Source organism: Pandoraea commovens (assembly GCF_024704525.1).
In the GTDB taxonomy this organism is placed as follows: Bacteria; Pseudomonadota; Gammaproteobacteria; order Burkholderiales; family Burkholderiaceae; genus Pandoraea; species Pandoraea commovens.
In genome coordinates this window covers 5,283,422-5,514,107 of sequence record NZ_CP102780.1, presented here as the reverse complement: position 1 = coordinate 5,514,107, position 230,686 = coordinate 5,283,422, and the positions used below count along the sequence as shown (strand labels likewise).

Annotated in this window: 198 protein-coding genes, 6 tRNA genes, 3 rRNA genes, 2 pseudogenes and 1 riboswitch (2 of these 210 cut by a window edge); of the genes and pseudogenes, 123 read left to right on the top strand and 86 right to left on the bottom strand. The window is 62.4% G+C overall.

The genetic code is table 11. The features are described from left to right. From NTU39_RS24830 to NTU39_RS24820, 3 genes are all read right to left on the bottom strand, one after another. On the bottom strand, positions 1 to 241 hold the 5' portion of the coding sequence (locus NTU39_RS24830) for an MFS transporter (RefSeq protein WP_150666260.1). 1,019 nt of this gene lie to the left of the window's left edge; only the first 241 of its 1,260 coding nucleotides appear in the window; its start codon is at positions 239 to 241; its stop codon lies off the left edge, out of view. Between the two features lie 126 nt (positions 242 to 367). Further along, entirely contained in the window at positions 368 to 1,177 is an 810-nt protein-coding gene (locus tag NTU39_RS24825; RefSeq protein WP_373275336.1) for an SDR family NAD(P)-dependent oxidoreductase, read from the bottom strand. Positions 1,178 to 1,346: 169 nt separating this feature from the next. After that, positions 1,347 to 3,134, bottom strand: coding sequence for an ABC transporter ATP-binding protein/permease (locus tag NTU39_RS24820; RefSeq protein ID WP_257958792.1), 1,788 nt, complete (start codon positions 3,132 to 3,134; stop codon positions 1,347 to 1,349). 259 nt (positions 3,135 to 3,393) lie between these two features. Continuing rightward, a riboswitch (TPP riboswitch) is annotated at positions 3,394 to 3,513 on the top strand. Positions 3,514 to 3,646: 133 nt separating this feature from the next. On the opposite strand from NTU39_RS24820, the gene NTU39_RS24815 reads away from it, so the two are divergent. The 4 genes from NTU39_RS24815 (at position 3,647) to NTU39_RS24800 (ending at position 7,129) form a co-directional block, all read left to right on the top strand. After that, complete coding sequence (locus NTU39_RS24815) at positions 3,647 to 4,804, top strand: FAD-dependent oxidoreductase (RefSeq protein WP_150666258.1); 1,158 nt, start codon at positions 3,647 to 3,649, stop codon at positions 4,802 to 4,804. A 16-nt stretch (positions 4,805 to 4,820) separates the two neighbouring features. Further along, positions 4,821 to 5,018 (top strand): sulfur carrier protein ThiS, encoded by a 198-nt coding sequence (gene thiS / locus NTU39_RS24810; protein ID WP_150666257.1) that lies wholly within the window; start codon positions 4,821 to 4,823, stop codon positions 5,016 to 5,018. A gap of 1 nt (position 5,019) precedes the next feature. Next, positions 5,020 to 5,865, top strand: a complete 846-nt coding sequence (locus NTU39_RS24805; protein WP_150666256.1) for a thiazole synthase — start codon at positions 5,020 to 5,022, stop codon at positions 5,863 to 5,865. Between the two features lie 61 nt (positions 5,866 to 5,926). Then, positions 5,927 to 7,129 carry a thiamine phosphate synthase gene (locus tag NTU39_RS24800; RefSeq protein WP_257958791.1) on the top strand — a complete coding sequence of 401 codons (1,203 nt, stop codon included), beginning with the start codon at positions 5,927 to 5,929 and terminating at the stop codon, positions 7,127 to 7,129. A 25-nt stretch (positions 7,130 to 7,154) separates the two neighbouring features. On the opposite strand, the gene NTU39_RS24795 is transcribed toward NTU39_RS24800, so the two are convergent. Further along, positions 7,155 to 7,667, bottom strand: a complete 513-nt coding sequence (locus NTU39_RS24795) for a GNAT family N-acetyltransferase (protein WP_257958790.1) — start codon at positions 7,665 to 7,667, stop codon at positions 7,155 to 7,157. A 341-nt stretch (positions 7,668 to 8,008) separates the two neighbouring features. Here NTU39_RS24795 and NTU39_RS24790 point away from each other — a divergent pair, with 341 nt between their 5' ends. The 26 genes from NTU39_RS24790 to tatC all read left to right on the top strand — a co-directional run bounded on the left by NTU39_RS24790 (position 8,009) and on the right by tatC (position 26,931). Next, the gene (locus NTU39_RS24790; RefSeq protein WP_150666254.1) at positions 8,009 to 8,827 is read left to right on the top strand and encodes an ABC transporter ATP-binding protein; all 819 of its coding nucleotides are present in this window, start codon (positions 8,009 to 8,011) and stop codon (positions 8,825 to 8,827) included. Continuing rightward, the gene (gene mlaE / locus NTU39_RS24785) at positions 8,824 to 9,591 is read left to right on the top strand and encodes a lipid asymmetry maintenance ABC transporter permease subunit MlaE (protein ID WP_150666253.1); all 768 of its coding nucleotides are present in this window, start codon (positions 8,824 to 8,826) and stop codon (positions 9,589 to 9,591) included. Before NTU39_RS24790 ends, mlaE begins: the two co-directional genes overlap by 4 nt. 53 nt (positions 9,592 to 9,644) lie before the next feature. Then, complete coding sequence (gene mlaD / locus NTU39_RS24780) at positions 9,645 to 10,184, top strand: outer membrane lipid asymmetry maintenance protein MlaD (protein WP_150578325.1); 540 nt, start codon at positions 9,645 to 9,647, stop codon at positions 10,182 to 10,184. Between the two features lie 6 nt (positions 10,185 to 10,190). Next, complete coding sequence (locus tag NTU39_RS24775; RefSeq protein WP_150666252.1) at positions 10,191 to 11,087, top strand: MlaA family lipoprotein; 897 nt, start codon at positions 10,191 to 10,193, stop codon at positions 11,085 to 11,087. Positions 11,088 to 11,274: 187 nt separating this feature from the next. Next, the gene (locus tag NTU39_RS24770; protein ID WP_150666251.1) at positions 11,275 to 11,895 is read left to right on the top strand and encodes an MlaC/ttg2D family ABC transporter substrate-binding protein; all 621 of its coding nucleotides are present in this window, start codon (positions 11,275 to 11,277) and stop codon (positions 11,893 to 11,895) included. A 4-nt stretch (positions 11,896 to 11,899) separates the two neighbouring features. Beyond that, positions 11,900 to 12,157, top strand: coding sequence for an STAS domain-containing protein (locus NTU39_RS24765; RefSeq protein ID WP_150666250.1), 258 nt, complete (start codon positions 11,900 to 11,902; stop codon positions 12,155 to 12,157). 308 nt (positions 12,158 to 12,465) lie between these two features. Then, a complete protein-coding gene (locus NTU39_RS24760; RefSeq protein WP_150578367.1) occupies positions 12,466 to 13,392 on the top strand; it encodes an ABC transporter ATP-binding protein in 927 nt (308 codons plus the stop codon). Further along, on the top strand, positions 13,389 to 14,144 hold the full coding sequence (locus NTU39_RS24755) for an ABC transporter permease (RefSeq protein ID WP_039393623.1): 756 nt from the start codon (positions 13,389 to 13,391) through the stop codon (positions 14,142 to 14,144). The genes NTU39_RS24760 and NTU39_RS24755 overlap by 4 nt, the downstream gene beginning before the upstream one ends. Before the next feature lie 18 nt (positions 14,145 to 14,162). Beyond that, positions 14,163 to 14,402, top strand: a complete 240-nt coding sequence (locus NTU39_RS24750) for a BolA family protein (protein WP_039393621.1) — start codon at positions 14,163 to 14,165, stop codon at positions 14,400 to 14,402. Then, positions 14,399 to 15,739, top strand: a complete 1,341-nt coding sequence (gene murA, locus NTU39_RS24745) for a UDP-N-acetylglucosamine 1-carboxyvinyltransferase (protein WP_257958788.1) — start codon at positions 14,399 to 14,401, stop codon at positions 15,737 to 15,739. The genes NTU39_RS24750 and murA overlap by 4 nt, the downstream gene beginning before the upstream one ends. Positions 15,740 to 15,771: 32 nt before the next feature. Next, the gene (gene hisG / locus NTU39_RS24740; protein WP_095178579.1) at positions 15,772 to 16,425 is read left to right on the top strand and encodes an ATP phosphoribosyltransferase; all 654 of its coding nucleotides are present in this window, start codon (positions 15,772 to 15,774) and stop codon (positions 16,423 to 16,425) included. Further along, a complete protein-coding gene (hisD, locus tag NTU39_RS24735; RefSeq protein WP_150666248.1) occupies positions 16,422 to 17,744 on the top strand; it encodes a histidinol dehydrogenase in 1,323 nt (440 codons plus the stop codon). Before hisG ends, hisD begins: the two co-directional genes overlap by 4 nt. 106 nt (positions 17,745 to 17,850) lie before the next feature. Beyond that, positions 17,851 to 18,321: a hypothetical protein gene (locus NTU39_RS24730; protein WP_150666247.1), complete on the top strand. Its 471-nt coding sequence runs from the start codon at positions 17,851 to 17,853 to the stop codon at positions 18,319 to 18,321. A gap of 61 nt (positions 18,322 to 18,382) precedes the next feature. Further along, entirely contained in the window at positions 18,383 to 19,447 is a 1,065-nt protein-coding gene (gene hisC / locus NTU39_RS24725) for a histidinol-phosphate transaminase (protein ID WP_150666246.1), read from the top strand. A 27-nt stretch (positions 19,448 to 19,474) separates the two neighbouring features. Beyond that, positions 19,475 to 20,062 (top strand): imidazoleglycerol-phosphate dehydratase HisB, encoded by a 588-nt coding sequence (hisB, locus tag NTU39_RS24720; protein WP_039393608.1) that lies wholly within the window; start codon positions 19,475 to 19,477, stop codon positions 20,060 to 20,062. A gap of 130 nt (positions 20,063 to 20,192) precedes the next feature. Next, a complete protein-coding gene (locus tag NTU39_RS24715; protein ID WP_039393607.1) occupies positions 20,193 to 20,819 on the top strand; it encodes a MarC family protein in 627 nt (208 codons plus the stop codon). After that, on the top strand, positions 20,816 to 21,457 hold the full coding sequence (gene hisH, locus NTU39_RS24710) for an imidazole glycerol phosphate synthase subunit HisH (protein ID WP_150666245.1): 642 nt from the start codon (positions 20,816 to 20,818) through the stop codon (positions 21,455 to 21,457). Before NTU39_RS24715 ends, hisH begins: the two co-directional genes overlap by 4 nt. Before the next feature lie 191 nt (positions 21,458 to 21,648). After that, on the top strand, positions 21,649 to 22,398 hold the full coding sequence (hisA, locus tag NTU39_RS24705; protein ID WP_257958785.1) for a 1-(5-phosphoribosyl)-5-[(5-phosphoribosylamino)methylideneamino]imidazole-4-carboxamide isomerase: 750 nt from the start codon (positions 21,649 to 21,651) through the stop codon (positions 22,396 to 22,398). Positions 22,399 to 22,436: 38 nt separating this feature from the next. After that, positions 22,437 to 23,210 carry an imidazole glycerol phosphate synthase subunit HisF gene (hisF, locus tag NTU39_RS24700; protein ID WP_039393600.1) on the top strand — a complete coding sequence of 258 codons (774 nt, stop codon included), beginning with the start codon at positions 22,437 to 22,439 and terminating at the stop codon, positions 23,208 to 23,210. A gap of 26 nt (positions 23,211 to 23,236) precedes the next feature. After that, positions 23,237 to 23,635: a phosphoribosyl-AMP cyclohydrolase gene (hisI, locus tag NTU39_RS24695; RefSeq protein ID WP_039393598.1), complete on the top strand. Its 399-nt coding sequence runs from the start codon at positions 23,237 to 23,239 to the stop codon at positions 23,633 to 23,635. 5 nt (positions 23,636 to 23,640) lie between these two features. Beyond that, entirely contained in the window at positions 23,641 to 23,997 is a 357-nt protein-coding gene (locus NTU39_RS24690; RefSeq protein WP_039401587.1) for a phosphoribosyl-ATP diphosphatase, read from the top strand. 218 nt (positions 23,998 to 24,215) lie between these two features. Beyond that, positions 24,216 to 24,533, top strand: coding sequence for a DUF4870 family protein (locus tag NTU39_RS24685; protein WP_150578368.1), 318 nt, complete (start codon positions 24,216 to 24,218; stop codon positions 24,531 to 24,533). A gap of 54 nt (positions 24,534 to 24,587) precedes the next feature. After that, entirely contained in the window at positions 24,588 to 24,962 is a 375-nt protein-coding gene (locus tag NTU39_RS24680; RefSeq protein ID WP_039393594.1) for a histidine triad nucleotide-binding protein, read from the top strand. 301 nt (positions 24,963 to 25,263) lie between these two features. Further along, positions 25,264 to 25,506 carry a Sec-independent protein translocase subunit TatA gene (gene tatA, locus NTU39_RS24675; RefSeq protein WP_039393592.1) on the top strand — a complete coding sequence of 81 codons (243 nt, stop codon included), beginning with the start codon at positions 25,264 to 25,266 and terminating at the stop codon, positions 25,504 to 25,506. Positions 25,507 to 25,518: 12 nt separating this feature from the next. Further along, positions 25,519 to 26,061: a Sec-independent protein translocase protein TatB gene (gene tatB, locus NTU39_RS24670; RefSeq protein ID WP_150666242.1), complete on the top strand. Its 543-nt coding sequence runs from the start codon at positions 25,519 to 25,521 to the stop codon at positions 26,059 to 26,061. 75 nt (positions 26,062 to 26,136) lie between these two features. Beyond that, on the top strand, positions 26,137 to 26,931 hold the full coding sequence (gene tatC / locus NTU39_RS24665; protein WP_150666241.1) for a twin-arginine translocase subunit TatC: 795 nt from the start codon (positions 26,137 to 26,139) through the stop codon (positions 26,929 to 26,931). 224 nt (positions 26,932 to 27,155) lie between these two features. On the opposite strand, the gene NTU39_RS24660 is transcribed toward tatC, so the two are convergent. Next, entirely contained in the window at positions 27,156 to 28,373 is a 1,218-nt protein-coding gene (locus tag NTU39_RS24660; RefSeq protein WP_257958783.1) for a Do family serine endopeptidase, read from the bottom strand. A gap of 18 nt (positions 28,374 to 28,391) precedes the next feature. On the opposite strand from NTU39_RS24660, the gene NTU39_RS24655 reads away from it, so the two are divergent. Further along, positions 28,392 to 29,141, top strand: a complete 750-nt coding sequence (locus NTU39_RS24655) for a Nif3-like dinuclear metal center hexameric protein (protein ID WP_257958782.1) — start codon at positions 28,392 to 28,394, stop codon at positions 29,139 to 29,141. A 67-nt stretch (positions 29,142 to 29,208) separates the two neighbouring features. Here NTU39_RS24655 and mscL read toward each other — a convergent pair whose 3' ends face one another. After that, positions 29,209 to 29,655 (bottom strand): large conductance mechanosensitive channel protein MscL, encoded by a 447-nt coding sequence (gene mscL / locus NTU39_RS24650; RefSeq protein WP_039393586.1) that lies wholly within the window; start codon positions 29,653 to 29,655, stop codon positions 29,209 to 29,211. Positions 29,656 to 29,969: 314 nt separating this feature from the next. Between mscL and petA the strand changes: the two genes are divergently transcribed. The 6 genes from petA to NTU39_RS24620 all read left to right on the top strand — a co-directional run bounded on the left by petA (position 29,970) and on the right by NTU39_RS24620 (position 34,146). Beyond that, positions 29,970 to 30,584 (top strand): ubiquinol-cytochrome c reductase iron-sulfur subunit, encoded by a 615-nt coding sequence (gene petA / locus NTU39_RS24645; protein ID WP_150666238.1) that lies wholly within the window; start codon positions 29,970 to 29,972, stop codon positions 30,582 to 30,584. Continuing rightward, the gene (locus NTU39_RS24640; protein ID WP_046289979.1) at positions 30,585 to 31,970 is read left to right on the top strand and encodes a cytochrome b; all 1,386 of its coding nucleotides are present in this window, start codon (positions 30,585 to 30,587) and stop codon (positions 31,968 to 31,970) included. 31 nt (positions 31,971 to 32,001) lie between these two features. Continuing rightward, positions 32,002 to 32,721 carry a cytochrome c1 gene (locus NTU39_RS24635; protein ID WP_150666237.1) on the top strand — a complete coding sequence of 240 codons (720 nt, stop codon included), beginning with the start codon at positions 32,002 to 32,004 and terminating at the stop codon, positions 32,719 to 32,721. Positions 32,722 to 32,803: 82 nt separating this feature from the next. Continuing rightward, positions 32,804 to 33,415 carry a glutathione S-transferase N-terminal domain-containing protein gene (locus NTU39_RS24630; protein ID WP_150666236.1) on the top strand — a complete coding sequence of 204 codons (612 nt, stop codon included), beginning with the start codon at positions 32,804 to 32,806 and terminating at the stop codon, positions 33,413 to 33,415. A gap of 77 nt (positions 33,416 to 33,492) precedes the next feature. Next, positions 33,493 to 33,951 (top strand): ClpXP protease specificity-enhancing factor, encoded by a 459-nt coding sequence (locus tag NTU39_RS24625; protein ID WP_150666235.1) that lies wholly within the window; start codon positions 33,493 to 33,495, stop codon positions 33,949 to 33,951. A gap of 119 nt (positions 33,952 to 34,070) precedes the next feature. Beyond that, positions 34,071 to 34,146 (top strand) — tRNA-Thr (locus tag NTU39_RS24620). A gap of 125 nt (positions 34,147 to 34,271) precedes the next feature. Here NTU39_RS24620 and NTU39_RS24615 read toward each other — a convergent pair. Continuing rightward, positions 34,272 to 34,712 (bottom strand): hypothetical protein, encoded by a 441-nt coding sequence (locus tag NTU39_RS24615; RefSeq protein ID WP_150666223.1) that lies wholly within the window; start codon positions 34,710 to 34,712, stop codon positions 34,272 to 34,274. Positions 34,713 to 35,240: 528 nt separating this feature from the next. Between NTU39_RS24615 and NTU39_RS24610 the strand changes: the two genes are divergently transcribed. The 9 genes from NTU39_RS24610 to NTU39_RS24570 all read left to right on the top strand — a co-directional run bounded on the left by NTU39_RS24610 (position 35,241) and on the right by NTU39_RS24570 (position 58,470). Beyond that, on the top strand, positions 35,241 to 37,397 hold the full coding sequence (locus NTU39_RS24610; RefSeq protein ID WP_257958780.1) for a filamentous hemagglutinin N-terminal domain-containing protein: 2,157 nt from the start codon (positions 35,241 to 35,243) through the stop codon (positions 37,395 to 37,397). Beyond that, positions 37,394 to 39,211, top strand: a complete 1,818-nt coding sequence (locus tag NTU39_RS24605) for a ShlB/FhaC/HecB family hemolysin secretion/activation protein (RefSeq protein WP_246184735.1) — start codon at positions 37,394 to 37,396, stop codon at positions 39,209 to 39,211. Before NTU39_RS24610 ends, NTU39_RS24605 begins: the two co-directional genes overlap by 4 nt. Positions 39,212 to 39,278: 67 nt before the next feature. Beyond that, positions 39,279 to 40,208: a peptidylprolyl isomerase gene (locus NTU39_RS24600; RefSeq protein WP_246184734.1), complete on the top strand. Its 930-nt coding sequence runs from the start codon at positions 39,279 to 39,281 to the stop codon at positions 40,206 to 40,208. A gap of 186 nt (positions 40,209 to 40,394) precedes the next feature. After that, entirely contained in the window at positions 40,395 to 52,088 is an 11,694-nt protein-coding gene (locus tag NTU39_RS24595) for a beta strand repeat-containing protein (protein WP_257958779.1), read from the top strand. After that, positions 52,088 to 52,429 (top strand): DUF6984 family protein, encoded by a 342-nt coding sequence (locus NTU39_RS24590; protein WP_257958778.1) that lies wholly within the window; start codon positions 52,088 to 52,090, stop codon positions 52,427 to 52,429. Before NTU39_RS24595 ends, NTU39_RS24590 begins: the two co-directional genes overlap by 1 nt. A 52-nt stretch (positions 52,430 to 52,481) precedes the next feature. Beyond that, on the top strand, positions 52,482 to 54,683 hold the full coding sequence (locus NTU39_RS24585; protein ID WP_257958777.1) for a DUF637 domain-containing protein: 2,202 nt from the start codon (positions 52,482 to 52,484) through the stop codon (positions 54,681 to 54,683). A 23-nt stretch (positions 54,684 to 54,706) separates the two neighbouring features. Beyond that, entirely contained in the window at positions 54,707 to 55,126 is a 420-nt protein-coding gene (locus NTU39_RS24580) for a hypothetical protein (protein WP_150666219.1), read from the top strand. A gap of 275 nt (positions 55,127 to 55,401) precedes the next feature. After that, a complete protein-coding gene (locus NTU39_RS24575; RefSeq protein ID WP_373275422.1) occupies positions 55,402 to 57,567 on the top strand; it encodes a DUF637 domain-containing protein in 2,166 nt (721 codons plus the stop codon). Positions 57,568 to 58,119: 552 nt separating this feature from the next. Then, positions 58,120 to 58,470: a colicin immunity protein gene (locus NTU39_RS24570; protein WP_257958775.1), complete on the top strand. Its 351-nt coding sequence runs from the start codon at positions 58,120 to 58,122 to the stop codon at positions 58,468 to 58,470. Between the two features lie 309 nt (positions 58,471 to 58,779). On the opposite strand, the gene NTU39_RS24565 is transcribed toward NTU39_RS24570, so the two are convergent. Next, positions 58,780 to 59,652: a LysR family transcriptional regulator gene (locus NTU39_RS24565; protein ID WP_257958774.1), complete on the bottom strand. Its 873-nt coding sequence runs from the start codon at positions 59,650 to 59,652 to the stop codon at positions 58,780 to 58,782. Between the two features lie 200 nt (positions 59,653 to 59,852). On the opposite strand from NTU39_RS24565, the gene NTU39_RS24560 reads away from it, so the two are divergent. From NTU39_RS24560 to NTU39_RS24525, 8 genes are all read left to right on the top strand, one after another. Further along, complete coding sequence (locus tag NTU39_RS24560) at positions 59,853 to 61,187, top strand: MFS transporter (RefSeq protein WP_150666214.1); 1,335 nt, start codon at positions 59,853 to 59,855, stop codon at positions 61,185 to 61,187. Positions 61,188 to 61,342: 155 nt separating this feature from the next. After that, the gene (locus tag NTU39_RS24555; RefSeq protein WP_150666213.1) at positions 61,343 to 62,545 is read left to right on the top strand and encodes a M20 aminoacylase family protein; all 1,203 of its coding nucleotides are present in this window, start codon (positions 61,343 to 61,345) and stop codon (positions 62,543 to 62,545) included. Between the two features lie 6 nt (positions 62,546 to 62,551). Beyond that, positions 62,552 to 63,649: a M14 family metallopeptidase gene (locus tag NTU39_RS24550; protein WP_257958773.1), complete on the top strand. Its 1,098-nt coding sequence runs from the start codon at positions 62,552 to 62,554 to the stop codon at positions 63,647 to 63,649. Between the two features lie 57 nt (positions 63,650 to 63,706). After that, positions 63,707 to 64,549 (top strand): MurR/RpiR family transcriptional regulator, encoded by an 843-nt coding sequence (locus tag NTU39_RS24545; RefSeq protein ID WP_246184732.1) that lies wholly within the window; start codon positions 63,707 to 63,709, stop codon positions 64,547 to 64,549. 225 nt (positions 64,550 to 64,774) lie between these two features. Next, a complete protein-coding gene (locus tag NTU39_RS24540) occupies positions 64,775 to 66,250 on the top strand; it encodes an MFS transporter (RefSeq protein ID WP_257958772.1) in 1,476 nt (491 codons plus the stop codon). Between the two features lie 23 nt (positions 66,251 to 66,273). After that, positions 66,274 to 66,951 carry an aspartate/glutamate racemase family protein gene (locus tag NTU39_RS24535; protein WP_150666209.1) on the top strand — a complete coding sequence of 226 codons (678 nt, stop codon included), beginning with the start codon at positions 66,274 to 66,276 and terminating at the stop codon, positions 66,949 to 66,951. 68 nt (positions 66,952 to 67,019) lie between these two features. Then, entirely contained in the window at positions 67,020 to 68,378 is a 1,359-nt protein-coding gene (locus NTU39_RS24530; protein WP_150666208.1) for an MFS transporter, read from the top strand. Between the two features lie 280 nt (positions 68,379 to 68,658). Continuing rightward, a complete protein-coding gene (locus NTU39_RS24525; protein WP_150666207.1) occupies positions 68,659 to 69,192 on the top strand; it encodes a DUF4410 domain-containing protein in 534 nt (177 codons plus the stop codon). A gap of 21 nt (positions 69,193 to 69,213) precedes the next feature. Here the strand turns inward: NTU39_RS24525 and yiaY are convergent, their stop codons facing one another. After that, the gene (gene yiaY / locus NTU39_RS24520; protein ID WP_257958771.1) at positions 69,214 to 70,362 is read right to left on the bottom strand and encodes an L-threonine dehydrogenase; all 1,149 of its coding nucleotides are present in this window, start codon (positions 70,360 to 70,362) and stop codon (positions 69,214 to 69,216) included. 160 nt (positions 70,363 to 70,522) lie between these two features. Then, positions 70,523 to 72,043, bottom strand: a complete 1,521-nt coding sequence (gene exaC, locus NTU39_RS24515) for an acetaldehyde dehydrogenase ExaC (protein ID WP_257958770.1) — start codon at positions 72,041 to 72,043, stop codon at positions 70,523 to 70,525. 325 nt (positions 72,044 to 72,368) lie between these two features. Here exaC and NTU39_RS24510 point away from each other — a divergent pair, with 325 nt between their 5' ends. Further along, positions 72,369 to 74,318 (top strand): sigma-54-dependent Fis family transcriptional regulator, encoded by a 1,950-nt coding sequence (locus tag NTU39_RS24510; RefSeq protein ID WP_257958769.1) that lies wholly within the window; start codon positions 72,369 to 72,371, stop codon positions 74,316 to 74,318. A 45-nt stretch (positions 74,319 to 74,363) separates the two neighbouring features. Here NTU39_RS24510 and NTU39_RS24505 read toward each other — a convergent pair whose 3' ends face one another. The 5 genes from NTU39_RS24505 to NTU39_RS24485 all read right to left on the bottom strand — a co-directional run bounded on the left by NTU39_RS24505 (position 74,364) and on the right by NTU39_RS24485 (position 79,488). Beyond that, the gene (locus NTU39_RS24505) at positions 74,364 to 74,828 is read right to left on the bottom strand and encodes a CreA family protein (RefSeq protein WP_150666203.1); all 465 of its coding nucleotides are present in this window, start codon (positions 74,826 to 74,828) and stop codon (positions 74,364 to 74,366) included. A 174-nt stretch (positions 74,829 to 75,002) separates the two neighbouring features. Further along, positions 75,003 to 76,385: a CsgG/HfaB family protein gene (locus NTU39_RS24500; protein WP_257958768.1), complete on the bottom strand. Its 1,383-nt coding sequence runs from the start codon at positions 76,383 to 76,385 to the stop codon at positions 75,003 to 75,005. A gap of 78 nt (positions 76,386 to 76,463) precedes the next feature. Next, positions 76,464 to 77,114 (bottom strand): hypothetical protein, encoded by a 651-nt coding sequence (locus tag NTU39_RS24495; RefSeq protein WP_150666202.1) that lies wholly within the window; start codon positions 77,112 to 77,114, stop codon positions 76,464 to 76,466. A 50-nt stretch (positions 77,115 to 77,164) separates the two neighbouring features. Continuing rightward, a complete protein-coding gene (locus NTU39_RS24490; protein ID WP_257958767.1) occupies positions 77,165 to 78,304 on the bottom strand; it encodes a hypothetical protein in 1,140 nt (379 codons plus the stop codon). Next, entirely contained in the window at positions 78,295 to 79,488 is a 1,194-nt protein-coding gene (locus tag NTU39_RS24485) for a hypothetical protein (RefSeq protein ID WP_246184730.1), read from the bottom strand. The genes NTU39_RS24490 and NTU39_RS24485 overlap by 10 nt, the downstream gene beginning before the upstream one ends. A 223-nt stretch (positions 79,489 to 79,711) precedes the next feature. On the opposite strand from NTU39_RS24485, the gene NTU39_RS24480 reads away from it, so the two are divergent. The 3 genes from NTU39_RS24480 to NTU39_RS24470 all read left to right on the top strand — a co-directional run bounded on the left by NTU39_RS24480 (position 79,712) and on the right by NTU39_RS24470 (position 80,237). Then, positions 79,712 to 79,787 (top strand) — tRNA-Ala (locus tag NTU39_RS24480). Positions 79,788 to 79,804: 17 nt separating this feature from the next. Next, a tRNA-Glu gene (locus tag NTU39_RS24475) sits at positions 79,805 to 79,880 on the top strand. Between the two features lie 132 nt (positions 79,881 to 80,012). Further along, positions 80,013 to 80,237 carry a hypothetical protein gene (locus tag NTU39_RS24470; RefSeq protein ID WP_039393487.1) on the top strand — a complete coding sequence of 75 codons (225 nt, stop codon included), beginning with the start codon at positions 80,013 to 80,015 and terminating at the stop codon, positions 80,235 to 80,237. A gap of 19 nt (positions 80,238 to 80,256) precedes the next feature. Here NTU39_RS24470 and NTU39_RS24465 read toward each other — a convergent pair whose 3' ends face one another. Genes NTU39_RS24465 through NTU39_RS24455 form a run of 3 tightly spaced genes read right to left on the bottom strand, consistent with a single transcriptional unit; the run spans position 80,257 to position 84,610 of the window. Then, the gene (locus NTU39_RS24465; protein WP_150666200.1) at positions 80,257 to 81,459 is read right to left on the bottom strand and encodes an acyltransferase family protein; all 1,203 of its coding nucleotides are present in this window, start codon (positions 81,457 to 81,459) and stop codon (positions 80,257 to 80,259) included. A 13-nt stretch (positions 81,460 to 81,472) separates the two neighbouring features. Further along, entirely contained in the window at positions 81,473 to 82,462 is a 990-nt protein-coding gene (locus NTU39_RS24460; RefSeq protein ID WP_039393485.1) for a DUF6492 family protein, read from the bottom strand. A gap of 18 nt (positions 82,463 to 82,480) precedes the next feature. After that, entirely contained in the window at positions 82,481 to 84,610 is a 2,130-nt protein-coding gene (locus tag NTU39_RS24455) for a GumC family protein (protein ID WP_257958766.1), read from the bottom strand. Positions 84,611 to 84,866: 256 nt separating this feature from the next. Between NTU39_RS24455 and NTU39_RS24450 the strand changes: the two genes are divergently transcribed. From NTU39_RS24450 to NTU39_RS24435, 4 genes are all read left to right on the top strand, one after another. Further along, entirely contained in the window at positions 84,867 to 85,583 is a 717-nt protein-coding gene (locus tag NTU39_RS24450) for a polysaccharide biosynthesis/export family protein (protein ID WP_150666198.1), read from the top strand. A 123-nt stretch (positions 85,584 to 85,706) separates the two neighbouring features. Beyond that, a complete protein-coding gene (locus NTU39_RS24445) occupies positions 85,707 to 87,008 on the top strand; it encodes a hypothetical protein (protein WP_150666197.1) in 1,302 nt (433 codons plus the stop codon). After that, a complete protein-coding gene (locus tag NTU39_RS24440; protein WP_257958765.1) occupies positions 86,950 to 88,680 on the top strand; it encodes a glycoside hydrolase family 44 protein in 1,731 nt (576 codons plus the stop codon). Before NTU39_RS24445 ends, NTU39_RS24440 begins: the two co-directional genes overlap by 59 nt. A 52-nt stretch (positions 88,681 to 88,732) precedes the next feature. Further along, the gene (locus NTU39_RS24435) at positions 88,733 to 90,031 is read left to right on the top strand and encodes a lipopolysaccharide biosynthesis protein (protein ID WP_150666196.1); all 1,299 of its coding nucleotides are present in this window, start codon (positions 88,733 to 88,735) and stop codon (positions 90,029 to 90,031) included. Positions 90,032 to 90,075: 44 nt separating this feature from the next. Here the strand turns inward: NTU39_RS24435 and NTU39_RS24430 are convergent, their stop codons facing one another. Continuing rightward, positions 90,076 to 91,008: an NAD-dependent epimerase/dehydratase family protein gene (locus NTU39_RS24430; RefSeq protein ID WP_257958764.1), complete on the bottom strand. Its 933-nt coding sequence runs from the start codon at positions 91,006 to 91,008 to the stop codon at positions 90,076 to 90,078. 13 nt (positions 91,009 to 91,021) lie between these two features. After that, a complete protein-coding gene (locus tag NTU39_RS24425; RefSeq protein WP_257958763.1) occupies positions 91,022 to 92,731 on the bottom strand; it encodes an FAD-dependent oxidoreductase in 1,710 nt (569 codons plus the stop codon). A gap of 138 nt (positions 92,732 to 92,869) precedes the next feature. Here NTU39_RS24425 and NTU39_RS24420 point away from each other — a divergent pair, with 138 nt between their 5' ends. Then, complete coding sequence (locus NTU39_RS24420) at positions 92,870 to 93,685, top strand: WecB/TagA/CpsF family glycosyltransferase (RefSeq protein WP_150666193.1); 816 nt, start codon at positions 92,870 to 92,872, stop codon at positions 93,683 to 93,685. Between the two features lie 48 nt (positions 93,686 to 93,733). Here NTU39_RS24420 and NTU39_RS24415 read toward each other — a convergent pair whose 3' ends face one another. Continuing rightward, complete coding sequence (locus NTU39_RS24415) at positions 93,734 to 95,149, bottom strand: undecaprenyl-phosphate glucose phosphotransferase (protein ID WP_246184728.1); 1,416 nt, start codon at positions 95,147 to 95,149, stop codon at positions 93,734 to 93,736. Between the two features lie 277 nt (positions 95,150 to 95,426). Next, on the bottom strand, positions 95,427 to 95,942 hold the full coding sequence (locus NTU39_RS24410; RefSeq protein WP_150666192.1) for a glycine zipper 2TM domain-containing protein: 516 nt from the start codon (positions 95,940 to 95,942) through the stop codon (positions 95,427 to 95,429). 466 nt (positions 95,943 to 96,408) lie between these two features. Here NTU39_RS24410 and NTU39_RS24405 point away from each other — a divergent pair, with 466 nt between their 5' ends. Continuing rightward, the gene (locus NTU39_RS24405; protein WP_257958762.1) at positions 96,409 to 97,887 is read left to right on the top strand and encodes an MFS transporter; all 1,479 of its coding nucleotides are present in this window, start codon (positions 96,409 to 96,411) and stop codon (positions 97,885 to 97,887) included. 194 nt (positions 97,888 to 98,081) lie between these two features. On the opposite strand, the gene NTU39_RS24400 is transcribed toward NTU39_RS24405, so the two are convergent. Beyond that, entirely contained in the window at positions 98,082 to 98,558 is a 477-nt protein-coding gene (locus NTU39_RS24400; RefSeq protein ID WP_150666190.1) for a CBS domain-containing protein, read from the bottom strand. Between the two features lie 566 nt (positions 98,559 to 99,124). Here NTU39_RS24400 and infA point away from each other — a divergent pair. Next, a complete protein-coding gene (infA, locus tag NTU39_RS24395; protein ID WP_039393473.1) occupies positions 99,125 to 99,346 on the top strand; it encodes a translation initiation factor IF-1 in 222 nt (73 codons plus the stop codon). On the opposite strand, the gene NTU39_RS24390 is transcribed toward infA, so the two are convergent. From NTU39_RS24390 to NTU39_RS24375, 4 genes are all read right to left on the bottom strand, one after another. Next, positions 99,343 to 99,801, bottom strand: a complete 459-nt coding sequence (locus tag NTU39_RS24390) for a GNAT family N-acetyltransferase (RefSeq protein ID WP_150666189.1) — start codon at positions 99,799 to 99,801, stop codon at positions 99,343 to 99,345. The genes infA and NTU39_RS24390 overlap by 4 nt on opposite strands. A 71-nt stretch (positions 99,802 to 99,872) precedes the next feature. Continuing rightward, positions 99,873 to 100,172 (bottom strand): acylphosphatase, encoded by a 300-nt coding sequence (locus tag NTU39_RS24385; RefSeq protein WP_150666188.1) that lies wholly within the window; start codon positions 100,170 to 100,172, stop codon positions 99,873 to 99,875. A 14-nt stretch (positions 100,173 to 100,186) separates the two neighbouring features. After that, on the bottom strand, positions 100,187 to 101,299 hold the full coding sequence (locus NTU39_RS24380; RefSeq protein WP_150666296.1) for a metallophosphoesterase: 1,113 nt from the start codon (positions 101,297 to 101,299) through the stop codon (positions 100,187 to 100,189). A 223-nt stretch (positions 101,300 to 101,522) separates the two neighbouring features. Next, positions 101,523 to 101,909 carry a nucleotide pyrophosphohydrolase gene (locus NTU39_RS24375; RefSeq protein ID WP_150666187.1) on the bottom strand — a complete coding sequence of 129 codons (387 nt, stop codon included), beginning with the start codon at positions 101,907 to 101,909 and terminating at the stop codon, positions 101,523 to 101,525. Between the two features lie 112 nt (positions 101,910 to 102,021). Between NTU39_RS24375 and NTU39_RS24370 the strand changes: the two genes are divergently transcribed. The 4 genes from NTU39_RS24370 (at position 102,022) to NTU39_RS24355 (ending at position 106,363) form a co-directional block, all read left to right on the top strand. Further along, on the top strand, positions 102,022 to 102,411 hold the full coding sequence (locus NTU39_RS24370; protein WP_308340632.1) for a 2Fe-2S iron-sulfur cluster-binding protein: 390 nt from the start codon (positions 102,022 to 102,024) through the stop codon (positions 102,409 to 102,411). A gap of 66 nt (positions 102,412 to 102,477) precedes the next feature. After that, positions 102,478 to 104,145: an energy-dependent translational throttle protein EttA gene (gene ettA, locus NTU39_RS24365; protein WP_039393466.1), complete on the top strand. Its 1,668-nt coding sequence runs from the start codon at positions 102,478 to 102,480 to the stop codon at positions 104,143 to 104,145. 167 nt (positions 104,146 to 104,312) lie between these two features. After that, on the top strand, positions 104,313 to 105,098 hold the full coding sequence (locus NTU39_RS24360) for a 3-hydroxybutyrate dehydrogenase (RefSeq protein WP_257960135.1): 786 nt from the start codon (positions 104,313 to 104,315) through the stop codon (positions 105,096 to 105,098). 83 nt (positions 105,099 to 105,181) lie between these two features. After that, complete coding sequence (locus tag NTU39_RS24355) at positions 105,182 to 106,363, top strand: DUF3734 domain-containing protein (RefSeq protein ID WP_150666186.1); 1,182 nt, start codon at positions 105,182 to 105,184, stop codon at positions 106,361 to 106,363. 573 nt (positions 106,364 to 106,936) lie between these two features. Here NTU39_RS24355 and NTU39_RS24350 read toward each other — a convergent pair. From NTU39_RS24350 to NTU39_RS24320, 7 genes are all read right to left on the bottom strand, one after another. Next, a complete protein-coding gene (locus tag NTU39_RS24350) occupies positions 106,937 to 108,817 on the bottom strand; it encodes a chemotaxis protein CheW (RefSeq protein ID WP_150666185.1) in 1,881 nt (626 codons plus the stop codon). Continuing rightward, positions 108,814 to 109,341, bottom strand: coding sequence for a chemotaxis protein CheD (locus NTU39_RS24345; RefSeq protein ID WP_150666184.1), 528 nt, complete (start codon positions 109,339 to 109,341; stop codon positions 108,814 to 108,816). Before NTU39_RS24345 ends, NTU39_RS24350 begins: the two co-directional genes overlap by 4 nt. After that, positions 109,325 to 110,167, bottom strand: coding sequence for a CheR family methyltransferase (locus NTU39_RS24340; protein WP_150666183.1), 843 nt, complete (start codon positions 110,165 to 110,167; stop codon positions 109,325 to 109,327). Before NTU39_RS24340 ends, NTU39_RS24345 begins: the two co-directional genes overlap by 17 nt. Before the next feature lie 116 nt (positions 110,168 to 110,283). After that, on the bottom strand, positions 110,284 to 111,981 hold the full coding sequence (locus tag NTU39_RS24335) for a methyl-accepting chemotaxis protein (protein ID WP_150666182.1): 1,698 nt from the start codon (positions 111,979 to 111,981) through the stop codon (positions 110,284 to 110,286). A 101-nt stretch (positions 111,982 to 112,082) separates the two neighbouring features. Next, positions 112,083 to 112,394, bottom strand: coding sequence for a hypothetical protein (locus NTU39_RS24330; RefSeq protein WP_150666181.1), 312 nt, complete (start codon positions 112,392 to 112,394; stop codon positions 112,083 to 112,085). 725 nt (positions 112,395 to 113,119) lie between these two features. Further along, positions 113,120 to 113,440 carry a hypothetical protein gene (locus NTU39_RS24325; RefSeq protein WP_246184727.1) on the bottom strand — a complete coding sequence of 107 codons (321 nt, stop codon included), beginning with the start codon at positions 113,438 to 113,440 and terminating at the stop codon, positions 113,120 to 113,122. A gap of 148 nt (positions 113,441 to 113,588) precedes the next feature. Continuing rightward, complete coding sequence (locus NTU39_RS24320) at positions 113,589 to 113,882, bottom strand: hypothetical protein (RefSeq protein ID WP_150666180.1); 294 nt, start codon at positions 113,880 to 113,882, stop codon at positions 113,589 to 113,591. Between the two features lie 262 nt (positions 113,883 to 114,144). Between NTU39_RS24320 and NTU39_RS24315 the strand changes: the two genes are divergently transcribed. Then, positions 114,145 to 114,684 (top strand): VOC family protein, encoded by a 540-nt coding sequence (locus NTU39_RS24315; RefSeq protein WP_174985048.1) that lies wholly within the window; start codon positions 114,145 to 114,147, stop codon positions 114,682 to 114,684. 48 nt (positions 114,685 to 114,732) lie between these two features. Here NTU39_RS24315 and NTU39_RS24310 read toward each other — a convergent pair whose 3' ends face one another. From NTU39_RS24310 to hemA, 5 genes are all read right to left on the bottom strand, one after another. Further along, complete coding sequence (locus NTU39_RS24310) at positions 114,733 to 115,350, bottom strand: UbiX family flavin prenyltransferase (RefSeq protein WP_150666178.1); 618 nt, start codon at positions 115,348 to 115,350, stop codon at positions 114,733 to 114,735. 36 nt (positions 115,351 to 115,386) lie between these two features. Then, a complete protein-coding gene (gene grxD / locus NTU39_RS24305; RefSeq protein ID WP_257958757.1) occupies positions 115,387 to 115,701 on the bottom strand; it encodes a Grx4 family monothiol glutaredoxin in 315 nt (104 codons plus the stop codon). A 93-nt stretch (positions 115,702 to 115,794) separates the two neighbouring features. Next, positions 115,795 to 116,670, bottom strand: a complete 876-nt coding sequence (gene prmC / locus NTU39_RS24300; protein ID WP_257958756.1) for a peptide chain release factor N(5)-glutamine methyltransferase — start codon at positions 116,668 to 116,670, stop codon at positions 115,795 to 115,797. Further along, positions 116,670 to 117,752 (bottom strand): peptide chain release factor 1, encoded by a 1,083-nt coding sequence (gene prfA / locus NTU39_RS24295; RefSeq protein ID WP_150666175.1) that lies wholly within the window; start codon positions 117,750 to 117,752, stop codon positions 116,670 to 116,672. The genes prmC and prfA overlap by 1 nt, the downstream gene beginning before the upstream one ends. Further along, positions 117,753 to 119,039 (bottom strand): glutamyl-tRNA reductase, encoded by a 1,287-nt coding sequence (gene hemA, locus NTU39_RS24290; RefSeq protein ID WP_039393438.1) that lies wholly within the window; start codon positions 119,037 to 119,039, stop codon positions 117,753 to 117,755. A gap of 308 nt (positions 119,040 to 119,347) precedes the next feature. On the opposite strand from hemA, the gene NTU39_RS24285 reads away from it, so the two are divergent. Together NTU39_RS24285 and NTU39_RS24280 are read left to right on the top strand one after the other, a co-directional pair. Beyond that, the gene (locus NTU39_RS24285) at positions 119,348 to 119,605 is read left to right on the top strand and encodes a GlsB/YeaQ/YmgE family stress response membrane protein (RefSeq protein ID WP_039393436.1); all 258 of its coding nucleotides are present in this window, start codon (positions 119,348 to 119,350) and stop codon (positions 119,603 to 119,605) included. A gap of 354 nt (positions 119,606 to 119,959) precedes the next feature. Next, positions 119,960 to 121,459: an MDR family MFS transporter gene (locus NTU39_RS24280; protein WP_150666174.1), complete on the top strand. Its 1,500-nt coding sequence runs from the start codon at positions 119,960 to 119,962 to the stop codon at positions 121,457 to 121,459. A gap of 99 nt (positions 121,460 to 121,558) precedes the next feature. On the opposite strand, the gene NTU39_RS24275 is transcribed toward NTU39_RS24280, so the two are convergent. Beyond that, positions 121,559 to 124,006 carry a penicillin acylase family protein gene (locus tag NTU39_RS24275; protein ID WP_257958754.1) on the bottom strand — a complete coding sequence of 816 codons (2,448 nt, stop codon included), beginning with the start codon at positions 124,004 to 124,006 and terminating at the stop codon, positions 121,559 to 121,561. Positions 124,007 to 124,266: 260 nt separating this feature from the next. Then, positions 124,267 to 124,419 carry a hypothetical protein gene (locus tag NTU39_RS24270; RefSeq protein ID WP_246184746.1) on the bottom strand — a complete coding sequence of 51 codons (153 nt, stop codon included), beginning with the start codon at positions 124,417 to 124,419 and terminating at the stop codon, positions 124,267 to 124,269. Between NTU39_RS24270 and NTU39_RS24265 the strand changes: the two genes are divergently transcribed. Beyond that, positions 124,355 to 124,708: a GtrA family protein gene (locus NTU39_RS24265; protein WP_257960134.1), complete on the top strand. Its 354-nt coding sequence runs from the start codon at positions 124,355 to 124,357 to the stop codon at positions 124,706 to 124,708. The two genes, NTU39_RS24270 and NTU39_RS24265, sit on opposite strands and share 65 nt — an antisense overlap. On the opposite strand, the pseudogene NTU39_RS24260 reads toward NTU39_RS24265, so the two are convergent. The 3 genes and pseudogenes from NTU39_RS24260 to NTU39_RS24250 all read right to left on the bottom strand — a co-directional run. After that, positions 124,701 to 125,792, bottom strand: a pseudogene (locus tag NTU39_RS24260) (glycosyltransferase family 2 protein); the annotation flags it as partial. The gene NTU39_RS24265 and the pseudogene NTU39_RS24260 sit on opposite strands and share 8 nt — an antisense overlap. Before the next feature lie 5 nt (positions 125,793 to 125,797). Further along, positions 125,798 to 127,126 (bottom strand): glycosyltransferase family 87 protein, encoded by a 1,329-nt coding sequence (locus NTU39_RS24255; protein WP_257958753.1) that lies wholly within the window; start codon positions 127,124 to 127,126, stop codon positions 125,798 to 125,800. 182 nt (positions 127,127 to 127,308) lie between these two features. Beyond that, complete coding sequence (locus tag NTU39_RS24250; protein ID WP_257958752.1) at positions 127,309 to 128,742, bottom strand: SLC13 family permease; 1,434 nt, start codon at positions 128,740 to 128,742, stop codon at positions 127,309 to 127,311. A gap of 70 nt (positions 128,743 to 128,812) precedes the next feature. Here NTU39_RS24250 and NTU39_RS24245 point away from each other — a divergent pair, with 70 nt between their 5' ends. The 4 genes from NTU39_RS24245 (at position 128,813) to NTU39_RS24230 (ending at position 130,774) form a co-directional block, all read left to right on the top strand. Next, positions 128,813 to 129,481, top strand: coding sequence for a GntR family transcriptional regulator (locus NTU39_RS24245; RefSeq protein ID WP_257958751.1), 669 nt, complete (start codon positions 128,813 to 128,815; stop codon positions 129,479 to 129,481). Beyond that, the gene (locus NTU39_RS24240; RefSeq protein ID WP_150666169.1) at positions 129,478 to 129,954 is read left to right on the top strand and encodes a GNAT family N-acetyltransferase; all 477 of its coding nucleotides are present in this window, start codon (positions 129,478 to 129,480) and stop codon (positions 129,952 to 129,954) included. Before NTU39_RS24245 ends, NTU39_RS24240 begins: the two co-directional genes overlap by 4 nt. 203 nt (positions 129,955 to 130,157) lie before the next feature. Next, positions 130,158 to 130,436 (top strand): type II toxin-antitoxin system Phd/YefM family antitoxin, encoded by a 279-nt coding sequence (locus NTU39_RS24235; protein ID WP_150666168.1) that lies wholly within the window; start codon positions 130,158 to 130,160, stop codon positions 130,434 to 130,436. A gap of 8 nt (positions 130,437 to 130,444) precedes the next feature. Then, positions 130,445 to 130,774, top strand: a complete 330-nt coding sequence (locus NTU39_RS24230) for a type II toxin-antitoxin system RelE/ParE family toxin (protein WP_246184725.1) — start codon at positions 130,445 to 130,447, stop codon at positions 130,772 to 130,774. 80 nt (positions 130,775 to 130,854) lie between these two features. On the opposite strand, the gene ychF is transcribed toward NTU39_RS24230, so the two are convergent. Both ychF and ypfJ read right to left on the bottom strand, forming a co-directional pair. Continuing rightward, positions 130,855 to 131,949: a redox-regulated ATPase YchF gene (gene ychF / locus NTU39_RS24225; RefSeq protein WP_150578521.1), complete on the bottom strand. Its 1,095-nt coding sequence runs from the start codon at positions 131,947 to 131,949 to the stop codon at positions 130,855 to 130,857. 197 nt (positions 131,950 to 132,146) lie between these two features. Beyond that, on the bottom strand, positions 132,147 to 133,016 hold the full coding sequence (gene ypfJ / locus NTU39_RS24220; RefSeq protein WP_257958750.1) for a KPN_02809 family neutral zinc metallopeptidase: 870 nt from the start codon (positions 133,014 to 133,016) through the stop codon (positions 132,147 to 132,149). Positions 133,017 to 133,208: 192 nt separating this feature from the next. On the opposite strand from ypfJ, the gene NTU39_RS24215 reads away from it, so the two are divergent. The 3 genes from NTU39_RS24215 to NTU39_RS24205 all read left to right on the top strand — a co-directional run bounded on the left by NTU39_RS24215 (position 133,209) and on the right by NTU39_RS24205 (position 137,117). Next, positions 133,209 to 134,396: a UbiH/UbiF family hydroxylase gene (locus NTU39_RS24215; RefSeq protein WP_150666166.1), complete on the top strand. Its 1,188-nt coding sequence runs from the start codon at positions 133,209 to 133,211 to the stop codon at positions 134,394 to 134,396. 87 nt (positions 134,397 to 134,483) lie between these two features. Further along, on the top strand, positions 134,484 to 135,248 hold the full coding sequence (locus NTU39_RS24210; protein ID WP_150666165.1) for a DsbC family protein: 765 nt from the start codon (positions 134,484 to 134,486) through the stop codon (positions 135,246 to 135,248). A gap of 45 nt (positions 135,249 to 135,293) precedes the next feature. Continuing rightward, a complete protein-coding gene (locus NTU39_RS24205; RefSeq protein ID WP_150666164.1) occupies positions 135,294 to 137,117 on the top strand; it encodes a M61 family metallopeptidase in 1,824 nt (607 codons plus the stop codon). Between the two features lie 81 nt (positions 137,118 to 137,198). Here the strand turns inward: NTU39_RS24205 and NTU39_RS24200 are convergent, their stop codons facing one another. After that, positions 137,199 to 138,137 (bottom strand): LysR family transcriptional regulator, encoded by a 939-nt coding sequence (locus NTU39_RS24200; RefSeq protein WP_150666163.1) that lies wholly within the window; start codon positions 138,135 to 138,137, stop codon positions 137,199 to 137,201. A gap of 274 nt (positions 138,138 to 138,411) precedes the next feature. Between NTU39_RS24200 and NTU39_RS24195 the strand changes: the two genes are divergently transcribed. Continuing rightward, complete coding sequence (locus NTU39_RS24195; protein WP_257958749.1) at positions 138,412 to 139,011, top strand: FMN-dependent NADH-azoreductase; 600 nt, start codon at positions 138,412 to 138,414, stop codon at positions 139,009 to 139,011. 43 nt (positions 139,012 to 139,054) lie between these two features. Then, positions 139,055 to 139,960 (top strand): pirin-like C-terminal cupin domain-containing protein, encoded by a 906-nt coding sequence (locus NTU39_RS24190; RefSeq protein WP_257958748.1) that lies wholly within the window; start codon positions 139,055 to 139,057, stop codon positions 139,958 to 139,960. Here NTU39_RS24190 and NTU39_RS24185 read toward each other — a convergent pair whose 3' ends face one another. From NTU39_RS24185 to NTU39_RS26950, 4 genes are all read right to left on the bottom strand, one after another. Next, entirely contained in the window at positions 139,961 to 141,187 is a 1,227-nt protein-coding gene (locus NTU39_RS24185) for a trypsin-like serine peptidase (protein ID WP_150666160.1), read from the bottom strand. It lies immediately after the preceding gene. Further along, positions 141,175 to 142,317, bottom strand: coding sequence for a hypothetical protein (locus NTU39_RS24180; protein ID WP_257958747.1), 1,143 nt, complete (start codon positions 142,315 to 142,317; stop codon positions 141,175 to 141,177). The genes NTU39_RS24185 and NTU39_RS24180 overlap by 13 nt, the downstream gene beginning before the upstream one ends. 360 nt (positions 142,318 to 142,677) lie before the next feature. Next, positions 142,678 to 144,729, bottom strand: coding sequence for a TonB-dependent receptor (locus NTU39_RS24175; protein ID WP_308340631.1), 2,052 nt, complete (start codon positions 144,727 to 144,729; stop codon positions 142,678 to 142,680). Between the two features lie 27 nt (positions 144,730 to 144,756). After that, complete coding sequence (locus tag NTU39_RS26950) at positions 144,757 to 144,933, bottom strand: hypothetical protein (protein ID WP_308340630.1); 177 nt, start codon at positions 144,931 to 144,933, stop codon at positions 144,757 to 144,759. A gap of 323 nt (positions 144,934 to 145,256) precedes the next feature. Between NTU39_RS26950 and NTU39_RS24170 the strand changes: the two genes are divergently transcribed. Both NTU39_RS24170 and NTU39_RS24165 read left to right on the top strand, forming a co-directional pair. Further along, complete coding sequence (locus tag NTU39_RS24170) at positions 145,257 to 145,529, top strand: helix-turn-helix domain-containing protein (protein WP_257958746.1); 273 nt, start codon at positions 145,257 to 145,259, stop codon at positions 145,527 to 145,529. Next, a complete protein-coding gene (locus tag NTU39_RS24165; protein ID WP_246184724.1) occupies positions 145,513 to 146,766 on the top strand; it encodes a type II toxin-antitoxin system HipA family toxin in 1,254 nt (417 codons plus the stop codon). Before NTU39_RS24170 ends, NTU39_RS24165 begins: the two co-directional genes overlap by 17 nt. On the opposite strand, the gene NTU39_RS24160 is transcribed toward NTU39_RS24165, so the two are convergent. From NTU39_RS24160 to dsbD, 8 genes are all read right to left on the bottom strand, one after another. Continuing rightward, positions 146,767 to 147,654, bottom strand: coding sequence for a uracil-DNA glycosylase (locus NTU39_RS24160; protein ID WP_150666155.1), 888 nt, complete (start codon positions 147,652 to 147,654; stop codon positions 146,767 to 146,769). A gap of 62 nt (positions 147,655 to 147,716) precedes the next feature. Next, positions 147,717 to 148,412, bottom strand: a complete 696-nt coding sequence (locus tag NTU39_RS24155) for a CYTH domain-containing protein (protein WP_257958745.1) — start codon at positions 148,410 to 148,412, stop codon at positions 147,717 to 147,719. A 144-nt stretch (positions 148,413 to 148,556) separates the two neighbouring features. Then, positions 148,557 to 149,369: an indole-3-glycerol phosphate synthase TrpC gene (gene trpC / locus NTU39_RS24150; RefSeq protein WP_257958744.1), complete on the bottom strand. Its 813-nt coding sequence runs from the start codon at positions 149,367 to 149,369 to the stop codon at positions 148,557 to 148,559. A 30-nt stretch (positions 149,370 to 149,399) separates the two neighbouring features. Then, on the bottom strand, positions 149,400 to 150,428 hold the full coding sequence (gene trpD, locus NTU39_RS24145; RefSeq protein WP_150666153.1) for an anthranilate phosphoribosyltransferase: 1,029 nt from the start codon (positions 150,426 to 150,428) through the stop codon (positions 149,400 to 149,402). 76 nt (positions 150,429 to 150,504) lie between these two features. Next, positions 150,505 to 151,092 (bottom strand): anthranilate synthase component II, encoded by a 588-nt coding sequence (locus tag NTU39_RS24140; protein ID WP_150666152.1) that lies wholly within the window; start codon positions 151,090 to 151,092, stop codon positions 150,505 to 150,507. A 401-nt stretch (positions 151,093 to 151,493) separates the two neighbouring features. Beyond that, positions 151,494 to 152,318, bottom strand: a complete 825-nt coding sequence (gene dsbG, locus NTU39_RS24135; protein WP_257958742.1) for a thiol:disulfide interchange protein DsbG — start codon at positions 152,316 to 152,318, stop codon at positions 151,494 to 151,496. Between the two features lie 3 nt (positions 152,319 to 152,321). After that, positions 152,322 to 153,158: a TlpA disulfide reductase family protein gene (locus tag NTU39_RS24130; RefSeq protein WP_257958741.1), complete on the bottom strand. Its 837-nt coding sequence runs from the start codon at positions 153,156 to 153,158 to the stop codon at positions 152,322 to 152,324. Then, the gene (gene dsbD / locus NTU39_RS24125) at positions 153,155 to 155,077 is read right to left on the bottom strand and encodes a protein-disulfide reductase DsbD (RefSeq protein ID WP_308340674.1); all 1,923 of its coding nucleotides are present in this window, start codon (positions 155,075 to 155,077) and stop codon (positions 153,155 to 153,157) included. Before dsbD ends, NTU39_RS24130 begins: the two co-directional genes overlap by 4 nt. Before the next feature lie 197 nt (positions 155,078 to 155,274). Between dsbD and NTU39_RS24120 the strand changes: the two genes are divergently transcribed. Together NTU39_RS24120 and NTU39_RS24115 are read left to right on the top strand one after the other, a co-directional pair. Beyond that, a complete protein-coding gene (locus NTU39_RS24120) occupies positions 155,275 to 155,940 on the top strand; it encodes a response regulator transcription factor (RefSeq protein ID WP_150666150.1) in 666 nt (221 codons plus the stop codon). Next, positions 155,937 to 157,418, top strand: coding sequence for an ATP-binding protein (locus tag NTU39_RS24115; protein ID WP_257958740.1), 1,482 nt, complete (start codon positions 155,937 to 155,939; stop codon positions 157,416 to 157,418). Before NTU39_RS24120 ends, NTU39_RS24115 begins: the two co-directional genes overlap by 4 nt. Here NTU39_RS24115 and NTU39_RS24110 read toward each other — a convergent pair. The 8 genes and pseudogenes from NTU39_RS24110 to rpe all read right to left on the bottom strand — a co-directional run bounded on the left by NTU39_RS24110 (position 157,384) and on the right by rpe (position 170,190). Then, positions 157,384 to 159,825 (bottom strand): DUF3141 domain-containing protein, encoded by a 2,442-nt coding sequence (locus tag NTU39_RS24110; protein WP_444511786.1) that lies wholly within the window; start codon positions 159,823 to 159,825, stop codon positions 157,384 to 157,386. The genes NTU39_RS24115 and NTU39_RS24110 overlap by 35 nt on opposite strands. 81 nt (positions 159,826 to 159,906) lie before the next feature. Then, positions 159,907 to 161,031 carry an ABC transporter permease gene (locus NTU39_RS24105; RefSeq protein WP_150666287.1) on the bottom strand — a complete coding sequence of 375 codons (1,125 nt, stop codon included), beginning with the start codon at positions 161,029 to 161,031 and terminating at the stop codon, positions 159,907 to 159,909. Between the two features lie 83 nt (positions 161,032 to 161,114). Next, a pseudogene (gene rbbA, locus NTU39_RS24100) lies at positions 161,115 to 163,911 on the bottom strand (ribosome-associated ATPase/putative transporter RbbA). Positions 163,912 to 163,921: 10 nt separating this feature from the next. Continuing rightward, entirely contained in the window at positions 163,922 to 164,995 is a 1,074-nt protein-coding gene (locus NTU39_RS24095) for an HlyD family secretion protein (RefSeq protein ID WP_150666147.1), read from the bottom strand. Between the two features lie 19 nt (positions 164,996 to 165,014). Continuing rightward, complete coding sequence (locus NTU39_RS24090) at positions 165,015 to 166,511, bottom strand: efflux transporter outer membrane subunit (RefSeq protein WP_257958739.1); 1,497 nt, start codon at positions 166,509 to 166,511, stop codon at positions 165,015 to 165,017. A 359-nt stretch (positions 166,512 to 166,870) separates the two neighbouring features. Further along, positions 166,871 to 168,376, bottom strand: coding sequence for an anthranilate synthase component I (gene trpE / locus NTU39_RS24085; protein WP_046289899.1), 1,506 nt, complete (start codon positions 168,374 to 168,376; stop codon positions 166,871 to 166,873). 420 nt (positions 168,377 to 168,796) lie between these two features. Beyond that, positions 168,797 to 169,513 (bottom strand): phosphoglycolate phosphatase, encoded by a 717-nt coding sequence (locus tag NTU39_RS24080; protein ID WP_150666146.1) that lies wholly within the window; start codon positions 169,511 to 169,513, stop codon positions 168,797 to 168,799. Next, positions 169,510 to 170,190: a ribulose-phosphate 3-epimerase gene (gene rpe, locus NTU39_RS24075; protein WP_010808649.1), complete on the bottom strand. Its 681-nt coding sequence runs from the start codon at positions 170,188 to 170,190 to the stop codon at positions 169,510 to 169,512. Before rpe ends, NTU39_RS24080 begins: the two co-directional genes overlap by 4 nt. Positions 170,191 to 170,511: 321 nt before the next feature. On the opposite strand from rpe, the gene apaG reads away from it, so the two are divergent. After that, positions 170,512 to 170,886, top strand: coding sequence for a Co2+/Mg2+ efflux facilitator ApaG/CorD (gene apaG / locus NTU39_RS24070; protein ID WP_150666145.1), 375 nt, complete (start codon positions 170,512 to 170,514; stop codon positions 170,884 to 170,886). 45 nt (positions 170,887 to 170,931) lie between these two features. On the opposite strand, the gene NTU39_RS24065 is transcribed toward apaG, so the two are convergent. Continuing rightward, entirely contained in the window at positions 170,932 to 171,165 is a 234-nt protein-coding gene (locus NTU39_RS24065; protein WP_150666144.1) for a hypothetical protein, read from the bottom strand. Here NTU39_RS24065 and mltA point away from each other — a divergent pair. After that, positions 171,164 to 172,306: a murein transglycosylase A gene (mltA, locus tag NTU39_RS24060; protein WP_257958737.1), complete on the top strand. Its 1,143-nt coding sequence runs from the start codon at positions 171,164 to 171,166 to the stop codon at positions 172,304 to 172,306. The genes NTU39_RS24065 and mltA overlap by 2 nt on opposite strands. A gap of 99 nt (positions 172,307 to 172,405) precedes the next feature. On the opposite strand, the gene paaK is transcribed toward mltA, so the two are convergent. The 5 genes from paaK to paaN form a co-directional block, all read right to left on the bottom strand. Continuing rightward, positions 172,406 to 173,701 carry a phenylacetate--CoA ligase PaaK gene (gene paaK, locus NTU39_RS24055; protein ID WP_150666142.1) on the bottom strand — a complete coding sequence of 432 codons (1,296 nt, stop codon included), beginning with the start codon at positions 173,699 to 173,701 and terminating at the stop codon, positions 172,406 to 172,408. 99 nt (positions 173,702 to 173,800) lie between these two features. Further along, positions 173,801 to 174,256, bottom strand: coding sequence for a hydroxyphenylacetyl-CoA thioesterase PaaI (paaI, locus tag NTU39_RS24050; RefSeq protein WP_373275335.1), 456 nt, complete (start codon positions 174,254 to 174,256; stop codon positions 173,801 to 173,803). 169 nt (positions 174,257 to 174,425) lie between these two features. Further along, a complete protein-coding gene (gene paaG / locus NTU39_RS24045) occupies positions 174,426 to 175,208 on the bottom strand; it encodes a 2-(1,2-epoxy-1,2-dihydrophenyl)acetyl-CoA isomerase PaaG (protein WP_150666141.1) in 783 nt (260 codons plus the stop codon). A 44-nt stretch (positions 175,209 to 175,252) separates the two neighbouring features. After that, positions 175,253 to 176,455, bottom strand: a complete 1,203-nt coding sequence (gene pcaF, locus NTU39_RS24040; RefSeq protein WP_150740853.1) for a 3-oxoadipyl-CoA thiolase — start codon at positions 176,453 to 176,455, stop codon at positions 175,253 to 175,255. 169 nt (positions 176,456 to 176,624) lie between these two features. After that, a complete protein-coding gene (paaN, locus tag NTU39_RS24035) occupies positions 176,625 to 178,319 on the bottom strand; it encodes a phenylacetic acid degradation protein PaaN (RefSeq protein ID WP_257958736.1) in 1,695 nt (564 codons plus the stop codon). A 602-nt stretch (positions 178,320 to 178,921) separates the two neighbouring features. Here paaN and NTU39_RS24030 point away from each other — a divergent pair. The 8 genes from NTU39_RS24030 (at position 178,922) to NTU39_RS23995 (ending at position 187,394) form a co-directional block, all read left to right on the top strand. After that, positions 178,922 to 179,698, top strand: a complete 777-nt coding sequence (locus NTU39_RS24030) for an enoyl-CoA hydratase (RefSeq protein WP_150666138.1) — start codon at positions 178,922 to 178,924, stop codon at positions 179,696 to 179,698. An 83-nt stretch (positions 179,699 to 179,781) separates the two neighbouring features. After that, positions 179,782 to 180,582 (top strand): basic amino acid ABC transporter substrate-binding protein, encoded by an 801-nt coding sequence (locus tag NTU39_RS24025; RefSeq protein WP_046289888.1) that lies wholly within the window; start codon positions 179,782 to 179,784, stop codon positions 180,580 to 180,582. Positions 180,583 to 181,155: 573 nt separating this feature from the next. Beyond that, positions 181,156 to 182,688 (top strand): 16S ribosomal RNA (locus tag NTU39_RS24020). A 64-nt stretch (positions 182,689 to 182,752) separates the two neighbouring features. Continuing rightward, positions 182,753 to 182,829 (top strand) — tRNA-Ile (locus NTU39_RS24015). A 52-nt stretch (positions 182,830 to 182,881) separates the two neighbouring features. Beyond that, a tRNA-Ala gene (locus NTU39_RS24010) sits at positions 182,882 to 182,957 on the top strand. A 298-nt stretch (positions 182,958 to 183,255) separates the two neighbouring features. After that, positions 183,256 to 186,133: ribosomal RNA gene (locus tag NTU39_RS24005) — 23S ribosomal RNA — on the top strand. A 132-nt stretch (positions 186,134 to 186,265) separates the two neighbouring features. Then, a 5S ribosomal RNA gene (rrf, locus tag NTU39_RS24000) occupies positions 186,266 to 186,378 on the top strand. Together the 16S, 23S and 5S rRNA genes with 2 tRNA genes alongside form the textbook arrangement of a ribosomal RNA operon. A gap of 173 nt (positions 186,379 to 186,551) precedes the next feature. Next, positions 186,552 to 187,394: a DUF3047 domain-containing protein gene (locus NTU39_RS23995; protein WP_257958735.1), complete on the top strand. Its 843-nt coding sequence runs from the start codon at positions 186,552 to 186,554 to the stop codon at positions 187,392 to 187,394. Positions 187,395 to 187,480: 86 nt separating this feature from the next. On the opposite strand, the gene NTU39_RS23990 is transcribed toward NTU39_RS23995, so the two are convergent. Then, positions 187,481 to 188,677 (bottom strand): M20 aminoacylase family protein, encoded by a 1,197-nt coding sequence (locus NTU39_RS23990; RefSeq protein WP_257960131.1) that lies wholly within the window; start codon positions 188,675 to 188,677, stop codon positions 187,481 to 187,483. Between the two features lie 214 nt (positions 188,678 to 188,891). On the opposite strand from NTU39_RS23990, the gene NTU39_RS23985 reads away from it, so the two are divergent. Together NTU39_RS23985 and NTU39_RS23980 are read left to right on the top strand one after the other, a co-directional pair. Next, positions 188,892 to 190,967: a molybdopterin-containing oxidoreductase family protein gene (locus tag NTU39_RS23985; protein WP_150666608.1), complete on the top strand. Its 2,076-nt coding sequence runs from the start codon at positions 188,892 to 188,894 to the stop codon at positions 190,965 to 190,967. A 74-nt stretch (positions 190,968 to 191,041) separates the two neighbouring features. Further along, positions 191,042 to 192,175, top strand: coding sequence for an aminopeptidase (locus tag NTU39_RS23980; protein WP_257958734.1), 1,134 nt, complete (start codon positions 191,042 to 191,044; stop codon positions 192,173 to 192,175). Between the two features lie 37 nt (positions 192,176 to 192,212). On the opposite strand, the gene NTU39_RS23975 is transcribed toward NTU39_RS23980, so the two are convergent. Together NTU39_RS23975 and NTU39_RS23970 are read right to left on the bottom strand one after the other, a co-directional pair. Further along, positions 192,213 to 192,692 (bottom strand): MarR family winged helix-turn-helix transcriptional regulator, encoded by a 480-nt coding sequence (locus tag NTU39_RS23975; protein ID WP_039393362.1) that lies wholly within the window; start codon positions 192,690 to 192,692, stop codon positions 192,213 to 192,215. 184 nt (positions 192,693 to 192,876) lie between these two features. Further along, positions 192,877 to 194,034, bottom strand: a complete 1,158-nt coding sequence (locus tag NTU39_RS23970) for a porin (protein ID WP_150666606.1) — start codon at positions 194,032 to 194,034, stop codon at positions 192,877 to 192,879. Between the two features lie 318 nt (positions 194,035 to 194,352). Here NTU39_RS23970 and coq7 point away from each other — a divergent pair, with 318 nt between their 5' ends. The 17 genes from coq7 (at position 194,353) to lpxC (ending at position 214,530) form a co-directional block, all read left to right on the top strand. Continuing rightward, complete coding sequence (gene coq7, locus NTU39_RS23965) at positions 194,353 to 195,000, top strand: 2-polyprenyl-3-methyl-6-methoxy-1,4-benzoquinone monooxygenase (protein WP_150666605.1); 648 nt, start codon at positions 194,353 to 194,355, stop codon at positions 194,998 to 195,000. Between the two features lie 420 nt (positions 195,001 to 195,420). Then, positions 195,421 to 195,849: a division/cell wall cluster transcriptional repressor MraZ gene (gene mraZ, locus NTU39_RS23960; RefSeq protein ID WP_010806918.1), complete on the top strand. Its 429-nt coding sequence runs from the start codon at positions 195,421 to 195,423 to the stop codon at positions 195,847 to 195,849. A gap of 22 nt (positions 195,850 to 195,871) precedes the next feature. Beyond that, complete coding sequence (gene rsmH, locus NTU39_RS23955; protein ID WP_150666604.1) at positions 195,872 to 196,825, top strand: 16S rRNA (cytosine(1402)-N(4))-methyltransferase RsmH; 954 nt, start codon at positions 195,872 to 195,874, stop codon at positions 196,823 to 196,825. Next, a complete protein-coding gene (ftsL, locus tag NTU39_RS23950; RefSeq protein WP_150666603.1) occupies positions 196,822 to 197,166 on the top strand; it encodes a cell division protein FtsL in 345 nt (114 codons plus the stop codon). The genes rsmH and ftsL overlap by 4 nt, the downstream gene beginning before the upstream one ends. After that, on the top strand, positions 197,163 to 198,938 hold the full coding sequence (locus tag NTU39_RS23945) for a peptidoglycan D,D-transpeptidase FtsI family protein (RefSeq protein ID WP_150666602.1): 1,776 nt from the start codon (positions 197,163 to 197,165) through the stop codon (positions 198,936 to 198,938). Before ftsL ends, NTU39_RS23945 begins: the two co-directional genes overlap by 4 nt. Positions 198,939 to 198,970: 32 nt before the next feature. Beyond that, positions 198,971 to 200,509: a UDP-N-acetylmuramoyl-L-alanyl-D-glutamate--2,6-diaminopimelate ligase gene (locus NTU39_RS23940; RefSeq protein ID WP_257960130.1), complete on the top strand. Its 1,539-nt coding sequence runs from the start codon at positions 198,971 to 198,973 to the stop codon at positions 200,507 to 200,509. After that, positions 200,506 to 201,930: a UDP-N-acetylmuramoyl-tripeptide--D-alanyl-D-alanine ligase gene (locus NTU39_RS23935; protein ID WP_257958733.1), complete on the top strand. Its 1,425-nt coding sequence runs from the start codon at positions 200,506 to 200,508 to the stop codon at positions 201,928 to 201,930. Before NTU39_RS23940 ends, NTU39_RS23935 begins: the two co-directional genes overlap by 4 nt. A gap of 15 nt (positions 201,931 to 201,945) precedes the next feature. Beyond that, entirely contained in the window at positions 201,946 to 203,115 is a 1,170-nt protein-coding gene (gene mraY / locus NTU39_RS23930; protein ID WP_150666601.1) for a phospho-N-acetylmuramoyl-pentapeptide-transferase, read from the top strand. 209 nt (positions 203,116 to 203,324) lie between these two features. After that, the gene (murD, locus tag NTU39_RS23925; RefSeq protein WP_150666600.1) at positions 203,325 to 204,851 is read left to right on the top strand and encodes a UDP-N-acetylmuramoyl-L-alanine--D-glutamate ligase; all 1,527 of its coding nucleotides are present in this window, start codon (positions 203,325 to 203,327) and stop codon (positions 204,849 to 204,851) included. Then, entirely contained in the window at positions 204,848 to 206,116 is a 1,269-nt protein-coding gene (gene ftsW, locus NTU39_RS23920) for a putative lipid II flippase FtsW (protein WP_150666599.1), read from the top strand. The genes murD and ftsW overlap by 4 nt, the downstream gene beginning before the upstream one ends. After that, positions 206,113 to 207,216, top strand: a complete 1,104-nt coding sequence (gene murG / locus NTU39_RS23915; protein WP_257958732.1) for an undecaprenyldiphospho-muramoylpentapeptide beta-N-acetylglucosaminyltransferase — start codon at positions 206,113 to 206,115, stop codon at positions 207,214 to 207,216. Before ftsW ends, murG begins: the two co-directional genes overlap by 4 nt. 1 nt (position 207,217) lies before the next feature. Next, on the top strand, positions 207,218 to 208,627 hold the full coding sequence (gene murC, locus NTU39_RS23910) for a UDP-N-acetylmuramate--L-alanine ligase (protein ID WP_150575877.1): 1,410 nt from the start codon (positions 207,218 to 207,220) through the stop codon (positions 208,625 to 208,627). A 46-nt stretch (positions 208,628 to 208,673) separates the two neighbouring features. Beyond that, positions 208,674 to 209,612 (top strand): D-alanine--D-alanine ligase, encoded by a 939-nt coding sequence (locus NTU39_RS23905; protein WP_246184767.1) that lies wholly within the window; start codon positions 208,674 to 208,676, stop codon positions 209,610 to 209,612. Positions 209,613 to 209,659: 47 nt separating this feature from the next. Then, positions 209,660 to 210,493, top strand: coding sequence for a cell division protein FtsQ/DivIB (locus NTU39_RS23900; RefSeq protein ID WP_150666596.1), 834 nt, complete (start codon positions 209,660 to 209,662; stop codon positions 210,491 to 210,493). 22 nt (positions 210,494 to 210,515) lie between these two features. Then, on the top strand, positions 210,516 to 211,748 hold the full coding sequence (gene ftsA / locus NTU39_RS23895; protein WP_010806905.1) for a cell division protein FtsA: 1,233 nt from the start codon (positions 210,516 to 210,518) through the stop codon (positions 211,746 to 211,748). A gap of 117 nt (positions 211,749 to 211,865) precedes the next feature. Continuing rightward, positions 211,866 to 213,056: a cell division protein FtsZ gene (gene ftsZ, locus NTU39_RS23890; protein WP_150666595.1), complete on the top strand. Its 1,191-nt coding sequence runs from the start codon at positions 211,866 to 211,868 to the stop codon at positions 213,054 to 213,056. Between the two features lie 559 nt (positions 213,057 to 213,615). Continuing rightward, positions 213,616 to 214,530 carry a UDP-3-O-acyl-N-acetylglucosamine deacetylase gene (gene lpxC, locus NTU39_RS23885; protein ID WP_150666594.1) on the top strand — a complete coding sequence of 305 codons (915 nt, stop codon included), beginning with the start codon at positions 213,616 to 213,618 and terminating at the stop codon, positions 214,528 to 214,530. Positions 214,531 to 214,645: 115 nt separating this feature from the next. On the opposite strand, the gene NTU39_RS23880 is transcribed toward lpxC, so the two are convergent. Next, on the bottom strand, positions 214,646 to 215,113 hold the full coding sequence (locus tag NTU39_RS23880) for a DciA family protein (protein WP_150666593.1): 468 nt from the start codon (positions 215,111 to 215,113) through the stop codon (positions 214,646 to 214,648). A gap of 305 nt (positions 215,114 to 215,418) precedes the next feature. On the opposite strand from NTU39_RS23880, the gene secA reads away from it, so the two are divergent. The 4 genes from secA (at position 215,419) to NTU39_RS23860 (ending at position 221,287) form a co-directional block, all read left to right on the top strand. Beyond that, positions 215,419 to 218,229, top strand: a complete 2,811-nt coding sequence (gene secA / locus NTU39_RS23875; protein WP_150666592.1) for a preprotein translocase subunit SecA — start codon at positions 215,419 to 215,421, stop codon at positions 218,227 to 218,229. Positions 218,230 to 218,410: 181 nt separating this feature from the next. Beyond that, positions 218,411 to 219,640, top strand: coding sequence for a bifunctional glutamate N-acetyltransferase/amino-acid acetyltransferase ArgJ (gene argJ, locus NTU39_RS23870; protein ID WP_039393336.1), 1,230 nt, complete (start codon positions 218,411 to 218,413; stop codon positions 219,638 to 219,640). Positions 219,641 to 219,891: 251 nt separating this feature from the next. Further along, the gene (locus NTU39_RS23865; RefSeq protein WP_046289863.1) at positions 219,892 to 220,773 is read left to right on the top strand and encodes an ATP-binding protein; all 882 of its coding nucleotides are present in this window, start codon (positions 219,892 to 219,894) and stop codon (positions 220,771 to 220,773) included. Positions 220,774 to 220,852: 79 nt separating this feature from the next. After that, entirely contained in the window at positions 220,853 to 221,287 is a 435-nt protein-coding gene (locus tag NTU39_RS23860; RefSeq protein ID WP_373275334.1) for an NUDIX domain-containing protein, read from the top strand. A gap of 135 nt (positions 221,288 to 221,422) precedes the next feature. Here NTU39_RS23860 and yacG read toward each other — a convergent pair whose 3' ends face one another. The 7 genes from yacG to NTU39_RS23825 all read right to left on the bottom strand — a co-directional run bounded on the left by yacG (position 221,423) and on the right by NTU39_RS23825 (position 227,899). Then, a complete protein-coding gene (yacG, locus tag NTU39_RS23855) occupies positions 221,423 to 221,617 on the bottom strand; it encodes a DNA gyrase inhibitor YacG (protein WP_150666590.1) in 195 nt (64 codons plus the stop codon). A 4-nt stretch (positions 221,618 to 221,621) separates the two neighbouring features. Continuing rightward, positions 221,622 to 222,377, bottom strand: a complete 756-nt coding sequence (gene zapD, locus NTU39_RS23850; RefSeq protein WP_039393327.1) for a cell division protein ZapD — start codon at positions 222,375 to 222,377, stop codon at positions 221,622 to 221,624. Positions 222,378 to 222,552: 175 nt separating this feature from the next. Continuing rightward, the gene (coaE, locus tag NTU39_RS23845) at positions 222,553 to 223,167 is read right to left on the bottom strand and encodes a dephospho-CoA kinase (protein WP_150666589.1); all 615 of its coding nucleotides are present in this window, start codon (positions 223,165 to 223,167) and stop codon (positions 222,553 to 222,555) included. Then, on the bottom strand, positions 223,164 to 224,024 hold the full coding sequence (locus NTU39_RS23840) for a prepilin peptidase (RefSeq protein WP_257958730.1): 861 nt from the start codon (positions 224,022 to 224,024) through the stop codon (positions 223,164 to 223,166). Before NTU39_RS23840 ends, coaE begins: the two co-directional genes overlap by 4 nt. Beyond that, positions 224,021 to 225,247, bottom strand: coding sequence for a type II secretion system F family protein (locus NTU39_RS23835; protein WP_257958729.1), 1,227 nt, complete (start codon positions 225,245 to 225,247; stop codon positions 224,021 to 224,023). Before NTU39_RS23835 ends, NTU39_RS23840 begins: the two co-directional genes overlap by 4 nt. Before the next feature lie 150 nt (positions 225,248 to 225,397). Then, on the bottom strand, positions 225,398 to 226,552 hold the full coding sequence (locus tag NTU39_RS23830) for a GspE/PulE family protein (protein ID WP_257958728.1): 1,155 nt from the start codon (positions 226,550 to 226,552) through the stop codon (positions 225,398 to 225,400). Positions 226,553 to 226,693: 141 nt separating this feature from the next. Then, positions 226,694 to 227,899: an HlyC/CorC family transporter gene (locus NTU39_RS23825; protein WP_257958727.1), complete on the bottom strand. Its 1,206-nt coding sequence runs from the start codon at positions 227,897 to 227,899 to the stop codon at positions 226,694 to 226,696. Here NTU39_RS23825 and NTU39_RS23820 point away from each other — a divergent pair. Next, positions 227,898 to 228,023: a hypothetical protein gene (locus NTU39_RS23820; RefSeq protein ID WP_257125707.1), complete on the top strand. Its 126-nt coding sequence runs from the start codon at positions 227,898 to 227,900 to the stop codon at positions 228,021 to 228,023. The genes NTU39_RS23825 and NTU39_RS23820 overlap by 2 nt on opposite strands. A gap of 190 nt (positions 228,024 to 228,213) precedes the next feature. On the opposite strand, the gene NTU39_RS23815 is transcribed toward NTU39_RS23820, so the two are convergent. Both NTU39_RS23815 and NTU39_RS23810 read right to left on the bottom strand, forming a co-directional pair. Beyond that, a tRNA-Pro gene (locus tag NTU39_RS23815) sits at positions 228,214 to 228,290 on the bottom strand. Positions 228,291 to 228,309: 19 nt separating this feature from the next. Then, complete coding sequence (locus tag NTU39_RS23810) at positions 228,310 to 229,239, bottom strand: polyprenyl synthetase family protein (RefSeq protein WP_233327767.1); 930 nt, start codon at positions 229,237 to 229,239, stop codon at positions 228,310 to 228,312. A 327-nt stretch (positions 229,240 to 229,566) separates the two neighbouring features. Between NTU39_RS23810 and rplU the strand changes: the two genes are divergently transcribed. The 3 genes from rplU to cgtA form a co-directional block, all read left to right on the top strand. Beyond that, the gene (gene rplU, locus NTU39_RS23805; RefSeq protein ID WP_039393314.1) at positions 229,567 to 229,878 is read left to right on the top strand and encodes a 50S ribosomal protein L21; all 312 of its coding nucleotides are present in this window, start codon (positions 229,567 to 229,569) and stop codon (positions 229,876 to 229,878) included. A 28-nt stretch (positions 229,879 to 229,906) separates the two neighbouring features. Continuing rightward, entirely contained in the window at positions 229,907 to 230,167 is a 261-nt protein-coding gene (gene rpmA / locus NTU39_RS23800) for a 50S ribosomal protein L27 (RefSeq protein ID WP_257958726.1), read from the top strand. A 147-nt stretch (positions 230,168 to 230,314) separates the two neighbouring features. Continuing rightward, positions 230,315 to 230,686 carry the 5' portion of an Obg family GTPase CgtA gene (gene cgtA / locus NTU39_RS23795; protein ID WP_150666584.1) on the top strand. It continues 759 nt past the right edge of the window, so only the first 372 of its 1,131 coding nucleotides appear in the window; the start codon lies at positions 230,315 to 230,317; the stop codon falls past the right edge of the window.

The window sequence follows — 230,686 nt, the reverse complement described above, 5'->3', positions numbered from 1 at the left end:
CGCGGCCATAGCGATCCGCAAGAATGCCCGCGAGCCATCCGCCGACGGCCGACGAGATGAGCGAGCTGGTCGCGATCATGCCCGCCTCGCCCTTCGTCATGCCCCACGCGGCAATGAGTGTGGGGATCAGGAACGAATAGATCATGAAGTCGAACGCGTCGACGGCATAGCCGCCAAAGCCCGCATACAGGGCCTTGCGCTCCTTCGTGTTGAGTTCTTGGAACCAGGAAAAAAACGCCATGAAGACTCCTCGGTGGATCGTGTGCTTGTCGTTATGTGTGCGACGTGTGGTTGTTGTGTATCGATGTCGGGCATCGATGGTCGGGTCCACGTCTGACCCGGTGATCGGTGGATTCTCGGCGCCGTATCAGAGTGTCAGGCCGCCATCGACATGAATCACCTGGCCGGTGATTTGCCGTGCGTGCGGTCCGAGCAGGAAGACGGCAAGGGCGGCGATGTCGTCGGGCTCGCAGAGGCGTCCGGTTGGTGTGGCGTCGGCCGCGCGCTGCCATGCGGCCGGATCGATGGCCGAGTGGCCGCTGTCCTTGCGCGTGTAGCCGGGCGCAACGCAATTGATCGTCACCCCTGCGCGGGCGTACTCGGCGGCGGCGCTTTTCGCCAACGCTTCGATGGCCGCCTTGGCGGCGGCAGTCGCCGGGAATCCCGGTTGGTTCGGCGCGAAGCGATGCGCTACGAACGAGCTGACGGCGACCACGCTGCCTTGCGACGAACGTTGGAGATCGGGCAGCGCGTGACGCAGCAACGCGGCGAATGCGCCGGGCATGGCGGCGAGCGTGCGTGCGAAGGCCTCGTCGTCTATATCGGTCAGTGACTGACGCGTGGCGAAGCCCGCGTTGCTCACGATCTGATCGACCGGGCCGAAGGCGTCATGCGCGGCGTCGACGAGTCGCGCGGCGGACTGCGCGTGCGTCAGATCGCCGAACCATGTGGCGCACTGCGCACCGGCGTCTTCGCATGCGCGACGTACCTCAGTGAGCCGCGCCTGACTGACATCGGACGCGCCGCGTGTGTGCAGCAGCAAGCGTGTGTCAGGAGAGGCGAGACGGCGGGCGATGGCCGCGCCGATGCCGGACGCGGCGCCGGTGACGACAACGGTGCGTCCGTCGCGCTGAGAGGAATTCGGCGACAGGCCGGACGAGGAATCTGAAGGAATCACGATGAGCCCGGAGATAGCCTGAAGGGGTGCTCGTGATTATGCCAAACCGTCTCGGTGCCGGGACAGCCGCGTCAATATTATTTACGAAGTGAACAAAGTGGAGGAATCGCCCGGTGGGAATGGTACGGGGCGACGTGAGATCTGCCGCCCCTACGTCGTCACTATGCCGTCACCATGCCGCGCCGACTACCCGAGGCGGATCGATCTCAGTCGCCGCGTGCAACGTCATCGTGTGCTGATGGAAGCGGGCCAGCGTGTCGCGGTGGGCCACGCTGACGATGGCCGTGTCGGGCAGTTGCGCGTGCAGTGCGTCGTACACGGCTTCTTCGGTTTCGACATCGAGCGCGCTCGTCGCTTCGTCCAGAAACAGGAAGTCGGGCTTTTGCAGCAGTGCGCGCGCGGCCGCCAGTCGCTGTTGCTCGCCGCCGGAAAGACGTCGCGCCCAATGCGCCGAGGTCAGCAGGTCGTCGCCGTATTGTCCGAGGTTCACGGCGTTCAGGGCGTCGCGGCACTCGGCATCGGTGAACGTGTCGGGCGACGACGGGAACGCGAGTGCGGCCTTGAGCGTGTCGATGGGCAGATAGCTTTGCTGCGAGAGGAACAGCACGCGGGCGTTGGCGGGGACTTCGATGCGTCCGCTGCCGAACGGCCAGAGACCGGCAAGGGCGCGCAGCATGGTGCTCTTGCCGCAACCGGAGCGGCCGCGCACCAGCCAGCGCGAGCCGGGCGCGAAGGCGAACGACCCGGCGGCCGTAAGCGGCGCGCCGTTCGGTAGCGACAGCCGCAGGTCGGCGGCGGTGTAGGCAGGGGCGTCACTGGCCGTCACCACGGCGATGCCGCCCTGAGGGTGCGGTGTGGCGTCGATGACGCGTGTGAATTCGCGCAGACGGTTGATCGTTGCCTTCCAGTCGGCCAGCGTCGAAAAGCTATTCACGAACCAGGAGAAACCGTCGCTCACTTGCCCGAAGGCATCGATGATTCGCATCAGCACGCCCAGCGTGAACGCGCCTGCGAAGTAGCGGGGTGCTGCTGCCATGATCGGAAAGACGATGGCGATCTGCGCGTAGATCGAGTTCGCGAAGATCAGGCGTTTCGTCACGACCATGATCTGCCACCAGTTGTCGCGCACCGCGCCGAACGCCGACTTCAGACGCGATAACTCCGCGCCCTCGCCACGATAGAGCGCGACCTGCTCGGCCGATTCACGCAGTCGCACCAGCAGAAAACGAAAGTCGGCTTCGACCTGTTGCTGCCGGTAGCTGAGTCCGACGAGCGGGCGGCCGACTTTGAAGATCAGGAATGAACCGACGATGGCGTACAGCGCGGCGACCCACACCATGTAGCCTGGAATCGTCACGTTCATCCCCGCCAGCACGAAGGACACCGCGCCCGAGATCGTCCACAGAATCGTGATGAAGGAGAACAGCGAGACGAGCGTCGTCAACAAGTCGAGCGACAGCGCGAGCGACGAACTGACGAGCGTGCGGATGTCTTCCGAAATGCGCTGGTCGGGGTTGTCGGCGAGGTGATCGCGTTCGATGCGGTAGTAAGCGCGATGCGCGAACCACTTCGTGAGGTTCGCGTCCGTCACCCACTGACGCCAGCGGATCTCCAGCATCTGACGGAAGTAAGTGCGGAAGGTCGCAATGATGATGAAGCTGAACGCCAGCACCGCGAACTCTGCGAGCGACGACTTGAAGACCGGCCAGTTGCGCTTGTCGAGCGCGTCGTAAAAGCTGGCGTTCCACGCGTTGAGCCGCACGTTGATGAACACGACGGCGAGGTTCAGGGCGATCACGAGCGCGAGCAGGCGTCGACCCTCCCAGCGCTTCTCCGAGACCCAGTAGGGACGGATCAGTTGCCAGGCGGTGGGATGTTTGGGTGGTTTAGGCGGTGGTGCGGCGGTGTCGCCCGAGGGTTGCGGGGCGTGTGGCGTGTGGGTCGGCGTGTTGGCCATGATCGTCGGGCGGCGCGGCCGCAGTGGGGCAACGTTGTTATCTATACGTTTCGCACATATGGCCCATTTGACCGCAGTTCCCGATGGTGCGTTGCACGATTTACGGCCTGAGCCGCGCGTGACGGGGATTTTCAGTTTACGGACCGTTACAAGCGGCCGGAATCAGGGACGGGAGATCTCAAAAAACGAGACGCGACGAGCGTGCAATCGCCCGGGAAGCCTGCTTGCACGGGCGTTGGCATCTATGTTGTAATGGCTCCGGGCGAAACAGGGGTGCTCCGTAATTGGCGTAGTCACGTCAAAGAAGTCACGGGGCTGAGAGAGACCCTTTGCACCCGACCCGGGTAATACCGGCGTGGGAAGTTTCCGACTCCTCCATTGGGGTAAGGTGGCCATCACCGTTTCGTCCTTTTGCTTTCATGAGGAAAGGGCCCCATGCGTTGCCTTCCACAACATTCTTCGTATTCCCCTGAGTGCCTGCGCGCCGTGATGGCTTGCGCGGCAATGCGCGTATGAGCGCGACGGCTGCCATTTCCCCTTCGCGTTCGGCCGTGTCGCGTCCCGACATTGCCGTGCTGGGCGGCGGGCTGTCCGGCCGTCTGCTCGCGTGGCAACTGATTGGCGCCGGCGCGCGCGTGGCGCTTTACGAGCGGGGCGATGCCGATGGCTCGTCCGCCGCTGGCTGGGTCGCCGCCGCCATGCTCGCGCCGCTGGCCGAGGCCGCCGTGGCCGAGCCGAGCATCGTCGAGATGGGCGCGGTCGGACTTGAGCGCTGGCCTGCGCTGATCGACGGCCTTCCCGAACACGTCTTCTTCCAACGCAACGGCACGCTGGTCGTGTGGCATCAGCCCGACCGCGCCGAGGCCGTGATGTTCGACCGTCGCATGCGTGCGAATGCACCGCCCGAACTGCTGCGTGGCGGCGTCGAACGGATTTCGGGTGCACAACTGAAGGATGTGGAACCGGCGCTCGCCGGACGTTTCCAGGAAGGCTGGCTGCTGCCGAACGAAGGGCAACTGGATAACCGTCAGTTATTGCGTGCGCTGGCCGCAGGACTTGCGAAGGCGGGCGCGGACCTGCACTGGAACACCGAAATTGCCGAGGGCGAATATCCGGATGCCGGTCTGGTCATCGACTGTCGCGGACTGGGCGCACGCGAAGCGCTCACCCAGCTGCGCGGTGTGCGTGGCGAGGTGGTGCGCATTCACGCACCGGGAATCGGTCTGCGTCGCCCGGTGCGCCTGTTGCACCCGCGCTATCCGATCTACATCGCGCCCAAGGAAAACGATCTGTACGTGATCGGGGCGACCGAACTCGAATCGGAAGATATGTCGCCGATGACCGTGCGCTCGGCGCTCGAACTGCTCTCGGCGGCGCACTCGCTGAACCCGGCGTTCGGCGAGGCGCGCATCGTTGAGCTGAACGTCAATTGCCGCCCGGCGCTGCCCGACCATCTGCCGCGCGTGCAGTGGGACGGCGCACGGTTGCTGCGCGTGAACGGTCTGTACCGTCACGGCTATCTGCTCGCACCGGCGGTCACCGGCGAAGCGTGCGCGCTGGCGCAGGCATTGATGCAATCGAGGAGCGCGCCGTCGGGATCGGCGGACGCGTTCGACTGGGAGACGTGGCGAGCCAGCCGGCCGTGGCCGGAACTGTTTCGTCAGGCATGAGAGGAAGCGGTACGCAATGGACATCCATATCAATCAACAGATGCTGAGCGTGGCCGACACGGCGACGCTGGCCGAGGCGCTCGCCGCCTACGGCGCCAAGCCGCCTTTCGCGGCGGCAATCAACGGGCAATTCGTGCCCAAGACGCAATACGCCGCGCGCGCACTCGCGCAGGGCGACAAGATCGATGTCGTGCAACCGGTGGCCGGAGGCTGAAATGAACGCATTCACCGAATCGAACAACGTGGCCGCAAGCAGCACGCGTGATGCGCTCACGCTCTACGACACCCGCTTCGGCAGCCGCTTCCTGCTCGGCACGGCGCGTTATCCGTCGCTGCAAGCACTGAACGATTCCATCGACGCGGCGCGTCCGGGCATGGTGACGGTGGCATTGCGCCGTCAGCTCTCGGGCACCGGGGCGCAAGCATCGGAAGGTCATTTCTGGGACACGCTGCGCCGCCTTGCGGTGCCGGTGCTGCCCAATACGGCGGGTTGCCATTCAGTGCAGGAAGCGGTGACGACGGCGCAAATGGCGCGCGAAGTCTTCGAGACCGACTGGATCAAGCTCGAACTCATCGGCGACGACTACACGCTTCAGCCCGACCCGTTCGGTCTGGTGACGGCCGCCGAGCAACTGATTCGCGAGGGTTTCAAGGTCCTGCCGTACTGCACGGAAGATCTGGTGCTGTGCCGTCGACTGCTCGACGTCGGCTGTCAGGCGCTGATGCCGTGGGGTGCCCCGATCGGTACCGGCAAGGGCGTGATCAATCCGTACGGTCTGCGTCTGTTGCGCGACCGTCTGCCGGATACGCCGCTGATCGTCGACGCGGGCCTCGGTCTGCCGTCGCATGCCTGTCAGGTGATGGAGTGGGGCTACGACGGCGTGCTGCTCAATACCGCTGTCGCGCTTGCCGCGCAGCCGGTGGAGATGGCGGGTGCGTTCGCGGGAGCGATCAAGGCGGGACGCGCCGCATGGCTCGCGGGTCCGATGGCCGAGCGCGAGAGCGCCGAAGCCAGCACCCCGGTCGTGGGCGTGCCGTTCTGGCATCAGTCCGGTAGCTGACCCTTCCCGATTTCATGACCCACGGCCGCGCGAAGCGGGGCCGGATCAACAAGGATTTTTCATGACGACGCATGCTCGCGCCGCCGGGGCTGTGCCTATGCTGCACGTGCAATGCCTGCCCACCGACGCACCGCTCGCGGTGGCCTGGCAGCAGGCCGCCGACGCGATCCGCGCGCGCCTCGCACCGTGGCCGGACGAGTCGACATCGCCGCAATGGCGCCTGCACGCCGAGACACCGGTTAGTGCTGGGCAGGGCGATGTCGTCTGGTTGCCGCTCGTGCCTGAGCATGGACTGGGCACGGCGGCGTCCGTCCGCCTGGACGCGTGGCGCGCGAATGGCGCGGTCGTGCTTTGCTCGCATGCCCTCGCGCAGGGGCACGTGGAAGACACGCTGTACACGCCGGATGGCGTCTATCGTGTGGTGGGCGTCGACGATCCTGCATTCTTTCCTGCATTTGCCGCGTTTTTGGACTGCGGTTTCGCACCGCACGACGCGTTGGTGCTCGGCCGCGCATGGCGCACGAACGGCAGTCACGCGAGTACGGAAGACGTCGACACGCTGGGCGCATGGCCGACCGTGCTTGAGACGTTTCCCGCTGTGCTCGGTCAAGTGCCGTCGCCGGGGCGCTTTCCGGCGTGCCCGACGCGACTGGGTCTCTACCCGGTGCTGCCCGACGCCGATTGGTGCGAGCGGATGGCCGATCTTCAGGTCGGGACGGTTCAGTTGCGCATCAAGGACCCGGCGCATCCGGGGCTGCGCAGCGAGATCGAGCGCACGGTGGCGGCGGGTCGCCGAGTGACGCACGACAGCGCGTGGTTCATCAACGATCACTGGCGTGAGGCGGCGCAGGCCGCCGCCTACGGCGTGCATCTCGGTCAGGAAGACATGGCGGCGCTCTCGGCCGACGAAGTCGCGACGCTGCACGCGAGCGGCATGCGGCTGGGCATCAGCACGCACGGCTATTACGAGATTCTCGCGGCGCATCACTTCCGTCCAAGCTATCTGGCCGTCGGCGCAGTGTTTCCGACGACGACCAAGGTCATCGCCACCGCTCCGCAAGGGCTGGCGAAGCTGGCGCGTTACGTGAGGCTCATCGCGCCGCATTACCCGCTGGTGGCGATTGGCGGCATCGACGCGGCCAACCTGCCGCAGGTGCTCGAGACTGGCGTAGGATGCACGGCCGTCGTGCGCGCCGTGACGGAAGCGGAGGACGTGGCCGCAGCCGTGCGTTCGATGCAGAAGGAATTCGCGCGACGGCCGTGAGTTTGCTGTGCGCCGTTGGCGGTGGTTACAGTTCGCGCGTCATGAAGACTGCGCCATCGCCATAGCCCGCCAGTTTGGCGGCGATCTGCGGCGAGACGTCCACTGTGACCTGATACCCGAAGCGGGCCCAGAACCCCTGCGATTGCTGCACGGCCACCAATGCCGAGGCGCGCAGGCCGAGCGATTGCGCCGCCGACAACGCGGCGGCATAAAGCAGACCGGCCACGCCGGCGCCACGCGTGCGCGGCGCAAGCGCCATGTCGTGCACGTACCAGCAATCGGGGGCGTCCGGCAGCGCGTCGAGGACGGTGTCCAGCGGCGGCGGTGCGGTGAGATGCCAGGGGTGCGTGAACAGATAGCCCGCGATGCCTGCGTCCGTCGGCCCGGCCGGCTCAGCATCTGACGCATCCACCGCCACCCAGCAGGTCTGCGGCGATAACGCCAGACGCGAGGCGAGGGTGGCTTCCGATTCCAGCATCAGGTGGCCATATGCGAGGGCCTGCACCGTCAGCACGTGGGGAAGGTCGCCGGGTTGCATCGGACGAATCCGAAAGTCCGATGTCGCCGTAGACTGCGGCGCGACGGGGCGGAAAGTAGGAGGGGTAGCGGAGGACATCCCGAGGAACGATGACGAGGGCGAAACGTCGTATTGTAGCAACGGCGCAACACCGGCACGGGGCCAGAAGACGATAAGTCCTTGGTGGCGTTGGGTTTTTGCGGCGTTGCGGCTATTGGAACGTTATCGCAGCAATACGTCCGGGGCCTGTAGAATCCCGCGGGGCAGCGCCATTCCTTGCTTTCGCCGACCCGGCGTGGACGGCATCGATTGGTAAACCCCCCTATAATTGGCGTTTTGCGCCGCACTATAAGACCCGAAACGTGCCTACCCCGAATCCGGAAAATCTGCTCGAACTGCGCGACGTCAGCTTTGGTTATGGCGAACGTCTGGTGCTTTCGGGGCTGAATATGCGGTTTCCCCGCGGCAAGGTCATTGCGGTCATGGGGGGCTCCGGCTGCGGTAAAACGACCGTGCTGCGTCTGATCGGCGGTCTCGTGCACGCCAGTAAAGGTCAGGTCGATTTCGACGGGACCGATGTTTCCACGCTCGACCGCGACGGCTGGTACCGCTTGCGTCGCCGCATGGGCATGCTGTTCCAGTTCGGCGCGCTGTTTACCGACATGACCGTGTTCGAAAACGTGGCGTTTCCGCTGCGCGAACACACCCGTCTCGACGAAGACCTGATCCGTGACCTCGTGCTGATGAAGCTCAATGCTGTGGGCTTGCGTGGCGCACGCGACATGAAGCCTGCCGAGATCTCCGGCGGGATGGCACGCCGTGTGGCACTCGCCCGCACGATTGCGCTCGATCCGGACCTCGTCATGTACGACGAGCCGTTCACGGGTCTGGACCCGATCTCGATGGGGATTACGGCGAATCTGATCCGTAAGCTCAACGATGCGCTGGGCGCGACGTCGATCATCGTCTCGCACGATGTCGCCGAGACGTTCGCCATCGCCGACTACATCTACTTCATCAGCGAAGGCCGTATCGCCGCGGAGGGCGCGCCGGACGCGCTGCGCGCCTCGAACGACCCGACGGTGCGCCAGTTCATCGACGCCCAGCCGGACGGCCCCGTGAAATTCCAGTATCCCGCGCCGCCGCTCGCGGAAGACTTCGGTATCGGAGCGCGTGCATGATTACCACCATTGGCAGTTTTGTTCGCGGCCACGTCGAGCGCCTGGGTTACGGTGCGCGCATGTTCCTGCGCATGCTCGGATCGAGCGCCGCGCTGCTGCGCCGTCCGCGTCTGGTGACGGACCAGATTCACTTCGTCGGCAACTATTCGTTCGTTATCATCGCCGTCTCGGGCCTGTTCGTCGGTTTCGTGCTCGGCTTGCAAGGCTATTACACGCTCAACAAGTACGGCTCGGAGCAAGCGCTCGGTCTGCTCGTGGCGCTGTCGCTGGTGCGTGAGCTAGGACCGGTCGTCACGGCACTGCTGTTCGCCGGGCGTGCGGGCACGTCGCTCACCGCCGAGATCGGTCTGATGAAGGCGGGCGAGCAACTGACCGCCATGGAGATGATGGCGATCGATCCGATCGCGCGCGTGGTCGCACCGCGATTCTGGGCGGGCGTGATCGCCATGCCGATCCTCGCGGCGATCTTCTCTGCGGTCGGTATTTTCGGCGGTTACCTCGTCGGCGTCGAGATGATCGGCGTGGATTCCGGTGCGTTCTGGTCGCAGATGCAAGGCGGCGTGGACGTATGGGCGGACGTCGCGAACGGCGTCATCAAGAGCATCGTGTTCGGCATTGCCGTCACCTTCATCGCGCTGTATCAGGGCTTCGAAGCACAGCCGACGCCGGAAGGCGTGTCGCGTGCAACGACGCGTACGGTCGTGCAGGCATCGCTGGCCGTGCTCGGCCTCGACTTCCTGCTTACGGCACTCATGTTCAGCTAAGAGGCCGGCTCGCCTGCCAAGACATAGACAGACAGTTTGCGCACACTGACACAATGAAAAAACACCCTCTCGACTTCTGGGTCGGCCTGTTCGTGGTACTCGGCTTTGCCGCCCTCCTGTTCCTCGCGCTCAAAGCGGGCAACATGAGCTCGCTGTCGTTCTCGAATACTTATCCGGTCACGGTGCGGTTCGACAACATCGGCGGTCTCAAGCCGCGTGCGGCGGTCAAGAGCGCTGGCGTGGTGGTGGGGCGCGTGGCGTCGATCAAGTTCGACGACAAGCGTTATCTGGCCGACGTCACGCTCAATCTGGATTCGCAGTACCAGTTCCCGAAGGACTCGTCGGCGAAGATTCTGACGTCGGGCCTGCTCGGCGAGCAATACATCGGACTTGAGCCGGGGGGTGATGATCAGATGCTCAAGGGCGGTGATACGATCACGCTCACGCAGTCTGCCATCGTGCTGGAAAACCTGATTGGCCAGTTCCTGTACAACAAGGCAGCAGATGCCGGCGGCGCCCAGGCGGGCGGCGCATCGGCAGCACCGGCGGCAGCGCCGGCGGCTGGGGCAGCACCGGTAACCCAAGGAAAATAAGAGAAAATGACCAGCTTCCGTACTTCGGCAGTGTTGGCCGCTGGCGCGTTGGCGCTGGCAGGCTGTGCCACTGTCACGAACCCCAACCCCGCTGACCCCATCGAAGGTTTCAACCGTTCGATGTACAAGTTCAACGACACGCTCGACAAGGCCGTGCTCGTGCCCGTGGCAAAGGGCTACCGTTTCACCGTGCCGGAACCGGCGCGTGACATGGTCACGAACTTCTTCTCGAACGTTGGCGACGTGTACAACGTCGCCAACAACCTGCTTCAGTTGGACATCACGGCCGCCGCGCAGGATCTGATGCGCCTGACGATCAACACCTTCTTCGGTGTCGGTGGTCTGTTCGACTTCGCCACGCCGGCGGGCCTGCCCAAGCATAGCCAGGATTTCGGCGTGACGCTGGGCAAGTGGGGTATTCCTGCAGGCCCATACCTCGTGCTGCCGCTGCTCGGCCCGAGCACGGTGCGCGACGGCGTCGGCATGGCCGGTAACATGTTCATCGACCCGACGTCGTATATCAAGCCGGACTGGATCAGCTACTCGCTGTATGGTGTGCGTCTCGTGAATACGCGCGCCAACCTGCTCGACGCGTCGAACCTGCTCGAAGCCGCCGCGCTCGATCCGTACTCGTTCACGCGCGACGCGTATCTTGCACGTCGCAAGTATCTGGTGAACGGCGGGGCGACGAGCGATACGTCGCTGCCGAATTACGAAGATGAAGACGGTGCAGGTGCTGCAGCGGCCGGTGGCGCTGGCGCACAGCCGATGCCCGCCGCCCAACCGGCCTCTGGCGCAAGTGCTCCGGCACCCGCCTCAGGTGCGCATGCCGAACCGGACGCGCCGCAAGGCTCGCCCGTGCCGGGCAAGATGGTGCCGGGCGGTTTGCCCTTCCGTCGCTAATCGTCATCGATCGTCGACGACTGTCGTCGACTGTTGTTGAAACGGAGCCCGGCGCGCTATCCAGGCGATAGTCGCGTCGTCTCCGAGCAACAGTTTGTTACACGACACTCCCGGCAATCCGAGAACTCCAGACGCCGCGCGGGTATCCAAACCCGCAACACTCGTCACTCGAAAGAGGAAGTCCACAATGAAGAAGTTCTGGCTCATTCCCGTCATGGCTTTCATGACGTACACCGCCGCTGGCTCGGCCATGGCGCAAGCGCAGTCCCCGGATGCGCTCGTTAAGCAGACCGTGAACGAAGTGATGGCTGCGGCCAAGAGCGATCCCAACATCCAGAAGGGCGACATGACCAGCATCACGCGTCTGGTCGAGCAGAAGATCATGCCGCACGCCGATTTCACCAAGACGACGCAACTGGCGAGCGGCGCTGCATGGCGTCAGGCCACGCCCGAGCAGAAAAAGCAGTTGACGGAACAGTTCAAGACGCTGCTGCTGCGTACGTATGCCGGTGCCATTGCCCAGATTCGCGACCAGCAGGTCGAATACAAGCCGTTCCGCGGTCAGCCGAGCGATACCGATGCCGTGGTGTACACGAGCGTTGTCAACAACGGTCAACCGATCGAGCTCGATTACCGTCTTTACAAGACGGCGAGCGGCGAATGGAAGCTGTATGACCTGAACGTGCTGGGCGCGTGGCTGGTTCAGACGTACCGCAATCAGTTTGCCGAGAAGGTGAATCAATCTGGCGTCGATGGCCTGATCCAGTTCCTGACGCAACGTAACCAGCAACTCGCAGGCGGCAAGTAAGCCCATGCTCGCGTTGCAAACCGACCTGACTCACGACACTGCCGGCGACGTCCTCGCGCGGGCCATCGATCGCATTGACGCGGGCGAGACCCAGATCGACTGCGCCGGGCTCACGCATTTCGACTCGTCGGCGCTCGCGGTGCTGCTGGCTTTGCGCCGTCACGCGAGTCGGCGCGGTGCGACGTTGGCGTTCACTAACTTGCCGACAGGGCTGGCCAGTCTTGCGCTGGTGTACGGCGTCGACCATCTGCTCTCGAGCTGATTCGTCCGGCCGGACTGCCGCCCTTTCGAAGAAGCGCCGTCACGTGACGGCGCTTTTTTTATGGCTGGGCGCAGGGCGGCGCAGGCCATAAGCCTTCGGTGCCGCGCCGCTGGTGCGTTACCGAGGTTACAGACCGGTTAAGGCGGGCGCGAGCACGGCCGCCACCAGCTTCCTTTATAATCAGGGGTTTTCTGCCGACTTTTGGGCAGTGACCCCCGTCCGGGCCCCGGCACCGCCATTCTGGTGGGTGCAATCCCCCGACCCGGAAAACAATAATGGCGTACCCGCGAAGACGGGTGCGTGCAGTCATGGCCGCCATCGAAATCCGTAACGTCAAAAAACGCTATGAAGCGTTGCAGGCGCTCAAGGGCGTCAGCTTCTCGATCGAGGAAGGCGAATTCTTCGGTCTGCTCGGCCCCAACGGCGCGGGCAAGACCACGCTGATCAGCATTCTTGCGGGCCTCGCGCGCGCGGATTCGGGCAACATCAGTGTGCTCGGTCACGATGTGGTGCGCGATTACCGCGACGCCCGCCGCAAGCTCGGCGTGGTGCCGCAGGAACTCGTCTTCGATCCGTTCTTCTCCGTGCGCGAGACGCTGCGTATTCAGTCCGGCTACTTCGGACTCAAGCGCAACGACGACTGGATCGACGAAGTGATGGCTAACCTCGATCTGACTGACAAGGCGGACGCGAACATGCGTCAGCTCTCGGGCGGCATGAAGCGACGCGTGCTGGTGGCGCAGGCGCTGGTGCATCGCCCGCCGGTGATCGTACTCGACGAGCCGACCGCCGGGGTCGACGTCGAACTGCGTCAGACGCTCTGGAAGTTCATCTCGCGTCTGAACCGCGAAGGTCACACGATCGTGCTGACCACTCACTATCTTGAAGAAGCGGAAGCGCTGTGCGACCGCATCGCCATGCTCAAGCGCGGCGAAGTCGTGGCGCTGGAGCGTACGGCGTCGTTGTTGCAGCGCTTTGCGGGCACGCGTCTCGTGCTGCGCTTCAAGCAGGGCACGTTACCGGCCGAGCTGCGTCCGTTGCTGGTCGACGGTCAGGACACGAACGGCCATCAGTTCGCGCTGCGCCTGTCGGGCTGCGACGAAGTGGAATCCATTCTCGCCACCTGCCGTGCGGCAGGCGGCATCGTCGAAGACATCGACATTCAGAAGGCCGACCTCGAGGACGTATTCGTGCAGATCATGTCGGGTTCGCGCGCGCAGGAGGTGGCAGCATGACCGGCTTCAGCACGTTGTTCTACAAGGAAGTGCTGCGCTTCTGGAAGGTGAGTTTCCAGACCGTGGCCGCACCGGTGCTCACTGCGTTGCTGTATCTGATGATCTTCGGCCACGTGCTCGAAGACCGCGTGAAGGTCTACGATCAGATCAACTACACGTCGTTCCTCGTGCCGGGACTGGTGATGATGAGCGTGTTGCAGAACGCGTTCGCCAATAGCTCGTCGTCGCTGATTCAGTCGAAGATTACGGGCAACCTCGTGTTCGTGCTGCTGCCGCCGCTCTCCCATTGGGAGATGTATGGCGCGTACGTGCTGGCGGCTGTCGTGCGCGGGCTGGCGGTCGGGCTGGGCGTTTTCCTCGTGACGGTCGCGTTCACGCATCTGACATTTGCCGCACCGCTGTGGATTTTGGGCTTCGCCTTCTTCGGCGCGGCAATCCTCGGTACGCTGGGATTAATTGCGGGCATCTGGGCCGAGAAATTCGACCAGCTCGCTGCCTTCCAGAACTTCCTGATCATGCCTGCGACGTTCCTCGCGGGCGTGTTCTATTCGATCCAGTCGCTGCCGCCGCTGTGGCAGGCCGTCTCGCACTTCAACCCGTTCTTCTACATGATCGACGGGTTCCGTTACGGCTTCTTCGGCGTGTCCGATGTGGCCCCGACGACGAGTCTCGCCGTCGTCGGCGTGACTTTCCTGATACTCGCAACCGTGGCGCTGAATCTGCTGCGCCGTGGCTACAAACTGCGTCACTGAACTTCTCCAGGATCAGCCATGCTGCCTACCCCCGAACAAATCAAGCAGTACATCGAAGCCGGTCTGGCTTGCGATCACGTGGCCGTCGAAGGTGACGGTCAGCACTTCTTCGCGACCATCGTCAGCGCGCAGTTCGAAGGCAAGCGCCTCATTGCGCGCCATCAACTCGTGTACGGCGCGCTGGGCGACCGCATGAAGGCCGAAATCCATGCGCTCTCGATGAAGACGCTCACGCCGGCGGAGTATCAGGCGCAATGAGGATTACGCAAGAAAGCGCTGGCGCTGCCGGCAACGGCGAGGTTCTCGCTGGCGAGCGTGTGGCCGCAGACCACCTGGAAATCGAAGGCGGCGAGCGGCTGGAAGGCGAGATTACCGTCTCGGGTGCCAAGAACGCGGCGCTGCCCATTCTGTGTGCCAGCCTGTTGACGGCTGAGCCGCTTGTGCTGGGCAACGTCCCGGATCTGCACGACGTGCGCACCATGCTGACGCTGCTCGCGCGCATGGGCGTGAAGGTCGAGCGCAACGGCGAGTCGGTGACGCTGGACGCGTCGCAGATTACCGAGCCGGCCGCACCGTACGAGCTGGTGAAGACCATGCGCGCATCGATTCTGGTGCTCGGCCCGCTGCTCGCCCGTTGCGGCGAGGCGCGCGTGTCGCTGCCGGGCGGATGCGCCATCGGTGCGCGACCCGTCGATCAGCACATCAAGGGCCTGCAAAAGATGGGTGCCGAGATCACGCTGACGCATGGCGACATCGTGGCGCAGGCCTCACGTCTGCGCGGCGAAACGCTGGTGACGGACATGATCACGGTGACGGGCACCGAAAACCTGCTCATGGCGGCCACGCTGGCCGACGGTGTGACCGTGCTGGCCAACGCCGCACGCGAGCCGGAAGTGACCGATCTGGCCCATCTGCTCGTGAAGATGGGCGCGAAGATCGACGGCATCGGAACGGATCGTCTGGTGGTGACGGGCGTTGCGCGCTTGCATGGTGCAACGCACGATGTCGTGCCGGATCGTATCGAAGCTGGCACGTTCCTCTGTGCGGCTGTGGCCACGCGCGGCGACATTACGCTGCGCCGCGTGGTGCCGGGTACGCTCGACGCCGTCATCGAAAAATTGCGTGAGACCGGCGCGAATGTGACCGGCGGTGCGGATTGGCTGCGTGTGCAGATGGATCGTCGCGCGCAGGCCGTGAGTTTCCGGACGTCGGAATATCCGGCGTTCCCGACCGATATGCAGGCGCAGTTCATGGCGCTGAACTGCATTGCGCAGGGTGCGTCGCAGGTCGTTGAAACGATCTTCGAGAACCGCTTCATGCATGTGCAGGAATTGATGCGTCTGGGCGCAAATATCGGCATCGAAGGCAACACGGCGCGGATTTCCGGCGTGGATCGTCTGTCGGGCGCGCATGTGATGGCGACCGATCTGCGTGCGTCCGCCAGTCTGATCGTCGCGGGTCTGACGGCCGAAGGCCGCACCCTCGTCGACCGCATTCATCACCTCGATCGCGGCTATCATCGTATCGAGGCCAAGTTGTGCGCCGTGGGCGCGCGAATCCGGCGTGTCGAAGCATGCCAGGGAGAGATTGCATGAGTACCGTGAAGTCGGCCAAGCCGGCCCAGCCGCTGGCCCAACCGCTTACGCTGGCGCTCTCGAAAGGGCGTATCTTTACGGAGACGCTGCCGTTGCTTGCAGCGGCCGGTATCGAGGTGACGGAAGATCCCGAAACCTCGCGCAAGCTGATCCTGCCGACGACCGATCCGAATCTGCGCGTGATCATCGTGCGCGCGACGGACGTGCCGACGTATGTCCAATACGGTGCCGCCGACTTCGGCGTGGCCGGTAAGGACGTGCTCATCGAACACGGCGGTGGCGGCCTTTATCAGCCGATCGATTTGAACATTGCGCGTTGCCGCATGTCTGTGGCTGTACCGAAGGGTTTCGACTACGCGAATGCCGTACGTCAGGGCGCACGTCTGCGTGTGGCGACCAAGTACGTGCAGACCGCGCGCGAACACTTCGCGGCCAAGGGCGTGCACGTCGACCTGATCAAGCTGTACGGCTCGATGGAGCTGGGCCCGCTCGTGGGTCTGGCCGACGCGATTGTCGATCTGGTGAGCACCGGCGGCACGCTACGGGCCAATAATCTGGTGGAAGTGGAGGAGATCATGGATATCTCGTCCCGCCTCGTGATCAACCAGGCTGCGCTCAAATTGAAGCGTGAGTCTTTGCAGCCTATTCTGGATGCCTTCGAGCAGGCGTCCCGGCAAACAGCATGAAACTCGATATTCGCAAACTCGATTCGTCCGCTGAAGGATTCGCCGCGCAGTTGCGCGACGTTCTGGCGTTCGAAGCGAGCGAAGACGCCGCCATCGACCGTGCGGCCGCCGAAATTCTCGCCGACGTGAAAGCGCGCGGCGACGCTGCCGTCATCGAATACACCAACAAGTTCGATCGTCTCAGCGCCTCCGATATGGGCGCGCTGGAGCTGTCTGCCGACGTGATGGCGGCGGCGCTCGAAGGGCTTGAGCCGAAGCGTCGCGCTGCCCTCGAAGCAGCGGCTGCGCGTGTGCGTGCCTATCACGAGAAGCAGCGCATCGAATGCGGCAGCCATAGCTGGCAATACACCGAGTCGGATGGCACGGTACTGGGTCAGAAGGTGACGCCGCTCGATCGCGTCGGCATCTACGTGCCGGGCGGCAAGGCGGCGTATCCGTCGTCGGTGCTGATGAACGCGATTCCGGCGCGTGTGGCCGGTGTCAAGGAAATCGTCATGGTGGTGCCCACGCCGGACGGCGTGCAGAACCCGTTGGTGCTGGCGGCGGCGCACATCGCCGGTGTGGACCGCGTGTTCACTATCGGTGGCGCACAGGCGGTCGGCGCGCTGGCGTATGGCACCGAGTCGGTGCCGGCTGTCGACAAGATCGTCGGCCCGGGCAATGCCTTTGTGGCGGCGGCCAAGCGTCGCGTGTTCGGCACCGTCGGCATCGACATGATCGCCGGTCCGTCGGAAATCCTCGTGATCTGCGACGGTACGACCGATCCCGACTGGGTGGCGATGGACCTGTTCTCGCAGGCCGAGCATGACGAACTCGCTCAGTCCATCCTGCTGTGCCCGGACGCCGAGTACATCGCGCGTGTGTACGCGTCGCTGGAGCGTCAGATCGACGACATGCCGCGCCGTGAGGTGATCGCAGCGTCCCTGCAAGGCCGTGGTGCGCTGATCAAGGTGCGCGATACGGCCGAAGCGTGCGAGATCGCCAACGTGATCGCGCCGGAGCACCTGGAAATCTCGGCGGAGACGCCGCAGCAGTGGGGCGACAAGATCCGTCACGCCGGTGCGATCTTCCTCGGCAAGTTCACGAGCGAAAGCCTCGGCGACTACTGCGCCGGTCCGAACCACGTGCTGCCGACCTCGCGCACCGCGCGTTTTTCGTCGCCGCTCGGGGTGTACGACTTCATCAAGCGTTCGAGCCTCATCGAAGTGAGCGAGGGCGGCGCCCGCATGCTCGGCGAGATCGCGGCCGAACTGGCATACGGCGAAGGCCTGCAAGCGCACGCGCGCAGCGCCGAATACCGTTTGCATCACGAGTCCTGACATGCGCGACGACGCCCTGCGGCCCGCGTATTGTCCTTCGACGCCGGCCACTGTCCGGCGTCGGACCCGCGCAAACGCTGTTTCCAAGCTTTCCAAATCGGTTTCGTTGCCAGCCCGCCTTGTGCGGGCTGCGCTGCGTTCTGCCGTGCAGACGGTCGTGCTGTTCGGTCTCGGCATGACGCTGGCCACGGCGGCGCACGCCGCGGGCAGCTATTGCCAGCACGCCAAATTCGAAGGCACATCCGTCGAGAAGATGACGGTGTGTGTGCGGCGTCAGGCGTTCGATAACGACGTGTACGTGCTGCGTCTGGACGGCAAGACCGCGCTTCGCGGCACTGACGAGGAAGTGGCGCACGGCGTGTTCGGCCGTGTCGGCAACCGGCTCGTCGCCATGCGCTGCGAGGCCGAGGAGTCGCCCGCGCGGGTGAGCCCGGCCGTGGCGCAGGCGTTGTCGTGGCAGACGGGCGTGCGCGTGCAGCGCATTACCGACGCGCTCGGCAACGTGGAGACCGGCCGCCGTTGCACCGTCAAGATCGACGGGGCGGATGCCGGGTTGCTGACGTTCGCGTTCAACTGAGTCGCCGCTTCCGTCCCGATTGATTCATCCCTAATTCGTCATCCATCGCCTTCGATTCGCCATGTCCGTCGACCAAGTGATTCGCCCCGATGTGCTCGCCATGAGCACCTATCCCGTGCCCGATGCCAGCGGCTTTCTGAAGCTCGACGCGATGGAGAACCCCTACGGCCTGCCCGATGCGCTGCGCACCGCGCTGGCGCAGCGTCTGGCCGATGTGGCGCTCAATCGTTATCCGGCACCGCGTCCGCAGGCGCTGCTTGAGAAGCTCTCGCGCACGATGGGCGTGCCCGCAGGTGCGAAGCTGCTGCTCGGCAATGGCTCGGACGAAATCATCAGCATGATCGCGATGGCGACGGCACGCCCGGGTGCGGCGGTCATCGCGCCGATGCCGGGTTTCGTGATGTACGAGATGTCGTCGCGGTTCGCTGGGGTCGAGTTTGTCGGCGTACCGCTCACGGCCGACTTCTCGCTCGACATGCCTGCGATGCTGAACGCGATTGCGGCGCATCCCGGCGCGGTGGTCTATCTGGCGTACCCGAACAACCCGACCGGCAACCTGTTTGCCGACGAGGACATCGAAACGCTGGTGCGCGCGGCGGGCAACGGGCTGGTGGTGATCGACGAGGCGTACCAGCCGTTCGCGGGCAAGACGTGGATGCCGCGTCTGCCCGAATTCCCCAATCTGCTGGTGATGCGCACCGTCTCCAAGCTCGGACTGGCGGGTATCCGGCTGGGCTATGTGGCGGGCAGCGCCGAGTGGCTGGATCAGTTGGATAAGGTGCGTCCGCCCTATAACGTGAACGTGCTGACGCAGGCGTGCGCCGAATTTATGCTCGATCACCTTGACGTGCTCGACGCGCAGGCGGCCGAGTTGCGCGCGGAGCGCACCCGGCTGGCGGCCGCAGTGGCGGCGCTTCCCGGGGTGACGGTGTTCGCCAGCGACGCGAATTTCCTGCTCGTTCGGGTGCCGGACGCCGACAAAACCCACACTGGCCTGCTCGCGCACAAGGTGTTGATCAAAAACGTGGGTAAAATGCACGTATTGCTGGCCAATTGCCTCAGATTGACGGTCGGCACCCCCACGGAGAATGCCGCAATGGCCAAGGCTCTGGCGGCATCACTCTAACAAGCTATACGACGAGAACTCACCATCATGCGCATTGCGGAAGTCGTTCGCGATACCAGCGAAACGCAAATACGCGTCAAGATCGACCTGGACGGCACCGGCCGGAAGACGCTCGATACCGGCGTGCCGTTTCTGGACCACATGCTCGACCAGATCGCGCGCCACGGCCTCATCGACATGGATGTCGAAGCCAAGGGCGATACCTACATCGACGATCACCATACGGTGGAAGACGTCGGCATCACGTTGGGTATGGCGGTGGCCAAGGCCATCGGCGACAAGAAGGGTATCGTGCGTTACGGCCATAGCTATGTGCCGCTCGACGAAGCCCTCTCGCGGGTGGTGATCGACTTCTCGGGTCGTCCCGGTCTCGAATTCCATGTGCCTTTCACGCGCGCTCGCGTGGGCAACTTCGACGTCGACCTGCTCATCGAATTTTTCCGTGGCTTCGTGAATCACGCGGGCGTCACGCTGCATATCGACAACCTGCGCGGCATCAACGCCCATCACCAGTGTGAAACGGTGTTCAAGGCGTTCGGTCGTGCCCTGCGCATGGCGGTCGAGATCGATCCGCGTGCGGCGGGTGTCGTGCCGTCCACGAAGGGAAGCCTCTGACATTGACGGGTCTGTAGCGCTTGTGACGCCGGTCTGACCGGCGTCGCCAGCCGGATAGCCCGCCGGACGCGAGTCCGGCGCCCCTGCGAAGATTCATCGACCGGCCGGACGCCGGCGCCGTGTGCCCCTTATGACGCTCGACGCCTTCAAGTTTTTCATCTCGTTGCTGGCCCTGATCAATCCGCTCGGGGCGATTCCGCTGTTCATCAGCCTGACGTCCACGCAGACACGGGAAGAGAAGCGCCACACGATCAACGTTGCGGCGATTGCCGTTGCACTGGTGGTGGCGGGTTCGGGACTGTTCGGTGAGGCCATCATCCGCTTCTTCGGCATCTCGATTGCGTCGCTGGAAGTCGGTGGTGGCGTGATCATGCTGCTCATGGCGGTGAACATGATCAACGCGCAGACGGGGAACACGCGGGCGACGGCGGAAGAGCGTCACGAAGCGGAGGAGCGGCCGAACATCGCCGTGGTGCCGCTGGCGATTCCGCTGCTCACCGGGCCGGGGACGATCAGTACCGTGATCATCTACTCCGGCCGCGCGCATGGCTGGGCGCAGATTCTGGCGCTCATGGCGATTGGCGTAGGGGTGGGTGCGGTGTGCTGGGTGGCGTTGCGCAGTGCCGGTCGCATCGAAGGCTGGCTCGGGCGCACGGGCATCAACATCGGCACGCGCCTGATGGGGTTGATCCTCTCGGCGCTCGCCGTGGAATTCATTATCGATGGTTTGAAAATACTGCTGCCGGGTTTGAGATGAATAAGATTGCGATTGTCGACTACGGAATGGGCAACCTGCGCTCGGTCTATCAGGCGCTGCGTGCCGCAGCCCCGGAGGCCGACGTGAGCATCAGCAGCGACGCCGCCGAGATTCGCGCCGCCGACCGTGTGGTGCTGCCGGGGCAGGGCGCGATGCGCGACTGCATGGGCTGCCTGAACGAGTCGGGCCTGCGCGAGGCCGTCGTCGAAGCTGCCGCCACCAAGCCGATGTTCGGCGTGTGCGTGGGCGAGCAGATGCTGTTCGATATGTCGGACGAAGGCAACACCCCTGCGCTGGGCCTGCTGCCGGGCCGCGTGGTGCGCTTCGATCTCGAAGGTCAGGTGCAGGATGACGGTTCGCGCTTCAAGGTGCCGCAAATGGGCTGGAACCGCGTGCATCAGACGCAGGGCGCCCACCCGATCTGGGCCGGCGTGCCCGACGACAGCTATTTTTACTTCGTGCACAGCTACTACGTTGTGCCCGCGAAGCCCGAACTGACGGCCGGCGAGACGGTCTACGGAGTGCCCTTTACCTGTGCTGTGGCCCAAGATAATATCTTCGCCACTCAGTTTCACCCGGAAAAGAGCGCCCAGGCGGGCCTTGCGCTTTACCGCAATTTTGCACAGTGGAAGCCCTGATGACGACCCGTGCGACGCGCCGGAATCCGGTTTCCTTCCCGAGCGTGCCCTCCATCACGGCTTATACTGTGTCATGTTGATGAACCCGATCCCGACGCGCCGAAGTCCGGCAAGACCGGGGTCGGTTTTATGTTGTCCGCGTAACTTGCGAATTCCTTTTACTTCCCACTAGCGACGTTTCACGATTGCCTATGCTGCTCATCCCGGCCATCGACCTTAAAGACGGTCAATGTGTTCGCCTTAAACAAGGCGACATGGATCAAGCCACCGTATTCTCGGAGGACCCCGCCGCCATGGCTCGACATTGGGTCGAGCAAGGTGCGCGCCGCCTCCATCTGGTGGATTTGAACGGTGCATTTGCTGGCAAGCCGCGTAACGAAGCGGCTATCCACGCCATCGTCGAGGAAGTCGGCGCCGACATCCCCGTGCAACTGGGCGGCGGCATTCGCGACCTGGGCACCATCGAGCGCTTTCTCGACGCCGGTCTGTCGTACGTCATCATCGGTACGGCAGCCGTGAAGAACCCCGGCTTCCTGCGCGATGCCTGCAGCGCGTTCGGCGGCCACATCATCGTCGGTCTCGACGCCAAGGACGGCAAGGTTGCCACCGACGGCTGGAGCAAGCTCACCGGCCACGAAGTCGTGGATCTGGCGCGCAAGTTCGAGGACTACGGCGTCGAATCGATCATCTACACCGACATCGGCCGCGACGGCATGCTCCAGGGCATCAACATCGAAGCGACGGTGCGCCTCGCGCAGGCGGTGACCGTGCCGGTGATCGCCAGCGGCGGACTGTCGAATCTGGGCGATATCGATGCGCTGTGCAAGGTCGAGAGCGAGGGCGTCGAAGGCGTCATCTGCGGCCGTGCCATCTACTCGGGCGATCTGAATTTCTCGTCGGCGCAAACGCGCGCGGACGAGCTTTCCGAAGGAGCGGCATAAGCGGGACTACGGCTGCGGCCGTCTCGCGTGCCAACATCATGGCTCTCGCTAAACGCATCATCCCGTGTCTGGACGTGACGGCCGGCCGCGTGGTCAAGGGCGTCAACTTCGTCGAACTTCGCGACGCGGGCGACCCCGTCGAGATCGCCCGCCGTTATGACGAGCAGGGCGCGGACGAACTGACGTTCCTCGACATCACTGCGACCTCCGACGGACGCGATCTCATTTTGCCGATCATCGAAGCGGTGGCCGCGCAGGTCTTCATCCCCCTCACGGTGGGTGGCGGCGTGCGCGAAGTGGCAGACGTTCGCCGTCTGCTCAATGCCGGTGCGGACAAGGTCAGCATGAACTCGTCGGCCGTTGCGAATCCGCAACTGGTCGCCGATGCGGCAGCCAAGTATGGCTCGCAATGCATCGTCGTGGCCATCGACGCCAAGCGTGTCTCGGCCGACGGCGAAGCCCCGCGCTGGGAAGTCTTCACGCACGGCGGTCGCAAGAACACCGGTCTCGACGCCGTGGCCTGGGCCAAACAGATCGAAGCGCTGGGCGCTGGCGAAATCCTGCTCACGAGCATGGACCGCGACGGCACCAAGAGCGGCTTCGACCTGGCGCTCACGCGCGCCGTGTCCGACGCTGTGAGCATTCCCGTGATCGCCTCGGGCGGCGTGGGTTCGCTGGCCGATCTGGCCAACGGCGTGACCGAAGGCCATGCGGATGCCGTGCTGGCCGCGAGCATCTTCCACTACGGCGAGCACACCGTCGGCGAAGCGAAGCGCTTCATGGCCGATAAGGGCATTTCCGTACGTCTGTAAGGCCTCTGAACGGGACTCGACGCATCATGACGCAAGACTGGCTGGACAAAGTAAGTTGGGACGCGCAGGGCCTCGTGCCCGTGATCGCGCAGGAAGTCGGCAGCAACGACGTGCTGATGTTCGCCTGGATGAACCGCGAAGCGCTCGCGCGCACCGTGGAAATCGGCGAGGCCGTCTACTACTCGCGTTCGCGCAAGCGTCTGTGGCACAAGGGCGAGGAGTCGGGGCACGTGCAGAAGGTGCATGAGATCCGTCTCGATTGCGACGAAGACGTCGTGCTGCTCAAGGTGACGCAGAACGATGGCATCGCGTGCCACACGGGCCGTCATTCCTGCTTCTTCCAGAAGTTCGAGGGCAACGCCGCGGAAGGTCAGTGGACCACCGTCGAGCCGGTGCTCAAGGACCCGAACAAGATCTACAAGTGATTGCCATGAACGATACGCTCGAGCGTGTTGCCGAAGTGATCGCGTCGCGTAAGGGCGCCGATCCCGACAAGTCTTACGTTGCCCGTCTGTTTCACAAGGGTGACGACGCCATCTGCAAGAAGATCGGCGAAGAAGCGACCGAAGTCGTGCTCGCGGCCAAGGACATTCGCATTGGCGGGGCGGACGATCTGCGTCAGAAGCTCGTCAACGAGACGGCCGATCTGTGGTTCCACTGCATGGTGCTGCTGGCTCACCACGACCTGAGCCCGAACGAAGTGCTTGCTGAGCTCGCGCGCCGCGAGGGGCTCTCGGGCCTCGTCGAGAAGGCACAGCGCGGCACGCGCGGCGAACACGCGGACTGACATCGGCGTCTGCCGCTGTCTTGCGGCAGCACCCCCAGCCCAATTTGCTCCCTGCACTCCATTTGTCCGACACTGCCGAGTCATCCCGAGACATTACGCAGGCTCTCAAGAGGAGACGCTTCATGAACGATCCGCAACAATCCGGCGGCCCGGGCCATCCCTATACCGTCAACACGACAACGGTCGCGAGTGCCCCTAGCGAGGAGCAGGAACGTGCGATGCGTAAGCTCACGCACGTGCTCTACGCGCTGTATGCGCTGTTCTGGCTCACCGGCGGCGTGACCGCCATCGTGGCCATCATCATCAACTACATCAAACGCGACGACGCGGCCGGCACGCTGTACGCGTCGCATTTCACCTGGCAAATCCGCACCTTCTGGTGGTCGGTGGTCTGGGCGGTGCTGGGTGTGGCGCTTGCCGTCGTGGTGGTCGGGTTCGCGATTCTCTGGGTGCTCGGCATCTGGACGCTGTACCGGATCGTCAAGGGCTGGCTGTATCTGAACGACAACAAACCCATGTACGCGGCGCGCGCCTGAGGCATGCGGGGCGGCGCTTCGATTCATCAGAGCATTCGAGAGGAAGACACAAGCATGACGCACGACAACTGTATCTTCTGCAAAATCGTCGCCGGGCAGATCCCGAGCGCGCAGGTCTACAGCGACGACGACGTCGTGGTGTTCAAGGACATCAATCCGGCCGCCGACCTGCACCTGCTGATGGTTCCGCGCAAGCATATCGCCACGTTGCAGGACTGCCAGCCGGAAGATCAGGCGCTGCTCGGCAAGATGATGCTGCTTGCGCCGAAGCTGGCCCGCGAGCAGGGTTACGCCTTCGATGGCGACGCGTCGAACATCGACGGTAACGGGTTTCGCGTGGTGATGAACACCGGACCGGGTGGCGGGCAGGAGGTTTATCATCTTCACATGCACATTCTGGCCGGACCGCGGCCGTGGAAGCGCATGTAAAGTCAGCGCGACAGCGAAGTCCGGGAATATCGCGACGGTTTGCCGCGTTATGTGATGGAATGGTGCAACGCTCCCGCATCGGGAAAGGTTTCACGAAACATTTATTTCTACCCGGCGTCGCGCCCGGTTACGATGCTAGACGTGACGCGCAATGTGCCACAATGGGGCACATGGTTGCGTAACATGAGTAACGCGGGGCAAACATAGCGCACTGCGCCAAAGGCTTGAGGGCCTGCGCAGCGGGGCTCGATAAAACCTCGTCGCGACGCGGCAGAGGTAGGTAAACGCAAGGAGAGTGGTCATGGGTTCGTTGAGTATTTGGCACTGGCTGATCGTGCTGGTGATCGTGATGATGGTTTTCGGCACCAAGAAGCTGCGCAACATGGGTAGCGATCTGGGCGGTGCGGTCAAGGGCTTCAAGGACGGCATGAAGGAAGGCGAAGCCTCCCCGTCCAAGGAAGATCCGGCGGCTGCCAAGGAACTGCGCGATTCGACCACCATCGACGTGCAGGCCAAGGACGCGAGCAATCACAAGCAAGGCTAAGTCGGCGTCGACATGATCGATCTCGGCCTTTCCAAACTGATGTTGATCGGCGTGGTTGCGCTGGTCGTGATCGGTCCCGAACGCCTGCCTAAAGTGGCACGCACGGCGGGCGCGCTGTTTGGTCGCGCCCAACGCTATATCAACGACGTGAAGGCCGAAGTGAGCCGCGAGATGGAACTCGACGAGCTGCGCAACATGCGCAACCAGTTCGAGGACGCGGCCCGCAGCGCGCAGAACACCGTTCAGAAGCAGTTGCATGAGCAGGAGGCGTCGCTCAATGATGCCTGGGCGAGCGCCACCGGTACGTCGTCGAACGAGACCGCCGGGGGCGGCACCGATGCCGCGACTGGGTATTCCGACAGCTATCTGTCCGAACCGGTGGTGACGTCGAGCCTCCGCGCGAAGCCCAAGCGCCGCAACTGGCGTGTGCGCCGGGCCGCGACGCCCATGTGGTTCAAGCAGGCCAGCACGACGCGCACGCAGGTGCAGTCGGGTGCGGCGCGCGTGGCGCGTCACACACCGGCCAAGCTGCGCCGGCCCATCAAGTTCTTCTGAGGCCTTCCGAGGCATAATCGCGCCGAACTTCCCGCCATCGGGCACTGTGCTGGCTTCATTCCTGGATAAGTCGACGTGAGCGACGAGAAACAAATCCCCGAAGGGGGCACCGAAGAGACCTTCATCTCGCATCTGGTCGAGCTGCGCAACCGCATCATTCGTGCGGGCACGTCCGTGATCGTGGTCTTCCTGTCGCTGGTCTACTGGGCCCCGGACATCTTCCGGTTACTTGCCCGCCCGCTCACCCAATCGCTGCCCAAAGACGGCAAGCTGATCGTCACCGACATCACCGGGTCGTTCTTCGTCCCGATGAAGGTCACGCTGATGGTCGCGTTCGTGATTGCGCTGCCCATCGTGCTGTATCAGGTGTGGGCGTTTATCGCGCCGGGGCTGTATCAGCACGAGAAGAAGCTGGTGATGCCGCTGGTTGTGAGCAGTTACTCGCTGTTCCTGATCGGCATGGCGTTCGCGTATTTCCTCGTCTTTCCGACGGTGTTCCACTTCATCGCGCACTACAACGCGCCGCTGGGCGCGGAGATGAACACCGATATCGACAATTACCTGAGCTTCGTGCTGACGATGTTCATGGCGTTTGGCGTAACCTTCGAAGTGCCGGTCGTCGTCGTCGTGCTCGCCCGCATGGGCGTGGTGAGCATCGCCAAGCTCAAGCAGATTCGTCCGTATGTGGTGGTGGGCGCGTTCGTGCTGGCCGCGGTCGTCACGCCGCCGGACATCCTCTCGCAACTGATGCTGGCCGTACCGCTCTGTATCCTCTATGAGCTGGGCCTGATCGCTGCACGGATCTTCGTCAAACAGGGGCATGCCCCCAACGGCGAGAGCAGCGAAGAGGACGGCAAGGCGACGTCTTAATCGCAGCCTGCCAGGTCAACACAAGGAAGCACGGGTTTCGTCCCGTGCTTTTTTGTTGGCTCATGAGGGAGAGGCCGGTCGCGTGTCATTGAGCACTGACGAGCGTGGGCGGTCGTTTGTAGCCCTCGCTCGAGTCTCTTCGCAGGACGGACGCCAAAACGAAAACGGCCGCGCCGAAGCGCAGCCGTTATTCGTTACCCGGGGTGTTTCGTTTCCCCCGCCGATCAGTCAGCGTTGTTGTCGTCGCTGCCGTCGTCTTCGTCCTGTGCCGGACGCTTGGGCGGCGGCGGACGCTTGCCTATCGTCACCGTCAGATCCAGTTCCTTCTTCTTGCGCGTGACATGCAGCTTGGCTTGCGTGCCCGGCTTGATCTGGGCGATGACGTTGAGCAATTCGGTCGTGTCGCGAATCGACTCATCGTTCACCTTCGTCAGGATATCGCCCGGCTGGACGCCTGCCTTGTCGGCCGGACCGGCCTGCACGACGCCCGCGATGATGACGCCGGAATCCTGTTGCAGGCCGAACGACTCGGCGATGTCCGAGGTGATGTCCTGCGGTTCGACACCGACCCAGCCGCGCGTAACACCGCCGGTCGTGATGATGCTTTCGAGCACCGAGCGCGCCGTCGACACGGGAATCGCAAAGCCGATGCCCATATTGCCGCCGCTGCGGGAGTAAATCGCCGTGTTGATGCCCAGCAGATTACCGTTCACGTCGACCAGCGCGCCGCCCGAGTTACCGGGGTTGATGGCGGCATCGGTCTGGATGAAGTTCTCGAACGTGCTGATGTCGAGGTGGTTGCGGCCCAGCGCGCTGATGATGCCCATCGTGACCGTCTGGCCCACACCGAACGGGTTGCCGATGGCGAGGACCACGTCGCCCACGCGCACCTGTTCCATGCGACCGAGGGTAATGGCGGGCAGATTGTCGAGCGTGATCTTGAGCACGGCCAGATCGGTTTCTGGATCGCTGCCGACCAGCTTGGCGCGCGCTTTGCGGCCGTCCGCGAGCGCGACTTCGATCTCGTCCGCGCCGTCCACCACGTGATGATTCGTGAGAATATAGCCTTCGCTGCTCACGATCACGCCAGAGCCGAGGCTCGACACCGGGTCCTGACGCACCGTGCCGCCGCCGTCTCCGAAGAAATAGCGGAACAGCGGATCATCGAGGCGCGGGTCGCGATTCTGCTTTTGTTCCTTGCTGGAAAAGATGCTGACGACCGCAGGCATGGCCTTTTGTGCGCCATCCGCATAGGAGCCCGCTGCCGGTTTGTCGGACAGACTCGGCGCGACTTCCTGCAAGGCGATGATCGGATTGGCGAGTTGCTTGCCGAATGAACCCTGGCGTTGCAGCCACTGAGGCTTGAGAGTGGCGATGATGAAGAGCAACGCAAGCAGCACGGTGACCGCTTGCGCGAACAGTAGCCAGAAGCGTCTGAGCATGAAGAAGCGAGGCCTTATATGAATCGTGTTGAACTCGAATTGTATCTGAACGATACCCTGCAAACCGCGCAATTTCGCGATTACTGCCCGAACGGCCTACAAGTCGAAGGGCGCAGCGAGATAAAGAAAATCGCCAGCGGCGTGACCGCAAGCCTGGCGTTTCTCGAAGCCGCCCGCGACTGGGGTGCGGATGCCGTGCTCGTCCACCACGGTTATTTCTGGAAGAACGAAGAAGCCCGCATTACCGGGATGAAGCGCAAGCGTCTCGGGTTGTTGATCGGCAACGACATCAGTCTGTTCGCTTATCACCTGCCGCTCGATGCGCATCCTGAACTGGGCAACAACGCCCAACTCGGCAAGCTGCTGGGATTCGCCGACGATGGCGGTCGTTTCGGTCCCGATCAGCTCGGATGGCTCGGTGCGACCGCGCAACCGATGACGCTAGCGGACCTGGCGACACACGTCGAAAAGCAATTGGGACGCCAGCCTCTGATGCTGGGCGATCCCAGCCGTCAGGTGAGCCGGGTGGCGTGGTGCACCGGCGGGGCGCAGGGCTTCTTCGAAGCGGCGATTGCCGCCGGGGCGGACGTGTACATCAGCGGTGAGGTGTCCGAACCCACGCAGCACCTCGCGATGGAAAGCGGGGTGGGGTATCTGGCAGCGGGGCATCACGCGACTGAACGTGGCGGCGCCCGCGCGCTCGGCGAGCATGTCGCCGAACGCTTCGGACTCGAACATCGATTCTTCGATATGCCGAACCCGGCCTAAGACCTGGGGGCGCGAATCACAAGCCGCCACCCGTGGGCGGCGGCTCCGGGCGGTTCTGGCGGTTGCCTTACCCGTTCTGCTTCTTGAGGCTGTCGCGGATTTCGCGCAGCAAAACAATGTCTTCCGGGGTCGGTGCCGGGGCGGCCGGGGCTTCCGGCTCCGGACGCTTCAGGCGGTTGATCTGCTTGACCATCATGAAGATGATGAACGCCAGAATCAGGAAGTTCAGGGCGACGGTGATGAAGTTGCCGTAGCCGAACACGGCAACACCGGCCTTGGTCAGGTCGGCGTAGGACGTGGGGTTGCCTTTGAAGTCAGGCGGGATGGTGCCGAGCAGGATGAACTTGCTCGAGAAGTCCAGTCCGCCGAAGATCGCGCCGACGATCGGCATGATCAGGTCTTTGACGACCGAATCGACGATCTTGCCGAAGGCTCCACCGATGATCACACCGACGGCCAGATCGATCACATTGCCTTTGACGGCAAATTCCTTGAATTCCGACATGAAGCTCATGCCATTCCTCCGCTGTTTTAATGAGTGGCCAGGCGAGCATCGCTGTCGCGCACGATGTCACCGGGGCGAGACAAGGAAAATGATGACTAAATGTCGTGCACGCGTCAACGAAAGCGGCGATCATAGCGGTTCTCGAGCAGCATCCCAAAAGCGAAACCCCGGGTGGGCGGTAGCCACCCGCAGGGTACGTTAATCCTTTGAAAATACGCGAAAACCACTAGGAGACTGAGGCGTTTTGCCGTTGTTTCAGGCATTTACGCTCGCGTATGATTTAAGGTTGACGGAAATACAAATTCAACCGTGTGGGGCTTGTGATGAGTAACAATCAGAAACGTGCCGTCGACAGCAACCGCCGGAACCTTTTGATTGCAACGTCCGTAGTAGGAGGCGTAGGCGGCGTTGTAACCGTGGTTCCTTTCGTCAGTTCCCTCGAACCTTCGGAGCGCGCCAAGGCTGGCGGAGCGCCCGTCGAAGCCGATATCAGCGGGTTGCGGCCCGGCGAGAAGATGACGGTCGCCTGGCGCGGCCTTCCTGTGTGGATCGTACGCCGCACGCCGGACGAAATGGCTTCGCTGTCCAAAGTGACCGCCGAACTGGCCGATCCGGACTCCAAGGAAACGTTTTCCTTTCCGATGCCGGATTACGCCAAGAACGAGTTCCGCACGCGCGTCGAGCATAAGGATTTGCTCGTTGTCATCGGCGTCTGTACGCACCTCGGCTGCATCCCTTCCGGCCCTTACGTGGCGAATACCATTCCGGCCCTTGGCCAGGACCCGGGCTTCCTGTGTCCGTGTCATGGTTCGACCTACGATATGTCTGGCCGTGTTTTCAAGAACAAGCCGGCGCCAAAGAATCTCGACGTTCCTCGTTTCATGTTCCTGAGCGACAGCAAGATCGTGATCGGTAAAGACGAAAAAGGAGAAGCGTAAATGGCCGCCGACAAACAAGTCGACACGACGGGCTTGCTGGGCTGGATCGACCGCCGGTTTCCGCTCACGCAGCTCTGGAAAGACCACGCATCCGAGTATTACGCGCCCAAGAACTTCAATTTCTGGTACTTCTTCGGCTCGCTGGCCATGCTGGTGCTGGTGATCCAGATTCTCACCGGCATCTTCCTGGTGATGAACTACAAGCCCGACGCCAACCTCGCGTTCGCGTCGGTCGAGTACATCATGCGCGAGGTGCCGTGGGGCTGGCTCATCCGCTACATGCACTCGACGGGCGCCTCGATGTTCTTCGTCGTGGTGTATCTGCACATGTTCCGCGGGCTGCTCTACGGCTCGTACCGCAAGCCGCGCGAGCTGGTGTGGGTGTTCGGTTGCCTGATCTTCCTGTGCCTGATGGCCGAGGCGTTCATGGGCTATCTGCTGCCTTGGGGCCAGATGTCCTACTGGGGAGCGCAGGTGATCGTGAACCTGTTCTCGGCGATTCCGTTCATCGGCCCGGACCTGTCGCTGTGGATTCGCGGCGACTACGTGGTGTCGGACGCCACGCTCAACCGCTTCTTCGCGTTCCACGTGATTGCGATTCCGCTGGTGCTCATCGGTCTGATCGTCGCGCACATCATTGCGCTGCACGAAGTCGGGTCGAACAACCCGGACGGCGTCGAGATCAAGGACAAGAAGGACGCCAACGGCCGTCCGCTTGACGGGATTCCGTTCCATCCGTACTACACGGTTCACGACATCATGGGCGTGGGCGTGTTCCTGATGGTCTTCTCGGCGATCGTGTTCTTCGCGCCGACGATGGGCGGCTACTTCCTGGAAGCGAACAACTTCATCCCGTCGGACCCTCTCAAGACGCCGCCGCACATCGCACCGGTGTGGTATTTCACGCCGTTCTATTCGATGCTGCGCGCGACCACCGATGACTTCAAGCATCTGCTGATGGGCATTGCGGTGCTGGTCACGGCGGTCTGGTGGATCAAGGGCCGCGCGGCGGTGACAACCAAGGTGGCTGCGTCAGGCGGCGTGGTGTTGCTGCTGCTGGCGATGTACCTGACCGAGGCGAAGTTCTGGGGCGTGGTGGTGATGGGCGGCGCGGTGGTGACGCTGTTCTTCCTGCCGTGGCTGGACCATAGTCCGGTGAAGTCGATTCGTTACCGTCCGGGATTCCACAAGGTGTTGCTGGGTATTCTCGTCGTTGTTTTTGCGGTGCTGGGGTATCTGGGGATCCAGGAGCCGACGCCCGTGAAGACGGCCATCTCGCAGATTGGCGCGCTGTATTACTTCGGATTCTTCTGGCTGATGCCGCTGTGGAGCAAGCGCGGCACCTTCAAGCCGGTGCCGGAGCGCGTGACCTTCGCGGCGCATTGAGCGCACTCAAACGACGACTAGGGATATCAAGATGAGAAAACTGTTGCTTATCCTGGCGCTCCTGAGTGGCTTCACGGCGCCGGCTTTGGCTGAAGAGGGTGGGGCGCTGGACACGGCGCCCAACCGGATCGACGATCTGGCGTCGCTGCAGCGGGGCGCCAAAATGTTTGTGAACTACTGCCTGAACTGCCACTCGGCGGCGTCGATGCGGTATTCGCGGCTCAAGGATCTGGGCTTGTCGGACACGGAGATCAAGAACAACTTGCTCTTCACGACCGACAAGATCGGCGAGACGATGACCGTGGCCATGCGCGCGGCGGATGCCAAGGAGTGGTTCGGCTCGGCCCCGCCCGACCTGTCGGTCGAGGCCCGTGCCAAGGGCACGGACTGGCTGTACACCTACTTGCGTACCTTCTACCGGGACGATTCCCGTCCGACCGGTTGGAATAACGTCGCGTTCCCCAATGTGGGCATGCCGAACCCGTTCTGGCAGTTGCAGGGACAGCGGGGGCTGAAGCATGCGGAGGGGGCGGAACATGGTGCGGCGCAGTTCGTGCAGATCACTCAAGGCACGATGAAGCCAGTGGAATTTGATTCTGCTATGGCGGATTTGGTATCTTATCTGGATTGGATGTCGGAGCCGGCGCAGCGGACGCGTCGGCAGTTGGGTGTCTGGGTTCTGTTGTTCCTGGGACTCTTTACGGTACTTGCCTGGCGCCTGAATTCGGCCTATTGGAAGGACGTGAAGTAAAATAACGTCTGTACGACGGGGCCAGGGTTTGGGAAGCTCGGTTTCCCGCCCCGGCCCCGTTGGTTTTTAAGGAAGACGCGCTATGATGGTTTTGTACTCGGGCACGACGTGCCCCTTCTCCCAGCGTTGCCGGCTGGTTCTGTTCGAAAAGGGCATGGATTTCGAAATCCGTGACGTCGATCTGTTCAACAAGCCGGAAGACATTGCGGTGATGAACCCGTACGGTCAGGTGCCGATTCTTGTCGAGCGCGACCTGATTCTGTACGAATCGAACATCATCAATGAGTACATTGACGAACGTTTCCCGCATCCGCAACTGATGCCGGCCGATCCGGTGCAGCGTGCGCGTGCGCGTCTGTTCCTGTTCAACTTCGAGAAAGAGCTGTTTGTGCACGTGAGCTCGCTCGAGAACGAAAAGGGCAAGGCGGCGGAGAAGACGCACGAGAGGGCCCGCGCTTCGATTCGCGATCGTCTGACGCAGCTTGCGCCGATTTTCGTGAAGAACAAGTACATGCTGGGTGAGGAGTTCTCGATGCTCGACGTGGCGATTGCGCCGCTGCTGTGGCGTCTGGATCACTACGGCATCGAACTGTCGAAGAACGCTGCACCGTTGATGAAGTATGCCGAGCGGATTTTCAGCCGTCCGGCGTACATTGAAGCACTGACGCCGTCCGAAAAGGTCATGCGTCGCTAATGTGTCGATATGCCCGCTGGTGAGGCTGGTTTGCCGGGGAATGGCGAACGGGTTTCGCGGCGGGATAAGTTGGTTATATGCCTGAAACGTCTACCAAGCCTTATTTACTGCGCGCGCTGTACGAGTGGTGTACCGATAATGGGTACACGCCGTATCTGGCCGTGCATGTCGATGCCAGAACGCGTGTTCCGCGCGAGTTTGTGAAAGATGGCGAGATTGTGCTGAACATCAGCTTCGATGCCACGAGCGGATTGCAGATGGGCAACGACTCGATTGAATTCAGCGCCCGCTTTGGCGGCATCTCGCAGAAGGTGGAAGTGCAGGTGCCGAACGTGCTGGCGATTTATGCTCGCGAGAACGGTCAGGGCATGGCGTTCCCGGTCGACAAGCAGGCGTCTGCGGACGAGGGTCCCGAGCTGGAAGCGGTGCCGACAGCGCAGGAGCCGGAAGGCGACGACCCGGATCCGACGCGTCCCGGTGGTAATGGCGCGGCTGGCAGCAATGCCGGACGTGCACATCTGAAGGTCGTGAAGTAATTCGTGACGGCGGTGGGACGCGAGACTTTCGGGTGTCGCGTCGAGCCGCGAAATAACGAGCGATTTCGCACCGACAGGTAGTCGCAGTGACCGACGAATCGGTTATACTACGCGACTTCGCCGGCTTAGCTCATCTGGTAGAGCAGTTGATTTGTAATCATCAGGTGGCGGGTTCGAGTCCTGCAGCCGGCACCAAACAAGACAAAGGGTTACGTGATTTCACGTAACCCTTTGTGCTTTCTGGGGGCTGATGGGGCTAGCGTGGCCGCTGTCCCTTCAGCGCCGGGAAGGCTCGATTTCCCGAGCCAATCCCCGTACTCCTATCTCTTCTCCGCGTAACACTGCGCACGCAAATCGCTGCTGCCGATGTATGCGCAGCTCCCATTGCCCTGCTTGGCATAGCAATAAGCACGCTGATCGCTGTCGCCGATGTACGCGCAACTACCATTGCCTTTCTCGGCATAGCACTGCGAGCGAAGATCGCTGCTGCCGATGTATGCGCAGCTCCCATTGCCCTGCTTGGCATAACAATAAGCACGCTGATCGCTGTTGCCGATGTACGCGCAACTGCCATTGCCCTTCTCGGCATAGCACTCCGCGCGCAGATCGCTGCTACCGATGTATGCGCAGCTTCCGTTGCCTTGTCTGGCATAGCAATAAGCACGCTGATCGCTGTCGCCTATGTTTGCGCAACTCTGCGAAAAGGCTGAACCCGATGCGCCGCACATCAGCATCGCGAAACAGATCAGGACTTTCTTCATCAAGTTCATTCCAGGTCTCTCTGCTCAATATCGCCATGATCGCAATTCATTGAGAAAACCTCAATTACTACGTGGAATCCTAAGTATCTAAGAGTGTTCATATAAACGGTTAGACGTTGCTTTCACAACCATCTAGCCATGAATGTTCTACTTCGTGACCGATGCAACTAAAGAAATCAACAAAAAATCAATGAGCTACGTGATCTTGCGTAGTTCGACATAAATCGACGTCTGGAATCATAGCTCGATGCATGGATTCGTCCCGAAAAAAGCATCGGAGTAAATAAAAACAAATAAAACCGTCGAAACCCTAAAGAAATCACCATCTCGATCCGTAATGCTCTGTCTGGGCTGGTTCTCACCAGTTAGGAATCCGAGGGGCGCGGCGTCTTGCGCAAAGCTGGCACATCACGATAGCCGGCGCATGAGATGCCGTTTCGGGGAACGCAGACGATGTGACTTTGGGTCACGTTCGACGCGGCCTTCGGATGTTGCGAGCAGTATGACAATCAAAAGAACGAAGATCAGATGCCTTGGCAATCAACGCGCGAAGTCTCGCCGTTGGCCGGCGGGATTGGCGGGCACAGCAAACGCAGCAATCGCAGTTCGGGGATTCAGCGGTTTCGACAGTTTCAACGGGTATCGAGGTACGGCCTGGCGACTTTGCTCGCTGCGGCCGCGCATTGCCATGCCGCGGGCATTGTCCCGGACGGCGGCACCGCGACCTCCGTCACCGTTGGCGCGGACGGACGTCAGAACGTCAACATCGCAGCCCCCGTCTACGGCGTTTCACGCAACACGTACACCAGCTTCAACGTTGACCGCGCCGGTGCGACCCTGAACAACACGGGGGTGAACGCACGGACCATCGTCAATGAAGTGACGGGAACCGCCCCTAGTCTGATTCAGGGACAAATCGCCGTGGCCGGGCCGCGAGCGAACGTCATCCTCGCGAATCCGAACGGCATCACCGTCAACGGGGGATCGTTCGTCAACACCGGCCACGTCGCGCTCAGCACCGGGCAGGTGTCGTTCAGCGACGTCCTCGTCGCCCCCGGCCTGTATCAGCGCAACGTTGTGCTCAACACCGGCCAGGGCACCATCGAAGTCACCGGCGGCGGGCTTGCCGGCACGCTGATCGGTCTGGAACTCATCGCCAAGACGGTCAAGGTCAGCGCGCCCATCACCAACGACTTCTCGTCGCCCACGGCGTATGTGCGCGTCATCGCCGGTAGCAGCAAGGTCTCGCTCAATACGAGCTTTTCCCCGGACGACAACAACAACGACTGGGTGACGTTCGCCAACAACCAGCAGTCCAACCCCAACGCCATTGCCCTCGACATCGAGCCCGCAGGCAGCATCACATCCGGCCGGATTCAGTTGTTGACGACGGACCTCGGCGCAGGTGTGCGCCACGCGGGCGCAATGATGGCTAACGCGGGCGACTTTTCCCTGACTTCCGCAGGCGACGTGCTCCTCGCCCCGTCGAGCAAGATCAATGTCGCCAACAATCTGTCGTGGCAGGCGAGCGGACAAACCGCGATGCGCGGCGCGTCGATTCTCACCGGTGGCTCGATCAACCTGTCCAGCGGCAGCGTACTCGTGGCGAACGCGGGCGCAATCCAATCGACGCTCGTCTCCTCGCGTAGCGGCATCGTCCTCAACACTCCGGGCGACATCACGAACATCAGCAGCCTGATTCAGGGCGTTACGCGCGACCGTGCATTGACGTCCTCCGAAGGCGCGATCACCTTCAACGCTGGCGGGACGATCACCAACACCTCGGACCCCACCAATCCGGGCGGTGCGTTCGGCGTCGTCTTCGGGGTGAACGACGACGTCGTCATGCGCGCCGCGCGCGACATCGTCAATCTGAACGCTCGCGTCGAATCGAACCAGTCGGTCACGATGGCGGCGCAAGGCGATCTCAGTAACGTCATCTCCCATACGGAAGGCGCGAACGGCGGCGTCGCGACCGCCTACGCCAACAGTGGCCGACGCTGGCTGCTCTTCTCCACCCGTGACGAAGGCTTCTCCGTCGACTATGGCTCGCTTCCCGCGCCGAGCCAGCTCTCCTACATCATTGCGGACGCAGGCAACGTCACCCTCTCGGGCCGTAACGTCTACAACACGGGCGGCACCGTGTTGACGAACGGTGGCGATATCCGCGTGACCGCGACGAACACGCTCGTCAATCAGGCGATCATGACGGGACAGGCGTCGTACCAGCGCTCGTGCTTCATCTTTTGCCGGGCGGAGGCCTCGAGCACGACGGCGTCCTTCGGCGGCCAGATGCAGGCATCGGGCAACATCTCGCTCGCCGCCGGACAAAGCGCGACGAACATCGGCGGCAACGTCATCGCCTGGAGCGGCAATCTGACGGTCGACGCGCCACTCGTGACCGCACAGGGTCTGCTCGGATATACCGCCTACAACGGCACGCGTGGCCTGAAGGCGTGGTTCGGCAATCGCTGGGCGGCAATCTACGCGCAGAACGACGGCGGCTTGTTCTCGGCGGCCTCCGGTGAGGTCGTGCTGACCGGGCGCGGCGTGATCAAGGGCGGTGTCATTGCCGGGGCGAAGGGCGTGCGCGCCGCGCAGGGCATCGAGACGGCCTTCGTGCCGTATCGCGACCCGGTCAGGATCGGCACGCATCTCGGTTTGACGACGTGGTTCGGCCTATGACGATGCGCCTCCTTAATCCCACGCGCATCGTGGCCGTGTCGCTGATGGTCGTCTCCAGCGCGATGCACAACGCATTCGCGCAAATACCGCCCGGGTTGCCGCCGATACCGTCCGCTCCTGCGGGCATCGCGCCGCAACAAGACCCCGCGCAGCGCCTGCTCGACGAGCAGCGCAGCCGCGAGTTGCAACGCGAACTCGACCGACAGCCTGCGCAGATCGAGGTGGCGCCAGCGGCGTCGCCACAGGTGCCCGATCTCCCGGCAGACGCCGACATCGACACGCTGCCGGATCCGGAACCGACGTTTCGCATCGACCGCATCGTCTTCAAGGGGGACACCGTCCTCAGTGCCTCGGAACTCGACCGGATCACTGCACCGTTCCTGCACAAATCGCTCGGGCGGCGACGCATCGACTTACTGATGCGTCGCCTGACGGAAGCCTTCGTCGCACGCGGCCTCATCACTACGCGCGCCTACCTCGCCACGCCGCAGAACCTGTCGTCCGGCACGCTGGCGGTCACGGTCGTCGCGGGTCGTATCAGCGGCTTCACGTTGAACGGCGGCGCGTTGCGTCCTTCGGCCACGGGCGACGGCAAACAAGGCGACGGTGGCGGCCTGCTGACGGACGCCGGGACGGCATGGGCCTTCCCCGCATCGGTCGGTGACGTCCTCGAACTCCCGGCGCTCGAACAGGGCGTCGACCAGATCAACCGTCTGCGTCGCAATCAGGCGCAGATCCAGATTCTCCCCGGGCAAGCGGCGGGCGAGTCGATTGTGGCGATCCGGAACCCGTTCGGCAGCCGTCTGAACTACAACGTCGGCTTCGACAACTACGGCAGCACAGCGACCGGCAAGTGGCGCACCCGCGCGTCGGTGGAGGCGGGGAACGTCATAGGTTTGCAGGAATCTTTGAGCTTCTCCTACGTGGGCACGCGCGACAGCAACGCACTCGTCGTGTCGGCAGCCGTCCCCTACGGCTTTCAGACGTTCAGCTACACCGCAGCCCTCTCCGAATACCAGCAGATCATCGGCGGCACGGCCTTGCTTTACGGCCGCACGCTGAGCCAGATTTTCGGCTGGAACAACGTCCTCAGACGCTCGTCCTCGGGGCGAGTGAGTCTTGACGTCACCCTCACGAAGCTCTCCACCGAGCGCGACGTCAACGACATTCCGCTGTCGCCACAAGACCTGACGATCTTGCGCGTCGGTGTCTCCGGCCTCTGGCGCTTCACGCGCAACGGCCAGCCTGGCGCGTTGACGGCGTCGCTCGGTGTGTCGCAGGGCTTGCCGTGGCTCGACGCCTCGCGCGACTTCGACGGCATCCAGAAGCAGGACGCTCACGCGCAATTCACCAAGCTCGACGCCAGCACGACCGTCCAGCTGCCGCTCGCGCAGATCGGCCCGACGGTCTGGACGTGGCGTACCACGCTCACCGGCCAGTACAGCGCCGTCGCCCTGTTCGGCAATGCGCAGATCTTTCTCGGCGGCACGGACTCCGTGCGCGGCTTCATGCAAGGCGGCATCGCGGGCGACAGCGGCTTCTACGTTCGCAACGAAGCCGTGTGGGCCAACGCCCCGGTCTGGCAGGGGCTGCGCTGGGAGCCGTATGCGTTCCTCGACGGCGGCAAAGCACATTTGGTGGCCGAAGCCGGATGGCCGACGCTGATCGGCGCCGGTGCCGGGGTTCGCGCGCAATGGCAGTTCCGTGGACAGACGTTCTCCGGCGAGCTGATGGCGGGCCGTGCGCTCGTGCAGCCGTCGTCCATGGGACCGAAAGGCAGTGTCGTTCTCGTCACGCTCAACTGGGCGGGATGAATTCCGAAGATGCGGACGAGCGAGCGACCGGCTCGCAGCGTCCGTCAACGTTGTGGGAGAGGTATCGATGAAAGCGAAGTTCAGCCGTATGTGGAGTATGTGGATGGCTGCGGGCGTATGCGCAGCATTGGGCGTGGTGACGTTACCGGCGATGGCGGCCAAGTCGGCGGCCGCGCCGTCGTCAGTGAAGGCGGATGCCAAGGGCGACAACAAAGTCGACAGCAAGGCGAACGCACAGAAGCCGCTACCGGCGGATGCCGTCGCCAGCGTCAACGGCGTGGCGATCTCGAAGGTGTCCGTCGATGCGATGGTCAAGGCGAGCGGCCAGCCCGACAGCCCGCAACTGCGCGAGCTGTTCAAAGGGCAACTGATTGCCAACGAGTTGCTCAAGCAGGCAGCGCAGAAGCAGCACTACGAAGCGCGCCCCGAAGTGCAGGCGGCCGTCGAAGCGGCGAAGACGATGATCGTCACGCGCGCATTCATGACGGAGCACCTCAACGCGGCACCGGTCAGCGACACCGACGTCAAGGCGAAGTACGACGCGGTCGTCGCCACGCTGGGCGAGAACGAGTACCACGCGAGTGTGATCGCCGTGCGCGACGCCGTCACCGCGCAAACCGTGCTCGATCAACTGAAGAAGGGCAGCGATTTCGCAGCGTTGGCGCGTCAGTACAGCCAGGGGCCGAACGCCGCGCAGGGCGGTCAGTTGAACTGGGTGTCCTTCAAGACGCCGATCACGGCGGGCAACACGCAGAACTGGCCGCAGCCGATTGCCGAAGCGCTGGTGAAGCTGCCCAAGGGCGGCGTGTCGAGCGAGCCGTTGCAAATCGGCGAGCAACTGTGGATCTTGCGCGTCGACGACAAGCGCGCCACGCAGATTCCGAAGTTCGAGGAGAGCGCGCCGCTGCTGCGCAAGCAACTCGAACAGGTGGCGATGGAAAAAGCCACGGCGCGAATGATCGGCGATCTCGTCAAGAACGCACGCATCCAGCAGTAATCCGGAAGCCATCGAACGATGCCAGGCGTGATTGAGACGCCCGGCATCGCTCGACATCGTCGCCTTCCGACGATTCGCAGTTGGTACTAGGAAGTCAGCATTCAGCAGTCCGCAGGTCATCGAATCGCCACAGGTGGTGTGGCGGTCTCGCGGTACGCACGTCCAAAGAAACGAACAGGTCACGCCATGAACGCATCTTCGCGAGGAATCACCGAAGCTGGAGAAAACGCACGTCAGTCGATGAATATCGACGACGAGGCGATGGATTTCCACTTCCCGGAGAAGCCCGCGATTCGTCTGTGGCAGCGTGCCATTGCGGCCTGCGTCGCGCTGACGCTGCTCGTCAGCCCCATCTCGGTGACGTTCGAACTGAGTCAGTCGGCTGCGCGCGAGTTGGCCGCTAATACTGCCGGGAAAGCGGGCTTCGACGAGACCGCTCTGACGGTGATGCGCTCGCTCGCGTCGCTGCGTGTGCACGTCGGCATGCAGACGGCGTCCGCCGCGCCGATCACCGACCCGACCGCGCCGGTCGTCTTCGCACCGAAGATCACCACGAGCGGCAACGGCATCCCCGTCGTCAACATCACGGCCCCGAACGCCGCAGGCATCTCGCTCAACCAGTACCAGAGCTTCAACGTCGACGCAGCGGGCCTGATCCTCAACAACAGTCTGCTCAACGGCACGTCGCTCAACGGCGGGGTGATTGCCGCCAACCCGAATCTGTCGGGCCGCACTGCGAGCACCATCGTCAATCAGGTGACGTCGTCCGGCGGCGCTTACGCATCGGCACTCAACGGTCCGCTCGAAGTGTTCGGCGCGCCTGCCACGGTGATCATTGCGAACCCGAACGGCATCTCCGTGCGTGGCGCGGGTTTCACCAACACCATCGGCGTCACGCTGACGACCGGCACGCCGCAGTTCCTCTCGGGCCCGGGCGGCACGCCCACCGATTTCGCGAACGCCAACGCGCTCGGCTACAACGTCAACAGCGGCCACATCCAATTGGAAGGGAATGCCGGGATGAACGGTCCCGGCAGCGGCATCGAAGGCACCGTCGGCGCGATCGATCTCATCGGCCAGACGGTCGGCATCAATGCGCCGTTGTACGCGGGCACGCGCATCAACGTCATCACCGGCAATCAGCAGGTCCTGACGGGCGCCGTGGACGGCACGGGCACGCGCTACATCACGTCAACGAACGGCGCGGCCAATACGGCGCAGGCCATCCAGAGCGCGACGGGCAACGCGCAGGCGTTCGCCATCGACGCAACGCGCTTCGGCGCGATGACCGCCGGACAGATTCAGGTCATCGGCACGACGGCTGGCCTCGGTGTGCGCATGGCGGGCGATCTCGCGTCGACGACGGGCGACCTCACGCTCTCGTCGGGCGGCGATCTGACCGTGGCCAACCATGCAGCGCAGCAGCAGGTGCAGATGACGAGCGCGGGCAACGTCGCGCTCAGCGGCACGGGACTCGGCGAGACCGGCTATCGACTGACGGCGACCGGCGATGTGACGTCGGCCGGATCCCTGCAATCGGGCAAGGCGATGGACGTGCAGGCGGGCGGTAATCTCACACTCGCGAACCTTCAGTCGAACGGCGACACTGCGTTGAGTGCAACGAAGGCGCTGGCGCTGAAGGAAGCGCAAATCGGCGGCAATCTGTCGCTCGCGACACAAGACAGCGCGCTGGGTGACATCCGTCTGACGGGCCCGGTGACGGTCGGCGGCACCCTCGTCGCAAACGCTGCGCGCAGTCTTGTCGTCACCGACAGCACAGGCGCGAACGGCAACGTGTCCATCGTCGCCAGCGGCGATTTTCAGATCGCTCAGGGCGCACGTCTGACGGGCCACGGCGCGATATCGACGCAATCGGGTGGCGACACGCGCATCGACGGCACGCTGGCATCCGGCGCGCAACTCGACATGACGTCGAATCGACGCCTCGACGTGCAGGGCGATGTGGCGTCGAGTGGCGCCGCACGCCTGAGCGCGGGCGAGGCACTGAATGTCGACGGCACGTTGCTCGGGCAAGCCGACGCGACACTGCGCGCAGGCAGCGACATCACGGGCAAAGGCAAGCTCGCTTTCGGCACTGACGCCACATTGCGCGCCGGACGCGATATCTCGCTGACCGGGGCGTTGCTCGCAGGCGCGCTGGACGTCGAAGCATCGAACGGCCTCTCGCTGGCCGATGTGCAGAGCACGGGTGTTGCCGCATTGCGTGCGTTGGGCAATGCAGGCGGTGGCGACATCGCCCTGCAAGGCAAGGTCTCGTTTTACGGTGCGGCGGCGCTCACGGCAGCGCGCGACATCCTCGTGAATGGCACCACGGCGGGTGCGGATGCTGTGACGCTGAACGCCTCGCGCGACGTCAACGTCGCAGGCTCGCTTCAAACGGCAGGCACCACGAATGCGCTGACGATCACGGCAGGCAATGCCGTCACCGTCCCCGGCACGATTCAGGCGAGCGCGGACCTCAAGGCGAATGCCGGTACGACGTTCGACGTAGCAGGTACCGCGACCGCAGCGGGCGACGTCGCCCTGCAATCCGGCGGCGACATGCGCGTGACGGGCAACGTGTCCGGTCAACGCACTGGCAAGCTCGACGCGGGTGGCAATCTCGACATCGGCGGTGGCGCGCATTTCCTCGGCGACACCTGGCTGACGTCCGGTGCGAACGCCACGCTTAACGGCAAGTTGCAGACGGCGAACCTCGTCGTCACGAGCCGCAACGCGGTCACGCTGGGCGATGTCCAGACCGGCGGCACGCTCGACGTGCTGGCGCGCGGTCTCGACGGCAGCGGCGACATTCGCGTGACCGGACCGTTGGCGTCCTTCGGCGTGGCGACGATGAATGCCGCTCGCGATGTCGTCATTGCCAGCACGGGCAAGATTGAGGCGAACGACAAGCTCGTCGTCACGGCACAGCGCGATGTGCAACTCGACGGTGGTGTGGCGGCAGTCGGCGACGTGACAATTACCGCGACGTCCGGCAATCTGAACACGACCGCGAACCTGAGCACCAATAGTCAGCTCGCATTGACCGCAGGGCAATCGGTGACGCTCGGCGCACCGCAGACGAGCGCCATCGGCAACGCTACGGTCACCGCAGGACAGGACATCGTGTTGAGCGGTGCGCTGGTCGGCCTCGCGGGTGTCTTGCAAGCTGGACGCGATCTCGTCGGTGCAGGGGCGTCGGCGTTCACCAACACCGCGACGCTTGGCGCGAACCGCAACGTTAACCTGTCCGGCGTTTTGCAGGGCAACGGTGTGAGCGTGACGGCGGGCAACAGTGCGACTGTCTCCAGCGTCACGTCCAATGGGCTGTTCTCTGTAACGGCCAACGGCAACGCGGGCGGTGGCGACGTCGTCGTCAATGGCGAGTCGAGTGTGGTCGGTGCAGTCACGCTGAAGGGTGCGCGCGACGTCACCGTCGCAGGCACCTTGCAGACGGGCGAAGACGCTACGCTGACCGGCACACGCGACGTCAACATTACGGGCACGGTCCGCACGGCGAAGGACGCAACGCTGACGGCGACGCAAGGCAATGTCAACGTCGACGCGCAGGGCAAGCTCGGCGTCAATGGACAACTGACCGAGTCGGCAGGAACAGACGTCGTCATGGGCGGGCAGACGGCGGTCGCGGGCAACACGACGCTGACCTCGGGTCGCGACACGGTCATTCAGGGCGCGCTGAACGGTCAGGGCACCGGGCGCATCGATGCTGGCCGCGACGTAACCGGCGCAGGCTCGGCGTCGTTCACCGGTGCGCTCGACGTGAGCGCCGCGCGCGACGTCGACCAGAGCGGTCTGTTGCAGGGCGGTGGTCTGACGGTCGTCGCGGGCAACAGCGTGACCGTTAAAAACGCGCAGTCGACCGGCGCATTGACGCTGACGGCCAAGGGCCTCGCAGGCGGCGGCGACATCGTCGTCAATGGCGAATCCGGCGCACCGGGCACCGTATCGTTGCAGGCCGCGCGCGACATCAACGTCGCGGGCACACTCGGCGGCGGCGCGGGCACCACGCTCGACGCGCAACGCGACATCGTTGTGGGCGGCGCGATCCAGTCGGTGGGTGACGCCAATCTGACGGCGCACGGCGGCAGCATTCGCGCGACCGGCGGTGTGAGTGGCGGGGCGAATCTCTCCTTCAACGCAGCGCAAGACATCTCGCTCGGTCAGTCGACCAGTGCATTGCGCGACGTCACGATCAACGCCGGACGCGATCTGCAACTCGGCGCAGTGTTGCTCGGCGTGAACGCGAACCTGACGGCAGGCCGCACGTTGCTCGACATCGGCGACGGCAGCAGCAAGGCCGTCTTCACGGGCAACGCCACACTCGCGTCGGCGGGCGACACGCGACTCACGGGCGGTGTGCAGGCGAATGCCATCGACGTGACGGCGGGTGGTAATGCGACGTTCGGCGTCCTCAACTCGGCCACCGGCATCAAGGTCACGACGACCGGCACGGCGGGCGCGCTGGGTGGTCCGGGTGACATCGTCTTCAACGGTGCAGTGTCGTCGCCGAATGCGTTCTCGGCGACGGCTGCACGCGACATCCTCCTTGCAGGCAGCCTGGCGTGCGGTGCGACGTGCGAACTGGCTGCACAACGCAATCTGTCGGTGACGGGTACGGCGCTCACGATGGGCGACCTCTCACTGATCACGCGGATGGGCGACCTCGCCATCAGTGGCGAGGTGACGACAGCGGGCGCGCTGCTGGCAACGAGTGCGGGCAACGCAACGCTTGGCGGCAAGCTGAGCGTGCAAGGCGACTTGCGCACTACTGCTGCCAACGATCTCACGCTGACGGGGCAAACCAACGTGCAGGGCATCGGTGCGTTGCGCGCCGGTCGCGACGTTCTCGGTGACGGCACAGCATTGTTCGGCGGCGACGTCACGCTCGACGCGGGACGCAACACAGCGCTGACGGGCGCATTGTCCGGCCAGAACGTCGACGTCCACGCCGCGAACAACGCGGGTCTGCATAACGTGCAGGCGACAAAGGCACTGACCGTAACGGCGGACAGTGGCGATGTAGCCATCACTGGCGACGCCGTCGCACTCGGCACGGTGACACTGACTGGCGCACGCGACGTCGCCGTGACCGGCAAGACGGTCGGTGGCGACAACGTCACGGTGACTGCCACGACGGGCGACATTCGTCTGCAAGGCGACACGGCTTCCGAGCGCAATCTCACGCTGACGGCGGCGAACGGTGCGATCACGACGGGTAATGCGGGTGCGCAGGGTGACGTCACCGTCAACGCGGGCAAGTCGCTGACGATGCAAGGCGACACGACGGCCAACGGTCTGGTGCGTCTAACGGCCGGTGGCGATATGACGCTGGGCAATGTGCGCAGCGTCGTCGCAGATGCTGTTGCCGGGTTGCTGACGGCAGGTGGCAAGCTCAGCGCTGCGTCGCTCACGTTCGGCAATGGTGGCCTGACCACGCTGTCAGGTGGTGCGACGCAAGTCACGGGCGCCATCGTCGCAGGCGATGCCCTGACGATGACCACGACGGGCGACCTGACTGCGGGCGCTATTCAGGCGGGCAAGTCAGCCACACTCACGGCGGGCGGTGCGGGTGACGTTCGCGTTGCGGGCGACGTCGGCACGGGTACGAGCTTGACCGTCAATGCCGGGCGCGATGTGACGCTCGGCGGCGCAGTGACGGCAGGCGAGGGCGTGACCGTCACGGCCGCGCGCGACTTGGCGGTGACCGGCGCGTTGTCGGCGAATCAGGACATCGCACTGACCGCGACGCAAGGCAACGTCACGTTGACCGGCCCTGTCACCGCGATTCAGAACTTCACGGCGAAGGCGGGCAGTACGCTGACGATGGGGGCCGCGCAAGTCAACGGCGACACGACGCTGACGTCCGGCGCGACGATGGCGCTGGGCGGCCATCTGATCGGCAAGGGCACGGCGACGCTGCAATCCGGCGGCGACATCACGGGAAGCAACGGTGCGCTGACGTTCGGCAAGGACGTGGCGATCACGTCTGGCGGCAAGCTGACGCTCGGCGGCGTGGATACGGCGGGCGATGTGAAAGTGACGTCGGCAGGTGACGCGTTGCTTGGCGCGTTGACCTCGATGGGCAAAGCGTCGCTCACCAGCACGTCGGGCAGTCTGACGGTGGACAAGGTGCTCGTCGGCGGCACGCTCGACATGAACGCTGCGACGAACCTGACGGCACTGCAAGGCGTGTCGAGCATGGGCGCGATGACGCTGACCGCGCAGAACGGCAACCTCAGCGTCGCGAACGTCTCCGGCAACGACACGGTTTCGCTGCGTGCGGGACAGACGCTCACGCTGGGCGGCACCAACACCGTCGTCGGCGACATGACGCTCAATGGCGGCAACGTCGTCATCAACGGCGCTACGACGGCTTCCAAATCTTTCACTGTCACGGCAAGTGGTGCGCTCGACGCGAGTGGCGGGCAGCTCTTCGTCACCCAAGACGCAAAGCTGCGCGGCGCACGCATCGACACGGGCGCGATGATCGTCGGTGGCGCGCTGGATGTGACGGCGACGCAGTGGATCAAGACGCATGGCCTCGCGCTCATCAATGGCGCGACGACCTTCAATGCAGGCACAGGAACGTTCACCAACTCGGCGGGGGCATCGGTCCTGAGCGCCGGGCCGTTGTCGGTGACGGCGGGCAGCATCGTCAACGAGGCGAGCGGGCAACTGGCGTCGACGAAGGCACTGGCGCTGACGTCCACCGGCAACATCGTCAACAACGGGCTGATGAACGGCAGCACGACGTCGGTCACGGCGGGCGGTGCACTGACCAACACCGGGACGGTGCTCGGCGCGAACGGCGTCACGCTCAACGTTGGTGGGTTGAACAACAACGGCGGCATGATCCTCGCGGGCGACGTGACCGGCGCGACACCGGCGAGCGCGGATCTTGCGCTGACGGTCAACGGCGCGGGCACGGTCACGACGGCGGGTGGCGAGCTGGCCGCGACGCGCAATCTCGCGGCGTCGATGGGCGCGGCGACGTTCGACGTAACCGGCGGCGCATTGCAGGCTGGCGGCACGATGTCGATCACGGCCAACGTCATCAACAACACCGGGTCGTTGCAACTCGGTGGCGCGAACACCGTGCTGACGGGGCTGGCGTCGTTCCTGAACAGCGGCACGATCCAGAGCAACGGCGCGCTGACGCTCGCGAGTAACGGCTGGTTCACGAACATCGGCAGCGTGGTGGGCGGCAGCGATGTGACGATTAATGCGGCGACGATCAACGGCGTAGGCGCGACGATCCACGCCGACCGCGATCTGTCGCTGACCCGCGACGTCATCAACAGCGGCCTCATCGAAGCGAACCGCAACCTTAGCGCCACGGGCGGTAACTTCACGAACGCGGGTGCGAAGACGCAGGCCGCTGGCGACATCACCTTCTCGCTGCCGGGCACGCTGAACAACATCGGCGGCACGATCATCGCAGGGAACAACCTGACGGTGAATGCGGGGGCGGTGATTAATGATCAGGCGGGGGGATCGGGCGCGGTGACGACTACGACCACGGTCGTCGATCCGAGTCTGATCTGGAGCGCGATTATCGGAACCCGTGGCTCGAAGCTCAGCCTGGGCGCTGGTGGCGGTGAAGGCGACATGAACGTGCGGTGGCTCGATGTGACGTCGGCTGCAACGCTTGGTGATCTACTGTCGCCGACGGGCGTGACGTTGGAAGGTAAGCCCGACGGCATCAATCCGTGGACGGGAGATCGCTGCAACGGTGGACTCGCTCCGCTGTCATGTGATGCGGGCACGGCTGCGCCAACGACCGGCTCCGGAACGTTCTATATGAACAAGTTCCGGGGAAGTCGCATGGTCGGCGATAACCCGGTCGATTACGACTATTGGCAGGCGAGTGCGTCGCCCATGCCGAACGCGCTGACCTCTGTGGCCATTAACCTGCCTACGGTCAATCAGACGTCCACGGTGACGCAAATGGGCGCGAACGGCGTCATGATTGCGGGTGGCGACATCTCGGTCACGACGTCCAGCCTGTCGAATCGCGGCGGGCAGATTGCAGCGGGACGCAATCTGACGCTCAACGTCGGATCGATGGCAAACGGCGCGGTATCGCCGACGACCACCAGTTCGGTGGTGAACGCGGTCGATCAAGGGCAGTACTCCGCGTTCCTCGCACAGCTGGCATCGCTGGGTGCCATCGAGGTTCCTACCTACCAAAACGAGAATCTGTCTGACGCGCAGCTCGCGCACCAAACGGTGTCGTTCAACATTGCGACGGGATCGGCGGCACCCACGTCGACTTCGACGATTGGCTGGTCGACGCCCCTCGGCCTGATCACCGCAGCGAACACGATCAATCTGTACGGCGGCAATCTCGTCAACGAGGGCATGATCTATGCCCAGAACAACGTCAATATCTTCGCGTCGAGCGTCACGAATCAGGGCGGCAATACGCAGCAATTCACGTCGCAGGCAGGGTGTGCGGCGGGCACGAGCAACGCTGCCTGCTACCGGGGTAACGATGTTCGTGGGCAGAACCCTAACACCACCTCGTTCACCTTCGCGCAGAACAACGCGGCAATCATCGCGGGCAACAACCTCACGATTGCTGCGGGGACGATCAACAACAAGTACGGCGATCTGATTGCGGGTCACGATCTGGTGATCGGTGGAGTTGGCTCTTCGGCGACGGGCACCACCGCTGCTGACTCACTCACCAACACCTCGGGCAACATCCTCGCGGGTAACAACCTGACGCTGAACGTCGCGGGGGGCATCACCAACACGTTGCCGCCGCCGGTTCAGGTGCACGAGAACTACGGCAAGCTCGAAAAGTACTCGGGTTGTATGACGGCGGGTGGCTTCAAGGAAAGCTACTGCGAGGCGTACGTCGATCAGCAGTCGGGCAACTCGTCGATCATCGGCGCAGGGAGCAATCTGACGATCAACGCCGGGTCGCTGACGAACGTCGGCAGTCTGATTACGGCGGGGCTTAACGCAACGATCAACGTCAGCGGTCCGGTGGTCAACAGCGCACAGACGCTCAATGCCTACTGGCACTCGCACTGGGTGCAAGAGACGGGCATGTTCGAGTCGGACAAGCGCCATGACGTGTGGAGCTGCGGCAGCGCTGCGGAATGTACGTCGCTCTATGGTGATGCCTACACGAGCGTGGGCGGTGTGATCAACCCGCCGACGCCGGTGGGCAACATCGCAGCGACGATTCAAGCACCGAATCTGACGGTGACGTCGGGCGGTCAGATCGTCAACGTGGGTAATGTGGTGGGACAGTCGGTGTCTCTGACCGGTACGAGCTTGGTCAACGGCATCACGACGGCCAACACGTACACGCCGCAAGTCGGCAACGCACCGCAAGTGATCAGTCTAGCTCCGGCGAACGGCGGCCTGAACCTGACGATCCCAGCGAGCTTGGGCGGCGCGGGTTCGTCAATCCTGACGGGAGCCACCGGCCAGCAGAACGGCCCGAGCTACGTCGTGGGTGGATTAGGCGCGACGCTCGACCCCGTCTCCCCGCAAGTACTGATCTCGAACTTGCCCGCGTCGCTGCAACCAAGTACGACGACGTTCTACTTCTCTCCTCAACAGGAAGCGATCCAACTCCAGCAAGCCGCCCTGATGCAAACGGGCAAGGCGAGCTTCATCAATGGTTTGTCGACGGATAGCACGTCGCAGTTGAGCGTGAACGACCAGCAGAAGCTGGTGATGTACGGCAACGCGGTCGAGTACGCGAAGACGAACAACATCCAGCTGGGTCAAGCACTGACACCTGAGCAGATCGCCGGGTTGTCGCAACCGATGCTGTGGTACGTCGAGCAGACGGTGCCCGAGCCGGGATGCGCGGCAACGGGTAATGCGAAATGCCCGACAGTCACGGCCCTGATGCCGCAGGTGTACCTGCCTGAGAATTTCACAGCGTTGTCCGCAGGCGGACAGATTCTCGCGAGCAACGACCTGTCGCTGAACTTCGGCAGCACGGCGACAGGTGGCAGCATCCTGAACACGGGCTCGATCACCTCAGGCGGGACGCTGACGGTGAACACCGGCACGCTGACAAACCGCGCAAACGTGGTCGACGTCGGCGAGATCTGGAGCTACATCAAGGACGCGGGTTACCTGAAGACCACCGGCACGATGGTGCAGCCGGGTGGCTTCATGAGCGCAGCAGCGGGCGGGTTGACGCTCAACGTCGACCAGTTCAACCAGATCGGCGGCGCACTCCAACTCTTAGACCCGAACGGCCAAGTCGATCAAACCGCAACGCAAGCATTCATCGCGGGTGTAGCGGCACAACTGGGCGACAAGTTCGTCCAGCAGACGCTGCAAAACGACCTGCACGCGGACTTTGTGAAGCAGGGCGGGAATTTCGGGATTCAGCAGGTTGGGATGATCATGGCCTCGGCCATGTTGGCCGGAGCATTGGCACCGCTGATGGCCGGATTGGTTGCGGCGCAACTTGGATCGGTCGCAGCGACATTCGTAGCGGGCGGGTTGGGCAACGTGATGGCGAGCGCCGCACTCACCGCCATGGCGAGTTCGACGCTCACGCAGGCGATGTTCACAGGCTCGTTGGACTTCGGTTCAGTGCTGAAGACGGGGCTGTCGGCGGCGGTTACCGCAGGGTTGCTGAACGGTATTACGTATTCGAGCGCTGATGGCTTGGGGTTCTCGACGACAGCTTCTCCGAATAGCCTGAGCAGTCTCGCGGGCGTAAAGCCAACTTTTGTGGAAGGTACCGCGAGCCAAGCTAGCACAGCCTCCGCAGGCTTCTCAATCACTCAAGGCATGGCGATCTTCGGCCAGTCTGTGATTCAGGCCGGGGTGCAATCAACGATTCAAGGTGGCAGCTTTCTGGATGCGCTGCAGGCAAACGGGATCAGCAACCTTGGCGCAGCGTTGGCGTTCCAGATTGGCGAAGCGAAAGCCGACGGTCTATTTGGGGACGGCCTAAGCAAGAACATCCTTTCTATCGCGGCACACGCAGCGCTGGGTTGCGCGGGAAGTGCGGCGTCCGGAAATGGATGCGCAGGCGGCGCAATCGGTGGGGCAGCAAGTGCGGCATTTACACCGGACTTCATTAAAGGAATCGATCCAAGCGGTGCGCCACTCAACGAGGGCCAACTGGCCGCGCTCTCCATGCTGTCGAGCTTGATGGGGGCGGGGCTGTCGGGGGCAGCGGGAGCAGACGCTAATGCTGGAGCGTTCTGGGCGCAGAACCAAGCGTTGAATAACGATTCTAGATCTTCGAAGCATCTGGAAGATGCCGCGAAGAACGGCGGCGCCTTCTATGCCGTGGACAACTTGCTAGCTCAAGACCCTGATCAATGGCTTCGGAACTTCTTTTCGATCGGGAGCAGGAATGCCAACAAGGCAGAGTCTGACCCTAACCGTCAAATTGATCCGACCGACGGCCCGCGCAATAATGGACCTGGTGCACCGTCCCCGGTTACACCTGCAGTTGTTTTGAGATGTTTGGCAGGGGGGCCGGTAGGATGTGTGGTCGCTGCCATATTAGGATCATTGGTTCGACCGGCTTCTCCGCCACCTAGTAATTGGACATTTTCGAGTGGCAATGGTGGTGCGGATAAGAGCACGACTGACGGCACAGTTGCCAATCCCACTTCGAACGTTCAATTTGGTGCAAATAAGAATCAAACTGATCATGCATTTCGTCATGTAATTGATGGTGGTTATGACGCCGCTGCGGTGCAAAAATCGGTGTCGGATGATCTTGGGAAAATTGGAAAAATGATCCCAGAAGGTTTGTATAACGGTACCGTTTTTGTTGATGGCGTGGAGTTTAACTACAGCGCTTTCAAATTTCCGAATGGAAAAATAAATGTTGGAAGAATAACTTCTCCGAGGTAATGATGGGAAAAAGAAGAAAGTTAAGCGCTCGTGAGTACTCGCTGGTGGTGGGTTTGATTTCTCGATCAGATCTTGGCGAGGATAAAAAAAGCGCATTGATCGAATCGGCTCGCGATGCTCCCGTCGAAGAGTTGTCTGATGGTGGGATGGGAAGTTTGAGGTTTTTTTGGGGTGGTTGTGAAATTAGAAAATTTGGTCGAAAAATAGCGGAGCGTGAGTTTTTTGATTCTGATGGTGTGGAGATTTCCGTGGCAATTAATTTGGACCAATTGGGGGATCTGTATGAATTGGATCTGTGGAAGGTCGATTTTTCCAAGGTGAAGGTTTTTCCATCGATTTGATAGGGTATTTATTCTCGGAAATTGAGAATCTAATAACTGTCTCGTAGGTGGATTGGGCGCGACGCTCGATCCCGTCTTCCCGCAAGTGCTGATCTCGAACTTGCCTGCGTCGCTGCAACCGAGCACGACGACGTTCTACTTCTCACCGCAACAAGAAGCGATCCAACTCCAGCAAGCCGCCCTGATGCAAACGGGCAAGGCGAGCTTCATCAATGGTTTGTCGACGGATAGCACGTCGCAGTTGAGCGTGAACGATCAGCAGAAGCTGGTGATGTACGGCAACGCGGTCGAGTACGCGAAGACGAACAACATCCAGCTGGGTCAAGCCCTGACGCCTGAGCAGATCGCAGGGTTGTCGCAACCGATGCTGTGGTACGTCGAACAGACGGTGCCGGAACCGGGATGCGCGGCAACAGGCAATGCGAAATGCCCGACGGTGACGGCACTGATGCCGCAGGTGTACCTGCCTGAGAATTTCACAGCGCTGTCCGCAGGCGGGCAGATTCTGGCGAGCAATGACCTGTCGCTGAACTTCGGCAGCACGGCGACGGGTGGCAGCATCCTGAATACGGGCTCGATCACCTCCGGCGGGACGCTGACGGTGAACACCGGGACGCTAACGAACCGCGCGAACGTGGTCGACGTCGGCGAAATCTGGAGCTACATCAAGGACACAGGCTACCTGAAGACCACCGGCACGATGGTGCAGCCGGGCGGCTTCATGAGCGCAGCGGCGGGTGGGTTGACGCTCAACGTCGACCAGTTCAACCAGATCGGTGGCGCACTCCAACTCTTAGACCCGAACGGCCAAGTCGATCAAACCGCAACGCAAGCATTCATCGCGGGTGTAGCGGCACAACTGGGCGACAAATTCGTCCAGCAGACACTGCAAAACGACCTGCACGCGGACTTTGTGAAGCAGGGCGGTAGCTTCGGGATTCAGCAGGTTGGGATGATCATGGCGGCGGCCATGACAGGCGCAGCGCTCGGCCCGCTGTTCTCGGGAATGATCGCAGCGCAACTCGGCACGACGGCCGCGACATTCGTAGCGGGCGGGTTGGGCAACGTGGTGGCGAGCGCCGCACTCACCGCCATGGCGAGTTCGACCCTCACGCAAGTGATGTTCACAGGCTCGTTGGACTTCGGCTCGGTACTGAAGACGGGGTTGTCGGCGGCGGTTACGGCCGGGTTGCTGAACGGGATTACGTATTCGAGCGCCGATGGCTTGGGGTTCTCGACGACAGCGTCCCCCAATAGCCTGGCAAGTCTTGCGGGCGTGAAGCCGACTTTCGTAGATGGCGCGGTAAGTCAGGCAGGAGCAACGACCGCGGGCCAGTGGTTCACGCAAGGCGTAGCGATCCTCGGGCAGTCCGTGATTCAGGCCGGGGTGCAATCGACGATTCAAGGTGGGAGTTTCCTTGAGGCGCTAAAGGTTAGCGGCGTTAGTAATCTGAGTGCCGCGCTGGCTTATCAGATTGGCGAACTAGGCACATCTAATCTAGGCAGTGTGGGGTACGTAGCCGCACACGCTGTGCTTGGTTGCGCGAGTGCGGCAGCGCTGGGCTCCGATTGTAGCGGTGGCGCTATTGGCGCAGCATTTTCTGCAATGTTCGCAAACGAAATCGCCAAATCGGTGACCGGTGGCCAAGGTGTAACGGATCCCGCCCAGCTAGCTATCATCTCAGCTGGTACCCAGTTGCTGAGCGGTGTGATTGCCGGGTTGGTGGGAGCAGACGCGAATGCAGCCGCGTTAGCTGCGCAGAACGAGACGATAAACAACGCGTGTGGAAGCAAGCACGGATGCGGTCAGATTGGTGCTGCGGCTGGCGCCGCCGTCGGTGGTGGTGCGGCGGCGGCAGGCTCTGTCGTCATTGACGCCGCCACCGGCGGAATCAATATCATCGCGACTCCGGCGGAAGTTGCCGCTGGGGCTGCATTGGGCGGTATGCTTGGTGGTGCCCTCGGAGCAGCGATTGATCGACTCGACGCAATGCTGAGTTCATCCGGCGAGGGAAAGTCGGAAACGAAGACTCCAAACGTTGGAGAGCCCGGGTCGTGGCACACCAATCCCGGAAGTGGGCAGCAGAGGCAATATGGTAATGATGGATTCCCTATTACCGACATTGATACAGATCACGACCATGGGCAAGGAAATCCGCACTCGCACAATTGGGAGCCGAATCCGAATGGTGGGTTTCCCTCTCGTGGTCCTGGCGTTCCTGTCTCAAACTGGCCACCAATCGTTGTCCCTTAACATTAATGGTAGCGGAGGACGGAATGGTCCAAGAGTTCGCGTCAGAAGATGCTTCGAAATTTCATGACTCTGAAATATCGTCGATTGAAATCATGAAGTCAGAAAGTGAGATGAGAGTCGGTTTATTGATGCCATCTGGAATTCACGCATATTTAGCAATAAAGAAAATTAGATTTGTGAGAATTACTGATTTTGTTATGCAAAATGTGATTTCTGAGATTCGTATTTCGAAATATGAGAATTTTTCAGAAGAGGAATTGAAAAGACTCGTGAATTGGTCGAACTCATTCTCTGACGTGGAGATTGAGTTGACGCCCGATTCTATGAGGAAATTCATGGAGGATATTAGTAATGGTAGATTGCAAGTCCTGGCCATAGAGCCGTCACGAGGGGCAGAGGCTGTAATCATTGCAGAGAAGATTTTCGTCAGTTGGGGCGAATGAATTAGTGGGAGTAAGGCCAAGTCGATCAATCCTTTTAAGGATCGTTATCAAATAACAAAGAAAGCTACTGTGAGGCGTACGTCGATCAGCAGTCGGGCAATTCGTCGATCATCGGTGCGGGGAACAATCTGACGATCAACGCCGGGTCGCTGACGAACGTCGGCAGTCTGATCACTGCGGGGCTTAACGCGACGATCAACGTCAGTGGCCCGGTGGTCAACAGCGCACAGACGCTCAATGCCTACTGGCACTCGCACTGGGTGCAAGAGACGGGCATGTTCGAGTCGGACAAGCGTCATGACGTGTGGAGCTGCGGGAGCGCTGCGGAATGTACGTCGCTGTATGGCGATGCTTACACAAGCGTAGGCGGTGTGATCAACCCGCCGACGCCGGTGGGCAACATCGCCGCAACGATTCAAGCGCCGAACCTGACGGTGACGTCGGGCGGTCAGATCGTCAACGTCGGTAACGTGGTGGGGCAGTCGGTGTCGCTGACCGGTACGAGCTTGGTCAACGGCATCACGACGGCGAACACGTACACGCCGCAAGTTGGCAACGCACCGCAAGTGATCAGCTTGGCACCTGCAAACGGCGGCCTGAATCTGACGATCCCTGCGAGCTTAGGCGGCGCGGGTTCGTCAATCCTGACGGGAGCCACCGGCCAGCAGAACGGCCCGAGCTATGTCGTCGGTGGATTGGGTGCGACGCTCGATCCCGTCTCCCCGCAAGTACTGATCTCGAACTTGCCTGCGTCGCTGCAACCGAGCACGACGACGTTCTACTTCTCACCGCAACAAGAAGCGATCCAACTTCAGCAAGCCGCCCTGATGCAAACGGGCAAGGCGAGCTTCATCAATGGGTTGTCGACGGATAGCACGTCGCAGTTGAGCGTGAACGACCAGCAGAAGCTGGTGATGTACGGCAACGCGGTTGAGTACGCGAAGACGAACAACATTCAGTTGGGTCAGGCACTGACACCTGAGCAGATCGCAGGGTTGTCGCAACCGATGCTGTGGTACGTCGAGCAAACGGTGCCTGAACCGGGATGCGCGGCAACAGGCAATGCGAAATGCCCGACAGTCACGGCACTGATGCCGCAGGTGTACCTGCCGGAGAACTTTACGGCACTGTCCGCAGGCGGGCAGATTCTGGCGAGCAATGACCTGTCGCTGAACTTCGGTAGCACGGCGACGGGCGGCAGCATCCTGAATACGGGTTCGATCACCTCAGGCGGGACGCTGACGGTGAACACCGGCGCGCTGACGAACCGCGCGAACGTGGTCGACGTCGGCGAAATCTGGAGCTACATCAAAGACGCGGGTTACCTGAAGACCACCGGCACGATGGTGCAGCCGGGCGGCTTCATGAGCGCAGCAGCGGGCGGGTTGACGCTCAACGTCGACCAGTTCAACCAGATTGGCGGCGCACTCCAACTCTTAGACCCGAACGGCCAAGTCGACCAAGCAGCGACGCAAGCATTCATCGCGGGTGTAGCGGCACAACTGGGCGACAACTTCGTCCAGCAGACGCTGCAAAACGACCTGCACACGGATTTTGTGAAGCAGGGCGGGAATTTCGGGATTCAGCAGGTCGGGATGATCATGGCGGCAGCCATGACGGGCGCGGCCCTCGGCCCGCTGTTCTCGGGAATGATCGCCGCACAACTCGGCACGACGGCCGCGACATTCGTAGCGGGCGGGTTGGGCAACGTGATGGCGAGCGCAGCGCTCACCGCGATGGCGAGTTCGACCCTCACGCAAGTGATGTTCACCGGCTCGTTGGACTTCGGTTCGGTACTTAAGACGGGCCTGTCGGCGGCGATTACGGCCGGGTTGTTGGACGGCATAACGTACAGCGCGAAGGATGGCTTCGATTTCGCCTCGAAGGTTTCGGACAACAGCCTGAGCAGGCTCGCTGGCGTGAAGCCGACTTTCGTAGACGGCGCAGTAAGTCAGGCTGGTGCAACGACCGCTGGTCAGTGGTTCACGCAAGGCGTAGCGATTCTCGGACAATCTGTGATTCAGGCCGGGGTGCAATCAACGATTCAGGGCGGGAGCTTCCTCGATGCGTTGAAGGTTAGTGGTGTTAGCAATCTGAGTGCGGCGTTGGCGTATCAGATCGGGTCCCTTGGTGCCGAAACGCTTGGTCAGACGGGGTACGTTGGGGCGCATGCGGTGCTGGGATGCGCTGCGGGTGCAGCCGTCGGATCTGGATGTGCGGGGGGAGCGATCGGTGCCGGGGTATCGGCATTAGTAGCGGACGATATAGCGAGGGCGGTGACCAATGGTAAGGGTGTCTCTAGCTCGCGATCAAGCATTGACAAGTGCTTGTGCCGACGCCAGCTCGGCAGCGTGCATGCTCGCAGTGGCAGACGCCAAAGCAAATGGCAACATCGTTGTCCGTGCTTCGAATGGGCAGATGTTTGCTGTAGATCCTGCTGACTCTCAAATTCTGTCGGGAGACCCGAATCTCAAGGCGATGCTGTTGGAAGCGCAGAAGGGGAGTGCTTTCGGTGCGATTCTCTCGGCACTAATTATTGCGTCAGGTGGTTCCACGGAGACTGCCTTGGAGGGGGCGCAACTGGGGCAGGCTGTGGAGGGCGTCGGGGCGGGTGCAACGTCGTTTGGTACGCCGAGGACTGCATTACCTGTGGAGGTTAAGCCCGGAAATGCAACAAACAAAGGACCGTTGACAATCGCCGAACAAATGGGGATCTTGAGTTCACACGTAAGAAAACGATCAACTTCACTATCCCGGAGAAATACTAGGAGCGCGGAGCTTCCCTAGTTGGGGGTATTTCAAGGACCCGGTGAAGGTAGGTGATTCTTTCGAGGTGCTTGAACTCGACAGATTGGTCGGTTACAGAAAGGTGGTGCGGATACTATGAGTGCAACTCCGACTGTAGGATCGGCGTGCACCGGGAATCGCTGGCTCTAAGGCATCGTGGGCAGATTGGGCGCAGCGCTCGATCCCGCCTATTGAGACGTGCATCTATGAAAAGAAGTGAAATCGATTCTCTTCGACGCTACGAGTCCGCAGACGATTTCTTTGGGCTGAGCGGGAGCGTCGTGATGAAGCTAACCGTAACTGCCGCGAATGCAGTCTGTGAGCAGGCCGCGAGACGAGGGCTTGTTATCTATCGCGTTGAAGGGGGAATCTGGCATCCCACTGGGTTCGAGGCAAGAGTCGACTGCATTTGGGATGGCGAATTTCCACCGATCGACTATCACAAGGCAGAGGCCAACAATCTCCGGGCAGCCACCTTCATTTCTTCCGAGAGAGAGGTTCACGACGTCTTTGTGCTAAGTGCGAAAGCGTTCGGTGAAGAGATGACGGTGCGCTGAACGGCAATTTCAAATTCTCTTCGCAGGCGGACCGGAAATTACCAACTCTCGGGGCATCGTTGATCGTGGCAAAGTTCGACTACAACGACATCGTCAGGGCGATAGCTTCTGCCGACCACTCGTTTCGACCGGGACATCGGGCATGGATCGTCAGCATATTCGAGAACGACTCCAGCCCTTGGCTGAACCGATTTCCCGCTGGGGTTGTGTACACCATCGAGTATGAAGACGGATCGTCAGTCGAGATCCACGAGAAGCTACTCGAGCTAGATACTTCAGACGGGTGACTGCAATCTTGCGCTATCCCCCTCACCCCTGCGCCATCACCTGCTGCGCAATCGCCGCCGTAATCCCAGCCTTATCGTGCCGCGTCCGCTCTAACAGCCCGATACTCCGTTGCTCCGTCACGCCGGGAAGAGGAATCACACGCAACGCATCTTCATGCGCCCAGCTTGCGCTCCTCAACATCGGCACCACCGCAACGCCGACCCGTTGCCGCACCAGCGCCACGATCCCTTCAATGGACGACAGCTCCAGAAAGTCGCTGACCTTCACGTGCTGACGTCTTACCGCGCGATCAATCAACGCCCCAGTCCGCTGCGTCCGATCAAACCGCAGAAACCGTTCCGTCTCCAGCAGCTTCGCCACTGACGTGAACTTCAACGCCGACGACGCCAGCAGCACCAACGGCTCTCGATACAACGGCGTCCACCGCACCCCCGCCGGACGTCTTCCCGACGGTTCCACCAGCACCGCACAATCGATCTCCCCGGCGTCGAGCTTCGCGGTCAACTCAATCGACCGTGCCGTCTGAATCGATATCTCCAGATGCGGCTGCGCGTGCTTGATCTGCGACACCGCACGCGCCAGCGCACTCACCGCCGACTCCACCGCCCCGATCGTCACCGGTCCGGCGGTCGATTCGATGCCTGCGGCCAGCGTACGCATCGTCTGATACTGCGCCAGCAGTTGCTCCGCGTGCGGCAGCAGCAACCGTCCCATCGCATTGAGGGCGACGGAGCGTCCCACGCGGTCGAACAGCGGATGGTCGAATTCCTCCTCCAGCGCGCGCATTTGCATGCTGACCGCCGATTGGGTCATGGCGAGATGTTCGGCTGCCGAAGCGAACGAGCCGTATCTCGCGACCGCCGCAAAAGTCCGCATAAATCGCAGGTTGCTCATGGATGACTCACGCTAAATATATGAATATTCTAAAGAAAGCCCCAGGTGGGCTCATCGAAAACAACCATTAATTCATCAAAAAACTTGCGATGACGAATCACAAATTCTAGCTTTTATTGGTTTTTTGGCACAAGCAGAATGGGGCGAAGCGAGTGCGGTCGGCTTGCCACGAACACACTTCATAGAAGAGGAGTATCCCCATGGAAGTTTCGGTCGGGCGCGACGGCGCCTCGAACACCGCTAATACGGCGCAAACCGAGCGATCGAGCAAACGTATCGACGTCAAGGTCATTGCGGTGTCCACCGTCGGCAATGCGCTCGAATGGTTCGACTTCACCGTCTTTACCTTCTTCGCCGCGAACATCGCGCGTCAGTTCTTCCCCAGCGATAACCCCACCGCCGCACTGCTCGCAGCATGGACGACGTTCGGCGTCGGCTTTCTGACGCGTCCGCTCGGTGGCATCGTGCTCGGCGCTTACGCCGACAAACACGGACGAAAAGCCGCACTGCTCCTGACGATCACCGTCATGGCACTCGGCGTCGCCGTCATCGCCTTCGCGCCGACTTACGCGCAAATCGGCATGGCCGCTCCGATACTCATGCTCGTTGGCCGCTTCCTTCAGGGCTTCTCCGCAGGCGGCGAAGTGGGGAGTGCTACGGCATTCCTCGTCGAGCACGCACCGGTCGAGCGTCGTGGCGTGTACGGCAGCTTCCAGATGATCGCGCAGGCATGCAGCATGCTGCTCGGCGCCATCGTGTCCGTCGGCATCACGCAAACCCTCACGCCGGAACAGATCGACGCGTTCGGCTGGCGCATTCCGTTCGTGATCGGTCTGCTCATCGTGCCGGTCGGTCTCTACGTGCGCTCGCGTCTGGACGAATCGCCGGTCTTCAAGGACGCCCGCAAGCAAGACGCTGAAAAGCGCTCGCCGTTCATCGAATCGGTCACGCAGCACTGGCGTCAGGTGTTGGCGGGCTTCGGCCTTACGGTGTACGGCACCATCGGCACGTACATCTTCTACTACTACATGCCGAGCTACGCGACGAAGTCGCTGGGCATCCCCTTCAAGAGCAGCGTGATCGCGTCGTTGTGCGCAGCCGTCGCCTACATCGTGGGGACGTTTGCCTCGGGCCGCATCTCGGACGCCATCGGCCGCAAGAAGCCGATGACGGCCTCCGCACTCATCAGCCTGATCATCGCGTACCCGCTGTTCCTCGCTGTCAGCCACGTGCCGACGCTGCCGATGCTGATCTTCGTGCAATGCTGCCTGATGCTCTCGCTCGGGCTGTTCCAGGGATCGTATTGCGCCTTCGTGTGCGAACTGTTCCCGTCGCGCGTGCGCGCCACGTCGATGGCCATCGGCTACAACTTCGCAGTGATGATCTTCGGCGGTTTCGCCGGTGCCATCGCAACGCTGCTCATCGGCTGGACGGGCGACAAGCTCGCCGTCGTCTACTACGGCCTGTTCGGCGCAGCCGTGGGCCTCGTCACGATCCTGATGCTCAAGGACCGCTCGCGGCAACCTCTGCTCTAAGACACCAACAATCACGGTCTCCGGCGGCCATTTCAATGGCTCGCCGGTGCACCACTGCACTGCCTCCCCAAACCTGCCCCTGTCCAATGCGCGCGACCTGCTGACATCGTCGGCGAGCGTCGCGCCTTTCGGGGCACTCTCAAGAGACGACTCTCATGTCCATCATTCCGGAAATCGCCGAACGCTCGGCCGAACTGCAAGCTATCCGACGCGACATCCACGCCCATCCCGAACTGCGCTACGAAGAGGCGCGCACGTCGGACATCGTGGCGAAGCTGCTCGAATCGTGGGGTATCGAAGTCACGCGCGGGCTGGGTAAGACGGGCGTCGTCGGCGTGCTGCATAACAGTACCGGCAAGGGCACGGGCAAGAAGGTCATCGGTCTGCGCGCGGACATGGACGCGCTGCCGATTCAGGAACTCAACACGTTCGAACACGCGTCGCAGTACGCGGGCAAGATGCACGCCTGCGGTCACGACGGCCACACCGCCATGCTGCTCGGCGCTGCGCAGCATCTGGCCGCACATCGCAATTTCGACGGCACCATCGTCTTCATCTTCCAACCGGCGGAAGAGGGCGGTGGTGGCGCGAAGGCGATGCTCGAAGACGGTCTGTTCGAGAAGTTTCCAGTCGACGCAGTGTTCGCGCTGCACAACTGGCCGGGACTCGCGGCTGGCAGCTTTGGCGCGCGCGTAGGCGCGACGCAGGCGTCGAGTAATGAATTTCGCATCGTCGTCAAAGGGACGGGCGCACACGCCGCCATGCCGCACGACGGCATCGATCCCGTCCTCACTGCGATGCAGATCGGCACCGGCCTGCAAAGCATCATGACGCGCAACAAACGCCCCATCGACGCCGCCGTGCTCTCCATCACGCAGATGCAGGCGGGCGAGGCGATCAACGTCATTCCGAACACCGCGACGCTCGCAGGCACGGTGCGCACCTTCTCGCTCGAAGTCCTCGATCTGGTCGAGAAGCGCATGCGCGAGTTCTGCGAATCGACGGCTGCGGCGTACGGTTGCTCGGTAGAGTTCTCGTTCATCCGCAATTACCCGCCGACGGTCAACACCGCTGCCGAGACGCAGTTCGCGCTTAACGTCATGAAGGAGATTGTGGGACGTGATCACGTCGTCGATCCCATCGATCCGACGATGGGGGCGGAAGACTTCTCATTCTTCCTGCTGGAGCGTCCCGGTTGCTACGCCTACATCGGCAACGGCACCGGCGACCATCGTGCGCATGGTCACGGTCTCGGCCCGTGCATGCTGCACAACACGAGCTACGACTTCAACGACGATGTCCTCACGCTCGGCTCGACCTATTGGGTGCGCCTGACCGAAGCCTTCCTGGCGGAGTGAGACGCGATGACCACGAGTCCGTTCTCCAGCAGCTATCTTCAGGCGCGCGAGCGATTCACGGCAGCGGCCCGGCAGGCCGGTGTCGAGGTGACCAGCCATGTCATTCCCGACATCGTCGGCCGTGAGGGTGAGACGCTTGCGACGGACGTCGTGCGTCTCGGTTCACTCGATGCGCGACGCTTGCTCATCCTCACCTCCGGCACGCACGGCGTCGAGGGGTTCTGCGGCAGCGCCGCGCAGATCGCGCTGCTGGGCGACGAAGGACTGAAGTCGCGCCTCGCGGCGGCGGACGTCGCCATTCTCGTCGTGCACGCGATCAACCCATATGGCTTTTCGTGGCTGTCTCGCACCAACGAGGACAACGTCGATCTGAACCGCAACAGCATCGATTTCACGCAGACGCTGCCCGTCAACGCGGCTTACGCCGATCTGCATGATTTGCTCGTGCCGCCCGAGTGGCCGCCGTCCGACGACAACGTGCGCGCCATCGCCGACTACATCGCGAAGCACGGCGAAGCGGCATATCAGCGCGCGCTGACGATTGGACAGTACGCCTTCGCCGACGGGCTGTTCTACGGGGGACGCGAACCCGTGTGGAGTACGCGCCTGATGCGCACGCTGATCGAGACGCACGGGCAGCGTTGTGAAGCCATCGGCTGGATCGATTTCCACACCGGTCTCGGTCCGCCGGGGCATGGCGAGAAAATCTGCGTGGGCGGTCTCGACGCAGCAGAGTTAGCACGCGCCCGCGCGTGGTGGGGCGCCGATCTGGCCAGCCCCATCGACGGCACGACTGTGGCGTCGAACGTCGGTGGCCCGTTGCTCGATACGCTGCGCAACACGGCGAAGCACGCGCAGGTGACCGCCATCGCCATCGAATACGGCACCGTGCCGCTCATCGACATGCTGCACATGCTGCGGGCGGACTCATGGCTGAGACGTCATCCTGACGCGACAGATGAGCAGGCGTCGGCTATTCGTGCTTCGGTGCAGGCGGCATTTTGCTTCGACGACGGCGTATGGCAGGGCCAGATTCTCGGGCAGGCGCGCGTGGCCATCTTGCAGGCGGTGACGGGGTTGAGTCGTCAGGGCGCTACCGGTTAGGGCAAAATCGGGCGACAATAGCCCGCCCTAACCGCACAAACGCTCATGGCATCTCACGTGAAGAAGTCTTTCGTCGGCCGGATTCGCGATCAGCTCGACCAGCTCTCGCCGTCAGAGCGGCGTCTGGCCGAATTCGCGCTCGATCTGCCGGGCGATCTGGCGGGGTATTCGGCGTCCGAGCTGGCCACGCTGGCTCAGGTCTCGAATGCCACCGTCACGCGCTTCGTGCGACGTCTGGGCTACGAGTCGTTCGACGACGCACGCAAACACGTCCGCTCCGAGCAACGCGCTGGCTCTCCTCTGGTGATGGCTGCGACCGCGCACGCGACCGAAGCTGTGGCCGACGATGTCGTCGGCGCGCATCGTCAGCAAAGCCTCGCCAACATCGACGCGACCTATCGCCGTCTCTCGTCCACCGAAATCGAACAGATCGCCGCCGCGATTCTCTCGGCGCGCAAAGTCTGGGTTGTGGGCTTTCGCTCCAGCCTGCCGCTCGCGATGTATTTCCGCTGGCAGTTGCTGCAAACCGTCCCCAGCGCACAAGTCATCCCCGGTGCGGGCGAAACGCTCGGTGAACATCTCGCAGGCATCGGTGCAGACGACATCGTGATCGTGTTCGCGCTGCGCCGTCGCGTTCGTCAGATGCCGACGATCGTCGCGCAACTCGCGAAAGCTTGTCCGAATCTCGTCTACATCACCGAGCGCAATGGCGTGACGAAGACGCCCGCGAAGTGGTCGTTGCAGTGCGACGTGCAAGGCCCCGGCGTGCTCGATAACCACACGGCGGTGATCGGTCTGTGCCACCTGATCGTCACGCAGGTTATGACGCTTGCGGGCAATCCGGGACGTCGTCACCTCGGCCTCGTGGAAGCGTTCCACGACGCACTCGACGAAATTTGACCCACCGCCGTCGTCCGACGGCGCTCTGCCTCAAACCTCCCCATCATTGGCATCTCCTGCCAAGGCGGTCGCTCGTTCGCGTCGTCCGCATCGTCAGGCTAAACCCTGATATGAAAAATAATTTTCAAAAACAAATAATCTGAAAAAATATTATCCAAACAGGTTCATCAGAGGGCGAGGCAATTCGGTCGCAAAGGCGCCAATCCAGGCGCAGGGAGTTTTACGATGGGCGCAGAAGTGGTCGTATCGTCGTCGGAACCCAGGTTGCAGCAGCTCGAACGGGCGCTCGACGACATTGGCGTGACGCCGTCACACAAGAAGATCCTCGCACTGATTCTGTTCGGGGTTCTGTTCGACGTCTTCGAGCAGAACGCCGTCGGCCTCGTGGGGCCGTTGTTGCGCGAGTACTGGGGCATCTCTGCCGCCCAGATCGGCTTTCTCAACACGTTAACGTTCGGTGCAGCCGCCATCGGCCGACTTGGTTCGGGCTACATCGCCGACCGCTTCGGGCGTCGCACGATGCTGAGCATCAATCTGATGCTGTTCACGCTCGGCGCACTGATCTGCGCTTTGGCGACGAACTACACGATGCTCGCCGCCGGACGCTTCATCGTCGGCTTCGGTCTCGGCGGCGAAATCTCGATTGCCGTCACCATGCTCGCGGAGTTCTGCTCGTCGCGTTTCCGTGGCGTGGCGGTGGGCGCGATCAACGTCGCGGGCGGTGGGCTGGGCAACATGCTCGCACCGGCGTTCGGGTTGGCGGTCTTCGCCTTCTTCCCCGGGCCGGATAGCTGGCGCTGGTTGTTCGGCTGCCTCGTGCTTCCGGCCTTTTTCGTGCTGCTCTATCGACGCTTTATTCCGGAGACGCCGCGCTTTCTGCTCTCCAAAGGCCGCGTGGAAGAGGCTAACCGGGTCCTCAACATTCTCGCGTCGGGCAAGCTGGGTAAGTCCGCCGCTGGCGGCACGAAGCCTTACCTAAGCGAAGCGTCGAACGGCGCGCACCGTGCGGAAAAGGTGCGTCTGAGCGAAGTGTTCGTCGGACCGCTGGCGCGTCGCACGGTGGCCGTCGGTGTCGCGGTGTGCATGACCTATGGCGCGCAGATTTCAGTGCTCACGCTGATGCCGACGATTCTGATGGCGCAGGGCTACACGCTGAGCAAGAGCTTCGTGTTCACCATCGTGATGCAGTCGGGCAGCCTGCTCGGCGCGATCACGGCGTCGTACTTCGGCTTCCGCTTCCCGCGCAAACGCGTGCTGACGCTCGGCGCTATCGCCGCATGTGTGATCGGTCTGTGCTTCGGGTTTTTGTCGAAGTCGCAGCCCCTGATTCTCGCGTTCGGTGCGGCTTTCCAGTTCTGCGTGCTGCTGCTCAATACGTCCATATGGATCTACGCGCCGGAACTCTATCCCACGCGAGTGCGGGCGTTCGGCACGGCGTTCATTCTGGCGCTGGGCACGTTGGCCGGTGCGGCGATGCCGCTGGTGGCTGGCCGCGTATTCGACCAGTACGGCATCGGCGGCATGTTCGGGATGATGGCCGCGATGTACGCCGTGTTCGCCATCGCACTGACCTTTGCGCCGGAGACGTTCGGCAAGCCCATCGACGGCCCCGACGCGCCGGGCGACGACGATCCGCAGGCGGCTGCCAGGACGTCTTCCGACGCGCCAGCCTCCCCCGCATCCGCTTCGCATGCTTCTTGAATTCCTGATTCGCCGAGATTTCCATGACTCACATCCTGCTCATTAACCCCAACACGTCGACGGCGACGACGCAAATGATGGTCGACATCGCCCGCACGTATTTCGCCAGCGTGATGACGTCGCCGCCGACGGTGGTTGGCGCGACGGTCGCGCGCGGCGCGCCAATGATCGTCGACGAGCAGGACCTCGCGGTGGCCGCCGACGCCGTGAACGATCCGCAAATCGTTGCGCTTGCGGAGCAGGCGGACGGTGTGATCGTCGGCGCGTTCGGCGACCCGGGGATCGAAGCGCTGCGGGCGCGTCTGGACGTGCCGGTGGTCGGGATCGGCTCGGCATCGGTGCGAGAGGCAGGCGAGGGCGGCCGTCGTTTCGGCATCGCCACGACGACACCGCAACTGGCCGACTCGATTGCGTCGAACGTCCGGAAGCTGGGCCTGGGCGCGAGCTTCACGGGGGCGCGGTTCACGACGGGCGATCCGCTTGCGCTCGGCGACGAGCCGTCGCAACTGGAAAGCAGCCTTGCCGGTGCCGTCGACGCGTGCATTCGGCTCGACGGGGCGCAAGCTGTCGTGATCGGTGGCGGCCCGCTGGGTGAGGCGGCGCAGGCGCTCGGCGAGCGCTTCTCAGTACCGGTGATCGGGCCGGTGCCGGCGGCCTGCAGCGCGCTGCTTCAGGCAATGGGACTGGACGAAGCCGCGTAATCCATTCCGTCTAAAGTCGTCGTTGGTCCCAACATCAATGGTGAATACAGAACAATGCAGGAGTCGATATGAACCAACAGCCAACGTCGCGAGCGAGCGACGGCACACACGCGTTCGCCAATCCGCAGGATCACATGCTCGACCCCATCTATCGCAAGATCATGTGGCGGATCATTCCGTTCATATTTGTGCTGTGGATGCTTGCGTGGATCGACCGGGTGAACGTCGGCTTCGCGAAGTTGCAGATGCAGCAGGATCTCGGCTTCAGCGAGACGGTGTACGGCATCGGCGCGGGTATCTTCTTCCTTGGGTACTTCTTCCTGGAAATCCCGAGCAACTGGCTGCTGTTGCGCATCGGCGCGCGTCGCACGCTCGCACGCATCACATTGGGCTGGGGGACGATCTGCGTGCTCATGATGTTCACGCACTCGCCCGCGTACTTCTACGTCATGCGCTTTCTGCTCGGCGCGTTCGAGGCGGGTTTCCAGCCGGGCGTGCTGCTGTATCTGACGTTCTGGTTCCCGGCGCACCGACGCGCGAAGGCGTTTGCGTGGTTCATCTCGGCGTCGGCTGTGTCGTCGGTGGTGGGCGCACCGCTCGCGGGGGTCATTCTGAACGGTATGCACGGCGTGAACGGCTGGGCCGGGTGGCAATGGCTGTTCCTGCTCGAAGGTGTGCCGACGGTCCTCGCGGGCGCGCTGGCTGTGTGGTTCCTCGTCGACAAGCCGGAGCAGGCCAGTTGGTTGTCGGAGCATGAGAAGCGCCTGCTGCAATCCGATCTGGACAACGACCGTAAGGGCGCGGGGCAGCGCGAGCATAGCTTCATGCTTGCCGTGCGCAGCCCGAAGCTGTGGCTGCTTACAGGCATCTACTTCGGTATCGTGGCAGCGAACGCAACGCTCTCATTCTTCGCACCGACCATCGTGCGCGCGTTGGGTCCGACGAATCCGTTACATATCGGGTTGCTCGTCGGTGTGATGTACGTCTTCGGCGCAATCTTCCAGATCGCCATCGGCTACAGCGCGGACAAACGTCGCGAGGCGCGCATGCATTGTGCGATTCCGGTTTTCATCGGGGCGTGTGGACTAGCGGGCGTCGGCGTGTTTGCGGGAAGCAATGGCGTGGCGGCGTTCCTGTGTCTGGTCATTGCCGTGTCCGGCACGATGGGCGCGATTCCGGTGTTCTGGCAGTTGCCGAATGCCTATCTCGCGGGCGGTGCTGCCGCGATGGGCGTGGCGTTCATCAACTCCGTGGCAAACCTTGCGGGGTTCGGCTCACCTTATCTGCTGGGCATCGTGAAAGATGCGACGGGCAGCTTCAACGGCGGCCTCTGGATCGTAGCGGCACTCGAAGCGTTCGTCGCCATCCTGATCTGGTGGCGGATGAAACGGCGCGAGCGGGTGCCGGGGGTGCCTGCGGTGGCGTGAGGATTTCCCGAAAAACGTTAAGGGCTACGTAATTTCACGTAGCCCTTTGTTTTTCTATGGCGTCGTTGGCCGAGCGGAGAGGTCGCAGATAGAAAGCGCAAGAACGAAAATTCCGTCGCTACCCTAAAGAAATCAGTGTCTGCATCCGTAATGCTCTGTTCCGACCGGTTCTCGCCGGTTGGGAATCCGAGGCGCTCTTAGAAATAGAAAGCGGATCAAATTGAGGAGCCGCACCGTCCCGGATCATTTATCAGATGTTCACATAACTGGGGTTAATGGAATGAACGTACGTAAAGTCCTTCATGCAGGTGTTGCAATTCTGGCGCTCGCGCTGACGGGGTGTGCTTCGACGTCGTCGACGCTGGATACTTCGCGCTCCGTCGATCCGGCTTTGGCCACAACGCTCAAGCAGGGCATCGCACTGCCGACCATCGAATCGAACGGCCATGAACTGAGCCCCGAAGTGAAGACGGGCATTCTCGATGCGTTCAAATTGCAGGCCGAGAAGAACGGCATGGCGGTTTCGGCCAGTGGCGTGCCGGTGAAGATTACTGTCGAGGAATTTAACGCACGTTCGGCCGCCGCCCGTCTGGTGCTCGGCTTTATGTCGGGCAGCGACCACATCAAGGCCCGCGTGGACGTGTCGGGGAAGACGTACTCCGTTGAAGACACGGCTCGTTCGTCGATTAACGGCATTGGTCTGGTTGCCGAAAACGTGGGTTCCGAAGCCGCCAACGGCGTGGCCACACTCGCCGGTGTTCAGGTGAACACGATTCAACGTGTCCAGCCGCCGGTCGGCATGACCACGCGCTAATCGGCGTAGCCCGCGTCGACTTCAGAACGCTCGCAGGAAAATCGCTTCGATTTCCGCTTGCTCAGCGCGACGCGGGTTGGTGAACCCGCAGGCGTCCTGCATCGCGTTGGCGGCGAGCGTCGGGACGTCTTCCTTCTTCGCCCCGAGTTCGGCCAACCCCGACGGAATGCCGATGTCCTTCGACAACCGGCGAATCGCCGCGATGGCGACCTTTGCACCTTCGTCGTCGCTCAGCCCTTCAACCTTCTCGCCCATCGCCTGCGCGATGTCTTTCAGACGCGCCGCGCTGGTGCTCGCGTTGAACTCCTCCACGTGTGGCAACAGAACCGCGTTGCACACGCCGTGCGGCAGATCGTAGAACCCGCCCAACTGGTGCGCCATCGCGTGCACGTAACCGAGCGACGCGTTGTTGAACGCCATGCCCGCCAGAAACTGTGCGTACGCCATGTTCTCGCGTGCGTTCATGTCGTCGCCGTGCGACACCGCACGACGCAGATTCTGCGAGATCAGCGTGACGGCCTTGAGCGCGCACGCGTCGGTGATCGGGGTGGCAGCGGTCGACACGTAAGCTTCGGTGGCGTGCGTCAGTGCATCCATGCCGGTCGCGGCCGTCAGCCCCTTGGGCATCGCCGCCATCAGCGCCGGATCGTTGACGGACAACAGCGGTGTGACGTTGCGGTCGACAATGGCCATCTTCACATGACGCTTTTCGTCCGTGATGATGCAAAAGCGCGTCATCTCGCTCGCGGTCCCGGCCGTCGTGTTGATCGCGACGAGCGGCAATTGCGGCTTCTTCGACTGATCGACGCCCTCATACTCCGAGATGTGGCCGCCGTTCGTCGCACACAGTGCAATCCCCTTCGCGCAGTCGTGCGGCGAGCCGCCACCCAGCGAAATCACGAAGTCGCACTGGTTCTGCTTCAGGATTGCCAGACCGGCTTCGACGTTGCTCACGGTCGGGTTCGGTTTCGCGCCGTCGAAGACGACCGATTGAATGTCCTGCTGCGTCAGCAGCTTCGCCACCTTCTCGGCGACGCCCGCCTTCGCGAGACCGGCATCGGTCACGATCAGAGCGCGGCGGAAATGGTATTGGCGCAGGGCGGCAATCGCTTCGTCGAGGCTGCCCACGCCCATCATGTTGACGGCGGGAATGAAGAAAGTCGTGCTCATCGTCATGCTCCTTATCTGTTCTGTGAGGGGCACTCCCCGCGCGCAAATGGCGCGACGGGGTGTCCAGAATCATCTTTTGCATGCATCAAAGACAGCATCGCACTCGCTGCGCGATGCGTCTTTGATCTACTGCAAGGTCACATACGACTAGAGGGATTGCTCAGAAGAAGCCGAGCGGATTGACGTCGTAACTCACCAGCAAGTTCTTCGTCTGCTGGTAGTGGTCGAGCATCATCTTGTGGGTCTCGCGACCGATGCCGGACTTCTTGTAGCCGCCGAACGCCGCGTGAGCCGGATAGAGGTGATAGCAGTTCGTCCAGACACGCCCTGCCTGAATGCCACGGCCCATGCGATAGGCGCGATTGATGTCGCGCGTCCACACGCCTGCGCCCAGACCGAACTCCGTGTCGTTGGCGATGGCGAGGGCTTCCGCTTCGTTCTTGAAGGTCGTCACACCCACCACCGGTCCGAAGATTTCCTCCTGGAACACACGCATGTGGTTTTCGCCCTTGAGCAGCGTGGGCTGGATGTAGAAGCCCGACGCGAGCGGACCGTCGAGCATCTCGATGCCGCCGCCCGTCAGCACTTGTGCACCTTCCTTGCGCGCCAGATCGAGATACGTGAGGATCTTGTCGAACTGCTGTTGCGACGCCTGCGCGCCCACGGCCGTCTCGGTATCGAGCGGATCGCCGCGCTTGATACGCTCGACCCGCTTCATCACCACTTCCATGAAAGGCTCGTAGATCGATTCCTGAACGAGCGCACGCGACGGACATGTGCAGACCTCGCCCTGATTCAGGAAGCCCAGCACGAGGCCTTCTGCGGCCTTCTCGATGAATTCCGGCTCGCCGTGCATGATGTCGTCGAAGAAGATGTTCGGCGACTTGCCGCCCAGCTCAACCGTGCTCGGGATCAGGTTGGCGGCGGCGCGCGTCAGGATGTGATTGCCGACGGGCGTCGAGCCCGTGAAGGCGATCTTGGCGATGCGCTTGCTCGTCGCCAGCGCTTCACCGGCTTCGCGACCGAAGCCCTGCACGATGTTGAGGACGCCCGGCGGCAACAGATCGCCGACCAGCTCGGCAAACAGCGTGATCGTGAGCGGCGTTTGCTCGGCGGGCTTGAGCACCACGCAGTTGCCTGCCGCGAGTGCGGGGGCAAGCTTCCACGCCGCCATCAGCAGCGGAAAATTCCACGGGATGATCTGACCGACTACGCCCAGCGGCTCATGGAAGTGATACGCGGCAGTGTGCTCGTCGATCTCGGCGGCGGTGCCTTCTTGCGCACGGATGCAACCGGCGAAGTAGCGGAAGTGATCGACGGCCAGCGGCAAATCGGCGGCGAGTGTCTCGCGCACTGGTTTGCCGTTGTCCCACGTCTCCGCCACGGCGAAGCGCTCCAGTTGCGATTCCAGCCGGTCGGCGATCTGCAACAGAATGCGCGAGCGGGCCTGTACGGACGTCTTTCCCCACTTGGCCGCCGCCGCATGGGCCGCGTCGAGCGCCAGTTCGATGTCTGCGCCGTTCGAGCGAGGGAATTCGCCGATGACCGCGCCGGTGACTGGCGACGTGTTGGTGAAGTACTGGCCCTCGACGGGCGGCACGAACTTGCCGCCGATGAAGTTCTCGTAACGCGGTTGCAAGGACAGCAGGGAACCGGGCGTGCCGGGCGGGGCGTATTTCATGTTGTGTCTCCGGATATCGTTGTAGCGCGGACGTTGACTGCGCGAGACGCTACTAAGCAAGTCGTGGGCCAGACCCTGCCATTCGCGCAACGACGTGCCCCGCCGGCATGCGGGACAGCACGGTGTGTACCGATTCCGTGACACCTGTGTCCTGCGGTGTGGCACACGTTGTCTCAGGACCGTGACACTCCCGCAGGCGTCAGAGCCTGCGTCAATCGCTTTGCGTTTCCCGATTGACATGGCGCATTGCAATCGCTTCGCGCATGGGGGATGCTTCGGGAACGATACGAGATCATCAGATCATCCGGCACGGGGGAGACGACCAATGCCAGCCAGTACGCAAGCCGCACACGCACGCCGTGTGCTGAACGTCGCACAGGGCCATTCGCCATCGGGCTCGGTGGCGACCGACCCGAACATCGCCAGTTCGTGGCGGCGCTGCCTCGACACGCACGCGCTCGACCCGGGCGCACGCATGGCGCCGCGCGTGCTCGAATCCTCGCAATTGCGCGAACGCCGCAGTGCGATGGAACGCCTGCGCAACGTCTCCATGCCAGTGTTGGAACGTCTGCAACGTCAGCTGATGAACCCGCGTCAGGCCGTGTTGCTCACCGCCCCGGACGGCGTGATCGTCGACTCACGTCTGCATGACGGCACTCGCGACGACTTCCATCGCGCCGGGCTGTGGCCGGGGGCGGACTGGAGCGAGTCTTGCGAGGGCACCAACGGTATCGGGACGTGTGCCGTCGAGCGCGCGCCCGTCATCATCTGTCAGCAGGATCACTTTCGCGCACTGCATACGCCGCTCACTTGCACGGCGAGTCCGGTGTTTGCGCCGCAGGGCGATCTGCTGGCGGTGATCGACGTGTCCTCCACCAGTACGGATCTCACGCGTCAGAGTCAGTTTCATACGCTGGCGCTCGTCAATCTGTCGGCGAAGGTTGTCGAGAGCGAGTATTTCTTCCAGCACTATCGCGACGAATGGCTGCTGCAATGGCAAGAGCAAGCCGACCATCTTGGTGGGTTCGCGCAGGCGCTGCTCGCGTTTGACGATGCCGGGCGCGTGCTGGCCGCGAATCAAAGCGCACTGAATTGTCTTGGCGTGACGCGCGACGCGCTGGTGGGCACGCGCGTGGACCGATGGTTCGTGCAGACGCTCGACGCCCTCCTCGCGCGGGCGCATCCGTCGCCGAGTACGTGCTGGCCGTTGCACGCCAATACCGGTGCGAACGCCGGGGAGTCGTTGCTGGCGATGCTGCGCGCACCTGCACGTGTGCTCCGGCGTGCGCCCAGTGTGTCGCGCCCTGTGCCGGAGGTTCTCACTGAGCCGTTCTCAGATCCCACGCTGGCGCGCGCGTTCTCAAAGGCATGCCGAGTCTTCGCGCACGACGTGCCCGTGCTGATTCGTGGTGAAACAGGTAGCGGAAAAGAAGTGTTCGCGCGCGCGGTACACGCGGCGAGCGCACGTTCGGGCGGGCCGTTCGTCGCGCTGAATTGTGCGGCGATTCCCGAGTCGCTGATCGAAAGCGAGTTGTTCGGCTACGTGGGCGGCAGCTTCACCGGCGCGCGCAAGGAAGGGATGACGGGCAAGCTGTGGCAGGCGAACGGCGGCACGTTGTTTCTCGACGAGATCGGCGACATGCCGTTCGCGATGCAAACGCGTCTGCTGCGCGTGCTGGAGGAGCGGATGGTGTCTCCACTGGGCGGTGGCGAACCGGTGCCGCTCGACATTCGCGTGCTGAGTGCCACGCATCGCGATCTCTCCGAACGCATCGAAGAGCGCTTGTTTCGCGAGGATCTGTTCTATCGCCTGAGCGGGCTCGAAGTCACAGTGCCGCCGCTGCGCGAGCGCGAGGATAAGGCGGAGGTGATTGAACGACTGTTCACTCAGGCGGAAGTGTCTGGCCATGGCCCCGCAATGCATGTGACGCCCGCCGCGCTCGACCGGTTGTGTCATCACACGTGGCCGGGGAATGTGCGTCAGATGCGCAGCGTCATTCGGACGCTGGTGGCGCTCAGCGAGAATGGCGTCGTCACCGTTGACGATCTGCCGGACGAATTGCGCGAAGCGGGAATCGCGGTGGCGGATGTTTCACCGTCCGATTCAACAACCGACGGATTGTCCCAGGCACCGCTGGAGGCGGCCGAGCGTCAGGCGCTGCGTGCGGCGCTCGACGCCTGTCAGGGGCAGGTAAGTGCCGCGGCGCGACGGCTCGGCGTGAGCCGCAACACGCTGTATCGCAAGCTCAGGCGCTTCGGGTTGCTGCGCGGGTGACGTCACGCAGCACGGCGTCGACGTCAACGCCCACCCTCGCAAGCATCACTTCATCGGAATCTGCGTTGCACGATCCACTGGCACGGCCGTGACACTGTTTTGCGGCGAGCCGTCGATGAGCTTGTCGGAGTAGGTGAGATAGACGAGCGTATTGCGCGCCTTGTCGACCATGCGCACGATGCGCAGCTTCTTGAAGAGGGGCGACAGCCCTTCGGAGAAGACTTCTTCTTCCTTGGGGAGCGGGCCGGTGAAGGAGATCGGGCCGACCGGACGGCACGCGATGGACGCTTCGGCCTTGTCCTCGGCGAGTCCCACCATGCCCTTGAGGCCGCCGGTTTTGGCGCGCGAGACATAACACGTTACGCCGTGCACTTTCGGATCGTCGTACGCGTCGACAACGATCTTGTGATCCGGGCCGAGGAACTTGAATGCGGTGCTGACATCGCCGATCTTCTCGGCGTGGGCCCAACTCGCGGCGAGCATCAGCGCCAGCGCGACTACTTTCTTCATGAGCGTGTGTCCCGTCAAAAACTGCGGAAGCGGCGACGATCGCCAGCCATGCGCGTTGCGGATTCTACTCGCATCGCGTGACCGGCGACCATCGCCGCTTCAGCCCTTCCGGGAACCTCTCTTGCGCCGTCGTCGCGCGTCCTCATATCGGACTGACGCGACGGGCATGGCGTCTTACCACTTGTCGTCCTGCGCAGGCGCTGTCTGAGCACCCGCCGACGGCGCAGACTTTTTCGCCGCCTTCGGACCGGCCGATGCTACGGCTTGCGTCCCGGCTTGCGCCGCAGCTTGTTGCGACGCCTGTGCAGGACGTCCTGCCAGCTCGCCGCGCACCTGAAGACCGGCAATCGGCAGCGTGTCGAGGTTCAGACCGGCACGCACGTTGTCCAGATGGCCGTACGACAGGTTCTGCGTCACGCGTTCCACGACCAGCTCGCAGCACGGGTTCTCGGTGCGGCCGAGGCTTTGCCCCGTCTGCGGATCCTTGAACTCGTTGCCCATCGCCACGACCGCGTAACGGCCGCCTTCGCGCAGCGCCTGACCGCCCTGGCTGACGACGACGTTGGTGCCGTCGCGGGCGAGCACCGTGATTGGGAACGTCGATTGCAGAATCGCGCTCACGATGGCCTTGCTGGCCTGATCGGTCATCTCGGTGAGAATGCGCTGGCTGTCGACACCGTTGCTCAGCGTGGTCGGGGCCGTCGCAGGCATCGCGTTGCTCAACGAACCGGCTGCTGTCACCTGACGCGTCGCCACGTTCACCATCTTCTGCGAGAGTGCCCAGCCGCCCGAATAGCTCACGAGCTGACGATCGCTCGTGCGCAGCTGGCGGGCCATACGCGTGTAGTTGAACGCGCTCACGCGCGCACTCCACACCAGGTCGGCGCTGGCTGCCTGCGAGAGCTTCGTCAGCTCGGCGCTCGGGGCCTGACCGGACGCGATGATGTCGAGTTCATGCTCGATCTCCGGGCTCATCTCGCGATCGAGCACGGCGAAGCGTCCGGTTTGCACCAGCGCATCGCTCACGCGTTGACGCAGCACGGCCGCCACTTCGCTCGACGGCACCGCGATGTCGCCCATCGGCAGACGATCCTGCGCAAACAGCACCGGGCCGACGACGACTTTCAGCTTCTGCATGTCGGCAGACGGCTTGAACTTCGCGATGTCGGCTTCGATGGTGGCCTTGAAACGCTTGTTGAGCACGCCGGGTTCATCGAGGCTCAGTACGCGCAGGTGCTGAATTACGCCGCCCGAACGCTGCGCGACGACTTCGGCAAAGGCATTCGCGCGCAGCGATGCCGAATCCTGACCAAGGCTGACGTCGAGGCCGTACTTGGCAACGACGCTCTGTGCTTGCACAACCGCGCCGTTGACCTGCAACAGCGCGAGCTTCATGGCTTCCGTCGTGGCTTCGCCAGCGGTGTCGCCGAAGCCCGAGGCCGTCACCTTTTCGGTTTCTACCTTGCCGACGTCCGGCACCGGGGCGGCGGCGGACGGTGCCGAGGCAGGGCCTTGCGCCTGAGAAGTGTCAGCCGCCTTTTCGGAGCAGCCAGCCATAAAAAAGAGGGCCACCAGGGCCCCCGTGAGCGATTTACGCATCATGTCGTTGTTATGTGTGGTGTCGGCTTGCCGTGATTACAGAGCGGCGAGGGCCTTCGTGGCGTCCGACGGCACTTCGATACCGTTGCTGCGCGCGAAGTCGATGGCGTTCTTGAGCGCCTTGCCAGCTTCCGTCACCGAGCCGGGGAAGTTCGACACAACGTAGGCCGCGCCGCCCAGCGACGTCAGCGCCATCGGCGATGCGCTCTTCATGTTCGTGCCCATCGACGTGACGTCGTTACGCATGCCAGCGTAGTGCACCATACCCAGCGCGAGGTGGCCGAGGCCTTGTGCGAAGGTCTTCTTCGAAGCGTCGTCGAGCACCGGCTTTTCCTTGAGCTTCGCTGCAATGGCGCCGCTCGTGTCGCCCACGGCGTTCACGGCCTTCGATGCCGAATCCTTATCCTGCGTCGAACCCGACGACAGTTGCGCCACGACAGCAGCGGCCTGCTCGGCTTGCGTCTTCAGACCCAGCGCTTCGCCCATCTTGGCGTTCGCGTTGAGCACGTCGACGTTAGCGGCAACGTAGTTCTTCACGAGTGCGGCTTGCTGGCCGCTCAGGTCCACCGAGCTGTCCGACTTGCTGCCGCCGCCGACCAGGCTGGTCAGGCCGCCGAGCTGGGCGTACGAAGCGCCCGAAACACCAACGAATGCAGCTGCAACGGCGCAGGCAATGATCTTCTTCATGAACGTCTTCTCCACAGGGGATGAATGAAACGGATTAGTGAGTCGTGCAATTAACGCAAGCTGAGATTGGTGATCTGGCTGGTCAACTCGCGCGAGGCGTTGTTGGCCGCCAGACGCAGCGCATTGGTACGTGCTTCTTCTTCCGTCGGGCCGGTGCCCGCGTACTGCACGGGGCCGACCGACGCCACGGTGTCGGGAATGGTCTGGCCGATGTCGAGCAGCTTCGCGTTGACCGTGACGGCCACGCGCATCAGGCCCGAGTTCGGATCGCGGTCGGCGAGGCCGACGTCGAGCGTGCCCAGCGCGATGTAAGCCATCTTCGCCACGCGCATGCCACTGACCATCGACGCGAGCGTTGCAGGCTTCAGATCCATGCCGCTCTTATAGTCGTTCTCAACGTTGGCGACCTTGAACTGCCCGCCGGTGTACGGCTCGACCAGTGCCGCTTCGTTGACCTTGAAGCCTGCCTTGGCGAACGTCGACGTGAAGACTTGCGACAGGTTGGCGCTCGGAATGAGACGGTAGGTCGAATCGGTGGCGCGACGCGTGGTGCTGCCGCCCGTCTCGACCGACGCCGAGCTATGCACCGAAGCTGCGACCTTCGAGTTCGTCGACGCATTCGTGCCAATCGAATTGCCGCGAATGTTCTCGCCTTCGATGCCTTGCTCCGATGCGCTGACCTGCGCATTCACGTCCGCTTTACGGTCGATGCGCTTGTAGACGCGGTCGTCGTAGGCGCGCGACGTGCCGACTTCGCGCGACACGAAGATGAACGCGAGCGGCGAGCGTGCGGCCGGGCCGCCCTTGACGACGGCGGAGTTCGACTTCACGGCGTTGCGCAGGTTGGCGACGTTGAGCGAGACGCGCACGGCCACCGTGTATTGCTTCTTGTCCGAGTTCTCGTCTTCCGCCAGGATTGTCGAGTCGAGAATGTAGCGATCCGGCTCGGCGAGAATCTTCTGGCGAATCGCGTCGAAGTTCTCCGACTCGGCTTCGCCCGCTTCGGCGTAGTAGAACTCTACGGCCTTCAGTTGGGCGGCGGACAGGGCGCGCGCCTTGTCGTCACGCGAGATCGACCAACCCTCGTAGGTCACGGTCGCCTTGCCACGGGCTTGCTGCACCTGGGCCATCGCGCTCGATGCGAACAGCGCCGCAGCGAACATGAGCATCAGTTTCTTCATCACTTGCATAGCTTCATCAATCCCATCGTCTTGTCGATTTGCGACGAAATGTCCGACGCCGAAGCGGCAGACTTCACCCATGACGTGTCCTTACCGGCCACCGATTCGGCCAGCTTCACGAACAGTCCGTTGACGGAGTCGTAATACGCAGGGAAGTCGTCCACCCACGTTTGCGATGCCGGTACTGGCTTCACCTCGCCGTTCTTGAGCGACGTGTTGAGGTACGTCGCGCCGGTCAGCGGCTCGCGAATGGCGATATCCGCATAGCTGCCGTAGATGTACGCGGTACCGACGGCGTTTTCGCTGTACTTGATCTTCTTGAAGTTCTTCAGCGAGACATCGATTTCGTAGTCGGGCTGCGGCAGCTTCAGGTTGTAGATGGTGCCGTCCATGATCTGCATCGACATCACGTTGCCGATGGCGTAGCCCTTCGAGTACGGCACGACCGGCACGCCGATGCGCGTGGAAATGGCTTCGCTCACCATGTCCGCTACCCAGGTCTGGGCGGCGGCGGGCGTCGCCTTCAGATAGTCGGGCAGGAAGGCGACGGCTTCGGGCGTCACGTCGACGTGGGTGACTTGCAGGTAGCGCGGGGCCTGATCGGGCAACTGCGCTTCGGCAACGGACGACGCGAAGCGCGCATACAGTCCGGGCTTGCCGTTCGCACCGTCGTACACCATGCGCACCCGGTCAAGGACCTCGGCTCGCGTCGGCTCATGGTCGAGATTGTCGACATAGCCGAAACTGACCGGATAGGAGCGCAGCACCGTCATCGACTTGAAGTCGAAGAACAGCACCTGACCGCGCAACAGCACGAAGAGTTTGCGAATCGCACCGAAGCGCTCGACGGAGACTGTCTCGGTATTGACGACGAGCGACACGACGAGTGCCTGATCGCGCCCCTTGAGCTGATCGATGGGGCCCGTGGTCAGCTTGAAGTGCTGCGCAGGATTCTGATTCACGGCTGCCAGCAGACGCTTGTAGGGCGAGTCGCCCGTCGTCTTCAGGCTGGCTTCGTAAGCACGCGAATAGGGAAATCGTTTGTCGATGCTGGCGGCGTCGCCGCCGTAGGCTGCGCCTGCAAAAGTGACTGTCTTGTCCGTCGTCTGGGCCTGAGCCTGCCCCGCAAACGTCACTGAGAATGCCGTCGAAATAGCGACAGCAAGACGGAAGAGAAACCCGCCGACTTTCATGTTGTTATGCTCCCCGTTACGCATCCGCAACTAACGGATGCGAGATCGCGGAATACTGGATTACTAACGATTTTCAGTCAATGAAATGCGTCGACATCCTATCTAAATTGATAGGTGCTTCGCTGGGCCTCATGTATGGGGTATGTAGGTGCGTTTCCGGGGGCTGTTACCGAGAGGAGTTGCGGGTTTTCCCCAAATGCGCTATAGTCACGCCTCTTCGCACGGGGGTATAGCTCAGCTGGGAGAGCGCTTGCATGGCATGCAAGAGGTCAGCGGTTCGATCCCGCTTACCTCCACCAAACGAATGACGATTTTTGTCCCCTTCGTCTAGAGGCCTAGGACATCACCCTTTCACGGTGAGTACAGGGGTTCGAATCCCCTAGGGGACGCCATCTAACGGCAACGGTGTGACATTGGCACATCGAAGTCGACCGGCGTCAGATTCGCACAGCGTCGGTCATGCAAAACAGAAAGCCGGGTGTCTTCACGACATCCGGCTTTTTTGCGTATTTTTGGAGTTTTCGATGAGCAAACCCGCGCTCACTCTCAAGTTCAAGTGCACCAAGTGCGCCAAACCCGTCACGCTGTACTTGCAGAAGACGACTGCCTGCTCGCACATCACGCCCTATCAGGGCTGGTGCAAGTGCGGCCAGCTGATGCGCCACGCCACGGGCGACAAGGACGCTGTCGCGTCGTTCGTCGACTCGATGGACCCGCTCTGGTCGCATCACCACCATCACCATCATTGAGCGTTAGCAAGTTAGTGGGTTAGCGGGCGGCGCTCGTCGCCGAGCGCCCGCCGATCCACGCCAGACGCCGCCGAAGGAACGTCTGCGCCGGTGCTTCGAACGCGCGAAACACCCCGCGCGCCAGCGAGAACACCACGATCAGGTACGCCGCCAGGAACCACGGGTTCAGGGCGAGCGTCGCGCTCGACATGCCCATGCGGTGCAGAACGATCACCGTCGTCAGTTGCAGCGGAAAGTGGATGAGGTAGCTGGAGTAGGTCGTATTGCCCAGATTGGCGATGGGCCGTGCCAGCCGCTCGGGAATCCACGGCTCGATTGCGTGCAGCAGAACGATGGAGACCGGTGCGATCACCGTCGCTGCCAGATATTTCGTCCCGCCGAAGACCGCGCAGAACGCGATCAGCCCCACATAGGCCAGACAGCAAAGCACGACCGTCGCACGGCGGTGCTGCTCGATCATGTCGCGCAACCGCTCGTAGATCAGATGCACTGCGCCGCCCATGAAGAAATAGAAGGCGCAGAAGACGATGTTCGATTCGCTGCCCTTGATCTGCAGATGGATCAGCCATCCACCTGCTGCTGCCGACGCACACATCAGCAGCAACGTCCACACCAGCCCGATGCGGCAGAAGCGCGCGAGCAGGAAGAACGCCACGTAAATCACGATTTCCGTCGAGACACTCCACACCGGGCCGTTGAAAGAGTCGGTGTAAGGTGTGAGCCAGCCGGACGCGAAGATCACGTTGACGAAGAAGTCGTACGGCGTGTTGTACGGGTAGACGAAGAATGCGGCGTTCTCACGCACGTAATACGCCTGCAACAGCGCCACGGCGATGAGCGTGACGATATGCAACGGATATAGCCGCGAGAAGCGATTCAGGAAGAACAGACCGCCGGAGACCTTGCGCGCGACGATCTTCGACAAATAGCGATTGAAGAAGATGAAGCCGGAGATCGTCCAGAAGACGTTGACGCCGAGCCATCCGAAATCGTAGAACGGATGCAGTAGGGCGTAGAGCGGCTGAGCGCTGCGCACGACGTCGATAGACGCCGTCTCCGGGCGGAAGAAGAAATGCTGGTAATGCCAGATCAGCACCGCGAACGCACTGAAGAAACGCAGAATCTCGATGCCGACCATCCGGCCTTTGGTGCTGCTTACTGCTGCGTTCACTGCCGCGTTCACTGCACCGTCCACGCCGTTCCCCGTCTTGCGACTGCCCATCAACCTACCCCGGTCACTTGATACCCGTTCCGTTGCCCAGCAGCTTCTGGACCATTTTCAGTCCTTTGCGGACCACGGCGGAGTATAGCTCGGCGCCCTTGAGCACCGGGTCGACGTGACGGTCGTACGGTTGAATCTTGATCGGGAAATACGGCGAGAGCTTCGCCACCACCTGATCGAGCGGGATCTTCGTGTTGCTCTGAACCACGGCGAACAGACCGTCGCTCTCGGGCGCGAAGTAGTGGGCGGCGTCCCACTCCTGCATTTTGTCGGCGAACCACACGCTTTCGTCTGCGTGCAGCGTGCGCTGCGGCGGCACAGCCTGCGTGTGGTACTTGTCTAGCAGACCGGCACGCTCGGCGTTGAGCCAGTACAGCGTGTATTCCGTCCAGTCGATGGCGTAGTTCGCGAGCAACACGCGCTTCCAGTCGGTGCCGTTCACGGCTTCGAGCCGCTCCTGCAACGACACACACAGCGATCGCGAGAGCGTGGCGGGCGTCCACCAAACGCCTTCGCGATCCAGATGCGGATCGACGTCGAGCAGCTTGGCCGACGCTTCCCAGTAGTACGGCTCGACGCTGCGGCCTTTGAGGTGCGTAATTGCGCGTCCGTCGACGATCAGCGAGTCGTAGTCGAAGTGATGCGTGGCGAAGCAGTCCGGATCGAAGATCAGGAAGTATTCCGTCTCGATCCACTCCGGGGCATTGATCTTGATGATCTGCTGACGGTGCCAGTTGCGAATCTGGTGACGCTGCGAGAACTCGTTGAACGCGCCCATGTACAGCGATTCGTCGATCACTTCGATGGGGAAGTCGGACCACGCTTTCGCGTAGCCGCGCACTTCCTCCACTTCGTCGTGCGGCACGATGATCACGAAACGATGGAACAGCGACGGCGTCGTGAAGTGACGCAACGACGAGAACAGAATGTCGCACCGGCCGATGTTGTCGGCGTAGTGACGTCCACGTGTCTTGATCGGCAGAATCGCGCTGATTTGTTGCATGTTGGGCTGAACCGACGACTAGAAGAACCGGTAGATGAAGCTCGGAATATAACCGCGACGATGCGTGAGCGCCACGCCGATCAAACGGCCACCGACGTCTTCGACCTGCGCCTTGAGCCCGGCGATGACCGGCTTGCGCGTGGCTTCCGCGCGCACGACCAGCACCGTAGCATCCGCCAGCGGAGCGTTTTCGATGCCGGTGAACGACTGGCTCGACGGCGGCGCATGAACCACGATGTAGTCGTGCGACTCACGCAGGGCATCGAACAGACGCGTGACCAGTTGCCACGACGACGGCACCGCGCCACTGTGAGGCTGCGCCACGACAATATTGTGACGGTCGACACGCGTGAATCTCAGATCGGTCAGCACACTCGATTCGTCCGTGCCGGTCGGCTTGACGGCGTCGACGCTGGTTGTGCCGCTGCCGCCGTTCGACGGCCACTCCAGCAGACCCTGCGCATTCGGCTTGCCGTACATCGGCGAATCCGGCGTGGAAGCGATGTCGAGAATCAGAATCGGCTTGCCGGAGCGATGTTCGAGTTCGCTGGTCAGGCCCTGAATGACGGACGAGAGACCGTCGTTCTTGCCGGTGGACAGAGCCATGACGACCTTGGCGACGCCGTCCGTGCTGCTGTTGATTGCGGCAATCATGCGGCCATAAGCCAGATGTGCTGGCCGCGCGTAAGCCGGTTCGACGTTCGCGCCGGTACTGGCTGCCGCACCTGCGGCGGCGGCTCCACGACGGTCGCCGCCCAGCAGCACGGGGGCGTTCACCACCGGCAACAGCAGGGCGCGCTCGACTTGTTCGGGGCTGAGGAACGTCTCGCGCAGGCTCGACAGAATCAGCACCGTCAGCGCGGAGATCAGCAAACCTGCGGCAATCGATGCGGCGATCAGCAGACTGGCCGAGACACTGCGTTGCGACGGCGGGAACGGCGCCTGAATCACGCGCACGTTGGTGCCGTTGATCTGGCTGACCTGACCCTGTTGCACGCGGGCGAGTTCGACCTGACGCGAACGTTCCTTGAAGCTGTCGGCAAGAATGTCGCGACGCGCCTGCAACTGGCTCAACTGGCTCGACACGTCGCTCATGCCTTGCAGCTTGTCGCGCGTTTCCTTGATCTGGGCTTCGAGCGCGGTCTGCTGTGCGACGCCACCGGCAATGCTGGCGTTCAGCACGGCCAGACGTTCCTGCACGACGTCGAAGTAGTTGTTATGCCCCATGCGCGTCGCCGTCATCATTTCCTGACGCTGCTTCGCGATGTTCGCGCGCATGTCGGCGATCTGCTTGTCGAGCTGCACGACGAAGGGCGACGTCGCCATGTAGCGCGACGCGAAGTCCGCACGCTTGTTCTCGAGTTCGCTCAGCGAGCCTTGCAGAATGTTGATCGCACGGCTGGTTTCGGAGTCGTCCGTGTAGATCGGAATCGTGTTGCGGACATCTTTCGTCGACGATTGCAACGACTTCAGTTCGCTGCGGTCCTGCGCGAGCTTCGCATCGGTTTCGAGCTTGCGCTGCACCAGCTGCGATTCGAGCTGCACGGCTCGCGACGTCTGATCGTCGATCTTGACGATGCCGTGTTTCTTCTGGAACGCGAGCAGATCGGCATCGGCCTTATCGAGTTGCTTGCCTACGTCGTCACGCTGGCTGACCAGCAGATTGACGCGACCTTGCGTGAAGATCGACGCGCGCTGACGGAAGTACTTGTCGAGCAGGCGCGCCAGCGCATCGGCGGCGGCCTTCGGGTCCGTATCCGAATACGTCAGCGTGATCGTGTTGGCGAGATCGTTCTGTTCGATGTGAAGGCGCTTCTCGAAGTTCTGCAGTTCGCGATCAATGTCGCTGGCCGTCGCACCCGGTCCGAGCTTCGAGAGAATGACGTCCCGATGCAATTCCGGACTCGACAGAATCTGCGCTTCCACGCCGTTCAGCTGTCCCGGCGGCGGTTGCAGCGATACGCCGCCGTTCGGATTGTTGGTCTGGTCGTAATACCCCGCATTGAGCACGAGCAACGTGGCCTGCGCGCGATACGGAATCGGCACGAAGAGCGCAACGAGCACACCGAGCGCCACGATGGCGAGGAACACCGTCGTCGCGATCTTGCGGTAGTAGAAAAGTGTGTTGAGGTAGTCCCGGATCGTCACGTCGACGACCGCAGCGTGCCGGTCAGGCCTTGTTCTAGTCGTAATTGCCATAGGGATGCAAGAAGCGGAAAGGTTGCCCGACCAAGGTAGTTGGTTTCAAGGCGCATATATTACGCAAGAAAGTCCCCGGAAAGTCCCCCTAAATCGTGCATTATCGTAAATCCGACGCTGATTTGTCGTGCTTGGCGAGACGGCAGAAGTGCACTAGAGTACGGTCCAAACCGTGAAACCACCTCGGCCTCGTGCCATCTGTCCCATGAATATGCTCCGCCCGGCCTGTGTACTGGCGCTGATGGCGCTGACGGCCTGCTCCCACACCTGGGTCGACACCAAATACCAACAACCCGATCGCTTCGCGACGTGGGTCGACGCCACGCCGAGTCCGTACAAGTTGTTGCCGGGTGACGACATTTCCGTCGTGTTGCCTTTCAACATCGAACTCAACTACAAGGGCCGTGTGGCCCCTGACGGCACGGTCGCCATGCCGTTCGCGGGCAATCTGCCTGCGGCGGGCCAGACGCTCGCGCAGTTCGGCGATACGGTCAACCGGGCGCTCGCGAACAACCACATGACGGCCAACGCGATGGCGATGGTCGCCGTCACGCAAACCGCTGCGCACGTCTTCGTCGGCGGTGAAGTCGGCAAGCCGGGTGAACTCGCACTCACGCCGGGCATGAGCGTGATGCAGGCGATCATTACCGCGCAAGGCTTGCTCGATACCGCACGTACCGGCGAAGTCGTGCTGATTCGCCGCAGCCCGGACGGTCGTCCGATGTTGCGCACCGTCGATATCAAGACACTCACGCAGCAAGGCGATCCGGCGCAAGACATCGTTCTGCAATCGAACGACACTATCTTTGTGCCGAAGTCGTCCATCGCCGAAGTGGATCTGTGGGTCGACCAGTACATCAACAAGGCACTGCCGTTCAACAAGAACGTCAACTACGACATCAACGGCGCTCGCAGCTTCTGATCGCCTGAGCTCAGCCGTCGCACGATGTTCGCGACGGCTGATGTCGTCGTTCGTGATGCAAACCCGTCAAGTCTACTTATCGATTTCAACCGCTTCGTGACAGCTGCGCAGCCCTCTCTCGAAATGAAGCCCGCCACCTCCGGTGCGATCGCCGGGACGACCGACGATCTGCCTGACGTCTTCTCGGGTGGCTTGCCGCGCACGTTCGTCGTCGGCATTCTCGTGGCGCTGCTCCCGCTGTTCGGCCAGACGTTCCACTACATCACGGCGCTGTACCCGCTGTGGGCGCTCTCCAAAGCGTTCCCGATTCTGACGCTGCCGCTCGTGCTGCGGCTCGGCAGTCAGCCGCGTTTTCCGATCACGCGGCAGGTATTGCTGAGCTTCGCGTGGCTCGTGTTGGTGCCGAGCTTCGCGGCGGTGATTTACTTCCACGAAGGCTTTTTCACCAGCGTGACGGCGCAGGTGAAGTTGTTGCCGATTCTGTATTTCTTTTCCTTTCTCGCGCTGCTGCTCATGCTCAAGCCCACGCTGCATGAGCTGGGACGCAGTTTCCTGATTCTCGGCGTGGTCATCGTCGGTGCGCTGATTCTCATGTGGCTGCTGGTGCCGGCAAGCTGGTACAAGGAAACCTACGTTTTCGGACAAGCGCCGTTCTTCACGAACGACAGTCGCGGGCATCGCATTCGGATGTCGATGTATTTCCCGTTCATTCTGTTGTTTTTCTGCTATCGCCGCGCGTTCTTCGAGCGCAACGTGGGCTACCTGATCAGCGTGCTGATCGGTCTGGCGGTGGCGCTGCTGATCGTGAAATCGCGTGCACTCGCCATCGGCATCATGGGTGTGCTCGTCATCAACACGTTCGTGTGGGCGCGCCCACGTGCGCGCATCGGGCTGATGCTCGTGGCTCCGATTGTGCTGGTGGGCGTGTTCTCGATGGGGTATCTCGCGACCATCTTCAGCGCCAACGCGGAAACCGGTTTCGATACGCGCCGTATCTCGGCGCTGCTGGCGACACGCTTTCTCGGCAACGATTCGCTGCGCTGGCTCTTCGGCGTAGGCACGATCAGTCCGGCGAGCGGCGACACGCTGACCACTTATTTCCACCACTTCTTCTTCCTGGCCGACATCACGTGGCTCGGGATCGTGTTCGAGTACGGCCTGATCGGCGCGTTCGTCATTCTGTGTTTCCAGCTGCGCGGACTGTTCTTCTATCGACGCTTGCGCGCGGAAGTCGAGGACGATTTCCTCGGCGCGCTGTACGACTATCTGGTCTTCGTGCTGCTGGTGTCCTTCTTCTACCCGCCAACGCTCGCCCCGGGTGAGACCGCCGTGATTCTGGCGATCTTCGTCTACGTGTGGCGTGTGGGTGGCTTCGACCGTCGTGCCGTTCCCCGGAGTCTCCATGCGCGTGTTGCCGCGCCGTAGTGCGTCTTCCCAGTCGTCCTCGCTTTTCCGCGTCATTCCCCGTCTGATTCAGCTTGCGGCCGCGGGCGTGATGCTGTCGTCCGCCGCGTGCACCCAAGCCACGCCCGGCGGACCGCTGCCCGTAGAGATCGCCGTGGATGCGGCGGCCAACCGACATCCGATCAGTCCGCTGATCTATGGCATCAACTTCGGTACGACGGCGATGTTGCAGGATCTGCGCGCGCCGCTGAACCGTTCGGGCGGAAACAGTGCGTCGGCGTACAACTGGCGGCTCGACGCACGTAACGCCGGTCGCGACTGGTATTACGAGAGCCTGCCCGTCAATCCGGCGGATATCAACGATCAGTTCGGCGACCGCTTCGTCGCGTTGACGCAGGCCGCCGGGGCGCAGCCGATCATCACCATCTCCATGCTCGGCCGTGTGGCTACGCTCTCGCGCTCGCGCGACCGGCTGGCCAGCTTCTCCATCGCCAAGTACGGCCCGCAGCAGAACCACGACGTGGACGGCATGACCGACGCGGGCAACGGCATTCTGCGCGACGGCACACCCGTCAAGAACGATCCGGACGACGCCACCGTGCCCGACGATCCCGCAAGCCAGCAAGCCCGTGTGACGGCATTGGTGCAGCAGTTCGGCCCGGCGCGCGCGGGCGGTGTGAAGTACTACGCGATGGATAACGAGCCGAGTCTGTGGCAGTTGATCCACAACAACTCGCATCCGACGGGTGCGCACGCTAGCGAGATCGCCGCCAAGGTGATCGCATATTCGCGTGCGGTGAAGACGGCAGACCCTGGCGCCAAGGTGCTCGCGCCGGAAGAGTGGGGCTGGAACGGCTATCTCTACAGTGGCTTCGATCAGCAGTACTCGGTCACGCACGGCTACGCGCAGGCACCGGACCGTCAGGGCGAGACGGGCGGCATGCCGTACATTCCGTGGCTGCTCACGCAATGGAAGAAAGCCGGTCGTCCGGTCGACATCTTTAGCCTGCACTTTTACCCACAGAGCAAAGAGTACGAGGAACCGGCCGACGGCAACTCGACCGAGATTGCGCTCATGCGTAACCGGTCGACGCGCAATCTGTGGGATCCGAATTACAAGGATCCGACCTGGATCAACAGTGTGGTCGCGCTGATTCCGATGATGCGTCAGTGGGTGGATACGTATTACTACCCCGGCACACCCATCGCGCTCACCGAATATAACTGGGGCGCGGACACTCGCATGAACGGGGCGACGGCGCAAGCCGACATCCTCGGTATCTTTGGACGTGAGAAGCTGGACATGGCGACGCGCTGGGGCACGCTCGATCCGTCGATGCCGGTGTACAAGGCGATCAAGCTGTATCGCAATTACGACGGCCACGGCGGCGAATTCGGCTCGACCAGCGTGTCGGCCACCGTCCCCGATCCCGATGCGGTGTCGGCGTTCGCGGCCGTGCGTCCGAAGGACGGCGCGCTGACCGTCGTCGTCATCAACAAGCAACTCGACCGCGCGGCACAGGCCAACGTCTCGCTTGCCAATTTCGCTGCGTCGGGCACGGGTGAAGTCTGGCAACTGGCGGATAACAAATTGACGCGCCAGCCGGACCTCACCTATTCCGGTAGCGCGTTGCGCGCTGATCTGCCGCCGCAGAGCGTTCTGCTGTTTGTGCTTCGCAAAGCTGTGAACTGAGATGTCAGACACGCCAAACAGGTCCGCACCGTCTGTGAAATCCGGCGCTTCGATGCTGCGCGGCAGTGTGATCAGCCTCGGGGTGCGGCTGCTGGATTTGCCGAGCCGCTACGGCTTTCACCTGCTGATTGCGGCGGCGCTGGGCGTTGTCGAGACCGGTAACTTCTACATCGTCTTCAGCACAATGGTCGCGCTCGCAGGCTTCGGGCGTCTCGGCATGGATCAGGCGCTCACGCGTCAGTTGGCGATGGACATCGCATCGGGTGAGTCCGCCGCTGTGCGGCCGACGATCCGTCGCGCACTCACGCATGTGTTTATCGCGTCGGCCGCCGTCTCGGTGTTGCTCGCTGGCGGGGCTGCGCTTTTTGCCAACGACATCCTGAAGAAGCCGGAGCTTGTCGTGCCACTCATGCTGGGCGCGTTGTCGTTTATTCCGCAGAACATGGGCGCGGCGGTGGCGGGTGCGCTCGCGGGATTGCAACGCGTGGGCTTCAGCCAGATGATCTACTCGTGGCTGTGGCCTGCGGTCTTCTGCGTGGCGGCGATTCCGCTGGTGGCGACGGGCAAGCTTACGGTCGTCAACACGCTGATCCTCACAGCCGCAAGCTTCACTGTGGCAGCGTTGGTGGGCGCGGTGCTGCTTCGCCGTTTCCTGCGTGAAGTCCCTGCGGGTGCGCCGCATGGCGCGATTCCCGGCTTGCTCAAACCCGGTCTGTCGCTCTTCTCGCTCGAACTCACCAAGTTGCTGATTACGTCGGCACCGGCCATTGTGTTGGGGATTGTGGCGTCGTCGCGCGAGACGGGTTTGTTCGCGTTGGCGTGGCGTCTGGCGCTGGTCGTCAACATTCTGATCAGCGGCGTGACCGGCATGGCCGCGCCGCGATTTGCGAGTCTTTACGCGCGTCAGGATCTGCCGGGGCTCGAGCGCAGTGCGGCGCAGGCCATCGGGCTGGTGTTGTGTCTGGCGCTGCCGGTCACGCTCGGCATGCTCGTCATTCCGCAGTTCCTGCTGGGGCTGTTCGGTCACGGGTTCGACGATGGCGCGAGCAGCTTGCGCGTGCTCGCACTTGGTCAGATCGCAGCCGCCTGCTTCACCGCGATGCCGGAATTGCTCGGCATGACGGCGCACACGCGCGCGCTGATGCGCATCAACGTGGTGTCGGTCGTGGTGCTGCTCGTGGGGCTGGCGGCGTTCACGCCGATGGGCGGCAGTGTCGGTGCGTCGGTCGCGGCGTCGCTGGCGATTGCCGTGAACGGTGCCGCTGCCGCGTGGGCCGCACGCCGGTTGCTCGGCGTGTCGCCATTCGCGATGCTTTGGCGTTGGACGGCGGGGCGACTGTCGCGTCGTTGATTTGACGGACCGTTGCGGCCCCGCTGTATCGTAGCGACCGTGTCTTACCGGTCGCGCACTGCTTCCGCCAGAACCGCGTCGCGCCAGGGCGTCCACGACAGATCGAACGTCTTTTCCGCGCGGCTGCCGTCCAGCACGATGTCCTGCTGCCACAGACGCGCGAGCGACGGCGGCAACGGCGCAGGCAATCCCTTCACACCGATCTTTCGTCCCGCGATCTCGGCGATCTTGAGTGCCGGGGCGACGAGCTTCGTTTCGATCTTCAGACGCCGTCCGCCGATGCGCTTCACAGGCGTTGCTCCCAGCGCTATCGCGTAAGCGGTGAAGTACTCGTTCCAGCGCGGCGAGCCGGTCATGGCGAGGTTGTAGGCGTGACCGCCGGCTGCCGGGTTGCGCAACGCGTTCAGCGCGACCTTCACGACGTCGTCCACATGCACGAGGTTGCTATGCGCGTCGCCTGCGGCACCAAGGTCGCCGAGGCGGCCTGCGCGCAGCAGTTCGGCGATGCGTGCGGACCATTGCGGACTGCCGCCGCCGTACACACATCCCGGACGCAACAACGTCACCGTCGGCAGACCGGTCAACGCCTGCTCGGCTTCCACTTTGGCCATGCCGTAGGGACTCGCGCCGGCGAGTGCAGTGGATTCGTCGACATGACCTTCGGCAACGCCGTACACGGCCATCGAGCTGAAGTAGACGACAGGCAGCGGCGTGCTGCGTGCGTCCAGTGCCTGACGCAACGCGCGGGCATTCGCCACGATCGTTTCCGGCGACCCGGCGACGCAGTTCACCAGACCGTCGACGTCGGCGAGGGCTTCGCCCAGCGAGGCGGCAGACAACGCGTCGACCACGCGCATGCCTGTGCCCGGACGGCGCGATGCAGCGACGGGCTCTGCCCAGTCGCTGGCGGCGAGTGCGGCCACGATGTGACGGCCGATGAACCCGGTCGCGCCGGTAACAAGAATGCGAGCTTTCATAGGGCTGACGGGATCAGATAGCGGTGGAAGATGTCGAGGTGACGGGAACGGGCAGGGCGGTCACATTCGCCTGCCGCTGCAAATGGTCTGCGAGTCGCAGCGCGAGCGCCACGATGCTCAGCGTGGGATTGGCCTGACCCGACGTCGGGAAGACCGCTGCGCCCGCGATAAACACGTTGTCGGCCTCGTGCAAACGGCCATTGGCATCGACCACGCTCGTGCGCGGATCGTCGCCCATGCGGGCGGTGCCGATGTGATGGCCGCCGTAAGCGCCGTAGCGTGTCATCTCGGCTTCGACTTCGGCGGGATCGTAGGAGAAGCGGCCGACGCCGGTGCGTGCGATCTCCTGCGCGAGCGCGGCCAGCGAGCGCGTGACGGTCTCGACGTCCTGTCGCGTGTAGCGCCAGTCGATGTGAATGCGTCGCATGCCCAGCGCATCCCGCTCTTTGCCGACCATAACGCGGCTGTCTTCACAGGGCGCTTGCTCGGCGTGGAAGTCGAGACTGAAGCGCAGATTGGCCGGACGCACGATCACCGACGGGAATTTGCGCGTGGCGAGCGTGCGGTGCGTCAGCCAGTGCGTGAGGAAGCGCACGGTGTTGGGCGCATCCGCGATGACGTTGCGCGCGTGAGCCAGCCAGTTGCCTGCGCCGCCCGGCGCGTCGCCGTACAAACGCTTCGCATATTCGTACGGCACGATAGGCCGTGCGAGATAGAGGGCCGACAGAATGCCGTTGCCGTGCCCCGCGTCCGGAATGCGCGGGTGATGCAGACGGGCGATGAAGTTGCCTGCGTGGAGGTTGTGCTGCGCCTGTGGACGCAACGCGAGACGCCGACGGCAATAGATGCCTTCGTCGGAGACGTCGTAGCCGTGCCACACGGAACTGGCCCCCGACAGATCGAGCGTGCCGATAGTCCCGGCGATGTGGCTCATGTAGTAACGGCCGACGACATCGTGTGCGTTCCCCAGTCCGTTGCCGCTGACGCCGGGACTGTTCAGCAACAGACGCGGCACCTCCAGCCCCCCCGTCGCCAGCACATACGCGCGGGCCGCCACCGTGAAGGCTTTTCCGTCGAGCGTGTTCACTTGCGCGGGGCCGACGAGGCGCGTTGCGTGACTCGTCTGAGGCAGATGACAGAGATTGGCGTGCTGCACTACGCGCACGCGACCTTTGGCGAGACGGTTGCGGTAACGTGCGCCGAAGTCCGTCGGACAACTAAACCTTTCGAGTGTGTTCGTCGAGAAGACATCGCTCTCGAAGTTGCCGATCATCGGGCGCGAGGGATGGTCGGCGCGCGGAAATGCCTGCTCGGCGGTATATGCGAACTCACCCGCTTCGCATAGCACGTTGGCTTGTCCGTACCACGGCATCAGCGCGTCGAGGCCGATGGGCCAGCCGCTGTGCGGCATGTAGTCGCGCGCTTCGAAGTCGATGGCGTCGAGCGGCATGCAGCGTCCGCCCCACAGCGTGGTCGAGCCGCCGAAGCGGCGCACGCGATAGCTATCGGCAGGCGGATGCAGGCGTGCATCCGCGACGGTGCCCGTGTATAGCTGCTGCACGGCGGGCTCGGGGGCGTCGCCGCCACTCTCGAGCAGGATCACGTCGAGGCCGCTGGCTTCGAGCGCTAGCGCGAGCGTGATGCCCGCCGCGCCTGCGCCTGCGATGCACAAGTCGGCTTGCAGTTCGGTACCGGCAGGAATGTCGTTGGCGTCGAGGATCATCGTGTGTTCAAAATACGCGACGTGTTGTGAAAAGTGTCACTGACGTGCGCGAAGTGCGCTGCTACTATCGTGCCTGCTCTCGAATGCGTGCGGACGTCGCACGTCAAAAAAGCAGGGATACCAGGGGTACGAAACGTCATGAGCCGCGACACCGATCTGCAAGCTGCACCGGCATCTTCCGTACGCGAAGTCTTCGAGCCTAACGTCGCACTGTTCGGTCTGAACATTGCCGCCGTATCGTTCGAGACCGCCGTCGAGGTGCTCACGCAAACCGCCATGCTTCGCGATGGCCGCTCGCGCATCGTCGTCACGCCAAACGTCGACCACATCGTGCGTCTCGACACGCAGCCGGAATTCAAGCGCGAATATCGCAACGCCGACTTTCTCTTTGCCGACGGCATGCCCATCATCTGGGCGAGCCGCTTGTTCGGCAAGCCGCTGCCGGGTCGCGTGACCGGCGCCGACCTGCTGCCCGCGCTGTGCGACAACGCACGTGCGTCGGGCCGTAAAGCTGTCTTCGTCGGTGGACGTCCCGGACAGGAAGCCCAACTGACGGAAGGCTTGTCGCGACGTTTTCCCGGACTCGACTTTACGCTGCTGATTCCGTCGATGACGTTCGATCCGACCGGCGCCGAAGGCCAGGACATCGCACAGCGCGTTCGTGCCCTCGCGCCCGATCTCATCTTCGTCTGCCTCGGTATGCCGAAGCAGGAACGCTGGGCGATGGCGTACGCCGACACGATGCCCGGCGGTCTGATGCTCTGCGTCGGGGCTGCTATCGAATTCGCTGCTGGCATGCAAAAGCGTGCGCCGAAATGGATGCAGCGCACCGGTTCGGAATGGATGTATCGCATCTTGCAAAACCCCGGCCGTATGTGGCGTCGCTATCTCGTCGACGATCGCCGTTTCATCGGCATCTGCTGGCGTCAGTGGCGCGAACTCGGACGCAAGTAACCTGAACCGGGCAACGCGCCCGTTCGACTCTGACAGCCTCAGACAGCCTCAAACAGCATTACGTCCCGTCACCATGACGGGAATCGTCTTGAGCAGAATCTTGATGTCGAGCCACAACGACCAGTGCGTGATGTAGTAACGGTCGTATTCCACGCGCCGCTGCATCTTGTCCGGTGTGTCGGTTTCTCCGCGCAGACCATTGATCTGCGCCCATCCCGTGATCCCCGGTTTGACGCTGTGACGCAGCATGTAGCCGGGAATCACGCGCCGGTACATTTCGTTATGTTCTTCCGCGTGCGGACGCGGCCCCACGAGACTCATCGAACCGGCGAGCACGTCGAAGAGCTGCGGCAATTCGTCGAGCGACGTGCGGCGCAAATGCTTGCCGATTGCGGTAATGCGACTGTCGCCTGCATGCGCCTGACGCAGTCCGCCCGTGGCTGCTGCTGCGGCATCTTCGGGCTGCAACACGCGCATCGAACGGAATTTGTGAATGACGATCGGCTCGCCACGTTCGCCGTAGCGACGCTGACGGAAGAGGATCGGGCCGGGTGAGTCGAGTCGTACCGCGATGGCCACGGCCACCATCACCGGGCTGAGCAGCAAGATGATCACCGATGCGCCGAGCAGATCGATGCCGCGTTTGATCATGCGCAGCAGACCCTGCACGGTCACGTCGTGCAGCGCCAGCAGCGGCACGCCTGCGATGTCGGTGCTCGACATCGGCAAATCGCCGGGAAAGTTGAACTCCGGCAGCAAGTAGATGGCCGCCGTCGAATCGTACAGACGGTTGACGATCTCGCTGGTGAGCTCTTTGTTGTCCTGCTGGCCGATGGCGATGAAGACGATCTCGTACTCGTTGGCCTGAATGCGCGCGGCGGCGTCGGCGTAACGGCCGAGATAGGGCGGGAGGACTTCGCCGTCGTCCGGCGTGATCGGTGCTTCGCTGTAATAGCCCGCGACCTGAATGCCGAGAATCGGCGAGCGTTGCAGACGCAGATTCAGCTTGCGTGCTTCGGGCCCGAGTCCGAAGAAGGCCGCGCGGCGCTGATTGCCGGGGGCGTTGTTGATGCTGTGCGCCATGCCGCGCAGCACGGCAAGACCGATCATTTGCAGCGGCAGCGCGAGGAGCAGCCACTGGGCCACCATCATGCGCACGTCTTCGCTGCTCTCGTACGTCAGGAACAACAACACGATGGCGGTGACCAGCACGCGGCACCAGCGCATGGCACCGCGTCCGAGCATCCACCCGAGATTGCGGGCGCTGGCGAGCAGATGAAAGCGCGCGAAGACGATAAACGCTGCTGCGCCCAACGTGCAGACGAGCGTCAGTCCGTAAGGGGTATAGGGGTCGTGTCCGTTCAGTCGCAGGACGGTGAAAAAGGCGCCTGCATTGAGCACTGCGCTAAAGCCGCCGACCATCGCCATGAAAAGCCGATGGTGGTAAGTCGTCTGAGTCGACATGACGAAATTCGAAGGGTAGCGGTAACTGACGGACTCGACAAAGATCCGGAACGGCGGGGGCCCTCCGATGGTCGCACCGATTGCGCGCGTATCTTAGCAGGTCAAATTCGCTTTGCGTGTGACGTGCGAAGCCCGTGCGATGACGCGCACTAACCGTCAATTATGGGAGGCCGCCGTCCCCCGGGCGTCCCCCGTCTCCTTGAATGTCAGGCATGAAAACAACAACGCCCGCCGGGCGCAAACCCGGCGGGCGTTGTTGTTTTGCTGCGAATGTCGCTTAGTACGGGTACACCGTATCGTTCGACACTGCGGCGCGCTGGCCTTGCTGCACGCGCAGCGGCGGCGCTTGCGTGACGGTCGCGACACGGCCGTCGTCCAGACGCACGGTGATGCGATACAGCACGTTCGGCTCGCCCATGCTGTTCTCGATGCGGTTGCCTGCGATGCCGCCGATGGCCGCACCGGCAATGGTCGTGGCGGTGCGTCCGCGTCCGCCACCCATCGTGTTGCCGAGCAGACCGCCGGCCGCAGCACCCAGCACCGTGCCGAGAATGTTCGGGCTGTTGTTAGGACCGTTCAGTTGCTCGATGGACTGCACCGTGCCGTAAAGCGCACCTTGTTGTTGCGGAGGTTGTTGGTACCCCTGTTGATAGCCCGGCTGTTGGTAGCCTTGCTGATATCCCTGCTGGTAGCCCTGTTGCTGATAGCCATATTGCGGGCCCGGAGCCACGCAACCGGCGAGCATGACGGCGGCCAGTGCCGCGCTGATTCCCGTAAGTGCTTTGATCTTCATTTTTCGTCCTCGTGAGCGTGAGGTATTGATGTTTGCTAGGGGCATGTGACTGCCCGGTAGTGCCCGGTAGTGCGCATCTGCTACGACCACGATGCGGAATGTAGGGTTCCGCGGACCTTTTTGCTGTAAGAAAAGGTAAGCGACTGTAAAGACTGTGCATCCGCATGGAAGCGGCGTGGCGAGCGGGTTTGCCGCTGCATCAACGCCAACGCGCGACGATTCGAAGTGTTCCTCGATCATATTCCCATCTGGCGAGACGTGGTGTCATGCTCTGCAAACGCTTAACTCATGAGTGGGAATCGCTCGAGATTTGGGATGGTTGCGTGGTTTTTGGGCGTTAAATGAGCAAATTATGATGTGTGGAGCGGGAATCGTCTAAGCATATAACGAGAAAACACTTGGGTCGCCTCGGTACCAAGCGGTAACATCGCGACCTTTGGCATTCCGCTTTCTCTGGTTCAGTCTCATGTCAGTCGACGTTTCCCTGTCTTCCGCCGCGCCTGCGCAGGCGAGTTCCACAGCATCTTCCGCCGCGCGTGTCGGTGCCCCGGCCGTTATCCGTTCCGCAGCCGATGTCGCGCAACTCGTCAACGAGGGCGGCGCGCGCGTCTCCAACGCACGCTGGATCGTGGCGATCGCCCTCGGCGGTGTCTTCCTCGACGCCTACGATCTCGGTGCGCTCGCCTTCGGGTTGAAGGACGTTGCCCGCGAATTTCAACTGACGCCCGCTGGCACAGGCATGGTGGCGTCGGCCATTACGTTTGGGGCCATCGTCGGTGCGTTCCTCGGTGGGTACTTCACCGACCGGATCGGCCGTTACCGTGTGTTCATGGCCGACATGCTGTGCTTTGTCATCGCCGCCATCGCCTGCGCGCTGGCACCGAACGAGTACGTACTCGCCGGAGCGCGCTTCGTGATGGGGCTGGGCGTCGGCATCGACTTGCCCGTCGCCATGGCTTTCCTGGCGGAGTTCTCGAAACTCAAGGGACGTGGCAACAAGGCGGCGCGGGTGGCGATGTGGTGTCCCACCTGGTACGCGGCGATTTGCGGATCGTATTTGCTGGTGCTGCTGTGCTACTCGGTGTTGCCCGCGTCGCATAGCGCACTGCTGTGGCGGATCATCCTCGGCTTCGGTGCGATTCCTGCGCTGGCCATCATTGCCGTGCGTAGCCGCTATATGAGTGAGTCGCCGGTGTGGGCTGCCAATCAGGGTGACCTCGAAGGCGCGGCGAAGATTCTCAAGCGCTCATACGGGATCGATGCTGTCGTGGCGAAGGATGCGGAGCGTGTCGCGCAGAAGCGTCCGGCCGCGTGGAGCAACTACGGCAAGCTGCTCAAGGGTGTGTACCTGCGCCGTACGACGCTTGCGACCATCATCGCGGTGGCTTCGTCGTTCGCGTACAACGCGGTGGCGTTCGGGCTGCCGGTGATCATCGCCAGCTTCCTCGCGCAGTCGATGCTCACCACGATTCTGATGTCGCTCGCGCTGAACTTGTTGTTCGCGTTCACGGGCGGTTTGCTGGGCGTGCGTTTGGTGCCGAAGGTAGGGGCGTGGAAGCTGACAGTCGTGGGTTATGCATTCCAGTTGACGGCCCTCGTGGGTCTGGCGCTTGTCGGCAAGCCGGGCAATGGCGGTGAAGTGGCATGGGCGCTCGGTTTCCTCGCGCTGTTCCTGCTCGGGCAGGGCTTCGGCCCGGGGGCGCATTCGATGACGTTCGCGTCGCTGAGCTACCCGACGTCGCTGCGTGGTGTAGGCGTGGGCTTCAACCAGACGTTGATGCGCGGCAGCTCGACCGTCTCGCTGTTCCTGTTCCCGGTGCTGGCGGCCGCACTGGCCACCAAGGTGTTCTGGGTGATCGCCATCGCCCCGGCCATCGGGTTGCTGGCGTTGCTGGCGATTCGCTGGGAGCCGTCGAACTACGACGTCGACGCAGAAGATTTCTGAGCGCTGACGGTTTAGCGCGACGAACGGAACGCCACGCTAGCGCAAAGGCTAGCGTGGCGTTTTTCTTTGTCGTCGACAAAAAAAAAGCGGCGCTTCGCGTGAAGCGCCGTGCCCCTGATTCGCTGTCGGCGTTAATTCTGAGGTGCGTCTGAAACGCGTCTGACGCGCGGGAGCGGGTCGATCCGGCTTGCGCTTTAACTTGGGCGCGACGGCGAGGTGCCGACCAGGGCCGCGCCGCCGCCCATGATGTAGTTCTCCAACTGATCGATGGTGAACTGCTGTTCGGTAATGATGGCCTTGACCAGATCGCCGATGGACAGCAGGCCGACCAGCTCGCCGTCCTTCATGACAGGCAGGTGACGGATGCGATGCTGCGTCATCAGCGTCATGCACTCTTCGTTGGTCTGTTCGGGGCTGACGTAGCGCACGGCGGAGGTCATCACGTCGCGCACGGGCGTGTTGACGGAGGTTCGTCCCATCAGCGCGACTTTGCGGGCGTAATCGCGCTCGGTGAAGATGCCTACGATGGCGCGGTCGTCCTCGCTGACCAGTACTGCCCCGATGCGGGCTTCGGCCATCAGGGTCAGGGCATCGAGTACCGAATCGGACGGCCGCACTTTATATACCGTGTCGACCGATTTGGATTTCAGGATCTGAGCGACTGTTTTCATGGTCATTCTCCTGCGGGCTACGGGTACTTACAGCATAGTTGAGTGCGCGCTGCGCGTCACATCCGCGTTGACCCCGAGGGAAATCCGGCTGCTGGCGGGCCTCATTGGTGCATTGCGCCACAATTAGGCGACAAAAGCGTTCAAATGGGCCTGTGTGCGCCATTTTTTCCACACGGGCGACGGAGAAAGGCGTATCCTTGCGGGATCGGCGAAAATTCGCCGATCATCGCCTGACGATCGCGAAATGCTTTATCGGCGCCGCTGACAGCCATGTCCTGCGAGCCGGATCACTCGCTGTGCCGATGACGCAGACCGAACCGGTCTTCGCCCTCCCGACACGCACTGCTCGTCTTTGTGGCACTGCCGCAATGTGCCTTGTTCCTTCGAACCATCGCCGCTTTCGGTGCACCGTTTGCCTTCATGGCCGGTCGACCGGGTAGGCTCCTTTTGGCGTTCGATGTGCACCCCCGCTAGTTTTCAGGGTGCGGGGACGGTATTGGCGAACGAACTTACAGTAACACCGGTGCTGCGCCCCTCGCGAGCGGCACCCTCAAGAGGACACGATATTGGCCAAGGAAGAACTGATCGAATTCAGCGGACACGTTTCGGATGTGCTGCCGGATAATCGCTTTCGCGTCACGCTCGAGAACGGCGTGGAAGTGGTGGCATATGCGAGCGGCCGCATGCAGAAAAACCGCATCCGTATTCTCGCGGGTGACCGCGTGACGCTGGAAATGTCGCCCTATGACCTGAGCAAGGGCCGCATTAACTACCGTCACAAGAATTAAGTCAGCGACGACGTCTGGCTTTTGCGCGCCAGTCTTTGCCCATCGCGGGCATAGCCGTGGCGCGCATAGAAGCGATGTGCGGCGACCCGATGGTCGCTGCTCGTCACTTCGAATTTCTCGCATCCTTGCTCGTTGAACCACGCGTGAGCGGCCGCCATCAGCGCGTGCCCGACGCCCGAGCCTCTCGCATTCTCCTCCACCACCAGCGCCGTAATGCGCCCCAGACGCCCCGCCAGATGAAACATGGTGAGTGCGTGCAATCCGATACATCCCACAATCTGTGCGTTCTCGTCCACGGCGACGAAGGCCGCGTCATCGCCCTCCGCATTCGATAGCGCGATATTGCGACGAACGATGTCGAGCGGTGTCTCGTAGCCCAACTGCGCGAGCAGTGCGACGATGCGGGGTGCGTCTTCGTCGATAGCGCGACGGGTGCTGGGCGTAGGCGTTGGCATCGGGGTCGGTATCGGTATCGGGGGGGGGGGGCAGGATCGGAACGGACAAGCGCTTGCGCGCGAATCTCAGATCAAAGTTGTTCGAACCGATCGAAACGACGGCCCGTGTACTCCACTTCGCTTTCGAACTCCATGACGCGCGCGCCGGGCGGTCCGCGCCGCATCCATTCGAGCATCTTGTCGACCTGATCGGGTGTGCCCTGCACCACGGCGAGAATGTCGCCCTCGGGCAGTGCTTGCACCCATCCGCGAACGCCGATCAGATGCCCCTCGCGCACGGCCGCATGACGGTACCCCACACTCTGAATCTTGCCGCGCAGGCGCACAGCTACGGTTTCCAGCGAAGCACTGCCGGATGAAAGAGATTTCATCGCATTAAATCCAGTTAAACCTTGCCCGGCACGAGCCGGATGCGCGTGATTTCCGATGGTGCACCGAATCGCTTCGGCGGTCCCCAATAGCCCGTTCCCCGGCTCACATAGATTGCGAGACGGTCAAGACGGTGCAGCCCATGCACGAACGGCTGTTGCAGCGGCACGAAGTACATCCACGGCCAGAATTGTCCGCCGTGCGTGTGTCCGGAGAGTTGCAGGTCGAAACCGGCTTCCTGCGCGGCGGGGGCGCTGCGCGGTTGATGCGCGAGCAGCACGCGCGGCACGCCGTCGGGTGCGCCGTCGATGGCCGCCTGCGGATCGCTACGTTTTTCCGGATCGAACTGATGCGCGGTGAAGTCTGTCACGCCGGCGACCGTCAGCGATGCCCCCTCGTGGTCGAGCACCACATGCTCGTTTTCGAGAACGGTCAGACCGATGCGTCGCAATTCCGCGACCCACGCCGGGGCACCTGAGTAGTACTCATGGTTGCCGGTGCAGACGTAGGTGCCGTGGCGGGAGGTCAGTTGGCCGAGCGGCGCGATATGGTCGCGAAGCGCAGGCACGCCGCCGTCCACCAGATCGCCGGTGATCGCGACGAGATCCGGCTTGAGCGCGTTCGATGCCTCGACGATCGCTTCGATATAGCCGCGTCGAATCGTCGAACTCACGTGAATGTCGCTCAACTGGACAATGGTGAAGCCCTTGAGCTCGGACGGAAGGTTGGCAATCGGAACGTCGACGTCGACCACACGGGCGAGGCGTCGTGCGTTGTAGAAGCCCAGCACCGTCGACACCGCCGTCAGTATCAGCACGATGACCGCCGAACGGGTGACGAGCTGGGCGTCGAGCGCCGAGAAGGCCATCGCGACCCCGAGCACCACGTCGCGCAGCAGCGTGAACACGAAGAGCGAGGAGAAGACCCCGATCGCCGTCATTCCGGTCCACGTCAGCAACGTGGCGAGCGGTTCCTTCTGGATGGCGCGGCTCATCAGACCGAGCGGAATCAGCACGGTCGAGACGGCGAGCCACAACCCGCCCAGCACCTTCCAGCCAATGGCCACGGGCAACGGTGTCAGCAGACGCCAGCCGATGTACGCGTGCAGCAGCGCGATGATGGCGAGCATCAACCAGCGCGGACGTGCGGGGAGTGTGCGTTTCGACGGCTTGCTGTGCGTGTGACTCGCGCCGGGCGGCGCGTCTGACGTCTGGGAAGCCTGTGAGGATTGGGACATAGCGTTGTCGGATCGAAATTCGGGGGCGGACTTTGGCCGTTATGCGGGCGTGAGGCCCGATTGCAAGGGGCGGACACTCAATTCAGAGCCTCGGCACGATTTCCGCCGCGCCGGGTCACGCCTTCGTTGCCGGGTACTTCTGCGCGTTCAGGACAAGTTTGTCGGCGACCGCGCGATTCAGGTCGATACCAAGCACCATCGTCAGACGCACCAGATACATCGTGATGTCGGCCAGTTCCTGTTCGACATGCCGCGCTTCACTCGATTGCATGACGGCGTTGGCCTGCGCCTCGGTGTGCCACTGGAAGATCTCGACGAGTTCAGCCACTTCGACCGACAGTGCCATCGCAAGGTTCTTGGGCGAATGGTACTGATGCCAGTCGCGGGCATCGGCGAAGGCTTGTAGCTCGGCCCGCAGCCCCGTGGTGTCGATGAGGCGGCCGACGGGGCTCACAGGGGTATCGGCAGCATTCGCGGTGTCGGTTTTCTGAGCGTCGGACATGAGATTCGAGAGGCGAAAGTGGGTTATGGTAGCGCGTTGCTGCAAGATTCGCCGCGTAGCACGTTCATCGCTTTCGAGCGCCTTCGACCGCTCACCGTAGCCGCCTCCGTCCGTGAATCGCGCCATCTCCGCTGCCCCTGACACGGGATCGTCTGCTGCCAATGGGCACAATCACGACGCCCGCGACGCAAAGCCCATCACGCCGTATCGCGTCACGCTCATGCCCTCAGGCTGGCAGTTCGACGTGCCGGTCGACATGCCGATCTTGCTCGCAGCACAGGCAGCGGGCATCAAGCTGCCGAGTCTGTGTCGCAACGGTACGTGTCGTGCTTGTTTGTGTCAGGCGCAGACCGGTGGCGTGGGTGCACCGGTGACGTACCGGATCGAGTGGCCGGGTCTGTCGCGCGACGAGAAGCTGCAGGGCTGGCTGCTGCCGTGCTGCGCGTACGCGTGCGCCGACCTCGTGATCGACGCGCCCGATGCTGTGCGTGCCGCGCTTTGATAAACTTGCCGCTATCTGGCGCTCGTCTGTGAGCCGTCATAACCGTTTCAGGATCAGGAAAGCCGAATGGCACAGTACGTATTCAGCATGAACCGCGTGGGCAAGATCGTGCCGCCCAAGCGTCACATCCTCAAGGACATCTCCCTGTCGTTCTTCCCGGGCGCCAAGATCGGCGTGCTGGGTCTGAACGGTTCGGGCAAATCGACGTTGCTCAAGATCATGGCTGGCGTCGACAAGGAGATCGAGGGTGAAGCGATCCCGATGGCCAACCTGAACATCGGTTATCTGCCGCAGGAGCCGCAACTCGACCCCGAGCAGACCGTGCGCGAAGCCGTCGAAGGCGGCATGGGCGAGATCATGGAAGCCCGCACGAAGCTCGACGAAATCTACGCCGCGTACGCCGAGCCGGACGCCGACTTCGACGCGCTGGCCGCTGAGCAGGCCAAGTACGAAGCGATCCTCGCCGCGAGCGATGGCAACAACATCGAGCAAACGCTGGAAGTCGCTGCCGACGCGCTGCGTCTGCCCGCATGGGATGCCAAGATCGGCGTGCTCTCCGGTGGTGAGAAGCGTCGTGTCGCGCTGGCCCGTCTGCTGCTCTCCAAGCCGGACATGCTCCTGCTCGACGAACCGACCAATCACCTGGACGCCGAATCCGTCGACTGGCTCGAACAGTTCCTCACGCGTTTCCCGGGCACGGTCGTCGCCGTCACCCACGATCGCTACTTCCTCGACAACGCGGCCGAGTGGATTCTCGAACTCGACCGGGGTCACGGCATTCCCTGGAAGGGCAACTACAGCTCCTGGCTCGATCAGAAGGAGCAACGCCTGAAGCAGGAAGAGTCGAGCGAATCGGCACGTCAGAAGGCGCTCAAGAAGGAACTGGAGTGGGTGCGTCAGAACCCGAAGGGCCGTCAGGCGAAGTCGAAGGCGCGTCTTGCCCGTTTCGACGAGCTGAATAGCCAGGAATACCAGAAGCGCAACGAAACCCAGGAAATCTTCATCCCGGTGGGTGAGCGTCTGGGTAACGAGGTCGTGGAGTTCAAGAACGTGTCGAAGGCTTTCGGCGACCGTCTGCTGATCGACGATCTGAGCTTCCAGGTGCCGCCGGGCGCCATCGTCGGCATCATCGGCCCGAACGGCGCCGGTAAGTCGACTTTCTTCAAGATGCTCACGGGTCGCGAGCAGCCGGACAGCGGCGAGATCAAGGTCGGTCCGACGGTCAAGATGGCTTACGTCGACCAGAGCCGCGATGCGCTGGACGGCACGAAGACCGTGTTCGAAGAGATTTCGGGCGGCGCTGACGTGCTGACGGTAGGCAAGTACGAAACGCCGTCGCGCGCCTACATCGGCCGCTTTAACTTCAAGGGCTCGGACCAGCAGAAGCAGGTCGGTTCGCTCTCCGGTGGTGAGCGTGGCCGTCTGCACATGGCCAAGACGCTGATCTCCGGCGGCAATGTGCTGCTGCTCGATGAACCGTCGAACGATCTGGACGTCGAAACCCTGCGTGCACTCGAGGACGCGCTGCTCGAGTTCGCCGGTTGTGTGATGGTCATCTCGCACGATCGCTGGTTCCTCGACCGTATCGCCACGCATATTCTGGCCTTCGAAGGCGACTCGCATGTCGAGTTCTTCCCGGGCAACTATCAGGAGTACGAGGCCGACAAGAAGAAGCGCCTCGGCGAGGAGGCAGCAAAACCGAAGCGAATCCGCTACAAGCCGATCGCGCGGTAATGCAGGAAAAGGCGCCGCAAGGCGCCTTTTCTGTTTGTGCGGCGGCTGGACCTGCCCATCGATGCGGGGACGTCCGCCATCAGCCAGTGTTCGACGAACCATGCGCACGCATCGCGTTGCATGGTCCGCCATTTTGACGAATCAGGAGTGTGCAAATGAGCCAGTCGGTGAATCAGTTGAATGGGAAAGTCGCGGTGGTGACGGGGGCTGCCAGCGGCATCGGGAAAGAGATTGCGCTGACGCTGGCGCGAGCCGGTGCGGCCATCGCGATTGCGGATCTGAACCAGCAGGGCGCAGACGCCGTGGCCGAAGAAATCAAGGCAGCCGGTGGCCGCGCCATCGGGGTGGCGATGGACGTCACCAACGAGGAGGCGGTGAATAGCGGCATCGACAAGGTCGCGGAAACGTTCGGGTCCGTGGACATCCTGATCTCGAACGCGGGCATTCAGATCGTCAATCCGATCGAGAACTACGCGTTTTCCGACTGGAAGAAGATGCAGGCGATTCACGTCGACGGCGCGTTTCTGACGACCAAGGCGGCGCTCAAGCACATGTACAAGGACGACCGCGGTGGCATCGTCATTTACATGGGTTCGGTGCACTCACATGAGGCGTCGCCGCTGAAGTCGGCGTACGTGGCGGCCAAGCATGCTTTGCTCGGCCTCGCCCGCGTGCTGGCCAAGGAAGGCGCGAAGCATAACGTGCGCTCGCACGTCATCTGCCCGGGCTTCGTGCGCACGCCGCTCGTCGACAAGCAGATTCCCGAGCAGGCCAAGGAGCTTGGCATTTCGGAAGACGAAGTCATCAAGAAGGTGATGCTGGGCGGCACGGTCGACGGTGTGTTCACCACAGTCGACGACGTTGCGCAGACGGCACTGTTCCTCGCGACGTTCCCGAGCGCGGCGTTCACCGGACAGTCGTTCGTCGTGAGCCACGGCTGGTTCATGCAGTAAGTGCACGAGGCAGTTCGCCGTCCCGGCAGCGACTTTGTCGGGACGGTGTTCATCATCAGACAGCAAGCATCAGGAGAACGGTCATGACGGCCAATCCGCCCAAAGTCCCCAAACGCGCCATCGATTTACCGCCGTACGAGACGGTGGCGCTCGTTTTGCAGGGGGGCGGTGCGTTAGGGGCCTATCAGGCGGGTGTGTACGCCGGTCTGTACGAGTCGGGTATCGAACCGAACTGGATCGCTGGGATTTCCATCGGTGCGCTGAACACGGCAATCATTGCGGGCAATGCGCCGGAGCGCCGCGTCGAGCAACTCGAAGCGTTCTGGCGGACGATTTGCGAGCCCGCCGTCTTTCCACCGCTCCCCGCACCGTTCGAAGCCGCCATCCTCAACGGCCCGGAGTCGGGGCGCATCGCTTACAGCGCCTGGCAGGCGTGGCGCGCGATGGCGGAGGGCCAGAAGGGCTTTTTCACGCCGCGCTGGCCGCAGCCATTGCCCACGGCCATGGGCGACCCGGCGCATGCGAGTTATTACGATACGTCTGCGTTGCGCGGAACGTTGGAGCGGTTCGCCGATTTCGACCGGATCAATGCGCGCGAGATTCGTGTGTCGGTCGGCGCGGTCAATGTGCATACCGGCAACTTCGTGTATTTCGACAACACGCGCGAGACGTTGCGGGCGGAGCACTTCATGGCGTCGGGCGCGTTGCCGCCGGGATTCCCTGCCGTGGAGATCGACGGGCAGTATTTCTGGGATGGCGGCCTCGTGTCGAACACGCCGCTCTCGGAGGTGCTGGGCACGTCGCCGCGCCGGGACACGCTCGCGTTTCAGGTCGATCTGTGGAGTGCGCGGGGGCCGTTGCCCGATAATCTGAACGACGTCGCGGGACGGCAGAAGGACATTCAGTTCTCAAGCCGTACTCGTCTGGTGACGGACAACTTGCAGCGTGCCCAGCACTATCGACGCGTGTTGCGCGAGGTGCTCGATCGTGTGCCTGCGGATGTGCGTGCGCGTGATCCGTGGTGTCATGCGGCGCAGGAGATTGCGTGCAGCAAGCGCTACAACGTCGTGCAGCTGATTTATCGCAACAAGGAATACGAGGGGCACTACAAGGACTATCAATTCGGGCTGTCCACGATGCTCGATCACTGGGCCAGCGGTCTCGACGACGTTCGCCGCACACTTGCGCATCCCGACTGGCTAGCGATGCCGGATGATGCCCGAGGCTTCGTCACGCACGATATCCATCGTCATGAAGTGATTTGAGGAAGTGTTCCGACAAAGGAAGTCTTGGGAGTGCACCGAAAAACAAAAAACCCGCGCGAGCGGGTTTTTTGTGCGATTCGGATGACCCCACGCGGGTGAGGCCAAATACATACCTAGCGTTATCACCAGTATGGAAGCTGGGAGAGGAAGTTTAGGGCAGCGGCGAAAGTATACTCGTTTTCCTCATCGTTCAACGACACGAGGTCCGGGGTACGGCAGGTAATGGAATGGAGTGAACTGGAGGACTGCTTTTCGTCGCCTAGGTTGCGAAGGCCTCCGCGAGCTGCAAATTGTGAGTGGATGGCTCAATCCGAAACTTCGAGACTGGCTCAAGCCCATGGATCGCTTTGCTCAAACGTGGCAGCGTTGGGAGCGAGCGCAGGCGGAATTCGATTTGTAAGCTCGGTCTCGCTGGCAATTCGACGCTATGCAACGTGCATACCACCCCTGCGGCGTGCCCCCCGACACGCCGCAGGGCCCTGCACCGGCGCTCGCGAATCCGCCGGTTTTACTTCAGTACTTACATCCCGCGCTTGCCGCTTCCTCACCCTTGAACGGCCTTGTTGCCGCGACTCATTGCGCCAACGCTGTCTCCAGACGCATCTTGAGCGGCTGAAGATCGAGCAGCATTGCTGTGCGCGCAGCGCCGTCCGCCGTCGGGAGTTCCACCGCCTCACGCATGTCGTTGCGCATCTCGTGAGTCGCGCGTCCGAGCAGCATGGCGGGGACGGGCAACTTGTCTGCTTCGTCCAGCGTGACGATGTTCTCGATGGCGTCGACCAGCAGCCCGAACTTGTCCTTGCCGTGTTCGATGACCAGAATCTTGCGCGCCTGCGCATCGTCCTGCATCGGCATGCCGTAAAGCGCTCGCAGATCGACGATGGTCACCAGTTCGCGCCGCAAATTGAGCATGCCGCGCACGAACGACGGTGCCCCCGGTGCAGGCATCACATCCGGCGAATCGTGAATGATCTCGCGCAACTGGTCGAGACGCACCGCGAGCATGTGCTGCAAACGGAACGACACATACGCGTGACGCGTTCCGCGCGACGATTTCGCGCCGCGCCAAGTCGCCTCACCCGCTTTTGCCCGTTGCGCCGGGTCCGTCTCGCGATACAACTCGCGATGCCCGCGTGTGAGTTCGAGCACCTGCGAATGCGTGAAGAGTTCGTCGGCGTTGAGCAGCACGATGTCGTTCGACGTGACGGTCGCACCTCCCGCGTCCACCGGCTCGCGCGGAATGCATCCTGCGAAGAGCTGCGCGTGTGATGCGCTGAACGACGGCATCGCCAGCAACTCGTCAGCGTAATAGGTGACGATGCTGTCCACTGCGTCGACCAGCAAACCGAAGTGCACGTCTTCCTGTTTGACGATCAGAATGCGCCTCGGGTCGGACGCCGTCCCTGCAATCTCCGGCGCCGGACGGCTCGCCTGCAACCCCAGAAAATGCGCGAAATCGATGACGGGCACGACCGTGCCGCGCAGGTTCAGCATGCCGACGCAGAAGACACTCGCCAGCGCCGAGTTCTGCAAATCGGGGATGCGGATGATCTCGCGGATCGCGCTCATCGGCAGCGCCAGACGCGAGTGCTCGACGGTGAACGACACGCATTGCAGCCGTTGCCGCTGCTGGCGGCGCTGCGGCGCGCTGAGCGCCTGACGCGCGAGCAATTGCGGCATGTTCTCGATGTGGACGAGCGCACCGGGTGCGAGGATCTGCAAAATGCGGTCGCCGCCATCGAGCTTGATGGCACCGGACACCACCTGCGGCGCAACGTGCGACGGGTCGTATTCGAATGCCGTTCGTTGCGACGCCCGCACACGCAGAATCTCACTCGTACTATCGAACAACAGTCCGACGCGAATGCCTTCCACATCCACGATGGCGATCTTCTCCGTCACCGGCGTGGCATTGCGGGACCCGGCGCCCGCGACGTTCGTTGCGCCAGCAATCGCCAGCAACGGCTTCAGATCGACGATGGGAATGAGCGTGCCGCGCAGGTTGAACAACCCGAGCAGAAAGGCGGGCGAAAGTGGCACAGGCGTAATGCGCTCGGGGAAATTCACGACCTCCTGCAACGCCGCAATCGGCAACGCAAATTCGACGTCGCCCAGATGAAACGAGCCGAACACCTCGATGTCGTCCGCAGTTGCAACGCGTACTTTTGCTGGCGTCGTCAGCGTGACTTCGGTAGACGCCAGCGATGGCGACGCCACGTCTACTAGCGCGCCGTCGGCACACGGCTCAGGCAAGTCATGCGTATCCGATGAGGAGGATGGTAAAAGCTCCGCATCGCGCATGTATGTCGTCACGCCCGGCATCGGTCCGTAGCCGCATCCATAGCCCTTAACGCCCTGATAACCCTGGTAAGGCGATACCGTTGGCGGCAAAACGGTCGTGCCCGCGACGGCGTCGCGCTGGAGAAACGGAAATCCCGGTGTCCGTGCATTCATGAATCACGTCCCACGAGTTTGAGAGCAGGGCGTCGCGGCATGGCGGCACCCCCGTTCGAGCCAATGGTGCGCACGTGAAACGCGTGACGCGCGCAGTCGATCAACAGTTGCCGTCCGACTTCCCCGCCGACCTCGACGTGGACGATCGGTATGCCCGTCTCGGCGATCAGCGCCTGCGCCATCTTGGCGTTCGCCACGCCGATCAGACCATGCTTGGCCGGTGGCTGGTGCGGCATCATGTTGCCGCCACCGGCGATCACGGCTTCGATCTCGCTGCGGCGCGCGCCGTCCGCCTTCATCAGCGCGAGCAACGACGGCACCGCCTGCGTGACGTACTTCGCACCGATGGCCAGCGTCGGATTCGGCGCTTCCGGAAGCAGGCAGTGTGCGAGGCCGTAGAGCCCGCGCGAGCGCCACATCAGCCCGATGCCGACGCACGAACCGAGGGTGGCCCGCAGCACGTCTTCACCGCGCCCGATGCGCACCTCGCCCATCAACACCTGAATGTCATGCGACGGCCCCATTCGACGCCCCCTGATTGCGGTAAATGAGCGGTTGCTCAAATTGATAGCCGGTGGACAGTCGCGAGAGCGACTCCGATTCGCCGACGATCAGCACGCCTTCGGGGGTAAGCGTGCGTCGTACGTTCTCCAACACCCGTTCCTGATCGCCCGTCTCGAAATAGATCAGCACATTGCGCAGCATGACGAGGTCGAACGCCTCGCGACGCGCCAGGCGCTGGTAAAGGTTGTGCTCGCCAAACGTGATGTGTGCACGCAACTCGGGCGCGACCGTGAACCCGCCTGCGCTCGGACGGAAGTACTTCGCGAGCATGGCCGGACGCTGTTGCTTCAGCCCGTCGATACTGCGACCGCCGTAGTTACCCGCCATTGCGACGGCCAGCACCTGACTCGAAATGTCGGTCGCGTGGATCTGATACTGGAAGCCCGGGTGACGCGCCCGAAATTCCTCGCAGATCATCGCGGCGGAATACGACTCTTCACCGGAGGAAGCGGCGGCCGACCACATGTGGAAGGCGCGTCCCGGATTGGCGGCATGCCAGCGTGGCAGGTAGTGCTGAGCGAAGTAATCCCACACGCGCGGGGTGCGAAAGAACGTGGTTTCGTTCGTCGTGACGAGATTCACGAAGTTGCGAATCTCGTCCGGCGTGTTCTCCAGCAGCGCGAGATAGTCGCGATAGCAGCGCAGCGAGAGCGTGCGCAGGCGCGGGCGCAAACGGCCCTGCAACATCGTCCACTTCTTCTCGTTCATCGAGATGCCGGTATGCCGGTGAACAGCACGCAGAAGCGCTTGCTGGGTGACGGCGTCGGCGTCGGCTTCGATTTCCATATCGGGCCCTCTTGGCGGACGTGGGTTCCAATGCGGCCAGTCGGTTGGCCGTCACCGGAAAAAATACCGGCGAGCGTATTCCCGGGGTGCGAAGAATGCGGCTCGCCGGGCAAGGCCTACACCTTGAACCTCGATACGGTGTGATCCAGTTCCTCTGCGCCCTGATTGAGGCCGGTCGTCGCCTGGGCGATGGTCTCGCACGCGCCCGCCGACTTCTCCGTCTCTTCCGCCACATGCTGAATCGCGAGACTCACTTCGCGCGCGGCGACGAGCTGTTCTTCGGCGGCACATGAGATTTCGGAAATGGCCTGCGTGGTGCGCGACACGCCGCTTACGATCTTCTCGAACGCTTCGCCTGCCTGACGCGACACGTCGCTGCCTTGCGACACGCGCTTGGTCGACTCGTTGATGAGCTTGGAGATTTCCTTGGTGGCCTGCGACGAGCGCTCGGCGAGCTTGCGCACTTCGTCTGCCACGACCGAGAAGCCGAGGCCGTGTTCGCCCGCGCGCGCTGCTTCGATGGCGGCGTTGAAGGCGAGCAGGTTGGTCTGCCCGGCGATCTCACCGATCACTTTCACGATCTCGCTGATGTCTTCCGACGACTTGTTGATCAGGTCCATGGCCTCGATGGAACGGGCAATGGCGCGTGAGCCGGTTTCGGCTTCCTGCTGCGTCGACTTGGCGAGTTGGTCGGCACCCTTGGTGTTGTCGGCAATCGAGTTGATCGATGCCGTCAGTTCCTCGATGGATGCGTTCATCTCTTCGACCGTCGCCCCCAGCGCTTGTGCACCGGTCGCTACCGTATTGGCGCGGTCTGCAATGTCGCGAGATGCGCCGGAGAACTCGCCTGCGGAGTTGACGACCTTGCCGATCACGCCGCGCAGGTCGTCCATCATGTGACGAATGCCGTCGGCCAGTTGATCGATAGGATCGGTGCCGTTCACCGCAATGGCGCCGGTGAGGTCACCGGCAGCCGCGCGGTTGACCGTGTCGAGCAGCAGTGCGACTTTGCGCTGGTCGTCGTCCGCGCGCTGCTTCACGCTCGCTTCGAGCTCGACTTGCGGGGTGATGTCGGTGGCGAACTTCACGACCTTGTAGGGGCGCCCGTTCGCGTCGAGGATCGGGTTGTACGTTGCCTGAATCCAGATTTCGCGTCCGCCACGGCCGATGCGCTTGTAGCGACCCGCATCGAATTCGCCGCGATTGAGCTTGGCCCAGAAGTCGCGATACTCGTTACCGGCGGCGTAATCCTGTTCGCAAAACATGCGGTGATGCTTGCCGCGAATCTCGTCGAGTGAGTAGCCCAGCGTTTTCAGGAAGTTGTCGTTGGCCGTGATGACCGTGCCGTCGAGATTGAATTCGATGACGGCCTGCGCGATGTCCATCGCGCGAACCTTGCCTTCGAATTCGGCCTGACGCGTGCGGTCGGCTGTGACGTCGGTGGCGAACTTGATCACCTTGTATGCCACGCCGTTCGCATCGAAGACCGGGTTGTAGGAAGCGCGGATCCACACTTCGCGTCCGCCTTTGCCCAGACGCTTGTACTCGCCGGAATCGAATTCGCCACGACCGAGCTTCGCCCAGAAATCCCGATATGCGTTCGAGGCGGTGTAATCGGGCTCGCAGAACATGCGGTGATGCTGGCCCTGAATTTCATCGAGACGGTAGCCAACGGTCTGCAGGAAGTTCTCGTTCGCGTGAAGAATGCGTCCCTGCAAATCGAACTCGATGACGGCCTGCACGCGGTTGAGCGCGGCGGTGACGGCCTGTAGTTCCTGTTGTTCCATCTGGAATTCAGGCGTGGCGATTTCCATGACTTTTCCCCTGATACGTTTGCCCCGGCACGTGTCGTGCGGCCGTCACGAAAGGGATGCTGCGTTCCCCCGATTGAATACGCAGTCCTCTATAGACGCGATTACGACAGCGGAGGAGTCAACTTGAGATCGGTGAGTACCCGCATGAGGTTTATGCCGATAACGTTGAAAATCGCTTCGAAAGCCACGTCCAATAAGGCTTTAAAGATAAAGGAAACAAATAGGAAGTCGACGCTGTTATAGCGTCGATACATTTCAAACGCACAGATGAAATGAGAATACAAAAGCGCCTGCACGTTCGCGGTGCAGGAAAGTGTCGCGATCACGTGTCGGAGATTCGGCTCCGCAAGGATCGGAAGAATTTGAAAAAAAGCCTCCTCCCGTGTCTGCAACGGGAGGAGGGTTTGAGTCAAAGCCGCACTCTTCGGGGCAATTGAAAGGGCGACGCTTACCACTATGCAAGCGTCGTGCCAGACAACGGGGTCTCAGGAAACCCGCGTCGTTGCTGGCTTTTCGGAAAGTCGCGATATCGGCGACGGGCCGATGTTACGGCCACAAACGGCACGCGTTACGTAACAAAGTGCGACACTTTCCCGGTTTGGCAACCTTCGCTTACACGGCTTACAGACGCGTGATGGGCTTCCTACAGGGGCGGCGATATAAAGAAAGCGAACGGATTCGCGTTCTTACCTGTGGAGTCAGATCATGAAGTTAGTCGTCGCTGCGTTGCTTGCTATCACGCTTGCCGGATGCGTTGTCGTTCCGGAACGGCCCTATTACGGTGGTGGTTATTACGGGCATCGTTGCTGCTATCGCTATTGAAATAACTTGGGCCCAAGTTCCTCTCGCAGTATCGAAAGTGCATTGCCTGGTGAGCTACGAAACCATTCGTCGCGTTAAAGCGAGGTCGTAAATTACTCGAATGCCGATGAGTGCCTGAATGCGCGATGGCGCATGAAGCGTCGATAAATCGTCGAGGCTTCATGCGCGCATTGCATAGGTCGATGCAATCCGTTCGCAGCGACGTTCGTCAGAACGACGTTTTCAACGATGGACGTGCTTAAAAGTGAAAGCCCCGCAGGTCGGTTGACCTGCGGGGCTTTTCTTTGACGCTGTATCGCCTTGAAGGCGGGGAATACTAGCGATGGCGATAGTCGCGATGGTCGCGATGGTCCCATCCACGGCGATCCCAGCCGCGATCGTGATGCCAGTGGCGCGGCGGCGGGCCTCGCCAGTAGCGCGGGGGCGGGCCATACACGACGGGCGGCGGAGCGACCATCATCGGTGCCGGTGCGGCGTAGACGGGCGGCGGTGCGTAGACCGGACCCGGCGCCACGATAGCCGGGCCGGGAATGCCGATGTTGACCGACACGTCGGTGCGTGCGAAAGCGCTGCCCGACACGAATGCTGCAGTGAGTCCCGCGAGGGTGGCGGTGGCCATCCAGAAACGACGTTGCATCTGTTCTCCTTATTAAGCGCTGCGCTGTGTGTGCTGGCGCGCGATCCGTAATTGAAATTTTACGGACGAGGAGCCGCCGCCGGTGCTACGGCGGCACTACAGATGTAACAAGGCGTAAGGGGGGCGAAGGAGATGAGCGTCAGCAGACCTACCGGCGTTCGTGGTCTCGTGGTGCGAGAAAACTTGCCGGACGCCGGCCGCGTCGTTCGGAGGTCGCGAAGTAGGACGGCCGACGCAAATCGTGGGTGTCGTTCGGCGAACGCCAGTACGGTGTGCGGGGTGTGCCGAGCAGGTCGCCGGGACGGTGCGGGGAGAGCGGTGGTACGGCAGCAGGCCAGGCGACGTTGCGCCAGCGCGCGCCCGCAGGCACGACAAGGACCAGCATGACGAACACGAGCGTCACAACGGCGTAGACGACAACAGGCGAGAGGGCGGTCTCCATGACAAACTCCGGTCGCGTACATGTCACACCACTGGGGGGATGCGTGTCGGGGCGGCATCCAGGGCAGGTGCATTCATGCGAAAGTCCCTGGAGAGACGCAACCATGCGGTTCGGCACGCAAAGTGTGGCGTTTTCACTATAGTCCATGCGGGTCTTGCTGACACTCGGTTGATGCCACGCAGGTTGCAGGACTACACTACAGACGCAGTTTCCTGAATGCCATCACGACTTTGCCGTCCGGGGGATCGAGATGAACCAGGCGATGCTGGATCCCACTTCTGCCGTCGACTCCACGGCACTCGGGCGGGCTGCGCCCGCTGCACCGGCTGTCACGCCGGTGGCCATCGATCACGTCGCGTATCCAAGCTACGATGCGACGCTCACGCACCGATTCTACGTCGACGTGATGGGTTTCACACTCGCAGGCGCTCAGACCGGCATGAGCCGGTTGTGGGGCAAACCCTATCTGCTCGTCAGTTATCAGATCGAACCCGGTCAGGCGCTGGCGTTTTTCAATTGCGACGGCCTCGCACCCGAACCTCATTCCGACACGCCCGCGACTCAGATCCATCACGTTGCGTTACGCGTGCGCGACCTTGAAGCGCTGGAGCGCTGGAAGTCGCGGCTCACTGCCCACGAGGTGCCGTTTGCCGTTGAGCGTCATGGCGACGGCGAGCATCTCTATCTGCTCGACCCGAACGAGATCATGTTGGAACTGTGCGTGCAGACACCGGAGTCCGCCGCCGGACAGTCTCAGGGCGCGCTCGACACGCTGCAACGCTGGGTCGACGGCGTGAGATAAACGGAAGGGGGATACTGCGTGCGCCAGAAGCGAGGGCGCGCGTGACGCTCAGCCTTCGACATCCTTGCCCAGACCGTCCCAGCTTGAGGCGACGGGCGGCGCAATCCCGAACAGATCGATCACACGCGCGACGGTGTCGTCGACCATCGCGTCGAGCGATGCCGGGCGGTTGTAGAACGCGGGGAGAGGCGGGTAGACGATGCCGCCCATTTCGGTGACGGCCGTCATATTGCGCAGATGTGCAAGGTTGAAGGGCGTCTCACGCACCATCAATACCAGACGGCGACGTTCCTTCAGGGTGACGTCGGCGGCGCGGGCGATCAGATTGTCGGACAGCCCGTGCGCGACGCTTGCGAGCGTCTTCATCGAGCAGGGTGCGACGACCATACCGGCCGTGGCAAACGATCCGCTGGCGATGTTCGCGCCGATCTCCCGCACGCTGTGGTACTGATCGGCGAGCGCCTGCACGTCCGAGCGTTCCAGCCCGAGTTCGTGACGCAGCGTGAGCCAGCCTGCACTCGAGACCATCAGATGCGTTTCGACGCCGCCCATCGCACGCAGGCGTTCGAGCAGGCGCACGCCGTACACCGCGCCCGTCGCGCCGGTAATGGCGACGATCAGACGCGAAGGTGCGGACGTTCGGGTAATACCCGTCGATAGGGCCATCGACTGTCGATCGGAGAGATCGGGCGCTAAGGCCACTTAGACGAGTTCAGCGATGATCTGCTTGAGTTCGCCGCTCTGGTACATCTCCATCATGATGTCCGAGCCGCCGATGAATTCGCCCTTGATGTAGAGCTGCGGAATCGTCGGCCAGTTGGCGAATTCCTTTACGCCTTGACGGATTTCCTCGTCTTCCAACACGTTGACCGTGTGCAGGTCTTTAACGTCGCATGCCTTGAGGATCTGCATGGCACGGCCGGAAAAGCCGCACTGCGGGAATTGTGCGTTGCCCTTCATGAAAAGGACGACGGGGTGCTCGGAGACGATTTGCTGGATACGTTGCTGGGTGGTCATGTTCGTAAAGCCCGTGGGGATGCCGGAAAGTCGGCGTATCCGGCATTTTAACGGTTTTCCGCGCCGCCCGTCGGCGCCCGCTCTGACGTTCGATCAGGGGCGGCGTCCGCCGGTCGTGCGCTCGATGCCCGCAAGGTCGCGTTCGGAGGCCACGTCCGTGAAACCCGCCGCCGTGCAAAGCGCCCGGACGTCCGCTGCCTGATGGTAGCCATGCTCGCACAGCAGCCAGCTATCGGGCTTCAGCCGCTGCGGTGCGCCCGCCACGATGACGCGCAGGGCGGCGAGGCCGTCGGCGTGATCGGTCAGGGCGTCGACCGGTTCGAAGCGCAGATCACCCTGCGAGAGGTGTTCGTCGCCCGACACGATGTAGGGCGGATTGGAGACGATCAGATCGAACGGGGCCTCGTCGGCGGGCAATGCGTCATACCAATCGCTCGCCAGGAACCGGACGTGGCCGTCCAGCCCGAGTTGCCGGGCGTTTTCACGGGCGACGTCGAGGGCGGCGGCAGATCGGTCCAGCGCGGTGACGCGCGCATCGGGACGACTATGCGCGATGGCCAGCGCAATCGCGCCGCTGCCGGTGCCGAGATCGAGCACGCGCGGCGTCTGGCGTCCTTCGATGCGCGCCAGCGCAAGCTCTACGAGCAGTTCCGTTTCCGGCCGGGGGATGAGGACGGACGGGGTGACAGTGAGCGTCAGTCCGAAGAATTCCCGCGTGCCGGTGAGATAGGCGATGGGTTCGCCCGCCACGCGACGCGCATGCAAGGCCCGGTAGACGGCGACCGTCTCGGGTGCGAGCGGCTCGCGGTCGCGGGTAATCAGTTGGGTACGGCTCCAGCCGAGCACGTGCGAGAGCAGGATGCGCGACTCCATGGGCGGCAGGCCCGGCTCACGCAGCAGCGTGGCGACGGTGGCCACCCCGACGGGGGCGGCGCTGCCGTCTTGCGCGGTCTGCCCATCCTGCGTCATCAGGCCGCCTCGCCCAGCGACGCCAGCAATTCCGCCTGATGCTCGGTCACCAATGCGTTGATCATCTCGTCGAGATCGCCGTCCATGATGTATTCGAGCTTGTAGAGCGTGAGGTTGATGCGGTGATCCGTCATCCGCCCCTGCGGGAAGTTGTACGTGCGAATGCGCTCCGAGCGGTCGCCGGAACCGATCAGGCTCTTGCGGGTGGCGGCTTCCTTGGCTTGCTGGGCGCGCAGTTGCGCATCTTTGATGCGCGCGGCGAGCACCTTGAGCGCCTTGTCCTTGTTGCGGTGTTGCGAGCGGTCGTCCTGACACTCCACGACGATGCCCGTCGGCAAGTGCGTGATGCGCACGGCCGAATCCGTCTTGTTGACGTGCTGACCGCCTGCGCCTGAGGCACGGAACGTGTCGATGCGAATGTCGGCCGGGTTGATTTCGACGTCGGCGACATCGTCCGCTTCCGGCATCACGGCGACGGTGCAGGCGGACGTGTGAATGCGTCCCTGCGTTTCGGTGGCGGGCACGCGCTGCACGCGATGGCCGCCCGACTCGAACTTCAGACGCGAATAGGCGCCCTGACCGACGAGCCGGACAATGACTTCCTTGTACCCGCCCAGATCCGATTCGCTCGCCGACATGATCTCGACCTGCCAGCGCTGACGCTCCGCATAGCGCGAGTACATGCGCAGCAGATCGCCCGCGAACAGCGCCGATTCGTCGCCGCCGGTGCCCGCGCGGATTTCGAGATAGATGTTGCGGTCGTCGTTGGGATCGCGCGGCAGCAGCATGCGTTGCAGCGTGCCTTCCAGATCTTCCATGCGAGTACGGGCGTTCGCAGCTTCGTCTTCGGCGAACTCGCGCATTTCCGGATCGGACGCCATTTCCTGCGCGGCCGCCACATCTCCCAGCGCCTGACGATATTGCTGATATTGCGCGACGACGGGCGCCAGCTCGGCATGTTCGCGCGTGAGCTTGCGGTAGTTGTCCAGGTCGCGGGTAACGTCGCCCTGGCTCAATAGGCCATCAAGCTCGACCAGACGTTGCGTCAATTGGTCGAGCTTGGCTTGCATGCTCGCTTTCATCTATTTGTCGGCGGATCCCGAGGTGCGGAACAGTTCGGGAATGAGGTGAAGGATTTGCTCGCGCGAATCGCCGCGCGCCGTATTGAGCGCGTGCGTCGGGCCGTGCAGGAATTTCTTGGTGAGGGACTGGGACAGGGCTTCGAGCACGGCGGCAGGATCGTCGCCACGCGCGAGCATGCGCTGGGCACGCTCAAGTTCGGCCACACGCATGGCCTCGGCAGTGCCGTGGATATCGCGAATGACCGGCACGACGCTGCGCGCGTCGAGCCATTGCATGAAGTTCTGCACGCGCGTCTCGATGATCGCTTCGGCTTGCGCAACTGCTGCCTGACGCAGCGCGTTGCCTTCGCGCACGACCGCACCGAGATCGTCGACGGTGTACAGGAAAACGTCGGCCAGACGACCGACTTCCGGTTCGATGTCGCGTGGCACGGCCAGATCGACCATGAACATCGGCTTGTGCTTACGGGCCTTGATGGCGCGCTCGACGGCGCCCAGCCCGATCAGCGGCAACGTACTCGCCGTGCACGACACGACGATGTCGAACTCGTGCAGACGTTGCGGCAACTCCGACAGACGGATCGCCGTGCCGCCCAGACGCTCGGCGAGCTTTTCGCCGCGTTCGGCCGTCCGGTTGGCGATGTACAGGGCTTTCGGATTTTGCGCGGCGAAGTGTGTCGCGCACAGGTCGATCATCTCGCCCGCGCCGATGAACAGCACCTTCTGCGTACTGATGCTCTCGAAAATACGCTGCGCGAGACGCACCGCCGCAGCGGCCATCGACACCGAATGCGCACCGATCTCGGTCTGGCCACGGACTTCCTTGGCCACCGCGAACGTGCGCTGGAAAAGCTGGTTCAGATACGTGCCTAGCGCACCGGCCTCAGCGGCGGTGCGCACGGCGTCCTTCAACTGCCCGAGAATCTGCGTCTCACCCAGCACCATCGAGTCCAGACCGCTGGCCACGCGAAAGGCGTGACGCACGGCGTCGGACTGGGGCAGGGCGTACAGATGGGGGGCGAGGTCGCCGGCGGGAATGTTGTGGAACTGGGACAGCCAGTGCACCGCGCGCTCACGCGCTGCGGCATCGTCCGTCACGCAGTAGATCTCGGTGCGATTGCACGTCGACAGGATGGCGGCCTCGGGCGCGCTCAACTTGCCGCTGCCGGTCCACAGACTCTTGAGGCCCGCCAGCGCCGGCTCGATCCGCTCGAACGGAAACGCCACCCGTTCGCGCAGCGAGACGGGCGCCGTGTGGTGGTTCAGGCCGAGAGCGAGCAGTTGCATGGTGTGGGGGATCTAATAGCCCCTGATTATAGCGCGTCGACGCGATGCCCGTTTCAATGGTCTCGCGTCCCCGCGCATTGGGACGGCGTGCCCCATCATCGCGCAGCCGTCGGGTTTTGACAAATAGTCATCCCTTATACCCGACATAGAGAAGGCCCGCGCCGGGACGGCGGTCGGGCGCAATTTGCTTGATATATCAGGTGTTGGGGGCCGTCGGAGGGCTAGCGTCGTCCGGTTCAGATATTGGGTGCGGGTCTTCGGAATTCGGGTCTATACTGCGTTCGGGTTCCCGTCCTTGGAGATTCCTCATGGGCATCATCGGCACTATCGTGGTCGGTCTGGTCGTCGGTCTCATTGCACGCGCCCTGCATCCCGGGCGGGACAGCATGGGCATCATCATGACGATCATCCTTGGGATTGCGGGCGCGCTGCTCGCCAAGTATGTCGGTCAGTTTCTCCACCTGTATTCGGAAGGCCAGTCCGCAGGCTGGATCGCTTCGATCATCGGCGCCATTGTGCTGCTTGCGATCTACGGCGTGATCAAACGCAATCGCGGCACGGCGTAACCGCCATCCGCCCGAGATGTCGTCGGGCGGAAATTCTCACCAGGTAATAATTCGACGCGCTTTGCGCTACGCTCCCCTGCGACGATAGGCCGCAAGTTCGCATCGGATTTCGGGACGTCGCGCGTCGCTTCACGGCGACGAGGCGAATCGTGCCGATGCGCCTCGTACGTGTTTTGCCGCATTCAGCTATGCTTGTCGCCATCGCCAGGCCCAAGTCGTCTTGACTACGCGTGCGGCACGACCGCCACGTTCGATCCCCGTCTTCCGCCATCTGGCAGCGGCTGCTGCACCTGACACGGGTGTCGCGCCTTTCTCGCAAGTTGTTACGCCGTATCCCCCACTTCAAAAAAACACATGTCTGCGACACGCAATTCCGTGCGGCCATTGATTGTGGCATCCGTCATGGCGGCGACCTCTATGGTTGCCATCGAGGCCACGATCATTTCGACGGCCATGCCGCAAATCGTGGCCCAACTCGGCGGCCTGAATCTCTATAGCTGGGTGTTCTCCGCCTTCCTTCTCGCGCAAACGGCCATGACCGTAGTGTTCGGCAAGCTCGCCGACATCTACGGACGCAAGCCGGTCATTCTCGTCGGCATCGCCGTATTTCTCGTCGCCTCGCTGGGCGGCGGTTTCGCCTGGTCGATGCCTGCGATGATCGCGTTCCGCCTGTTGCAAGGCGTGGGCGCGGCGTGTATTCAGCCGGTCAGTCTGGTGATCATTGCCGACTACTACCCGATCAGCGAGCGCGGCAAGGTGCAGGGCTATCTGGCGAGCGTGTGGGCCATCTCGGCGGTGCTTGGCCCGATGCTGGGCGGTCTGATCATTCGCGATATGTCGTGGTCGTGGATCTTCTGGCTCAACATCCCGATCGGCTTGCTGGCTGCGGCAGGTTTCATCGCGTATCTGCACGAAGAGGCACCGCGTCAGCGTCCGAGCATCGATTACATGGGCGCCGTGTTCTTCACGATTGCCGTCGCGGGCCTGATGATCGCGTTGACGGACGCCAATGCCTTCACCGACACGCATGTCTGGGGTGGCGTGCTCGCCTGCGTCCTGGCGTCGTTGCTGTTCGTCTGGCAGGAGCGTCGCGCGAAGGATCCGATGATTTCGTTCGCACTGTGGAGTCGTCGTCCGATTGCAGCAGCCAACGCGGCGACGCTGCTCTCGGGCATGGTGCTGATGGGCCTGACGACCTTCCTCCCGATGTACGCGCAGGGCGTGTTGCGTCAGACGCCGGTCGTCGCCGGTATGGCCCTGACGATGATCATGGTCGGCTGGCCGATCGGCTCGACGATTGCGGCGAAGACTTTCACGCGCTTCGGCCTGCGTCGCGTGCTGGTCGGCGGCAGCCTGCTCATGCCGGTCGGCGGCCTTGTCTTCGCGTTGCTTGGACCAAGCAGCTCGCCGATGCTGGCCGGTTTCGGCTCGCTGATCATGGGCTTCTCGATGGGCACGGGCAGCGTGAGCGCGCTGGTGCTGATTCAGGAACTGGTCGGCCCCTCGGAGCGTGGCAGCGCCACGGCGTCGAACATCTTCTCGCGCAACCTCGGCAGCACACTGGGTGCGACGCTCTTTGGCGCTGTGCTCAACTTCGGCCTGACGCATTCGAGCGGGCTGGCACCGGTGACGTCGGACCAACTGCGCCACGTGCTGGAAGATCGCGGCGTGTCGTCGCTGGCCGATCAGGCGATTCGCGCGGTACTGCAACACTCGCTGCACCTGACGTTCCTGTCGATCCTCGCGATCTCGATTGGCGTGATGTTGCTGTTCATGCTGGTGCCGACGAACGCCGTCGACAGCACGCGCGGCACGAAGCGAGACAAGCCGGAGTTCGTGCCCGGCGGCCATTGAGCCGAAGGGGCCGAGCCTCGTAATGGCAGTTCTCGAAACAGCCGGTGGAGTGTACCCACCGGCTGTTTTCGTTTCCGGCGATGTCGCTGGCTCACGTCATCAACGCGACGTCTCCGGCACGAGGTGCAGACGCGATTCCGTCGCCGCTTCCACGGCCTCGCGTGAGTACGGGAGCTTGAAGTACTCGCCGTCGAGCCACTTCTGCGCGAGATCGCGATAGTGGGGGCTGTCGGGGTTACCCGATTCGCCCGGCAAGTTCATCGCACGCGTGTTGTCCCAGTTCCCCACGTCGACCACGATCCGGAACGACGGCCCGTTCGTCTGACGGAAATCGCTCACGCGATACGTCGACTGATTCGGCGTGAACGGACTGCCACCCTTCGGCAACGGACCCACATTGAGCTTGGCGCGCATGTCGGCGTCCACGGCGTCGGCGAGCGGGTGAGCATTCAGGTTCGTCTGGAGCTTGCCCCACTGCCAAGCGCCAGGATCGGTCCCTTGCAGTTTGACCATCTCGTCCCAGGCGTCTCCAAGGCTCGCAAGCAGCACGGCATCGCGTTTGGCCGCAGCGTTCTCGCCGAAGCGGACGGCCGGTTGTTCGAGCGCGTCGAGCATCGATGCCGGGTCGGGCGCACCGAACGTGTCGGCGGCGGCCTTCGGCAGCACCGCATTCTTGTATGCGCGCCCCAGATGACGGCTGAACCAGACCTCTTCGAGCGCGGCCTGCGCCGAGTCCGCGCCCATGTGCGCGTCCCATCCCTTCAGGAGCTTGAGCGCCGAGGACGTGCGCGGATCGTTGCTCGACAGCGGTGCGAGCAATGCCATCAGACGCCGCGCCGGAATCGACACGATGTCGTTCTGCAACTGCTCCGAGTCTTCCAGCGAGACCTTGTCCTTCGCCTTCAGGACTTCGTCGATGCGCGCATGTCGTGAGCCGTTCGTCCACTCGAAGCCGAGCTTGCGCTGCGCGTAGGGATAGCCTGCGGGCATGTTCATTTCGTTGGACGTTGTGAAGTAGCCACTTTCCGGGTTGTACGCGGACGGCAACTGATCGCGACGCCAGAAGCCTGCCCACTCATAGCGTCCGTCGCCGGGCACGGGCATAAGGCCATCCCAGTTCGGGCGAATCGGTGCCATGCCGCTCGGCACCCATCCGATATTGCCCGAGGCATCCGCATAAACCTGATTGACGGTCGGTGCGCCCCACGTGTCGAGCGCTGTCTGGAACTGGGCGTAGGTTTTCGCGCGCATGTAGCGCATGGCGTCGAAGTACGGTGACATGCCAGGTTCCAGCCATGCGGTGCGCACGGCATAAGCGCGATGCTTCGCGGCATCTACATAAATCACAGGGCCGTGCTTCGTGAACTTGAGGTCGGTCTGAACCGGCGCGCCGTCGCGAACGTCGATCGTCTCGTGCACGGTGCGCATCGGCACCCACTTGCCCCGGTAACGGTACTGGTCGGGGTTGGCCGGATTGAGTTCGTAGACGTAGAGATCTTCCTGATCGATGTTGAAGATCGTGAGACCGAAGGCGATGGTGCCGTTGTGACCGATGGCGACGCCGGGAATCGCAGGCTCGCCCGCGCCGATCAGGTTCAGCGTGGGCGTGCTGACCTGCACGATGTAGCGCAGACTCGGTGCAGCATAAGCGCGGTGCGGATCGTTGGCCATGATGGCGCGTCCCGTGGCCGACTTCTGCGGCGAGACGACCCAGTTGTTACTGCCTTCCGCCGATTCGGTGGAGACGTCGTAAGGACCGTTCTCGGCGAGCTGGACGATGTCGGCGTTGGCGTGTTGCAACGAATCCCTGGTGATCTTCACGCCCTGCGTGGCGAGGTCGAAGACCTTGAGCAGATCGTCCGGCAGGCAGGGGTCGAGGCCATCAGGCACCTGGGTCTTCCACGCGGGTTGCAGGCCGACGCGCACGCTGTCCGCGTCGAGCGATGCGTGGCACACGACCTTGGCACGCGCCACTTCGCTTTTGAGGTTGCGCGTAAGGCCGTGGCTGCGAATGCGCACAATGTCCTCGGCCGACCATTTGGCTGGCCAGTAGCCGACCTTGCGGAATTCGTACGGCATCTGATCGGGGTTCCGCGCGAGCCAGTCGATGTAGGCGTTCACCCCAGCGGCGAACGCTTCCGCCGCCGGTTTCGCGTCGGGGCCGTAGCGACGCCACTCCGTCGCCATATCGCCCCGGTAGACGAAACGTCTCGCCGCATCGTCCTGCGCCACATAGGCGCGGCCGAACACTTCGGAGAGTTGGCCGAGCCCACGGCGTCGCCAGAGGTCGATCTGGAACAGACGATCGCGTGCGGCATTGAAACCTTGCACGAAGAAGCCGTCGCGCTCGTTCGCAGCGAAGATGTGCGGCACGCCATTGCGATCGATCAGAATGTCGGCGGGTTGCGACAATCCGGCAACGGTCAGCGTTTGCGAGGAAGGTGAAGCGGATGATGCCGTGGCATCGGCAGCATGCAGGGACGCGCTCCACGTCGTGACGGCAAAGGCCAGCGCACCGGCGGCGTGAATGGCATTGGGGCGTTGCATTGTCTTCCTCCTGTTATGGGACGGCTTCTTGTTGTTGCGACATCGTCGGCGTAATACCTCGCAATCCTAGACGTCTCATTCAGGCACGCAACCCAAATGCAGAAGAAATGGCATAAATTCTTAATCGTCCAATCCTGACGGGCGCATGCGCCGATGTTGCAGTGCAAGCCATTGGCAATCCGACGTGTGTGTGCTGGTATTGTCAGGCGAACCGCTTTCGTCGTCTTTCTCAGTGAGTCAGTCCCGATGCCGGATTTACGTCAGACATCTTCCGACAGGCATGCGCCTGCGACGCGCGCCCAACGCTGGCGTGCGTCGCCTTTCATGCGTACGCTGCTCGTGCCGCTGATGCGTTTCGGGGTCTCGGGTGTGATTTCGACGGCAGTACATGTGATCGTGGCGATCACGCTCATCGAAGTGTTCGGCGTGGGTTCGGTGCCTGCGAACGCCGTGGCGTTCTGTGTGGCGACGCCGTGTTCCTATCTGCTCAACACGTTATGGAGTTTTTCCGCACGCGTGCATCGCACGAACCTCGCGCGATTTCTGCCGGTGTCGATCTTCGGCCTGCTACTCACGACATGCGTCGCACGAACGGTCGAGTACCTTGGCGGGAACCACTGGATCGGAATCGCGGCCGTGGTACTGACTGTGCCGCCGACGACTTTCCTGCTTCACCGTTATTGGACATATCGAGGCGCGTGAGCTTGCCGATGGCTTTGCCCGCGACATGTCGCACGCCCGTGCGCGCAGGCAAGTGACTGACCTTGACGCTGGACTGATAGCGTCGCCGTACGAGATAGAGCGGCCGTCCCTTCGATTCGTAATAGATGCGTCCCACGTATTCGCCGATCACGCCGATGCCGACCAGCTGAATGCCGCCGAGGAACAGAATGCCGACGAGCAACGACGCGTAGCCCGGCACATCGATGCCGTGCAGCAACGTGCGAATCACGATGTAGCTGCCGTATGCGAGCGACATCAACGCCAGCGAAACGCCGATATACGTCCAGCATCGCAACGGCACCGTGCTGAAGCTGGTAATGCCTTCCAGCGCAAAATTCCACAGCCGCCATCCTGAGAACTTCGACTCGCCCGCTGCACGAGGATCGCGCACGTACTCCACGATTTCAGTGTGAAAGCCGACCCACGCGAACAGCCCTTTCATGAAGCGGCGGCGCTCGGGCAACCGTTTGATGGCGGTCACGACGCGCCGGTCCATCAGCCGGAAATCGCCGACGTTCTCCGGCAACTTCACCTCCGACAAACGGTTATGAACGCGGTAGTACAACCCCGCCGCCACGCGTTTGGCGACGGTGTCGCTCGCGCGATTGGTCCGCTTGGCGAGTACGACCTCCGCACCGTCGCGCCAGCGTTCGATCATCACAGGGATGAGGGCGGGCGGGTCCTGAAGATCGGCGTCGATGGGAATGACGGCATCGCCTTGTGCTTCGTCGATGCCAGCGCTCAGGGCCGCTTCCTTACCGAAGTTGCGAGTGAAGTCGATGATGCGGATGCGTGCGTCGGCGCGTCGCAAGGCGAGCAGGCAACTGAGTGTGTCGTCGGTGCTGCCGTCGTTCACGCACACGATCTCGAAGCGCGCGTTGGGCACGCTTTCGAGGACAGCGGAAACGGCCCGGTAGAACTTGTCGAGCGCAGGGGCTTCGTTGTGGCACGGCACGACGAGCGAGATGAGTGGCGTGCCCGATGTGGCTGATGTGCCTGATGGCCCACGATGCGCGCTTGGCGAGTGGGAGATGTCGGTACGGGGAGCGGCGGCGCGGGGCATGGCGATTACCTCGTGAACGCTGGCGCGGTGTCCGCGTGGGGGGCGCGGGCGGTGGCGGGGCGGTCGTCTCCGGACGCTTTCGCGTCGTCGGCGTGATGAACGTCGGACAGGTGGGCGAGGCGACGGCGGCGTCTCCACAGCATCGCGAGTGTGCCTAGCGTGATGAACGGCAGGAACTGGAAGCCGATCTGCAACGAGCCGAGCAGGCCGAGCGCGGGCGTGATCCACAGCAGTACGAGCCATTCGCGCTCGCCGCGCAGCCAACCGCGCGCGATGCCGTCGCGAACGTACCACGCGATGACGAGCGCGAGCAGCGTGAGGTCGTAGTCGTAGAGGTAAGGACTGACGAGCGTCGTTGCGCATACGAGCGTCGCCGCGCGCAGGGCAAAGGCGCCCGGACGCCGCCAGAAATCGATCAGCGCCGCGACTGCGCACAGCGCGATCACGCCGTGAACGATAGCCGCCACTTCGACGGACGCGCCGAGCATGCGCGCCGTGATGAAGAACGTCGGCACGCGCGCGATCTGCGCGGTCCCGTTGACGATGCTCAGCCGCGCGAACTCCGAGGCGTGCAGGAAGGTCGCGTAGACATCGATGCCGAAGACTGCGGCGGCCAGCACCGTCGTGCAGATCACCGTCGCAATGCATGCGCCGAGCGCGCGCCACTCGCGGGCGCAGAGGAACGCCAGGGGGAAGAGCACGGCGACATGCGGTTTGACGAAGAGCAGGCCCGCGAACACACCGGCCCACACCGGGCGCTTGCGCAACATGACCAGAGAGAAGCCCGCGAGTGCTGTGGTGTAGAGCGCGATTTGTCCGGCGATGACCACCAGCAGTACGCCGGGGAAGCCGAGGATCGGGAAGCGGGCGCCCGGCCACGGGGCGGTGTGTCGCAATGCGGCGTAGTAGAGCCCGAGGCCGACGCAGGCATACAACGTATAGGCGTAGGTGAACGGCAGTAGCGCAATCGGTGCGAGAAACACCATCATGACCGGCGGGTAGAGCCACGGGAGGACGCCGCCGATTTTGTCCGCCCAGGGTTGCTCGGCAATCTGCACCTGCGTCATCAGATCGACGTTATAGGCGTCGAGCGCATGTCCTTGCAACACGAAGTGCGACGCACCCCAGAACGGCAGGAAGTCGAGCCCGATGGGGCTGATGGTCGGGGTCGCACTCCATGCATACCGGTATCCCCAGATGCCGAGCACGGCGAGCGCGAGCACGATGGCCGCCACGCTGTACAGACGAATGCGCGCCGGGTCTTCCGACCAGTGGCGACGCGCGCGTGGCACGCGGGGTATGACGTTAGCGACGGCGGACGGCTTCGATGTCATGCAAGGTCCTCCCCCTGGCTGCATGAAACGGCGTTGCTCTATTGCGCTTCTACGGTTTATTGATATTAGACGAGCCGTTCTCCGAAAGGATCAATGCGCACTAACCTGAGTTGCCAGCGTACGTCCGATGGTATCCCTCAGGGGATATCGCAAACCAGCGTTTGAAATAAAACCTCGGAATGTTAGGACTCAAAGAGGTGAATCAGACCGACGGTTTGCCACCACAGCGCAGTAAGCGGCACGACGGTGACGAGGGCGACGGCGGCGGTCGCCAGACAATAGCGCGTGGCATCTCGGATGCCGATGCCCGCCAGCGCCATCGCCAGCACAAGGGGCGGCGCTTGATAAGGTAGCGCGATGGTTGAAATGCCGACGGTCTGTGCGAGCAATACGGCCTTCACGCTCAACGGTGCCCCCAGCGCGAGCGCCGGGACGAGGGGCGTGTAGAGCGCCGGTGCTGCGTTCGATGTGACGAGGAACGTCAGCGCAATCGACAGCGCAACCAGAATCAGAAAGGCCGACATCGTCGACATCTGCGCCAAATCGAGTCGCGCCAACACGGGGCGCAAGGCGCTGGCCAGCTCGGCATGATCGACGGCGGCCGTCAGACCGATGATCGCCGCGACGAACCACAGCGGGGCGAGTTTGACCTGCTTGAGGAAGGCATCTGGATTCACCAGTCGCAGCGGTCCGAGGCAAAGCAGCGCCACGCCAAGACCCACCCAGCCCGCCGCGATGTGATGCCACGGTTCGGCGAGCCACAGTGCGAGCATCAATGTGAGTGCGCCGAGCAGGCGCTTTTCGTCTGGGCGCATCGAGGTGTCCGCCACTGTTGACGCGTCCGACCGCTTGCTGCCAAGCACGGTCAGACGGTCCGGGAAAAGGTGTCTCGCGACGATCACGAGTACGACGCCTCGGACGATGGCCAGCGTAGGCACCAGCGCCACGGCGTACTCGCCGTAACCGAGACGCAGACCGAGCACGGTTTCGGCCGTACCTGCCATGACGAGGTTGGGTAGATTGGCCGGAAGGATTGCCGTCGACAACTCGCAACTGGCGAGCGCGGTGGCGAGCATCAGACCGGTGCGTCCCGGGCGGCCTTGCACGAGGCCGACGCGGTCGCAAAAGCTCAGCACGATGGGCGTAAGAATGGCGATGCGCCCCAGCGTCGAGGGCATGACGATGCCGAGCGCGAACGCGATGGCCACGAACCCTGCGAGCGCGAGACCGTACGCGTGACCGCAGTGATCGGCGAGTCGGGAGGCGACCCGTTCGCCAAGCCTCGTGACGCTCAGCGCCATGCCGATGACCGCACCGCTGAAGACCAGCCAGAACGCGCTCGACGTGAAGCCCGAGAAGACGACGGTCGCGCCGAGCGAGGTGCACGTGGCCAGCAGGAGCATCAGCAGAAGCGAGACGAGGAAGTCCGGTAACCAGCCTGTCGCCCAGTAGCTCAGGCAGAGCAGAACGACGACCGCCACCGCGAGCGTGTCGCCACGCAACCCGGCCGCGTACAACGCGAACCCGGCGGATGCACTGATCGACGCCAGCAATCCATGTCGCCAGAGGTGGCTGGGGTGAAAGGCATCCGATGCGGAGGCTGTGGCGGAAGTCATAGACATCACCTGTCGTTAAATAATATATAATTTGACGTAATTATATATAGTTAACGGAAGGAGCTCATCAATGCGCCAGTTGACGCAGCCGGAAGCGGGCACGGGAACGGCGGTCGAGCGGACCTACGAGGCCTTGCGGGAGCAGATCGGACGCGGCGAGTTGAAGCCGGGCGAGGCGTTGCGTCAGGACCATCTCGCAGCGGCGCTCGGGGTGAGTCACGTGCCGGTGCGCGAGGCGCTGACGATGCTCGCGTCGGACGGGCTGGCCACGAGCCGGACGAATCGCGGCACGGTCGTGACGGCGCTCTCGGAAGACGACGCGCTTGAGCTGGCCGACTTTCGTGCGTTGCTGGAGGGGCGTCTGATGGCGCTGGCGATGCCGAATCTGTCGCGCGCGGATCTGACGCGGGCACGGGCGGCGCTGGACGCGCTGGAGGCGGCCACCGAGCTGACGGACATCGTCACGCGTAACGCGGCCTTCCACGGCATGCTGTACGCGAAAGCGGAGCGACCGTACTTCCAGCGGGCGGTGGCGACAGCGCGACTCAATCTGGGTCGCTATCTGTTCCTGACGTGGCAGAAGCAGGACAACGCGACGCGCTCGCACGACGAACACCGTGAGTTGCTGCGTTTGTGCGAGGCTGGCGACGATGCGGGTGCCGTCGCGCTGGTGCAAGCCCACAACCGCGCGACGGGTGAACAGATCGCGCGCATTATCCGCGAAGGGTGGGAGGGATGACGGTTCGCCAGATCGTCATTGCGCCTGCAACGCCGGGCGACTTCCCGACGCTTGCCCGTATTTACTACGAAGTGCGCCTGGCAACGATGACATGGGTCGATCCGTCGCTCTATCGGGCGGACGATTTCGCATCGCATGCCGCTGGCGAAGACGTTCTGACGGCCAAGTCGCCCGGCGGCAAAATCCTCGGCTTCGTCTCCGTCTGGCCAGCCGACGACTTCATCCACATGCTCTACGTCGAACCGTCGTCACAAGGTCACGGCGTCGGCACGCGCCTACTGCAAGCGCTCCCCGGTTGGCCAACCCGTCCTTACCGTCTCAAATGTCTGACCCGAAACACGAGAGCGAAAACGTTCTACGAACGCCACGGCTTTCGTGTGACCGGCAACGGCGTGTCGGAGGAGGGGGAGTTTGAGGAGATGAGCAACGCGGTTTGTGGAGGTTCGTCATCTGAGGCAAGCGACTTCCGATAATTCGCCAACCGCTTGGTGATGCTTACTGCCGAAACCGCCCTGGATTCAAGAAGCTGCAGGATGGCCAAGAAGTTGCCGAGCGAACCCGCGTGACGCTATCGGTCCCCAACATCCCATACTTGTGTCCGCCAAAGTGTCCCGGCATTGAGGTGGGACCATAAAAGGACTATATTTGGTCCTATCTGGGAAATGGACATATGGAAATGCGCTACTCCACACAGGTGAAGCCGATCAGCTACTTGAAGGCCAATGCCGCTGAGGTGCTGGCTACGCTCGCGGAGCAACGCACCCCGCTAGTGATCACACAAAACGGTGAGGCCAAGGCCGTGTTGCAAGACGTGGCTTCATACGAGGAAACGCAAGAGGCTTTGGCCTTACTGAAATTGCTGGCGCTCGGCAATCAGGATGTGGCGGCAGGCAAAGTTAAACCGGTCGCGGACGTCGTCGCTCGTCTTCGCAAGAAGCGAAAGGCCGGGGAGTGACGAACATCGTGGTCAAGTACGAAGTGTTGTTGACCGACGGTGCCGAAGGCGACCTTGAAGGGATTTACGACTACATCGCAGAATTCGATTGTCCGCAAAACGCCGACTACGTTCTGGATCAACTGATGGACGCAGTGACAGGTCTGGAGCAATGGCCTGAGCGCGGAAGCTACCCAAGAGAACTCAGTTCACTGGGTATCCGGGAGTACCGACAGGTGGCGTTCAAGCCGTATCGCGTCATCTACCGCGTCCTTGGGAAGCAGGTCATCGTGTACCTGATCGCCGACGGCAGGCGCGATATGCAAACCGTTCTTGAAACGCGGCTTTTGACGCGTTAGAGGATAGCAATTCCAACGCCCCAAAACAAAACACCCCAGCACATCGGCTGGGGTGTTTGTCGTTTCGGCAGACGGTGGCGTCAGACGTTGAACAGGAAGTTCATCACGTCGCCGTCGTGCACCACGTATTCCTTGCCTTCGGCGCGCATCTTGCCCGCTTCCTTCGCGCCTTGTTCGCCCTTGTACTGGATGTAGTCGTCGAAGGCGATGGTCTGTGCGCGGATGAAGCCGCGCTCGAAGTCGGTGTGGATCACGCCCGCCGCTTGCGGTGCGGTGTCGCCCACGTGGATCGTCCAGGCGCGCACTTCCTTCACACCTGCCGTGAAGTACGTTTGCAAGCCCAGCAGCTTGAAGCCCGCGCGGATCACGCGGTCAAGGCCCGGCTCGTCCATGCCCATGTCGGCCAGGAACTCGGCCTTGTCGGCATCGTCCATGTCGCCTATTTCCGCTTCGATGGCAGCGCACACCGCCACGACCGGCGCGTTCTCGGCTTCAGCGTACTTGCGCACAGCCTCCAGATGCGGGTTGTTCTCGAAACCGTCGTCCTTCACGTTGGCGACATACATCGTCGGCTTGGCCGTGATCAGGCAGAACGGCTTGATGAGCGCCAGTTCGTCTTCGGAGAGCTTGAGCGAGCGCACCGGACGTGCTTCGTTCAGCACGGGCACCACCTTCTCCAGCACCGCCACGAGCTTCGCGGCTTCCTTGTCGTTGCCCGACTTGGCTGCCTTCGTATAGCGTTGCAGCGCCTTCTCGACGGTGCCCAGGTCGGCCAGCGCCAATTCGGTGTTGATGACTTCGATGTCCGAAATCGGATTCACCTTGCCTGCGACGTGGATGACGTTTTCGTCTTCGAAGCAGCGCACGACGTGCGTGATGGCGTCCGTTTCGCGGATGTTGGCGAGGAACTGGTTGCCCAGACCTTCACCCTTCGAAGCACCGGCCACCAGACCTGCGATGTCCACGAATTCGACCGTCGCCGGCATGATCCGCTCAGGCTTCACGATCTCGGCGAGCTTGCCCAGACGCGGGTCCGGCACTTCCACCACGCCGACGTTCGGCTCGATGGTGCAGAACGGGTAGTTTTCGGCAGCAATGCCCGCTTTGGTCAGCGCGTTGAAAAGGGTCGACTTGCCGACGTTGGGCAAACCGACGATGCCGCATTTGAGGCTCATGCTAAATCCTGTCTGGCTTGGTAAGTGCGCGCCGTCGAATGCACTGGGGATGGTGGCCAACTAGCCAATGCGGCCAGCGATTGCGTCGCGGAAAGTCCGCTATTGTACCCGTTCTGCCGCCAAAAGCGCCTGAACAGGACGCCTGCCGCCGCACAAGCCTCCGCACCCGCCGTCGACGTCACGCCACCCGGCCCGGTTCAGCTCAGTTGCTTGGCCGAAAACGTGTCGCACTTGCGCATGTCGCCCGTTTGCAGCCCCTGACGCAGCCAGTACACCCGCTGAGCGCTCGTGCCGTGGGTGAACGACTCCGGCACCACGCGTCCCTGCGACTGCTGTTGCAGACGGTCGTCGCCAATGGCGGCCGCCGCTTTCAGGCCTTGCTCGACGTCCCCCGGCTCGAGCAACTGGTCGTTCGCCTTGGCCGCATTGGCCGCCCAGACGCCCGCAAAGCAGTCCGCCTGCAACTCCAGTCGCACCGACAGCGCATTCGCCTGCGCCTCGCTCACGCGGCGGCGCGTCTCGTCGAACTTCTGGGAGATGCCGAGCAGATTCTGGATGTGGTGACCGACTTCGTGCGCGATGACGTACGCCTGCGCGAAATCGCCGCCAGCGCCGAAACGTTGCCGCAGCTCGTCGTAGAACTGCAAGTCGATGTACACCTTGCTGTCGCCCGGGCAGTAGAACGGGCCCATCGCGGTCTGGCCGGTGCCGCACGCCGTGGGCGTCGCACCCGAGAACAGCACCAGCTTCGGCTGCACGTACTGACGGTTGATCTGCTGCGGGAAGACCGTCGTCCAGGTGCGTTCGATGTTGCCGAGCACCTTGCGGGTAAAGACCGCTTTCGGGTCGTTGATCTGCGCCTGAGTGGGCGCGGACTGGGGAGCAGACTGGGTCTGCCCCTGAATCATCTGCGAGCCCTGAATGATGACGCGCGGGTCGATCCCGAAGAAGTAGGAGGCGGCGAGCGCGACAACGATCGTGCCGATGCCGATGGTGGTGCGTCCGCCGAATCCGCCACCTCGGCGGTCTTCGACGTTCTGGCTTTCTTGTTCGTTGTCGAGGCGCATCGGGAGCTCCCTGTTTAATCTCGTTACCGCTATGCGCCGAAGTATAGCGCCCGCCAACGCAGTGCGACGCTGTGTCCCTGTGGCGTGGGCGAGGCAGGGCGTCGCTCGTTCGGCGGGCGTGCGACAATACGCCATCTCGATTTCGGAACCAGCCGTCTTGCGCGACTCAGGCGCTGGCGCTGCATTTGCCGCATGTCTCAAACGCATTCCTCCAGCCAGACGCACGATGTCGTCGTCGTCGGTGGCGGTCTGGTCGGAAAGGCCGCCGCCTTGCTCCTTTCGCAGGCGCGCCTGTCCGTCGCGCTGCTCGCGCAACCCGCAGCCCCCGCCCCGACAGGCGGTGACATGTGGGATGCCCGCATCTACTCCCTGTCGTCCAGTTCGCAAGCGCTCTTCGAGCGCATGCGTGTGTGGCAGGCCGTCGATCCGGCACGCGTCAATCCCGTCTATGACATGGAAGTGTTCGGCGACGAGCGCGGCAGTCTGCATTTCTCCGCCTATCAGGCCGCTGTGCCGCAACTCGCCTGGATCGCCGAGTCGTCGAATCTGGAACGCGCGCTGGACGCCGCGCTGCGTTTCTCCCCGCAGGTGCAATGGCTTGATGCCCGCGCCGAAGCGCTCGAAGTCGACGCTGCCGCTGCATCGGTGCGTCTGTCGGACGGCAAAACGCTGCGGGCCTCGCTTGTGGTCGGTGCCGACGGCGCGCACTCATGGGTGCGCAGCACGGCAGGCCTCGACGGCACGGTGCGTCCCTACGAGCAACTGGGCGTCGTGTGCAACTTCCGCGCGGAACGTCCGCACCGCGATACTGCCTTCCAGTGGTTCCACGACGGCGAGATCGTCGCGTTACTGCCGCTGCCCGATCAGCACGTCTCGCTGGTCTGGTCCGCTGCCGACGATCACGCGAAGCATCTGCTTGCGCTTGATCCCAAAGAACTCGCGCAACGCGTCGGAACATTCTCGAACAGTGAACTTGGTCAACTGACACCTGTCTCAGCGCGCGCTCAGGGTTTTCCGCTCGTACTGGCGCAAGCCAAGCGTCTGATCGCGCAGCGCGTGGCCCTGATCGGCGACGCGGCGCACGTGGTGCATCCGCTCGCAGGACAGGGCATGAACCTCGGTTTGCGCGACGTGGCGTCGCTCGGCGATGCGCTCGCCGGGCGCGAATCGTTCCGCGACTGTGGTGACGATGCGGTGCTACGTCGTTACGAGCGCGCTCGCAAGGAAGACATCGGCAGCATGGCGTTCACGACGGACGGCTTGCATAAGCTGTTCTCGACGAGCAGCCCGCTCGCGAAGTTTGTTCGCAACGCGGGCCTCGACGGCGTGAACATGCTGCCTTTCGTCAAGAAATTCCTGATCGGCCGCGCCCTGGGCTGACCCCTTCGGCGCAAGCACCGGCAACCCCCGCTTCGTGCATGGTTCACCGGTCGCGCCTCTCGATCGTCATATTTCTGGAGAAGTTCGATGTTGCAACGTTATCGCGCCGCGGCGTCCGCCGGATTGGTTCTCGCCGCAGTGTGCGCAGCCACCTTCACGACGTCCGCCGTCGCGCAAAACAAGCCCGATGCAACCCTGGATCGCGTGAAGGCTGCCGTGCAGAAGACGCTCGGCGCCGATGCGCCGGTCAAAGCGGTGGCGCGCACGCCGATTCCCGGCCTCTTCGAAGTGTCGGTCGGCGGCGAGATTCTCTATGCGGACGAGAAGGCACGGTACGTGATTCTCGGTGGCAATCTGGTCGACACGCAAACGCGTCAGAGCCTGACCGAAGCGCGTCAGTCGGAGCTCAACAAGGTCGACTTCGCCAAGCTGCCGTTCGATCGCGCGTTCAAGTACGTGAAGGGCAACGGTAGCCGCAAGATCGCCGTCTTCTCCGATCCGAACTGCCCGTACTGCAAGCGCTTCGAAGAAACGCTCAAGGGCTCGAAGATCGATAACGTCACCGTCTACACCTTCCTGTACCCGGTGCTCGGCGAGGATTCGGATAAGAAGTCGAAGGCTATCTGGTGTGCGCCCGATCAGCTCAAGGCGTGGCACGACTGGATGCTCGACAAGAAGGCCCCGCCGACCCCGACGGCCAAGTGCGACGACAAGCCCGTCAAGGACAACTTCGCGCTGGGTCATCAGCTCAACATCACCGGCACGCCGACGATCATCCTGTCCGACGGCCGCCGTCTGCCGGGTGCCGTGCCTGCCGAAGAACTGGAAAAGGCGCTGGCCACGGTCAAGTAAGTTACCGTCCGCTCGCCCCCTCCGAGAACAAGAAGCCGCTATCTCATGAAAGCCACGTCTGCACTGTCTGCCCCGTCTGCCATTAGGTACGCGATCGTTCCGAAGTCGCCCGCCGCCCATCTGTTCGAAGTGACCGTTACGGTCTCGAATCCTGCCCCCGAAGGCCAGCGCTTCACGCTGCCCGCGTGGATTCCGGGCAGCTACATGGTGCGCGAGTTCGCCCGCAACATCGTGACCATCGGCGCGACGTGCCGGGGACGCAAGATCGCCCTCGACAAGCTCGACAAGCACACGTGGCAGTCCGCGCCGTGCAAGGGCACGCTGATCGTGACGTATGAGGTGTACGCGTGGGATCTGTCGGTGCGCGCCGCGCACCTGGATGACACGCACGGCTTCTTCAACGGCACCAGTGTGTTCCTGCGCGTGCAAGGCCAGGAACACGCGCCGTGCGAGATCGACGTGCTGCGTCCGCGCGGTGCCGCGTTCAAAGCGTGGCGCGTCGCCACGGCACTAGAACCGGCGGAAGGCACGGCGGCGCTCGACTTCGGACGCTATCTGGCCGCCGATTACGACGAACTCATCGATTCACCCGTCGAGATGGGGACGTTCGTGCACGGCACATTCAAAGCCTGTGGTGTGACGCACGAAGTCGCCATCACCGGGCCGGTGCCGAACCTCGATCTGGATCGTCTGCTGCGCGATATGAAGAAGATCTGCGAAGCGCAGATCCGTCTGTTCGAGCCGGGTGCCAGTTCGCGCTCGCGCGTGCCGATGTCGCGCTACGTTTTCCTGCTGATGACGGTCGGCGATGGCTACGGCGGTCTGGAGCATCGCGCATCCACCGCGCTGCTAGCGAGCCGCAACGACCTGCCGGTGCAGGGGCAGGCGCGCATGAGCGATGCTTATCGCGGCTTCCTCGGACTGGTGAGCCACGAGTATTTCCACACGTGGAACGTCAAGCGCATCAAGCCTGCGGTGTTCGCGCCGTACACGCTGGATCAGGAGAACTACACGCGCCTGCTGTGGCTGTTCGAGGGCTTCACGTCCTACTACGACGACCTGATGCTCGTGCGCAGCGGTGTGATCGCACCGAAGGACTATTACGAACTCGTGGCGAAGACGGTGGCGAACGTGCTGCGCGGCAGTGGTCGTCTCAAGCAGACCGTCGCTGAAAGCTCTTTCGACGCGTGGACGAAGTACTACCGTCAGGACGAAAATGCACCGAATGCCATCGTCAGCTATTACACGAAGGGTTCGCTCGTGGCGCTTGCGCTGGATCTGACGATTCGTGCGCAGACGCGCGGCCAGAAGTCGCTCGACGACGTGATGCGCGCGCTATGGCAGCGCTACGGTCGCGACTTCTACCGTGGTGCGCCCGAAGGGCTTGCGGAAGACGCCGTTCAGCCGTTCTTCGAAGCGGTCTCGGGTCTCGATCTGTCGGATTTCTTTGCGACGGCGATCAACGGCACGCGCGACTTGCCGCTCGCGACGCTGCTTGAGCGCGTCGGTCTGACGCTCGAACCGGTGACGCCGGAGAACGGTCGTCCGGGCATGGGTGTGAAGACGGGCAAGCGCGGCGACGAGGTCACGCTGGCACAGGTGCTCGACGGCGGTGCAGCGCAAGCGGCCGGTCTGTCGGCGGGCGACTCGCTCGTCGCCATCGACGGCTTGCGTGTGACGTCAGGCAATCTCGATAAGCTGCTGGAGCGCTATCGTCCGGGCGACCGGGTGACGCTGCACGCCTTCCGTCGCGACGAGCTGCGCGAGACGTCGCTCACGCTCGATGCGCCTGAGGTCTCGCAGTACCGCATTACCGAAACACGCGATCGCGCCGGCGCGCAGCGACGCGAGAAGTGGCTGACGGCCTGAGTGGCCGCCGGTTCACACTTCACTGTTCCTTCCTTGTGATTGTCCCGCGCTCGTCCTGAGTGCGGGATTTCAACCCAGTATTCAGCTCTGCAACGGACCCGGCACCGACGGGTCGCGGTTCTCCTCCGGACACGTCCGCGCCACAGCGAGCATGTGCTCGATGAACGCCTGCGTCTTGCGCGGCAGGAAGCGTCGCGACGGTGTGACCAGATGGACGGAACTCTCGGGCAACGACCAGTCGGGCAGCACCTTCACGAGGCGTCCGGACTTGAGCGCGTCTTCCGCAAGAATATCCGTGAGCGCGGCAATGCCGCTGCCTGCGAGTGCCATCTCCTTGACCATCCCCATGCTGTTGGCCTGAATCGCCCCGTGCATGGTGATGTCGACGCGTTGGCGGCCCTTGTGCAGCGTGTCGGAATTGAACAGACGCCGTGCGCCTTGCAGGATGATGAAGCGATGACCGTCCAGCTCGTCCGGGCTGCCCGGCAGTCCCGTCGCGCTGAGATAAAGCGGGCTCGCGTAAAGGCTGCGGGTGAGTTTCAGGAGCGGACGCGCGACCAGGGTGGAGTCGGAAAGTTGACCGGCGCGAATGGCGACATCGACGCGCTCGGCAATCAGATCGACGTGACGCGAACTCAGGTCCACGTCGACGGTGATTTCGGGAAAGGCTGCGCAGAAGGTCGCGAGCGGCACGGCGAGCCATTGCGTGGCGAAGTCGGCCGGGGCGGTGATGCGCAAACGTCCGCGTGGCTTGCTCGACATTTGCGACGCGAAGTCCCGCGTCTCTTCCACTTCTTCGAGAATCGGCAGGCAGCGCTCGTAATACGCTTCGCCGACTTCCGTCAGTTCGAGCCGACGCGTGGTCTTGTGGAGCAGCTTCGTGCCGAGGCGCGCTTCGAGCCGCGACAGACGCCGACTCACGGTCGCCTTGGGCAGATCGAGCCGCTCGCCGGCCCGCGTGATGCTGCCCGAGCGCACGACCTCCGCGAAGATCAGCATGTCATTCAGATCGTCAATCATCGCGCGCGCTCCTTGCGCCCTGTTACGCGGTCATTCGGTATGAGGTCGCGCCATGATGCAGTGAAATCGGCGGTGCTGCCCCTCAATCCTGCGGCGCTTCTTCATTGTTCCAAAATGGGAACAAACAATTCGATTTTACCGGCTTGTTTCATTTTTGGGGGTAACTAGAATTCATCCCAAGCCGACGTGCAATTCAAGGCGACCCAAAGCGGGACGCCTGGCACGAACGGATTTACGAACTTTCGGGAACACCCCCGGCTCTGGAGCCAGTGACATGACCACCATTCTGCAAATCAATTCCGCCGCCCGCTCGCAAGGCGCCAACTCGACCACGCTCGCTAACGAAACCGTGGCGCAACTCGTTGCCAAGAACCCTGGCGCGAAGGTCGTTGTGCGTGACCTGCTGGCCGATGGCGTGCCGCACCTCGACGAAGCCGTGATCGGCGCGTTCTTTACGCCGGAAGAGCAGCGTTCGGACGAACAAAAGGCCATCATCGCCCGCAGCGACGAGCTGATCGCCGAAATCCAGTCCGCCGACACCATCGTCTTCGGCGTGCCGCTGTACAACTTCCAGGTGCCGACGCAACTGAAGGCGTACTTCGACTGGATCGCCCGTGCCCGCGTGACCTTCCGTTATCGCGAAGACGGCACCGTGGAAGGCATGATCCAGGGCAAGAAGGTGATCGTGGCCTTTGCGCGCGGCGGCAACTACAAGGACACGCCGGCCGACAGCCAGACCCCGTACATCAAGACGATTCTCGGCTTCCTCGGCATGACGGATGTGACGTTCATCTACGCCGAAGGTCTCGCCCGTGGTCCGGAATCGGCGGCTGCCGCATTCGCCGGTGCCCGCGAAGCCATCGCCGCGCTGTAATCGTCGAATCGCTGTTGCTTCTCCCGCACGCGCAGGTTCCCCCATGGCCCATCCGACGCCCCTGCATCCGCGTCTGACCAAGCGCCCGGCCGCCCATGCCGGTGCGAACGCCATCCCGCGCGTGCTTCCCGTTTCCCGTCCCGGCCGATGTGCGGCTGCGGCGGGAGCGGGTGTTTTCGATCAGGTCGAGCACACGGACCCGTTCCTGTCGGTCGACCTCTTCCGTCGTCATGGCGCGTGCATTCCGCCGCATCCGCATGCCGGGTGTGTCGTGGCGACATATCTTTTCCCCGAATCGACGACCTCGCTGCGCAGCCGTCACGCCCACGGTGGCGACGACACGCTGCATCCCGGCGATCTGCTCTGGCTGGAAACGAATTGCGGCACGGTGCATGAAGACGTCCCGGAGAACGCGTGCGCTTCAGTGCGCGGCGTGCGCATGGTCGTCAGTCGTGCCGGACAGCATCCGCATGGCGCACCCGTGCAGACGGTCGTGCGCGCCGGGTCGATGCCGCGCTGGCGCGAGGGCGATGTCGAACTGACGTTGATCTGTGGACGCTGGGCTGAGCATGCAGTGGAGCGCAACGACGGCGGTTGCACGACGTTGCTGCAGCTCGACTGGCATGCCGACGCGGTTCGGACGCTCGACATTCCGTGCGACGGTCGCCGTTGGATCGCGTTGATCGCACAGGGTGACGCGGCAGTCGCCGGACACCCGTTGCGTGCGGAAGGCAGCGTTCAGGCGTTGTTGTTGCCGCCCGGCACTTGGCAACTGGCAGGACGCAGCGGCGCACGCCTCATGCTCGCCGGTGGCGAACCGCTGGACACCCCCGTGGTCTATCGCGGCAACTTCGCCGCACGCGACGAAGCCGATCTGGTCGCCCTCACTCGCCGCTATCAGCAAGGGTCGATGGGCGTGCTCACGCCCGTTTGCGTCGAGCGGAAGTAATCACTGAGTCACCCCAGCATCGGCAAGCGCTTTGCGGATGCGGTCGACTTTGATGGCGTTGTTATATGTCGCCTTCTCACTATCTCCCCCGTAGCCACCGTAGTGCAGTCCAACGATCATCCCGTCGGACAGGCGCACGACCGGCGAGCCGGAATTGCCGCCCCACGTCGATGAGTCGTAAGAGAACTGTTGCGGGTCGAGGCTCGGGTTTATCAACAACATGCCCGGCGCGATGCGCTCGGCGGGGAACGGTATCTGACTGTCCGGCAGCTTGAACATCGTATCGATCTGCTTCTCCGACAGATAGGTGCAATCGTCCCCGGCATCGGCCCCGGCACAACTCACCGGACGCGACGGATATCCAATGACGGCAACACGCGAACCTTCGGTCAGATTGAAGTTGGCGGCGAGCGGTGCGGCAGGCGGCAGTGCGTTGTCTTCCGTCCGGAGAATGGCGTAGTCGTTGTTCTCGCCGTCGCCGCCCACCGCTTCGATGGCGACGATGCGTACATCTCGCTGCGGCGAGCGTGTGGCGCAACTCGAATACTCCAGAGGGAACGATACGACCAGCAATTGCTTGCCGTAGAGACGCCACGCGCCCTGTTTATCGATATAAGCGTAGTTCTGAAGGACATGCCGATTCGTGATGATGTGAGACTTGCCCACGACGAACGCCGTCGCCCCGACGCTCATGTAAGTCGGTTTCGCTGCCGCGTCCGGCTGGTAATACTGGAAGATCACGCCGACGCTTTTCGCCACTGTAGCGAGTGACGACGACACATCGCCGATGTAATCGCGCCAGCTACGCCAAGCGGTCATCTGATCGTTTGCCCAGGGGGCGCCCGAGCACACACCATAGACAGGGCGCGTGACGACGCGAATCGTCTCCGTCTTCTCCTTCAGGTCCTTGAGCGATTGCGGCGGTTCGCCGTCGAGCAAGCGCGAGGCGGCGGCGATATTGTTGCGCGCCTGATCGATCTCCTGCACCTTCGCGGCGACGAGCGGCGTCTGTGAGTTCTTCAGCCACACCGCCTGTTCCTTCTTAAGCGCGAGATCCTGACGCTGCAACTGCGATTTCACGTCGAGCGACTCGGCTTCTTGTCGGGCCTGCGTGGCCGCGGAAGTGGCGACGTTCGGGGCCTGCGTCTGTGCCCCCGCATGGATCGTATAGCTCGTGATCAGCGCGCCGATGGCTATCCCAAGATTTAGCCGGTTCATTGTTTCCATGCCTCCGGAACGGCGCGCACCGCAGCGTCGGCGGCGGCGTACTGGGTCTTGGCCTTATCGAAGTCGTCCTTCAGTTCCTTGAAGAACGCGACCAGCTCGGCGATCGAAACGTGCTTGTCGTTGACGAGCGTGACCAACTGGCTTTCGGCCTCGATCAGCTTGTTGCGTAGCAGGACCGGCGACGGGCTGGCGTGCAGGGCGTCGTATTCGGCGAGTTGTTCGTTGGCCAGCATGCCGAGTTCGCGAATGCGAATGTCGTCGTCGGCATTGGAGATTTTTGCGGGCGTGAGCAACAGCTTGAGGAACGTCGCATAGGGACGTTGCAGCGACGCGATCTGACGTCGATTCCACGCGTCTGCGACGGTCGATTCCTTGAAGTCATTGTTCATCACCGTTTCAAACTGGGGATGGAATTCGTTCACGTACTTGGCGAAGCGCTCCTTGGCCGCCATGTCGTTGTATGCCGTCAATCCCGTCTGAATGAGCGCGGCGAGCGCCTTATAGGCGGCGACCGCGACCGGAATGACGGCGGTGACCGCTTCCGTCGACACGGCTGTCGACGGGCGTCCCTGCTTCCAGTCGATCAGACGCTTTTTCAAATCGGCGGCGCAGGCGGCGACGGCGTTTTTTGGAACCGTGCCGTCGGGAATGCCCGGAACGGTGATCGGTTTGCGTAGCGCCTGAAAGCGAGACCACTGACCGCCGATGGAATTGTCGCCCTCGGCGAGCACTTGTTTGAGGCCACCAGCGTACGCCGTGTCGAATGACAGGGCGGCTTTTTCTCTGACGAAGTCGTCCGTTCCGGCGCAGACGAAGCGAGCGAAAGAGCCTTGCGGGTCGTCCGCATCGATGTCGAAGATACGGACCTCGTTTGCTTTCACGTGACGTGTTTGCACGTAGTACTCGACGGCTTCGATGCGCCGCACGCGAGAGCGGGATTTGAGTTCGGTATCGAAGGCGTCGGCAGAGGCTTTGACGGCTGCGTCGAAACCATCGGCGGCGCTTTGCAGCGAATCCTTGCTACGGATCTGCGTCGCAGAACATCCCGCGAGTGCGGCGATGGCGACAACGATAACGAACGACCGCGCGGCATTGGCACACGCGGTGACAGCGACTCCCCGATTTGCCATCTCGAACCCCCGAACGAATAGGCAAACTGCGTTATGACGAACGTCTTCTGATTGTTTTCATGCGGTGCGTGGACACTCGAATGGCATCCCGTCTGCCGCGCGGCGTCATCATGTCACGCAGACTGGGGTCACACAATGAAACGGGCGATGTGAGTCGAGTGTTTGAAATCAGGCTTCGCTGTAACAACGAATCGAGGCCAGACGGGGGAAGTGCGGCGGGGGAGGAGGATGGGGGAGGGGGATGGGGGGAGGGGGATGGGGGAGGAGGATGAGGGAGGGATTTGCAGGAAGCCCGGCGGCACTCGCCGGATTTCCTGCGTCAGCCCGATCAGCAAGGTGAGCGGGCCGACAACAACTCGCTTACTGATGGAAGTTCAGCGTCAGCATGGCGGTACGGCCCGGTGCCCACGTGGCGTAGATCGGGTAAGCGCTGGCGTAGTACTTCTTGTCGAAGATGTTCTGCACGTTCAGTTGCAGATCGACCGAGCGCGACACGCGGTACGTGGCGACCGCGTCGAAGCGGGCATAGCCCGGCGTCCACTTGCGCACGGTAGACGACACCGATGCGTAGGTCAGGCTCGAGAGCGTCATACCTGCACCCAGCGTGAGCTTCGGCATCACTTCGTAGTCGGTCCACAGCGTCAGGTTGTGCTTGGGCACCATCACCATCGGCAGACCGTTCGAGCCCGGCGCAGCGGCCGGACCGGCATCGGTCGTGATCGCGTTCAGGTACGAGTAGCCGCCGAACACGCGCCAGTGGTTCGTCAGATTTCCTGCCCAGCCGAGTTCTGCACCGCGCACGCGCTGGCTACCCGCGTTGATCGTGCCGCCCAGACCGTCGGAGACGCGAGCGTTCGTCTTGTCTGTCTGGAACAGGGCTGCGGTCAGCGACAGGCGCTGGTCGATCACGTCCCACTTCGCGCCGACTTCGATATTGCGGCTACGTTCGGGCGACAGGTTGTTGTTGGTCGCGGTGATCTGATCGGTACCGCCGCCCAGACCGCTGTTCGCGCCCGGCGGATTGGCCGACGTACCGTACGACGCGTACAGGCTCAACGACGGCAGCACCTTGTAGACCACACCCAACTGGAAGCTGAACAGGTTCGAAGTGTTGTTCAGGTCAGGGGCACCCGCTTGCACGGCGCTCACGTCGAAGCGGTCGAAGCGCGCACCGGCGTTGAGCAGCCAGCGGTCCGAGAGCTTCACGCTGTCGAACAGATAGGCCGATGCGGTGTTCGTACGCGTGTTGGTGGCGGCACCCGGGAAGGCCTTGTCGCCGTTAAGCGTCAGGGTGCCGGTCCACGGATTGTCCGGGTTCCAGTTGCCGATGGTCGTGCAGTTGTACGCGATCGAGCACGGACCGCCCGAGCGGATGTTGTTGCCTGCGCTGTCTGCGACGAGATAGCCCTCGTAACGACTTTGCTCGTTGCTGAACTCCAGGCCCGTCGTGAGCGTGTGCTCGAAGCCGAACAGCGTGGCCTTGCCGGTCAGTTCCGTCTGGTTGGCGATGCTGTTGGTCGCGTACTTACCGCTCTTGGCTTGTAGCGAGATGATGTTCGACGTGGCCGACTGGAACTGCGGGTTCGTGGCGACGTAATCGAGCGTCGAGCGGCCGACCATCGTCGTATTCTTGATCTTCCACGTGTCGTTGATGCGGTGTTCGACCTTGATTTCGCCAGTGTCCGTTTGACCGCGACGGTAATCGCGATTGTTCAGGCCGTAAAACTGGTTGCGCTGGAAGCCGCCGTCCGGCGTGCCGCCCGCCGAGCGGAACGGTGCGCTGAAGTCCGGCATGTCGTACGAATTCAGGTGGTAATAGCTGATCGTGACGGTCGTCGGACTGTTCAGACCGAACGCCACCGACGGTGCGATACCCCAGCGCTTGCTGTAGACGTTGTTGCGACCGGCCTGATCGGCGTCGTGACCCATCATGTTCAGGCGCACGGCAGTCTGGTCGTTCACCTGACGGTTCACGTCCAACGTCAGACGCTTGTAGCTGTTGGTCCCGAGACCGAAGCTTGCGTTGGTGAAGTCTTCCAGTCGCGGCGTCTTCGTGGTGATGTCGATGCTGCCACCCACGGCGCCACGTCCCGCGTAGACCGAGTCCGGGCCCTTGATGACGCTGATGTTCTCGATGTCGAACGTCTCGCGATTCTGCACGCCCGAGTCGCGCATGCCGTCCACGAAAATCGAGTTACGCGATTCGAAGCCGCGAATGACCGGACGGTCGGCGGACGGGTTCGCCGCAGCGTCGCCACCGAGGAACGTGATGCCGGGCACGGTCTTGAGCGCGTCGGCGAAGGTCGTTGCATTCGTCTGCTTGATCAGCTCCTCGGGAATGACGGTGATCGAGCGCGGCGTGTCGCGCAGCGGGGCGACGAACTTATAAGACGGCAGCGTTTTCGTCTGCATGGCCGACGACACGGCACTGTCGTTGACCTACGTCGTGGGCAGCGCGACGGCCGGAGCGTTGGTCGAGCCAGTGGCTTGCGGCGCCGCGTCAGCAGTGTTGGCAGGCGTTTGAGCGTGAGCGGATTGGGTGGCGAAGCTGCCAGCGACGACTAGGGCGCAGGCGACGGCGAGCAGACGCTCGCGCGTCTGAAAGGCGGTAGACATACGTGTGTTCCAGCTGCGGCGCCACCTTCGGACACTTCGCAGGCCGGGTAACGCACGGTTTAGTAGTTTTTGTTAATGAGATTGATATGGATTCTCATTACGGAAATGGAGTGTAATGGCTTCACTTTTGTATGTAAATGCTTAAGAGCGTATGCAGAATCGTATACGTTGTTGTGAGTCGAGCGATGCGCAGTTTGCGTGATTCATTTTGTAAGTGATAACGATCATTTTTCGCAAAAAAATTAAAAATGATCGTTATCACTTACATATTGGACTTTCGTTTTTGTCAGTGTTGGCTATCATGGGAAGTGAATTTCCCGAAAATGATCGCCATGACTGACTTTTCTATTGACGTCCTGCCAAGCCAGTTCGGGGCCAGTTTTCAGCGGGCCCGCAAGGCCCGCAAGCGTTCGCAAATCTGGGTCGCCGAGCATGCGGGTTTGAGTCGCATGACGATCGTTCAGCTGGAAAAGGGCGAGAATGTCGGCCTTCATGCGGTGATGAAGGCGCTCGGTGCGCTCGATCTCGGACTTCGTCTGGATACCGCGCGACTGAACTACGACGACATACGTCGCATGGATGACGACGATGGATGATGCCAAGCTCAAATCACTGATCATCGGTACTCCGCAAGGCGATGCCGGTTCCCTCACGAAAGAATCGCGCTACGTCTTCAATTACGCCACTTCGGAACGTTCGCGCGAGGTGTCGCTTGTCATGCCGTACCGCGCCGAGAGTTACGCCGACACCGCCTTACCCAGCGTCTTCGCCATGAATCGGCCCGAAGGTTATCTGCTCGACAAGCTTCGGGAGCGTTTCGGCAAGTTCATGCGCCTTGACGACATGCGACTGCTCGCGATCACGGGGGCTAATCAAATTGGTCGTCTTCGCTACTTCGTGCCGGAGAAACCGCGCGAGTCGTTGCGCGCAGAAGTGGGACTGTCGACGCTGCTGAACTCCGGGGCAAGCGACGAGTTGTTCGACCATCTCGTCGGCCTCTACCTGTCGTCGGGCATTTCCGGATTCCAGCCCAAGGTCATGATGCCGGACGCCGATGCGCTCACACCCATCGTGGAAAAAAGCACGGCAGTCACGCCGGACCTGATCGTCAAGGCTGCCGGAGAAGACTATGCGCATCTCGCGCAAAACGAGTTCCTTTGTATGGCCGCCGCCCGCGAAGCCGGGATTAGCGTGCCGGAGTTCTGGCTCTCCGACGACGGATCGTTGTTCGTCATGCGACGTTTCGATCTCGAGGGCGACGCGCGGCAACAACTCGGATTCGAGGACATGGCGGTGCTGCTGGGGCGGTCAGCCGAACAGAAGTATCTTGGGTCCTACGAAAGGATTGCAGAGATGATTGGCTATTTGTGCGCCGAGAACCGGGCCGAAAGTCTCGTGCGATTCTTCGACTATGTGACGTTGTCCGTGATGGTGCGTAACGGCGATGCGCATCTCAAGAACTTTGGACTGATCTATGATCGGCCCGGCGGACGCGCGCCCTCGCTGGCACCGTTATTCGACGTTGTGACCACGACCGTCTATTCGCACTTCGATCCTCAGTCGGGCCGCACGCTGACGGATCGGACGCTGGCGCTCAAGCTAAACAAGCAGCGAACTTATCCCGACACGAAGGCGCTGATGACGTTCGGCAGAACCGTCTGTGGTGTCGCTCACCCGGAGCGGGTTGTCGAGCGTATCGAGACTGCAATGCAGGCGACGCTCGACAAACACGCACCTCGCATCGACCCCGAACTCCTCGGCGTCATGCGCCGCGAGTGGGCGCAAGGCTGTTCCGCTGTGGGTCCCGGGAAGCGCTTTGCCGTGCGCGCGTGACTACGCCGGAACCTGCCAGTCGATGGGCGTCTTGCCGTGCTTTTCGAGGAAAGCGTTGGCGGCGCTGAAGTGGCCGCAGCCGAGGAAGCCGCGATGGGCCGATAGCGGGGAAGGGTGCGGCGCTTCGAGCAGCAGATGGCCGTGACCGTTGAGCAGGGGGGCTTTCGCCTGCGCATGACTACCCCACAGCAGGAACACCAGCGGGCCTTGCTGTTCGGCGAGGCCGCAGAGCAAGGTGTCCGTGCAGGCTTGCCATCCGCCTTTCTTGAAGGGCTTCGCGTGGCTCGCGGCATTGGCGGCTTCGACGGTGAGCGTCGTGTTCAGCAGCAGCACGCCCTGTTTCGCCCAGGCGTCGAGGTTGCCATGCGACGGCGGCGCGATACCCAGATCCCGTTCGATCTCTTTGTAGATGTTGCGCAACGACGGCGGCACGCGCACGCCGCGCTGCACCGAAAACGCCATGCCGTGCGCCTGCGCAATGCCGTTGTCGTCGCCGTGATACGGGTCCTGTCCAAGGATGACGACTTTCACGTCCTTCGGCGACGTCATGCGCAGCGCATGGAAAATGTCCGCCGGATAGACGGTCTTGCCCGCCGCGACTTCGGCGTCGACGTATTGGCACAGCGGGGCGTAAGCGGCGCTCTGCACGAACGGGGCGACCAGCGTTTTCCACGCGTCGGGCAGCGCAGCGAACTGGTCTTCGACGCGGCCCTTCAACGGACCGGCCACGGTGACGGGACTGTCACTCCGGGTGTCGCCCGTCTCGCCCGTCTCGTTTGTACCGTTTGTACCGTTTGTACCGTTCGTACCGTTCGTCTCGCCGAAGAGAGAGCCTTGTCGCGCCTCGTCGGCGTTCTGGGCGGTTGCAGTTCGTGAGCGTGATGCCATGCGTGATATGTGCGGAGTCTGCTGAATTAACGGGTTCGTCGAAGTGCGAGCTCGAAGCGCGTTCAACCGCCCAGCACCTTTTGACGCAGACGATAGCCGCGCTGCGCCTTGCTGACGTTGTCGCTGTGCAATTCCGGCAAGACCGCGCGCAGGTCTTGCGCGAGTGCCTGGAGAATGCGTTCGCCCTGACCGTCGTGGCCGTCGTCGGGCGCATCGAGCAATTCCAGTTCCACTTCAATGAGCGGTTCCGTGTGACGCTGGCCGTTGGCCTGCACGGCGACTTCGCCACGATCGAACGCGATTTCCACGGCCGTGCCGTCACCCGCGACGTAGCGCCACAGGCGTCGCACGAAGTTCGTCTCGAACTGCGCCACGACCTTCGCGCCTTCGACTCGCAACAGCGCGGCCGTCGTCGGTACATCGCAGGCGGCGATGAGGGGCGCGAGTTCAAGCGCCTCGCCTTGCACGGCCTGTTCCCACTCGTGACGCACATGCAGTCCGTCGCGCGCTTCGCCCACCGACTTGAGCGTTTGCAGCCACTGTCCGGCATGAGCGTCGCGGGCCACGTAGCGCAGACGCAGCGCAGCCTTGGCGCTCGCGAGCGCGAGATCCGGCGTATCGAAGTAACGATTGACGAGATGACGTTCGCCGCGCGCTTCAGCGCCGGGCAACCGGTCGAGATGCGCAATCAGTGCGTCCGCGCGTGCTGCGGGGAGGTCGCCCGGGAGGGCTAGTTTGAGTTCGCGTTCGATGGCCATCGGGGCCGCTCCTGTGTGGGGGACGCCGGGCGTGCCGGGTATCGCGACACCGTGCCGGAGCGACGCGTCTTGCCGGAAGCCGGGCGGTGCCCCATCACGGGACACCGCGCCATCGACCGCTTGCGTGACTCGCGAAGATGCGGGTCAGCGGGGCATGTCGAACAGGGTGGCAAGTGCGTCGCCCGGCTCGGGCGCGCGCATGAAGGCTTCGCCGACGAGAAAGGCATTGACGTTGGCCGCGCGCATGCGCGTTACGTCGTCACGCGAAAGGATACCCGACTCCGTCACGACCAGACGATCCTGCGGGATATGTTTCAGCAGGCCGAGCGTCGTGTCGAGCGTGACTTCGAAGTTGTGCAGGTTGCGGTTGTTGATGCCCAGCAGCGGGGTGCGCAGTTCTAGTCCTGCGTCCAGCTCCTGACCGTTGTGCACTTCGACAAGCACGGCCATGCCCAGCTCGTGCGCCTGCGCTTCGAGATCGCGCATCTGCGAGAGTTCGAGCGCAGCCGCAATGAGCAGAATGCAGTCGGCGCCCATGTCGCGGGCTTCGTACACCTGGTACGCGTCGATCATGAAGTCCTTGCGCAGGACCGGCAGATCGCACGCGGCGCGCGCTGCCTTGAGGTACTCGGGCGCTCCCTGAAAGAACTGCACGTCGGTGAGCACCGACAAGCACGCCGCACCGCCTTGCTGATACGACTCGGCGATCTGCGGTGGCACGAAATTCTCACGAATCACGCCCTTCGACGGGCTGGCCTTCTTGATTTCTGCGATGACACCGGGCAGGCCAGCATCGATCTTCGTGCGCAGTGCGCCCACGAAGTCGCGGGTGCGCAGCGCGCTGTCGCCAACGGTCGCTTCCGCGTCGCGGCGCAGGCTCGCGAGGTCACGCACGCGCTTTGCAGCGGCGACTTCTTCGGCCTTCACGGCCAGGATCTTGTCGAGAACGGTAGACATATCGGTAGATAACTCTGGGGCTGCTGAAGGTTATGCTTTGAAGCGTTGCGTGTACGTGACGAATTCGTGGAGCTTTTCGCGGGCCGCGCCGCTGGCGATGGACTCGCGGGCCATCTTGATGCCGTCGGCGATCGTCGGTGCGCGATTGGCTGCGTAAAGTGCGGTTCCGGCGTTGAGCGTCACGATCTCGCGGGCGGTGCCTTCAGTGTTGTTGAGTGCTTCGATCAGCATCGTCTTCGATTCCTCGGCGCTGCCGACCTTCAGGCTGCGATTGCTCACCATCTGCAATCCGAAGTCCTCCGGGTGGATTTCATACTCGGTGACCTTGCCGTCCTTCAACTCGCCGACGAGCGTGGCTGCGCCGAGCGAGACTTCGTCCATGCCGTCCTTGCCGTAGACGACGAGCACGTGCTCCGCGCCCAGACGCTCCATCACGCGCACCTGAATGCCGACCAGATCCGGGTGGAACACGCCCATCAACTGATTCGGTGCGCCAGCCGGATTCGTGAGCGGGCCGAGAATGTTGAAGATCGTGCGCACACCCATTTCCTTGCGGACGGCGGCCACGTTCTTCATCGCGGGATGATGGTTCGGTGCGAACATGAAGCCGATGCCGACTTCGCGCAGACACTCGGCCACCTGTTCGGGCGAGAGCATGATGTTCACGCCGAGCGCTTCGAGCACGTCGGCGCTGCCCGACTTGGAGCTCACGCCACGGTTGCCGTGCTTGGCGACCTTCGCGCCTGCACCGGCGGCCACGAACATCGAGGCCGTCGAGATGTTGAACGTATGCGACACGTCGCCACCGGTGCCCACGATGTCGACAAAGTGCTCGTCGGCGGGGGCGTCCACATGATTGGCGAACTCGCGCATGACCTGCGCGGCAGCGGCGATCTCGCCGATGGTTTCCTTCTTCACGCGCAGACCGGTGATGATCGCGGCCGACATGACGGGCGAGATCTCGCCCTTCATGATGAGACGCATCAGATGCAGCATCTCGTCGTGGAAGATTTCGCGGTGTTCGATCGTGCGCTGAAGCGCTTCTTGCGGGGTAATCATTTGTTGTCCTCTCCTCTGTCGGTGCTTGTCGGGTGCATAGCGCGCATTCGCTGATTCGGACGCGCTTTGGGATGTCTCAGGCGGCAATGGCCGTACGCGGCGCAGCTTGCACAAAGTTGCGCAGCACGGCGTGGCCATGCTCCGACAGAATCGATTCGGGGTGGAATTGCACGCCTTCGACGTCGAGCGTCTTGTGGCGCACGCCCATGATCTCGCCGTCGTCCGTCCATGCGGTGATCTCGAGACATTCAGGCAACGAGGCGCGCTCGATGGCGAGCGAGTGGTAGCGGGTGACGGTAAAGCGCTTGGGCAGATTCGCGAACACGCCTTGCTGCGTGGTTTCGATCTCGCTCACTTTGCCGTGCATGATCTGTTGCGCGCGAATGACCTTGCCGCCGAACGCTTCGCCAATGGCCTGATGCCCGAGGCAGACGCCGAGGATCGGGATTTCACCGGCGAAGCGCTTGAGTACGTCGAGCGTAATACCCGCGTTGGCCGGGCAGCTGGGGCCGGGCGAGAGGCAAATGCGGTCGGGGGCAAGCTCGGCGATGGCGTCGAGCGAGATTTCGTCGTTGCGGAAGACTCGCACGTCTTCGCCCAGTTCACCGAAGTACTGGACGATGTTGTAGGTAAACGAGTCGTAGTTGTCGATCATCAGCAGCATGATGGTCCCTGTTCGTCTGGTGACAAAGGATTGTCGAACGCATGGAATTAGCGAGTGTCCCCTGAGCGTGCCCCCACATTGACTTCGCGATCCGCGGGGGAGGGCGCTATGGGGATGAGATAGACGTGGCGGGTTACCGCCACCAGCGCAGGGCGGCGGTCAGGGGCGACCAGAGGAGGGAGGAAGACTGATGCGACTTCATGGTGATGCCGATTGTAGCAGCAACTCCGGCGCGCCGTGAATGGGTGTCGCAAAAAGCGGCCATTCGGCGAAATTCGGGCGTCTTATGGCCGATTCCCGCAAGAATGTGCGCCTGACGCCCACCAGTCTTCGATGATTCTGCGACGCCTGCCGGCCGGTGTGCCGAAACGGGCGCGCGTCGCCACCCGCCCGGCCGTGGCTCATTTTTCGCCAAGGATGGTCGGGAGCGCAGTGGACGGAGGCATGCCGTTCGCCCGTTCCACAATGCCCTTGTCGTTGCGATATACGATACCGGGCGTGCCACGGAAGCCGAGTTCGGCCATCAGCATCTGGTTACTCTGAAGTTTCTTCGCAATGGTCTCGGTAACGCTCCGTGCGGGTTTAATGCCGCCCTGCGCAAACTTTCGTTCGTTTTGAAGCAGTGCGGCTGACGGGTTAGGTGCGCCCAAGATCGCGGCTGCCTTCGTCACGCTGTCGGGCTTGATGACACCGACGAGCACGTGGCGCATCTGCACCTTGCCCGAGTCGACCCACGGCCGAGCCGTCTCCCAGAAGCGATTGCAGTAAGGGCAATTCGCGTCGCTGAAGGTGTAGACGATGCGCGGTGCGTCTTTCTTGCCGTCCTGCACCCAGTGCGCGGCGGCGAGCTTCGACCAGATCGTATCGCCCAGCGGTTTTTCGATAAGTTGCGTCACGCGCTCGATGTCGAGCGGTTTGCCGTCCGCGCCGATGCGGGTACCGACGATGGCGGTGCCGTCCGCCAGCACATAGACCGCCATCGGCTGCTGACCGGCCAGTCCGGCGAAGGCCTGGAGGCCTTTGACCCCGGTGTCGAACGGTTGCAGAGATGTCACGCCTTCGTGCTCCAGCGCCTGCACGATGACCGGCTTTGTGGCACCGGGAGCAGTGGCGGAAGAAGTGGGCGAACCCGATGCGGGTGCTGCATCTGCGGCAACGCCGACCGTCGACATACAGAGCAGCGAGAGCGAGCTGATGGCGAGAGCGAGAGTCTTGCGAACCGGCATGGATTACTCCTTGGGCGTACGGGACGCCGGGGATTGTTGAAGATGGCGATGCAGCGCGTCGCGTAAGCGCGCGGCCGTCAGTTCGCCCAGATGAGCGTCGACGAGACGGCCATTCGTGTCGAAATACAGCGTGGTGGGCAGCGCACGCGTTTCGGACGCGCGCATGGCTTGCGACTGGGGATCGAGCAGCAGATGGTCGAACGTCAGTCCCTGCGATTGCACGAACTCGGCCACCGTTTGCGCTGCTTCACCTTGATTGATCATCAGGAATCGCACGTTCGGATATTCCTTCTGTGCTTGTGCAAGCACTGGCATTTCGCGTCGGCACGGCGGGCACCAACTTGCCCAGAGGTTCATGACGACGGGCTGACCGCGATGACTTTCCAGCGCGACGGTGCGTCCGTCGAGGGTGTTGAGCGTGAGCGAGGGCAGAGGCGGAGCATCGCGCAGCGCGACACCCAGACCCGCGAGGATTGCCCCCCAGATCGCGAGACCAGCTGCCATGCCCGCAAGCATCGGCCGCCGCTGCGCCCGATCCCGGCGCGTGCGCCAGAGACCCCATGCCAGGGCGGCGAGCGCCCCGGCCCAGACGTCGAAACCGCCGTCGCCAATCGCAATGAACGACCACGGCCTTGCGGCGTATTCGGGCCACCAGCGAATCACGTACGCTGCACGTGCGATGAACAGACCGACGAAGAGGGCGTCGAGCAGTACACCGGCACCGGCGCGTCGCGAATTCGCATCCGTTTTTCGCAGCAGATAACGCGCCACCAGCCACGCAAGGATGGTCGCTGCCGCGAGGGCTGCCGTCTTCGCGGAGAACGGGCCGAGTCCAATCATGAAGCCTCCGTGTTTTGGGCCGCATCGAGGCGTTGCAGGAACGTCTGTGCGGTCATTTCACCGACCATGCGATGCGCGCGAACTTCCTTGCCCGTCGCATCGACGAGGATGAGCGTGGGCGGTCCCATCACGCTCCAGTGCTTCATCAGCGCCTGATCGATATCGTTGTTCTTGGTGACGTCGGGGCGCAGCACCTGCATGCGCGCCAGACGCGCGGCCACTGCCGGATCGCCGAAGACGTTGCGCTCGATGACGTGGCAACTCACGCACCAGTCTGCGTAGAAATCGATGAGCGTCCATTGCCCTTTGGCAGCGGCTTGCGCGATGCGCACATCCACGTCCTGTTCGGATTTCACGCTGACGTAATTCACCGACTTGCCTGCGCGCTGGCCCGTGCCATCGCTCCCGGTGAGCGCTACGCCATCCGCCCGCGCCAGCGGACGCAACAACGACTCACCGCCCGAAGCTGCACCGACGAGCAACAGCACCGACCAGAGCGCGGCGAGCGTCGAGGTAAATACTAGCGTCCAGCACGCAGGCTTGCCGCGAAGCGCCCATGCCCAGCCGCCGATGCCCACGGCCAGGCCGACGCCGAGTGCGCCCCACAACCCAAGCGTGACGTGACCAGGCAGGAAGCGGCTCAGCATCTCAATGGCCATTCCCGTCATGACATAGCCGAAGGCGATGCGTACACGCACCATCCACGGCCCCGGGCGAGGCAGCACACGCGCACCGAACAGCGATATCGCCAGCAACGGCGTGCCCATGCCGAGGCCCATGGCGAACAGTGCGCCGCCACCCATCCACGCATTGCCTGTCTGGCTGATGTAGAGCAGTGCGCCCGCCAGCGGCGCCGTCATGCAGGGGCCGACGAGGAGGGCCGAAAGAAACCCGAGCGCGGCCGCACTCGCGAGACTGCCGCCTGTGCGGTTACGACCAGCGGCGTCCAGACGATTCATGATGAACGCAGGCAGGCGCAGTTCGAATAGTCCGAACAACGACGCAGCGAGCACCAGAAAGAGGGTGGCGAACGCGCTCAGGAGCCACGGTGCTTGCAGCGTCGCCTGAAGGTTGGCACCGGCCAGGGCAGCCGCCACGCCCACGCTGGCGTAGGTCAATGCCATCGCGACGACATACGCGCTTGAGAGTGCCAAAGCGCGCAACGGCGAGGGCCGATTGCCGACAATCATCGTCGAGACGATGGGGACCATCGGCAGCACGCACGGCGTGAACGCCAGCAGCAGTCCGAAGCCGAAGAACAGCAATTTCGCTGCGATGGGGTCGAGCGCCGCGAGCTGGGCGGCAGCGGCCTGATCGGCGGCGAGCGTTTCGGTGTCGCCCGTTGTCTCGGGCGAAGCGGCCGTCGCCGCCGCGTTGGCGGTGGGGGGCGCCGGGGCGTCCGACGCGTCGTCCGGAGCCGCCGGTGCCGAGGTCGCGGCCGGAGCGGAAAGCGCGGCAAGCGCCGTCGACACGTCCTTGTACCCGCCCGAAGGGAAATCGCCGTTCAGCGAAATTCGCACCTTTTGCGGGGGATAGCAAATCCCTGCCTGGGCGCAGCCTTGCCAGTAAAGCGTAACGAAATCCATTCCCGCCAATTCAGGCAACTTCACATGCAAATCGTCGTCCCAGAAGATCTGGGTGTTCCCGAAGAACTCATCGAAGTGTCGGGTGCCATCGGGCAGCGTGAAGTGGACGGGCTTGCCGTCGGAATCTTCTACGCGAATCGAATGACGATAAACATAGTGATCCTTAGCAATCTTGCTGGAGATGATAATGACACCGTCTTCACGGCGAGGTGCATCGAGGCGAAGCACTTGCGCGACGTCCAGCACCTGATTTCCGGACTGCCAGGGCAGCACGGCGGCGGCGGGCGTCACGAGGGTGACGCCAAGCGCACTGAGTGCGCTGAGCAAAATCACAAAGATGAAAAGTATTCGGCGAAGCAATCTGTTCTCCTCGGGGCGGTCGAAGCAAGACAGAGCGTGGCGCAGAACGATTAACCGAGAGTTAACACCCCGTCTCGCCAACAGTCCTGCATCATCGCGATGCGCGATATACGTAACATGTCGCGAGGCGTCGGAGCGACGTCGGAGACGCGTGGGAGAGGCGTGAATCAATGCGAGTACTGCTGGTAGAAGACGATCCTCTGATTACGAGCGGCATCGTTGCGGGGCTTTCGACTTTGGGAATACAGGTCGAGGCGACTGCGTGCGGCGAGGCGGCCATGGCGGCGCATGCCGAGAACAACTTCGATGCGTTGGTGCTCGATCTCGGCCTGCCCGATGGCGACGGTCTCGACCTGATCGCCAGCGTTCGTGCCGTCGAGCCGGACGTTCCCGTGCTGATCCTCACCGCGCGCGACGGCATCGAACACCGGATCTCGGGCTTGAACGCCGGGGCCGACGACTACATGAGCAAGCCCTTCGATCTGCGCGAACTGGCGGCGCGCTTGCATGCATTGGTGCGACGTACGCATGGACGTGCGGCGCAGATCATCGAGGCGGGCCCGTTGCGGCTCGATCCCGCGAGCGGGCTGGCGTGGCTCGACGGCACGCCGGTCGAACTGTCGCGCCGCGAAGTCGATTTGCTCGCGTACCTGGCGAGCAGCCGGGGGCGTTGGTTGTCGCCCGACATGCTGCACGTGCGGCTTTACGGCATGACGGAGCGCATCAACAGCAATGTGCTGAACGTTCACATACATAACGTGCGTCGCAAGTTGGGATGCGACGCCATCCAGACCTCGCGCGGTCTGGGATATCGGTTGGGATGGAGCTTGTCATGAGCCTTCGACTTAGGGCGGTGCTGATCGCTGGCGTGGCGCTGATCGTGCTTTGGATGGCAGCGGCGGGATGGATGATGCGCGGCGTGCGCGCGAGCCTTGACGAAGCGCTCGACGAGCGCCTGGCGATGTCGGCCAACATGGTGGCGGGCCTGATGGCGCGCGCGGCATTCTCGCCGCATCCCGAGCCGAGAGATTGGGGCGAGGTCATTCGCGCGGGAGGAAGTGACGGGATCGCCTGCGAAATCCGGTCGTTGCAGGGCGCGGTGCTGGCACAGACGGACGGCAGTCCCAAGACGTCGGCGATGACGTTGCCGACGGGCTTCAGCACAAGAGAGATCGACGGCCGCAACTGGCGCATCTATGTATTGCAGGACGCGGCGGGATATCAGGTGATGACGGCGGATCTCGTCAAGCGACGGGCTGTGTTGACGAATGGCATGTTGCGTGCGGCGGGCATTCCATTCCTGATCGCGGTCATTGGCGGTCTGATGGCGTTGTGGATGGGTATCGGAAGGGGACTGACGCCACTGGAGACGTTACGCGCGACGTTGCGTGGAAAGCGGACTGACGACACCACGCCGGTGGATATTGGCAAAGCGCCGAAGGAATTGAAGCCGGTGGTAGTGGCGTTGAATGGTTGGTTGGACAGGTTGGCGCAGACCTTGGCGGGCCAGAGGGCGTTCACGGATGGTGCGGCGCACGAGTTGCGAACGCCGTTGACGGCAATCGACACGCATTTGCAGGTGGCGGCGTTGACGCAGGGCAGTGTGTCGAAGCAGGCGTTGCAGCAGGCGAGTGCGGGCGTAAAGCGACTGGGCCACACGTTGGATCAGTTGATGACATTGGCGAGGACGGACGCGCCGATCCACGAGCACGACAGGTGCGAGTCGGTGACGGAGGTGATCGAGGAGGTTTTGACTGAAATGGGAGAGACGGATCGGGGCCCCTTTTCAATGCGAGTTGGGTCAATGTCTGAGCAGGGGAAAGGGGCCCCGGTCCGTCGTCGAAGTGGCAGGATCCTGGTTAGCATTTCAGCGACAGACACAGGATCGGTGTTGCCGCGTTCGATGCTGGCGACGGCATTAAGAAATTTGTTGGACAACGCGATGCGTTACTCCCCGGCAGGCAGCGAGATCACGTTGTCGGTGACATTGGACGAACCGGACCAAAGATACTGCATAGAGGTAAGCGACCGAGGGCCGGGCCTTGCCGCTGCGCATACGGCGCAACTGGGCCAGCGATTCTGGCGGGGCGATCAGGGGCGTCAGCGGGGTGAGGGGGCAGGGTTGGGCATCTCTATCGTGCAGGCGATTGCGAGGCGTTTCGACGCAACGCTTGAATTCGCGCCACGCGAGGGTGGGGGATTGGTGGCGCGGTTGGTCGTGCCTGTGGGTGACGGTGGGCATGGCGGCGATGCGTCGCGCGTCGCCGCCATGTCGACGCTCAGACCGACTTCTTCGCTCGCGACGTCCGTGTAGTTTTGACGGCGGCCGTCGTGGTGGACATCTTCGTGGCAGTCGTCCGCTTACGAGGCGTGGTGGCGGGAGAGGTTGCCTTGCGACTCGTCGTGGCGCGAGGCTTAGCCGCTACGCTTGTCTTACCTGTCCCTTCCACGTCGGCCCCGCGCTTTTGCGCGGCCCGTTCGAAGACGGCGAGCACGCGTTCCAGATCGCTCTGTTCGCCATCCTCCAGAGGCACCGCGAAACTCAGCTCCTTCACGGCCTTCGCCACCAGCCGAATCGACGTTGGCGACGCCTGTGCCAGCATGCCCGGAATGGCCTCCATCGCGGCATTCGGCGCCATGCGCAGCAAACCCGCCTGACGCCGAATGATCTCGCGGAAGCGCTCAATCGAAATTTCGGTGTCGCCACGCGGCAACGAACGTGCGAGATTGAACTGCCGCTCGTCCGCTTCGCCATGCAGACGGTGCACCCAGAGCAACGCGCGAATCCCCGCTTCCAGCACACCGCCCTGACGCACCTCGTGACGGCGCAGTTCCAGCGCTTCCTTCACGAACGCGACATGCTCGGGCGACGTGCCCGGATGCACCCGTACCGCGGTGCCATCGCTGCCGTGCAGCCCGGCGAGCGCTTGCACCCACGGTTGACCGTAGATCGTCTCGAACGCCTTCTCGTAACCGTCGTCGCGAATGTCGCGGTAGAAGTTCAGCGACGCCTCGATCGCCGTCGACACGGCCGTCTCCAAAGCAAGGAAGGGATTGTCGGAAGACACGGTATGACGCGTCTCCCGCACGCGTTCCGCCTTCTCGGCGAACGGTGCCGCAAACGGATTGCGATCCGACCACAGCTCGTAGCTCACACGCAGGGGATGCAGCAACCTCATCCAGTAGGCCGACGTCGGCGTCACCATCGCGCGCACCCACGGCTGCACGAGACTGCGATACAACCCCAGGTGAATGTCGGACAGATGCGCCACCGCTGCGAAGCGCCGGTCGCTTTGCGTATCCGGTTGCACGATGGCGCGCACGTCCTCCACACTGCGGCGCTGAATCGACATCACGTAATCGCCTTCGGCCAGCTCGCCGTGCAGCGTGTCGTCGGTCTTGTCGGCGATCTGTGCCTGATAGATGCCTGCGGGCAACACGTCGATCAGATCGATGTTGTTGACGAACTTGCGATGCTCCTTACGCCCGGTGCTGCCAGACACGAAGATGCCGAGATGGCCAATGCTGTCGTGGGTGGCGTAGACGATGGTCTGATCGTGACTGAGTACTTCCGCGTCGTCGCGATACATGTCCGTCACGAAGCCGAGCGCTTGCGGTGGCGGTGTGATGTTGTCGCCGTATGAACAGAACACCACGATGGGTGAGCGGATGTTGCGCAAGTCGATTCGGATGCCATCGCTCGTGATCAGCTCCGCGCTCGTGAGCCGGTTGCCGACGAACAGGTTGTCGACGATGTATTGCATCTCCTGCGCGTTCAGGAAGACGTGCCCGCCCCAATACTTCTCGAAGCCGAGATAGCGCTGTGCCTCCGTGTCGACGTTCGCATACAGGTGATACTTCTTGCGCCAGAGCGTGTTCGCCGGATCGAGACTTTCGAAGTTCTGCACCAGCCACGCGCCATCGAACCGGCCGTCGCCGAGATCGCTCGTGAGCGCCGTGAGCCAACTGCCGCCGAGCAGACCACCGGAGTAGCGCATCGGATTGCGTCCGCGCCAGCCCGCCCAATAGGACACCGGTGCGCCCGCCACGATGATCGGGCCGAACAGTTCGGGGCGCATCGCGGCCGTCATCAGAATCTGCCATCCGGCCTGACAGTTGCCGATGACCGCCGGTTTGCCTGCACTCTCCGGATGCATCGAAATGACCTTCTCGAGAAACGCCGCTTCGGCGCGCATCACGTCCTCGACCGTTTGTCCGGGGACAGGGTCGGGCAGGAAGCCGACGAAATAGCACGGATGCCCCGCGCGCAACGCCGCACCGATCTCGCTGTCGGGCTTGAAGCCACCGATGCCGGGACCGTGCCCCGCACGCGGATCGACCACGACGAACGGACGCGCATTCGGCAGTGTGGGCGTGTCCTTCGGCGGCACGATGCGCATCAGGCAATAGTTGCAGGGACGCGGCAGCTCGTGGGCGTCGAGAATCACCTCGGCGTCGAAGTCGAGCACGTTGGGCGCTGACTCGGCCAGATGCGCCTGATACTGATTGCCGCGCTGACGCATGACGTCGGCGAACAGCACGCTGCGCTGCCACGCGTCGACGGCATACTCGGCGGCGGCCGACATCCACGGCAGATTGGCGAGCCACGGATTGGCGGCTAGCCACGGCGCGTCACCGGTGGCGGCGGACGATGTGGCGCGAGCGCTTCGGAGGGACTGAGACGAGCGGCGTTCCAGTGCGGCAGACGACTTGGCGGGCATGGCAATGACCTCACAAATCCGGCATGACGGGGTTGGCGGAAAGCCGCGTCCGAGAACGGCGACGGGCCCTCGTGATCCTCGTCATGCCATCGAACTGAGCGTGCGACGAAAACGTCGCAGCGAGAAAGCGAAGAACACCGCGCCGATGATCGCAAGCGCTGCGAACTGCACCCACACGACGCCGATCCCGGCGCCACGGAACAGAATGGCCTGACCCAGTTCGACGAAGTGCGTCGTGGGCGCGGCGAGCATCACGTCCTGCACCAGCTTCGGCATGCTTTCACGCGGCGTGTTCCCGCCCGAGAGCATTTGCAGCGGCAGTAGCACCAGAATCAACAACATGCCGAACTGCGGCATCGAGCGCGCGAGCGTCGCGAGAAAGATGCCCATCGACGTGGTGGCGAACAGGTGCAGCGTGGCCCCCAGCAGGAACAACGCCACCGACCCGCCAATCGGCACGTGCAGCGCGCCGCTCACGATCAACCACAGCGACATGGCCGCCGCGATCAGCACGACCAGCCCCATCGACCAGACTTTCGCCAGCATGATCTCGGTCGGTGTCACCGGCATGACGAGCAAGTGCTCGATGGTGCCGTGCTCGCGCTCACGGATCAGCGCCGCGCCCGTCAGAATGATCGACAGCATCGTAATGTTGTTGATGATCTGCATCAGCGCGCCGAACCACGCCCGCTCCAGCGTCGGATTGAAGCGCACGCGCAACGCCAGGTCGACGGGCAACTCCGGCGTGGATCGGTATCGCTGAAGGAATTCGCGCACTTCCGCCGACACGATCTGCTGCACATAGCCGCTGCCCGAGAACGCCTGACTCATGCGCGTGGCGTCGACATTGAGCTGTACTTCGGCCGCGCGCCCCGCCAGCAGGTCGCGCTGGAAGTTCGGCGGAATGTTCAGCGCAAACGTGTACGCGCCCTCGTCCATGCCCCGGTCGACAGCGTTCGCCGTAATCATCTGCGGCGTGGTGAACTGCGGCGGGTAGAACGCCGAGACGATGCGCTGCGAAAGCGGCGAGGCGTCTTCGTCCACGATGGCGATGGGGGCCATGTGCAACGTCTCGGGTTGTGCCGTGGCCGCCGAATAGACCGATGCGGTGAACGTATAGACGATGAGCACCAGCATCATCGGGTCACGCACGAGACTCCAAAGCTCCTTCACGCCGAGCCGGTAGATGTTCGCGACATGCCGCAACCACGGATGCTTGCGACGCGGCGGCGTGGCGCTGGTGTCGCGCGCTGTGGATGGGGAGGCTTGCGGTGCGTTCGGGCTAGCCATCACTTGTCCTGTTTCTTGAGCAGCAGGACCGTCGCGCCCAGAATCACGGGCACGGCGATGAGCATCGGCCAGAAGGCGTTGCCGAGATCGCCGAAGCCAAGCGCCTTGTTGAAGACGCCGCGACTGATGATCAGCATGTAAGTCGCCGGATAGATCTCGCCGATGAACCGGCCCGAGCCCTCCATCGACGGCACCGGCGTGAGCATGCCGGAGAACTGAATCGCCGGGATCATCGTGCCGATCATCGTGAAGAACAGGGCCGCGATCTGACTGCGGGTAAAGGTGGACGCGAGCAGGCCGATACCCGTGGCGACCACGTTGAAAATGAAGACCGCCGTAACCAGCGTCAGGAAACTTCCCTTGATGGGCACGCCGAAGAGCGTCACGGCGATGAGCGCCATGAGCAGGAAGTTCAGCATGGCGAGCGCCACATACGGAATCTGCTTGCCGATCAGGAATTCCGTGCGCGTGACGGGCGTCACGTACAGATTCAGGATCGAGCCGAGTTCCTTCTCGCGCACGACGGAGAGCGCCGTGAGCATCGCCGGGAGCATCAGCAACAGCAACGGAATCACGGCCGGGACCATCGCAGGAAGGCTCTTGACGTCGGGGTTGTAGCGAAAGCGCGTCTCGATGTCGAGCGACGCCGTTGGCTTGACGCCGAGCCGTCGCAAGGACTGATCGGCCAGCCAGTTCTGATGCATGCCTTGCACATAGCCTTGCACGGTTTCGGCACGCATCGGCATCGCGCCGTCGATCCACGCGCCGATCTGCACGGCTTTGCCGCGTGACACGTCGCGCGCGAAACCCGGTGGAATCTCGATGGCCAGCGCGAGTTCGCCGTCGCGCAGGCGGCGGTCCATGTCGTCGTAATCGGTGATCGGCGGTTGTTCGATGAAGTAACGCGACCCCGCGATGTTGAGGGCGTAGTTCTGGCTCATCGTGGTCTGGTCGCGGTCGAGCACTGCGTAGCGCAGATCCTCGACGTCCATGCTGATGCCGTACCCCATCACCAGCATGAGCACGAGCGAGCCGACCAGCGCCAGCGTGGCGCGCACCGGATCGCGTTGCAACTCCAGCGTTTCGCGCCAGAGGTAGCTGATCATCCGGCCGAGCGAGAAGCCCTTGAGCTTCGCGTGTGACGGTGTCGCAGCGGTGGCAGCCACTTCCGTCTTCGGTGTCTCGGGGGCTTCCGGGGTGCCGCCACCGGCCTCCACCAGATATTCGATGAACGCCTGTTCGAGCGTGTGGGCGCCTTTGTCCTTCGTGATCTTCGCGGGCGGATCGGAGACAAGTACCTTGCCCGCGTGCATCAGCGAGATGCGGTCGCAGCGGTCGGCCTCGTTCATGAAGTGCGTGGAGATGAAGATCGTCACGCGGTCACGCCGGGACAACTCCACCAGCAGACGCCAGAAGTTGTCGCGCGCAACCGGATCGACGCCCGACGTCGGTTCGTCGAGGATCAGCAGTTCGGGTTTGTGCACCATCGCCACGGCCAGCGACAGACGCTGACGCATGCCAAGCGGAATGCTGTCGGGCAACGTGTCGAGCACGTCGGCCAGTCCGAAGCGCTGCACCATCTCGTCGACACGTGCGTCGACTTCGGCCTCAGGCACGTGGAACAGTCGCGCATGCAGCACGAGGTTCTGATGCACCGTGAGTTCGGTGTAGAGCGAGAACGCCTGCGACATGTAGCCCACGCGACGGCGCGTGTCGATGTCCTTCGGGTCGACCTCGTGACCGAACAACCACGCCTGTCCTTCGCTCGCTTGCAGCAGGCCCGTGAGCATCTTCATCGTGGTCGACTTGCCGCAGCCGTTCGAGCCGAGGAAGCCGAAGATTTCCCCGCGACGAATCCGGAAGTCCACATGATCGACGGCGACGAAATCGCCGAAGCGCATTGTCAGCCCTTTGGCCTCGATGGCGATCTCGGTGTGTTCGTCGATATGCAACGACGGAATCACGACCGGCTCGTAACCGCGTTTCTTCTCTTCCGGCAGCAAATCGATGAAGGCGGCTTCGAGGTTGTCGCGCTGCGCGCGGGCGAGCAACTCGGTCGGTGTGCCGGTTGCGAGGATATTGCCTGCGTCCATTGCGACGAGCCAGTCGAAGCGCTGTGCTTCATCCATGTAGGCGGTCGCGACGATCACGCTCATCGCCGGACGTTCGCGTCGGATGCGCGCGATCAGATCCCAGAACTGCGCGCGGGCGAGCGGGTCCACGCCGGTGGTCGGCTCGTCGAGAATCAGCAGATCGGGATCGTGGATCAGTGCGCAGCACAGACCGAGCTTCTGCTTCATGCCACCGGAGAGCTTGCCCGCCGGACGATCGAGAAACGGATGCAGACCGGTGCTGCGCGTGAGGTCGTCGATGCGGCGGCGTCGCTCTGCGGCGTCGCTCTGCGGCGTCGTGACCGAACAGGCGCGCGAAGAATTGCAGGTTCTCCTCGACGGAGAGCGTCGGATACAGGTTCTTGCCCAGCCCTTGCGGCATGTAGGCGATGCGCGGGCAGACGAGGTCGCGGTGCGCTTTGCTTGCCATGTCGCCGCCGAGCGCTTCGACGGTGCCCGTCTGCACGGCACGCGCGCCTGCGATGAGCGAGAGCAGCGTCGATTTGCCGACACCGTCCGGCCCGATCAGCCCGACCATGCAGTTCGCCGGGATGTCGATGGAGACGCTATCGAGCGCGACCGTCTTGCGGCCGTACTTGAGCGTGACGTCCACGACATGAACAACCGGCGGTGCGCCGTGCCCGGGCGTGTCTCTGCCGTTCTCTGGTGAGGAGGAGTCCGTCATGACGCGCGGCTCACTGCGGCAGCTTGGTCTGCAACTGGGCCGGCCACTCTGCCTTGCTGTCGGTCTTCACCCATGCCACGCCGGGCAGGCCGGTCTTCACGAGCTTCAGATGTTGCTGCAGCAGTTCGGGCGCGATCTGTGCGCGCACGCGGAACATCAACTTCTGACGCTCGCTTTCGGTCTCCACTGTCTTCGGCGTGAACTGTGCCGTGCTGGAGACGAACGAGATACTGGCGGGAATGACGAACTGCGGTGCGGCGTCGAGCACGATGCGGGCTTCGGCGCCCATCGCGAGGCGTCCCGCGACGGCTTCGGGCAGGAAGAACGTCATGTATACATCCGACAGGTCGACGAGGTTGAGGACTTTGCCGCCCGCCGCGAGCACTTCGCCCGGCTGCGCGACGCGATACTGCACACGCCCGTCGCGCGGTGCCTTGAGTTCGCTGTCGGTGATGTCGGCTTCGATCCGGCTGATGGTGGCCTTCGCGGCTTCGACCGTCGATTTCGATCCGGTGACTTGCGCGTTAGCTGCTTCCACGGCCGATTGCGCGGCGGCAACCTGCGCTTTGGCCGCAGTGACGGCGGCGCGGGTGCTTCGCACACGTGCGCGGTCGTCGTCGAGTTCCTGCACCGACGATGCGCCTTCCTTCGAGAGCGTTTCCGAGCGCGAGAGACGGCGTTGTGCCGCATCGAGTTCGGCTTCGCGCGCGGCCACGTTGGCTTCGGCCGTCGCCTTGTCCGACAGACGCGCCGCAGCCTGCGCCTGAATCGCGGCGACGTTGGTCACAGCCTGCTGATACTGCGCGCGGGCTTCGTCACGCTGGGCGTTGAGCGTGTCGATCTGCATCTTGGCTAGGACTTGCCCCGCTTTCACGAAGTCGCCTTCGCGCACGTAGATGGCTTCGACGCGTCCGGCCATCTTCGTCGCGATATCGACTTCGGTGGCTTCGATGCGCCCGTTGCCGCTGGCGAAACCGTCGCCCGGGCCGGTGTGGCTGTAGGTCTTCCATCCGTACCATCCCAGCCCGATCACGACGAGCACGATCAGGGCTGGAACGAGTTTCTTGGCGTTGGGAAGTGCCATGTTCTGTGACCTCTTCAAATTATTGGACGGTCGGCGCGGTGTTCGCCGTGCTCGGCGATGGCTCGATGACGCGGGGCGTTTGTCCGAACAGTCCCGAGGGTGTGTCGGCCGCAGGCATGAGTCGGCTGCCACCGCCGAGCGCCGTGTAGAGCGAGACGCGTGCGGAGAGCAGCGCGCGTCTCGTCTGCACTGTGGTTTGTTCGATGGCGAGTAGATCGCGTTGGGCGTCGAGGACTTCGAGGAAGGCCGCGGCGCCGTGGTCGTAACGCAGCTTGGCGAGACGCGCGCGTTCCGCCTGCGCGTCCTGCGTCGCTTGCAGGATCGTCACCTGCTCGGCGAGCCAGCGGCGTGCGCTCAACGCATCGGCGACGTCGCGAAATGCGCCCTGAATCGTCTTCTCGTAATTCGCCACCGACTCCACGCGACGCGCTTCGGCCAGATCGAGATTGTTGACGAGACGTCCGCCCTGGAAGATCGGAATGTTGATGCTCGGCGTGAAGGTCCACGCGGCGCTGCCAGCTTTGAACAGGCCGTCGAGTGCGCTGCTTGCCGTGCCGACGGAGCCCGTCAGCGTGATCTGCGGGAAGAACGCGGCGCGGGCTGCGCCGATGTTGGCATGCGCTGCGCGCAGTTGATACTCGGCCGCGATGATGTCCGGACGATCCTCCAGCAACGACGACGGTAAGCCGGGCTCGAGGTCGCGCATCAGATTGGCATCGTCGACCGTGCGATCGAGCGCTTGCGGCGACGTGTCGATGGGCACGCCGACAAGCACTTGCAACGCGTGCGCCTGCACCGCGCGTTGCTGTTCGAGTTGCGTGACGAGTGCCCGCGCTTGTTGCCAGAGCGTGGTGACTTCCGTGAGGTCGAGCTTCGACGTCGAGCCGACTTGCTCGCGTCGCGTGAAGATGCGCAGCGACTCGGCTCGGCTGTCGACCGTTTGCTGCGCAAGCGCGATGCGTTCGTCGAATTCGCGCAGACTCAGCCACGTCTGCGCAACTTGCGAGATCAGGCTGAGTTCGAGCGCGCGACGCGAGGCGTCGGACGCGAGATAGTCGTCGAGCGCTGCGTCTTTCAGATTGCGGATGCGGCCCCAGAAGTCCAGCTCCCATGTCGACAGGCCGAGGCCGACCTGATACTGGCTGCTGATGTAGGGATTGCCGGTGAGACTCAGGTCGCCGGGCAGACGTTGCCGTGTGCCACTCGCGCCGATGCCTGCGGAAGGAAATAGATCGGCGCGTTGAATGCCGTACACCGCGCGCGCTTGTTCCACGCGCGCTAGCGCGACGCGCAGATCGCGATTGTTCGCGAGGGCGGTGTCGATGAGGCTGCGTAGCTGCGGATCGGCGAAGTACTCGCGCCAGTCGAGCGCAGACGCGGGCTGAGCCGTTGCCGTGGCGGGTGAGGCGCTGACGTCCGGCGTCCACACATTGGCGACAGGGGCGGCGGGGCGCTCGTAAGTGGGCGCCATCGAAATACAGCCGCTGAGCACGGCAGCGGCAAGCGCAGCCGTCATCGATATGAGGAACCTGGGCCCAATGAGTCTATTGGGCCGACTAGGTCTGACGGACGTTGGGAACATCGCTGGGGTATTCGCGATGTCGGAACGCATACGTGGATTGCATGGTTTCGCCATAGAAGCTTCGACCTCCCGACGGACACCTAACTATATCGTGGGTGACGTCAATCGGCGTATACCAAAGCGGTCGAAAAAAGCGAACGGTTGTGCTAAATCAAGAAAGGCCCCGAATCGACTAGAGCATCGATTCGAGGCCTTTCCGGGTGAAGCGTCACCGACATGCAATGTAGGGAAGCGTGTCGCGTTTTAAACGGCAATGCGCTTCACATTGGTGCAGCGGTGTGAGGATGTGGGGATCAGTACTCTGCGTCGAGTCCGTCCTGCACCTGTTCGGCCGCGCGCAGCACGGCGCGCGCCTTGTTCTCCGTTTCTTGCCATTCCGATTCGGGCACCGAGTCGGCTACGATGCCAGCGGCGGCCTGTACGTACAGATTGCCGTCCTTCACCACGCCGGTGCGAATCGCGATGGCGACGTCCATCTCGCCGCCGAACGACAGATAACCTACCGCGCCGCCATAGAGGCCGCGCTTGACCGGTTCGAGTTCGTCGATCAGTTCCATTGCACGCACCTTCGGTGCGCCGGTGAGCGTGCCAGCCGGGAAGGTGGCGCGCAGCACGTCGATATTCGACAGGCCCGGTTGCAGACGACCTTCCACCGAACTCACGATGTGCTGCACGTGCGAGTACTTCTCGATGACCATCTTGTCGGTGACTTCGACGGTGCCGGTCTGCGCGATGCGGCCCACGTCGTTGCGGGCCAGATCGATCAGCATCACGTGTTCGGCGATTTCCTTCGGATCACCAAGCAATTCCTTCGCCAGTTCGGCGTCGCGCTCGGGCGTTGCGCCGCGCGGACGCGTACCCGCGAGCGGACGAATCGTCACGATCTCGTGTTCGCCGTCGGGCGTCTGACGACGTTCCTGACGCACCAGAATCTCCGGCGATGCGCCCACGACCTGGAAGTCGCCGAAGTTGTAAAAGTACATGTACGGCGACGGGTTGAGCGAGCGCAGCGCACGATAAAGCGAGAGCGGGGCGTCGCGGTACGGCTTGATGAGGCGCTGGCCGACCTGCACCTGCATCAGTTCACCGGCGGCGATGGCTTCCTTCGCCTTGGCGACGGCGGCCAGATAGTCCGGCTTGGCGAATTCGCGGAAGGTCTCGGTGCGCACGCTGCCGGACGTGACGGGGGCGTCGACCGGCGCTTTCAGGCGCGCGCGCAACTCGCGCAGACGCAGGCGTGCTTTCGAATAGGCTTCCGGCTGCGTGGGGTCGGCGTAGATGATGAGGTAGAGCTTGCCGGTCAGGTTGTCGATCACGGCGAGTTCTTCGGTGAGCAGCAACTGGATGTCCGGCAGATTCAGGTCGTCGCGCGGCGCGGTGTGTGCGAGCTTCTTCTCGATGTAGCGCACGGCGTCATAGCCGAAGTAACCGGCGAGGCCACCGCAGAAACGCGGCATGCCCGGGCGCAGCGCCACTTTGAAGCGCGCCTGAAACTGGGTGATGAATTCGAGCGGGTCGCCCTCATGCGTCTCGACGACGGCACCGTCGCGCACGACCTCGGTCTTCGGGCCGAAGCTGCGCAGCAGCGTATGGGCGGACAGGCCGATGAAGGAGTAGCGGCCGAAGCGCTCGCCCCCGACGACTGACTCCAGCAGGAAAGTGTTCGCCCCGCGCCGGTCCCCCAACGCCAGCTTGAGATAAAGCGACAGCGGGGTGTCGAGATCGGCAAAGGCTTCTGCGATCAGCGGGATGCGGTTGAAGCCCTGATTGGCCAGCGATTTGAATTCGAGTTCGGTCATGTTGCACTCTGCCTGCAAGTTTGCCGGCGGGCGGTCCCGCAGAATCGGCGTGGATTGGCGTTGAGAATACCTGAGTCGTGTCGGGGTGGGATGTGCTGACCCACGTCGCGGCGTACCGATCCGCAGCGAACCCGCGCGCGTCGACGATACGACAACGACGGTTCGACGAAAGCTGAGGAAACGATGCGTCTCGACGAATCCGCACGCCGTACGGGACGGCGCGCCGATTGATGACTTCTTGGGAACAACAGCGATGCAAGAAACGGGTTGCCGAAGACGAACTTCGGCGGTCCCGGCCACCCCTTTGGGAAGGGTTCAGCAGGACCAGCGTCGCCAGGGCCAGGCCCCCCGGTCGATCACGCTAAGACTCCGTTTCTTGTTCAGGAACATTGCTTGAATGCAGTGTGGAAGATGACGAATTCAGTTCGCCAGTGCGGACGTCGCTTTGGGCAGAATCGCCCGGGCAGCGCCCAGAATTGAGGCGACTATACCATCCGTGTCGATCGTTTGTATAGATTCGCCATGGTTGTAGCCGTACGGCACCGTGAGCGAGCGGCAGCCCGCAGCGCGCGCGGCCTGCGCGTCGTTACCGGAGTCGCCGACGAGCACCGTTTGTGCGGGTGCGACACCGAACGCTTCACACGCTTTGACGAGCGGCATCGGGTCCGGCTTGCGCTTGGGCCACGAGTCGCCACCGTACACGAGGTCGAACTGATCGCTCAGGCCGTAGTGTGCGAGCAGGTCGACCGCGAAACGATGCTGCTTGTTCGTGATGCAGGCCACCGGCAGACCGGCTTCGCGCAACGCGGCCAGCCCTTCGCGCACTTCGGGATAGAGCACCGTGTTCTCGCCGTTGATCGACGTGTAGACGGCTTCGTACTTGTCTTGCGCACGGTCGAACAGCGCGTCGATGTCCGACTCGGGAAAACGTACGGCAAGCGTCTTGCGCACGAGGTTGGCCGTGCCCTTGCCTACGAACGTCATCAGTCGCTCGACCGGCACCGGTTCGGCGCCGAGGTCGGCGAGCATGGCGTTCAGTGCGACACCGAAGTCGCCTGCGGTGTCGACGAGCGTGCCGTCGAGGTCGATCAGCACCGCGCGGATGCCGTCCAGCTGAAGATGCGGATTCTGGATCATGCGACGCTCGCGAGTTGGGCGCGCATCTGATCGATTACCGCCTTGTAGTCGGGTTTGCCGAAGATGGCCGAACCGGCGACGAACGTGTCCGCGCCTGCCGCCGCGATTTCGGCGATGTTGTCGACCTTCACGCCGCCGTCGATTTCGAGACGGATCTCACGGCCGGTCTCGGCGGTGTACGCGTCGATACGGGCACGCACGGCGCGCAGCTTGTTGAGTGCTTCCGGAATGAACGACTGACCGCCGAAACCGGGGTTGACCGACATGATGAGCACCATGTCCAGGCGATCCATCACGTGGTCGAGGTAATGCAGCGGCGTCCCCGGGTTGAAGACGAGACCGGCCTTGCAGCCGTTATCGCGAATCAGGCTCAGCGTGCGGTCCACGTGTTCCGAGGCTTCCGGGTGGAACGTGATCAGATTGGCACCGGCCTTGGCGAAGTCGGGCACGATGCGGTCGACCGGGCGCACCATCAGATGCACGTCGATGGGCACGTCCACGTGCGGGCGAATGGCTTCGCAGACCATCGGGCCGATCGTCAGGTTGGGAACGTAATGGTTGTCCATCACGTCGAAGTGAATCCAGTCGGCGCCCGCCGCCACGACGTTACGGACTTCTTCGCCCAGCCGGGCAAAGTCGGCGGACAGGATGCTGGGGGCGATACAGAATTGCGTCATGGCAGGGCAGGGGGAAGGCGTCAAAAGCGCTATTTTAAAGCTTTCACATGACGCTTGCCCGTTGCGTGCCGGAGGCCCCGGCCGGAAAGCCTTTCCGTGGCATACGGCGAGCGGACGTTCCGGGGGGCGCTTGGCGGGCGTTCGAAGGGCATTCGAAGGGCGTTTGCTGGTTGCGACCCGCGACGACTTGCCGCAGAATGCCTTGCAAAACGGGACAGCATTTATGTTTTTCGCCTGTCACGCTGCTGGAACCCGCCGCAGTCCCATAAGAGTCAGACCAGAACAACATCAGAGAGCACGCATGCGCTACAGGAACACCCGATGAGCCAGTACGAATTTACCGTCACCGTGCGTCCGCAGTACCTCCCGGAACAGTCGGAACCGGATCGGCGGCAGTTTGCCTTCGCCTACACGATCACCATCCGCAACAGCGGCGAAGTGCCGGCACAGCTGATTTCGCGTCACTGGGTGATTACCGACGGCGACAACAAGGTCCAGGAAGTGAACGGGCTGGGTGTGGTTGGCCATCAGCCGTTCCTCCAGCCGGGTGAACAGTTCGAGTACACGAGCTGGGCGATGGTCGCCACGCCGGTGGGCACCATGCGCGGCGATTATTTCTGTGTGGCGGAAGACGGCACGCGCTTCGAAGCGCCCATCGCGGAATTCGCGCTGACCATGCCGCGTACGCTGCACTGAGCCGGGCATGCGCGCACCGTTGGCGTGGTTCGACAGACTGGCGCGTCAGCGACGGTCGTCGGACCAGTCTTCCTTCTTGAGCGGGTCGCCGGACGCGTCGCGTGGGTCCACGGGGTCCACAGTGTCGCTCGGCATCGGCCGGGTGGCGCGCATCTGGCGAACTCTGCGTCCGGGCGACGGCTTGCGTCGCAGGATCACGATAGCGGCGACGATCACGATCGCCAGCAACACCTCCGGCAACACCAGCAAGGCCGGATATTCATCGAACAGATTACTCATGACGCTCTTCCTGAATGTGTTCGGGCGGTGGCGCGCTGGCCGGGGCCTGGCGCTCGCCGCGTTTGCCGCATTGCTCTATGGTTGTTCGAGTGTGCCTCCGTCGACCCCGTCGCGTCCAGGCGTTCCGCCGTCGAATGTGGCAACGCCCCCGTCCGGTGCAGGTCGCATGCAGGCCGTGACATGGGCCGATGTCGACGGCTGGCAGGACGATTCCCTGATCGGCGCGCGCCTTGCGCTGGCCCAAACCTGCGTGAAGCTGAGCCGTCAGGCGAAGTGGCAACCGGCCTGCCGGGCCTCCGAGCAGCTTGACGATCTCGACGCGGCCTCCGTGCGTCAATTCTTTGAGCAGTACTTTACGCCGTTTCGCATCGCGAACTCCGATGGGACGCAGACGGGCCTGATTACCGGTTACTACGAACCGCTGCTGCACGGCTCGCGCGTGCGCACCGGGGTCTACCAGACGCCGCTCTACAAATGGCCCGCCGGCCGCAAAGCCGGATCGCTTCCCGCCCGCGCCGAACTGATGCGCAGCGGCATGTTGCGCGGTTACGAGCTGGTGTACGTCGATGATCCTATCGAGGCGTTCTTCCTGCAAGTGCAGGGCTCCGGCCAGATCGTGCTCGACGACGGTTCGATCATGCGCGTGGGTTACGGCGGCAACAACGATCAGCCGTACAAGTCGATTGGTCGCTGGCTGATCGATCGCGGCGAGATCACCGCCGCGCAGGCGACGATGCAGGGCATTCGCGCCTGGGCGCGCGCTAACCCGTCGCGCGTCGATGCGTTGCTCGACGTGAACCCGCGTTTCGTCTTCTTCCGCGAGATGCCGAACCACGGCGTGGGCGGCATCGAAGGCCCCATCGGCGCGCTGGGTGTGCCGTTGACGGCAGAGCGCTCCATTGCCGTCGATCCGGCGTCGATCCCGCTGGGTAGCCCCGTGTTCCTGTCGACGACGCGTCCGCCGTTTGGGCCGCAGGCCAATTCGCCGATCAACCGGCTGATGTTCGCGCAGGACACCGGCAGTGCGATCAAGGGCGGCGTTCGTGCGGACTTCTTCTGGGGATTGGGCGACGATGCAGGCGATCTGGCCGGACGCATGCGTCAGAGCGGCAAGATGTGGGTGTTCCTACCGAACCAGTAAGCCGGATCGCTTCCGATAAGTCCGGCAAGTTCCGACGTCCAAGAAAAAGCCCGCGAAGGCCGCGGGCTTTTTTCATGCTGACGAGCGGGTGCTAATGGCTTAGCGCGGGCGCTTGTCCACAACCCGGCGTGCTTTGCCGACGGAGCGCTCGATGCCGCCGACTGGCTTCACGCGCACCGCGCACGACACGCCGATGAGCGTCTTGATGTCGCGCTTGAGTTCACCGCCGGCCGCTTGCAACGCAGCCGCGTCGTCGCATCCGACGGCCGCCTCGACGTCTACCGCCATCGTGTCCATCGGGCCTTCCTTATCCAGAATGATCTGGTAGTGCGGGGAAAGCACCGGCTGACGCAGCAGCAATTCTTCGATCTGCGACGGGAAGACGTTCACGCCGCGAATGATCATCATGTCGTCCGAACGGCCGGTGATCTTCTCCATGCGACGCATCGTGCGCGCCGTACCCGGCAGCAAACGGGTGAGATCGCGCGTGCGGTAACGAATGATCGGCAGCGCTTCCTTCGTGAGCGACGTGAACACCAGTTCGCCGAACTCGCCGTCGGGCAGCACTTCACCCGTCTCCGGATCGATGATTTCGGGATAGAAGTGATCTTCCCAGATGGTCGGACCGTCCTTCGTCTCGGCGCATTCGCACGCCACGCCCGGGCCCATCACTTCCGACAGACCGTAAATGTCGACGGCGTCGATGCCCATGCGCTTTTCGATGGCCGTGCGCATGTCGTTCGTCCACGGCTCTGCGCCGAAGATGCCGATGCGCAGCGACGATTCCGCCGCCACGATGCCCTGACGTTCCAGTTCGTCGGCAATCGCGAGCATGTAGCTCGGCGTCACCATGATGATGTCCGGCTTGAAGTCCTGAATCAGTTGCACTTGCTTCTCGGTCTGACCGCCGCCGAACGGGATCACCGTCAGGCCCGCGCGCTCTGCGCCGTAGTGGGCACCGAGACCGCCCGTGAACAGGCCGTAGCCATAGCTGATGTGCACCTTGTCGCCGCGACGCGCACCGGAGGCGCGAATCGAGCGCGCGACCAGATCGGCCCACGTGCTGATGTCGTTGGCGGTGTAGCCCACGACCGTCGGCTTGCCCGTGGTGCCCGAGGACGCATGCACGCGCGAGACCTGTTCCATCGGAACCGCGAACATGCCGAAGGGATAGCTGTCGCGCAGATCCTGCTTCGTCGTGAACGGGAACTTGGCCAGGTCGGCCAGCGAGGTCAGTTCGTCCGGGTGGACGCCGGCCTCGTCGAACTTCCGGCGATACACCGGTGAATTCTCATAGGCATGCCGCAGCGTCGTCTTCAGTCGGTCGAGCTGAAGGGCGCGCAGTTCGTCGAGGCTCGCTTTCTCGATCGGCTCGAGCGGCAAGGCGGTGGTCATGACTGTCTCCTTGGGGTCTTGCTTCTTACGCTGATACGTTGATTACCTTGCGCGCGCCCGAGCCCGGGTGCGCGTATTACTGAGTATGGCCGGGCCTCGTCAGACGACGCTGCCCTTGATCTGTGCGGACTTGCCGCGGAACATCGCCACCACTTCACCGGCGTTGTTCGTCAAACGAATGTCGTAGATGCCATGACGCCCCGAGAGCACCTGCTCCTGCGCTTCGGCGGTGAGCGTGTCGCCGCCCGAGACCGGCTTGAGGAACTCGATACTGCAACCGGCCGCCACCGTCACGACGTTGTAGCTGTTGCAGGCGAACGCAAACGTCGAATCGGCCAGCGTGAACATCAGGCCGCCGTGGCAGATCGCGTGACCGTTGAGGAATTCGTCGCGAATGCGCATCGTCATACGGGCATAGCCCGGACGCACTTCCTGCAACTCCATGCCCAGCCATTGGCTCGCTCGGTCGGTGCTGTACATCGCTTCGCCCGTAGCGTGGGCGAGTTCTTCCGGCGTCATATCGCTGACGGCTTTGGCGGCGGAGGTTTGGCTCATCGGGGTTCCTCTTGTGTCTCGTCTAATCTTGTTATGTCGTGGTCTCTCGCGCGGCGCGTGTGGTTTTGGCGTTCGGTGTGCGTCGCTGCTTGTTCTGCTTTTCCTTGGTCCTGCGTACCTTCAGCTTGCTTGGTGCTTCGTCTGTGCTTCGTCTGTACTTCGGCGGCGGTCAGCGGCCTTCGAACTTCGGCGCGCGCTTTTGCAGGAACGCGTTCACGCCTTCCGCATAGTCATACGACGCGCCCAGCGAGCGTTGTCCGTCGCGTTCCAGATCCAGTTGCTGATCGAGCGTGTTGGTTGCCGAGGCGTAGAGCGCTTCCTTGATGGTTGCGAGCGCCTTCGTCGGTTGCGTGGCCAGTTGCGTGGCGAGCTTTTGGGCTTCGGACAACAGCACGTCGTCGTCGACGCAGCGCCAGATCAGGCCCCACTGTTCGGCCTGTTCGGCCGAGAGCTTGTCGCCGAGCATCGCCAGCCCCATCGCGCGGGCCATGCCGATGCGTTGCGGCAGGAACCACGTGCCGCCGGTATCCGGCACAAGGCCGATCTTCACGAACGCCTGCACGAAGTTGACGGAAGCGCTGGCCAGCACGATGTCGCACGCCAGGGCGAGGTTCGCACCTGCACCTGCGGCGATGCCGTTCACCGCAGCAATCACCGGCATCGGCATGGCGCGCAGTTTGCGCACGAGCGGGTTGAAGTTCTCGTCGATCAGCGCGCCGAGGTCGGTCGATGCACCCGGCGTGAAGTCCAGATCCGCCAGATCCTGCCCGGCGCAGAAGCCCCGGCCTGCACCGGTCAGGACAATGGCGCGCGCGCCCTGTGCCTGAGCGGTATCGAGGGCGTCGCGCAATTCCGCATGCATCTGCCGCGTGAAGCTGTTGAGCTTCTCGGGGCGGTTGAGCGTGATCGTGGCGACGTTGTCTTGCAGCGTCAGTTGAATCGTGGCGGTCATCGGGGGCTGTCTCCGGGGCTCTCTATATATAGAAGGGGTATCGCTCAGACGCGCTCGATGGCGATGGCGATGCCCTGACCCACGCCGATGCACATCGTGCACAGCGCGAAGCGACCGCCCGTGCGGTGAAGCTGATACATCGCCGTCGTCACCAGACGCGCGCCCGACGCACCCAGCGGATGGCCCAGTGCGATCGCGCCGCCGTTCGGGTTCACGCGGGCGTCGTCGTCGGCGAGGCCGAGTTGACGCAGCACGGCCAGGCCCTGGCTGGCGAACGCTTCGTTCAGTTCGATGACGTCGAACTGGTCGAGCGTCATGTTCAATTGCTTGAGCAGCTTGACCGTAGCCGGGGCCGGGCCGATGCCCATGATGCGCGGTGCGACACCGGCGGTTGCCATGCCGAGCACGCGGGCACGCGGCGTGAGGCCATGCAGCTTGGCGGCGCTTTCGCTGGCGAGCAGCAGGGCGCACGAGCCGTCGTTCACGCCGGAGGCGTTGCCGGCGGTAACGGTGCCGTCCGCGCGAACCACACCTTTGAGCTTGCCCAGCGCTTCCATGCTCGTGGCGCGCGGATGTTCGTCATGTTCCACGACGATGGCGTCGCCCTTTTTCTGGGCGATCGACACCGGCGTAATTTCCTGTGCGAGCGTGCCGTCGGCTTGCGCGCGCGCGGCCTTCTCCTGGCTACGCAGCGCGAAGCGGTCCTGATCTTCGCGATTGATCTTGAAGTCGTCGGCCACGTTCTCCGCCGTCTCCGGCATCGAGTCGACGCCGTACTGCGCCTTCATCAGCGGGTTGATGAAGCGCCAGCCGATGGTCGTGTCGAAAATGGCGGCCTGACGCGAGAACGCGCTGTCGGCCTTGCCCATCACGAACGGCGCGCGCGTCATCGATTCGACGCCGCCTGCGATCATCAACCCTGCTTCGCCCGCTTTGATGGCGCGCGCGGCGGTGCCGATGGCGTCCATGCCCGAGCCGCACAGGCGGTTGAGCGTTGCGCCCGGCACGTCGATGGGCAACTCGGCAAGCAGCGACGCCATGCGAGCGACGTTGCGGTTGTCTTCACCTGCCTGATTGGCGCAGCCGTAAATGACGTCGTCGATCAGTGTCCAGTCGACGTTCGGGTTGCGCGCCATCAGCGCCTTGAGGGGGATTGCACCGAGGTTGTCGGCGCGAACGTCCTTCAACGCACCGCCGTAACGGCCGATGGGGGTGCGGATCGCGTCGCAGATGAAGGCTTCGGTCATGGTGTCTCGTTCCTGTCTTGGCTTGGGGCGGGAAGATCGGTCGCGGGCGTCTAAGCGCTCAAGCGCAGGGGCCGTGCGACGGTGAGTGACTATGGTAGTGACTTACCGTCGCATTTGCGTGAGGGGTTTCCCGTCCTCTCTATATAGATGTGACTTAACTGGACGTGAATCAGGCAGCGCCCGCTTCGGACTTGGCTGGCACATGGTGACGGCTTTGCACGACGCGGAAACGGTTGGCGACGAAGGCCGCATCGGCCAGGCTGGCGTTTGCTGCCGGGTTGCCGCCCGTGCCGTGGTAGTCCGAGTACGCCGCCGATTGGTTGACGAACACGCCGCCGGTCAGGTTGAGCGACAGGGCGACGCGGCCTTCGATGGCGGCGTCGAGTGCCAGTGCTTCGCCTTCCGGCGTCGTCGTGTAGGCCGCAAGCGTGAGGGCGCCGTGCTGCGCGGCGGTGCGTCCGGCCAGCGCGAAAGCTTGCTCGCTGCTGTCGACGGCGATTACGAACGTGACCGGGCCGAACCATTCGCGGGTGTAGGTGGCTTCGTCGGCGACGTCGAGCGCGACGATCAGCGGCGTGCGCACGCGTGCACCGGCGAAGGCCGGGTGTTCGAGCGTCTGGCTGTCGAGCACCACACGGCCGACCTTGCGGGCTTCGTCGATGCGGGCGATGACGCCTTCGTTCTGGATCGCGCCGAGCAGTTCTACGGCCTTGGCCGGATCGCTGCACGTCTTCTGAACGCTACCGGCAATGGCGGCCACGACTTCATCGAACGAGACCTTGCCGTCCGGCGTCTGGATACCGTCGCGCGGGATGTAGATGTTCTGCGGCGCGGTGCACATCTGGCCCGAGTACAGCGCGAGCGAGAAGCCGATGTTGCGGGCCATGCCCTTGAGGTCGTCCGTCGAGTCGATCACGATCTGGTTCACACCGGCCTTCTCGGTGTAGACCTGCGCCTGACGCGCGTTGACTTCCAGCCAGTCGCCGTTGGCGGTGCTGCCGGTGAAATCGATCACGCGCACTTCGTCGCGCTTCGCGAGTTGCTGGACGATGGCGCCGTCGTTCGGGTTGGTGGCGGCGAGCGTGACGACATCCGGATCGAAACCGGCTTCCTTGAGCACTTCACGCGCGATCTTCACGGTGATGGCGAGCGGCAGGATTGCGCCCGGATGCGGCTTGACGACAACGGCATTGCCGGTCGCGAGGCTGGCGAACAGGCCGGGATAGCCGTTCCATGTCGGGAACGTGCAGCAGCCGAGCACCAGCGCCACGCCGCGCGGCACGACGGTGTAACGCTTTTCCATCGCCAGCGGCGGGTTCTTGCCCTGCGGCTTTTCCCAGTAGGCGTTAGCCGGAATGCGGCGCAGTTCGTCCCATGCGTAGGCCACGGCTTCGAGACCGCGATCCTGCGCGTGCGGGCCACCGGCCTGGAACGCCATCATGAAAGCCTGACCCGTCGTGTGCATCACGGCGTTGGCCATTTCGAAGCTACGTGCGTTCAGGCGTTTGAGGATTTCGAGCGAGACGCCGACCCAGGCGTCCGGCGTGGCGGCGCGCCACGACTTGTGGGCGTCCTTCACGCGGGCGAGCAGGGCGTCGATTTCGAAACCGGGGTAAGTCGTGCCGAGCGCAAAGCCGAACGGCGAAGCTTCCTGGCCGACACTGCCCGTGCTGCCGCGCTGCTCCAGCGGGAAGGCGGCGTTCAGATACTGTTTGAAAGCGGCTTCGCCATCGGCGGCGGCCGTCTCGCCATAAGCACGCGGGCTCGGCATTTCCGTGAACGGGCTCCAGTAACCACGCGTGGCGATGGCCTGAAGGGCGCGATCGAGAGTCTCTTGGTGTTTGGCGAAGAGGGGATGAGTCATGGTTGTGGATCTGTCCGTGTCGGGATGCGGCTGGCGGATTCGCTGTCTTGCGCGCAAGTTCGTGGCTCGCGCGGCAAGACGCAGGGGACGGCACCGGGTCGTCTGACTAATCGTTGTCGTCGATTCGACGTCAACATTAATTAACCGACCGGTTGGTTTGTTAATATAGCACCAAATCTTCCGGGCGTGGCACACGATGATGCCGGGTTTTCCCCGACGGATCCGCGCATGCGAGCTGTGCGGCTGAAGCGGGCGCGCCGAGTGCAGGGCGGGCGGCCGGTTCGCGGGATGCATCGTCGGATGCCGGTGGCTGTCGCTCCCGATTTCTCGGACTTTGTCCCGACATTGGACGACTTGCGGCCTCCGATCTGCGTTGCGGAACGAAAGGTGCGTGCCCGGGGGATCAATGGCATCATGCCTAACCACTGCAGTCGACGCCCCGCGAGCCGCACACCCAGGCCCACGCAGAGCGCCGCAGCGCCGTTGCAAACCGATGGCGCGCCCATCGCCTTATCTGTTTCTGGCGGATGCCCGGGTGTCGAGCCCGAGTCACCGCCGACCCCCGAATCACAAGACGAGACTTTGACTGGAGGAGTAAGAGGATGACGTACGAGAACATTCTGGTGGAGACGCGCGGCCGCGTCGGTCTGATCACGCTGAATCGTCCGAAGGCGCTCAACGCGCTGAACGACGCGCTGATGGACGAACTGGGCGCTGCGCTCACCGCGTTCGATGCCGACGAAGCCATCGGTTGCATGGTGATCACCGGGAGTGAGAAGGCGTTCGCCGCCGGCGCCGATATCGGCATGATGTCCAAGTACACGTTCGCCGACGTCTTCAAGGGCGACTACATCACGCGCAACTGGGAGACGGTGCGCCGTATCCGCAAGCCGGTCATCGCTGCCGTGTCGGGATTCGCGCTCGGCGGCGGGTGCGAACTGGCCATGATGTGTGACTTCATCATCGCTGCGGACAACGCAAAGTTCGGACAACCGGAGATCAAGCTTGGGGTGATTCCGGGCGCGGGCGGTACGCAGCGTCTCACACGCGCCGTGTCGAAGGCCAAGGCCATGGACATGTGCCTGACCGCGCGCTTCATGGATGCCACCGAAGCTGAGCGCGCCGGCCTCGTCTCGCGCATCGTGCCGCTCGATAAGCTGCTCGACGAGGCGATCGGCGCAGCCAACACCATCTGTGAATATTCGCTGCCGGTCGTCATGGCCGCAAAGGAAGCCGTCAACCGCGCTTTCGAGTCGACCCTCGACGAGGGCGTGCAATTCGAGCGCCGCATGTTCCATTCGCTCTTCGCGTTGGAAGACCAGAAGGAAGGCATGGCGGCGTTCGTCGAGAAGCGCAAGCCGGTTTTCAAGCATCGCTGATCTGTTGAGAAAAGCCGGGGCGGCCGCCGTTGGGGAGGTCGTCCTATGATAGTCTGCCGGTTTTTTCAGCAAGGGACGAAACGATGTCGATGAAACGACGTGCATTTGCGCTGGCCTTGGTGGTGGCCTCGGGGCTGCTGTTGAGTGCCTGCGGGAAGAAGGAAGAATCGGCTGCGGGCCGGTCGGTCGGGCCGGACGGCTCGCAACCTGTGTACGTCGTCGGATCGGACGCCGCCTATGCGCCGTTCGAATTCGAAACCGATACCCGGCAGATCGCCGGTTTCGATATCGATGTGATGAAAGCCGTCGCCGATAAGGCGGGCATCTCCATCCGCTTTATCAATACGCCGTTCGAAGGCATCTTCAATTCGCTTGTGCAGGGCGACCGCGACATTCTGATCTCTGCGATCACGATCACGGACGAACGTAGCAAGCAGATGGATTTCTCGAAGCCTTACTTTGAGGCATCGCAGTTGATTGCCGTGCCGGCGAACTCGACCGTGCAGAAGTTCGACGATTTGAAGTCGATGAAGGTCGGCGTGCAGACGGCGACGACGGGCGATGAAGTCGTGCAGAAGCTGATGGGCAAGAACAATCCGTCGGTCAAACGTTTCGAAGGCACGCCGCTGGCGATGAAGGAACTCGAAGCGGGTGGCGTTGATGCGGTGGTCGCAGATAACGGTGTGGTGGTGAACTTCATTGCGAATAATCCGAATGCCAAGCTTCGCACGGTCGCTGACAGCAGCTTCCCGAAGGAGTACTACGGCATTGCGGTGCGTAAGGGCGATGCCGAGCTTCTGGCCAAGATCAACAAGGGTGTCGATGCGATCAAGGCGGACGGTACGTATGACGCCATCTACGAGCGGTACTTCGGTAAGAAATAGCCCCGAAGTCACGTGGCATACAGCGCCGGCAGGCGCTGTATGAAATGAAAAAGCCCCGTCACGACGGGGCTTTTTCGTGGGTTTTCAATTTATTTTCACAAAGTGCTTGCCAGCGTTCCGGGTTTTCACTAATATTCCGTCTCTCGCAACGACAGCGACGCAGCGAAAGCAGCGACGAGGTTGAAGCGACGGGCCGCAAAGCCCGGTGGTTAGTGGTTTTGGAGCTTGTGAGTCGCTACGGCGACGAACGAAGAAAGCGAAAAAAACTGTTGACGACGACGAGAAGCTGCGACATAATCTCACTTCTCTGCTGCTGATGCAGCGACGCAGAAAACGAAGCGACGGCGCGGTAATTAAGCGACGAAGTTAAGTCAGATGCGATTGATCTTTAAAAATTAAACAACCGATAAGTGTGGGCACTCGATGAATGGTGCGTCTGCTTCGGCAGATAAGCTTTAAATTTATTGAGGCTCACATAGTAATAGGTAAGTTAAGTAATTAACTTGTCAGCATACTTTGAGAGCGACCGGTTCTAGTGATTTATCACGAAAAACCGAAAACAGTAACAGGTTTAAACTGAAGAGTTTGATCCTGGCTCAGATTGAACGCTGGCGGCATGCCTTACACATGCAAGTCGAACGGCAGCACGGGTGCTTGCACCTGGTGGCGAGTGGCGAACGGGTGAGTAATATATCGGAACGTACCTTGTAGTGGGGGATAGCTCGGCGAAAGCCGGATTAATACCGCATACGCTCTGAGGAGGAAAGCGGGGGACCTTCGGGCCTCGCGCTACAAGAGCGGCCGATATCAGATTAGCTAGTTGGTGGGGTAAAAGCTTACCAAGGCGACGATCTGTAGCTGGTCTGAGAGGACGACCAGCCACACTGGGACTGAGACACGGCCCAGACTCCTACGGGAGGCAGCAGTGGGGAATTTTGGACAATGGGCGAAAGCCTGATCCAGCAATGCCGCGTGTGTGAAGAAGGCCTTCGGGTTGTAAAGCACTTTTGTCCGGAAAGAAATCCTCTGGGTTAATACCTCGGGGGGATGACGGTACCGGAAGAATAAGCACCGGCTAACTACGTGCCAGCAGCCGCGGTAATACGTAGGGTGCAAGCGTTAATCGGAATTACTGGGCGTAAAGCGTGCGCAGGCGGTTTTGTAAGACGGATGTGAAATCCCCGGGCTCAACCTGGGAACTGCATTCGTGACTGCAAGGCTAGAGTATGGCAGAGGGGGGTAGAATTCCACGTGTAGCAGTGAAATGCGTAGAGATGTGGAGGAATACCGATGGCGAAGGCAGCCCCCTGGGCCAATACTGACGCTCATGCACGAAAGCGTGGGGAGCAAACAGGATTAGATACCCTGGTAGTCCACGCCCTAAACGATGTCAACTAGTTGTTGGGGATTCATTTCCTTAGTAACGTAGCTAACGCGTGAAGTTGACCGCCTGGGGAGTACGGTCGCAAGATTAAAACTCAAAGGAATTGACGGGGACCCGCACAAGCGGTGGATGATGTGGATTAATTCGATGCAACGCGAAAAACCTTACCTACCCTTGACATGTACGGAAGTCTGCTGAGAGGCGGATGTGCTCGAAAGAGAACCGTAACACAGGTGCTGCATGGCTGTCGTCAGCTCGTGTCGTGAGATGTTGGGTTAAGTCCCGCAACGAGCGCAACCCTTGTCCTTAGTTGCTACGCAAGAGCACTCTAAGGAGACTGCCGGTGACAAACCGGAGGAAGGTGGGGATGACGTCAAGTCCTCATGGCCCTTATGGGTAGGGCTTCACACGTCATACAATGGTCGGTACAGAGGGCTGCCAAACCGCGAGGTGGAGCTAACCCCAGAAAACCGATCGTAGTCCGGATCGCAGTCTGCAACTCGACTGCGTGAAGCTGGAATCGCTAGTAATCGCGGATCAGCATGTCGCGGTGAATACGTTCCCGGGTCTTGTACACACCGCCCGTCACACCATGGGAGTGGGTTTTGCCAGAAGTAGGTAGCCTAACCGTAAGGAGGGCGCTTACCACGGCAGGATTCATGACTGGGGTGAAGTCGTAACAAGGTAGCCGTAGGGGAACCTGCGGCTGGATCACCTCCTTTCTAGAGCATGCACTGGAAGTTGAGTGTTCACGCTTATCGGTTGTTGACTGCGTAGATCTAAGTCGGGTCTATAGCTCAGTTGGTTAGAGCACCGTCTTGATAAGGCGGGGGTCGATGGTTCGAGTCCATCTAGACCCACCAAGCTTTTTAACCACTGTTCGATAGACTCAAGTGGTGGTAAGTCGGCTTGATTGGGGGATTAGCTCAGCTGGGAGAGCACCTGCTTTGCAAGCAGGGGGTCGTCGGTTCGATCCCGTCATCCTCCACCAAAAACCTTAGATCGCATCGATGTCAGTCAAAAGCGCTTTACGTCTGTAGTAAATCCCCTGTGATGAATTACAAGCAAAGTGAATGCTTTTGAATGACAGCAATGTCATGCAGTTTATGTTCTTTAACAATTTGGAAGAAGAAGTAGTACAACGGAAGCGCGTTAGAGATGGCGCGTGGAAATTGTACGGGTTGTGATTGTATCAACCAGTATTTAAGTGATCGAAAGATGACTTGGAATACGGCACAACGCTAATACTCAACCTATGAAGAATGTGTCGAAAGACGCACTCGTTATAGGGTCAAGCGAATAAGTGCATGTGGTGGATGCCTTGGCGATTACAGGCGATGAAGGACGCGATAGCCTGCGAAAAGTTGTGGGGAGCTGGCAAATAAGCATTGATCCACAAATGTCCGAATGGGGAAACCCGGCCTTTTAGGTCATCCTAGACTGAATACATAGGTCTAGCGAAGCGAACGCGGCGAACTGAAACATCTAAGTAGCTGCAGGAAAAGAAATCAACCGAGATTCCCAAAGTAGTGGCGAGCGAAATGGGACCAGCCTTCAAGATTTAGCACCGGTGTTATCAAAACGGAATGGAAAGTCCGGCCATAGTGGGTGATAGCCCCGTATGAGAAAACCCTGGTGTGGAACTAAGCTTGAGAAAAGTAGGGCGGGACACGTGAAATCCTGTCTGAAGATGGGGGGACCATCCTCCAAGGCTAAATACTCGTAATCGACCGATAGTGAACCAGTACCGTGAGGGAAAGGCGAAAAGAACCCCGGGAGGGGAGTGAAATAGATCCTGAAACCGCATGCATACAAACAGTCGGAGCCTCGTAAGGGGTGACGGCGTACCTTTTGTATAATGGGTCAGCGACTTACATTCAGTGGCGAGCTTAACCGAATAGGGAAGGCGTAGCGAAAGCGAGTCCGAATAGGGCGTTCAGTCGCTGGGTGTAGACCCGAAACCAAGTGATCTATCCATGGCCAGGTTGAAGGTGCGGTAACACGTACTGGAGGACCGAACCCACTAACGTTGAAAAGTTAGGGGATGAGCTGTGGATAGGGGTGAAAGGCTAAACAAACTTGGAAATAGCTGGTTCTCTCCGAAAACTATTTAGGTAGTGCCTCGTGTATCACCTTCGGGGGTAGAGCACTGTCATGGTTGAGGGGTCCATTGCGGATTACCTCGCCATAGCAAACTCCGAATACCGAAGAGTGCAATCACGGGAGACAGACATCGGGTGCTAACGTCCGGTGTCAAGAGGGAAACAACCCAGACCGCCAGCTAAGGTCCCTAAATATTGCTAAGTGGGAAACGAAGTGGGAAGGCTAAAACAGTCAGGAGGTTGGCTTAGAAGCAGCCACCCTTTAAAGAAAGCGTAATAGCTCACTGATCGAGTCGTCCTGCGCGGAAGATGTAACGGGGCTAAGCAATATACCGAAGCTGCGGATGCGAGCTTGCTCGCATGGTAGGAGAGCGTTCTGTAAGCCTGTGAAGGTGTCTTGTAAAGGATGCTGGAGGTATCAGAAGTGCGAATGCTGACATGAGTAGCGATAAAGGGGGTGAAAGGCCCCCTCGCCGTAAGCCCAAGGTTTCCTACGCAACGTTCATCGGCGTAGGGTGAGTCGGCCCCTAAGGCGAGGCAGAGATGCGTAGCTGATGGGAAGCAGGTTAATATTCCTGCACCGTCGTATGATGCGATGGGGGGACGGATCGCGGAAGGTTGTCCGGGTGTTGGAAGTCCCGGTCCCTGCAGTGGAGAAGGCGCTTAGGCAAATCCGGGCGCGTAATTCAAGGCTGTGGGGCGAGCGAACTTGTTCGCGAAGCAATTGGAAGTGGTTCCAAGAAAAGCCTCTAAGCTTCAGTCATACGAGACCGTACCGCAAACCGACACAGGTGGGCGAGATGAGTATTCTAAGGCGCTTGAGAGAACTCGGGAGAAGGAACTCGGCAAATTGGTACCGTAACTTCGGGATAAGGTACGCCCTTGTAGCTTAACTGGCCTGCGCCAGAAGGGTGAAGGGGTTGCAATAAACTGGTGGCTGCGACTGTTTAATAAAAACACAGCACTCTGCAAACACGAAAGTGGACGTATAGGGTGTGACGCCTGCCCGGTGCCGGAAGATTAAATGATGGGGTGCAAGCTCTTGATTGAAGTCCCGGTAAACGGCGGCCGTAACTATAACGGTCCTAAGGTAGCGAAATTCCTTGTCGGGTAAGTTCCGACCTGCACGAATGGCGTAACGATGGCCACACTGTCTCCTCCCGAGACTCAGCGAAGTTGAAGTGTTTGTGATGATGCAATCTACCCGCGGCTAGACGGAAAGACCCCATGAACCTTTACTGTAGCTTTGCATTGGACTTTGAACCGGTCTGTGTAGGATAGGTGGGAGGCTTTGAAGCAGGAACGCTAGTTTCTGTGGAGCCGTCCTTGAAATACCACCCTGGCTTGTTTGAGGTTCTAACCTAGGTCCGTAATCCGGATCGGGGACAGTGCATGGTAGGCAGTTTGACTGGGGCGGTCTCCTCCCAAAGTGTAACGGAGGAGTACGAAGGTACGCTAGGTACGGTCGGAAATCGTGCTGATAGTGCAATGGCAAAAGCGTGCTTAACTGCGAGACTGACAAGTCGAGCAGGTGCGAAAGCAGGTCATAGTGATCCGGTGGTTCTGTATGGAAGGGCCATCGCTCAACGGATAAAAGGTACTCTGGGGATAACAGGCTGATACCGCCCAAGAGTTCATATCGACGGCGGTGTTTGGCACCTCGATGTCGGCTCATCTCATCCTGGGGCTGTAGCCGGTCCCAAGGGTATGGCTGTTCGCCATTTAAAGAGGTACGTGAGCTGGGTTTAAAACGTCGTGAGACAGTTTGGTCCCTATCTGCCGTGGGCGTTGGAAGTTTGAAGGGGGCTGCTCCTAGTACGAGAGGACCGGAGTGGACGAACCTCTGGTGTACCGGTTGTCACGCCAGTGGCATCGCCGGGTAGCTATGTTCGGAAGAGATAACCGCTGAAAGCATCTAAGCGGGAAACTCGCCTTAAGATGAGACTTCCCTAGGAACTCGATTCCTTTGAAGGGTCGTTCAAGACCAGGACGTTGATAGGTCAGGTGTGGAAGCGCAGTAATGCGTTAAGCTAACTGATACTAATTGCCCGTAAGGCTTGATCCTATAACCAGTGTGTTTTTCCTGGTGTGAGTATCGCAATGTGCCGATACAACTCACAACCCACAATAGTTGTTGTACTACGCTTCTTCCGAATTGGTTTTGTTGACCTCAGGTCAGCGGAACATACAAGTTAAGCCTGATGACCATAGCGAGTTGGAACCACCCCTTCCCATCCCGAACAGGACCGTGAAACGACTCCACGCCGATGATAGTGCGGATACCCGTGTGAAAGTAGGTAATCGTCAGGCTCCCCTTAAAAACCCCTTGCTACAAACGTAGCAAGGGGTTTTTGCTTTGCGTTGACGCTTTGTGCATTACTGCGTTGTTGTAACGTCAGCACGAAGTGAAATTCCGGGTAGATCGTCGCGCATTTCTCGCTTAGCATTCGGCCACGGGGTTGGAAGTTCGGGGAGTAAAACGGGTGGTCGATCAGAATAGAACTAAGCATTACGCGCGGTGGCAGGTCGGGTTGGCGAGTTTGGGTGCTGCCATCACGATTGGCGGTATCGGTGGATGTGCGTCGCACGATGCAGCGATGGCGCACGTTTCAGGCTCGACTGCGTTGTCACATCGTGAAGAGATCGCATCGCTCTCCGCGGCCGTCGATCCTGAAGGGCTTCCTCCGCACTGGGAAACATATCTTGTCACCCGTAATAAGCGTCTGACGCACTACGAGCAAACCACGGATAGCGAAGGAATCGCAGTGATTCGAGCGACCGTTGACGGGTCGGCTTCCGGCATTGCGCAGAAGCTCGATATTCCCGTGTATCCCGGTGCGAAACTGACGTGGCGTTGGCGAACAGACGCCATGCCGGTCAATGCGGATATACGTACGAAGCGATACGATGACGCGCCGCTGCGCATTGCGCTCGCTTTCGACGGAGACGCAGGCAAACTCTCCATGCAAGATCACATGCACCGTGAGCTGGCCCGAATGGTCAGCGGCAGGGAGTTGCCATTTGCGACGCTGATGTACACGTGGGGTGACGACAAGCTCGCCGTGAATGACGTGGTGCCCAATCCGTACACCGGCCGTATCCGTTCGGTTGTCGTTGAGCGTGGCACGAGCAACCTCGGCCAATGGCTGACGTATTCCCGCGATATCGCGAAGGATTATGAAAAGGCGTTTGGCGAACCGCCGGGCCGTTTGATCGGTATCGCCATCATGAGCGACGGCGATAATACGCAGTCCAAGTTCACTGCGTGGTACGGTGATATCCACTTGGACGCAGATGGTATTCCGACGACGACAGCAGCAAAATAGCAGCTGATAGCACCATCAAAAGCAAAAAAGCCAGCAAATCACATTGCTGGCTTTTTGTTGGGCGCTGAGACATCAGCGTCGCTTACTCACTTATTGCGCTCGAAATACGTCTCGACCAGCTTGACCCAATAGGTGCCACCGAGCGGCAGCAGATCATCGTTGAAATCATAGCTGGCGTTGTGGAGGTTGCAAGGACCGAGGCCGTGACCGCTATCCCGGTGCGTTCCGTCACCATTCCCGATGAAAACGTAGGCACCCGGCTTCTCGAGCAGCATGAACGAGAAATCTTCCGCGCCCATCGTGGGCTCGACCTTGTCATTGACGTTCTCGTCCCCCACCACTTGCCGCATCACATCGGCGCATAGCGCAGCCATGCCCGGCTCATTAATGGTCGGCGGGTAGTTGCGGTGAAACTCGATTTCGGCTGTGCAACCGAGCCCCTTGGCCACAAACTCGGAAATCTCGCGAAGCCGTGTCTCAATCAGGTCGAGGACCTCGATAGAGAACGTGCGAATCGTGCCGCCAAGCCATGCCAGATCAGGGACAACGTTCGTCGTATCGCCAGCGTGGATTTGAGTGATCGAGAGCACTGCTGCGTCAATCGGACGCTTATTGCGGGTGATGATGCTCTGCAGCGCTTGAGCGACCTGGACAGTAGCAATCACCGGATCGATCCCCGCGTTCGGAATACCGGCATGCGTACCCTTACCGCGAATCGAAATCTTGAATTCGTTGCTCGATGCCATCATCGGCCCAGGCGTGACGGCGAAGGTCCCCGTCGGTACGCCCGGCCAGTTGTGCATACCGAACACCGCTTGCATCGGGAAACGTTCGAACAGCCCGTCCTTGATCATCTCCCGTGCACCACCGCCACCTTCTTCCGCGGGCTGGAAAATCAGGTAGACCGTGCCATCGAAATTTCGGTGCTTCTGCAGATATTGCGCTGCAGCAAGCAGCATGGCGGTGTGCCCGTCATGCCCGCAGGCGTGCATCTTCCCTTCATGCTGAGAGGCATGCTCGAAGGTATTGGCTTCGTGAATCGGGAGGGCGTCCATGTCGGCGCGCAGACCGATCGCGCGGTCGCTGCTGCCATTCTTGATGATGCCAACGAGACCTGTCTTGCCGAGGCCCCGATGAATCGGGATGCCCCATTGGGTCAACGTGTCGGCGACAACGTCGGAGGTGCGTTTCTCTTCGAAGCACAGCTCGGGGTGCGCGTGGATGTCACGTCGGATAGTCTGGATTTCGCCGCGAGCGGCGTCGATTTCTGGAATGAGCTTCATGACGGGGGTTTCCTGCGGAGCGCAATGGCTCATCTTACCCCTAATGGGCAGGTCTGGCACCTCGCTCGGAAATGTCCGAACGAGCGGTCGGACACGCCTGAAAAAAGTCGCGAATGCCCGTGCGGCGGGGCAGCCCGCGGGCGAACGTAATACAATATCGCCAGCGCGCCAATGTCCCCGAGCGCAGAAATTTGGTAGAGAGAGGAGTAGTTTGATGACGACCAATACCCACGTCGTTCGGGCCGCATGCCCGCATGACTGTCCCGATACGTGCGCACTGCACGTGACGGTGGAGAACGGCGTCGCGATTAAGGTCCAGGGAGATGCGGACCATCCGACGACCAAGGGCGTCCTGTGCACGAAAGTCTCTCGTTACACTGAACGAACTTATCACCCGGATCGTCTGCTGCACCCGCTCAAGCGCGTTGGGCCGAAGGGCAGCGGCGAGTTCATGCGGGTGAGCTGGGACGAAGCGCTCGATGAAATTGCCGCCCGCCTTGGCGTCATTGCGGCCCGAGAGCCCGAAGCGATCCTGCCCTACAGCTACGCCGGTACGATGGGCTTCGTGCAGGGCGAGTCGATGGCCGCACGTTTCTTCAACAAGATCGGTGCATCCGATCTCGATCGCACTATCTGCGCGAGCGCGGGGGCCGCAGGGCTTCGATATACGTATGGCGCTGGCGTTGGCATGCATGTCGAGCATTTCGTCGATAGCAAACTTATCCTCATCTGGGGGAGTAATCCCATCACGTCGAGCGTGCACTTCTGGGCCATTGCGCAGGAAGCCAAGCGACGGGGTGCCAAGCTGATTGCCATCGATCCCTACCGGTCCCTCACCGCTGAGAAGTGCCATCAGCACATCGCACTGCTGCCGGGCACCGATGCGGCGTTGGCGCTGGGCATGATGCACGTGCTGATTGCGGAAGATCTGGTCGATCACGAGTACATCGCACGTCACACGGTCGGTTACAGCGAGCTCAAGGATCGCGTACGTCGCTACACGCCGGCGCGTGTCGCCGAGATTTGCGGCATTCCCGAAGAAACGGTGACGACGCTGGCTCGTGAGTACGCCAGTGCGAAGCCTGCCGCCATTCGTCTCAACTACGGCATGCAGCGCGCGAAGGGCGGTGGTCAGGCAACGCGTGCAGTGGCCTGTCTCCCGGCGCTGATCGGTGCTTGGCGAGACCCGGCTGGTGGGCTGCTGATGTCTACGTCCGGCTATGCGCCGGTGGATGCGGTGGCGCAGGCACGTCCCGATCTGCGGGCGCGTCAGGACAAACCGGCGCGCATCGTCAATATGAGCGCCATCGGTGACGCGTTGTGTCATCCGGGCGACGACGTTTTCGGCCCGAAGATCGAGGCACTGGTGGTGTACAACAGCAACCCGGTGGCCGTTGCGCCTGAGTCGAGCAAGGTGGCGGCTGGCTTCGGACGTGAAGATCTCTTTACTGTCGTACTCGAACACTTCCAGACGGACACGGCAGACTACGCCGACTTCGTGTTGCCAGCGACCACGCAGCTCGAGCATCTGGACATTCACAAGGCGTACGGGCACACGTATCTGCTCGCGAATAACCCGGCCATCGCGCCGCTCGGCGAGTCGAAACCGAACTCGGAGATTTTCCGTCTGCTGGCTAAGCGGATGGGATGGCAGGAGTCGTGTTTTTCCGACACCGACGACCAATTGGCGGAGCAATCGATTCGCTGGAGCGATGCTCGCATGGCTGGCAGTGACTGGGCGACGCTCAAACGTGATGGGTGGATTCGCTACGATCTGCCTGAGGCACCTTTTGCGAACGGTCAGTTTTATACGCCGTCCGGCAAATGCGAGTTCTACTCCGAACGCATGCGTGAAGAAGGATTCGATCCGCTACCGGATTGGGTGCCGCCGTACGAATCGGTCGCCAGCAATCCGGAGTTGGCCGAGCGTTATCCGCTGGCCATGATTTCGCCGCCGGCGCGCAACTTTCTGAATTCCAGCTTCGTTAACGTCGACAGTCTTCGGGCTTCGGTCGGAGAGCCCACGTTGGATATTCACCCGGAAGACGCTGCGCCACGGGGCATTTCGGATGGTGCGAACGTGCGCATTTTCAACGACCGGGGCACGCTGAGTGCCAAGGCTCGGGTCACGGAGAAAGCGCGAGAGGGCGTTGTCGTCGGACTATCGATCTGGTGGAAGAAGCTCGCACCGGACGGAAAGAACGCCAACGAAGTCACTAGCCAGCAACTCACCGATCTTGGCCGGGCACCGACGTTTTACGATTGCCTGGTCGACGTCGCACCGGTCTGACGGCGACGACGTTCCATAAGCCCGTCCTAAGCCGGTTCCGAGTCCCTTTCGAATCAACAGCCTGGAGTCTAGCAATGCCGATCTTGCTTGCGACGCTCCTGCGGTGGGGCCCCCGGGGCGCGGGACTCGCCGTGACGATAGCCCTCGCGATTGGGCTTTCCGGCTGCGCGCAGGTCGGCTACTACGCGCAGTCGATCAACGGCCACTTCACGGTCTTACATGAAGCGCAGCCGGTGAGTGATTTGCTGGCCGATCCGTCTATCGATCCGCGTTTGCGCACGCGGCTGATCGAGGCAGAGCAAATTCGCAGCTACGCTGTCTCGGCACTCGGTGAACCGGATAACGGCAGCTATCGAAGCTATGCCGATCTCAAGCGGCCATTCGTTGTGTACAACGTTTTCGCTGCGCCGACCCTGTCCCTGAAGCTTCACGAGTCGTGCCTGTTGGTCGTCGGTTGCGTCGAGTACCGTGGCTATTACTCGCGCGAGTCCGCCGAAGCATACGCGGCCGAACTCCACCGGGATGGATGGGAGACGTTCGTCGCGGGAATCCCTGCCTATTCGACGCTAGGCTACTTTGACGATCCGCTGCTCAACACCTTCATCTACCTCCCGCGGGCGGAAGTCGCGCGCATGATCTTCCACGAGCTCGCGCATCAGATCCTGTTCGTGAGGGGAGACACAGCGTTTAACGAGTCCTTCGCTGTGACAGTCGAGACGGTGGGTGTTCGGCGCTGGCTCGCCGCACACCCCGACGCGGCGATGGAGTACGACCGTTACGATGCGCATCGTCGCCAGTTCCGCAAATTGGTCGATGGGTATCGAAAACGACTCGAAGCCGTGTATGACAGTTCGGAAACGGACGCGGCAAAGGTGGCGAGCAAGGATGCCCTGTTCGATCGCATGCGTGCGGATTACGACGCGCTGAAGACGTCCTGGGGCGGTTACAAGGGATTCGATCTATGGTTTGCCACGGATCTGAACAACGCCAAGATCGGATCGTTCGCGACCTATAACCAGTGGGTGCCAGCGTTTATGGCGCTGCTGGCGCAAGAGCATGACGACCTGCCAAGGTTCTATGCGGCGGTCAAAGCCATGTCAAAACGGCCGGAAGCTGAACGAAATGCGACGCTCGCCGCATTGGACAGTACGCCAGCGGCCGCCACCGCCCGAGCGCTACTGGACGCGCCGATGCAGGCTGTGCGGTGATCTGTGCGCGAAATGCATTCGCGGTACTTCGCTATCGCTACGAAATGACCGACTTTAAATCCCCGAGCAGCAGATAGAGCTGCTGCCGCTGATCTTCCGGCAAGGCGCCCAGGCGTTGCTCGATCCATTGTTCGTGAGCGCGGGCCATATTGGAGAAGGCTTTCTTTCCACGGGCCGTCAGTTTGATCAGAAACGCGCGGCGGTCATTCACGACGGTCTCGCGCGTCACCCAGCCTTCTTTCTCCAACTGATCGGTGATGCCGGTCACGTTGCCGCCAGTCACCATCATTCGCTTACTGAGCTCTCCCATCTTCAGTCCTTCCGGGTGACGATCGAGCTGCGCAAGCAAATCGAAGCGCGGAAGCGTGCAGTCAAACTCCTGACGAAGGCGTGAGCGGATGTCCGTTTCGATCAGGTTGGCGCAGGTGAGCAGCCGCAGCCAAAGCCGCAGCGCGTCGTGCTCGCGATCGTGGGCTCGCGTTTCGAGATCGAGAGAATCGGAGTCGGCGAGGCTCATGGTCGATGGCGGAAAATTTACAGTATGGAAATTTTAGGTTTGAAATAATCGCCGGGTCAAGATAGGGCGGTTACGAGGCTTGGGCGATTGCACCGAAGGGCGGATGCTTTGTGCCGCTGACGCATAAAAAAAGGGCACCCGAAGGTGCCCTTTCGCCAAAGCCTAAGTGACAGAAACTGTCAGCTTAGAACTTGTGACGCACGCCAGCCGTAACGGCGAACTGGTTCGTGCTGTTCGAGAAGCCCAGGCCGTTCAACGATGCGCCGCCAGGAGCGTCGTTGTTGGCGTGTTGCCACAGACCAACCAGGTACGTGTCCGTGCGCTTCGACAGGAAGTAGTCGACGCCCAGGTTGACTTGGTGGTACTTCGGCGACACGCTGCTGCCCGTCAGGTTAAGCGTCGACCACGTGTACGTGTACGAAGCGCCCAGTTGCAGTGCCGGGGTCAGCATGTACTTGGCGTTCAGTTCGGCGTTGTCGAACTTCCAGCTGCCGCCACCAACGTATTGGTACACGCTGTGTGCGTAGACCAGACCCAGCGTGGCCGGACCGAAGGCGTACGAACCGCCTGCCGATGCGATCCATGCCTTGTCGCTGGCAACCAGGCCGCCGAGCGTCATCGGGGTCGTTGCATCGCCACCGTTGTTGATCACGCCGGTCGAGTTAGCAGCCGGTGCGCTCAGCATCAAGTAACCAGCACCGAACGACACCGGGCCGTTAGCGTAGCCCAGACCGAACGAGTAAGCACGGTTGTTGGCGAAGCCCGAACCCGTCGAACCGTTGTTAGCCGAGTTCGAGAAGCCATACATACCGCCGGCGCTGAAGCCAGCGTAGTTGATCGTCGTGTACTTGACCGAGTTGTTGACGCGGAACGAGTTGTTCAGGTTGTCGTTGTCGAACGGGTGAGCGCCCGCGAACGTCGCCCATTGGCTACCCGAAGCGTACGGGCCAACGAAGTCAACCACGGAGTCGTACTGACGACCGATGGTGAACGTACCAGCCGTTGCGCTGCTCAGACCAACGTAGGCTTGACGACCGAACATACGGCTGTTCTGGCCCAGCGTGCCCGAACCCAGGTTGAAGCCGTTTTCCAAGACGAAGATCGCCTTCAGGCCGCCACCGAGGTCTTCAGCACCCTTCAGGCCCCAACGCGAACCTTGCAGGTTGCCGTTGGCGAACTGGAAGTTGTGGTTCGTGGTACCCGTGCCAGCCAGGTTGCCACCAGTCTTGCTGACGTACTGCAGGCCAGCGTCGATGATACCGTACAGGGTCACGCTGCTTTGAGCGTGAGCAGCGCCAGCGAATGCGCCGAGCACACCCAGAGCGAGAAGCGACTTTTTCATTGAGTGATCTCCAAAGGATTGTGAGATTTGTTTAACAAGGTCACTAGTGATAACGTCCTTGCTAATCAACTTCGCGAGAAGTTGGACGTAATGTAACAAATTCACTTTAGGCGGCAAAGGAAAAGGCCGGTTTTACGCGGGTTCGCGGCGGGTTTTGTTTCGTTTACGCAACATCGTGGAAACCGGCATCTGGCGGGGATTTCGCGCGTTTGCGCCCGCGCAAGGCGCGCCGGATAAAGGGGCGTATCATTGGCCGCGGGCGTGAAATTATCGTCCTGCGTTCCGCATTGTGAAAGATTTAAGTGAGTTGAAAGTACGATGTTCTCCGACAGTCTGATTTCCGAACTTGACCGTGGTCTGCGTGCCATCGCAGGCGTCACGCAAGCGTCCCGTCCGACTCCCGTCCCAGTCCAATCCGAAAATAGCGACGCCCCCGTAGGCGACGACGCATTGACGTCCCAAGAGCGGCGCCACGTTGCAGGCCTCATGCGCGTGAACCATGTCGGTGAGGTTTGTGCGCAAGCGCTGTATCAGGCACAGAAGCTGGCGACGAAGCGCCCCGAGTTGCGCACGGCGTTCGAGCACGCGGGCAAGGAAGAAGAGGATCACCTCGCATGGACGGCGCACCGTCTCTCGGAGCTCGGCTCGCGTCCCAGTCTGCTTAATCCGCTGTGGTACGCGGGCGCTTTTGCCATCGGCTTCGTCGCCGGGAAGTGCGGCGACGAGGTGAGTCTCGGCTTTATGTCCGAGACCGAGCGTCAGGTCGAGCATCATCTGGACAGCCATCTCGATGACTTGCCTGCGCACGACCTGCGCTCGCGAGCCATCGTCGATCAGATGCGTCTGGACGAGATCGAGCACGGGCAGGCCGCGCGTGACGCCGGTGGCATTGAGCTGCCAGCGCCGGTCCAACGCGTCATGCGCGCAGCGGCAAAGGTCATGACGACGACGGCCTACTATATATAGAGCGTACGCAAGAACTCCCCGAAAGACCCCCTGCCTCCTGCATCGATCCCCTTCGTGTAAGTGCGTGCCGGCCGGTTTTCCACGGTGTCGGCACGGCGTGAGCGCGCACTACGCCGTATCGACAGTACCGACGGGCCTCGCGCGAAGTGATGCTCAAAATATGAGGTTCCACTTTCACTATCGCACTTATGTCTTTAATTTTCCTGACAAAATTCCGTTTTCCAACTTTAGGAAAGTGAGCTAAGTCATTGTTCTGACTACCAAATTCCCTCTGAAAAATGGGCGAAACGCTTGACCGCCCATACACTCTCCTCTAAAGTGGGAAATAGTGTGAGAAAGTGTATTTTTGTGTGGTGTAGAGCACAAAATCTTTCTCTTTCGGCATGACGGGCAGGCAGACGAAACCTCACGGGAGCGCATGTGTTTCAGGGAGCCTCGGCACTTTCACTGGATGCAAAGGGACGGATGTCGATTCCGGCCCGGCACCGTGACGTGCTTCAGGGCGACGCTGAAGGCAAGGTGACGATCACCAAGCACCCGGATGGATGTCTGCTGCTGTTCCCGCGTCCCGAATGGGAGATCTTCCGCGGCAAGATCGCCGCACTGCCGATGGACGCGCACTGGTGGCGACGCATCTTCCTGGGCAACGCAGCCGACGTCGAGATGGATTCGGCGGGCCGTGTCCTGGTGGCGCCCGAATTGCGCGCCGCCGCGGGCATGGACAAGGAAGTCATGCTGCTGGGCATGGGCAGTCATTTCGAACTCTGGGATGCCGCGACGTATGCCGCCAAGGAACAGGCGGCGATGGCGCAGGGCATGCCGGAAGCACTGAAGAACTTCACTTTTTGACAGATCAGGTGGTCCGACGAGCATGGCGCACGCGGTGGAAACGGTAATGCAGCACCGCACGGTCCTGCTAGAGGAGGCCGTGGATGCCTTGCTGTGGCGCGACGATGGCGTCTACGTCGACGGCACGTTCGGCCGCGGCGGGCACAGTCGCAGGCTGCTCGAGCGGCTGGGTGCCCAGGGGAGGCTGATCGCATTCGACAAGGATCCCCAAGCGATCGCGGAGGCGGCAAAGATTGCCGATCCGCGATTTTCGATTGAGCACGAGAGCTTCGCGACGTTGCGCGAGGCGCTAGCCCGGCGCGGTATCGACAAGGTGTCGGGCGTTTTGCTGGACCTGGGCGTGTCGTCGCCGCAAATCGACGACCCGGCGCGCGGATTCAGTTTTCGGGCCGACGGTCCGCTCGATATGCGCATGGATCCCACGCGCGGCGAGTCGGCTGCCGATTGGCTGGCCCGGGCAACGCTGGAAGAAATGACGGAGGTCATCAAGGACTATGGGGAAGAACGGTTTGCTTTTCAGATTGCAAAGGCGCTTGTTGCTCGCCGGGCAGACGCCGACCGCCTCGGGCCTCTCGTCAGTACACGCGAGCTTGCCGCGATCGTGGCGGGCGCCGTCAAAACCCGTGAGAAGGGCAAGGACCCGGCAACACGTACCTTTCAGGCTCTACGGATTCACGTCAATCAAGAGCTTGCGGACTTGCAGATAGCACTGGATGTGGCGGCCGATGTCCTCGAAACGGGAGGCAGACTCGTGGCGATCAGCTTTCATTCACTGGAAGACCGGATCGTGAAGCGCTTCATGCAGGCTCGCTCAAGCGCGCCGGCGGTGGATCGCCGCGTGCCGCTGCGCGCTCACGAAATTCCAGAGCCGCCTTTCAAAGCCCGCCGCAAGATCAAGCCGTCCGCCGCCGAGGTGGAGGCGAACGCTCGTTCGCGCTCGGCGATCATGCGGGTCATGGAGCGGGTGTCGACATGAGCCGGCTCAATATCCTCCTGCTCGCAGTGCTGATCGGCTGCGCCCTTTCCCTGATCAATGCGCAATACCGTGCGCGCGGCACGTTCGTCGAACTGAACCGCGAGCAGGCGCTCGAGCATCAATTGTTGCAGGACTGGGACCGTCTCCAGTATGAGCAGAGCGCGCAGAGCAAGAGCGCCCGTATCGAGAGCGTCGCGCGCAGCGACCTGAAGATGCAGGCTGTCTCGCCCGGCCGCACGCAATATCTGTCCGCACCCGCCGGAAGCACGGGCGCGATGGTGGACGTGCCGGTGCCGACCGCAAGCGCCGCGTCCGCCCCTGCAAGCGGAGGCAAACGATGATTCGCCGCAAGGACGCTAAGGCCAAGACCAAGGATGTGCAGTTCTCTGCCAGCCCGGTCCTGTCCGTGCGTCTGCCGATGTGGCGCTCGAAGATGCTCGTCTTCGTGATCTTCGGCGCGTTCGCGTCGCTGGTCGCGCGTGCCTTCTGGATTCAGGGGCCGGGCAACGCCTTCTATCAACGTCAGGGCGAGAGCCGTTACGAACGCACACTGGAGATGTCCGCCACGCGCGGCAAAGTGTTCGACCGTAACGGACAGGTGCTTGCCACCAGTCTGCCCGTCAAGGCCATCTGGGCGATTCCGGAAGACGTGCCCGATGACGTCTCGACGCAGCAGGTGCGTCAGCTCTCGAAGCTGCTCGAGATGAGCGAGTCGGATCTGCGTCGCAAATTCAATCAGGAAAAGAGCTTCGTCTATGTGAAGCGTCAGGTCCTGCCCGACGTAGCCAAGCAAGTCGCAGACCTCGACATCCCTGGCGTGTATCAGCGCAAGGAGTACAAGCGCTTCTATCCGGAAGGTGAGATCGCGGCGCACGTGGTGGGCTTTACGAACGTCGAGGATATCGGTCAGGAAGGCGTCGAACTGTCGATGCAGAAGGATCTGGCCGCAACGCCGGGCAGCCGCCGGGTGATCAAGGACCGTCTGGGACGCGTGGTCGAGGATATCGACATCCTCGCGCAGCCGCGCGACGGGCACGACATTACGCTCTCGATCGATAGCAAGATCCAGTTCCTCGCCTACAGCGAACTCAAGGACGCCATGGAGCGCACCGGCGCGAAAGCCGCCAGCGCTGTGGTGCTCGACGTGCGCACGGGCGAGGTGCTCGCGCTGGCCAACCTGCCGACGTACAACCCCAACAACCGCACGAACCTGACGGGCGCGCAGCTTCGCAACCGCGTCATCACCGACACCTTCGAGCCCGGTTCCATCATGAAGCCGATCACCATCGCCGCTGCGATGGAAAACGGTTATGTGAAGCCGACGTCGACGGTCATGACCACGGGCCGCGCCAACTTCTTCGGCGCGAACATTACCGATACCCACGACTACGGCATGCTCACGGTGGCCGGTGTCATTCAGAAGTCGAGCAACATCGGTACGGCGAAGATCGCGCTGATGATGAAACCGCAGGACATGTGGGACATGTTTACCAGCGTCGGCCTCGGTCAGGCACCGAAGCTCGGCTTCCCGGGGGCTGTGGCGGGACGTCTGCGTCCGGCCAAGAGCTGGCGTCCGATCGAGCAGGCGACGATGGGTTACGGCTACGGGCTGTCGGCCTCGCTGATTCAACTGGCGCGTGCTTACACCGTCTTCGCCCATGACGGCGAATTGCTGCCGATCTCCATCTATAAGACGGACGGCAGTACCGTGAAGGGAACGCCGGTGATTTCTCCGGCGACTGCACGCGAAGTGCGCAAGATGCTGGAAATGGTGACGTCGCCCGGCGGCACGGCCACGCGCGCTCAGGTGATCGGATATCGCGTGGGTGGCAAGACGGGTACGGCCTACAAGCAATCGGGCAAGGGATACGACAAGAGCAAGTACCGCGCATCGTTCGTGGGCATGGCGCCGATGTCCGAGCCGCGCATCATCGTGGCGGTCACGCTCGATGAGCCGGGCCGCGGTTCTCACTACGGTGGCGTGGCTGCCGGTCCGGCGTTCGCGTCGATTGTGGGCGGGACGTTGCGGGCACTGAACGTGGTGCCGGATTCGCCGGTGACGAAGCTCGTCGTGAGCGACAAGGTGGAGGAGAGCGAGCCATGGGCACCGTGACCCCGACGCCGCAAAATCCCGCCACGTTCGCCATGGTCGCGGATGCCACCGATCGCGCCGCGCTCGCGCAGGCGTGGGACTGGCTGCGCCGCACGGTGGCGGCGGGTGCCACGTTGCATGCGGATAGCCGTCGCGTGATGCCGGGAGATGTGTTCGTCGCCTACGCGGTCAAGGGTGCCGACAGTCGTGGCTTCATTGCCGATGCCGTCGAGCGCGGTGCTGCTGCGGTGCTCTGGCAGAGCGACGATTTCACCTGGCCCGCATCGCTTACGTCGCTCGCCAACGTGCCGCAGTTTGGCGTGGCGCGCCTCGACTGGCTCGCAGGCCCGCTGGCGGCGCTGTGGTACGGCGAGCCGAGCGTCGGCATGACGATGTTCGGCGTGACGGGCACCAACGGCAAGACGTCGTGCAGCCAATGGCTGGCGCAATTGCTCTCGAAGGCGAACGTGCGCAGCGCCGTGATCGGTACGCTGGGCAGCGGCTTCCCCGGTCATCTCACCGTGACGGGCTTCACCACGCCCGACGCCGTCCAGTTGCAACACAGCCTCGAGGATCTGCGCGCGCAAGGCGCTGCGGCGGTCGCGATGGAGGTGTCGTCGCACGGTTTGTATCAGGGACGCGTGAACGGTGTGGCGTTCGACGTGGCAGTGTTCACTAACCTGACGCAGGACCACCTCGACTATCACGGCACGATGGCCGAGTACGAAGCGGCCAAGACGCGCCTGTTCGACTGGCCGGGACTGAAGGCGGCGGTCATCAATCGCGACGATGCGATGGGGCAGCGTTTGCTGACGCGTCTGGCTGGCAAGACACCGGTCTTGGAATACGGCATTCACGGCGCCGCGACGTCGGCACATGGCAATCGCGTGCTGCGTGCGGAAGACATTCGCGCCACGACTGCGGGCACGCGCTTCACACTGCATATCGACGATCAGAGCCAGCAAGTGACGGTACCGCTGATCGGTGAGTTCAACATTAGCAACGCCCTTGCCGTGCTCGGCGCAGCGCTGGCCGCCGGTGTCGCGCAAGATGCCGCCATCGCCGGACTTGCGACGCTCGCGCCGGTGTCTGGCCGCATGGAGCAGATCGGACAACCGGGGCAACCGCTGGTGGTGATCGATTACGCCCATACGCCCGACGCACTCGACAAAACGCTGGCCGCCCTGCGGCCGGTCACGCAAGCACGCGGCGGCAAGCTCGTCTGCGTGTTCGGTTGCGGCGGCGATCGGGATGCGGGCAAGCGTCCGCAGATGGGGGCGGTGGCCGAGCGTCTGGCGGATGCCATCGTGCTCACGAGCGACAACCCGCGCACCGAAGTGCCCGCCGAGATCATGACGCAGATCGCTGCCGGTCTCGCGCAGCCGGACGCCGCGCGTCGCATCGAAGACCGCGCAAGCGCGATTCTTCAGGCCGTGCGCGGCGCGCAGGCCGCAGACGTCGTGCTGATCGCGGGCAAGGGACACGAAAGTACACAGGAAATCATGGGTAAGAAGCGGCCGTTCTCCGATCAGGAACACGCGCGTCTGGCACTCGCTGCGCGTGCGACCACGGTGCGCGGAGGTGGCGAATGACGCCGACGATGCAAAAGTTCATGTGGCAACTGAGCGACGCACAGGCTGCCGTGACGGATTCGCGCGTCACCGGCGCACCGTCGACGGCGTTTGCCCGCATCGTGACGGATAGCCGTTCGGTGCAGCCGGGCGATCTGTTCGTGGCGCTCAAGGGCGAGCGTTTCGATGCACACGATTTTCTGGCCGACGTGGCGCGCGCAGGCGCAGCCGCCGTGGTCGCGACCCACGTGCCGGACGGTTTCGAGACACCTGCGCTGATCGTGCCCGACACGCGCATCGCGCTGGGAGAACTGGCCGCCGCATGGCGTCGCTGCTTCGCGATTCCGGTCGTCGCGGTCACGGGAAGCAACGGCAAGACGACCGTCAAGGAAATGATCTCGGCGATCTTCGCCGAGGCGGCGGGCGCGGACGCACGTCTGGCGACCGCCGGAAACTTCAACAACGACATCGGCCTGCCGCTGACGCTGTTCCGTCTGAAAGACGGCGACAAGCTCGCGGTGCTCGAACTCGGCATGAATCACCCGGGCGAGACCGCGTATCTGGCGAAGATCGCGCAGCCGACGGTGGCCGTCATCAACAACGCGCAACGCGAGCATCAGGAATTCATGGTGAACGTGGCCGCCGTGGCCGAAGAGCATTCGGCTGTGCTGGCGGCGCTGCCCGGCGACGGCGTGGCCGTCTTCCCGGCTGAGAGCGAATTCGCACCGATGTGGCGCGAGGTGGCGGGCAAGCGTCGCGTACTGGACTTCGCGCTGGATGCGCGTGCGGCCGTGTCGGGGCGGTACGACGTAGCAACGCGTGTGTTGCGCGTGGCCTCGCCCGCTGGCGAGTTCTCGCTCACGCTCCCACTGCTGGGCGAGCACAACGCACGCAACGCGCTGGCCGCGATCGCCTGCGCACTGGGTGCGCACGTGGACATTGGTTCGATCGTGCGGGCACTCGAAGCTTTCTCTGCCGTCAAAGGCCGACTTCAGGTGTCCACGCTGTCGAAGGGACCGCTCGCAGGTGTCACGCTGATCGACGACACCTATAATGCGAACCCCGATTCCGTATTGGCCGCAATCGACGTACTTGCGCAGACGCCCGCACCGCGTGTCCTGGTGCTCGGCGACATGGGCGAGGTCGGTGACAACGGTCCCGCATTCCACCGCGAAGTGGGCGAATACGCCGCACAGCGCGGTATCGATCGCCTGCTCGCGATGGGTGAACAGACGCAGGCCAGCGTTGTCGCGTTCGGCGACGGCGGTGAACATTTTTCGGATGTGAACGACGTGGCGCCGCTCGTAGCGACGCTGAACGCCACGTTGAGTGCGCCGGCAACGGTGCTGGTGAAGGGAAGCCGCTTTATGCGGATGGAGCGCGTGCTCGAACAGTTGCGCGCGACGAGTGAAAGCGGGGGCGGCAACGCCCCGGCCAAGTGATAAAGGATTGATGGAATGTTGCTGACGTTGGCGCAATGGCTGCAAGCGGATGCGAGCTATTTGCGCGTGTTCAACTACCTGACGTTTCGGGCCGTGATGGCAAGCCTCACGGCGCTGGTGATCGGGCTCTCGTTCGGGCCGATGGTCATTCGCAAGCTCGCCGAGATGAAGGTGGGTCAGGCCGTGCGTACCGACGGCCCGCAGACGCACCTTGTGAAGTCGGGTACGCCCACGATGGGCGGCGTGCTGATTCTCATCGGCATTACCGTCGCCACGCTGCTCTGGGCGGATCTGAGCAACCGTTTCATCTGGATCGTGCTGCTGGTCACGCTGGGCTTCGGGATCATCGGCTGGATCGACGATTACCGGAAAGTCGTCTTCAAGGACCCGCGCGGCATGTCGTCGCGCGAGAAGTATTTCTGGCAATCGATCATCGGTCTGTTCGCCGCCATTTATCTGGCGTTCTCCGTCTCGGAGACGAGCAACCTGAAGGTCTTCGAGCTGTTCATCAGCTGGGTGCGTAACGGCTTCCCGCTCGATTTGCCGCCGAAAGCGGACTTCATCGTGCCGTTCTTCAAGACGATGAGCTACCCGCTCGGCGTGTTTGGTTTCATCGCGCTGACCTACTTTGTCATCGTCGGCTCGTCCAACGCCGTTAACCTCACGGACGGCCTCGACGGGCTGGTCATCATGCCAGTCGTGCTGGTCGGTGCGGCACTCGGCGTGTTCGCTTACGTGATGGGTAACGTCGTGTACTCGAAGTACCTGCTGTTCCCTCACATACCGGGCGCGGGCGAGTTGCTCGTGTTCTGTTCGGCGATGTCGGGGGCGGGGTTGGCGTTCCTATGGTTCAACACGCATCCGGCGCAGGTGTTCATGGGCGACGTGGGCGCACTGGCACTCGGCGGCGCGCTCGGCACGGTCGCCGTGATCGTGCGACAGGAAGTCGTGCTGTTCGTGATGGGCGGTGTGTTCGTCGCGGAAACGCTGTCGGTGATGTTGCAGGTCACCTGGTTCAAATACACCAAGAAGCGATACGGCGAAGGGCGGCGCATCTTCAAGATGGCGCCGCTGCATCACCACTTCGAATTGTCGGGATGGAAAGAAACGCAGGTGGTGGTCCGTTTCTGGATCATCACGCTGATGCTGGTGCTGATCGGCTTGTCGACGTTGAAGCTGCGCTGACGCTGCTGTCGGCGTGTCTCTACGTAACGAGACGAAACAAGACGAGACGTGACTGGCAGGAAGTCACAAGATAGCGACTTCGCAAATTTGTGAAGTCGCTTTCGTGCAAGTGGAATTAAAGGTAAGGCCGCTCGCGCCGATAGCAGTAGATCGGTGTCGTTGAAGCGATGCATTCGTAGGTTGTTTGAATCGATAAAGGAAAGAGCGACGTGTTCGGCGAGAAGTTTGGTGAATCCTGGCAACCGCGTGTCCTGATCCTGGGTCTGGGAGAGTCCGGCCTGGCGATGGCGCGTTGGTGCGCGCGTTACGGCTGCCGAGTGCGTGCAGCCGACACGCGCTTTGCGTCGTCGGAGACACCGCCGAACGTGGCGACCCTGCGCATCGACGCGCCGCAAGCCGAATTCGTGGGCGGCGCATTCGCCGGTCAGATCGACGCGTTGCTCGACGACATCGAACTTATCGGCATCAGCCCGGGCCTCTCGCCGCTCGGCGAAGACATGACGGCGCTGCTGGCCGAGGCGGCCGAGCGCGGCGTTCCGGTGTGGGGCGAAATCGAGTTCTTCGCGCAGGCCTTGCGTCACATGCAGTCGACGAGCGGTTACGCGCCGAAGGTGCTCGCGATTACCGGCACGAACGGCAAGACCACGACGACGAGTCTCACCGGGTTGCTGTGCCGCCGCGCAGGCAAGCGTACGGCGGTGGCGGGCAACATCAGCCCGTCGGCGCTCGACCGTCTGAGCGAGTGCATCGCCGACGCCACGCTCCCCGACGTCTGGGTCCTCGAACTCTCCAGCTTCCAGTTGGAGACGACGCATTCGCTCGCCCCCGATGCGGCGGCCGTTCTCAATATCACGCAAGACCATCTGGACTGGCACGGCGATATGGACGCCTACGCCAGGGCCAAAGCACGCATCTTCGGTGAGAACACCGTGCGCGTGCTCAATCGCGACGACGCCCGTGTGATCGCCTTCGCGTCGCCAGAAGCCAACGTGGTGACCTTCGGCACGGGCAAGCCCGACGCCGTGGGCGACTTCGGTCTGGAGATGGAAGGCGGCATGTGGTGGCTGGTCGAGGGTTACACGCGCGACGACGCGCCGCCCGCGCCCAAGCGTCGTAAGGCCGGCACGCCGGAAGCGACCGTCGAGGTGCTGGGCAAACGCCTGATGCCAGCTGACGCGTTGCGCATCCGCGGTCAGCACAACGCGGCGAACGCCCTGGCGGCGCTCGCACTCGCGCGCGCGATCGATCTGCCGCTGGCCAAGCTGCTGCACGGCCTGCGCGAGTATCCGGGCGAGCCGCATCGTGTTCAGCTCGTCGCTACGATCAACGAAGTCGAGTTCTACGACGACAGCAAGGGCACCAACGTCGGCGCGACGGTCGCGGCGATTACGGGGCTCGAAAAGAAGCTGCTCCTGATTCTCGGCGGCGACGGCAAGGGGCAGGACTTCTCGCCGCTGGCCAATCCGGTCGCGCATCACGCGCGCGCGGTTCTGCTGATCGGTCGCGACGCGCCGCTGCTGCGCGAAGCGCTCACGGACACCGGCGTCGATCTGATCGACGCCGCGACGCTGGAAGACGCCACACGCGAAGCCGCCCGTCTGGCGCAGCCCGGCGATGCCGTGCTGCTCTCGCCGGCCTGCGCGAGCTTCGACATGTTCCGCAACTACGAGCATCGCGCAAACGTGTTTCGCGACACCGTGGTTGATCTGGCCGCCGACGCGGGGGTGATGCTATGAACCGTATCAAGTCGTTCTTCAGCAAGAAGCGCCAGGCCGGTTTCGCCGGCGCGGGCACGGCCAACGCGCCGGGTGCTGCGACCACGGCGGCCAACCGCACACTCAGTGGTATCAAGCCGACGCGCTCGCGCATGCTCGAATACGATCACGCGCTCGTGTGGGTGGTGATCTCCCTGCTGTCGCTCGGTCTGATCATGGTCTATTCGGCGTCTGTCGCGTTGCCGGACTCGCCGAAGTACAACGGCTATTCGACGTTCCACTTCCTCGGACGTCACATCGTGTCGCTCACGATCGGGCTGGTCGCGGCGGTCATCACCTTCCGGATTCCGGTCAAGACGATGGACAAGCTCGCGCCGAAGCTCTTCCTGCTGGCGCTGCTGTTGCTGATCATCGTGCTGATCCCGCACGTGGGCAAGGGCGTGAACGGGTCGAAGCGCTGGATTCCGTTTGGCGTGCTGAACCTTCAGCCGTCCGAAATCATGAAGCTCGCCGTCACGCTGTACGCCGCGAACTACACCGTGCGTAAGCAGGAGTTCATGCAGAGCTTCGGTAAGGGCTTCCTGCCGATGGGGATTGCGGTCGTGTTCGTCGGCATGTTGCTGCTGCTCGAGCCGGACATGGGCGCGTTCATGGTGGTCGCGGCCATCGCCATGGGCATTCTGTTCCTCGGCGGCGTGAACGGACGCTTGTTCGGGGGGCTGGCGCTCACGGCGGTCGGCACGTTCGCGATGCTGATCTGGTTGTCGCCGTGGCGTCGCGAGCGGATCTTTGCGTACCTCGATCCGTGGCGCGAAGACTACGCCCTCGGCAAGGCTTATCAGCTGACGCACTCGCTCATCGCGTTCGGACGCGGCGAATGGACCGGCGTGGGACTGGGCGGCAGCATCGAAAAATTGCACTACCTGCCCGAAGCGCACACCGATTTCATTCTCGCGGTGATCGGTGAGGAGTTCGGGTTCGTCGGTGTGCTGGTCGTCATCCTGCTCTTTTACTGGCTGGTGCGCCGCGCGTTCGAAATCGGACGTCAGGCGCTGGCGCTGGAGCGCACGTTCGCCGGGTTGCTCGCCAAGGGCGTGGGCGTGTGGCTGGCTGCGCAGACGTTCATCAACATGGGCGTGAATCTGGGTCTGCTGCCGACCAAGGGGCTGACATTGCCGCTGGTCAGTTACGGCGGCTCGGGCATCTTGCTCAACTGTATCGCCGTGGCGATTTTGTTGCGGGTGGATTACGAAAACCGCGTGCTGATGCGGGGAGGCAAGGTATGACCGAGCGCGCTACCGCGATGCCGGCACCGCAGACGAAGACACGCACGCTGCTGGTCATGGCCGGCGGCACGGGCGGTCACGTCTTCCCGGGGCTCGCGGTCGCCAACTTCCTGCGTGTGCAGGGGTGGCGCGTAGTCTGGCTCGGCAACCCGACCGGCATGGAAGCGACGCTCGTGCCGAAGTACGACATTCCGATGGAGTTCGTGAAGTTCGGTGGGTTGCGCGGTAAAGGCTTGATGACCAAGTTTCTGCTGCCGCTCAATCTGCTGCGCGCGTTCTGGCAGAGCATCGGTGCGATTCGTCGCGCGAAGCCGAACGTCGTGCTTGGCATGGGCGGGTACATCACGTTCCCGGCGGGGATGATGGCGTCGCTGCTGGGGCGTCCGCTGGTGCTGCACGAGCAGAACTCGGTGGCGGGCATGGCGAACAAGGTGCTCGCGCGCGTGGCGGACAAGGTGTTGCTCGCGTTCCCGGACACGATTCCGGGCGGCGAGTGGGTCGGCAACCCGATTCGCGCCGACTTCGACGAGATGGCCGAACCGGCCCAGCGCTACAACGCGCGCACCGGACCGCTGCGCATTCTGGTCGTCGGGGGAAGTCTGGGCGCGACGGTGCTCAACGAGATCGTGCCGAAGGCGCTGGCGAAGCTGCCGCGCGAAGATCGTCCGCAGGTCACGCATCAGGCGGGCGTGAAACATATTCAGACGTTGCAGGCGAATTACGCCGCAGCGGGGGTGACGGTCGAAGCACTGCCGTTCATCGACAACATGGTCGCGGCCTATGCCGAGGCGGATCTGGTGATCTGCCGCGCGGGCGCGATGACGGTGGCCGAAGTGGCGGCGGCGGGCGTGGCGGCACTGTTCGTGCCGTTCCCGCACGCAGTCGACGACCACCAGACAACGAATGCGCGTTTCCTCGCCGACAAGGGCGCGGCAACGCTGATCGATCAGCGCGAGCTGTCGGTCGAGACCCTGGCCGAGTGGCTGCGCCGTCAGACGCGCGAATCGCTGCTCGCGATGGGAGAGAAAGCCAGGGCGCTCGCCAAGCCGGACGCCACCGAACAAGTGGCGCGCGTGTGCGCGGCTCTGGCCAAGGATTGAAATGAAACACATCGTCAAACATATTCACTTCGTCGGCATTGGCGGCTCGGGCATGAGCGGCATTGCCGAGGTGTTGCTTAACCTGGGTTATCAGGTGAGCGGCTCCGATCTCGGCGACAACGCGGTCACGCAGCGTCTCGCCGGTCTTGGCGCGCGCATTGCACGCGGCCATGCTGCCGAACATATCGAAGGGGCCGACGCCATCGTCGTCTCCACCGCCATCACGGCGGACAACCCGGAAGTGCTCGCAGGCCGTGCACGTCAGATTCCGATCGTGCCGCGCGCGCTGATGCTCGCGGAACTCATGCGCCTGAAGCAGGGCGTCGCCATTGCCGGTACGCACGGCAAGACGACCACGACGAGTCTCGTCGCCAGCGTACTTGCGCAGGGTGGACTCGATCCGACGTTCGTGATCGGCGGCCGACTGAACAGCGCCGGTGCGAACGCGAAACTTGGCACGGGCGATTTCATCGTGGTCGAGGCCGACGAATCGGACGCCTCGTTCCTGAATCTGAATCCGGTCATCGAAGTCATCACCAACATCGATGCCGATCACATGGATACGTACGGGCATGACTTCGCCCGTCTGAAGCAATCCTTCGTCGCCTTCACGCAGCGTCTGCCGTTCTACGGCATCGCCGTGCTGTGCGTCGACGATCCGAACGTGCGCGAGATTCTGCCGTTCGTGTCGAAGCCGATCGTGCGCTATGGCCTGTCGGACGACGCGCAGGTGCGCGCCATCGATGTGCGTGCAGACGGCGGGCAGATGCGTTTCACCGTGCTGCGTAAGTTCGGTGCAGGCGCAGCGCCGCTCGACATCACGCTCAATCTTCCGGGCGAGCACAACGTGCGCAATGCGCTGGCGGCGATTGCGATTGCGACCGAACTCGAAGTGCCGGACGCTGCGATTCAACAGGCACTGGCGGAATTTAACGGCGTGGGCCGACGTTTTCAGCGATATGGCGAAATCGCGCTGCCGAAGTCCAGTGGCACCGGTTCGTTCACGCTGATCGACGATTACGGCCATCACCCGGTCGAAATGGCGGCAACGCTGGCGGCAGCGCGTGGTGCGTTCCCCGGTCGTCGCATCGTGCTGGCGTTCCAACCGCATCGGTACACGCGCACGCGCGACTGCTTCGAGGACTTCGTGAAAGTGCTCTCGGATGCGGATGCCGTCGTGCTCGGCGAAGTCTATTCGGCCGGTGAGGCGCCCATCGTGGCTGCCGACGGTCGTGCGCTGGCGCGCGCTTTGCGTGTCGCGGGCAAGGTAGAACCGGTTTTCGTGGAAGACGTTGCGCAACTGCCCGACGCCATTCTGCAAGTTGCCCGTGCGGGCGACGTCGTAATCACCATGGGTGCCGGCTCCATCGGCGCGGTGCCCGGCAAGTTGCAAGTTCAGCAAGGAGTTTGACGTGAGTGCTTTCGATCCGAAACGTTTCGGCAAGGTTGGCGTCCTGATGGGCGGGCGCTCGGCCGAGCGTCAGATCTCGCTGATTTCGGGCAATGGTGTACTCGAAGCGCTGCGCTCGCGCGGCGTCGATGCGCATGCGTTCGATACGGGCATGAACGATCTCGCCGCGCTCGCCGCGCAGAAGTTCGACCGCGTGTTCATCGCGCTGCATGGCCGCTATGGAGAAGACGGCACGCTGCAAGGCGCGCTGGAGCATCTGGGCATTCCGTACACCGGCAGTGGCGTGTTGGCTTCCGCGCTGGCGATGGACAAGGAAATGACCAAGCGCATCTGGATCAACGAAGGGCTGCCGACGCCGCGCTTCACGATGCTGAATGCGGATACCGACTTCGATGCCGTCGCGCGCGATCTCGGATTGCCGCTCATCGTCAAGCCGTCGCGCGAAGGCTCGACCATCGGTCTGACGAAGGTCACGGAAGCCTCGCAGCTGAAGGCCGCGTTCGAGAAGGCGGTAGCGCTCGATCCGGACGTGCTCGCCGAAGAGTTCATCGACGGCGACGAGCTGACCGTGCCGGTGCTTGGCGTGGGCACGAAGGGCGCGAATGCCGCCCGCTCGCTGCCGGTCATCCGCATCGTCGCGCCGGACGCGAACTACGACTACCAGAACAAGTACTTCAAGGACGACACGCGCTACGAATGCCCGCCGCCGTTGTCGGTGTCCTTGCAAGAGGAGGTGCAGCGCCTCGTGTTGCGCGCCTACCTCGTGCTCGGCTGCCGTGGCTGGGCCCGTGCCGACGTGATGCTGCGCAAGCGCGATAACAAGCCGTACCTGTTGGAGATCAATACGTCGCCGGGCATGACCGGCCACTCGCTGGTGCCGATTTCGGCGCGCGCGGCGGGCCTGTCGTACGAAGACCTGGTGGTTGAAATTCTGGCAACTGCGACGCTCGATCTGCATCCGAACGCGCAGTGGAAACCTGAGTAAGACATTGAACGCGTTGAAGAACGCCCTGATACGGAAAGCAAATCGCCATGTGGCACAACGTACGCCTGCTCAACGCCATTGCGAGTGTGCTCGTCGCGCTCGTCGTGCTGGCGGCGCTCGCGGCGGGCGGTCATTGGCTGATTCAGCGGCCGGTTTTCACGCTCAAGGCGATTCAGATCGATGGGGACGTGTCCCACATCAACGGGCCGACCTTGCGGGCGAATGCGGTCTCGCGGCTGAAGGGCAACTTCTTCACGATCGATCTGGACGCCACGCGAGCGGCGTTCGAAGCAGTGCCTTGGGTGCGTCATGCGAGCGTGCGGCGTGTCTGGCCGAACCAGCTCGCGGTGACGATCGAGGAGTACAAACCGCTGGCCACGTGGAACGACGGCCGTCTGGTGAGTGTGGATGGCGAGTTGTTCGCAGCCAATCTGGCGGAAGCCGAGGACGACGGGAAGTTGCCGGAGTTCGCGGGGCCGCCGGGCAGCGAGAAGGATGTAACGGCGCGGTACTACGACTTCGTGAAGTGGTTCGCGCCGCTGAATATGAAACCCGAAGCGGTCACGCTGTCGAATCGCTACGCCTGGGGCGTGCGGCTCGCAGGGGGCGTGCAACTGGCGCTGGGACGGGAGCGGACCCCCGAGACCCTCGCCACGCGCAGCCGACGCTTCGTACAGGCGTATCCGCAGGTAGCGGCACGCTGGGGAAATCAGATCGAGTATGCCGATCTGCGGTACCCGAACGGTTTTGCAGTGCGTGCCGCGGGCATGCGTTTCTTGAGCGAAGAACAGGCCAAGAAGCTTGCCGCGACACCCGTGCAAAAGCGGGATTCGCAGAAGCCGGCAGCGAAACCTGCCGCGCCGGTAAAGCGAAGCCAGTGAGACTTCAGGACTTACACACGCTATGAGCAAAGATTACAAGGATCTGTTGGTCGCCCTCGATATCGGCACGTCGAAAGTCGTGGCGGTGGTGGCCGAACTGCGCCCTGAAGGCCGCTATGAAGTCATCGGCCTCGGCCAGAGTGAATCGCGCGGCCTGAAAAAGGGCGTGGTGGTGAACATTGAGGCGACAGTGCAGTCCATTCAGCGTGCGCTCGAAGAAGCGGAGCTGATGGCCGACTGCAAGATCACCAACGTATTCACCGGCATCGCCGGTAGTCACATCCGCAGCTTCAATTCGAGCGGCATGGTGGCGATCAAGGACAAGGAAGTGACGCAGGCCGACGTGGCGCGCGTCATCGAAACGGCCAAGGCGATCAACATCCCGACCGATCAGCAGGTGCTGCATATCCTCACGCAGGAATTCATCATCGACGGTCAGGAAGATGTGCGCGAGCCGATCGGCATGAGCGGCATCCGTCTCGAAGTGAAGGTGCATATCGTGACCGGCGCGGTGTCGGCGGCACAGAACATCGTGAAGTGCGTGCGCCGTTGCGGCCTCGAAGTGAACGACCTGATTCTGCAACCGCTGGCGTCGAGCATCTCGGTGCTCACGGAAGACGAGAAGGAACTCGGTGTGGTGCTGATCGATATCGGCGGCGGCACGACCGATATCGCGATCTTCAGCGAAGGGGCGATCCGTCACACGGCCGTGATTCCGATTGCAGGCGATCAGATCACGAGCGATATCGCGATGGCCGTTCGCACGCCGACGCCGGATGCGGAAGACATCAAGATTCAGCACGGTATCGCCAAGCAGTCGTTGGCCGATCCGGACGAAATGATCGAAGTGCCGGGGCTGGGCGAGCGCGGTCCGCGCACGCTCTCGCGTCAGGCGCTGGCCGCGGTGATCGAGCCGCGTGTCGAAGAGCTGTTCTCGCTCGTGCAGCAAGTGGTGCGCGAGTCGGGATACGAAGAACTGCTGTCCTCGGGCATCGTGCTCACCGGCGGTGCGGCAATGATGCCGGGCATGGTCGAGCTGGGCGAGGACATCTTCCTCAAGCCCGTGCGTATCGGCGTGCCGGAATACGCAGGCGGTCTGGCCGACGTGGTGCGCAGCCCGCGCTACGCCACGGCGATGGGCCTGCTGCTCGAAGGACGTTCCCAACGCATGCGCGGCCGCAAGGTCGCCGTGCAGTCGGGGCAAGCGAACCAGGTCTGGACGCGGATGCGCGACTGGTTCTTCAGCAATTTTTAAGTTGTCTTTTTACAGAGTTTTTGAGGGGTGTGGATTCGGTGTTGAAAACACGCGCGGCTTACCCGAGCGGCACGTGACCCGCAGTACCGGATCTGCTTTTAATTCACTGGAGGCGCTATGAACTTCGAAATGTTGGAAACGGAAACCAACGGCACCATCATCAAGGTGGTGGGTGTTGGTGGCGCTGGCGGCAATGCCGTCCAGCACATGATCAACCGTGGTGTGCAAGGCGTGGAATTCATCGCCATGAACACCGACGCTCAGGCACTGGGCCGTTCGCAGGCCAGCGTAAACATTCAGCTCGGCAAGACCGGTCTGGGTGCTGGCGCGAAGCCGGAAATGGGCCGCTCCGCCGCTGAAGAAGCGCGCGAGCGCGTGGCCGACGCCCTGCGTGGCGCGCACATGGTGTTCATCACCGCTGGTATGGGCGGCGGTACGGGCACGGGCGCAGCACCGGTGGTGGCGCAGATCGCCAAGGAAATGGGCATTCTGACCGTCGGCGTGGTGTCCAAGCCGTTCGAGTTCGAAGGCGGCAAGCGTATGCGTGTGGCCGAGACGGGCGCGCAGGAACTGGAAGACAACGTCGACTCGCTGATCGTCGTGCTCAATGACAAGCTGTTCGAAGTCATGGGCGACGATGCCGAGATGGACAAGTGCTTCCAATGCGCCGACGACGTGCTGCACAACGCTGTGGCCGGCATCGCCGAAATCATCAACGTCGACGGTCTGGTGAACGTCGACTTTGAAGACGTGAAGACGGTGATGGGCGAGCAAGGCAAGGCGATGATGGGTACGGCGACGGTTGCCGGTGTCGATCGTGCGCGTCTGGCCGCCGAGCAAGCCGTGGCAAGCCCGCTGCTCGAAGGCGTGGATCTGTCGGGGGCGCGTGGCGTGCTGGTGAACATCACGGCATCGCGTTCGCTGCGCTTGTCGGAAACGCGTGAGGTGATGAACACCATCAAGAGCTACGCCGCCGAAGACGCGACCGTGATTTTCGGAACCGTCTACGACGACAAGATGGGCGATGCACTGCGCGTGACCGTCGTGGCAACCGGCCTGGGCCGTGCTGTTTCGAAGAAGGTCGCAGCACCGATGACGCTGCTCAAGACCGGTACCGACAACATGCCGATCGCGACCGGCCACGTGCCGAATGTTGGTCAGGCTGCCGGTACGGACTACGGCGCGCTCGATACGCCGGCCGTGTGGCGCAGCACGCGTGAAACCGCCGCTTCGCATGTCGCTGCGCTGCAGGAAAAGGGTGTCGACACGTACGACATCCCGGCCTTCCTGCGCAAGCAAGCCGACTGACAAGGTTGCGCGCGGGCCGGGTGCCAGTGCCTGGCGCCGCCGCACCTTGGGAATCGCGAGACCTACGCAGGTCGTCGTGAGGATTCGCCGTCGCTCCAACTACCATGCCGTGTGGCGTGGGGAAGGCGCGCCCCGGTACGGGTCCGAAGGACGATACCGCAAGGTTGTGATGCGCGAGATGCCTTGTGGTTGCGACGACCAGAGTCGCAAAAGGTATCGACGCGTCACAGATGACGGACGTTACGGGTAAGCGTTCGTGATCCCTGACCCGGTCTCGCGGATCTGTCCCCCCGACCGCTGCGGCTTGCCTCCGTCGCAGTGGCCGGGGTGCCCCGAAAAATTTATGGGCGCGCAAGTCTATGGCCTGACGTCTAAGATGAAAAAGCCGATTTTCGCAAATACGTCATTTCGTCTCGCGATATAGGCGAGGGACAATCCGATGGGGCAACATCCGGAATGTTTGGTAACGAAGCGTTGTGTTTGTGGCACAGCGATGAAGGCGCCGATCTGATATAATTCGATCTATGATCCATAGCGTCTGATAGTTTTAATAAATAGAATGCTTAAGCAGCGCACTCTCAAATCCATCGCCAAGACAGTCGGCATCGGCTTGCACTCCGGTCGCAAGGTCGAGCTGTCACTGCGTCCGGCGCCGCCCGATACGGGCATTGTCTTCTGCCGTACCGATCTGAATCCTCCTGTAGAGATTCCGGCGTCGGCGATGGCGATTGGCGACACGCGTCTTGCGTCGGTGTTGCAGAAGGATGGTGCGCGGGTGTCCACCGTGGAACACCTGATGTCGGCATGCGCAGGGCTGGGCATCGACAATCTGTACGTCGACGTCACCGCCGAAGAAATTCCGATCATGGACGGTAGCGCTGCCACGTTCGTTTTCCTGATCCAGTCGGCGGGCATCGAAGAGCAGGCCGCTGCCAAGAAATTCATCCGCGTGACGAAGCCGGTCGAGATTCGCGAAGGCGACAAGCTTGCCCGTCTCGATCCGTACGACGGCTTCAAACTCAAGTTCACCATCGACTTCCGTCACCCGGCCGTGGATCGCACGGGCCAGGCGCTTGAGGTCGATTTCGCTGAGACGTCCTACGCGAAGGAAATCGCGCGTGCGCGCACGTTCGGTTTCGCGCATGAAGTCGAAATGCTGCGTGAGCTGGGGCTTGCGCGCGGCGGCAGCATGGACAACGCGATTGTGCTCGACGAGTACCGCATCCTGAACAACGACGGGCTGCGCTACGATGACGAGTTCGTGAAGCACAAGATGCTCGACGCGATCGGCGACCTGTATGTGATCGGCCACCCGCTGCTGGCGTCGTACACGGCGTACAAGTCGGGCCACGGTTTGAACAACCAGCTGCTGCGCGAGCTTCTCGCACAGGAAGCGTACGAAATCGTCACGTTCGAGCGCGCAGAAGACGCCCCGCGCGGCTTCCAGTTCGAACCGCAGACACAGTTCGCGTAAGCGACGCAAACCGTCATGCTGCATGACGGGATGTAACAAAAAGAAAGCGCCGGTGATCCGGCGCTTTTTTATTTGACGCGCGAGCTAAATCGGCGTTTGCAATTGCGAGGGATGTTCAGGGTTTGCGCGTACCGCCGTAAGAGTGACGGGCGACGAGCCGCGCGAGCGCGTCGCGCAGCGGAGACGGCTCCAGGGCGTCGCGCAGATCGCGCAGGCTCACGAGCCCCTGACGCGACAGCAGGGCCTCCTTGGGGGGCTTCTGAGGCTCGGGCGTGGCGATGCTCACTCGGATCTTGATCGAGCGGATGAGCCATCCGCGTGTCGCCAGTCCGTCGATCAGCGATGGCGTTTGCTGACGCAGACGCGCCGCCAGCGCGTTATTGCTCACCAGGAAGACGAGCGCCCCTTCACGCGGCGGCGCAAGCCTCACGCTGCCGCTGAGAGCGGCGGGCAACAGCGCGTGAACGTCACGCTCCAGACGGCCGAGTTGTTCGGCGGCGACCAGCAGCGATCCGGCACCGTCGGATGCGGATAACAGGTCGGTCAGAGGGCGGGCAACGCGAGGTGCTTTGGGTCGTTTCATATGATGAGACAGAAGTCACCGCATATTTTACCCCGCCATCGGGCGTCGCCTCGTCCCGCCCCCTGAAAGCCCCGGTTTGTTGACGTTGGGTGCCTTCGGGAGGTGCCACGTCAGCATGCTAGAATCCATTTTTCAGTACAGGTATCGAACCGGCGTGCGGCTAACGTGCCAAACACCGGTGACCCGCAGCGCGCAGACGCTCGGGCGGATCGTTACTCATGGGGCACAACTCCGGGGTAAGGTTTTCCGTCAGACGACAGACTGCGCGATTGCGAACGACATTTGCCGCCCTAACCAGTGATCCGATGATTCCCGGTCTTCTTAAAAAAGTATTTGGCAGCCGCAACCAGCGGCTCATCAAGCAGTACCAGAAAACCGTCACGGCGATTAACGCCCTCGAGCCGCAAATCGCCCAACTGAGCGATGAGCAACTGCGCGGCAAGACTGAGGAATTCAAGCAACGTATCGCCCAGGGGGCGAGCGTGGATTCGTTGCTCGTCGAAGCCTTTGCCGTGTGCCGCGAGGCGGGCAAGCGCGTCCTCAAGATGCGTCACTTCGACGTTCAGCTGATCGGCGGCATGGTGCTGCACTACGGCAAGATCGCCGAAATGCGCACGGGCGAGGGCAAGACGCTCGTCGCCACGCTGCCCGCCTACCTGAATGCGCTTTCGGGCAAAGGCGTGCACGTTGTGACCGTCAACGACTACCTGGCACAGCGTGACGCCGAGTGGATGGCGCGTCTGTACAACTTCCTGGGTCTGTCGGTGGGTATCAACCTGTCGCAGATGCCGCACGACCAGAAGCAAGGTGCTTACGCGGCCGACATCACGTACGGCACGAACAACGAGTTCGGCTTCGACTACCTGCGCGACAACATGGTCTACGAGACCGAGCAGCGGGTGCAGCGTACGCTCAACTACGCAATCGTCGACGAAGTGGACTCGATCCTGATCGACGAAGCCCGCACGCCGCTGATCATCTCCGGTCAGGCTGAAGATCACACCGAACTGTACGTGAAGATGGATCGCCTGCCGGCGATGCTCGAGCGTCAGATCGGCGAAGAGAAGTCCGATGGTACGGGCGTCGAAGTGCCGGGCGACTACACGCTCGACGAGAAGGGTCGTCAGGTATTCCTGACCGAGCGCGGCCATGAGAAGGCGGAGCAATTGCTCGCCGAGTGGGGCATGATCGCCGAGGGCGACAGCCTGTACGCGCCGCAAAACATCACGCTCATGCACCACGTGTACGCCGCATTGCGCGCGCACACGCTGTTCCACAAGGACCAGCATTACGTGGTGCAGAACGACGAGATCGTGATCGTCGACGAATTCACGGGCCGTCTGATGGCTGGTCGTCGCTGGTCCGAAGGCCTGCATCAGGCCGTGGAAGCGAAGGAACGCGTCAAGATCCAGCACGAGAACCAGACGCTCGCCTCGATCACGTTCCAGAACTACTTCCGCATGTACGCCAAGCTCTCGGGCATGACGGGTACGGCGGATACCGAAGCGTTCGAATTCAACGAAATCTACCGTCTCGAGACGGTGGTGATCCCGACGAATCGTCAGCCGAAGCGGATCGACCGTCAGGATCAGATCTACAAGACGGCGAAGGAAAAGTACGACGCTGTCATCAAGGACATTCGCGATTGCGTCGAGCGCGGCCAGCCGGTGCTGGTGGGCACGACGTCGATCGAAACATCCGAATACCTCTCGCAACTGCTCACGCGTGAAAAGCTGCCGCATCAGGTGCTCAACGCCAAGCAGCACCAGCGCGAAGCCGAGATCGTGGCGCAGGCGGGCCGTCCGGGCGTGATCACCATCGCGACCAACATGGCCGGTCGCGGTACCGACATCGTGCTGGGTGGCAACGTCGAGAAGCAATCCGGTTTCATCGAAGCCGACGAAAGCCTGTCGGACGCCGACAAGGCCGCCCGCATCCAGCAGTTGCAGGACGAGTGGCAAGGGTTGCACGAGCAGGTGAAGACCGCAGGCGGTCTGCACATCATCGGCACCGAGCGTCACGAGTCGCGTCGTATCGACAACCAGCTGCGCGGCCGTTCGGGTCGTCAGGGCGATCCGGGTTCGTCGCGCTTCTATCTGTCGCTGGAAGATCCGCTGCTGCGCATTTTCGCGGGCGACCGTGTGCGCGCGATCATGGATCGTCTGAAGATGCCGGAAGGCGAGGCTATCGAAGCGGGTATCGTCACGCGTTCGATCGAGTCGGCGCAGCGCAAGGTCGAAGCCCGTAACTTCGACGTGCGTAAGCAACTGCTGGAGTACGACGACGTTGCGAACGATCAGCGTAAGGTGATCTATCAGCAGCGTAACGAACTGCTCGAAGCGCAGGACGTGTCGGAAACGATTGCAGGCATGCGTCAGAGCGTGTTCGAGGATCTGGTGCGCAACTACGTGCCGGTCGGCACCGTGGAAGAGCAGTGGGACCTGAAGGGTCTGGAGACGACGCTGCGCGAAGAGTGGCAGCTCGATCTGCCGCTGCAATCGCGTATCGAAGGCGCAGAAGAGATCGACGACGAAGACATCCTCAAGGAAGTCATGGATGCGGCCGAAGCGTCGTATGCCGCGAAGGTCGATCTGGTCGGCCGCGAGTCGTTCTCGGGCTTCGAGCGTTCGGTCATGCTGCAAAGCGTGGATTCGAACTGGCGCGAGCATCTGGCGGCGCTGGATCACCTGCGTCAGGGTATCCATCTGCGCGGTTACGCTCAGAAGAATCCGAAGCAGGAATACAAGCGCGAAGCGTTCGAACTGTTCGCGCAGTTGCTCGAGACCATCAAGCTGGAAGTCACGCGCGTCATCATGAACGTGCGCATCCAGTCGCAGGAAGAGCTTGAGCAAGCCACGGAGTCGCTCGACGACAACGCAGGCGGTCTGGTGAACATCGAGTTCAAGCATGACGAACTCGAAACCGTGGGCGGCGAAGGCGAAGTAGACGAAGATGCCGGTCGCCCGGTGGTCGCGGCACTCGCCCAGGCAGCAGGTGCTGCGGGCGTAGCCGGTGCAGCTGCTGGCGCCGACATGCTGCCGAAGGTCGGACGCAACGACCCGTGCCCGTGCGGCAGTGGCAAGAAATTCAAGCACTGCCACGGCAAACTGTCTTAAGATGTGAACGATCGACGCGGCGCCGACACTTTATCGGCGCCGCGTCATTTGTAGCGCCGGTTTTTGAGGGTTCGCAAAGCCCCGAAACCGGCCGCACCGATCAACCGCCGCCCCGGCGGGCTGTCGTGCCGACATCGCCAGGGCGGGTGCTTGAACCCTTACCTCTCGCGGGCGAACCCCCATGGCCGTCAATTTCCCCTCGATCGAAGCCTCCCAACTGCACGCCGTTCCGGGCGTCGAACTGGGCTGGGCCGAAGCCAATATCCGCAAACCGAACCGCAAGGACGTGCTGGTCATGCGACTGGCTGCCGGCAGCACGGTATCGGGCGTTTTCACGACCAATCGCTTCTGCGCCGCCCCGGTGACGGTGTGCAAGGAACATCTGGCCGCCCATGCGGGTATCCGCGCGCTCGTCGTCAATACGGGTAACGCCAATGCGGGCACCGGAGAGCCGGGCATGCTGGCCACGCGCGCGACCTGCGACGCGCTTGCCAAGCTGCTGTCGGTCTCCAGCAACCAGATCCTGCCGTTCTCGACGGGCGTGATTCTCGAGCCGCTGCCGGTCGACCGTCTGGTCGCCGGTCTGCCGCAGGCCATCGCCAATCTTGCCCCGGCGCACTGGTTCGAAGCCGCACAATCGATCATGACGACCGACACGCTGCCGAAGGCTGCCTCGCGTCAGATCGTGATCGACGGCCAGACGATCGTGATGACGGGGGTGAGCAAGGGCGCGGGCATGATCAAGCCGAACATGGCCACCATGCTCGGCTTCGTGGGCACGAACGCCCGTGTGGCACAACCGGTGCTCGACGCGCTGGTGAAGTACGTGGCCGACCGCTCGTTCAACGCCATCACCATCGACGGCGATACCTCCACTAACGATTCGTTCATCGTGGCCGCTACGGGCCAGACCGAACTGCCGGAAATCGCCAGCACGGACACCCCGGCGTTCGCTGCCTTGCGCGACGCGCTGCTGTCGATCTCGCAAGAGCTGGCGCAACTGATCGTGCGCGACGGCGAAGGCGCGACCAAGTTCATCACCGTGACGGTCGAAGGTGGCCGTGACGTGGCCGAGTGCCGTCAGATCGCTTATGCCATCGGCCATTCGCCGCTGGTGAAGACCGCGTTCTTCGCATCCGATCCGAATCTGGGCCGTATTCTGGCCGCCATCGGCTATGCGGGCGTGAATGACCTCGACGTCAGCAAGATCGACCTGTATCTCGACGATGTGCTGGTGGCGCGCGCCGGTGGCCGCAACGCTGACTATCGCGAAGAGGACGGTCAGCGCGTGATGAAGCAAAGCGAAATTACGGTACGCGTAGTGCTGGGTCGCGGCGACGCGGCCGCTACGCTGTGGACGTGCGATCTCTCGCACGACTACGTGAGCATCAACGCGGATTACCGCTCCTGAGACCCGACGCGACGGCCCTGAAGGTCTAGGCCTCCCACAGGAGGCGAGGGCCGTCGGCGCATGGCACCGATGCCTGACCGGCGTCGGCCATGTGCCGGTGGAAGTGAATGAGCGAAGCACGCGAGTCCATCGGAAACAACGTTTGGACTGCCGGACGGGTGGCAAAAGCACCGCGGCGCACAGCGAAGGGAAACGACAACACCTCGAAGCATCGACATGAGCGCCCATGAGCGGCGCGGGGATATCGAAGCATGGACAAACTGGAACAGTTCCTGACGCGCGCAGAAGGCGTGCTGGCCCGGCTGGAGGCAATGCTGCCCCCGGCGACCCCTGAGATCGACTGGAGCGTCGCCACGGCGTTTCGCTGGCGCAAGAAGCAGGGCCGCGGGTTTCTGCAGCCCGTCGCGCACGTCTCCTCCATTACGCTAAGCGACCTGCAGAACATCGAACGTCAGAAGGCGCTGATCGAGCAAAACACGCGTCAGTTCGTGCGTGGCGAACCGGCCAATAACGTGCTGCTGACCGGCGCACGCGGCACCGGCAAGTCGTCGCTGATCAAGGCTTGTCTGAATCAATACGCGTCGGAAGGGCTGCGTCTGATCGAAGTCGACAAGGACGACCTGACCGATCTGGGCGACATCGTCGACTTGATTTCGCAACGTCCGGAACGCTTCGTCGTGTTCTGCGACGACCTGTCGTTCGAAGACGGCGAATCGGGTTACAAGGCGCTCAAGGTGGCGCTCGACGGTTCAGTGGCCGCGCAGTCGGACAACGTGCTGATTTACGCGACGTCCAACCGCCGTCACCTGTTGCCGGAGTACATGAAGGACAACGAGAGCTATCGTCACACCGACGACGGCGAGATTCATCCGGGCGAAGTGATCGAAGAGAAGATCTCGCTGTCCGAGCGCTTCGGCCTGTGGGTGAGTTTCTACCCGTTCAAGCAGGACGACTACCTGACGATCGTCGGCCACTGGCTGCAACACTTCGGCGTGCCGGCAGATCAGACGGAAAGCGCGCGTCAGGAAGCGCTGATCTGGGCATTGGAGCGCGGTTCGCGCTCGGGCCGTGTGGCATTCCAGTTTGCGCGCGATTGGGCGGGCAAGCAGCGAGGCGCGGCACAGGCATCGTAACGATTGGGCGGAAGGCGTTGTCCGGGGATGCCCCGGACCGCGGTTTGCCCGATCCCGAAATTCAGCAATGCGTAGCGATATGACAGATTCGAAACGAACGGCGCCGGACGGGCGTCCGGTCACGGAAGTGGCCGTTGGCGTCATGGTGCGCCCGGATGGCGCGGTGCTACTTGGGCAGCGTCCCGAGGGCAAGCCGTACGCCGGTTACTGGGAGTTCCCGGGCGGCAAGCTCGAAGCGGGCGAGTCGGTGGCGGCGGCGCTCGCTCGCGAGCTGCACGAAGAACTGGGGGTCACGGTCGAGCGCTGCGCGCCGTGGCGCGTCCTCGAACACGACTACCCGCATGCGTATGTGCGTCTGCACTTCTGCAAGGTGACGGCATGGCAGGGCGAGCCGCATGGCAAGGAAGGGCAGGCCCTCGCGTGGGAGCATCCGCCGGTGAGCGTGGAGCCGTTGCTACCCGCTGCGTTGCCGCCGCTGACGTGGCTCGCCGAAGAATTGGCGCAGCGCTCCTGACGCATGTATGACGCCTCCGAGGGCGAGGCGAGGCGAATGCGGGTCAGTTCCGCTGAACCTGGAAATGCAAAAAAGCCGTTTCGATGGATGTCGAAACGGCTTTTTCTATGGCGCCCGGTGCGCGTCCGTCAGCACTTAGCGTTGTGTCGGATCGAGCGGCGATTCCTGAGAGGGATCTTCCGGCGATTCGGACGGGATGGTGTACTTCTCCGCCGCCCACGCACCCATATCGATCTGCTTGCAGCGTTCCGAGCAGAACGGGCGGAATTTGGCTTGCGGACTCCAGACGACTTTCTTGCCGCAGGTCGGGCAGTTCACGACGCTCGTCATTGGCTTACAAATTGCAGAGGGTGAGCAGGAACGGCACGTCGCTGTCGACCGGACGCGGCTTCAGATCGCCGTCCTGCGTCGTGAAGCGCACCCATAGCATGTACTTGTTGGCGCTGGCCTCCGGAATGACGCGAAGGTCGGCGGCGACACGCACCTGCATCAGTTGATAGACGCGGCCGGTGAGCATCTGCTGATAGCTGCCCTGCTGCGCCATCGCCTTGCTGGCATGGCCGGACTCGCGCGCCAGCCCCAGCACGATGCTGATGGCATCGCGAATCGGGAACAGCGGGCCGATCCACTTATCGATGTCGTGACGGCGCTGCTCGGCATCGTTGTGACGCCAGGCGTAATACGACGGCAGATCGAAACGGCAGGTGCCCCCCGGAATGACCGAACGGCTGCGAATGCTGGCAAGCCACTCGTTGTCGTTCAGGTGCTGGCCGGGTTTGCCGGGAATCTGGTTGAGGTTCGCGATGGCCAGCTCGACTTCGCCGATGAATTGTTCGAGCGCGTCGGAGGCGATATCGGGATTGCCGCGATAGGTCTGCAGCGTCTGACGTTGCCGGTCGAGTTCCTTGACCAGCTCGTTCTTCAGATCGGTGCGACCGGCGATGTCGGCAATCTCGAACATCGTGATCAGGGCCGCGTGATGATCGAGCGGCTGATCCTGTCCGACGAAAAAGGCAAAGCGCCCGAACAGCTCTTCTAGCCGAAGCAGCGTGCGAATGCGTTCGTTGAGCGGATATTCGTACAGGATCAAGCGCGTTGGCCCAAAAGTTGGCGCTTTTCAGCGTAATGGCGACATTCTAATGCGGGAATCTGTCGGGTTGCAACGCGAGTGGGCGCTCAATTGGGCACCGAATGCAAGACACCTGCACGAAATGCCTCCCGACATACCTCCAGACATCGGTATTCCGATGTGCCGTGACGCGAAATCACTCGCCGCCGGTCTGTCTGGCGAACTGAAGATAGGCCGCGTGCAGACGGTCGACCTGGGGGGCGAGCGGTGCCTGCTGCGTGTCGTTGTCGATGATGTCGTCCGCCACGGCGAGTCGCTGCGCCCGTGACGCCTGACGTGCCATGATGGCCTTCACCTGCTCGCGTGTGAACCGATTGCGCGACATGACGCGAGCAATCTGCGTCTCCTCGGTGCAATCGACAACGAGGATGCGCTGCACCCGCTCACGCCATGTGCCGGACTCGACTAACAACGGCACGACGAAAATCAGATAGGGCCCTTCGGCTTCGGCCGCAGCACGCTCGCACTCCGTGCGTATGAGCGGATGGGTGATTGCCTCCAAACGGGCTTTTGCGGCGTTGTCCGAGAACACCGCTTCGCGCATGCGCGCACGGTCGAGTGAGCCGTCAGGTGCAACGAAGGCATCGCCGAAGTCCCGGCGGATCGCGGGCATCGCCGCACCGCCCGGGGCGGTGATGCTGTGCGCGATGGCGTCGGTATCGATGATGGCGATGCCATGCGTGGCAAACAGATTGGCGACGGTCGTCTTGCCGCTACCGATGCCGCCGGTCAGGCCGATGGCGTAAGTCATGGAGTTCCTCCGATCCAGAGCATGAGGCTGTCGCCACCGAAGAGCGTGACGACACCTGCGGCCGCAAGAAACGCGCCGAAAGGAAACATCTGATCGCCGCGTAAGCGTCCCATCAGCCATGCGCTGCCCGCAATGACAATAGCGAGCACGCACGCGACGAGCAGAATTTGCGGTAGCGCCGTCCAGCCGAACCACGCACCGAGCGCCGCGAAAAGTTTGAAGTCGCCGAATCCCATCCCTTCACGACGTCGTATCCACCAGTACACCCAATACATCGCCCAGAGACTCATGTAGCCCGCTGCCGCGCCGATGACGGCCGACGGCAGGCTGGCAAACCAATGACCGAGGTTACAGAGCAATCCGGCCCAAAGCAGCGGGAGCGTGAGGATGTCGGGCAGCAGCTGCGTGTCGTGATCGATGTAGGCAAGGGCGATCAGCGTCCAGACAAGTCCGAGCGCGCCGACGCTCTGCCATGTCGGCCCAAAGCGCCAGGAGATGGCGACACTCAGCGCGCCGCTGAGCAGCGCGAGTTGCCATCGGCGCGACGGTGCGGGGTCGGACAGTGCGACGGGCAGGTTGACCGCGCCGACGCCCGACATCTCGCTGGTCGAGGCAAGCGCAAGGGGGGAGAGCTGGGGGGATGCGGCAGGCAGGGCGTGGGTGTCCGAGCTTTCGGCGGCCTGCAATTCTTCGAGCCATGCGCGCTCGATGGCGGCAGGCACCCGTCGCACGACGACATCGATGAGCAGTCCGGCAATCACGCCGGAAACCGCAAACAATGCGAGACGCCAGTGGGGAGAGAGTTGCGCGAGCCAGTCGACGAGAAGCAGCTCGGCGTAGCCATTCATGGCGTTCATGCGACACCGTATCCGAGTTGGAACATCGGCAGGTACATGGCGAGGACCATGCCGCCGATCAGCAGGCCGAGCAACGTAATCATCATGGGTTCTAGCGTTGCGCAGGTACTGACCAGCGCATGAGACGCTTCCTCGTCGAGCAGGCCGGCGGCCTGATTGAGCATGCGCCCGAGTGTACCCGATTCCTCTCCAATGACGACCAGTTGCGCCACGGCCAGCGGCCAGTGTTCGTCGCCCTCCAATGCCGTCGCCAGACGCTCGCCCCGGGCCACTTTGCGATGCACGTCGTGCGCCGATCGCTGCATCACGAGATTGCCGCAAGCGCTGGCGGCGGCGTCCATGGCGTCGGGCAGTGCGACACCGGCGTCAAGGAGCGTGCCGAGGGTTCTGGCCCATCGCGCGGCGCTCATCATCCGAAGAATCTTGCCTACGCCGGGTAGCCGCAGCAACAGCCGGTCGCGATGACGTCGCAGCGATAAACTTCGCCGCAAACCCGCAGCGACGACCAGTCCGGCGGCGCCTGTGCTCGCCAACACCCAGTGACCGTTGTCGAGCGACGCGCGTGAGGCGTCGATGAGCCAGCGGGTCAACGGCGGCAACGGCACGCCACCGCCGGCAGCACTCGCGAATAGCCGCTCGAACTCCGGAATCACCCATTGCAGGAGCGCGATGACGACGGCGATGGCCACCGCCAATATGGTCAGCGGATAGGCGAGTGCGCGTTGAAGTTTGTCGCGAACGCTTTGCAAGTGATCGTACTGTGCGCTCAGCCTTGCCAGCGTCGGGCCGAGCTGGCCGCTCAGTTCGCCCGCCGCGATCAACTGACAATCGACGCTGCTGAACCGACGGCTGGCATGCGCCATCGCCTGCGCGAGCGGATGTCCGAGGGCGACATCCTCGGCGATGGTGGCGGCCAGCCGTTTGAGGCCGCGTGTGTGCGCACCTCTGGCGAGCACGTCGAGGGCGGCGCTCAGTGGCACGCCTGCGCCGAGCAATGTCGCAAGACGTCGCACGAGGTCGGTCGCGTCTGCTGGGCGTGTGCGTGCGGCAGATGAGTGGCGGCGCTGCGGACGCAGTTGTGTGACGGCCAACTGCGGATGCCGATGTCGCAACGCCAGTCGGGCGGCTGACTCGCCGTGAGCGATCACGTCTCCGTGAAGACGCCGTCCGTCGGCGTCGCGGCCTTGCCATCGCCATCGCTGCAAATGTGTCGATGTCGTCATGCGGCACCTACGCCCGACATGATCGGTGGTCGCCATTGGCGGGGCAGTGGCGCATGCTGTGTGTCGTCGTTCGCATCGCCGCCTTGAAGACCTTCTGCCCACTTCATTGGCGGTATGCGCACTGTGTCGCGTGTTCGCATCTCAGTGGCATCAAACGGGCAGCGTCGCATCGACATCCTCCTGAGCGACAGCGCCTGCATCGACATGCCACAACCCGGCTTCTCTTAGCGTCATGACGCCTTCGCTGCGCGCCTGCGCCGCCAGCTCGTGCGGACTGCGTGCCTTTGCAATGTTGATCGCCTGCGTGGCGCTGATCGGCATCACCTGAAACGCGCCGATGCGCCCTGTAAAACCGGTGTCGTGACAGCGCATGCAGGTGTCCGTGCGGTCCGTTGCCGTCTTCGTTGTGCCGGACGGCTCGCACCCGGCCGGGCATCGTCGCCTGAGCAGGCGCTGTGCGCTGACCAGCAGCAACGTCGACGACAGATTGAACGGGGCGACGCCGAGATCGAACAGCCGCGCGAGCGTGCTTGGCGCGTCGTTGGCGTGAACGGTGGCAAACACAAGGTGACCGGTCTGCGCGGCCTGTATGGCGATTTCGGCGGTCCGTGCATCGCGAATTTCGCCCACGACGAGGACGTCTGGATCCTGACGCAGAAACGCACGTAAGGCCGTTGCAAAGTCGAGACCGGCGCGTTCGTTGAGATTGACCTGCGTGATACCGGCCAGGCGAATTTCCACCGGATCTTCGATGGTGACGATGTTGCGCGACGCATCGTTCAGACGTCGCAGGCAACTATAGAGCGATACGGTCTTGCCGCTGCCCGTCGGGCCTGTCAGCAAGATGAGGCCGTGCGGCCGGGCAATCGCCTGCGTGAGCGCGAGGTATTGCACCGGCGAATAACCGAGACCTTCAAGCGAGAGGGGGACTTTCGCGCCATCGAGCAGGCGCACCACCAGTTTCTCGCCGTGCAGGGTGGGGAGCGCACTCACGCGGCACTCGACCGGTTCGCCCGCTTCGCGCCACACCATGCGTCCGTCTTGAGGCAAGCGCTTTTGTGCGATGTCGAGATTCGCGAGCACCTTCAGACGCGAGACCAACATGTCGCGCGCTGTCAGCGGAACGTCGTCATGCTCTTGCAAGCGGCCATCGATACGCAGGCGTACCCGAAAGCGCTGCGCCATCGGTTCGAAATGGATATCGGAAGCGCCTGCACGAATCGCTTCGCTCAGTATTCGCTCAAGGCGTTGCAGTGGCGTGGTGGACGGCAGGGCGTCGTCGGAGGCGATGGATTGACGCGGCATGACAGGATTCGGCGAGAGCTGGGTGAGGCTTCAGTCTCGTCAAATCCTTGCGGTGTCTCAATCGGAATAACCTGAAAAATAGCGGTAGGTGACGGGCAGTGAACGACTACGACGTGATCGCCTCACGTCGTTCGCGTAGCTTTAGTCGTGATGCGGGGCCCGCGCCGTCGGTTTGAACAGGCGTACCGTTTTGATCGCCTGGTTATCGATCTGCACGATTTCCATACGCACGCCGTCGATCTCGAGACTGACGGACGCTTCGGGAATTTCGCGCAGCACTTCGAGAATCAGGCCGTTGAGTGTCTTCGGCCCGTCGGTCGGCAGATGCAGTCCCAGTCGCCGGTTCAGATCGCGAAGACCCACGCCACCGCCGACCAGACAATCGTCGTCCGCCGTCCACCCCGAACGGCTGCCGCCGGCACCCGGTACGCTCGTCGTGAACTCGCCGATGAGTTCCTCGATGATGTCCTCGGTCGTCACCAGCCCTTCGACTTCGCCGTACTCGTTGACCACGAGTCCCACGCGTCGATGGTTTTCCTGGAAGTACTGCAACTGTCGCAGCGCGGGGGTATCGCTCGGAATGAAATACGGTTCGACGAGCAACGCGCGCAACGTATCGACTGTGAGATCGTCCGGGTGACGCAACGCGGAGAGCGTACGGCGCACCGGCAGAATGCCGACGATGCGATCGATGTCGCCGTCATAGACGGGTAGCTTGTTGTGATAACAGGTTTCGAGTTGCGAGAGGATCGTGTCGAGGGGCGCTGAGATATCGAGCGCTTCGATGCGCGCGCGCGGCACCATCACGTCGTCGACTGCGATGTTCTCGAGATCGAGCAGATTGAGCAGCACGCTACGTGGCTTAGTCGGCATGTAGTTGCCAGCTTCGAGCACGATGGTGCGCAGTTCTTCGGTGGTCAGGCGCGTCTCGCTCGCCGCAGTGCGCGTGTCGATGCGCAGCACGCGCAGCATGCCGCGCACGAACGTGTTGAGCACCCACACGAGCGGCTTCGCTGCCGTCACGATCGGTTTGAGCGGCGTGCTGACGGAAAGGGCGATGCGGTCGGGGTAAGTCGCGCCGACGATCTTCGGTCCGATCTCAGCGAAGATGATGATGAGCAGCGCGATCATTGCTGTCGCGATCGACAGCGTGATGGCGTCGTTGCCGAAGTAGCGCACCGCGATGGACGTGGTGAGCACCGGCACGACCGTGTTGATGACGTTATTGCCGACGAGAATGGTCGAGAGCAGGTCTTCCGTGCGAGAGAGCAATCCCTGTGTCGCGCGCGCGCCGTGTACGTTCATGCGTACGAGGTGCTTCAGTCGATGGCGGTTGAGCGCCATCATGCTCGTCTCGGAAATGGAAAAGAATCCCGAGCAGATGATCAGGAAGGCGACGGCGCAGATCTGCGCCCATAAGGGCAAGGCGTCCAAGCGTTTTGGGGCGGCTAAGCGCGGGCGGTGGCAATGAGTCGCCACTATATCAGAGGGGATTGGAAGGTTTGCTGCGTAGCCAGACGCCGACATCTCATCGGAGGGATGTGACGGACTGCCGACTTTTCGATGGGGCGGACGTAGCGAATGTATCCGGCAGTAGAAATAAAAAAACCGACGGACAAGTCCGTCGGTTTTTTTGCTTTGCTTGAGAGCAAAGTAAATCCTGGTCGGGGTGAGAGGATTCGAACCTCCGGCCTCTACGTCCCGAACGTAGCGCTCTACCAGGCTAAGCTACACCCCGCTTCGATACTGCTACTTCGCTAAGTGCGTCGCGCTATCGAGTAAGAACATAATTCTAGCAGGCTATTTTTATAATGGGAAGAGGGGAGTGTAGAAATAATTCGTGCGGCAGCATCTGCCTCTTCCTGAGCACGTGCGAGCGTGTAGTCGAGCGCACCCGTGCGCTTGATCGCGGCGAGGATCGGCTCGAACTTGTCGGTGCCGCCATTCTCGATGGCTTCGCGTACGAGCGCGCGCTCTTCTTCCGTGCCGTGTTGCAGAACGTGAATCAGTGGCAGCGTCGGTTTGCCTTCGCGCAGGTCGTCGCCAGCGTTCTTGCCCATCGCATCGGTGTCGCCGGCGTAGTCGAGCCAGTCGTCCATCAATTGGAAGGCAGTGCCCAGACGGCCGCCGTATTCGCAGACGGCGGCTTCGGTCTGCGCATCGGCGTTGGCGAGCACCGCCGCCAGTTGCGTCGCTGCTTCGAACAGCGTGGCTGTCTTGTACTTGATGACCTGAAGGTAGCGCGCCTCGTCGACATCGGGGTCGTGCATGTTCAGCAACTGAAGCACTTCCCCTTCGGCGATGACGTTGGTCGCACGCGCGAGGATCTGCATCACGCGCATGTTGTCCACGCTCACCATCATCTCGAATGAACGCGAATACAGGAAGTCGCCGACCAGCACCGACGCCGCATTGCCGAACAGCGCATTGGCAGTCTGCTTGCCGCGGCGCAGATCGGACTCGTCGACGACGTCGTCGTGCAGCAGCGTCGAGGTGTGGATGAATTCGATGACGGCCGCCAGCTCGTAGCGGGCGGGCGATGTCACGCCCAGCGCGCCGGAGACCAGTAGCAGCAATGCAGGGCGTAGCCGCTTGCCGCCCGAATTGATGATGTATTCCGAGATCTGATTGATCAGGACCACCTCGGAGGCCAGCCGATGGCGGATAAGCGTATCGACGGCTTTCATGTCGTCGGTGATGGCGGCCAGTACGTTCTGGGCAGAAGTCGAAGCAGTCAAGACAAGGCTCGGGTGAGGAAAAATTCGCCCCAAATTATATAGTGGGCGCGGCAACTTTCGGGCACCAGGGCCGCGGAATGACTGGAGTTACGGAAGTCTTTGACGCAAAAGGAGAAAGTCTGTATAATTCCCCGTTTTCGTGCGCGCATTCGTTGCGCCGCGTCCGAAAATACTTCGGAAAGCGGGCTGCGGCGGGGGCGTTCGACCGGTAGGTGGAGTCCTTTCGGGACCCTCGGTTTGCACGAGAATTCTCTTGTTTATGAGTGAGGTTCAACAATGTACGCGGTCATAAAAACCGGCGGTAAGCAATATAAGGTTGCTGCTGGCGAAAAGCTCAAAGTAGAACAGATACCGGCTGACATTGGCGCTGAAATCACCATTGACCAGGTTCTCGCCGTTGGCGAGGGCGAATCGATTAAGTTCGGTGCGCCGTTGGTCACTGGGGCTTCCGTCAAGGCTACCGTTGTCGCCCAGGGTCGTCACCCCAAGGTGAAGATTTTCAAGATGCGCCGTCGCAAGCACTACCAAAAGCGTCAAGGCCATCGCCAAAACTACACCGAGCTGCGTATCGACAGCATCAACGGCTAATCGATCGAGCTAGGTAAGGAGTTAAGTCATGGCACACAAAAAAGCAGGCGGATCGTCCCGTAACGGCCGCGATTCCGAGTCGAAGCGCCTCGGCGTGAAGGTGTACGGCGGTCAGGCAATCCTGGCTGGCGGCATCATCGTTCGCCAACGCGGTACTCGTATGCATGCCGGCGAAAACGTCGGTATCGGTAAGGACCACACGCTGTTTGCACTGGCCGATGGCCATGTGCAGTTCGCCGTCAAGGGCGCAGCGAAGAAGCAAGTGGTTAGCGTGGTAGCGGCAACGTAAGCTAAGCCTTTTGCCACCAAAAGGCTCCGCTTCCATGCGGAGCCTTTTTTGTTTCTCCCGCCAGCGCGCACTGGATGCCGCGCGGCGTGGATCATCGAACAGTATTCTGGATCGTCTGCGGACGGTCATTAAGCGGGACGGACCCACATGAAATTCATTGACGCAGCGCGAATCGAGGTGATCGCCGGAGACGGCGGCAACGGCTCGGCATCGATGCGCCGTGAGAAATTCGTGCCGTTCGGCGGACCTGACGGCGGCGACGGCGGTCGTGGCGGCAGCGTGCTCGCCGTGGCGGATCGCAACATCAACACCCTGATCGACTACCGTTATTCGAAGAAGCATCTGGCGAAGGACGGTGAGCGCGGTCGCGGTTCGGACTGCTACGGCAAGGGCGGCGACGATATCACGCTGCGTATGCCGGTGGGCACCATCATTACTGACATGGACACGGGCGAGACCATCGCCGATCTGACCGAACACGGTCAGGAAGTGATCCTCGCGCAGGGCGGTGCAGGCGGT

Bases quoted from the DNA above. Each gene is read 5' to 3' on its own strand.
- NTU39_RS24030 (WP_150666138.1), top strand. From the start codon at position 178,922: ATGACGTACGAGAACATTCTGGTGGAGACGCGCGGCCGCGTCGGTCTG.
- NTU39_RS24580 (WP_150666219.1), top strand. From the start codon at position 54,707: ATGGTCCAAGAGTTCGCGTCAGAAGATGCTTCGAAATTTCATGACTCT.
- NTU39_RS24560 (WP_150666214.1), top strand. From the start codon at position 59,853: ATGGAAGTTTCGGTCGGGCGCGACGGCGCCTCGAACACCGCTAATACG.
- prmC (WP_257958756.1), bottom strand. From the start codon at position 116,670: ATGACGCAGGATGGGCAGACCGCGCAAGACGGCAGCGCCGCCCCCGTC.
- NTU39_RS23825 (WP_257958727.1), bottom strand. From the start codon at position 227,899: ATGATGGCGCTCAACCGCCATCGACTGAAGCACCTCGTACGCATGAAC.
- trpE (WP_046289899.1), bottom strand. From the start codon at position 168,376: ATGACCGAACTCGAATTCAAATCGCTGGCCAATCAGGGCTTCAACCGC.
- NTU39_RS24800 (WP_257958791.1), top strand. From the start codon at position 5,927: ATGACGACGCATGCTCGCGCCGCCGGGGCTGTGCCTATGCTGCACGTG.
- secA (WP_150666592.1), top strand. From the start codon at position 215,419: ATGATTCCCGGTCTTCTTAAAAAAGTATTTGGCAGCCGCAACCAGCGG.
- NTU39_RS23970 (WP_150666606.1), bottom strand. From the start codon at position 194,034: ATGAAAAAGTCGCTTCTCGCTCTGGGTGTGCTCGGCGCATTCGCTGGC.
- NTU39_RS24600 (WP_246184734.1), top strand. From the start codon at position 39,279: ATGAAAGCGAAGTTCAGCCGTATGTGGAGTATGTGGATGGCTGCGGGC.
- NTU39_RS23905 (WP_246184767.1), top strand. From the start codon at position 208,674: ATGGGCGGGCGCTCGGCCGAGCGTCAGATCTCGCTGATTTCGGGCAAT.
- NTU39_RS24420 (WP_150666193.1), top strand. From the start codon at position 92,870: ATGAGCCGCGACACCGATCTGCAAGCTGCACCGGCATCTTCCGTACGC.
- NTU39_RS24320 (WP_150666180.1), bottom strand. From the start codon at position 113,882: ATGGAGACCGCCCTCTCGCCTGTTGTCGTCTACGCCGTTGTGACGCTC.
- NTU39_RS24345 (WP_150666184.1), bottom strand. From the start codon at position 109,341: ATGGGGCCGTCGCATGACATTCAGGTGTTGATGGGCGAGGTGCGCATC.
- NTU39_RS24640 (WP_046289979.1), top strand. From the start codon at position 30,585: ATGGCCGCCGACAAACAAGTCGACACGACGGGCTTGCTGGGCTGGATC.
- murC (WP_150575877.1), top strand. From the start codon at position 207,218: ATGAAACACATCGTCAAACATATTCACTTCGTCGGCATTGGCGGCTCG.
- NTU39_RS24435 (WP_150666196.1), top strand. From the start codon at position 88,733: ATGCTGCGCGGCAGTGTGATCAGCCTCGGGGTGCGGCTGCTGGATTTG.
- NTU39_RS24605 (WP_246184735.1), top strand. From the start codon at position 37,394: ATGACGATGCGCCTCCTTAATCCCACGCGCATCGTGGCCGTGTCGCTG.
- rplU (WP_039393314.1), top strand. From the start codon at position 229,567: ATGTACGCGGTCATAAAAACCGGCGGTAAGCAATATAAGGTTGCTGCT.
- NTU39_RS24815 (WP_150666258.1), top strand. From the start codon at position 3,647: ATGAGCGCGACGGCTGCCATTTCCCCTTCGCGTTCGGCCGTGTCGCGT.
- NTU39_RS24460 (WP_039393485.1), bottom strand. From the start codon at position 82,462: ATGCAACAAATCAGCGCGATTCTGCCGATCAAGACACGTGGACGTCAC.
- thiS (WP_150666257.1), top strand. From the start codon at position 4,821: ATGGACATCCATATCAATCAACAGATGCTGAGCGTGGCCGACACGGCG.
- NTU39_RS24110 (WP_444511786.1), bottom strand. From the start codon at position 159,825: ATGCCCGCCAAGTCGTCTGCCGCACTGGAACGCCGCTCGTCTCAGTCC.
- NTU39_RS24775 (WP_150666252.1), top strand. From the start codon at position 10,191: ATGACCAGCTTCCGTACTTCGGCAGTGTTGGCCGCTGGCGCGTTGGCG.
- NTU39_RS24315 (WP_174985048.1), top strand. From the start codon at position 114,145: ATGCTGGATCCCACTTCTGCCGTCGACTCCACGGCACTCGGGCGGGCT.
- NTU39_RS24375 (WP_150666187.1), bottom strand. From the start codon at position 101,909: ATGTCCGACGCTCAGAAAACCGACACCGCGAATGCTGCCGATACCCCT.
- NTU39_RS24175 (WP_308340631.1), bottom strand. From the start codon at position 144,729: ATGCAGACGAAAACGCTGCCGTCTTATAAGTTCGTCGCCCCGCTGCGC.
- NTU39_RS24755 (WP_039393623.1), top strand. From the start codon at position 13,389: ATGACCGGCTTCAGCACGTTGTTCTACAAGGAAGTGCTGCGCTTCTGG.
- NTU39_RS23940 (WP_257960130.1), top strand. From the start codon at position 198,971: ATGGTCGCGGATGCCACCGATCGCGCCGCGCTCGCGCAGGCGTGGGAC.
- NTU39_RS24200 (WP_150666163.1), bottom strand. From the start codon at position 138,137: ATGATTGACGATCTGAATGACATGCTGATCTTCGCGGAGGTCGTGCGC.
- hisB (WP_039393608.1), top strand. From the start codon at position 19,475: ATGCGCATTGCGGAAGTCGTTCGCGATACCAGCGAAACGCAAATACGC.
- NTU39_RS23975 (WP_039393362.1), bottom strand. From the start codon at position 192,692: ATGAGCCTCGCCGACTCCGATTCTCTCGATCTCGAAACGCGAGCCCAC.
- NTU39_RS24240 (WP_150666169.1), top strand. From the start codon at position 129,478: ATGACGGTTCGCCAGATCGTCATTGCGCCTGCAACGCCGGGCGACTTC.
- NTU39_RS24630 (WP_150666236.1), top strand. From the start codon at position 32,804: ATGATGGTTTTGTACTCGGGCACGACGTGCCCCTTCTCCCAGCGTTGC.
- NTU39_RS24280 (WP_150666174.1), top strand. From the start codon at position 119,960: ATGTCTGCGACACGCAATTCCGTGCGGCCATTGATTGTGGCATCCGTC.
- NTU39_RS23980 (WP_257958734.1), top strand. From the start codon at position 191,042: ATGCCGATCTTGCTTGCGACGCTCCTGCGGTGGGGCCCCCGGGGCGCG.
- NTU39_RS24425 (WP_257958763.1), bottom strand. From the start codon at position 92,731: ATGATCCTCGACGCCAACGACATTCCTGCCGGTACCGAACTGCAAGCC.
- NTU39_RS24245 (WP_257958751.1), top strand. From the start codon at position 128,813: ATGCGCCAGTTGACGCAGCCGGAAGCGGGCACGGGAACGGCGGTCGAG.
- NTU39_RS24535 (WP_150666209.1), top strand. From the start codon at position 66,274: ATGACTCACATCCTGCTCATTAACCCCAACACGTCGACGGCGACGACG.
- paaI (WP_373275335.1), bottom strand. From the start codon at position 174,256: ATGAGCCAAACCTCCGCCGCCAAAGCCGTCAGCGATATGACGCCGGAA.
- NTU39_RS24750 (WP_039393621.1), top strand. From the start codon at position 14,163: ATGCTGCCTACCCCCGAACAAATCAAGCAGTACATCGAAGCCGGTCTG.
- NTU39_RS24820 (WP_257958792.1), bottom strand. From the start codon at position 3,134: ATGGCCAACACGCCGACCCACACGCCACACGCCCCGCAACCCTCGGGC.
- hisI (WP_039393598.1), top strand. From the start codon at position 23,237: ATGACGCAAGACTGGCTGGACAAAGTAAGTTGGGACGCGCAGGGCCTC.
- mlaE (WP_150666253.1), top strand. From the start codon at position 8,824: ATGATTACCACCATTGGCAGTTTTGTTCGCGGCCACGTCGAGCGCCTG.
- NTU39_RS24380 (WP_150666296.1), bottom strand. From the start codon at position 101,299: ATGCTCGCCATCATCGCGCTGCTGCACGCGTACATCGGCTGGCGTCTG.
- trpC (WP_257958744.1), bottom strand. From the start codon at position 149,369: ATGTCTACCGTTCTCGACAAGATCCTGGCCGTGAAGGCCGAAGAAGTC.
- hisD (WP_150666248.1), top strand. From the start codon at position 16,422: ATGAAACTCGATATTCGCAAACTCGATTCGTCCGCTGAAGGATTCGCC.
- argJ (WP_039393336.1), top strand. From the start codon at position 218,411: ATGGCCGTCAATTTCCCCTCGATCGAAGCCTCCCAACTGCACGCCGTT.
- NTU39_RS24405 (WP_257958762.1), top strand. From the start codon at position 96,409: ATGTCAGTCGACGTTTCCCTGTCTTCCGCCGCGCCTGCGCAGGCGAGT.
- NTU39_RS24550 (WP_257958773.1), top strand. From the start codon at position 62,552: ATGACCACGAGTCCGTTCTCCAGCAGCTATCTTCAGGCGCGCGAGCGA.
- NTU39_RS24170 (WP_257958746.1), top strand. From the start codon at position 145,257: ATGATCGCCATGACTGACTTTTCTATTGACGTCCTGCCAAGCCAGTTC.
- NTU39_RS24235 (WP_150666168.1), top strand. From the start codon at position 130,158: ATGCGCTACTCCACACAGGTGAAGCCGATCAGCTACTTGAAGGCCAAT.
- NTU39_RS24595 (WP_257958779.1), top strand. From the start codon at position 40,395: ATGAACGCATCTTCGCGAGGAATCACCGAAGCTGGAGAAAACGCACGT.
- petA (WP_150666238.1), top strand. From the start codon at position 29,970: ATGAGTAACAATCAGAAACGTGCCGTCGACAGCAACCGCCGGAACCTT.
- NTU39_RS24265 (WP_257960134.1), top strand. From the start codon at position 124,355: ATGCGTTTCGGGGTCTCGGGTGTGATTTCGACGGCAGTACATGTGATC.
- mltA (WP_257958737.1), top strand. From the start codon at position 171,164: ATGACGCTCTTCCTGAATGTGTTCGGGCGGTGGCGCGCTGGCCGGGGC.
- yacG (WP_150666590.1), bottom strand. From the start codon at position 221,617: ATGACGAGCGTCGTGAACTGCCCGACCTGCGGCAAGAAAGTCGTCTGG.
- ychF (WP_150578521.1), bottom strand. From the start codon at position 131,949: ATGAGCCTCAAATGCGGCATCGTCGGTTTGCCCAACGTCGGCAAGTCG.
- tatA (WP_039393592.1), top strand. From the start codon at position 25,264: ATGGGTTCGTTGAGTATTTGGCACTGGCTGATCGTGCTGGTGATCGTG.
- NTU39_RS23990 (WP_257960131.1), bottom strand. From the start codon at position 188,677: ATGAAGCTCATTCCAGAAATCGACGCCGCTCGCGGCGAAATCCAGACT.
- trpD (WP_150666153.1), bottom strand. From the start codon at position 150,428: ATGATTACCCCGCAAGAAGCGCTTCAGCGCACGATCGAACACCGCGAA.
- NTU39_RS24350 (WP_150666185.1), bottom strand. From the start codon at position 108,817: ATGAATGCACGGACACCGGGATTTCCGTTTCTCCAGCGCGACGCCGTC.
- NTU39_RS24795 (WP_257958790.1), bottom strand. From the start codon at position 7,667: ATGCAACCCGGCGACCTTCCCCACGTGCTGACGGTGCAGGCCCTCGCA.
- ettA (WP_039393466.1), top strand. From the start codon at position 102,478: ATGGCACAGTACGTATTCAGCATGAACCGCGTGGGCAAGATCGTGCCG.
- NTU39_RS24490 (WP_257958767.1), bottom strand. From the start codon at position 78,304: ATGCAAGTGATGAAGAAACTGATGCTCATGTTCGCTGCGGCGCTGTTC.
- NTU39_RS24095 (WP_150666147.1), bottom strand. From the start codon at position 164,995: ATGGCACTTCCCAACGCCAAGAAACTCGTTCCAGCCCTGATCGTGCTC.
- ftsW (WP_150666599.1), top strand. From the start codon at position 204,848: ATGAACCGTATCAAGTCGTTCTTCAGCAAGAAGCGCCAGGCCGGTTTC.
- hisC (WP_150666246.1), top strand. From the start codon at position 18,383: ATGTCCGTCGACCAAGTGATTCGCCCCGATGTGCTCGCCATGAGCACC.
- NTU39_RS24530 (WP_150666208.1), top strand. From the start codon at position 67,020: ATGAACCAACAGCCAACGTCGCGAGCGAGCGACGGCACACACGCGTTC.
- NTU39_RS24505 (WP_150666203.1), bottom strand. From the start codon at position 74,828: ATGAAGAAAGTAGTCGCGCTGGCGCTGATGCTCGCCGCGAGTTGGGCC.
- NTU39_RS24410 (WP_150666192.1), bottom strand. From the start codon at position 95,942: ATGAAGATCAAAGCACTTACGGGAATCAGCGCGGCACTGGCCGCCGTC.
- NTU39_RS24335 (WP_150666182.1), bottom strand. From the start codon at position 111,981: ATGGAAATCGCCACGCCTGAATTCCAGATGGAACAACAGGAACTACAG.
- NTU39_RS23945 (WP_150666602.1), top strand. From the start codon at position 197,163: ATGATTCGCCGCAAGGACGCTAAGGCCAAGACCAAGGATGTGCAGTTC.
- NTU39_RS23860 (WP_373275334.1), top strand. From the start codon at position 220,853: ATGACAGATTCGAAACGAACGGCGCCGGACGGGCGTCCGGTCACGGAA.
- NTU39_RS24485 (WP_246184730.1), bottom strand. From the start codon at position 79,488: ATGAAAGTCGGCGGGTTTCTCTTCCGTCTTGCTGTCGCTATTTCGACG.
- NTU39_RS23880 (WP_150666593.1), bottom strand. From the start codon at position 215,113: ATGAAACGACCCAAAGCACCTCGCGTTGCCCGCCCTCTGACCGACCTG.
- tatB (WP_150666242.1), top strand. From the start codon at position 25,519: ATGATCGATCTCGGCCTTTCCAAACTGATGTTGATCGGCGTGGTTGCG.
- hisH (WP_150666245.1), top strand. From the start codon at position 20,816: ATGAATAAGATTGCGATTGTCGACTACGGAATGGGCAACCTGCGCTCG.
- NTU39_RS23820 (WP_257125707.1), top strand. From the start codon at position 227,898: ATGCTCGTCTCGGAAATGGAAAAGAATCCCGAGCAGATGATCAGGAAG.
- NTU39_RS24185 (WP_150666160.1), bottom strand. From the start codon at position 141,187: ATGGAAACAATGAACCGGCTAAATCTTGGGATAGCCATCGGCGCGCTG.
- mlaD (WP_150578325.1), top strand. From the start codon at position 9,645: ATGAAAAAACACCCTCTCGACTTCTGGGTCGGCCTGTTCGTGGTACTC.
- NTU39_RS24275 (WP_257958754.1), bottom strand. From the start codon at position 124,006: ATGCAACGCCCCAATGCCATTCACGCCGCCGGTGCGCTGGCCTTTGCC.
- NTU39_RS24565 (WP_257958774.1), bottom strand. From the start codon at position 59,652: ATGAGCAACCTGCGATTTATGCGGACTTTTGCGGCGGTCGCGAGATAC.
- NTU39_RS24400 (WP_150666190.1), bottom strand. From the start codon at position 98,558: ATGAAAACAGTCGCTCAGATCCTGAAATCCAAATCGGTCGACACGGTA.
- paaN (WP_257958736.1), bottom strand. From the start codon at position 178,319: ATGACTCATCCCCTCTTCGCCAAACACCAAGAGACTCTCGATCGCGCC.
- NTU39_RS23935 (WP_257958733.1), top strand. From the start codon at position 200,506: ATGACGCCGACGATGCAAAAGTTCATGTGGCAACTGAGCGACGCACAG.
- NTU39_RS23900 (WP_150666596.1), top strand. From the start codon at position 209,660: ATGTGGCACAACGTACGCCTGCTCAACGCCATTGCGAGTGTGCTCGTC.
- NTU39_RS24765 (WP_150666250.1), top strand. From the start codon at position 11,900: ATGCTCGCGTTGCAAACCGACCTGACTCACGACACTGCCGGCGACGTC.
- NTU39_RS24155 (WP_257958745.1), bottom strand. From the start codon at position 148,412: ATGGCCATCGAACGCGAACTCAAACTAGCCCTCCCGGGCGACCTCCCC.
- NTU39_RS24160 (WP_150666155.1), bottom strand. From the start codon at position 147,654: ATGGCATCACGCTCACGAACTGCAACCGCCCAGAACGCCGACGAGGCG.
- NTU39_RS24445 (WP_150666197.1), top strand. From the start codon at position 85,707: ATGAAGCCCGCCACCTCCGGTGCGATCGCCGGGACGACCGACGATCTG.
- NTU39_RS24250 (WP_257958752.1), bottom strand. From the start codon at position 128,742: ATGACTTCCGCCACAGCCTCCGCATCGGATGCCTTTCACCCCAGCCAC.
- NTU39_RS24500 (WP_257958768.1), bottom strand. From the start codon at position 76,385: ATGGCTGGCTGCTCCGAAAAGGCGGCTGACACTTCTCAGGCGCAAGGC.
- NTU39_RS23865 (WP_046289863.1), top strand. From the start codon at position 219,892: ATGGACAAACTGGAACAGTTCCTGACGCGCGCAGAAGGCGTGCTGGCC.
- NTU39_RS24390 (WP_150666189.1), bottom strand. From the start codon at position 99,801: ATGCCAACGCCTACGCCCAGCACCCGTCGCGCTATCGACGAAGACGCA.
- rpmA (WP_257958726.1), top strand. From the start codon at position 229,907: ATGGCACACAAAAAAGCAGGCGGATCGTCCCGTAACGGCCGCGATTCC.
- NTU39_RS24415 (WP_246184728.1), bottom strand. From the start codon at position 95,149: ATGTCGACTCAGACGACTTACCACCATCGGCTTTTCATGGCGATGGTC.
- NTU39_RS24540 (WP_257958772.1), top strand. From the start codon at position 64,775: ATGGGCGCAGAAGTGGTCGTATCGTCGTCGGAACCCAGGTTGCAGCAG.
- NTU39_RS23985 (WP_150666608.1), top strand. From the start codon at position 188,892: ATGACGACCAATACCCACGTCGTTCGGGCCGCATGCCCGCATGACTGT.
- mraY (WP_150666601.1), top strand. From the start codon at position 201,946: ATGTTGCTGACGTTGGCGCAATGGCTGCAAGCGGATGCGAGCTATTTG.
- NTU39_RS23835 (WP_257958729.1), bottom strand. From the start codon at position 225,247: ATGACGACATCGACACATTTGCAGCGATGGCGATGGCAAGGCCGCGAC.
- yiaY (WP_257958771.1), bottom strand. From the start codon at position 70,362: ATGAGCACGACTTTCTTCATTCCCGCCGTCAACATGATGGGCGTGGGC.
- apaG (WP_150666145.1), top strand. From the start codon at position 170,512: ATGAGCCAGTACGAATTTACCGTCACCGTGCGTCCGCAGTACCTCCCG.
- NTU39_RS24165 (WP_246184724.1), top strand. From the start codon at position 145,513: ATGACGACGATGGATGATGCCAAGCTCAAATCACTGATCATCGGTACT.
- NTU39_RS24770 (WP_150666251.1), top strand. From the start codon at position 11,275: ATGAAGAAGTTCTGGCTCATTCCCGTCATGGCTTTCATGACGTACACC.
- ftsZ (WP_150666595.1), top strand. From the start codon at position 211,866: ATGAACTTCGAAATGTTGGAAACGGAAACCAACGGCACCATCATCAAG.
- NTU39_RS24115 (WP_257958740.1), top strand. From the start codon at position 155,937: ATGAGCCTTCGACTTAGGGCGGTGCTGATCGCTGGCGTGGCGCTGATC.
- hemA (WP_039393438.1), bottom strand. From the start codon at position 119,039: ATGCAACTGCTCGCTCTCGGCCTGAACCACCACACGGCGCCCGTCTCG.
- NTU39_RS24325 (WP_246184727.1), bottom strand. From the start codon at position 113,440: ATGCAACGTCGTTTCTGGATGGCCACCGCCACCCTCGCGGGACTCACT.
- NTU39_RS24660 (WP_257958783.1), bottom strand. From the start codon at position 28,373: ATGCTCAGACGCTTCTGGCTACTGTTCGCGCAAGCGGTCACCGTGCTG.
- coaE (WP_150666589.1), bottom strand. From the start codon at position 223,167: ATGACTTACGCCATCGGCCTGACCGGCGGCATCGGTAGCGGCAAGACG.
- NTU39_RS23810 (WP_233327767.1), bottom strand. From the start codon at position 229,239: ATGAAAGCCGTCGATACGCTTATCCGCCATCGGCTGGCCTCCGAGGTG.
- NTU39_RS24635 (WP_150666237.1), top strand. From the start codon at position 32,002: ATGAGAAAACTGTTGCTTATCCTGGCGCTCCTGAGTGGCTTCACGGCG.
- NTU39_RS24680 (WP_039393594.1), top strand. From the start codon at position 24,588: ATGACGCACGACAACTGTATCTTCTGCAAAATCGTCGCCGGGCAGATC.
- NTU39_RS24610 (WP_257958780.1), top strand. From the start codon at position 35,241: ATGCCTTGGCAATCAACGCGCGAAGTCTCGCCGTTGGCCGGCGGGATT.
- rpe (WP_010808649.1), bottom strand. From the start codon at position 170,190: ATGACGCAATTCTGTATCGCCCCCAGCATCCTGTCCGCCGACTTTGCC.
- NTU39_RS23830 (WP_257958728.1), bottom strand. From the start codon at position 226,552: ATGCCGCGTCAATCCATCGCCTCCGACGACGCCCTGCCGTCCACCACG.
- NTU39_RS24615 (WP_150666223.1), bottom strand. From the start codon at position 34,712: ATGAAGAAAGTCCTGATCTGTTTCGCGATGCTGATGTGCGGCGCATCG.
- pcaF (WP_150740853.1), bottom strand. From the start codon at position 176,455: ATGACCGAAGCCTTCATCTGCGACGCGATCCGCACCCCCATCGGCCGT.
- coq7 (WP_150666605.1), top strand. From the start codon at position 194,353: ATGTTCTCCGACAGTCTGATTTCCGAACTTGACCGTGGTCTGCGTGCC.
- NTU39_RS24130 (WP_257958741.1), bottom strand. From the start codon at position 153,158: ATGATTGGACTCGGCCCGTTCTCCGCGAAGACGGCAGCCCTCGCGGCA.
- NTU39_RS24065 (WP_150666144.1), bottom strand. From the start codon at position 171,165: ATGAGTAATCTGTTCGATGAATATCCGGCCTTGCTGGTGTTGCCGGAG.
- ftsL (WP_150666603.1), top strand. From the start codon at position 196,822: ATGAGCCGGCTCAATATCCTCCTGCTCGCAGTGCTGATCGGCTGCGCC.
- ypfJ (WP_257958750.1), bottom strand. From the start codon at position 133,016: ATGCGCCTCGACAACGAACAAGAAAGCCAGAACGTCGAAGACCGCCGA.
- NTU39_RS24180 (WP_257958747.1), bottom strand. From the start codon at position 142,317: ATGGCAAATCGGGGAGTCGCTGTCACCGCGTGTGCCAATGCCGCGCGG.
- hisA (WP_257958785.1), top strand. From the start codon at position 21,649: ATGCTGCTCATCCCGGCCATCGACCTTAAAGACGGTCAATGTGTTCGC.
- ftsA (WP_010806905.1), top strand. From the start codon at position 210,516: ATGAGCAAAGATTACAAGGATCTGTTGGTCGCCCTCGATATCGGCACG.
- murG (WP_257958732.1), top strand. From the start codon at position 206,113: ATGACCGAGCGCGCTACCGCGATGCCGGCACCGCAGACGAAGACACGC.
- grxD (WP_257958757.1), bottom strand. From the start codon at position 115,701: ATGACCACCCAGCAACGTATCCAGCAAATCGTCTCCGAGCACCCCGTC.
- NTU39_RS24285 (WP_039393436.1), top strand. From the start codon at position 119,348: ATGGGCATCATCGGCACTATCGTGGTCGGTCTGGTCGTCGGTCTCATT.
- NTU39_RS24760 (WP_150578367.1), top strand. From the start codon at position 12,466: ATGGCCGCCATCGAAATCCGTAACGTCAAAAAACGCTATGAAGCGTTG.
- NTU39_RS24025 (WP_046289888.1), top strand. From the start codon at position 179,782: ATGTCGATGAAACGACGTGCATTTGCGCTGGCCTTGGTGGTGGCCTCG.
- rsmH (WP_150666604.1), top strand. From the start codon at position 195,872: ATGGCGCACGCGGTGGAAACGGTAATGCAGCACCGCACGGTCCTGCTA.
- NTU39_RS24715 (WP_039393607.1), top strand. From the start codon at position 20,193: ATGACGCTCGACGCCTTCAAGTTTTTCATCTCGTTGCTGGCCCTGATC.
- NTU39_RS24340 (WP_150666183.1), bottom strand. From the start codon at position 110,167: ATGGAAATCGAAGCCGACGCCGACGCCGTCACCCAGCAAGCGCTTCTG.
- NTU39_RS24080 (WP_150666146.1), bottom strand. From the start codon at position 169,513: ATGATCCAGAATCCGCATCTTCAGCTGGACGGCATCCGCGCGGTGCTG.
- NTU39_RS24195 (WP_257958749.1), top strand. From the start codon at position 138,412: ATGACCACCATTCTGCAAATCAATTCCGCCGCCCGCTCGCAAGGCGCC.
- NTU39_RS24090 (WP_257958739.1), bottom strand. From the start codon at position 166,511: ATGACGGCTGCGCTTGCCGCTGCCGTGCTCAGCGGCTGTATTTCGATG.
- NTU39_RS26950 (WP_308340630.1), bottom strand. From the start codon at position 144,933: ATGTCTACCGCCTTTCAGACGCGCGAGCGTCTGCTCGCCGTCGCCTGC.
- NTU39_RS24625 (WP_150666235.1), top strand. From the start codon at position 33,493: ATGCCTGAAACGTCTACCAAGCCTTATTTACTGCGCGCGCTGTACGAG.
- NTU39_RS24270 (WP_246184746.1), bottom strand. From the start codon at position 124,419: ATGAGCGTGATCGCCACGATCACATGTACTGCCGTCGAAATCACACCC.
- NTU39_RS24470 (WP_039393487.1), top strand. From the start codon at position 80,013: ATGAGCAAACCCGCGCTCACTCTCAAGTTCAAGTGCACCAAGTGCGCC.
- NTU39_RS23840 (WP_257958730.1), bottom strand. From the start codon at position 224,024: ATGAACGCCATGAATGGCTACGCCGAGCTGCTTCTCGTCGACTGGCTC.
- NTU39_RS24355 (WP_150666186.1), top strand. From the start codon at position 105,182: ATGACGGCCAATCCGCCCAAAGTCCCCAAACGCGCCATCGATTTACCG.
- exaC (WP_257958770.1), bottom strand. From the start codon at position 72,043: ATGAAATACGCCCCGCCCGGCACGCCCGGTTCCCTGCTGTCCTTGCAA.
- NTU39_RS24210 (WP_150666165.1), top strand. From the start codon at position 134,484: ATGTTGCAACGTTATCGCGCCGCGGCGTCCGCCGGATTGGTTCTCGCC.
- dsbG (WP_257958742.1), bottom strand. From the start codon at position 152,318: ATGCCGGTTCGCAAGACTCTCGCTCTCGCCATCAGCTCGCTCTCGCTG.
- NTU39_RS24385 (WP_150666188.1), bottom strand. From the start codon at position 100,172: ATGAAATCTCTTTCATCCGGCAGTGCTTCGCTGGAAACCGTAGCTGTG.
- NTU39_RS24495 (WP_150666202.1), bottom strand. From the start codon at position 77,114: ATGAAGAAGATCATTGCCTGCGCCGTTGCAGCTGCATTCGTTGGTGTT.
- NTU39_RS24215 (WP_150666166.1), top strand. From the start codon at position 133,209: ATGTCTCAAACGCATTCCTCCAGCCAGACGCACGATGTCGTCGTCGTC.
- NTU39_RS24525 (WP_150666207.1), top strand. From the start codon at position 68,659: ATGAACGTACGTAAAGTCCTTCATGCAGGTGTTGCAATTCTGGCGCTC.
- lpxC (WP_150666594.1), top strand. From the start codon at position 213,616: ATGCTTAAGCAGCGCACTCTCAAATCCATCGCCAAGACAGTCGGCATC.
- NTU39_RS24555 (WP_150666213.1), top strand. From the start codon at position 61,343: ATGTCCATCATTCCGGAAATCGCCGAACGCTCGGCCGAACTGCAAGCT.
- NTU39_RS24685 (WP_150578368.1), top strand. From the start codon at position 24,216: ATGCGTAAGCTCACGCACGTGCTCTACGCGCTGTATGCGCTGTTCTGG.
- paaG (WP_150666141.1), bottom strand. From the start codon at position 175,208: ATGACCGCCACGATTCAACTGACGCTGCAAGACAACGTCGCCACGATC.
- NTU39_RS24310 (WP_150666178.1), bottom strand. From the start codon at position 115,350: ATGGCCCTATCGACGGGTATTACCCGAACGTCCGCACCTTCGCGTCTG.
- NTU39_RS24430 (WP_257958764.1), bottom strand. From the start codon at position 91,008: ATGAAAGCTCGCATTCTTGTTACCGGCGCGACCGGGTTCATCGGCCGT.
- paaK (WP_150666142.1), bottom strand. From the start codon at position 173,701: ATGACCACCGCCTTGCCGCTCGAGCCGATCGAGAAAGCGAGCCTCGAC.
- NTU39_RS24690 (WP_039401587.1), top strand. From the start codon at position 23,641: ATGAACGATACGCTCGAGCGTGTTGCCGAAGTGATCGCGTCGCGTAAG.
- hisF (WP_039393600.1), top strand. From the start codon at position 22,437: ATGGCTCTCGCTAAACGCATCATCCCGTGTCTGGACGTGACGGCCGGC.
- NTU39_RS24205 (WP_150666164.1), top strand. From the start codon at position 135,294: ATGAAAGCCACGTCTGCACTGTCTGCCCCGTCTGCCATTAGGTACGCG.
- mscL (WP_039393586.1), bottom strand. From the start codon at position 29,655: ATGAGCTTCATGTCGGAATTCAAGGAATTTGCCGTCAAAGGCAATGTG.
- prfA (WP_150666175.1), bottom strand. From the start codon at position 117,752: ATGAAAGCGAGCATGCAAGCCAAGCTCGACCAATTGACGCAACGTCTG.
- NTU39_RS24190 (WP_257958748.1), top strand. From the start codon at position 139,055: ATGGCCCATCCGACGCCCCTGCATCCGCGTCTGACCAAGCGCCCGGCC.
- murA (WP_257958788.1), top strand. From the start codon at position 14,399: ATGAGGATTACGCAAGAAAGCGCTGGCGCTGCCGGCAACGGCGAGGTT.
- NTU39_RS24510 (WP_257958769.1), top strand. From the start codon at position 72,369: ATGCCAGCCAGTACGCAAGCCGCACACGCACGCCGTGTGCTGAACGTC.
- NTU39_RS24140 (WP_150666152.1), bottom strand. From the start codon at position 151,092: ATGCTGCTGATGATCGACAACTACGACTCGTTTACCTACAACATCGTC.
- NTU39_RS24805 (WP_150666256.1), top strand. From the start codon at position 5,020: ATGAACGCATTCACCGAATCGAACAACGTGGCCGCAAGCAGCACGCGT.
- NTU39_RS24120 (WP_150666150.1), top strand. From the start codon at position 155,275: ATGCGAGTACTGCTGGTAGAAGACGATCCTCTGATTACGAGCGGCATC.
- NTU39_RS24575 (WP_373275422.1), top strand. From the start codon at position 55,402: ATGTTCGAGTCGGACAAGCGTCATGACGTGTGGAGCTGCGGGAGCGCT.
- NTU39_RS24655 (WP_257958782.1), top strand. From the start codon at position 28,392: ATGAATCGTGTTGAACTCGAATTGTATCTGAACGATACCCTGCAAACC.
- NTU39_RS24255 (WP_257958753.1), bottom strand. From the start codon at position 127,126: ATGACATCGAAGCCGTCCGCCGTCGCTAACGTCATACCCCGCGTGCCA.
- NTU39_RS24450 (WP_150666198.1), top strand. From the start codon at position 84,867: ATGAATATGCTCCGCCCGGCCTGTGTACTGGCGCTGATGGCGCTGACG.
- NTU39_RS24570 (WP_257958775.1), top strand. From the start codon at position 58,120: ATGAAAAGAAGTGAAATCGATTCTCTTCGACGCTACGAGTCCGCAGAC.
- NTU39_RS24465 (WP_150666200.1), bottom strand. From the start codon at position 81,459: ATGGGCAGTCGCAAGACGGGGAACGGCGTGGACGGTGCAGTGAACGCG.
- NTU39_RS24590 (WP_257958778.1), top strand. From the start codon at position 52,088: ATGATGGGAAAAAGAAGAAAGTTAAGCGCTCGTGAGTACTCGCTGGTG.